We start from the raw sequence: 226303 nt of genomic DNA on the forward strand, positions 1-226303 counted from the left end.
GCGGCGCCCAGCCGCGGCACTCTGCCTGCCTATCAACAATTGTACGAGGAGTGCCTGCTCCATGCCGAGGATCTCAACCAGCGCTATGGCCGCGAAGGCTACACCCCCGTCCTGATGGTGACGGAACATCACTCGCAGCTGCAGGTCTACGAAATCTACCGTGCCGCCGACGTCTGCATGGTCACCAGCCTGCATGACGGCATGAACCTGGTTGCCAAGGAGTTTGTCGCGGCGCGCGAGGATGAACAGGGTGTGCTGCTGCTCAGCATGTTCGCCGGAGCCTCGAAGGAGCTGCTGGAAGCCCTGATCGTCAATCCCTATGACGCGGCAATGATGGGCGACGCCTTGCTGCAGGCCTTGACCATGTCCGAGGAGGAGCAACGCCAGCGCATGCGACGCATGCGCGAGATCGTGCGCGAAAACAATGTCTACAGGTGGGCGGGCAGCATGCTTCTCGATGCCGCGCGCTTGCGCAAGCGTGACGCGGTCGATCGTGCCGTGGGTGCTTCTCCAGCGGCCCCTGCCAACGTTATATCGCTGCTCGATCGCAGACGCGTGGCGGCGCTGTGATGTCGATATTGCCAAACCCGCCGGAACCCGTTGTCCCGCAAGGGCCATGGAGCCTGTTCCTCGATATCGATGGCACGCTTCTCGAACATGCCGCGCATCCCGATGCGGTGGTCGTCAGTGAGGAGTTGCGCATGCTGTTGACACGGCTTGAATCGCAATTGGACGGAGCGCTTGCGTTCATCACCGGACGGTCGATCGCCGCCGTCGACCATCTCTTCCAACCTCTCAGATTGCGCGCCGCCGGGCTTTATGGCCTCGAGCACAGGCTGGCGCGCGATGGTGCGGTCGAAGCCGCCGTCGAACCGGCTGACATTGCCGCACTTGCCGACGAAATCGCGACGGAACTGGACAATGCGGATGTCTATATCGAACGCAAGGGACCGATCCTGGCCATTCATACACGCGCGGCGCCGCATTTGTTGCAGCGCGCGACGGAGTTGGTCGAACAGGCACTGGACAGGTTGCCCGCAGGCTATCGGGTCTTGGCGGGCAACGCCGGCGTGGAACTGATGCCGCTGGAGGCGGCGAAGGGAGCAGCGATCCGACGCTTCATGCAAATTCCGGCTTTCAGGGACGGCGCCCGGTGTTCCTCGGTGACGATACGTCAGACGAGAACGGGTTCGAGGTCGTCAACGAATTGGACGGCATCTCGGTTCGCATAAAGCCATACGGATCGACAGCGGCACCTTTTGCGCTGGCCGGCGTGGATGCGGCCTTGGCCTGGCTGGACGGGATGAGTAGACGCGAGACCGCGGCCACGCTGGCCGCAATGGCCAAATGAACCGGATTGCACCCAAGCCATTCACGCGCATGGAAGGAGTTTGCAATGATCCAACTGACCAGCCTCATCCGGGAAATCATGCCCGCCTGGCTTCGGCGACGCTCCGAGCCGCATAGCGGTGATGCCAAGACGGCAGTTGAGCCGTTGCGTCCCGAGGACGCCGATGCAGTCTGGCGCAAGGCTGTCGAGAAGGATTTGTTTGGAGCCAACACACCGGACTACGCCGAGATCGGGGAGAAGGACCCCAAACGCCATTGAGCTGCGGTTAGCTTTCCCCGAAAACCAGCGAGACATTGCCGCCGGCATGGCGTTCGAGCCGGCCGGCAAGGTCGAGTTCCAAAAGCACCATGAAGACCTGGGCCGGATGCAGGCCGGTGTGGCGGATGATCTCGTCGACCGGCACTGGCGTCGGACCGAGCGCTTCGATCACCTTGGCACGGTCGCTCTCGCCGGGTGGCGGCGTGGCCGAGAAATCCGGCGGGTCGTCGAATGGCGGCACGTCAGGCGCCCGCATGCCGGTCAGCGGCGCGATCGCTCTTGAAATATCAGAGGCTTCGGTGACCAGCGTCGCGCCGTCCTTGAGCAGGCCGTTGGTGCCGGCCGCGCGTGGGTCCAGCGGCGAGCCAGGAACGGCAAAGACCAGCCGGCCCATTTCGCCGGCAAGCCTGGCGCTGATCAGCGAGCCCGAGCGCTGCGCTGCCTCGACCACCACCAGCCCAAGGGCAGCACCTGCGACAAGGCGGTTGCGCCGCGGAAAATCCTGGGCGCGCGGCTGCCAGCCGAACGGCATTTCCGAGATGACAGCGCCACGCTCGGCGATTTCCGCGCACAGGCCGGCATTTTCAGGCGGGTAGGGCAGATCAAGCCCTCCGGCCAACACCCCGATCGTGCCGGTCGCCAGGCTGCCTTGATGCGCCGCCGTGTCGATACCGCGCGCCAGGCCGGAGACGATGCCATAACCGTCGCCGCCAAGATCGGCCGCCAGCATGCGTGCCATCTTGATACCGGCCAGGGATGCGTTGCGGGCGCCGACGATGGCAACGCCCGGCAGCCGGAAGACAGAGGCATTGCCTTTCACCGCGAGCAGTGGCGGCGGATTATCCATGCTTCTCAGCAAAGGCGGATAGTCCGGTTCCCCGATGCCGACAAAACGCGCGCCAGCCCGGCGGGCTGCCTCGAGTTCGGCCTCGGCTTCGGCGATGGAGGGAATGCGAGCGATCCGGCTGGCGCCACCGGAAATCATCAGTTCCGGCAGGATTTCCAACGCCACCTCGGCGGACCCGAAGCGGTTGATCAGGTCGCGAAAGGAAGCGGGGCCGACATTCTGGGTGCGGATCAGCCGCAGCCAGCTCAGCCGCTGCCGGTCGCTGAGGCGCGGCCCGGCGGCCGGCTCGCTCATCCCTTGGCTCCGATCTTGCCCTCGGTGCCGGCAAGCAGCCGCGAAATGTTCGCCCTATGCTTCATGAAGACGATGATGCTCATCACCACGAACAGGACGGGTATTTGCGGTGTGCTCATAAAATACAGAGCAATCGGCACGACGACGGCTGCCGTCAGCGCTGCCAGCGAGGAGAAGCGGAACAGGAAAGCCATCACCAGCCAGACGACGGCGAAAATCAGCGCCACCTGCCAGGCAAGGCCGATCAGCACGCCGAGATAGGTGGCGACGCCCTTGCCGCCCTTGAAACCCAGCCAGACCGGGAAGAGATGACCGAGAAAGGCGCCAAGACCGGCCCAGACGGCTGTTTCTGGTGCGAAATGGCCAGCAATCAGAACGGCGGCGGTTCCCTTCAGCGCGTCGAGCAGCAGCGTCGCGGCGGCCAGGCCCTTGTTGCCGGTTCGCAGCACATTGGTGGCGCCGATGTTGCCCGAGCCGATCTTGCGCACGTCACCAAGGCCGGCGGCCCGCGTCAGCAGCAGCCCGAAGGGAATCGAGCCTAAGAGGTAGCCGAACACAAGTGCTGGGATGATGCCGTAATTCATTGTTTCCCCCCGTATTTTCTTATGTCACCGGCTTGGCTTGCGTTCAAGCCAAGGCGATGACGAACGAGTCACCGATCAGGGGCCCTTCGCCTGGCGCTCTATGGACGATTCGCCAACCGCAGCCCTCAACCAGACGGGCAAGGAAATCAGGATCGTAAAAGCACATGCCGCCGTTCCTGTCCGGGCTCCTGTCTTCGAACTCGGCGATCCCGGCATCCAGAAAGCAAGTGAAAAGAAGGCGGCCCTGAGTTGCCGTGTGGCGGCGCAGGAGGGTGAAGATGAACGCCGCGTCATCGGGATTCTGGTGGGTGATCACAGAAAATAGCGAGACGACGTCAAAGGCGCGCAAGGGCAGCGGAAGTTCCGTCTCATTGGAGAGTGGGCGCCCTTTCGGGTTATAGAGCGGATGGTGCGCGTCCAGAAGGACATAGGAGAAACGGGGATCGCGTACGGTGGAGCGCAGGAAGTCGATCATCTCCGCGAAGCAGTCGACGCCAGTGTAGGATTGGATCGGAATCCTGCGATTTAGGATAGCCTGGGTGAACCGGACGCCGCAGCCGAAGTCGAGCAGCCGGCTGGCTGCGAGAGTCTTCAATCCGATCTGCTGCCGCAGCCTCTCCAGCAGCCAGGCACCGCTATCCTCCGGCGGCATCAGGGAACTCACCTTCTGGGAATTCCGGTTGAACTTCTGTGTGACGATGATCTTCGGCGCGGGACGAAGGCGACGCCAGATCGACTGCAGCCAGGAAGGATGATGCGATCTCATGGCAAAGGCTCTCGGAAGAGTGGGTGGATGACAGTTCACCGTACCGCGAAACCAGAGTGCTGCGAAGATTGGCTGGTCGGCAGGATTAAGCTGAAAATACTGTGCGGCCCGCCACCAGCGTTTGCAAGACCTTGCCTTGCAGGCGGGCCCCTTCGAAACAGGTGTTTTTCGAGCGCGAGCGAATGCCGCTTTCGCTGACGATCCAGGGCTCATCGAGATCGACAAGTGCAAGGTCCGCAATGGCGCCGGGCTTCAGCGTGCCGCCGGGCAGCCCAAACAGTTTTGCCGGCGCGGTGGACAGCGTTTCGATCAGTCGCAGCAAGGGCACGTCGCCATTGTGGTAGAGCCGCAAGGCCGCTCCCAGAAGCGTTTCGAGGCCGATGGCGCCGGCCGCGGCGTCGGCGAAGGGTAGGCGCTTGGTGTCGACATCCTGCGGATCGTGCGAGGAGACGATGATGTCGACCGTGCCGTCCCTGACCGCCTCGATCATCGCCAGCCGGTCTTCCTCGGCGCGCAGTGGCGGCGTCAGGCGGAAGAAGGTGCGGTATTCGCCGACATCGTTTTCATTGAGCGACAGATTGTGGATCGACACGCCTGATGTCACTGCCGCGCCATCGGCTTTCGCGCGCGTCACGGCGTTTGCCGCCATCGCCGTCGAGATCTTCGCCGCATGGTAGGAGCCGCGCGTCAGACGGGCCAAAGCCAGATCGCGCTCCAGCGGGATCGATTCGGCTTCACGCGGAATGCCGGAAAGTCCGAGCCAACTGGCGTACAGGCCCTCGTTCATGACGCCGGACGAGCCGAGGTCGGCATCCTGGGTCTCATGCACGATGGTGGCGCCGAAGTCGCGGGCATAGGTCAGCGCTCGGCGCATCACCAGCGAACTGGCGATCGTGTGGCGGCCATCGGTGAAAGCGACGGCGCCGGCCTCGCGCAGAAGGCCGAACTCGGTCATCTCGCGGCCGTCCAGCCCCTTGGTGATCGCCGCGGCCGGGAAGATGTTGACGATCGCCGTGTCCTTGGCGGTGCGCAACACGAACTCGACCAGCGCGACATTGTCGATCACCGGGTTGGTATCAGGCATCATGACGACGGAGGTGACGCCACCGGCCGCCGCCGCGACACTCGCCGAAGCGATGGTTTCGCGATGCTCGCCGCCCGGCTCGCCGATGAAGACGCGGCCGTCGATCAGGCCGGGAATGATCGCCTTGCCGGCGCAATCGATCGTCATAGCGCCCTCGGGCGCGCCCTGGTTCAGCGCCGCCTTGCCGGCGGCAACGATCTTGCGGCCCTCGACAATGACGGAGCCGACTTCGTCGATGCCGCGCGAGGGGTCGACGATGCGGGCGCGTTCAAAGACCATTATGCTCATGCGCCGCGGCCCTCTTGGTTGCGGCCCTCTTGATTACGACGGGGGTCGAGCAGCGCTTCCATCACCGCCATGCGCACGGCGACGCCCATCTCCACCTGTTCCTGGATGACGCTTTGCGGGCCGTCGGCGATTTCCGAGGCGATTTCGACGCCGCGGTTCATCGGGCCGGGATGCATCACCATCGCGTCGTCCTTGGCGGCCTTCAGCTTTTCGGCGTCGAGGCCGAAATAGCGGAAATATTCGCGCACCGAAGGCACGAAGGCGCCTTCCATCCGCTCGCGCTGCAGCCGCAGCATCATCACCACGTCGGCGTCCTTGAGGCCCTCGGCCATCGAGCGGGTGACGATGACGCCCATTTTCTCGATACCGGACGGCAGCAGCGTCGAAGGCGCCACCACCCGCACCTGTGCACCAAGCGCGTTGAGAAGCATGATGTTGGAGCGCGCCACGCGCGAATGCAGGATGTCGCCGCAGATCGCCACGATCAGCTTCGACAGCGGACCCTTGGCGCGGCGGATGGTCAGCGCGTCAAGCAGCGCCTGCGTCGGGTGTTCATGCGCGCCGTCGCCGGCGTTGACGACGGAGCAGCCGACCTTTTGGGCCAGAAGTGCCGCGGCACCCGCCGACTGATGGCGGATGATCAGGATGTCGGGCCGCATGGCGTTGAGCGTCATCGCGGTGTCGATGAGCGTCTCGCCCTTCTTCACCGAAGAACTCGCCACCGACATGTTCATGACGTCGGCGCCGAGCCGCTTTCCGGCCAGCTCGAACGAGGACTGCGTGCGGGTCGAGGCTTCGTAGAAGAGGTTGATCTGGGTGCGCCCGCGCAGCGTCGAGGTTTTCTTCTCGGACTGCCGCGAAATCGCGACGGCCCGATCCGCCCTGTCGAGCAAAAGCTCGATGTCGGCCGGCGAAAGATCGCTGATGCCCAGAAGATGGCGGTGAGGATAGAGTGGCAGGGACGAAGCGTCGGTCATCTCAAGGCGCTGCTATAGGGTGCGGATTTCGCGCCCGCAAGCACCCGCTTTGGATTGGCGCCGTTCTCCCCGGTATTTTCGTCGCGCGCGCGGCAACGCTTGGCTATATCTACCCAATGGCCCCGGATTCGTGGCTTTCCGACGATAAGGACGAATTGTGACCGACGACGTGACGAACCAGCCGCCGCCGCTGACGGGCGGCAACGCTTGGCGAGGCGATCCGTTGCTGATCCAGCTTGCCGAACGGTTTTCCGACCCGGTGCGCAAGGACCTCGACGGGCTCGGCCGTTTTGTCCTGACGCAGGAAGCGCAGGAACTGGCGCGCCTGGCCAATGTCGAGACGCCGAAACTCAGGACGCATGATCGCCAGGGACGGCGCATCGACCTGGTCGAGTTCCATCCTGCCTATCACGCCTTGATGCGCCGCTCGGTGGCCAACGGGCTGCATTCCTCGGTCTGGGAAAACGGCGACGCCGAGATCGGCCGCCGCCACCAGGTCCGAGCCGCCCGTTTCTACCTGACCGCCGAGCTCGAGACCGGGCATCTTTGCCCCATCACCATGACCAGCGCTTCGCTGGCGGCGTTGATGGCCAGCCCGAAACTGTTTCGTGAATGGGCGCCGCGGGTCACGACACGCAAATACGACCAGAGCCAGAAGCCACCGGTCGAGAAGACCGGGCTGACGCTCGGCATGGGCATGACCGAGAAGCAGGGCGGTACGGATGTGCGCGCCAATGTGACGAGGGCCGAACGCGCCGGCAGTGGTTTTTATCGCCTGACCGGCCACAAATGGTTCATGTCGGCGCCGATGTCGGACGCCTTCCTGGTGCTGGCGCAGGCGCCGGAAGGACTGTCCTGCTTCCTCGTACCGCGCGTTCTCGGCGACGGCTCGGGCAATGGCTTCCGCTTCCAGCGGCTGAAGGACAAGCTCGGCAACCGCTCCAACGCGTCTTCCGAAGTCGAATTCGTCAACGCCATCGGCGAGATGGTCGGCGAACCCGGCGCCGGCGTGAAGACGATCATGGACATGGTGACCTTGACCCGGCTCGATTGCGCCGTGGCATCGTCGGCGATCATGCGGGCAGGGCTGGCGGAAGCGGTTCATCATGCCCGCCATCGCCAGGTGTTCGGCTCGACCTTGATCGAGCAGCCGCTGATGCAGCGCGTGCTGGCCGATATGGCGCTCGATGTCGCCGCGGCAACCGCGCTATCGTTCCGGCTGGCGCGTTCCTTCGACGAAGCGGCGAGCGATCGCGGCGAGGCGGCGTTTGCCCGCGCCATGACGCCGGTTGTCAAATACTGGGTGTGCAAGATCGCGCCGCCGCTGCTCTACGAGGCGATGGAGTGCCTCGGCGGCAACGGCTATGTCGAGGAAGCGCCGCTCGCCCGTTATTATCGTGAGGCCCCGGTCAATGCGATCTGGGAAGGGTCGGGCAATGTCATGGCGCTCGATGTGCTGCGCGTGCTTGGCCGGGCGCCGGGCCTATTCGAAGAGGTGCTGGCCGGCATCGACCGTGACCTCGGTGCCGGCGGGCGCGGCACGATCGGCGTGCTGAAGGCGGCGATGCAGGTGGCTTCGACCGACGAGGGCTCGGCACGCCTGCTGACCGAACAGCTGGCGTTGTCGGCGGCCGCGGCGGAACTGCGGCGGCTCGGGGCAGGGCGGATCGCCGATGCCTTCGTCGAGACGCGCCTGGCCGGCCAGTGGCGCAACACTTATGGCATGATCGATTCGCGCCACGACGCGCGCATGATCATCGACACGCTCTATCCGCCGGTGAACTGAGCCGAGATCGGGTGCATCGAACGTATCCGAGGGGACTATGGCGTGCCCTGTGGATCGCCGTTAACCTTAACAAATGGTTTCCGTTGCGGCGGCGAGCGGCAAAGCCCACTGTCATTCCTGCCGAAGCAGGAACCACGATGCGACACGTATTGACCTCTTTTCTGTCTGTGCACTGGGCGATCGTTTTCGCCCTGCTGGCGCTGATCTGCATCGATGGAGACCGCGGTGTCACGGCAGCCCTCGGCGTACTCGGTGTGACCGTCGAGAGCGCCCGCTTCGTCAATCTGGAAAACATCGTCGTTGTCGCGCCGCTGGCGATCGCCTTGCTGGTCGTGTCGGTGCTGTTCTTTTGGGCCTTTGTCGATACGCTGATCAACGATGCGGCCAGCCCGGGCGCCGACAGCGTCGTTCGCATCGCCTTCATTTCCGCTTCCGGTGTGCTGTCGATGATCCTGATCGGCGGCGCTGCGCAAGGCATCAACGGGCTGTTCATGGTCGTCGCTGTGCAACTCGCCGCGCTTCTGGTCTCTTATGTCGCGATGCTTGCCGAGCGGCGCTCGGCAGCGGTGTCGGAGGACGCTGCTTTCCACGCCACGGCGCACAACATGGCGAAGGCGGCGGCCCACAATTCGCTGCTCTCCATGATATCAGGCCGGACCAGCCCCAACCGGACCGGCCCTAAAGCGAAGGGAGGCCGCTGATGCGCTACATCTTCGCATTTTGGGCGGCTCCGATGGCGCTGTTCTGGGGATGGTTCTATCTGTCGGCCAATGACATGAATTTCGGTTACGTGATGCTCAGCCGGCAGATGCACGACTTCTTCTTCCAGCTCTATGGCCAGATGCTAGGCATCGATCCGACGATCATCCCCGGCATGGTGGCGAAGACGTGCATCTTCGACGGATTTCTGCTGATGGCGCTGTGGGCGTTCCGCCGTCGCCGCGAAATCGCCGGCTGGCTTAAACAGCGCTGGGAGGGTCCGGTTCCGTTCGAACGGATGCAGCGAGCGACTGAAGCCGGTCCAAAACTCCCTGCAGAATAAAGGCCGCGGCCGCCGAATCGATCTTGCCGGCGCGTTTGGCGCGCGAGAAATCCATTTCGATCAGCGTCCTTTCGGCCGCCACCGTCGACAGCCGTTCGTCCCAGAACACGAAGGGCAGGTCGCTCAGCTGCGCCATGTTGCGTACGAAGGCGCGTGATTTCTGCGCACGCGGACCTTCCGACCCATCCATGTTGATCGGCAGCCCGATCACCACAGCGCCGACATTCTCCTTCGCTAGCAAGGCCAGAAGCACGGCGGCATCGAGCGAGAATTTCCTGCGCATGATGACCGGGCGCGGATGCGCGAAGGCGAATCCCCGGTCGGAAACCGCCACGCCGATTGTCTTGTCGCCGAGATCGAGCCCCGCCAGCGTCCTGCCATCGGCGAGCCGTGCCGGCAATTGCTCAATCGTGATGACAGCCAACGGTTTTCCCTCCTCTTTTTCAGCGGCACGCGTCCTTCCGGAGGCGCGGCGGACACTATACCCTTTGATCTCGGGGCCATCGGCGTTCTATCCTCTGGCCCGGCAAAAATCGAGGAATGCATTGCATGAAACTGACCTGGTACGGCCATTCGGCCTTCCGTATCGAAACCGGCGACGCCAAGATCCTCATCGACCCCTATCTGATCGGCAATCCGTCCTGGACGGGCGGCTGGGAAGGGCCGGCCGAAGGGATTACGCATGTCCTGCTGACACACGGACATAACGACCACATCAGCGGCGCGCTGGAAGTGCTCGGCAAAAGCGGCGCCCAGTTGGTCGCCAATTTCGAGATCTGCATGTATCTGGTCGGCAAGGGCGCCGACGGCAGCAAGATCAATCCCGGCAACATCGGCGGCACGGTCGATTGCGGTGGCTTCACCACCACTTTCGTCCAGGCGCTGCACTCCTCCTCGTTTGGCGAAGACGGCGGCAGGAACGTCTATCTCGGCAATCCGGGTGGACTGGTGCTGCATTTCCCGGATGACCGGACGCTCTACCACATGGGCGATACCGACATCTTTTCCGACATGGCGCTGATCAATGAATTGCATGAGCCAAAGATCGGCATCGTGCCGATCGGCGACCGCTTCACCATGGGCGGCGCGGTGGCGGCACTTGCCTGCCGCCGTTTCTTCAAGTTCGACACGGTCGTCCCCTGCCACTTCGGCACGTTTCCGATGATCGATCCGACGCCTGAGAAATTCCAGGCCGGCCTGGAGGGATCCGGCGTGAAGGTCGCATTGACGAAAATCGGTGAAACGATAACGATCTAGAAACAGCCAAAGCGGAACAAATCCATGGCGTTGGGGCGATCTCTTTGTGTGTCGATGTTTGTCGCGGCATCGCCCGCGCTCGCCGCGGATGACTTCATCGAAGGCGTCTATCTGCAATCGGAGGAGCTTTGCACGCAGGCCAAAAAGGATACGCTGCAGACGCTGATCGACGCCGGCAACATTGTGTTGTCGGCGCACGGCCTGCAAGGCGTCGAATACAATTGCGAGTTCGTTCAGGTCAGCAAGGCGACACGCTCGCCAAGCTGGGCGGTGACGGCCATCTGCCAGGAGCCGGGCTATGTCTTTCCCGATGTGCTCTCGGTGACGCAAATGAACCCGACGCAGGTCGATCTCGTATCGGTCCGGCCGATCGATGACGAAAGCGAGGCGAGCGGTAACAGCGGCAGCTACTATCTGTGCGAGGGCGTTGTCCTGCCATGACCATGATGCAGCGCATCAAGTCGCTTTTTCGCCATGAGCGGCTGGTGTTCCCAAAACTGGAACTGCATGTCGCGCATGGCTGTAATCTCTCCTGCGAAAGCTGTTCGCACTACTCCAATCACGGGCATTCCGGCACCGTCTCGCTCGAGGAGGCAGACCGCTGGATGGGGCAGTGGAGCCGGCGCATAGACGTTGCCTGGTTCTCCATCCTGGGCGGAGAGCCCACCATCCATCCGGAACTGCCCGCCTTCGTCGGGCTGGTCCGGCGGCATTGGCCGAGTGCCCGCATAGAGATCGTCAGCAACGGCTTTTTCCTGCACCGGCATCCGACATTGCCGGCGATTCTCGCCGCCGACGGCAACACCCAATTGAGTGTCTCGGTTCATCACGCCTCCGAGGAGTACCAGGAGAGATTGAAACCGGTCTTCGATCTGCTGGAGGCATGGCGCCGGGAACACGAGCTGTATATCCAGATCCGCCCATCAGACAAGAACTGGACCCGTCGCTACGAAGGCTTCGGCAGCTCCATGGCGCCGTTCGAGGATGGCGATCCTCGTGCCAGTTGGGAAGTCTGCCCGGCTCGCCAATGCAAGCAACTCCACGCCGGACAGATCTGGAAGTGTGCGCCTCTCGCCTATCTGCAGATGCAGAAGACAAAATTCCGCCTTTCCGACAAGTGGGATCCCTATCTGGCGTATCGGCCGCTTGAGCCGGGCTGTTCCAATGCGGAATTGCGAGCCTTCGCCGCGCTGGAAGACGAGGACGCATGCGGCATGTGTTCGTCAAAGAGGCGATTGTTCGAGTTGCCCAACCCGCTGCGCCGCCCCAAGGACCAGGTCGGCACGGCAGCCTAGTGCGATGCCTGGCACGATGCATGTTGCGCACCGCGCGCCGCGCCGCTATAGCCCAAACTGGTTTTCCCGAGGCAAAAAGTATGTCCGTTGATGTCAAGACTGTGAAGCGCGTCGCGCGTCTCGCCCGCATTGCGGTGAGCGAAGAAGATGCAGAACGCATGACCGGCGAACTGAACGCCATACTGGGCTTTGTCGAGCAGTTGAACGAGGTCGATGTCTCCGGCGTTGAGCCGATGACTTCGGTGACGCCGATGGAGATGAAGAAGCGCAGGGATGTCGTCACCGACGGCAACAAGGCGGCCGACATCGTCGCCAATGCACCGGCGACCGAAGAGAATTTCTTTCTCGTGCCGAAGGTCGTGGAGTAAGGCGCCGATGGCAATCGAGATCGCCATCGAGACGCCGCTGCAGGACGATGTGCGCGGCTTGGTCCACGAACTCAACGAGACTTTGCTCGAACTGACGCCGCCGGAGCATTGCTACCATCTGACGGTCGAGCAGATGGCCGGCCAGGACACCACCGTTTTCATCGCCCGCGATAACGGCATCGCCATTGGCTGTGGCGCGCTGAAGCGCCATGGCAATGCCATTGGCGAGGTCAAGCGCATGTATACGCGGCCTTCGCATCGCGGCCGTAAGATCGGCGCCCAGATTGTCGAGCGGGTCGAAGCGCTGGCGAGGCAGGAAGGACTGAAGCGGCTGGTGCTGGAGACGGGTGATCGTCATCCTGCCGCGTGGACCGTCTACGAACGTGCCGGGTTCTCGCGCTGCGGGCCGGTGCTGGATTATCCCGATTCCGAGTGGTCGGTGTTTTACGAAAAGAGCCTTTGATGAGCGACCTGACCCGACTGACGATTTCGCAGGCCCGCGCCAAGCTGCGCGGCAAGGAAATCACCGCGACCGAGATCACCGAGGCCTATCTCTCGGCGATCGATCGCGCCAACCCGGCGCTCAATGCCTATGTCGCGGTGACCGGCGACAAGGCACGCGACATGGCCAAGGCGTCCGACGCCAGGCTGGTCAAGGGCGAGGGCGGTGCGCTGGAAGGCATTCCGCTGGGAATCAAGGACCTGTTCGGCACCGAAGGCGTCCACACCCAGGCCTGCAGCCACGTGCTCGACGGCTTCAAGCCGCGCTACGAATCGACCGTCACCGCCAATCTGTGGGCCGACGGCGCGGTGATGCTCGGCAAGCTCAACATGGATGAGTTCGCCATGGGCTCGTCCAACGAGACCTCCTATTACGGCCCGGTCATCAACCCGTGGCGGCGTTCGCGCCTCGACACGGTGGTGATGCCGACGACGCATCAGGGCGACGGCGGCTTCGTCTCGGCCGGCGGCACCAGGACCCAGCGCAGCCTGGACAATGCACAGCTGGTGCCGGGCGGTTCGTCCGGCGGCTCGGCGACCGCCGTTTCGGCCTTCCTGTGTGCCGGTGCGACGGCGACGGACACCGGCGGTTCGATCCGCCAGCCAGCCGCTTTCACCGGAACCGTCGGTATCAAGCCGACCTATGGCCGCTGCTCGCGCTGGGGGATCGTCGCCTTCGCCTCGTCGCTCGACCAGGCCGGACCGATTGCGCGTGACGTGCGCGACGCGGCGATCCTTTTGAAGTCGATGGCGTCCGTCGATCCGAAGGACACGACCTCTGTCGACCGGCCGGTGCCGGACTACGAGGCGGCGATCGGCAAGCCGATCAAGGGCATGAAGGTCGGCATTCCCAAGGAGTATCGCGTCGACGGCATGCCCGAGGAGATCGAGGCGCTGTGGCAGAAGGGCATTGCCTGGCTGAGGGATGCCGGCGCCGAGATCGTCGATATCTCCTTGCCGCATACGAAGTACGCACTGCCTGCATATTACATCGTGGCGCCCGCCGAAGCCTCGTCCAACCTGGCGCGCTATGACGGCGTCCGCTACGGCTTGCGCGTGCCCGGCAAGGACATTGTCGAGATGTATGAGAAGACCCGCGCCGCCGGTTTCGGCCGCGAGGTCAAGCGCCGCATCATGATCGGCACCTATGTGCTGTCGGCCGGCTATTACGACGCCTACTATCTGCAGGCGCAGAAGGTTCGCAACCTGATCAAGCGCGACTTCGAGAATGTCTTCGCCGCCGGCGTCGACGTCATCTTGACCCCGGCAACGCCGTCCGCCGCCTTCGGCATCGCTGACGAGGACATGGCCGCCGATCCGGTCAAGATGTACCTCAACGACATTTTCACGGTCACCGTGAACATGGCCGGCCTGCCGGGCATCGCCGTGCCCGCCGGCCTTGACCCGAAAGGGCTGCCGCTCGGCCTGCAGCTCATCGGTCGGCCGTTCGAGGAAGAAACGCTGTTCCAGACGGCTGCCATCATCGAGCAGGCGGCCGGCAAATTTCAGCCGGAGAAGTGGTGGTAAGGGGTCGCTCGTCCAGCGTATGACCTTGAAAGTCAGAATCGATTTTCGGAAAGGATCATGCGCAAAATCAAAGTGTTACAGCGTCCTTGGTGCGCCAAAGACCCGTGTGGCGCTGTAGTGGGGTGAGGCGATGTTCTTCCTTCTTTCCAAGGTCTTCTGGTTTTTCATCCAGCCACTCAACCTGACGATCTTTCTGCTTCTGGCAGGGCTGATCGCAGCAATGATCGGCCGGCGGCGGCTGGCCGTCACCGGCAGCGTTCTCGCCTTCCTCATTCTGGCGCTCTCGACCTGGACGTCGCTTGGCGCGATGATGCTCAACCCGCTCGAGGAGCGTTTTCCGCGCCCGGCGCTGCCGCAAAAGGTCGACGGCATCGTCGTGCTCGGCGGCGGTTTCGAGGGCGCCATCAACTTAGCGCGTGGCGGCTATGAATTGAGCAGCAGCGGCGACCGCATGGTCGAGACCGCAATCCTCGCCCGGCGCTTCCCGCAGGCCAAGGTTGTTGTATCAGGCGGACACGGCGCGTTTTTCATCGACGCCGAGGGGGACGCCGACACCGCGTCCCGCCTGCTCGTTCCGCTCGGTGTATCGGCCGATCGTCTTGTCCTCGAGGACAAATCACGCAACACATACGAAAATGCAGTCTTCAGCCGCAAACTTGTCGAACCGAAGCCGGGCGAGACCTGGCTGCTGGTGACCTCCGCCTTCCACATGCCACGAGCCAAGGCGCTGTTCGACAAGGCTGGTTTTCCGACCGTTCCATGGCCGGTCGACTATCACACCTCGGGCAAGGAAGGTGTCGGCTTGTTTCGCGACAATCCGATCGATTCCGTGCAAAACACCACCATAGCGCTCCGCGAATGGATCGGGCTTTTCGCCTATTGGCTTTCCGGCCGCATCGATCAGCCTTTTCCAGCACCGGGCGGCTGACCGATGACGGCGCGCCGCGCCGCCGAGAAGAACTGGCGCCGTACCAGCACGGCCAGCAGCAGCAGCGTCGACAGCACGAACACCATCGGATCGACGAACCAGCCGAGATAGCCGATCGAGAAGAATACGCCGCGCAGGCCGGAGTTAAAATGCTTGCCGGCCAGCATGTTCATTTGCGTCGCGCGCCAGACCGCCGTTTGCGTGACCGGATTGCGCGAGGCTTCGCCATAGGGGATCGGCACCGCACCGATAAGGATCGAGCAATAGTTGAACAGCCGGTAGGCCCAGCCGAATTTGAAGAACGAGAAGGCCAGGATCAGCACCAGCCCCAGCACCTTGATCTGAAAGGCCGGGCGCGACGGCGCGCCGCCCAAGGGCAGGTTGCTCAGCACTTCAAGCACCCGGTCGGACGCGCCGAGCAAGGCAAAACAGCCGCCGAGCGCGATCAGCGAACTCGAGGCGAAGAAGGCGGTTCCCTGCTGCAGGCCGCTCATGATGGCGGTGTCGACGATACGGATCTCGCGCTCGGCCATAGTACGCATCCAGGCTTCGCGCTGTGCATTCATCGCCGTCGTCAGCGACTTGCGGCTGACCAGCCTGCCGTCGGAAGCGAGCGTGTGCAGCACCCAGGCGAGGAGGAAGAGGGCCAACGCCCCGAGATCGGCCGTAGACAAATAGGAGGAATTGCCCATGCTCTGTTCTTACCCTGGCTTTTTATGTCAGCAAGGCTTCGGCGGCCTGCATTTGCAGGGCTTCGACGACCATGTCGGTCCTGGTGACCCACCCCAAGGCGTTCTCGAAATTCCACAATGTCGACTGGCGATTGAAGTCCGGACCCGAATGGTTGATCGCGTCCTCGACCAGGATGGGCCAGAATTCCAGCATATAGGCGTCGCGCGCGGTCGCATCGACGCAGATGTTGGTGGCGACCCCGGTGAACAGGAGGTAGCGGATTTCCCGGGCGCGCAGATACGCTTCCAGGCCGGAATTGCAAAAGCCGCTGTAGCGCGATTTGCGGATGACCTGGTCGCCCGGCTCGGGCTTCAGTGCATCGACGATCCGCCAATCCCAGCTGTCGTCGATCAACAGCCTGCCGCGAAGCTCCGGGCGCTCACGCATCAGCACCATGCCCAATTCCTTTTGATAGTTCGGCGACGAGGGGTCTCCCGCGTCGCTGAGGTCGGGCCGGTAGGACATCTGGAGATAGACCACCGGCACACCGTTTTCGCGGGCCACGCCAAGCAGGCGCCTGTTGGCTTCGATGGCGGGCGCCGCGCCTGAAATGTCGATGCCTCCCAGGTCGAACATGCCGCCCGCCGAGACGAAGGCATTCTGCATGTCGACGACGACTACGGCGGTCTTCTTAGGGTCGATAGGCACCGGTTTCGGCCTGGCATTCAACGCGAGCATCATGTCCCCCTCCGCGACCGCAAATCGTGCCGGTGCGTCACGCAAAGAATAGCCGCGCCCCGACGGTCCGGCAATCAATGTCGCTGCCGGAGCAAACAAGGTCGGCAGGTGCTGCGCCGCGATTGTCAAAAGAGCGGAAACATCGCGGGAATTCCTATATGTAGTCCTCGACGTGACTCTAGGAGACAGCGTGTTCCTTTCGGTTTTCGACCTGTTCAAGATCGGTATCGGCCCCTCCAGCTCGCACACGATGGGGCCGATGACGGCGGCTGCCCGTTTCCTCGACGAAGTCCTCAATGGCGACTGGCCGCGACCGGCCGGTGTCGCGGTGGATCGCGTCGGCGCCAGCCTGCACGGGTCGCTCGCCTATACCGGCATTGGCCATGGCTCGGATCGCGCAGTGGTGCTTGGTCTTGCCGGCCTGACGCCGCAGACCGTCGACCCGGATCAGGCCGATGGCGTCGCCGCGCGCATTGCCTTGGAAAAGCGGCTCACGCCGCCCGGCCATCCATCCTATCGCTTTGACCCGGCCGCCGATCTGGTGCTCGACCGCAAGACGCCGCTCACCGGTCACGCCAACGGCATGGCGTTCTATGCCTACGATGCCGGTGACCGCCTGCTGCTCAAGCGCATCTACTATTCGATCGGCGGCGGCTTCGTGGTTTCGGAAGAAGAGCTGCAGCGGATGAAGGCCAAGGGCTCGGTCACGACCGAAGGCAAGAAGGTGCCGTATCCCTTCAAGAACGCCGTCGAGATGCTGAAGATGGCGGACAAGAGCGGCCTTTCCATTGCCGAGATGAAGCGCGTCAACGAGGAAACGCAGATGTCGCGCGAAGAGCTCGACACCGGCCTCGACGCCATCTGGGGTGCGATGAAGAGCTGCATCGACCGTGGCCTGTCGCAGGACGGCATCATGCCGGGCGGGTTGAAGGTGCGCCGCCGCGCCCGGCAGCTGCACGACAAGTTGCAGGAACAGTGGCAGCAGAACCGGCCGAATCCGCTGCTCGCCAATGACTGGCTGTCGATCTATGCCATGGCCGTCAACGAGGAGAATGCCGCCGGCGGCCGCGTCGTCACCGCACCGACCAATGGTGCGGCCGGCACGCTGCCGGCGGTGCTGCGCTACTGGCTGCATTTCCACCCCGAGGCTGATCAGCCCAGCATCCGCGACTTCCTGCTGACGGCGGCCGCCGTCGGCGGCATCATCAAGACCAATGCCTCGATTTCGGGCGCCGAGGTCGGCTGCCAGGGCGAGGTCGGCTCCGCCTCGGCGATGGCCGCGGCGGGCCTCTGCGCCGTTATGGGCGGCACGCCCATGCAGGTCGAGAATGCCGCCGAGATCGCGCTCGAACACCATCTCGGCATGACCTGCGATCCGGTCGGCGGTCTGGTGCAAGTGCCGTGCATCGAGCGCAACGCACTCGGCGCGGTCAAGGCGGTGACAGCCGCATCACTGGCGATCAAAGGGGACGGCGTCCACTTCGTGCCGCTCGACGCGGCGATCGAGACCATGCGCCAGACCGGCCTCGACATGAACGAGAAGTACAAGGAAACCAGCCTTGGCGGTCTCGCCGTCAATGTCGTGGAGTGCTGAGCAACGCTTGGCACTGTGGAGAAGTCCGTCAGGCCGTTGACGTCCCGGCGCTCCGGACTAACCTTAGCGGATGGCTCTCAATCTCCTAAAACTGTGCGTCGGCTGCGACAGCGTCGAGGATCTCGAGGAATGGATCGAGTTCCGTCTCGACGAACGGCGCCGCGCCGGGGAACCTGCCGAACACTGGCACACCACCCGCATGGTGCCGACACGCGGTGCCGAAATCACCGATGGCGGGTCGCTGTACTGGGTGATCAAGGGCAATGTGCAATGCCGCCAGCTGATCACCGAGATCCGGCCGTTCACCGACGACGAGGGCATCGGCCGCTGCCACCTGATGCTCGATCCGCAAGTCGTGCGCACCGACTGGCAGCCGCGCCGGGCTTTCCAGGGCTGGCGCTACCTGAAACCGTCGGATGCGCCGACCGATCTCGGCAAGGGCAAGGCCGGGCTGGTCGAGATGCCGCCGAAACTCAGGCGCGAGCTTGCCGACCTCGGCTTGCTGTAGGCCATCGCGCGGACGCGTTGCCTGTTTGGCGCGGGCTTTTCTGGCCCTCCATCTTGCTTCGCACTGGACTTGCAAGCGGCTCGACAACGCCACATCTTGAAATCCATGCGCAATGAAAAGCTGTCGAAGCCGACAAGGACAGCGGGGTTGGAGAGCCATCCGGCATGGTGGTCCTCTTCCTGTCCGGGTGAAGGCCATCATTCCGGCGCAGAAAAGTGTTTGATGACATCACGCGGCTGTCCAAACGGACAGGGTATCTGCGGGGCGGTGGGAAATGTTAGGCGCAATTATCGGTCTGGTCGCTTTGCTGCTGGTGCTCCTGGGCGTAGCCTCGGCCTTCCTCCGGGCTGATCCGGCCCAGCTGGCAAGCGGGATGAGAACACTCGGGCCGATCTTGCTGGCGCTGGTGGGCGGCGCCGTGCTTCTGGTTGGTCGAAGCGGAATCGGCGGCGTCATGCTGTTCGTGGCGATCGGCTGGTATGCCGCCACGCGCGCGAACCGGACCGATGTCAGGCCGGCGCCGGGAAAACGCTCAACGGTGCGGACGGCAGCGCTCGAAATGGAGCTGGATCACAATACGGGCGGCCTCGAAGGACTGGTCCTGGCCGGCCGCCATGACGGCAAGATGCTTGGCGCGATGGGCCTCGGCGAGCTGCAGCATCTCTACCGCGAACTCTCCGGCGATGCGGAGAGCCGCCAGTTGCTAGAGACGTATCTTGACGGCAGATTTCCCGTCTGGCGCAAAAACACTGAGACGAACGGTGGCGAAGGGCTGGGTGTTGCGCCAGGTCCGGGCGCCATGACTAAGGAGGAGGCCTACAAGGTCCTTGGTCTTGAAGCGGGGGCCGCCGCGGCGGATGTCCGCAAGGCGCACCGCCGCTTGATGCAGCGCCTGCACCCCGATATCGGCGGCACGTCTTTCCTGGCGGCGCGAATCAACGAAGCCAAGGACGTCTTGCTCTCCAATCACAACTAGTCTCCTTCGACGCAGAATTTTTCCGGGAGATCGCTTTCACGCCGTCCTATTGCTGGACGGCGAAGCACTCGATTTTCTTCTTCTTCAAAGCGGTGCAGGCCTTCCAGGCGGCGTCCTTCGAACCAAAGCCGCCGAAACGGGCGCGGTAATAGGTGACGCCGTCCTTGTCGAAGGCGACGGTAAAGCCGGCGGCATCCGCCAGCACCTTCGGCGCCTGCTTGGTGGTCTTGTCGAGGAAGGCCTGGGCTTCCGACTGTTTTGGCGAGGACGCGACCTGGATAGCCCAGCCCGACGGCACCGAAGCGGTGTTGACCGGATCGACAGTCGGCGTCGGCTCGGCAGCCGGTGCCGGCTCGGCATAGGCGGCCACGACCTGAGCGGTGGCAACCTTGGGCGCGGCGACGATGACCGTCTTCACCTTCTTTGCCGGGACAACCAGTTTGGGTGCTTCGGCCTCGGCGCTCTCTTCGTCATCACCCTGCGCAACAGTCGCGTCTTCGGCAACGGACGTGTCGTCGGCGCTGGCCACCGCCACCGGCTTGTCATCCGGGGTCGGTGCGTCGTGCTTGGGCAGAAGAACCTTGGCAAGGGCCTTGACCGGGTTGCTGCTGCTGTCCGCCTTGGCAATGAGATCGCCACCACCGCGGGTCGAGGCCCTCGGCATGTAGGTGTTGATCAAGGATGCCATCTGGTTGTCGCGGCTGCCGCCCGACGTGCCGCCCATGACAACGGCAACCAGGCGGCGGTTGCCGTCATTAACCGACGAGACAAGGTTGAAGCCGGAAGCGCGGGTGTAACCGGTCTTGATGCCGTCGACGCCCTTGATGCGTCCGAGCAGACGGTTATGGCCATTGATGCGCTGGCGGCCGTAGAGAAGGAGCGCTGCGAGAAATAGCCGTAGTACTGGGGAAAATGCTCCCTGAGCGCGATGCCGAGCGTCGCCATATCGCGCGCCGTGGTGAACTGGCCGGGGTCGGGCAGGCCGTTGGCGTTGCGGAAGACGGTGCCGTTCATGCCGAGCGCCCGCGCCTTAGCGGTCATCATGCGGGCAAAAGTCGTTTCATCGCCGCCAAGCATTTCACCGAGCGCGGTGGCCGAGTCGTTCGCAGACTTGGTGACGATCGACAGGATCGCGGTTTCGACCGTGACCGAACCGCCCGGCTTCACGCCGAGTTTCGTCGGCGCCTCGGCGGAGGCGTGAGCCGAAAACACGACCGGCGAATTCCTGCTGATCTTGCCCTTCGCCATGGCTTCGAAGGTCAGATAAAGCGTCATCATCTTGGTCAGCGACGCCGGGTAGCGCCTGCCATTGGCATCCACGGAGTACAGCACCTTGCCCGTCTTGGCGTCCACGACAATGGCCGCCTGCCGCGCTGCCAGTGAGGAGGCAACGTCGGCGCAAACGAACGTCAACGCCAGGGCGAAGACCATGATCGCTTTGAGAGGGGAGGTGGATTTGGACACGATGCCCAACAACGCCTTACGCACTGATATTTCCCTTGAATTCTTCGTTGCGTTGGAGGCGGCAAAGGGTCCTGCCTCACTTTCAGCCAAGCTAACGGGGCAGCGTTACCAATCCGTTTATGGTAACCGCCGCGTTCACCATTTTCTTCGGGCTTGAAACTCACTTTATTTGATTTTTAGCCATTGCCTGCGCAGGCGGGCTCCGCACGCCGGCGAAATATTGACTTTTGTGCGGCGCACAATATATTAAGGTGCATTGCACAAGGGCGCCCCGAAGAAGGACGCCTCAACCGTCAAGGGAATCGTGAAATGACCCAGACCTATGAGGACTTCAGCAAATACGGCAAGGAATTCGCCGACACCGGATTGAAGAGCTTCGCTTCGCTGTCCAAGGGCGCCCAGGCGATCGCCACCGAGGCCGGTGAGTACACCAAGAAGAGCTTTGAAGCCGGCAGCGCCGCTGTCGAGAAGCTGCTTTCGGCCAAGTCGCTGGATAAGGCGATCGAGATCCACACAGACTACGCCAAGCAGTCCTACGAGGCGTTCGTCGCCGAGGCCACCAAGATCGGCGACCTCTATGCCGAACTCGCCAAGGAGGCCTACAAGCCGTTCGAATCGATCGTTGCCAAGGCGAAGTAATTTCGCCCGACAGTTTCAGATCCGGCCCTTTGGGCCCGGGACAGAACCCGGTCGCGGAAACGCGGCCGGGTTTTTTCATGCCATTTTCCCATCCGGAGCCGCGTAGCGCTTCACGATTGCGAAAATCCGCCAAGTTTGGTCACCTAGCCATATTGTCAGCTAACCAGAAGGGCTTAAAATCGTCCATCGAACACCTACATGTCGAACTCGCATGAGGATTCGAAAGAGGCAGGATTACGTGACGATCGGTTTGACTGCCACGAGACAAGTGGCGCGGATGCAAAACGGCAGCGGCGACGGCAATGAGGCCGGCCGCGGGACGGCCGTCATCACGCGCACCAAAACCAAAACCAAGAAGCCCAGCCTTTACCGGGTCCTCATCCTCAACGACGACTACACTCCGATGGAGTTCGTGGTTCACGTGCTGGAGCGTTTTTTCCAGAAGGACCGCGAAGCCGCCACACGCATCATGCTTCATGTTCACAATCATGGAGTGGGCGAGTGCGGGGTCTATACATTCGAGGTGGCCGAGACCAAAGTGTCTCAGGTCATGGATTTCGCCCGACAGAATCAGCATCCGCTGCAATGCGTGATGGAGAAGAAGTGAGGTAACATGCCGGCTTTCTCCCAAGGCCTGGAAAAGGCGCTTCACCAGGCGCTGACGCTCGCCAACGAGCGGCACCACGAATACGCAACCCTTGAACACCTGCTGCTCGCGTTGATCGACGACACCGAGGCGGCCGCCGTCATGCGCGCCTGCAATGTCGATCTCGATGAGCTCAAGCACACTGTTCTCACCTATATCGACACCGAGCTCGACAATCTGGTCACCGGCTACGATGAGGAACTCCAAGCCGACCGCCGGCTTCCAGCGCGTCATCCAGCGCGCGGTGATCCATGTGCAGTCGTCTGGCCGTGAGGAAGTCTCGGGCGCCAACGTGCTCGTCGCGATCTTCGCCGAGCGCGAGAGCCACGCCGCCTATTTCCTGCAGGAACAGCAGATGACCCGCTACGACGCGGTCAACTACATCTCGCACGGCATCGCCAAGCGTCCCGGTGCGTCGGAGACGCGTTCGCCGCGCGGCGCCGATGACGAGCAGGGCGGCCAGAACGGCGCCGAGCCGCAAGAGGAAGGCGGCAAGAAAAGCAGCAGCAGGATGCGCTGACCGCTTATTGCGTCAACCTCAACAACAAGGCCAAGGCCGGCAAGATCGATCCGCTGATCGGCCGCGAGTCGGAGATCAACCGCACCATCCAGGTGCTGTGCCGCCGCTCCAAGAACAACCCGCTCTATGTCGGTGATCCCGGCGTCGGCAAGACGGCGATCGCTGAAGGCTTGGCCAAGCGCATCGTCGAGGGCGACGTTCCCGAGGTGCTGCACAACGCCACCATCTTCGCGCTCGACATGGGCACGTTGCTTGCCGGCACGCGCTATCGCGGCGATTTCGAGGAACGTTTGAAACAGGTCGTCAAGGAACTCGAGGACTATCCGGGTGCGGTGCTGTTCATCGACGAGATCCACACGGTGATCGGTGCGGGTGCCACGTCAGGCGGCGCTATGGACGCGTCGAACCTGTTGAAGCCGGCCTTGTCGTCGGGTGCGATCCGCTGCATCGGCTCGACCACCTACAAGGAATTCCGCCAGTTCTTCGAGAAGGATCGCGCTCTGGTGCGGCGCTTCCAGAAGATCGACGTCAACGAGCCGACCATCGAGGACGCCATCGAGATCATGAAGGGCCTCAAGCCCTATTATGAGGAATTCCACAAGGTGAAGTTCACCAACGAGGCGATCAAGGCTTCGGTGGAACTGTCGGCCCGCTACATCAACGACCGCAAGCTGCCGGACAAGGCAATCGACGTGATCGACGAGACCGGTGCCTCGCAGATGCTGGTGCCGGAAGCCAAGCGCAAGAAGACCATTGGCATCAAGGAGATCGAGGCAACGATCGCCACCATGGCGCGCATTCCGCCGAAGACGGTTTCGGCCGATGACGAGAAGGTGCTGCAGGGCCTCGACATCGAGCTGAAGCGCGTCGTCTATGGTCAAGACACCGCGATCACCGCGCTGACCTCGGCGATCAAGTTGGCCCGTGCCGGCCTGCGCGAACCGGAAAAGCCGATCGGCTCGTATCTGTTCTCGGGTCCGACCGGCGTCGGCAAGACCGAAGTCGCCAAGCAACTCGCCGCCTCGCTTGGCGTCGAGCTGATCCGCTTCGACATGTCGGAGTATATGGAACGCCACACCGTTTCGCGGCTGATCGGCGCGCCTCCCGGCTATGTCGGCTTCGACCAGGGCGGTCTGTTGACCGACGGTGTCGACCAGCATCCGCACTGCGTGCTGTTGCTGGACGAGGTCGAGAAGGCACATCCGGACCTGTTCAACATCCTGTTGCAGGTGATGGACCATGGCAAGCTGACCGACCACAACGGCAAGCAGATCGACTTCCGCAATGTCATCCTGATCATGACCACCAATGCGGGCGCATCCGATGCGCAGCGCGCGGCGATCGGTTTCGGGTCGACCAAGCGCGAAGGCGACGATGTCGAGGCGATCAACCGGCTGTTCACGCCGGAGTTCCGCAACCGTCTCGATGCGATCATCCCGTTCGGCTCGCTGCCGGTGCCGGTCATCCATCAGGTGGTGCAGAAGTTCGTCATGCAGCTCGAGGCGCAGCTCTCCGAGCGTGGCGTTACCTTCGACCTGTCGCCGGATGCGATCGCTTGGCTCGCCGACAAGGGCTATGACGAGCGCATGGGCGCGCGGCCGCTCGGCCGTGTGATCCAGGAGCACATCAAGAAGCCGTTGGCCGACGAGGTGCTGTTCGGCAAGCTCAAGAAGGGCGGCACGGTGCGCGTCACCGTCGAGAAGAAGGAAACCGGCGAGACCGGCCTGAAACTCGAATCGCTGGCCGACGAGGCGCCGGTGAAGCCGAAGAAGGAAGAGCCGGAAGACGCGCCGAAGCCGCCCAAGGCCGTGGCCAAGAAGCCTGCCGCGAAGAAGATCGTGGCGCAGAAGCCGGAGCCCAAGGGCAAGGACGGCGGCAAGCGCAGCCTGGTCCCGCAACTGCCCCGCAAGGGCTGATCGGCACTTACTCGAAAAAGCCCCGGAAACGGGGCTTTTTCATTTGGGCAATAGGGTGGCTATGGCCGGTCTATCCTCAGCCCTGAACGGTGCGCGCATGTGATCCGCCAGCGGCTGATGCGAGGTGGCACCCAGCCGAGCTGCTTGCTCAAGGCGCAGCCTAACTTTCTTCCAGTCCGCGAAACCGATTGTGAGGTCAGCTTCCCAGCGCCGCCCGTATTTTTTCGGCGTTCCCGGCCAACACTTCAGGCTTTTCCATCGCGCCCGAATGGGGCTTCAACGGAATGCCGTCGAAGCGCGGGATGACATGGACGTGCAGGTGATAGACGGTCTGCCCGGAGGCCGGCTCGTTGAACTGCAGGATGGTGACGCCGTCGGCATTAAGCGCCTTCTTGACTGCCAGCGCCACTTTCTGGACGACCGCGAAAAGCGGACCGAAGGTCGACGGGTTGGCGTCGAGCAGATTGCGCGACGGGGCTTTGGGCACCACCAGCGTATGGCCCGGTCCTTGCGGCATCACGTCCATGAAGGCCACGACGGCGTCGTCTTCGTAAATGCGGTGCGAAGGGATTTCTCCACGCAGGATTTTCGCGAAGATGTTGTCGGTGTCATAGGCGGCAGTCATGGCGAACGCTCCGGATTGTGCCTCGCGTCTCGTGTAGCGAAGCTCTTCCGGAGCGGCAAGACGATAGGCGATCAGTCGAGATCGACCATGCCAAAAGACCTGCTATTCCTCGATATCCTTGCGGAACGGGGTATGTTCTTCCAGATATTCGCCCATCCGCTCCACCTCGCGCCGCTCGCGCTTGAGGTAGTCGGCCACGGCATTGCGCAGGCCGGGATGCGAAATGTAGTGAGCGGAATGCATGGTCACCGGCCTGTAGCCGCGCGCCAGCTTGTGCTCTCCCTGCGCGCCCGCCTCGACCACCTTCAGCTTACGTTCGATGGCGAAGTCGATGGCCTGGTGGTAGCAGACCTCGAAATGCAGAAAAGGGTGATCCTCGATGCAGCCCCAGTTGCGGCCGTAGAGTGCGTCGGAGCCGATGAAATTGATGGCGCCGGCAATGTAGCGCCCGTTGCGTTTGGCCATCACCAGCAGGATATCGTCCGCCATGCGTTCACCGATCAGGGAGAAGAACTTGCGGTTCAGATAGGGACGGCCCCATTTGCGGCTGCCGGTATCCATGTAGAAGGCGAAGAAGTCGTCCCAGGCCTTTTCGGTCAGGTCCTTGCCGGTCAGCCAATCGATGGTGATGCCGTCGGCAAGCGCCTCGCGCCGTTCCTTCTTCATCGCCTTGCGCTTGCGCGAGGCAAGCGTGGCGAGGAAGTCGTCATAAGTCGAAAAGCCTTCGTTGAAGAAGTGGAATTGCTGGTCGGTGCGGTGCAGGAAGCCCGCGGCCTCGAGCGTCGCAACGTCGCTTTCCCTGGCGAAGGTGACATGCGCCGAGGACACACCGAGCTTGTCGGTCACCATTTTGAGGCCGGCAGCAAGCCCGGCTTTCACCGCATCCGGATCCTCGCCCTTGCCGACCAGCAGGCGAGGGCCGGTGACCGGCGTGAACGGCACGGCGCATTGCAGTTTCGGGTAATAGTGGCCGCCGGCGCGCTCGAAGGCATCCGACCAGCCATGGTCGAACACATATTCGCCCTGGCTGTGCGACTTGAGATAGCAGGGACGGCACCGAGAAGCTTGCCGTCCGCGGTCTCAAGCCGCAAATGATGTCCCTGCCAGCCGGTGCGTCGCACGGCGCAGCCGGAATCTTCCAGCGCGCTCAAAAAAGCGAATGAAACGAGCGGGTTATAGCCATTTTCCGCGTCGCCGCGCGTGGTGCCGGCAAAGCCGTTCCATTCATCGCAGGTGAACGCGCCGATGCCCGCGGCGATGCGGATCGAATAGTCCGCATTTGCTGTTTGCCCGTCGCCATCATCGCCCTGATCCATGAGGCTTATTTAAGCTCCATCCGGGCCGCTACAAGTCACGTTTCAGACACTCCGCTCAGGCGACTTTGACCAGGTCGGGTTCGAACCCTTCGAATGTCATCTGATCGGCATATTTGATGGTCAGGTCGATCGCCGGCTGATCATGCACCGTCCAGGTGATGACAGGCATTTTGAGCTTTTCACGCACGAAGCTGACGAACGGGTTCGGCAAGTCGCCGGCCGCGTAGGAGGTGAAGGAGAGTTCGTGCGCCAGCATGGAAAAATGCGCTTCGATCAGCTTCAGGTCCTTGCCGTAGGCGGTCAAGCCAGCGGGAATGCCGGGCGCATGTCTCGGGAAATCGCGGATCAGCCAGTGATCGAACGACATGATCGCCGCCTTGCCCTTGTAGCGCTTGAGCATCTTGCCGACGCGCGCCACCAGGCCTTCGTCACGGCCGGGAATCCCTTTCAATTCGACAACCATGGGCACGCGGCCATCGACGAGATCGAGCGCTTCCTGCAGCGTCGGCACGTGGTCGGATGTGCCGCCAACCCTGAGTGCGGTCAGTTCAGCCGCGCTGCGCTGCCAGACGAAACCGTCCTGTCCGGTCAGCCGTTTCAGGTCGTCATCATGGATGATGATGGGAACGCCATCCGATGACAGATGCACGTCGCATTCGATGGCGTAGCCGCGTTCGGCCGCCGCAGCGAAGGCGGAAAGCGTGTTTTCCCAGCGCGTCTTGTTCATGTCGTGGAAGCCGCGATGGGCAACGGGCCGGGCGGTCAGCCAGGAGAGGTCGGTCATGTCAGGCCTTCGCTCATTCGACTTCGAAGATCGCTTCGATTTCCACTGCGGCATTAAGCGGCAGGGAGGCGGTGCCGACGGCGGAGCGGGCGTGCTTGCCGCGCTCGCCAAGGGCAGCGACCAGGAAATCGGAGGCGCCGTTGGCAACCAGATGCTGCTCGACAAAGTCGGCGGCGGAGGCGACGAAAACGGTGATCTTCACAAGCCTGCTAATCTTCTCGAGGTCGCCCAGTGCCGCCTTGGCCTGCGCCAGAATGTTGATCGCGCAGTATTTTGCCGCGTCCTTGCCGGCAGCGGTATCCACATCGCGGCCAAGCAGGCCGCTCGCCTGCAGCTTGCCGTCCTTGAGCGGCAATTGCCCGGCGGTGAACAGCAAATTGCCTGACCTGCAATAGGGCACGTAGTTGGCGGCGGGTGCGGCGGCGGCAGGAAGCGTCACGCCCAGATCACTTAGCCGCTTTTCGATTGTTTCACTCATTGCTTTTCCCTATTGCTGGAAGGCGCCGCGCTGGCGGGGCCGAAATTGCTATTTTTGCCTCGCTTCCGCCACGACTTTTTTTAAGCTGGACCATCTTTCCCTGCGGCCTGCCATCAGCCGCGACGATCGGAGTACCTCATGCGCGCAGCGCGCCTTGCATTCCACGCCGTCCTGTTGTCGGCCGTGTTCCCGATAGTCCCCGCTTTCGCCGTACCGGCGCTGCAGGCGCATCGCGCCGTGTATGACCTCACCCTCAATAAGGCCTCCGACCGCTCCGGCATAACCGGCATATCCGGCCGCATGGTCTACGAATTCAACGGCTCGGCCTGCGAAGGCTATACGGTGAAATTCCGCTTCGTGACCCAAATCGTCACCAACGACAATACGCGACTGACCGACCAGCAGACGACGACTTTCGAGGACGCCGAAGGCAAGACGTTTTCCTTTGTGACCAAATCTTTTGTCGACCAGAACCTCGACAAGGAGGTCAAGGGTATGGCCACGAAAGACGCGAAAGGGCTCAAGGTCGATATCGACAAGCCCGAGAAGAACAGCCTGGAACTCGCCGCCACCCAGTTTCCGACCCAGCATCTGGTCGAACTGATCGGCAAGGCCGAGAAAGGCGAAAATTTCTACCAGACGAACCTGTTCGACGGCTCGGAGGACGCCAACAAGGTGATGGCGACCACCGTCGTCGTCGGCAAGAAGACCGAAGCCGACAAGGCCGATCCGGAGGCTCCGGCGCTGGCGAAGCTCGCCACCGACAAATACTGGCCGGTCGAAATCGCCTATTTCGACGACAGCGCCAAGAACGGCGAAGAAGTGCCGGAATACCGGATCAGCTTCAAGCTGCACGAGAACGGCATCACCCGCGATCTGGTCATGGACTATGGTGACTTCTCGATGACCGGCAAGCTGGTCAACCTGTCGCTGTTCGACCAGACAAAGCCTTGCCCGGTATCGAAATAGCAGGGTTGTGCAATTGCCGCGGCGGGCTTGATGGCGATCTACGTCGATGCGGCGATCTGGAAGTGGGCCGGCCATCGCTGGTGCCATCTGATGGCCGACGACACCGACGAGTTGCATCGTTTCGCCGCAGCGCTTGGCGTCAAGCGTTCATCCTACCAGGGACCGCCCAAGACATCCGCTCCACATTATGACATAACCGGCTTCGAGCGCGACCGCGCGGTGCGGCTCGGCGCCATCGAATGCAGCCGCGAGGAGATCGTCGCGATCTTCCGGCGCGTGCGGGTGCCCAATGGAAAGGCCAAGCGATGACACCAACGGCATTTCTCGCCTATTGCGCTGCCGTCACACTCGCTGCCGCCACACCGGGGCCAGCGATGTTCGCGGTCATCACCAATGGCGTGTCGCGCGGTTTCCTTCGTGCCTTCATGGCCGGCGTCGGGGTCGCCGCGGGCGATGCCGTGCTGGTCACACTGGCGCTGCTCGGGCTGGTGGCGCTGGCGCAAACCTTCGAATGGATCTTTCTCCTGCTGAAATATGCCGGCGCCGCCTATCTGATCTTTCTCGGCATCAGGATGTGGCGCGCCTCGACCGCGCAATCGAATGAGTCGCGGGCGGCCGAGGCGAGATTGTCCCGGTCCTTCTTCCTTGGCGCGTCCATTGCGCTGGGCAACCCGAAGGCGATCCTGTTCCACGCCTCGATCATGCCGCTGATCCTCAACCTCGACACGCTGACCTTTGTCGACGGCCTGCTGGTGGTGGCCACCGTCATCAGCGTCAATATCCTCACCATGGGTGTCTATGCAGCACTTGCCGGCCGGGCTTCGGGCTGGTTCAGGACGCCGAAGCGCATGCGGCTGATGAACCGGTTCGCCGGCAGCGCCATGATCGGCACCGGAGCGCTGATTGCCGCACGCTGAGCGGTAAAACGCTGCCCCGCTTGCGTTTGTCGCGCTTCCCCTCTATATGCGCGCTCATTCCACACACGGACTTTGGTGTCTGCCCGGGAGAAATCCGGCTGAAACCTCCGGTGGCGTTCGAGGACTTCGTCCAAAAATGCCTGTGTCCGTGGAGGCTAACCGGAAAGGAAAATGAGAATGGCTCTGCCTGATTTCAGCATGCGCCAGCTTTTGGAAGCTGGCATTCACTTCGGCCACCAGACCCACCGCTGGAACCCGAAGATGGCGCCCTACATCTATGGCGCCCGCAACAACATCCACATCATCGACCTCTCGCAGACGGTGCCTTTGCTGCACCAGGCGCTGAAGCAGGTTTCCGACACCGTTGCCAAGGGCGGCCGCGTGCTGTTCGTCGGCACCAAGCGCCAGGCGTCCGACATCGTCGCCGATGCGGCGCAGCGTTCGGCTCAGTACTACGTCAATTCGCGTTGGCTCGGCGGCATGCTGACCAACTGGAAGACGATCTCGAATTCGATCCAGCGCCTGCGCAAGCTCGACGAGATGCTGGCCGGCGAGGCCCAGGGCCTCACCAAGAAGGAGCGCCTGAACCTCGATCGCGAGCGCGAGAAGCTCGACAAGGCGCTCGGCGGCATCAAGGACATGGGCTCGACGCCGGACCTGATGTTCGTGATCGACACGAACAAGGAAGCGATCGCCATTCTCGAGGCCAAGCGTCTCGGCATCCCGGTCGTCGCCATCATCGATTCGAACTGCGATCCGGACAAGATCGACTTCCCGATCCCCGGCAATGACGACGCGGCCCGCGCCATCCAGCTCTATTGCGACCTGATCGCCAAGGCTGCGATCGACGGCATCGCCCGTCAGCAGGGTGCGCTCGGCGTCGATATCGGCGCTTCGGTCGAAGCTCCGATCGAGCCGGCGCTCGATCCGGCTCCGGCTTCGGAAGCCCCCGAGGCTTGATAATCGAAGGCCGGTTCACGGCCTTCATCTTTCTCATATTTTGGCACGCTAAACAGACGCACTGTCGAGATTCGATGGTGCGTCGGTGCATTTAAAACAAAGAGGCGACAATGAGCATTTCGGCTGCACAGGTCAAAGAACTCCGCGACTTGACCGGCGCGGGCATGATGGACTGCAAGGCGGCGTTGAACGAGACCAACGGCAACATGGAAGAGGCCGTCGACTGGCTGCGCAAGAAGGGCATCTCCAAGGCTGACAAGAAGGCCGGCCGCACCGCGGCGGAAGGCCTGATCGGCGTCGATGCCGGCGTGCGCGAGGCGGCTGTCGTCGAAGTCAATTCCGAGACCGACTTCGTTGCCCGCAATGCAGCGTTCCAGGAAATCGTCGCCAACGTTGCCAAGGTGGCGCTCGCCTATGGGACGACCGAGGCGGTTGCGGCCGCGAAGTATCCGGGTTCGGACAAGTCGGTCACCGACACCATCAAGGACGCGGTCGGCACCATCGGCGAGAATTTGGGCTTCCGCCGTTCGGCCAAGCTGACCGTTCCGCACGGCGCGGTTGCGACCTACGTGCACAACGCGGTTGCCGACGGTCTTGGCAAGCTCGGCGTGCTGGTCGCGATCGAAACCACCGGCAATGAGCATGCCGCCAACGCCTTTGGCCGCCAGGTCGCCATGCATGTCGCCGCCACCAACCCGCTGGCGCTGACGGCGGAGCAGATCGATCCGGCGGCGGTCGAGCGCGAGAAGGCGATCTTCGCCGACCAGGCGCGTCAGACCGGCAAGCCGGAAGCCATCATCGAAAAGATGGTCGAAGGCCGCCTGCGCAAGTTCTACGAGGAAGTCGTGCTCTTGAAGCAGGCCTTCGTGCTCAATCCCGACATCACCGTCGAGAAGGCGCTGAAGGATGCCGAGAAGGACATCGGCGCACCGGCCAAGATCACCGCCTACCTGCGCTTCGCACTCGGCGAAGGCATCGAGAAGGAAGAGACCGATTTCGCTGCGGAAGTCGCGGCCGCGGTTAAGAAGTAAGCTTCCTACCGCTTTATTCCGACAGTGTTTTTCGGCCGGATGTCCGCAAGGATGTCCGGCCGATTTCTTGTGCGGTGTCGATAAAGGCACGCAGTTTTGGTGCCATCGCCGCCCGGCGCGGGAAGTAGAGGAACAGCCCCGGCTCCTCCATCGCCGTTTGCGGCAGGATCTGCACCAGGCGGCCAGCGGCAAGATCCGCACGCACCAGCGGTTCGAAGGCATAGGCAAGACCGACGCCTGCAAGCGCCAGGTCAATCGCCGCCAGCGAATCGGTGACGATGACTGTGCCCTTCGTCTCCACAACGACATCCTTGCCGTCTTCGGCCAGATCCCAGCGATAGAGCGCACCGGAGCGAACCAGCCGGTAACCGATGCAATTGTGGTTGGCGAGATCGGCCACGCCGCGCGGACGGCCATGCCGTCCGATATAGGCGGGGGAGGCGACGATCACGGCGCGGAAGGGCGGCGTCAGCCGGACCGTGATCATGTCCTGAGCGATCATCTCGCCCAACCGTATGCCGGCGTCGAATCCCTCGCCGACAATGTCGACCAGCCCCTGGTCGGTGAGCAATTCAACGGTCACATCCGGATAACGCTCGGCCATCGCCGCAACCACGGCCGTCACGCTGAGAGGAATGGCGATGTTGGGAACGTTGAGCCTGAGCAGGCCCGATGGCCGGCCTTTGATGGCGCGGATGCGATCCATCCGTTCGCCGATGTCCTGAAGAGCAGGGGCCGACGTCTCTACCAACGCCTTACCAGCTTCCGTCAACGAAACACTGCGCGTCGTGCGCGCAAACAGCGGCTGACCAATGCGCTCTTCGACAAGGCGCACCGCATGGCTGACGGCGGACGGACTCATACCAAGTTCGGCCGCAGCAAGCGCAAAGCCGCCGCGCCGGGCAACGGCTATGACAACAGGCAGATGCGCAAGCAGATCCCGGTCCATTCATGCATGATATCGCATAGTCCATGCAGATCATGCAATCTTATCGGGGCAGCAAAGAAGGCGCATCTAAGGGGCACCAAACAGCTGACATCAGCCAGCAAGAGAGGCCTTCCGATGACCGACTTTTATTCCAGGCAAGCGCGCAATCTCGAGGCTGTGCAGAGTTTCTTCAACCTGATGCACCGCAAGGACATCGACAGCTGGGGCGAACTTTGGGCCGAGAATGGCCGCATCCTGGTTTTCTATCCACCGGCAGGTTTTGGAAACAGCATCGACGGCAAGGCCGCGATCGTGGCTGCCTTCAAGGGACTTTTCGGCAATTTCGAATCCTTTGAGTCCGAAATCGCGGCTGTCTATCCGGTGGCGGATTCAGACGCCGTGGTCGTCGAATACAAAAATCGAGCCGTCATTGTGGGCGGCACCGAATACACCAACAGCAACATCGCCGTCTTCCGGTTCGAGGACGGCCTGATCAGCGCCTACCACGACTATTTCGATCCGCGTCGGTTCCAGGTGGTGGTCGACGCGCTGTCGAAGGTCTGAGGGCAAACGTTTCCCAAGCCGACCAATCATCCCCTCCGTTTGCGAACTTACCCACCTAAGGAGAACCAAAATGAACGCATTGAGACATGTGACATTCGCGGCAGGGATGGCGCTGGCCCCGGTCGATGCCGGCGGGGCGGAGCCATCCGGCTGGCAGGCGCTCGCGGACGAACGCGCGGTCATCCGTATTGCCGATGCCATCGACCGCGCTGTCGACGCACAGGACTGGAAACTGGCGCGCAGCTATTTCGCGGATCGGGTGACCGCCGATTTCAGCAGCCTGTCCGGGCAGCCGGCGGCCAACATTGCCTCCGACGATCTGATCGGCGCCTGGGCCGGCAACCTCAAGGGCAGCAAGACAAGCCTGCATCTGCGCACAAATCATCAGGTCGTTCTCGAGGCGGACACGGCGACTGTCCTGTCCAACGGCTATGCCTGGAACCGGATGGAAGGCAATGGCGATCCGCTTTGGGAAGTCTGGGGCACCTATGAGCACCACCTGACGCGCTCCGCTGCCGGCTGGAAGGTCGACGGCTTCGCGTTTCGCATGACGCATGAGCGCGGCAATTTTTGGGTCAAGGCGACGCCTGGCCAGTGATGTTCTGGGCCAGTGACGCCGCGGCATTCACCATCAAGCATTGGAAGACGATCATGACCATGACCTATTACACTCTCGGCAACAGCGGCCTCAGGGTGAGCCGGCTGGCGCTGGGCACGATGACCTTTGGCAAGGAATGGGGTTGGGGAGCCGACAGGGATACGGCCCGCGCCATGTTCGACGCCTATGTCGAGGCAGGCGGCAATTTCTTCGACACGGCCGACCTCTACACCGGTGGCACCGCAGAAGCCTGGCTTGGCGAATTCATCGCCGAGCGCGGTTTGCGCGATAGCGCGGTGATCGCCACCAAATTCGCCATGAACATGCAGCCCGGCAATCCGAATGCGGGCGGCAACGGCCGCAAGAACATCATGCGGGCTGTCGATGCCTCGCTGAAGCGGTTGGGCACCGACTATATCGACCTCTATCTCATGCATATATGGGACAGGCTGACGCCGGCCGAAGAGGTCATGCGTACGCTGGATGATCTGGTGCGGATGGGCAAGGTGCGCCATGTCGGCCTGTCCGATGTGCCGGCCTGGTATGCGGGGCGGGCACAGGCGATCGCCGAGCTGCGTGGATATGAGCCGGTCTCGGCCTTGCAACTCGAATATTCCCTGGCCGAACGCGCGATCGAGAACGAGTTCGTGCCGTTCGGCACGCGCCATGGCGCCGGCATCATGGTCTGGAGCCCGCTGGCCAGCGGGCTGCTCAGCGGCAAGTACAGGCCGGCTCAGGCCGGAAATGCGGGCCGGCTCGACGGATTCCGCAACTCGACGCATCCGGGCTTCCAGAAATTCACCGAGCGCAACTGGGCCATCGTGGCCGAGCTCGAGAAGGTTGCGTCCGAACTCGGCCGCAGCATGCCGCAGGTCGCGCTCAACTGGGTGGCGACGCAGCCGGGGATTGCCACCGTCATCCTCGGTGCAACGACGCTCAGCCAGATCAAGGACAATCTTGGCGCGCTGGACTTCGAGATTCCGGCAGGGCTTCGCTCCCGGCTGGATCTGGTCAGTGGAACCCCTGCGCCATTCCCCTATTCCTATTTCGGGTCGCTGATACAGGCGCGCGTCACCGGTGGTGCTGCAACCGGCGACAAGCCCTCCGGCTATGCGTCGCCGGTGCTTATCGAGGGCCTGCCGGCCAGCGTGTCCACCAACTGATCCATCAGGCATGATTGCAACAAATTTGCTGGTCGGGCGCCGCGTGACATCGCGGCGCCCTTCGTGTATCGGAACCCAGTGTTTTGGGATGGCGCCTGCGCGAATGCCTGCCCCGGATACCACATGCAAAATGATGAGGACCAGATGACGGTGAAGCCCCTCTACCGACGTGTCTTGCTGAAAGCGTCGGGCGAAGCGTTGATGGGCGAACAGCATTTCGGCATCGATGTCTCGGTTGTGGATCGCATCGCCGCCGACATCGCCGAGGCCCGCGCGCTGGGCATCGAGGTCGGCGTCGTCATCGGCGGCGGCAAGATCTTCCGCGGCGTGGCCGTCGCCTCCAAGGGCGGGGACCGCGTCACCGGCGACCACATGGGCATGCTTGCCACGGTCATCAACTCACTGGCGCTGCGCACCTCGCTGCACAAAATCGGCGTCGATGCCGTGGTGCTGTCAGCGATCGCCATGCCCGAACTCTGCGAGAGTTTTTCGCAACGCCAGGCAGATGCTTACATGAACCAGGGCAGGGTGGTGATCTTTGCCGGCGGCACCGGCAATCCGTTCTTCACCACTGATTCGGCCGCAGCGCTTCGCGCGGCTGAAATCGGCGCGGATGCGCTGTTCAAGGGCACGCAGGTCGACGGTGTCTACTCGGCCGACCCGAAAAAGGACCCGAACGCGACCCGTTTCGAGCGCATCAGCCATGCCGAAGTCATAAACCGTGGCCTTTCCATCATGGATACGGCTGCGATTGCACTTGCGCGCGAAAACAACATTCCGATAATCGTCTATTCGATCCACGAAAAAGGTGGTTTCGGCGATATTCTGAGGGGCGGCGGCCGCTGCACGGTCGTCGCGGACGATTGATCGGGGCCTGATCCCTCGAAAAGGGAAACCGGCTTTTCGAAATCAGGCTCGAACGGGGCATGCCCCGAAGCAGTGAACCCGCGGCAGACGGGTCGAGGAGACTAAGATGAGTGGTGAGTACGACGATCTCAAGCGGCGCATGGATGGGGCAATCGCCGCGTTCAAGCATGACCTGGCTTCGCTGCGGACCGGTCGCGCGTCCAGCAATCTGCTCGATGCCATCCAGGTGCAGGCCTATGGCACCACCATGCCGATCAATCAGGTTGCCAACGTCACTGTGCCGGAGCCGCGCATGATCTCGGTGTCGATCTGGGACAAGTCGATGGTCGGCGCGGTCGACCGCGCCATCCGCGAATCCAATCTCGGCTTCAACCCGATCGTCGACGGCACCAATCTCAGGATTCCGCTGCCGGAGCTCAACGAACAGCGCCGCAAGGAACTGGTCAAGATCTCGCATGGCTATGCCGAGAACGCCCGCGTCGCCGCGCGCCATGTGCGCCGCGACGGCATGGACTTCCTGAAGAAGGCGGAGAAGGACGGCGCGATCAGCGAGGACGATCAGCGCAAGCGTTCCGACCAGGTCCAGAAGCTTACCGACGAAACGATCAGCACCATCGATCATCTGCTTTCCGACAAGGAAGCTGAAATCATGCAGGTTTAGGGTTGGCCGCCGGCTGACCCGAAAGCGAGATCATGACCACGCCCGCGCATGTCGCGATCATCATGGATGGAAATGGACGCTGGGCCAAGGCGCGCGGTATGCCGAGGCTCGCCGGTCATCGCGCCGGCGTCGAGGCACTGCGCAAGGCGGTGCGCGCGGCGCCTGATCTCGGCATCTCCTTCCTGACGGTCTATGCTTTCTCGTCGGAGAACTGGTCGCGGCCGAAGTCCGAAGTCAGCGACCTGATGGGGCTGTTGAAGCTGTTCATCCGCCGCGACCTCGCCGAACTGCACCAGAGCGGCGTGCGGGTCAGGATCATCGGCGATAGGGCAGGGCTGCAGACCGACATCAGAGGGCTCCTCGACGAGGCCGAATCGCTGACCGCCGGCAACGAAGCGCTGACGCTGGTGATCGCCTTCAACTATGGTGGGCGCGACGAGATCGTTCGCACGGCGCGCAAGCTTGCCTTGGCCGTGGCGCGCGGCGAAATCGACGCCGAAGCGATATCAGCCGAAAGCTTTGCCGGCGCTCTCGACACGCAAGGCATTCCCGATCCGGAACTGGTCATACGCACCAGCGGCGAGCTTCGGCTGTCCAACTTCCTGTTGTGGCAGGCCGCCTACAGCGAGCTCGTCTTCCTGCCTTGCTACTGGCCCGACTTCAGCCGCGAGCACCTCGCCGAGGCGTTGCGCGAATTTGCCAGCCGCGAGCGCCGTTTCGGCGGATTGGGCCCGCAAGACGTCGCTTCGCGACCGGCCGCGGGATGAGCAACCTTCAGCTCCGCGTCATTTCAGCGGTCGTGCTTGCCGTCATCGCCCTTGGCCTGACCTGGCTTGGCGGCCTGCCTTTCCGACTGCTGTGCGCGGCCATGTCGGCGATGATCTTTTACGAGTGGACACGCATGTCGCGGCCAGCCGCGGCCAATGGGCTGGGCTTCCTGCCCGAGGCGCTGGTCGTCGTTTTCATCGGCGCCTTGATTGCCGGACTTGCCGCATCCTGGCTGCTGCTGCTTGTGGTGATTCTGATTGCCGCAACCGCGATTGCCGCCTTGGTTCGCAAGACCGGGCAGTGGGAGGCGAGCGGTCTTGCCTATGCCACCGTGTCCGGCCTGTCGCTTGCCTTGCTGCGAGATGGCGACCATTCCGGCCTCGTCGCCATTCTGTTCCTGTTCGCCGTCGTCTGGGCGACCGACATTTTTGCCTATTTCGTCGGGCGCGCCGTCGGCGGTCCCAAACTGGCGCCGTCGATTTCGCCCGGCAAGACGCGCAGCGGTGCGCTCGGCGGCGCTGTCGGCGGTGTTGTCGCCGGGGTTCTGCTGGCAGCCGCCGCCGGTGCCGGCAACCTGGCTCTGCTTGGCCTTGTGGCGCTCGTGCTTTCGATTGTCGCCCAGGCCGGCGACCTTTTCGAATCCTGGGTCAAACGGCGGCACGGACGCAAGGATTCGGGCGTGCTCATTCCGGGGCATGGCGGCGTGATGGACCGTGTCGATGGGCTTGTCGCGGCGGCCCTCGCCCTATACGTGATTGGCTGGATTTCGGCGGGCGCCGATCATCCGACGCAGGGGCTGTTTCCGATTTGAAGGATGTCGTTCCACGATCTGGTGCGGGTGCGCCTTGGATTCGCCTGGATTGATGTCACAGTCACGGCGCGGCTGCGGAAGAATTTGAGGGCATGAGTTGAACGGGATTCTTCACGCGATTTTCAGCACCGACGGCTTGTTTCTCGGCACGCTCGTGCCGTTTCTGTTCGTGCTGACCGTGGTGGTGTTTGTCCACGAAATGGGCCACTACCTCGTCGGCCGCTGGTGCGGCATCGGGGTCAAGGCCTTCTCGATCGGCTTCGGTCCCGAACTCATCGGCTTCAACGATAGCCATGGCACGCGCTGGAAGCTTTGCGCCATACCGCTTGGCGGCTATGTCAAATTTGTCGGCGATATGAACGCCACCTCCAGCCAGCCCTCCTCGGACGAGCTCGAAACGCTGACCGACGCGGAACGCAAGGTTGCCTTCCACACCCAGGCGATCTGGAAGCGCGCGGCGACGGTGGCGGCCGGGCCTCTGTTCAATTTCCTGCTGACGATCGTCGTCTTTTCGGTGCTGTTTGCCTCCTACGGGCGTTATGTCGCGGAGCCCATGGTCGCGGAGGTTACGGCGGAAAGTCCGGCGGCGAAGGCGGGCATCCAGCCAGGTGACCGATTCGTCAGCGTCGACGGCAGCAAGGTCGAAACCTTTGGCGATGTGCAGCGGCTGGTCTCGGGCCGCGCCGGCGATACTATTACCTTCGTCATGCTGCGCAATGGCAAGGAAGTCACGGTGACCGCGACTCCGCAGCTGATGGAGCAGGAAGACGCGCTCGGCAACAAGGTCAAGGTAGCCGTCATCGGCGTCGTCAACAACAAGGAACTCGGCCAGCCCCGCCTCATCAGCTACACCCCGATAGGGGCGGTCGCGGCGGCAGTTGAGGAAACAGGCCACGTCATCGAGCGCACTGGCCAGTTCTTGCAGCGTTTCGCCGTCGGACGCGAAGACAAGTGTCAGTTGGGCGGCCCCGTCAAGATCGCCGACATGGCCGGCAAGGCGGCCAAACTGGGTTTCGAATGGCTGGTGCAGCTCGTCGCGCTGCTGTCCGTTGGCATAGGTATTCTAAACCTTTTGCCAATTCCACCCCTCGACGGCGGCCATCTCTTGTTCTACGGGGTGGAGGCCCTCATTCGCCGGCCGGTGTCGGAACGGATGATGGAAATGGCCTATCGGGCCGGTCTGCTTCTGGTCTTGTGCTTCATGGGTTTCGTATTCTGGAACGATCTGTTTGGGTGCTGAAATCATGAAGAAATTTGGCTTTGGCATGGTCGATGTTGAGACGCCGTTTACCATGCACGGGGATATGAGTGACGCGAAAGCCACGCACCAGGGTTAAGTAAATACAAATTAACCAGAAGCCTTGCGTGTAGGGAAAATCCGGTTAATACGGTAGGGGAAATTACCGCACGTCCGGTTTTCTCGCCGTGGGGACTACGAGAAAAGGTTATTAAGCCCGATGAAGGCAGCATCCAAGTTTCTGAGCGCCGCGTCCGCGGCGGCACTGTCCGCCGCTCTGGTCGTGCCAGGTGCGCTCGCAGTGCAGTTCGTTGCCACATCGGCGGCCGAAGCCGCTGTCGTCAGCAGGGTGGAGGTGAGCGGTAACCAGCGCGTCGACGCCGACACCATCCGCAACTACATCACCATCAAGCCGGGCAGGGCCTTCTCCAGTTCCGATATCGACGCCGCGGTCAAGGCGCTGTTCGGCACCGGCCTGTTCTCGGATGTCCAGATCAACCAGGTTGGCTCGACGCTGGTGGTCAAGGTTGCCGAATACAAAGTCGTCAACCAGGTGCTGTTCCAGGGCAACAAGAAGATCAAGGACAATGCGTTGCAGATGGGGCTTCAACTGAAGCCGCGCGGCACGTTCTCGCAAGCGACCCTCGATTCCGACGTCGAAGCAATCAAGTCTGCCTACAGGCGTATCGGCCGCGACGATGCCGGCGTGACCGCGCAGGTCATGGACCTCGGTGACAACCGCGTGAACGTGGTTTTCAAGATTACCGAAGGCGACCGCACGCAGATCGCGGCAATCAATTTCGTCGGCAACAGCGCTTATTCGAGCCGTCGTCTGTCGGATGTGATCAACACCAAGCGCTCGTCCTGGATTTCGTTCGTTCTGCGTGATGACGTCTATGACGAGGACAAGCTGCGCGCCGACCAGGAGCTGCTGCGCCGGTTCTACTATAATCACGGCTATGCCGATTTCCAGGTCGTGTCGGCCGTCGGCGAACTCGACAATGCGACGAACAAGTACACGGTCACCATCACCGTCCAGGAAGGCGAGCGCTACAATTTCGGCGATATCAGCGTCGAAAGCACGATCCCGGAAATCGATTCGAAGTCGCTGGATTCGGTGGTCGAGACCCACAAGGGCGATGTCTACAACGCCAAGGACGTCGAAAACACGATCATCGCGCTGACCGAGAAAGTGGCCGGTTCTGGCTATGCCTTCGCGCAGGTGACGCCGCGCGGCGACCGCAACTTCGAGAATCATACGATTTCGGTGGTCTATACGGTCGACCAGGGTACCAAGGCCTATATCGAGCGCATCGAGATCCGCGGCAACGATCGCACGCGCGACTATGTCATCCGGCGCGAATTCGACGTCAGCGAAGGCGATGCGTTCAACCAGGTGCTGATCCAGCGCGCGAAGAAGCGTCTGGAAGACCTGAATTATTTTGACAAAGTCGATATCTCGACTGTACCAGGCTCGCAGCCGGACCAGGTCGTTCTGGTGGTCGATGTGGTTGAGAAGTCGACGGGTGAATTCTCTATTGGAGCCGGTTATTCGACCGGCGGCGACTCGGCAGGCCCGTCCGTCGAGGGCTCGATCACCGAGCGCAACTTCCTCGGCCGCGGCCAGTTCATCAAGCTGTCGGCCGGTGGCGGCAAGAATTCGCGCGACTACAGCATTTCGTTCACTGAGCCGTATTTCCTCGGTCGGCGCATCGCCGCCGGCTTCGACGTCTACAAGTCGACGAGGCAATACGACAACAACTACGATAGCGACACCGTTGGTGCGACGGTCCGCTTCGGACTGCCGATAACCAACAGCATCACGACCCAACTGGCGTACAATATCTCACAAGAGAAATATTCGGTGGATTCCAGTTGCGGTACGACCACCACGGCAGATCCCGATGGACCCAACTGCACGATTTCGCCGGCCATCTTGGATGGCATTGCCCAAAGTCCGTGGATCAAATCGTCGGTCAGCCTGGGGCTGGTCTACAACACGATCGACGACATGAAGAACCCGCATGAGGGTATCTATGCCAACACCACGGTCGAAGTGGCTGGTCTCGGCGGCGATGCAAAGTTCGTTAAGGTCACCGGACGCGGTAGCATCTACCAAACGTTGTCGGAACAGCTTGATCTGGTCGGGCTGATTTCGGGCGGTGCAGGTCACGTGGAAGCTTATAGCGGCGATGGCAGTCTCCGTATCTTCGATCAGTTCCAGAGCACTGACCGCATGATCCGCGGCTTTGCCTATGGTGGCATTGGCCCCGTGGATCCGACAACCGGTGACCATCTCGGTGGTACGACCTATTTCAATGCCTCGGCCGAAGCCCAGTTCCCGCTGCCGGTTATTCCGGAGAGCTTCGGTCTGCGTGGCGCTGTGTTTGCGGACGCTGCAACGCTATACGGCAGCAAGATCGACACGAGCGTCAACCAGAGTTCGCTTGACATGAAATTGCGCGCCTCGGTCGGTCTGGGCTTGATGTGGGCCTCGCCGTTCGGCCCGATCCGTATCGACTATGCGATCCCGGTCAGGAAGGAAGCGACCGACAAGGTACAGGAATTCAACTTCGGCATTTCGACCCGCTTCTGATCAGCGGCCGACGATGCTCCCGGATCTGTTGGGTCCGGGAGAAAATGTTCCGACTTAGCTGGATATAGCTTCTGGAATGACCGATCCGGTGTTCTTCGCGCCATCACGCCGGTATACGGCGGCCGAAGTCGCGAATCTGACCGGCTCGGTGCTTGTCGATTCCGGCCAATCCGACGTTTCGATCGATGCGCTGGCACCGGCCAACGAAGGCGGCGCCAATGCGCTCGTCTTCGTCGACGGCAGGCGCAATTCCGCGCTTATGCCGTCGCTGCGGGCGGCCGCGGTCCTGTGCCCGGCGGAATTCGCCAACAAGGCACCGGCCGACATCGCCGTTTTGATTCATCCGCGTCCGCAACAGGCATTCGCACTGGTTGGTCGGCTGCTGTTCCCCACAGCCGCTACGCCGGGACCAATGACGGGTGAAACCGGTGTTTCGCCGCATGCCCATGTCGATCCGACCGCGCGTGTCGAAGCCGGCGCTGTCATCGAGGCCGGCGTGGTCATCGGGCCCGGCGTCTCGATCGGCAGTGGCACCGTCATCGCGCCCAACGCGGTCATTGGACAGTCCTGCCAGATCGGCCGTGACGGCTATGTCGGCCCGGGCGCCAGTATCCAGTACGCGCTGATCGGCAATCGGGTCATCATCCATGGTGGCGCCAGGATCGGCCAGGACGGCTTCGGCTTTGTGGGCGGCGCCAAAGGGCCGGAACGCGTTCCCCAGATCGGACGGGTCGTCATCCAGGACGATGTCGAGATCGGGTCGAATTCCACCGTCGATCGCGGCGCCATGTCGGATACGATCATCGGTCAGGGCACCAAGATCGACAACCTCGTGCAGATCGCCCATAACGTCCGCATCGGTCGCAATTGCATAGTAGCCGGGCTTTCGGGTATTTCCGGTTCCGTGGTCGTCGGCGACAATGTCACCATGGGCGGCGGTGTCGGGCTTGCCGATCACTTGACCATAGGCTCAGGAGCAAAGCTTGCCGCCAGAAGTGGGTTTATGAGCAATGTTCCCGCCGGCGAGATCTGGGGCGGTTATCCGGCACAGCCGATGGCGGAAGCCATGCGAGAGATAGCCATGTTGCGCACGATGGCCAGGGCACGCAAGCAGGGCAAGGACAATGGCTGATATGGTGGCGGCGGCGACGCTGGAAGCGGTTGACATAATGGGGCTGATGAAGCTCCTGCCGCACCGCTATCCCTTCCTGATGATCGACCGCATCGTCGATATCGATGGTGACGATTCCGCCGTAGGCATCAAGAACGTCACCATCAATGAGCCGCATTTTCAGGGGCATTTCCCGGAGCAGCCGGTGATGCCGGGCGTGCTGATCGTCGAGGCCATGGCGCAGACGGCAGGCGCCATCTGCATCCGCAGCCTTGGGGCATCGAAGCCGTCGCTGGTCTATTTCCTGACCATCGACAACGCCAAATTCCGCAAGCCGGTCGTTCCCGGCGACCAGTTGAAGATTTTACGTCAAGAAAATCAAGAAGCGCGGCAACCTGCTCAAATTCGCCTGCGAAGCCCTGGTCGATGGCACCAAGGCGGCCGAGGCCGAGATTTCAGCCATGATGGTCACCGGCGACTGACGATCGAGTGCCTATGAAAATCAAGACTTCAATCCATCCTTCCTCCATCGTGGAAGAAGGCGCTCAAATCGGCCAGGGCGTGCGTATAGGGCCGTTCTGCCATATCAGCGCCGAGGCCGTGATCGGCGATGGTGTCGAACTGGTCAGCCATGTCTCGGTCATGGGTGCGACCACCATCGGCGCCTCGACCAAGGTCTATCCGATGGCGACACTGGGTGCGCCGCCGCAGAACACCAAGCACAAGGGCGGTCGCACGACGCTGGTCATCGGCGCCAACTGCACCATCCGCGAAGGTGTGACCATGCATGTCGGCACCGACACCAGCCGCGGCGAAACGACAGTGGGCGACAATGGCAATTTCCTTGCCTATGCCCACATCGCCCATGATTGCGTTGTCGGCAAGAACGCCACCTTCGCCAATGGCGCGACGCTGGGCGGACACTGCGAGATCGGCAACAACGTCTATATCGGCGGCCTCAGCGCCGTTCATCAATTCGTGCGTGTCGGCGACAACGCCTTTCTCGGCGGATGCTCGGCCTTTGTTGGCGATGTCATTCCCTATGCCATTGCCGTCGGCAACCGCGCCAGCTTGCGCGGCTTGAACATCATCGGCCTAAAGCGCGCCGGTCTGCCGCGTTCGGAAATCTATCTGTTGCGCAAAGCCTACAGGACGATTTTCGACCGCTCCCGCACCGTCGGCGAAAACATCGAATTCGCCAAGGCCGAGTTCGCCTCTTCGCCGACCGCCATGAAGATCATCGATTTCATCACCAGCCGCGGCAAGCGCCATTATGCGGTGCCGTCGCTCAAGGGCAGCGATGGCGACGATGCCGATGATGAAGACTGAGACGGCGGCTGCTGGTCTTGGTCTCCCGCCAGATGCCAGGGTAGGCATCATTGCCGGCGGAGGCAGTCTTCCGGTCGAAGTTGCGGCCGGCTCGGCCGGGCAGGGCTATCCACCCTTCATCGTCCTCATGGAAGGCGAGGCCGATCGTCTGCCGGAATTGCGCCAGTATGAGCATGAAACCCTTGCCCTGGAGGCGATCGGCTCGCTTGTTCCCTTGCTCAAACGACATCGGATTACCCATCTTGTGCTTGCCGGCGAGATCAAGCGCCGGCCAAGGCTGACGCATCTGCGCCCAAGCCTCAGCCTGCTGGCAGTGATACCGGTTGTCGTGATGGCACTGGCGCGCGGCGACGATGGGCTGTTGAAAGTGGTGGCGCGAGGCCTCGAGGCACGGGGGATAAAGGTCGTGGGTGCCCACGAAATCGTGCCGAACCTTGTCGCAGCCGAAGGGACCTTGACCAAGGTGGAGCCTCAGAAGTCCGACTGGCGCGACATTGAGGCGGGCTTTGCCGCGGCAAAGGCCATCGGCGCGCTGGATATCGGCCAAGCGGCGGTCGCGGTCGGCGGCCGGACCATCGCGCTCGAGGGTATCGAGGGCACGGCCGGATTGCTCGACCGCGCAAAACTCTTGCGAGGCCACGGCCGCATCGCCGGCAAGACGCGCGGTGTGCTGGTCAAATGCGCCAAGCCAGGTCAGGAACTGCGCGCTGATCTTCCGTCCATAGGACCACAGACGGTCGAAGCAGCGCATGCGGCCAGGCTCGCCGGCATTGCCGTCGAGGCAGGGCGCTCGCTGATCCTCGAAGGTCCCGCAACCCTGTCGCGCGCCAATGAGCTCGGCCTGTTCATCGTTGGCCTGGCCGCAGCGGAGCCGGCGCATGGCTGACAAGGCGGTGAAGATCGCGATCGTTGCAGGTGAAGAATCGGGCGATCTGCTTGGCGCCGATATTGTGCGTTCGCTTCGCCAGGCAACAGGCCGCCAGGTGCAACTCGTCGGCCTCGGCGGCCGCCATCTCGGGGAATTGGGCCTGGTGTCGCCCTTCGACGCCGGCGAGATCGCGCTGATGGGTTTCAGTGCCGTCCTGCGCGATCTGCCGCGCCTTTTCAGGCGGATCGGCCAACTGGCCAAAACCATCGCTGAGGAAAAGCCGGATTGCCTGGTCACCATCGACAGCCCCGACTTTTCCTTGCGCGTCGCCAGGAAGGTGCGCGCGGCCAATCCGTCGATACCGATCATCCACTACGTCTGCCCGAGCGTCTGGGCCTGGCGGCCGGGCAGGGCGGTGGCGATGAAGCCTTATGTCGACCATATCCTCTGCATCCTGCCGTTCGAGGTGAAGGAACTGGAACGGCTGGGCGGCCCGCCCGGCACCTATGTCGGGCATCGCCTGACGCATGATGCGGGTGTGCTCGCCGCCCAGAGGGCGCAGGCGTTGCCGCGCGATCTTGCCCAGGACCGCATCAAGACATTGCTCGTCCTGCCCGGCTCGCGGCGCGGCGAGGTGCGGCGGCTGGTCGACACGTTCGGTGAGACCATATCGATGCTGCGCGGACGCGGACATCGTCTGCGGCTGCTGCTGCCGACGGTTCCGCATGTCGCCGACCTTGTCAAAGCCTCGGTCAATCGTTGGGATGAAAAACCTGAAATCATCGTGGATACGCAACGCAAATGGCAGGCTTTCGGCAAGGCCGATGCCGCGCTCATCGCATCGGGAACCGTGTCGCTGGAACTGGCGTTGGCCGGTGTGCCGATGGTCTCGTGCTACAGACTCGATCCTATCGCCCGTGCCGTAGCACCCTATTTCGTTTCCGTCTGGTCGGCGCTGCTGCCCAATTTGATCGCGGATCGTGCGCTTATTCCGGAGTTCTACAACGAGTACGTCAAGGCGAACAATCTGGCTCGCCAACTGGAGGCATTGTTCGCCGACAGCGGCATGCGCGCCTGGCAGAAGGACGGCTTTGCCGAGATCGCCAGGCGCATGGCGACGGACAAGCCGTCGGGCGAGATCGCGGCGAGCGTTGTGCTTCGTCATGTAAAAAAGGCGCCCTGAGAGGCGCCTTTTTCGATTCAAGAAGCTTCGGTCAGCGCTTGGCGATCGGCACGTAGTCGCGCTCCGGCGCGCCGGTGTAGAGCTGGCGCGGGCGGCCGATCTTCTGGCGCGGATCCTCGATCATCTCCTTCCACTGTGCGATCCAGCCGACGGTGCGGGCGACCGCGAACAACACGGTGAACATAGTGGTGGGGAAGCCCAGCGCCTTCAGCGTGATGCCGGAGTAGAAGTCGACATTCGGGTAGAGCTTCTTCTCGATGAAGTAAGGATCGGTCAGCGCGATCTTTTCCAGTTCCATGGCGATGTCGAGCAGCGGATCGTCCTTGATGCCGAGTTCGCCCAGAACCTCGTGCGCCGTCTTCTGCATGATTTTCGCACGCGGATCGTAGTTCTTGTAGACGCGGTGGCCAAAGCCCATCAGCCGGAACGGGTCGTTCTTGTCCTTGGCGCGGGCGATGAATTCCGGGATATGATCGACATGGCCGATCTCGCCCAGCATGTTGAGCGCCGCTTCATTGGCGCCGCCATGCGCCGGCCCCCACAGGCAAGCGATGCCGGCGGCGATGCAGGCGAACGGGTTGGCCCCCGACGAGCCAGCGAGGCGAACCGTCGAGGTCGAGGCGTTCTGCTCATGATCGGCGTGCAGGATGAAGATGCGCTCCATGGCGCGCGCCAGCACCGGGTTGATCTTGTACTCCTCGCACGGCACGGCAAAGCACATATGCAGGAAGTTTGCCGCGAAGCCGAGATCGTTCTTCGGGTAAATGAAGGGCTGGCCGATATGGTACTTGTAGGCCATGGCCGCGATCGTCGGCATCTTGGCGATCAGCCGCATGGAAGCGACCATGCGCTGGTACGGGTCGGAGATGTCGGTGGAGTCGTGATAGAAGGCCGACAGCGCGCCGACCACGCCGCACATCACCGCCATCGGGTGCGCGTCGCGGCGGAAGCCGGTGAAGAAGCGCGACATCTGCTCGTGCACCATGGTGTGGCGCGTCACGCGGTAATCGAAATCGTCTTTCTGCGCTTTGGTCGGCAGTTCGCCGTAGAGCAGGAGGTAGCAGACTTCGAGGAAGTCGCCGTGTTCGGCCAACTGGTCGATCGGATAGCCGCGATGCAGGAGAATACCGGCGTCGCCGTCGATGAAGGTGATCTCGGACTCGCAGCTTGCCGTCGAGGTGAAGCCGGGTCGTAGGTGAAGGCGCCGGTCGTGCTGTAGAGCGAAGCGATGTCGATGACGTCGGGTCCGACGGAGCCGCTTCGCACCTTGAATTCATGAGTCTTGCCGGCGAATTGAAGCGTTGCGGTAGCCTCTTGGTTCGCGCCGCCCACATCCAGTTTTTTCGCAGCTTCGGTCATTGCAAACTCCTTGTTGTTTCCTCATGCCGGCAAAGGCAAATTCTGCAGAGCGACACGTCGAAATCACCGCAATGCGCGTATTCGCCACCGCATTTTAGGAGGTGCGTGCCAGATTGGGCCAAGACCTAATGTTGCACTGCGAAACGCGCCTTTCAATGCCAATCTTCTTGGGCCAGTTTGCTCCTAATCGATTTGATCCGCTATGCGCGCCAGGCTTTCCTCGCGCCCAAGCACGGCAAGCACGTCGAACACGCCTGGCGAGGTGCTTTTGCCGGTCAACGCGGCCCGCAGGGGCTGGGCCACGGCGCCAAGTTTGTGGCCACCGGCCAACGCAACCTCGCGGATCGCGGCTTCCGCCGCGGCAGCCGTCCAGTCGCCTGAAACCGAGTTCAAAGCTTCGTGAGCGCCACGCAGGATTTTGCGGGCATCGTCATTGAGCAGGAGTGCTGCCTTGTCGTCGACCGGCAGCGGCCGCGTGGCAAACAGGAAGGCCGCGCCATCGACGAGCTCGACCAGCGTCTTGGCGCGCTCCTTCAGGCCTGGAAGGGCTGCCAGCAGCTGTGCCTTGTTCTTGTCGTCGAGGCGCGTGGCCATCGCAGGACCACCCTCGAGATAGGGCAAGGTGGCGATGAAGATATCGAACAGCTCGGGGTCGGCCATGCGGCGCATATGCGCGCCGTTGATCGCTTCCAGCTTGGCGAAGTCGAAGCGGGCCGCGCCCTTGTTGACGTCGCCGATATCGAACCAGGAGATCATGTCCTTGATCGACATGATCTCGTCGTCGCCGTGGCTCCAGCCCAGACGCGCCAGGTAATTGAGCAGCGCCTCCGGCAAATAGCCCATGGCGCGATAGGCTTCGACACCGAGCGCGCCGTGGCGCTTCGACAGCTTGGCACCGTCGGCGCCATGGATCAGCGGGATGTGCGACATCGACGGCACGTCCCAGCCCATGGCGTTGTAGATCACCGTCTGGCGGGCTGCGTTGGTCAGATGGTCGTCACCGCGGATGATATGCGTGACGCCCATGTCATGGTCATCGACGACGACGGCATGCATGTAGGTCGGGTTGCCGTCCGAGCGCAAGATGATGAAGTCGTCGAGATCCTTGTTGGGGAAGCGTACCTCACCCTGGACGCGGTCGTGCACGACCGTCTCGCCCTCGGTCGGCGCCTTGATGCGGATGGCACCTTTGACGCCGGGAGGCGCCTCGGACGGATCGCGATCGCGCCACTGGCCGTTGTAGCGCGGCGGCAGGCCCTTGGCCCGCGCGGCCTCACGCATCGCCTCCAGCTCGGCCGGCGTCTCGTAGCTGTAATAGGCCTTGCCCAGACGCACGAGTTCCTCAGCCACCTCGCGATGGCGCGGCGCACGCTCGAACTGCGAGATGGCCTCGCCGTCCCAGGAAAGTCCAAGCCAGGTCAGCCCGTCCAGAATGGCCTGGGTAGCCGCCTCGTTGAAACGTTCGCGGTCGGTATCCTCGATGCGCAGCACCATCGTGCCGCCGGTGTGTTTGGCGTAGAGCCAGTTGAACAGCGCCGTGCGCGCGCCACCGATATGCAGATAGCCGGTGGGTGAGGGGGCAAAACGGGTGACGACCTTGTCGGACATGAAACTCTCGGAAACCATCTGAAGCGGGGTGCGGCTGCGCGGACTTTCGCGCGTCGCGCGTTCATGTAGCATAGGGCGTCAGGGGTGCAAGGGGCAGACCCGATGGCTGGACGAGGCCGGGGCTCGGATCGGGGCGAGGACGCTAGTGTTGGCGTCAGCGAGCGATCCCTGTTTGCGATCCCGCCGCCAGCCTCGCTGCCACCATCGCCTCTTGTGCCAGGCTCCGGCAGCCAGCTGCCGCAGGCGGATATCCCGGCGCCACTTCCGTCCACTGCCTCGGGCCGGATTGTGCGTGTCCGGCGGCAACTCGGCCAGGTTTCGTGGCCCCGCCTGCGCTACAGTGTGGCGACCGCAGCCGAGCTCGAGCTTGACCGGGGCATCGCCTTCCTGCTGGTGCCGGTTTGTCTGGCCACTGGTGCGATCGGCTATTATTCGCTGGCGGCGGAGCCTGATTTTGCAAAGCCTGTCGCGGTCGTCGTGCTGTTGGCGATCTGCGCGCTTGTTTCGCGTTCCTGGCCGAAAACCCATCTGGGCTTCACGGCGGCATTGTTGTGCGCGCTTGGCCTGCTTGCCGCCAAGGCCGAGACATGGCGGGCGGGTACCCAGATGCTGGGTTCGGAAATCTCGACGCAGGTGACCGGCCGCGTCGTTTCGCTCGACCGGATGGAGACCGGCCGCATCCGGCTGACCATCGACGTGACGTCGACCGCCCGGCCGACACTGCGCTATGCGCCGGAAAGGGTCCGGCTTTCGGCGCGCAATGTCCCTGCGGAAATGACCGCCGGCTCCCTGGTCACCGGCTATGCCAAACTGTTGCCGCCGACCGGCCCGGTGCGACCGGACAGCTACGATTTCTCCTTCGACAGCTACTTCGCCGGCATTGGCGGCAGCGGCTTCTTTCTCGGCAATCCGAAGCTTGTTGCAGCCGATGATGGTGAGATGCCGTTGTCGGCCCGGCTTTTCTCCCGGGGTAGAAAATGCCCGTGAAGCCATCGCCGACCATATCCGGGCCACTGTCGGTGGTGCTGAAGGTGAGATCGCGGCGGCGCTCATCGTTGGTGTCCGCGCGGGCATTCCCGACGAAATCAACGAAGCGATGCGGCGTACCGGTATCTATCACATCATCTCGATTTCCGGACTGCATATGGCGCTGGTCGGCGGCACCATCATGGGTCTGCTGCGCGGTGCCTTCGCGCTGTTTCCGGATTTTTCAGCACGTCGGCCGGTGAAGAAATACGCGGCCGCCGCGGCCCTGTTCTCGATCGCCGCCTATCTCGTGATTTCGGGTGTCGTCGTCGCCGCCGAACGCAGCTTCATAATGCTGGCGGTGATGCTGATTGCCGTGCTGTTTGATCGCGCGGCGCTGACGATGCGCAATCTGGCGATCTCGGCGATCGCCGTCATCGTGGTGTCGCCGCACGAAGTGGTCGGCCCGAGTTTCCAGATGTCGTTCGCCGCAACGGCCGCGCTGGTCGGTGCCTATGCCGGCTGGGCGGACCACCACGCGGGAAAGGTAAGACCGCCACCGCCAAAGCGATCCTTGCCCGGATTCCTGACGCGAAAATTCCTGCTGGCGACGGGCGGGTTGGCGATTACCTCCATCATAGCCGGCTGCGCCACGGCGCTGTTCGCCATCTGGCATTTCCAGCGTGTGTCGCCGCTCAGCCTGTTCGCCAATCTGGCCGTCATGCCGATCGTGTCAGTCGTGATGTTCCTGGCCGTTGCCAGTGCATTGCTAATGCCGTTTGGATTGGATGCGCCATCCCTCTACCTAATGGGCAAAGGCCTGACGGCGATGATCGCCATATCCGCGTGGATTTCGGAACGCTCCCCAATCGATGCGGTCGGGTTGATTTCGCAGCACTCGGTGCTGCTGGTGACCGTCGCCTTGGTCATCGCGACGATGGCGACGACCTGGTTGCGGCTCGCGGCAGTGCCATTCGCGCTTGCCGGCTTGTTGACGGTGTCGGATACGCGCACGCCGGACGTACTGATCTCGGAAGATGCGCGGCTGGTCGCGCTGCCGATCGGCGGCGGCGAACTCGCGGTCAGCCGGGCTCGCCCGAACGAATTCACCATCGACAATTGGAAACGCGCGCTGGTGTCCGAAACCATCGTCGTGCCGGAGATGTTCAGCAAGGCAGATGGGCAATTCGACATTGCCGATGCCGTCAACCTCCCGCCGGGAGCTCCGTTCTACTGCACGGATGGCGTCTGTCTTGCCCGGCACCCGTCCGGTGCGATCATCGCACATGTCGAAGACCGCAAGGACACCTGGAAGGCCTGCGGTTTCGCCGATTTGATCGTCGTCAATGATGCAACCGGCTATGATGCCTGCCACAATCCGCTGGTTCTTGTCGTCACCAAACGGCAACTTGCCCGCAAAGGTAGTGCCGCCGTCTTCTTCGACCGCCAATCGGCGACCGGTCCGCCAACCGTCAACTTCGCGGTGGACGGGCCGTATCGGCCCTGGCATGCACAGCGAAAATATTCACGCGAGGCGAGGGGGCTGCTGCCCTATCAAAAAGCCGAAAAACCGGCTGCCGTCCCTGCTCAGTAGCGCCGGATCAGCCCTACGAGCTTGCCTTGCACCTTGACCCTGTCCGGCCCGAAAATACGCGTCTCGTAGGCCGGGTTGGCGGCTTCAAGCGCGATCGAGGCGCCTTTGCGGCGGAACCGCTTCAATGTCGCTTCCTCGTCGTCGACCAGCGCCACGACGATCTCGCCCGGGCTCGCCGTATCGGCGTTGCGGATAATGACCGTGTCGCCATCGAAGATGCCGGCCTCGATCATCGAGTCGCCCTTGACCTCCAGCGCATAGTGCTCGCCGCCCATGATCATGTCCGGCGGCACCGAGATGGAATGAGTCTGATGCTGGATGGCATCGATCGGCACACCGGCGGCGATGCGGCCCATCACCGGAATCGACACGGCGGAAACCGCGTCGTCATCATTGCCGGCCGCGGGCAAGCGTGATGGCGCCGGCTTGATCTGGCGGCCAAGGCCGCCCTGACCGAGACTGCCCTGAATGACGCTTGGCGAGAATTTCTTTGCCGCGTTGAGGCCCGGCGCGATCGAATCCGGCAACCGCAGCACTTCCAGCGCTCGCGCCCGATTGGGCAGCCGGCGAATGAAGCCGCGTTCCTCCAGTGCCGTGATCAGGCGATGGATCCCTGACTTGGAGGCGAGATCGAGCGCTTCCTTCATCTCGTCGAAGGAAGGCGGAATGCCGCTTTCCTTCAGCCGTTCATGAATGAACATCAGCAGTTCATGTTGCTTGCGTGTCAGCATGGCGGCCCCCAAGGCATTGAACGAAGGGTGTGAACCAGAATCGAAAAACAAACCCAGAACAAACCCTATCTGTTCCAGTTGTGTTCTGCAACTGTTTAAAGTTTAGTGAATTCGTTAAGGCGTCTGAAATTATTTGGCCCGGCAACAGGCGGTGTTCGATGCCTGCCTGCCGCCGCGCGGTGCGCTTGCCGGCTTTGAAATTGTTTTGGTTAATGGCCTGTGGCCTATCCTGCTCCGAGGTCTGGCATCAGTAGCCGACAAAGCTCGATGAGAGATTTTTCTCCTTTCACCAATCCTTGGCCTGCCGTGAACGAAACGAAGCCAAAATGCCAACTTTGCCACGAAATTGCCATACCGGCTTCGGTCCGTGATCCCGTTGCGCTACCGCTTATTTATGCTGCCGTCGCCGGCATGGACATAGACATGCAGCGTATAGCCGATATGGGCGATCATCAGGGTTTTCGCGCGCTCGATATTACGATCCAGCGCCGCCTCCATGAGCGCGGTGTGATGTTCGATTGCGACCGCCTGGCGCAACGCCTCCACGGCCTCCTCGTAACCATGCTGCAGGCCGGCCGCCGCCCGCAGCGTTGGCGCCAAGCCGAGAAAACGGTGATGGCGACGCAATTGATCCGCGATCGTGGAATGAAAGGTCAGCAGCCAGGGGGATGCTGCCGCACTGAGCAGTGCCGCGTGGAAAGCCTCGTGCTTTTCATCCCATTCGTCGACCACTTCGTCGGATGGATCGTCGACAGCGGTCTTGCAACGCGACAGCCGGTAATGGGCGGCGACGACCGCGTTTTCCCAATCGTGGCCACCTTTCTCGATCGATTCCTGAAGCAGTGGCAGTTCGACGACACACCTGGCGCGCGACAGGTCTTCCAATTCGGTGCGCGAAACCGGAGCAACGGCAAAGCCGCGATTGCTGATGGAAGTCACCAGGCGCTCCGCCTCCAGTCGCGACAGCGCTTCGCGCAACGGCGTCCAGCCAATGCCATAACTGTTGCGCAACGCGCTGAGCTTGAGCGGCGCGCCGGGCCGCAGACGGGTCGCGAGGATATCGCGACGCACCAGCCTGTAGGCCGCTTCCGTCTTCGAGAGTCCTTCGTCCAACATCGTTGTCCCATCCTTAGGCTGTCACGTCACGATTATATATGAAAGCCTTCCATGGCGTAAATTATATATAATGTTTGACAGGGTTTGGCAGACTGCTCATGATTGCCCAGCCGATTTCACCTGACGTGTTCATCTGGGCGCGCCCATGCGCGAAGGACAATCGATCATGAATGCAACACTCGATCTCGCAGCAGTCGAAGCCATGGATGCGGCGGATCCGCTGCGTGCCATGCGCGACCGCTTCATTCTGCCGGAAGGTGTGATCTACCTCGACGGCAATTCGCTGGGTGCCGCGGCGCCCGCCGTCTTCAACGAGCTGCAGAAGGCGGCGACGCAGGAGTGGGCGCAGGACCTCATTCGTGCCTGGAACACCGCCGGCTGGTTCGATATGCCGGTTGCGCTCGGCGACCAGCTCGGACGGCTGATCGGCGCCGCTTCCGGCCAGACGGTGGTCTGCGATACGACCTCGATCAACATCTACAAGGTGCTGCATGCCGCACTCAACCTGCGGCCCGACCGTTCGATCATCGTCGCCGAAGGCGACAGCTTTCCAACCGATCTCTACATGGCCGAAGGCGTGGCCTCGACGCGGCCTGGCACCGTGCTGCGGCTCGAAGGCGTTGATGCGCCCACCATTGAGGAACTGATCGACGAGCGTGTCGCCGTCATCCTGGTCAACCACGTCAACTACAAATCCGGACAATTGCGCGACATGGCTGCGCTGACGAGCAAAGCCCATCAGGTCGGCGCGCTGATCGTCTGGGATCTCTGTCATACGGCCGGCGCGTTGCCAGTCGAACTCGACAGCTCCAATGCCGATTTCGCCATCGGCTGCACCTACAAATATCTCAATGGCGGTCCGGGTGCGCCCGCCTTCATCTATGCCGCGAAACGCCATCACGACGATGTCCACCAGCCGCTGAGCGGCTGGTGGGGCCATGCGCGGCCCTTCGCTTTTGAACAAAGCTATGCGGCCGGCAGCGGCATCCGCCGGTTCCTGTGCGGCACGCAGCCAGTGCTGTCGATGCGGGCGCTGAAAGGGGCTCTGGATATCTGGGACGATGTCGACATGGCGGCGGTGCGCAAGAAGAGCATCGCGCTCACCGACCTGTTCATCCAGCTTGTCGAAGCTAGGTGCGGCGCCTACGGCCTCGAACTCGAAGGTCCGCGCGACGGCAATGCGCGCGGCAGTCAGGTGTCGTTCCTCCACCCGCATGGCTATCAGGTGATGCGGGCCTTGATCGAGCGCGGCGTGATCGGCGATTTCCGCGCGCCGTCGACCATCCGCTTCGGCTTCACGCCGCTCTATGTCGGCTACAAGGATGTCTGGCAGGCCGTCGAGGTGCTGGAAGATATTTTGCGAACTGGCGCCTGGCAGGAAGCGCGTTTCGCGGTGAAGACGGCGGTAACTTGAGACGTCAGAGACGTGTGCGGACCGTCCACAGTTCCGGGAACAGCACGACCTCGAGCATCTTCTTCAGATAGGACGCGCCTGATGTGCCGCCGGTGCCGCGCTTCAGGCCGATGATGCGCTCGACCGTGGTGACATGGTTGAAGCGCCAGCGGCGGAAATAGTCCTCGAAATCGACCAGCTTCTCGGCCAGTTCGTAAAACATCCAGTAGCGCTGCGGATCGCGATAGACGGTCTGCCAGGCGACCAGGACTTCTTCATTCTCGCTGCGCGTCTCCCGCCAGTCCGTGCGTTTGGCATCAGCGCCGATGTCGAATCCATTGCGCGCCAGAAGCAGCAAGGCTTCGTCGTAGAGTGACGGTTCGGCCAGGATCGCCTCCAGCTTTCCGGTGAGGTCCGGCCGGTGCTTGTGCGGGCCGAGCATGGCGAGGTTGCGGTTGCCAGCCATGAATTCGATGGCGCGGTATTGCCAGGACTGGAAGCCGGAGGACTGGCCGAGCGCGTCGCGGAACTCGGTGTATTCGCTTGGCGTCATCGTGCGCAGCACGTCCCAGGCATTGTTGAGCTGCTCGAAAATGCGGGCGACGCGTGACAGCATCTTGAAGCTCGGCTCAAGCCGGTCGGCACGGATGGAGCGGATCGCGGCGCCGATCTCGTGCAGAGCGAGCTTCATCCAGAGTTCCGAGGTCTGGTGCTGGATGATGAACAGCATCTCGTCATGCGCCGACGATTGCGGCGTCTGTGCCTCCAGCACTTTTTCCAGGTGCAGATAGTCGCTGTAGGACATACGCTCCTTGAAGGACATCTGTGCGCCTTCCGACGCCGGATCGTAGGGCTCGCTCAATTGATTTTCTCCGTGCGCAGCCGGAACCGCTGGATCTTGCCGGTCTGGGTCTTGGGCAGGGCGGCGATGAATTTGACCGAGCGCGGATATTTGTAAGGCGCGATCGTTGCCTTGACGTGGTCCTGCAGGCGCTTGATGGTCAACGCGTCCGGCGAGACGCCTTGCACAAGCACGACATGCGCCTCGACGATCTGGCCGCGTTCGCCATCCTCGGCACCGATGACAGCGCATTCGGCGACATCGGGATGCGACAGCAGCGCTGCCTCGACCTCGGGGCCGGCAATGTTGTAGCCGGCGCTGACGATCATGTCGTCAGAACGCGCGGCGAAATGGAAGAAGCCGTCCTCGTCCTGTGTGAACGTGTCGCCGGTGAGGTTCCAGCCGTCGCGGACATACTCCTTCTGCCGGTCGTCAGCCATGTAGCGGCAGCCGGTCGGGCCGCGCACCGCCAGCCGTCCGGTCTCGCCGCGCGGCACCTCGCGCATTGCGTCGTCGACGATGCGCGCCTCGTAGCCGCCGACCGGCTTGCCGGTCGACGCCGGCTTCCTGTCGTCAAAGCGGTTGGAGATGAAGATGTGCAGCATTTCGGTGGCGCCGATGCCGTCGAGGATCGGCTTGCCGGTCTTCTCAGTCCATTCTTCGAAGACCGGAGCAGGCAATGTCTCGCCGGCCGAAACGGCGACGCGCAGTGACGACAGGTCGGCGCCTTCATCCATGGCTTTCAGCATCGCGCGGTAAGCGGTCGGCGCGGTGAAGGAAATGGTCGCTTTGTAGGTTTCGATGATGTGGATCATGTTGGGCGGCGTCGCCTGTTCCAGCAACGTTGCCGTCGGCACCGAAGCGCAGGGGAAAGATGGCGAGCCCGCCAAGGCCGAAGGTGAAGGCCAGCGGCGGCGAGCCGACGAAGATATCGTCCGGCGTCACCTGGAGGATCTCGCGGGCGTAGGCGTCGGCGATGATCAGAAGATCGCGGTGGAAATGCATGGTCGCCTTCGGCACGCCTGTCGTGCCCGAAGTGAAGCCGAGCAGGGCGACGTCGTCGCGGCCGGTGTTGACGGCGGTGAATGTGACCGGCTTGTCGAGCGCGATGCGGTCGAGCTCGGCGTCATGGTTGGCGGTGCCGTCGAAGCCGATCACCTGCTTCAGGAAGGCGCTGTCCTTGGCACAGGCGGTCATCTCGTCCATCAGCCTGGTGTCGCAGAGCGCGATGGTTATCTCCGCCTTGTCGACGATCTTGGTGAGTTCGCCGGCGCGCAGCATCGGCATGGTGTTGACGACGACGGCTCCGACCTTGGTGGCGGCCAGCCAGCAGGCGACCATTGCAGGGTTGTTGGCGGAGCGGATCAACACCCGGTTGCCCGGCTTGACGCCGTAATTCTCGACCAGCGCGTGGGCCAGCCTGTTCGTCCAGTCGGACAGTTCCTTGTAGGTGCGGCGGCGGCCATTGCCGATCAGGGCGGTGTGGTCGCCGAGGCCCTTCTCGACCAGCCTGTCGGTCAATTCGACGCCGGCGTTGAGATGCTCGGGATAGTCGAAACCGTCGAGCAGGAAATCCGGCCATTGATCCGGCGGCGGCAGATGATCGCGCGTGAACGTGTCGATATGCGCTGAAGGCCCAAGCATGTCGCCGCCATCCCATTTGCTACCTGGTCAGATGCGCGAAGCACTGTCCGAGGTGGTGGATCTTAAGTTCCCATCTTTCGCGAGAGGTTTCGTGCAGCCAGCTGTTCGACGACGCCACCGGGAAGGGTGAACATCCGCAGGTTTGGACAGCACAGCAGACCTCCCATTGTCGGCTGTTCTCCGGGCAGGATCGCACCAGTCGAAATTTGTTTCAAGCCTAAAATGTTTTTGCCACGAGGCATTGACGCATGGCATGGTGACGGCCATTGCTAGCGCCAAACGGATGCGCTTTGGGGAGGGTGCCGATGCTCGAACACCGCATTGCCGATTGGGACAATGCCTACGCCAATGGCGCGAACATCGCCGGCAGCGACCGTTGGCCGGCCGCGTGGACCGAACCGGCGCAAGCGTTTCGGGACGGGCTATTGGCTGAGGGCCGGGCACGCATCGATGTCGCCTATGGCGAGCGACCGCGCAATCGGTTCGATCTTTTCCTGCCCACGGCGGCTCCTAAGGGGCTCGTCGTGTTCATCCATGGCGGTTACTGGTTGGAGTCCGACAAGAGCGACTGGTCGCACCTCGCCAAGGGCGCGGTCGGCAACGGCTTTGCCGTGGCGATGCCGTCCTACACGCTGTGTCCGGACATACGCATCGCCGGCATCGTCCGCGAAATTGGCGCGGCAATCGAAAAGGCGGCGGCAATGGTCGAGGGACCGCTGATGCTGACCGGGCATTCGGCCGGCGGCCATCTCGCCAGCCGCATGGTGACCACGTCGACGCCTCTGGCCGCCGACGTGGCAAAGCGCATACGCCACGTCGTCTCGATCTCAGGCCTGCATGACCTGCGTCCACTCATGCTCACCGGGCACAATGCGGCACTGGCAATCGATGAGGCCGAAGCCTTGGTGGAAAGCCCGGCGCTGCTGCGCCCCCTGGATGGCACCCGCATCACCTGCTGGGCCGGCGGCGGCGAGCGCTCGGAGTTCCTGCGCCAGACTGCGTTGCTGGCCAACATCTGGACCGGCCTTGGCGCCACCACCAGCGCAGTGGTCGAGCCCGACCGGCATCACTACGACATTGTCGATGGACTTGCCGATCCGACGCATGCGCTGACGCGGACGTTGATCTCGGAATAACAGAGACCATTTTTACACATTATCAGCGGTTTACGTGGCAGTTCTTCAGCGCAGCATCAGCACGCTGCAAGTGTCGCCGGCAGCGGATGCGGGGGCATACGGTGCCCGCACGATCAGCCCGTTGGCGTCGGCCAGCATCCGCAGCATCGAAGAATCCTGGATGCTGAACGGCGTCGCCACCAGCCCGTCCTCGTCTTCCCTGACCACCGCCCGCACATAATCCTGGCGCAGATCATTGGCTGGCATTGCGGCGCCAAGCCGCGCCGGACGTATGTCCTGGCGATGATTGCGGCCGCCGAGCTTTGCCAGAAGCGGCTTCAGGAACAATTGCGAGCAGACCAGGCTTGCCACCGGGTTGCCGGGCAGGCCGATGCACCTGATAGCGCCGAGGCGCCCGAACATCAGCGGCTTGCCGGGGCGCATGGCGATCTTCCAGAAGCCGAGCGTCATGCCTTCACCGGTCAGCACGTCATGGATGAGATCGTGATCGCCGACCGAGGCGCCGCCAAGGGTAACGATGACATCCGCACCAGCCGCGACCGCTTTTTGCACCAGCGCGGCAATGGCCTCCTTGCGATCGGCGGCAATGCCGAGATCGAGCGCGCGGGCGCCGACCGACTGTGCGACAGCGGCGACGCCATAGGCGTTGGACGAGATGATCTGGTCCGGCCCGAGTTCGCTGCCGGGCGGCAACAACTCGTCGCCAGTGGCGATTATGGCGACCAGCGGCCGTTTGACCACTGTGACTGCTGGACGGTTGGCTGATGCCGCCAGCGAAAGCGCTGCCGGGTCGAGCAAGCGGCCGCTTTCCAGCAGCACGTCGCCTTTGGAAAAGTCGAGGCCGACACGTCTGATGTTGCGCCACTCACCGGTGGGCTCAATCACTTCGATATTGCCGCCACCGAGATCCCGGACGTTTTCCTGGATGACGATGGTGTCGGCGCCTTCAGGCAGCGGCGCGCCGGTGAAGATGCGCACCGCCTGGCGCTCGCCGACCGAGCCGTCAAAGCCGCGCCCGGCCGGTGCCATGCCGATCACCGAGAGTTTCGACGGCACGAACGCGACATCGGCAGTGCGGACCGCGTAACCATCCATGGCCGAGGCATTGAAGGGCGGCTGGGTGCGCAGGGCCACGACAGGCTCCGCCAACACACGATCGACCGCCTCGAAGAGAGAAACACTTTCGCCGGCCAGGGGTGCTGCGCCATCCAGCAGGCGTTCGAGCGCCTCGGCGACGGGAACCAGCGCCATCAGGCGCCCGCCTTGTAGTCGCCGGACTTGCCGCCGGTCTTTCCACCAGGCGGATGCCGGAGATGACCATGGCGCGGTCCACGGCCTTGGCCATGTCGTAAATGGTCAGGCAGGCGACCGACGCTGCGGTCAGCGCCTCCATCTCGACGCCGGTCTTGCCGGTGACGCGCGCCAGCGCGGTGACCTTCAGGCCGGGCAGCGCATGGTCGGGCTCGATGTCGACGGAAACCTTGGTGAGCAGCAGTGGATGGCAGAGCGGGATCAGTTCATGCGTCTTCTTCGCGGCCATGATGCCGGCGATGCGCGCGGTGCCGAGCACATCGCCCTTCTTGGCGTTGCCGGCGAGGATGGTCTTCAGCGTCTCGGGCTGCATCGAGACGAACCCCTCGGCGATCGCGGTGCGTGTCGTCTCTTCCTTGTCGCCGACATCGACCATGTTGGCCTCGCCCTGCTTACCGAGATGGGTGAGGGCTGATGTCATTGTCAGATAGCCTCGGCCGGCGCCTTGCCCGTCAAAAGCAGGCGCGTGGCCGCGGTGACATCCTGTTGCCGCATCAGGCTCTCGCCGACGAGGAAGGTGCCGATGCCGGTCTTCTGCATCCTGAGGCAGTCGTCATGGGTGAAGATGCCGCTCTCACTGACCAGCAGGCGGCCGCTCGGCACCATCGGCGCCAGCCGCTCCGAGGTTTTGAGGCTGGTTTCGAACGTTCTCAGATTGCGGTTGTTGATGCCGATCAGCCGCGACGACAGTTTTACCGCGCGCAGCGTCTCGGCCTCGTCATGCACCTCGATCAGCGCATCCATGCCAAGTTCGAATGCGGTCGCCTCCAGTTCGCTCGCCAAAGCATCGTCGACGCTGGCCATGATGATCAGGATGGCGTCCGCGCCCCAGGCGCGGGCCTCATAGACCTGATAGGGATCGAACAGGAAATCCTTGCGCAGCGCGGGCAGGGCAACGGCTGCCCGTGCCTTGGTGAGAAATTCCGGCGCACCCTGGAAGGACGGTGCGTCGGTCAACACCGAAAGGCAGGCGGCGCCGCCCTTTTCATAGGCCTGCGCCAAGGCCGGTGGATCGAAGTCGGCCCGGATCAGCCCTTTGGAGGGGCTGGCCTTCTTGATTTCGGCGATCAGGGCGAATCCGCCCGATCTGTGCTTCGCCTCGAGTGCGGCGAGAAAGCCGCGCGGTGCGTCGGCATCTTTCGCGCGCGCCTTGATCTCGGCCAGCGGCACGCGTGCCTTGGCCGCCGCGATCTCATCGCGCTTGTAGGCCTCGATCTTGCGCAGAATGTCAGACACGGTTCACCCGTTCGAAATTTCGACCAGGCGGTCGAGCACCTGCAGCGCGCGGCCACTGTCGATGGCTTGCGCGGCGAGCGCGATGCCGTCGCCAAGCGTCGTTGCCTTGCCCGCGATCACCAGTCCGGCGCCGGCATTCATCAGCACGGTGTCGCGATAGGCACCGGCAGCCCCGCCCAGCATATCGCGCAATGCCTTGGCATTGTAGGCGGCGTCGCCGCCGCGCAGCTCGTCCTTGGTGTGGCGCTTCAGCCCAAATTCTTCCGGGGTCAGCGTGAAGCTGCGGATCTCACCGCCGACCAGTTCGGCGACATGGGTCTCGCCGGTGGTGGTGATCTCGTCATAGCCGTCACCATGGGCGACCCAGGCATGCTCAGTGCCCAGCGCCTTCAGCGTCTCGGCAACCGGCATGATCCATTCTGGCAGGAACACGCCGACCATCTGCCGCTTTACCCCAGCCGGATTGGAGAGGGGGCCGAGCAGGTTGAAGATGGTGCGGGTGCCGAGCTCGACGCGGGTCGGGCCGACATGCTTCATCGCCGGGTGATGCGCGGGCGCGAACATGAAGCCGACGCCCGCCTCATGGATGCAACGGCCGATGAACTCGGGCGAGAGATCGATCTTGACGCCGAGCGCGATCAGCACATCGGCGGCACCGGTCAGCGAGGACAGGCCGCGATTGCCGTGCTTGGCGACCGGCACACCGGCGGCGGCGATGACGAAGGCCGACCCCGTCGAAATGTTGACGCTATGGGAATTGTCGCCGCCCGTGCCGACGATATCGATAGCACCCGCGGGCGCCTCGACGCGGAGCATCTTGGCCCGCATCGTGGCGACAGCGCCGGAAATCTCGCTCACCGTCTCGCCGCGTACGCGCAACGCCATCAGGAAGCCGCCGATCTGCCCAGGGGTCGCGTCGCCGGACATGATGATGTCGAAGGCCTCGCGCGCTTCCTCGAAGGAAAGCGCGGTGCCGGCCGCCACCTTGGCGATATGGGTTTTCAGCGCGCTCATCTTGTCGCGGCTTGGGCGACGGCGGCCTGGTCGATGCGGACGTCGTACTGCGTCTGCAACTGCGCCACCAATTGGTCGAGCAGATCGTCCGACATGCCGGAGGTGAAGGATTTCTGTGCATCCTCCGGCACCGAACTGGCATCGGCCCCGGCGGGCTCGAACACTTCGGCGACCTTGAACAGGATCTGTCCGTCACCGGTGGGCGAGGGGATCAACCCGGTGCCGCCTTCGCCGACGCCGAACATAACGGCAGCGCCCTCCTTGCCGAAATCGGCATCGTCGGCTTCGCGCTTCAGGCCGCGCTTGGTCTGCTTCTCCAGCTTGAGATCACCGGCGATGACGTCGAGCGTGGCGCCGGCCTTGAGCCGCTTGTCGAGCTCGCCCGCCTTGGCGGCGAGCCGCTTGGTGGTCTCCGCCGCCGTCCAGTCGGCGACAGCTTTCTTGCGGACCTCGTCCAGCGTGCGGTCGCGAGCCGGCGTGATCGAAGCAACTTCGTAGAAGATGAAGCCGTTGTCGGCCGTGGTCAGTGCTTCGTTTTCGGTGTTGGGTTCGGCGTCGAAGACCGCCTTGATCAGTTCCGGCGATTCCGGCAGGTCCTTGACGATGGAGCCGTCCGGCCGGAGGCCACTGCGGTCGATGGCGTCGATGGTGATGTCCTTCAGCTTCAGCTTGGCGGCCGCATCGGCCAGCGAACTGCCGGAAGCCCGGGTGTCTTCGTAATTGTCGTGCACGTCCAGCAAGATGCGGCTAGCCTCACCCAGCGCCAGGTCCTTGCGGATCTGGTCGGAGACTTCGGCGAGCGGCTTCACCACCTCGGGCTTGATCTCGGTGACGCGCAGCAGCACCGGACCGAAGGCGCCCTGAACGACCTGGCTGACTTCATTGGCGTTGAGCGCGAAAGCGGCATCGGCAACCGCCTTGTCGGCGATCTTGTCCTTGGCGAGTGTGCCAAGCAGCGTGTCGGCGGGGGTCTTGCCTTCGGCGGTAACGAGCTTTTCGAAGGTGGCTCCGGCCTTGAGTGAATCGAACGCTGCCTTGGCCGCATCCGGCGTCTTGAACACAAGCTGCTCGATGGTGCGCATTTCGGGCGTGGTGTAGCGCGCCTTGTTCTTGTTGTAGTCGTCGTTGACCTGCTGGTCGGTGACGGCGGTCGGATCCATGATGTCCACCGGCTCGAGGCGGACATAGGAGAATTTGCGGTATTCGGGGGCGGCGTAGGTTTTCTTGTTGGCCTCGAAATAGGCCTGAAGCACGCTGTCGCTCGGTGCCTCGATCGGCTCGACGAGCGTCTTTGGCAAGGCCAGATAGTCGATGGTGCGGTCCTCACCGCGATAGAGCGCCAGCGCCTTGAAGAAAGTGTCCGGCGCCTCGAGCCCGTCAGAGACCGCCTCGACGATCTGCTGGCGCACCGCCACCTGGGCGCGGTTCTTCAGGTAGTCCTCCGGCCGCATGCCGAGGTCGCGAAGCCGCGATTCGAACACTCTGCGGTCGAATTGGCCGCCCGGGCCCTGGAAGGCGGGCTCCTCGCGCGTTAGTTCGGCCAGGCGATCCTTGGAGAAGCCGAGCCCCAGCTTGCGCGCCTGTTCATCGAGAACGGCGCCGGAAACAAGCTGTGCCAGCACCTGGTTGTCGATGCCGAGCGCCTTTGCCTGTTCGTGGGTGAGGCGCTGACCGAACTGCTGCGACATGACGGCGAGCTGGCGATCATACGCAAGGCGATATTCGTTGATCGATACCTTGGTGCCGCCTGCCGTTATCACCGAATCGTGGCCGGCAAAGCCGCCCATCAGCTTCCCGGAGATGCCCCAGGCGGCAAAACTGACCACCAGCAGCGAAAGCAATGTCTTCGCGACCCAGGTACCCGCCGCGCTTCTCAATATACCAAGCATCGTTACTTCCGATTTATGCGCATTTTCGCATGCGCCGAGTTTGAAACAAGCGCAATAGCGCCCTTCCGGTCCACTGTCGATTGCTTTGTGGCCTGATTTTGGTAGTGAGGGCCAGAGCTTGATATTGCCCGGAGAAGCAGACCATGACGCCAGGAATTCGCCCGCTTGTCGCCGGCAACTGGAAAATGAACGGCACCAGCGCCTCGCTGAACGAGCTCAGGATGATCGGCAACGGGTTCATGAGCGGGCTTGACGCGGAGACCGAGGCACTGGTCTGCGTTCCCGCGACGCTGCTTTCGCATGCGGCGGAGATTCTGTCGCGCACGCCGGTCCATGCAGGCGGCGAGGACTGCCACACCAAGGAAAGCGGCGCCTACACCGGCTGCATCTCGGCCGAGATGCTGAAGGACGCCGGCGCGAGCCATGTCATTGTCGGCCATTCCGAATGCCGCGAACAACGCGGCGAAGACGATGCGACGGTCCAGGCCAAGGCCTCCGCCGCGTGGCGCGCCGGGCTTGTGGCCATCGTCTGTATCGGCGAGACGCAGCAGCAGCGCGAGGCCGGCGCCACACTCGACGTGCTGGCGCGCCAGGTCGACGGTTCGGTGCCGCCGAGTGCTACGCCATCCAACACCATCATTGCCTATGAGCCGGTATGGGCGATCGGCACCGGCCTGACGCCGACCGCGGCCGATGTAGCCGAAGCGCATGCGCATATCCGCGAAAAGCTGGCGGAAAAGCTCGGCGCCATCGCTGCCAAAGTGCGCATTCTCTATGGTGGCTCGGTTAAGCCGTCCAACGCAGTAGAGCTGCTGGGCGTCAGGAATGTCGATGGCGCGCTGGTGGGCGGCGCTAGCCTGAAAGCGGCTGATTTCCTGGGTATCGCCGAAGCCTATCGCAGCATTTCAGGCTGACATTCACGACGATGGACGGGTCGGATCCGTCCAAATTCGTTGCAAAGGGCGCGTTGCTTCCCATATTCCGGCCACGGGCTTGGAAATGCCGTGAAAGCATTGTATTGAGCCGCCTCCAATTCACCGGTCGTGTCCGCGGCCGGGCAAGGCCTTGCCAGGATAAACTATGCAAACCGTACTGATCGTCATCCATCTCATGGTCGTGCTCGCCCTCGTCGGCGTGGTGCTGCTGCAACGCTCCGAAGGCGGCGGGCTTGGCATTGGTGGCGGATCGGGCTTCATGACGGCGCGTGGCGCCGCCAATGCGCTGACCCGGGCGACGGCGATCCTGGCGGCGGCTTTCTTTGTGACGTCGCTGACCTTGTCGATCATTGCCCGCTATGGCGAGAAGCCGATCGACATTCTCGACCGCGTTCCCGCGACGTCGGACGGCGCCGGCAAGGGCGTGCTCAACCAATTGCCGGGCACGACGACCCCGGCGCCCGCCGGCAGCACGACTCCGACGCCGCCGTCGGGCAATGGCGCCGCGACGACGCCTGCACCGGCAGCTCCGGCCACCGCGCCGGCCTCTGGTTCGACGCCGCCGGCAAGCAACGGCGCCACCAACACGGCGCCGGCGGCACCGCAGGTCCCGAACCAGTAAGCTCCATCTGGTCCAAACCGCGACCTGTGATCGTTTGAACACAGTCGCGGCAAATGCTGCGCGTTCACGAAGATTCGACGGGCAGCGGCGGGGTCTCGCGCTTGAGGCACCCGCGCTTATTCGACTATAGATTGCACGCGGCATTTTCGGCGTCCTTGGGGGACGCCGGGCGACGCCGTGGGCAACAAGCATTGAACGATCGGATCTTCGCCATGCAGCTTCGCAGCTTCATTTTCCTGGGACTTTGCGCCGTATTCGGCCTGAATTCCCCGGCCTTCGCCGGAATGCCGGCAAACATGGCCGCGCAACAGTCGGTTTCGTTAGAAAAAACCGACGCCATCACCGTCGCCGCAGTCAAGAGCGATGCGACGCAGTTGAAGCTTCTCAAGAAGAAGAAAAACCCGACACCGGACGATCTCGCCCAGATCAAGAAGATCGAGGCCAAGATCGTCGCCGACAAGGAAGACGCCAAAGCCAAGGCACTCGAAGCCAGGAAGCTGGCGATGCGTGAAGCGGCCAAGGCCAAGGCCGAAGCGGAACGGCAGGCCTTCCTGGCCAAGAAGAGCCAGAGCGCTTCTGCAACAACCGAAGTGGCTGACGCCAAGCCGGCCAAGAAAAAGACCACCAAGGTCATCGAGCCGATTGAACCGATCACACCAATCCAGTCGGCCGAGCCGCTTCCGGCCGAAGCGATGAATGTCGCCTTGACCGGCAACAATGGCGAACTGCGTAGCGAGGTCGTCGGCCAGAATCAGCCAAGCGGCGGTCTGTTCGCCGGCCTGTTCGGTGGTACCTCGTCCCGGTCGTCGATCAGCTATCTGCCCGAGACGCGGGCTCTCGACCAGGCTCTCGCCAAGAAGGACTCCAAGAAGCCGTTCAAGGTGAAGCCTGAGTTTGTGCCGCAGGACGTGGAGTTCACCGGCTATGAGCCGGGCACCATCGTCATCGACACCAGCGCGCGCCGGCTCTATCTCGTCGAATCGTTTTCGACCGCGCGTCGCTACGCGATCGCGGTCGGTCGTGAAGGCCTGCAGTTCAAGGGCACGGTCGCGGTCGGCGACAAGCAGGAATGGCCGCGCTGGATCCCGACGCTCGACATGCAAAAGCGCGAGCCCAAGCATTACGGCCAGTACAAGGACGGCATGCCCGGAGGCGGCCAGAACCCGCTCGGCGCCCGCGCCATCTACCTCTATGACGGCAAGAAGGACACGCATCTGCGCATTCACGGCACCATCGCGCCGCAGTCGATCGGAACCAGCGCCTCCAATGGCTGCTTCCGCATGATCAACGAGCACGTCATGGACCTCTACAGCCGCGTCAAAGTCGGCACCAAAGTCGTCATCATCTGACGTTTCCACCATCCTGCCAAAGGGCCGGCTCAGCCGGCCCTTTTGTTTTGCCTCGATCACGACCAAGCCTGTTCGGTCGTGATCCCTGGACAAACGGGAACCTCTTGTCCGAGAACACCGGGTTCCACTCTTCGGGACCATGGTCCGACGCCTTCTTGGAAAAAGCCTTCGCGGTGGTTTTTTCTCTGGCGGAATCAATCCGGCCGCGTTAAGCGATGACTCCCATGGCGCGATATGTATTCATCACAGGCGGCGTGGTTTCCTCACTTGGAAAAGGCATTGCTGCAGCGGCCCTTGGGGCTCTCTTGCAGGCGCGAGGCTATCGCGCACGCATCAAAAAACTCGACCCTTACCTCAATGTCGATCCCGGCACGATGTCGCCGTACCAGCATGGCGAGGTGTTCGTCACCGATGATGGTGCCGAGACCGATCTCGATCTTGGCCATTACGAGCGCTTCACCGGCCGCTCGGCCAATCAGCAGGACAACATCACCACCGGCCGCATCTACAAGAACATCATCGAGCGCGAGCGGCGCGGCGACTATCTCGGCGCCACGGTGCAGGTCATTCCGCACGTCACCGACGAGATCAAGAATTTCGTCCTCAACGGCAATGACGACTATGATTTCGTGCTGTGCGAGATCGGCGGCACGGTCGGCGACATCGAGGCGATGCCGTTCCTCGAGGCGATCCGCCAGCTCGGCAACGATCTGCCGCGCAACAACGCCGTCTATGTGCATCTGACCTTGATGCCCTACATCCCGACGGCGGGCGAACTGAAGACCAAACCGACTCAGCATTCGGTCAAGGAACTGCGCGGCATCGGCATCGCGCCCGACATCCTGCTGGTCCGTGCAGACCGCGCCATTCCCAAGGAAGAGCGCAGAAAGCTTTCGCTGTTCTGCAATGTCAGGGAAAGCGCCGTCATCCAGGCGCTCGACGTGCCGCACATCTACGACGTGCCGATGGCCTACCACAAGGAAGGGCTCGATTCGGAAGTGCTGGCCGCCTTCGGCATCGACCCGGCGCCGAAGCCGCGCATGGAGCCCTGGCAGAAGGTCTCCGATCGCATCCACAATCCGGAAGGCGAGGTGACCATCGCCATCGTCGGCAAATATACCGGCCTCAAGGATGCCTACAAATCGCTGATCGAGGCGCTCTCGCATGGCGGGCTGGCCAACCACGTCAAGGTCAAGCTCGACTGGATCGAATCGGAGATCTTCGAAAAGGAGGATCCGACGCCGTGGCTGGAAAAGGTGCATGGCATCCTGGTTCCCGGCGGCTTTGGCGAGCGCGGTTCCGAAGGCAAGATCCTGGCGGCGAAGTTCGCGCGCGAACGCAAGGTGCCGTATTTCGGCATCTGCTTCGGCATGCAGATGGCCTGTATCGAGGCTGCGCGGTCGCTGGCGGGCGTCGAGCACGCGTCTTCGACCGAGTTCGGTCCGACCAACGAGCCCGTCGTCGGCCTGATGACCGAATGGCTGAAGGGCAACATGCTGGAGAAGCGCCGCGAGACCGGCGATCTCGGTGGCACGATGCGGCTTGGCGCCTATCAGGCCGACCTCGCCAAGGGGTCGAAGATCGCAGACATCTATGGCGACACGCAGATTTCCGAGCGCCATCGCCACCGCTACGAGGTCAATATCGACTACAAGGAACGGCTCGAGGATTGCGGCCTGGTGTTCGCCGGCATGTCGCCCGACGGCGTGCTGCCGGAAACGGTCGAATATCCCGACCACCCCTGGTTCATCGGCGTGCAGTATCATCCCGAGCTGAAGAGCCGGCCGCTCGAGCCGCATCCGCTGTTCGCCAGCTTCATCGAGGCGGCGGTGGAGCAGTCGCGCCTGGTCTAGGCACCCGCCGGGCGGAGCCTCACCTCCATGCAGACCTATGTCGCGCTCCTCTACAGCATCATCCTGGGTGAGGGGCGCCGGGTCGTCATGTCGGACCTCAAAACGATGGCGGAAGGCCTTGGCCTGAAGAACCCGCGCACGCTGGTGGCAACCGGCAATCTGGTCTTCGAAGCACGGGCGACCGATATCGGCAAGCTCGAACAGCGACTGGAAACGGCCTTCGAAAAAACCTTCGGCCGCCATGTAGACATCATCGTGCGCACTGCCGACGAATGGCTGAAACTTGCCGCCGGCAATCCGTTTCCGGCCGATTCAGCCGAAGCAGGCGACCAGGTGGCTGTGCGGGTGATGCGCAAACCCGCGCCCGTGGAGGGCGTCGCGGCGCTGCAAGCCTATGCCGCCGAGGACGAGAAGGTGGTGCCTTGTGCCGGCGACATCTGGGTCGTCTTTTCACGCGAGAGGCCAACGTCACGGCTGCTCGCGGCAATGAACCACAAACGCCTCGGCATCGGCACGTCGCGCAACTGGAACACCGTGCGCAAGCTGGCTGAGATGGTAGGCGGATAGCGTCTTCCCTTCTCCCCTTGTGGGAGAAGGTGTCGCCGAAGGCGACGGATGAGGGGTGCTCCAGCTTGGCAATGACGGTGATCCGTCACGCGCCCCTCAACCGTCTCGGCGCTGCGCGCCGATCCACCTTCTCCCACAAGGGGAGAAGGGAAAAGTGCTTTAGGCCTTTGCCGTCTTGGCGCCCGCACCCACGGCGGCGGTGCGCAGCACGTAGTAGATGATGCCGGCGATGGCGACGCCGAAGAACCAGCCATAGACACCCCACCAGGACGGCAGCCAGTTGGTGAAGTTCGGCAGGATCGACGAGAACACAGCACCGATGCCGGCGGCGATGAAAGCATTGACGTGCCAGCCGCCCTGGAAGCGGAACTCGCCGTTTTCGCGATACAGCGCCTCGACGTCGACCTCGCCTTTGCGGATCAGATAGTAGTCGACCATCATGACGCCGAAGATCGGCCCCATCGTCGCGCCGATGATGCCGACGAAATGCGCGGCACTGCCTTCCCACGGCGCGAAGGGATAGAGCACAAGTGCGATCAGCGCCGCGATATAGCCACCCTTTTTGAAGTCGATCTGACGCGGAAAGACGTTGGAGAAGTCGAAGGCCGGCGAGACGAAGTTGGCGACGACGTTGATGCCGAGCGTCGCAACCGCGAAGGTCAGGGCGGCGAGCGCCGCCAAGAACCAGCTGTCGAACTTGGCCGAGATCTGGTCGGGATGCAGCAGCACTTCGTGATAGACGTCATAGGCGGCAATGGTGGTGACGCCGGCGACCAGCGAGAACAGGATGAGGTTGACCGGCAGGCCCCAGATGTTGCCCTTGCGCAGCGCCGCCTTGTCCGGCGCGTAGCGGGCGAAGTCGCAAAAATTGAGATAGAGCGCCGAGAAATAGGTCACCCAGATCGCCGCGACGCCGAAGAGCGCCGTCCACGAGCCGGGATCGCCCGGAATGCCGGCATCGGCGGTCTTTTCGCGCAGCACATCCATCGGAATGTCGCTGGTAAAGGCGAAGCTCCCCGATTTGACGCAGAGATAGATGGCCAGGAGCAGCATCATCACCCAGACGGCAGGCCCCGCCCAGTCCTGGAAGCGGCGCACTGTTTCCATGCCTTTCTGGATGATCAGCAGCTGCAGCGCCCAGATGATGACGAAGCAGATTACTTCCAGGGTGGAATGGCCGAGAAGATGCGAGGTCTTGTTGAACTCGTCGAACCATTGCAGGCGAGTGAGCAATGCCACGATGGCGCCCGATGCGGCGGCCGTTTGCGCGCCGTACCAGAAGCAGGCGACGATGGCGCGCACGAGTGCCGGTATGTTGGCGCCCCAGATACCGAAGGAGGCGCGGGCGAGCACGGGGTAGGGCACGCCGGTTTTCACGCCGGCATAGCCGACCATATTCATCAGCGCGTAGATGATCAGCGAGCCGATGCCGATGGCGATGATGAAGTTGACGAAGCCGCCGCAGAACAGGAACAGGCTGGCGGCGAGATAGTAGCCCCACAGGCTGTGGACGTCCGATGTCCAGACGTTGAAGATCGAGAACGGTCCCCAGTTTCGAACCTTGGCCGGAGCGAGATCCTCGTTGTACAGGTCAGGCGATGCGCCTTGTATGGTCACTGCAATGTCCTCCCCTTGATTGGCCACGCGCCTCCACGCGATGGCCGTGCAGGTTAAGCCTGACGCTGGGGAACCGGCAACCGATCCATTTGCCGGCTTTGGCCTTAAAGATATTCAATGCGAACCGCGATTATCGAGGGCGCGCAATGGTGGGCCGCTGCTGATTGCCGCCGGTCGGGTGATTCGAATTTCGGCCATAGCGACTATGCTTAGAGGCTCTTTGTTTGGCGCAATTCCGGACGGAAAACCGCTCACACTTTTCCTGGAATTGCTTTAGGCGATAGCCATCACCTGCTTGTGGTCCTCGACTTCGGACAACAGCCAATCTTGAAACAGGCCGGTCCCCGGCTTGTTGCCGATGCTGCGGCGCTGGTGCAGGTAAATGCCGGCCGGGTAGGTGTGACGGGCGTCAAACGGCGCGACAAGTTTGCCTTGCTGCAGAAAATCCTGGGCCATCATCGTGTCGGCAAGTGCTATTCCAGCGCCGTTGATCGCCTCGCGCATGATCAGCGTGCAGTCATCGAGCGTCGTGCTGGATTTCGGCGTCGTGTCCAAGACGCCTTCCTGTTCCAGCCAACGCCTCCATCTCATGGACTCGCATTCATGGATCAGGTGGTGATTGACCAGATCGGCGGGTGACCGCAACGGCACCGGCCCTTCGAGCAGCGAGGGCGCACAGACCGGCGTCAGGACCAGCGGGATCAAAAGCGTGAGGGCCGGGCCGGCCTTGTAGACGAATTCGTCGACAATGGCCAAATCGAAGTTGGCGCGCTTGCCCGACGTCGAGATCTCCAGCTCCACGGCTGGATGCAGCTTGCGAAAGTTCGGCAACCGGTCCGCCAGCCAAAGGTTCAGGACCGCCGGGACGCACAGGACCCGGACACGCTGGGTTCTGCTGTGGGTCGGACCATCGGCGAGGCTGACATCGTCGGTGGCGCGCCAGATGGCCTCGAACGCTTCGGAGAGGCTGCGCGCATAGTAAGAGCCCCGGATGGTCGGCGTTATCTGGCGAAAGCCCCGCTCGAACAGATCCTGGCCAAGATTCCTTTCAAGCGCACGGATGTGGCGGCTGATGGCAGAGGGCGTCAGGTGCAATTCCTCGGCTGCATCTTTGACGCTGCCAAGACGTGCGGCGGCCTCGAAAGCGCGCATGCCGTTGAGTGAGGGTAGGGCCATTGGCCGATCATGAATTGTCGATTGAGTTTTTGTCAATCGACTTGGGCAAAATTGGCGTTTGATCGCCTGGCCTGTTCGGGGATACCCAAAAGGCAAGAGCGACCAAGTCGCCATCTGAAAATGATTATTCGGGGCCTCCGGTACCATTCCACCAACGGCAGAGACTGGCCAGACCGGTTTCCGCCATTGGCGGGCGAAGCTTTGCGCGTGATGCACGCTGCGCCGAGGCCGGAAGTTACCCGCAAATGGGAGAATGCCAGTTTATGCCTCAATCGCCAGTGCCGGTCTTTGAAACGGCGGACGAGATTTCCGCGGAAACCTCTGTCGTCGTTATCCTGCAAACTGCCCAGGCAGGCTTTGGCCCCAGGGCAGCGGCACTGGACGCTGAAATGGGCGGCATTCTGTCGCGTGCCTGCTCCGATCCGACCGCCCTGGCCGAATCCGGCACCTGCATCGATCTCATCGCCCCCCAGGGCGTATCGGCCCGGCGCGTGATCGTCCTGGCCCTGGGCAAAGCCGAAGCCGTCAGCGCGCTGTCACTGGCGCGCGCCGGCGGTTTGCTTGCCGCGCATCTGGAAAGCAAATGCGAATGCGCGGCGACGCTTGTCCTCGACCCGATCGCCGGCGTTGACCTGCCGGGAGCGGAAATCCTGGCGCGCGTCGCCCTTGGCATGCGGCTGCGGCGCTATCGTTTCGACATGCGCAACCGGCGCCAGGGTGCGGGCTCGGATCGGACCTTGCGGGTGCAACTGGTCGGAGCAAACGGTGCGGACCTGACCCCGGCGCTGGCGCGGATCAATGCCATTGCGGATGGCGTCGAATATGCGCGCACGCTGGTCAACCTGCCGCCGAACCATCTCCATCCCGACAATTTCCACGATCATCTGGAGCCGCTGCGCGAAGCTGGCATCGACATCGAAATACTGGATGCCGCGCAGCTCAAGGAACTCGGCATGAATGCGCTGCTGGCCGTTGGTGCTGGCTCGGTGCGGTCACCACGCGTCGCTGTCCTGCGCTATCGCGGCAAAGGTGCTCCCTCCCAGCCGCTGGCCTTCGTCGGCAAGGGCGTGTGTTTCGATTCGGGCGGCCTCTGCATCAAGCGGGGCGAGCAGATGTTCGACATGAAGGCCGATATGGGTGGTGCGGCCGCGGTCGTCGGCCTGCTGATCGCGCTCGCCCGGCAAGGCAGCCCGGTGCATGCGATCGGCGTGCTTGGCATTGCGGAGAACATGCCGTCCGGCACAGCGCTCAAGCCGCGCGATATCATCACGACCGCCTCGGGCCAGACCGTGGAGGTGTTCGACACCGACGCGGAAGGACGCCTGCTTCTGGCCGATTGCCTCCACTACGCGGCGACGCGCTTCAATCCGTCGGTGATCGTCGATCTGGCGACGCTGACCTATTCGGTGACGCGTGGGCTGGGATCGATATTCGCCGGCCTGTTCAGCACCGACGATGCCATCGCGACGCAGATGATCGCGGCCGGCGAAACGGTCGGCGAGCGTTTCTGGCGGCTGCCGCTCGACCGGGCCTATGACGAGGGGCTGCAATCGCCTTTCGCGGACCTGCGGCACCATGCCAAAGACATGGAAGATGGCGACGCTCCCTATGCGGCGGCGTTCCTTCGCCATTTCACCGAAGACCGTCCCTGGGTGCATCTCGACATCGCCAGCAAGGAATTGGCCGACGCCGATCGGCCGCTCGGCAGGCAAGGCGCCACGGCCTTCGGCGTGCAGATGCTGGAAGAGTGGGTGCGGGCCAGGATGAACTAGGCGCGCTGCTGTTCGGGGCAATAACGAGATGCGTCTAAACGGAATGGGAAATCGGGATGTCGTCTGAGATCATTGGCAGGGAAGGGCGGGCCACCTTTCGCGGTTACGAAACCTGGTATCGCATCTCCGGCGATCTCGACGCCGACAAGGCCCCCGTGGTGATCCTGCATGGTGGGCCGGGCGCAGCCCATAATTATGTCGATGCCTACAAGCTTCTCGCCCGACGGGGCCGCGCCGTCATCCATTACGACCAGTTGGGCTGCGGCAACTCCACCCTGCTGCCAGACAAAGGTGCCGACTTCTGGACACCCGGGCTTTTCATCGACGAGCTTGAAAACCTGGTCGATCATCTCTGCATCCGCGCGGGCTTCCATGTGCTCGGTCAGAGCTGGGGCGGCATGCTGGGCGCCGAATATGGGGTCACGCAGCCGAAAGGCCTGAAGTCGCTGACAATCGCCAACTCGCCGGCTTCCATGAAGCTGTGGGTCGAAGAAGCCAACCGGTTGCGCGCCGACCTGCCCGGGGATGTTCAGGAAACACTGACCCGGCACGAACAGGCCGGCACGACGGACGATCCGGCCTACCAGGAAGCCACGATGCGGTTCTACGAACGGCATGTCTGCCGCGTGCCTTTCCCGCCCGAAGTGACGGAGACCTTCGCCCAGATCGCACGCAATCCGACCGTCTATCATGTGATGAACGGGCCGAACGAGTTCCACGTCATCGGAACGCTGAAGAACTGGAGCATCGTCGAGCGCCTGCCCGCCGTCGATGTTCCCACGCTGATCATCTCCGGACGTTACGACGAGGCGACGCCCGCGACGGTGCGGCCCTTCAAGGACGGCATCAAGGGATCGCGCTGGGAGATATTCGAGCATTCCAGCCACATGCCGCATGTCGAGGAGCAAGAGGCATGCATGCAGGTGGTGGGAGATTTTCTGGACGACAACGACAACTGAGAAAAGGGGAACTAAGACATGAAGAAACTGCTTCTGGCCGCCTCAGCCGCGGCACTGCTGGCCGGTACGTGGCTGGCTCCGGCACAGGCTGAATACCTCAAGGAGCACCGAGGCGGCACCATCCGGCTGCTGGCCCGTTCGGCAGCGGGAACGCTCGATCCGCACATCAACTACACCGACCAGGGCTGGCAGATGTATCAGCCGATCTATGACGGCCTGGTAGCCTTCCGCAAGGCCGAGGGCATGGACGGCTTCACCATCGTCCCCGATCTGGCCGAGGCGCTGCCTGCGGTTACGAATGACGGCAAGACCTTCACCTTCAAGCTGCGCAAGGGCATCAAGTTCTCCAACGGCCAGGAGCTTGGCGTGAAGGACGTCGTCGCCTCCTTCCAGCGCATCTTCAAGATTTCCGGGCCGACCTCCGGCACCTTCTATGCCGGCATTGTCGGCGCCGACAAATGCCTGGCCGACGCCAAGAGCTGCACGCTCGAAGGCGGCGTCGTCGGCGACGAAGCGGCCGGCACCATCACCCTCAATCTCACCAAGCCGGACGCCGAAATCCTCTACAAGCTTGCCTTGCCGCATGCCGTGGTCCTGCCGGCGGACACACCCGCCGAAGACATGGGCTCCAAGCCCATCCCCAGCACCGGCGCCTACATGATCTCCGCCTTCGACCCCAACAAGGGCATGACGGTTTCCCGCAACCCGAACTTCAAGCAGTGGAGCGAGGAAGCCCAGCCGGACGGTTACCCGGATGTCGTACAATATGATTTCGGCCTGTCCGAGGAAGCAGCCGTCACGGCGATCCAGAACGGCGAGGCCGACTGGATGTTCGACGCGCTGCCGAGCGACCGTCTGGGCGAACTTGGCAGCAAGTCCATGGACCAGTTGCACATCTCGCCGCTTTCGGCGTGGTGGTATGCGCCGCTGAACAACCGTCTGGCACCTTTCGACAATGAAAAGGCGCGCCAGGCCGTTGCCTATGCGATCGACCGCAACACGCTGGTCAAGCTGTTTGGCGGCAAGGTGCTGGCCTCGCCGGTCTGCCAGGTCCTGCCGCCGGACTTCCCGGGCCATGAAGACGATCGCCCCTTCACCAAGAACCCGGGCGCCAAATGGTCGGCGCCCGATCTCGACAAGGCAAAGCAGCTCGTCGAGGAATCCGGCACCAAGGGTCAGAAGGTGACCATCATCGCCGAGGACACCGCCATCTCACGCTCCATCGGCGTCTATCTGCAGAGCGTGCTGACCAGCATCGGCTATGTGGCCGATGTCAAGCCGATATCGTCCAACATCCAGTTCACCTACATCCAGAACACCAACAACAAAGTGCAGATGTCGATCACCCAGTGGTACAAGGATTATCCTGCGGCTTCCGACTTCCTGAACATCCTGTTCAGCTGCGCCTCTTCCGTGAGGGTTCGGATGCCTCGATCAACATCGCCGGCTTCTGCGACAAGGATATCGACGCCAAGATGCAGAAGGCGCTGGACCTCGGCGTCACCGACCAGAAGGCCGCCGACAAAATGTGGGCCGAAATCGACAGGCAGATCACGGACAAGGCACCGGCCGTCGGCCTCTTCACCCCGAAGCGGCTTGACTTCGTCAGCAAACGGGTTGGCAATTTCAAGTTCAACCGGCAGTTCAACTGGATGATCACCCAGTCCTGGGTGCAGTAACGAGCTGCGGAGGGACACGTCCGTGTCGAACCAAGCTGTCGCCATGCCGCGCAAGACGCGAGGGCCCTGGGCCGTCGCGTTTGCGAAGCTGGCAACGGACAGGGCTGCCATGGCATCCCTGGCCGTGTTCCTCCTCATCGTTCTCGCCTGCCTCAGTGCGCCTCTCTACGCGAAATGGGCCGGCGTGGACCCGTTCGCCTCGACGCTCGACGCTGTGATCCAGATCGACGGCGCCGACGTTCCGGTGATGGAACAATCGACCGAGGGGCTAGGGCTTGGCTACACGCCGCTCGGCCCGACCTGGCGGCTCGGCAATTACTTCCTTGGCGCTGACAGCCAGGGGCGCGATGTCATGGCCCGGATGCTCTATGGCGGGCTGAGCTCGCTGCTGATCTCTGGAGCGGCCACCATCTTCACCCTGATCATCGGCACGGCGGCGGGGTTGATCGCCGGCTATTTCGGCGGCATCACCGATACGGTGCTGTCGCGCCTGCTGGACGTGCTGTGGGCGTTTCCGATCTACCTGCTGGCGATTTCGCTTTCCATCGTCACCATCGCGCAAGGCATCAGGATCGGACCGATCGAGATCAAGTCCGGCAGCCTGTGGCTGCCGGTCATCATCATCGGCATCGTCTACGTGCCCTATGTGGCGCGGCCGATACGCGGGCAGGTTCTGTCGCTGCGACACAGCGAGTTCGTGTTCGCCGCGATTAACCTAGGTGTACCCGGGTGGCGCATCCTGTGGCGCGATATCCTGCCCAACATCACCACCACGCTCATCGTCTTCGTGCCGCTGATGATGGCGCTGAACATGCTGACGGAATCCGCACTTTCCTTCCTGTCGATCGGCGTGCAGCCGCCGGCCGCCAGCTGGGGCACCATCATCCAGGACGGGCAGGCGCTGCTTTACACCAGGCCGCTGGTGGCGTTGGTGCCGGGCCTGGCGATCGCGGTTTCCGTCATGGCGCTCAATGTCTTCGGCGACGGCCTGCGCGACGCGCTCGACCCACGCTCCAAGGTCCGGCTGGGGCGCGACTGATGTTTTACGCCATCCTGCGCCGGTTCGGTCAGATGCTGTTCGTCATGTTCGGCATCTCGGTCATCGTCTTCCTGATCTTCTTCGCGACGCCGGGCGCCGATCCGGCGGCGCGCATCGCCGGCCGCAATGCATCGCCAGAGGTGCTGGAAGCGGTGCGCCACAGTTTCGGCTTCGACCGGCCGCTCTACGTGCAATATGTGAAGATGATGGAGAAGATCTTCGTCACCGGCGACCTGACCTCCTTCGTCAATCGAGGCTGGAAGGTGGTGCCGGCGGTGATGGATTCCATTCCCGTCACGCTTTCGCTGGTGTTCGGGGCGGCGATCCTGTGGGTGGTCGTCTCCATCATCATCGGCATCGTCGCCGCCGCCACCCGCGGCAGCTGGCTGGACAAGCTGCTGATGGCGCTGGGGCTGCTCGGCATTTCCATGCCGGTCTACTGGCTGGGCGAGGTGATGAACCTGATCACCCAGAGCCGCTATCACGACAGCTGGGCGTTCTCCTGGGTGCCGCCGCTCGGCTACAAGAATTTCTCCGACGATCCCAAAGGCTGGTTCCTGACACTGGTCATTCCGTGGATCACGCTGGCCATTCTCTATATCGGCATCTATGGACGCGTGTTGCGCGCGGCGATCATCGAATCGCTGCAGGAAGACTTCATCCGCACGGCTCGCGCCAAGGGCCTGTCGGAGACCCGCATCCTGCTGCGCCATGCCTTGCGCACCTCGCTCATTGCGTTCGTCACTCTGTTCGGCCTGGATTTCGGCGCTCTGGTGGGCGGCTCGGCCCTTTTGACCGAAGTGGTGTTCGGGCTGCACGGCATCGGCAAGCTGACCTATGACGCGCTGCAGAACCTCGATCTGCCGATGATCATGGCAACGGTGATGTACGCGTCGATGTTCGTGGTCATCGCCAACGCCGTTGTCGATTTCATCTACATCCTTCTCGATCCGCGCCTGAGGACCTCATGATACTGTCGGTGCGCGACCTCAAAGTATCCTTCCGCACCAATGACGGGCTGGTGCGCGCCATCGACGGCGTCTCCTTCGATCTCGAGGAAAGCGAGATCCTCGGTGTCGTCGGCGAATCCGGTTCCGGCAAGACGGTGTCGCTGCTGGCCGTCATGGGCCTCATCACCGATCCCAACGCCAGCATAGAGGGCTCGATCCGCTACAAGGGCCGCGAGCTTGTCGGGCTGCCCGCGCGCGAACTGAGGCGGCTGCGCGGCAACGAGATCGCGATGATCTTCCAGGATCCGATGACGGCGCTGACGCCGGTCTACACGATCGGCTGGCAGATCGCCGAGCAGATCCGCGCGCACCAGAATGTCAGCAAGGCCAAGGCGATGGAACGCGTCGAAGAACTGCTGGCCGAGGTGAATTTTCCCAATCCGCACGAGGCGATGTCACGCTATCCGCACCAGCTTTCGGGCGGCATGCGGCAACGTGCGGTGATTGCAATGGCATTGTCCTGCAATCCGGCGCTGCTGGTGGCGGATGAGCCGACCACGGCGCTCGACGTCACCGTGCAGGCCGGCATTCTCGACCTCGTGCGCAAGCTGCGCGCGACGCACAAATCGGCGGTGGTCTTCATCACCCATGACATGGGCGTTGTCTCCGAACTCGCCGACCGGGTGATGGTCATGTATGCCGGGCGCGTGGTGGAGCGCGGCAGCCGCATGGAGCTGTTCTCCGCTCCTCAACATCCCTATACGCGTGCTCTGCTCGGTTCGATCCCGCCGCTGACCGGCGAAAAACCACGCCGCCTGCCGGCCATCCCGGGCTCACCGCCGTCGCTGCTGCGCCTGCCACAAGGCTGCGCCTTCGGTCCGCGCTGCCCGGTGCATTACGAGCCCTGCGTGACCGGCAAGCCCGACCTTGGCGGCGGAACCCACGCCGTGGCATGCTTCCGGGTGGCGCAGGCATGAGCGAAACGATGACCGACAGCCCAATTCTCGAGACGCGTTCGCTGGGAAAGCGTTTTTCAATCGGCACCCGGTTCTCCGCCGAAGGCAAGCGAACCGTCCATGCGGTCGACAATGTCTCGCTCACCGTGCGGCGCGGCGAGACGGTCGGGCTGGTCGGCGAATCCGGATGCGGCAAGTCCACGCTGGCGCGCTGCCTGGTCAGGCTCTACGAGATCACAGATGGTGAGCTGCTGTTCGAAGGCGAGGACATCACTTCGAAGTCGCTGTCGGAACTCAGGCCGCTGCGGCGGCGCCTGCAAATGGTGTTCCAGGACCCGTCGGCCTCGCTCAATCCGCGCCGGCGCGTCGGCGATTTGGTGGCCGAGCCGTTGCGCATCCACGGCAAGCTGTCGTCCCGCGAGATCACCGCGCGGGTCGCCGAACTGTTCGATCTCGTCGGACTGCTGCCCGACCATGTCATGCGCTATCCGCATGAATTCTCCGGCGGCCAGCGCCAGCGTGTCGGCATTGCGCGGGCGATCGCGCTCAATCCCGATCTCGTCGTACTGGACGAACCGGTCTCGGCGCTCGACGTGTCGGTGCAGGCGCAGATCGTCAACCTGCTGGCCGACCTGCAGGAGAAGCTCAATCTCACCTACATCTTCATCGCCCATGACCTGTCGGTGGTGCGTCAGGTGTCGACCCGCATCGCGGTCATGTATCTCGGCTCGATCGTCGAGGAAGGGCTGGCGGAGGAGGTGTTCGCAGCGCCAGCCCATCCTTACAGTCAGGCGCTGATCTCGGCGGTTCCGGTCGTCGAGACGACGCCCAGCGGGACGCGCAAGCGCATCATCCTCACCGGCGACGTGCCGAGCCCGCTCAGGCCGCCATCCGGCTGCCGTTTCCACCCGAGATGCCCGATCGCGGTCGAGCGATGCCGCACCGAGCGGCCGGAGCTGAGGGAGTATCGACCCGGCCGCAAAGTGGCCTGCCATTTCCCGACGGTTTAGCCGGCGGCCAAAAGATTTTTCAAAGATTCTGATTTCCGGGTGGAACCAACCGCCTGACCGTGCGTTTCATAGGGTTCGATCGGGCGGCATCGCGATCGACCGGGAGGAAACGATGGACTACCTGCATTTCTTTTCGCCCGTGCGGATTTCGCGCGGGCAGGGACACCCTGTAGAAGAAGTGGATAGTGTCGCCGAGGCGATGGTTTTCTTGCGTAAATGGCCGACGGGACGACGTGGGCCAGTGTATCAGTGCGCGCTGAATTGCTGCTCGGCGGCTTTGTCGGGACAGATGTCGGCGGAGGAGGCCAGGAAGGCATTCACCGGCTTTGCCCGGATCACGCGGCTTCTGGACGACGACATGGCGCTTCCCGTGCCCGGCGAAACCATGGCGAGCGTCTACGCGCTGCGGCGGTAGCCGCACCCGTATTGCTGAACACAACGACTGCGGCCATAGCGGCCGCAGTGGGTTTTCGGTGCGTCTGTGGTGAAAGGGCCGGCCGGGCTTTCCGGACGGCGCAAACAGCTGGCCCGGGGCCAAGCCTTAATCCCAGGTGACGGAATAGCGGTCGATCACCCAGAGCCAGGAGCCGTCGGCCTGCCGCCGGGCAACCTCGCTGGTGATGTCGCCGTCGGGGAGCCGGGTCGAGGTAAGCGCGAGTTCGCCGCAAATCAGAGCAGGGCGCTGTTCTCCCACGGCAAACTTCCGTCCAGACGCGACAATCTCGGCATAGTAGTCACGAATGGCTGCGTGGCCGCGCAGAAAACGTCCGTCGCCGCAGTCGATCACCGCGTCATGTTCGAACAAGGCGCTCATGCCATCGACATCGCCCGCATGTTGCCGCGAAATCAGCAGCGGCTCCAGATCCTGCGGATCGAAGACAGGTTTTCTTGCGGCAGAATCGCCCATGGTAACCCTCGTTGCATCCATCAAATCGTACCGTAGAAATGCCATTCCGTACTGGTGTCAGCTCCCGGAATGTTCTGGATCAGCGGCGGGATCGCCGGCATTCTGGCTCAGGCAGGCAGCGTGATGCCGGAGAACTCGGCGCAGATTTCGAGCAGACGATCCTGCAGCGGCCGAAGCAATCGTGGAAGGCGACCTCGACACAGTTGCCGGAGCCAAGCAAGTCGCCGCACGCGTCAATGAACTCGGCCGCTTCGATGCGGCGATCCACAACGCCGCCGTCGGCTATCGCGACGCCTATCGCCTGACGGCCGACGGCTTGCCGAATGTCTTCGCCATCAACACATTGTCGGCCTATATCCTGACCGCATTGATCGAGCGACCACACCGGCTTGTCTACCTCAGTTCAGGCATGCACCATCACGCGGATGCCAATCTCGACGACATCCTGTGGCCCCCGCGACCCTGAGGATCTCTCAACGCATCGATGCCTGCAATTCCTGGACCCACATAGCGGCACGCCGTTCGATTGGGCGTTTGTACGCGGCGAGGAAACGATCGAGGTCGTGACCAGCGGACCTCTGACCTTCACCGACCCCAAATCGATGCTGGAGGAATGCATCGCTGGAACGGGTGTCACCCAAGTTATCAGTTGGGGCGTCGGGGAGTTGTTGGCGGATGGGGTGCTGATCGATCTCTTTCCGGACTGGCATGGCGAGCTCTTCCCGCTGTTTGCCTTTCACCCGTCGCGCAAGCATCCGCCGGCCAAGGTTCGCGCCTTCGTCGATTTCTGCGTTGATGTGTGTCGGGAGCTGTAATAGCGCAGGCGAAAAAGCCAACCACCACGCTGTTCGAAATAGCATTTGGAAAATACTTATACGATTTCCGCGCGGAATATCTTTAAACCTGTTGGCGCGATCCCTACGTCATTTGCCGTTATGTCTATCAAGGCAACACCGATGTGACATCACTCAGACCACGCCTCCCCTCACTGGGGACCCGGGACGCGCGGTCATTTTCCTAGACAATGAGCAGCCCAAACGGTCGACACGCTCTTAGTGCGTCGGGCGTGTCGGTGCGCAATCTCCCCGCTTAATCAATCAACACCAACCGGGTGGCCGTCGGGTGAACGAACCCGCGCGCCCAACAGGAGAGAAGAGATGGAAGCCCTGCAATATCTTGAGCCGATGAAATGGATGGCGATCGAGATAGCCGTGCCAGTCATCGTGCTGGCAATCCTGTTCCGGTGGAGCGGCGTGGTTCGCTACATCCCAAACGACAGGCTCGGCATCTTGGAAAAACTATGGAGTTTTCGCGGCTCCGTCAGCAATGGCTTCATTGCGCTGAACCGTGAGGCAGGCTACCAGCCGGAAGTCGTGCGCGGTGGCCTGCATTTCTTCATGCCGTTCCAATATTCGATGCATCGCGCCAATCTTGTCACCATCCCGCAGGGGCAGATCGGCTATGTCTTTGCCCGTGATGGCAAGCCGCTGCCTTCGACGCAGACACTTGCTTCCAACACCGACGCCGATGATTTCCAGGATGTGCGCGGCTTTCTCGAAAAAGGCGGACAGAAAGGACCGCAACGCAAGATCTTGCGTGAAGGCATCTATGCTATCAATCTCGCACAATTCATCGTGCTGACCGCCCAGTCGATTTATGCCGTTAATCTGAGCGCGTCGGAACAAAACCTTTTTACCAATATGTCCAGCATGATCTCGGAGCGGGGCGGCTTTGAGCCAATCGTCATCCATAATGCTGAGGATATGATCGGGATCGTCACCATCCACGACGGTCCGGCCCTGCCGGACGGCGAGATCATCGCACCGACCGTCGCCAACGATCCGAACGACCCGAACTTCCATAACAATTTTCAGGACCCGGAGAAGTTTCTCAATGCCGGAGGCTACCGTGGCCGGCAGCTGCAGGTGCTGGCCGACGGTAGCTACTTCCTCAATCGCATTTTCGCGACCGTCGAATTGGTCAAGAAGACGATCATTGACGTTGGCACGGTGGGTGTCGTCGTCTCCTATAACGGCCGCCACGGCACGGATATATCCGGGCAGGCATACCGTCACGGCGAGCTGGTCGAAATCGGCGCACGCGGTGTCTGGTCAACGCCGCTGCTGCCAGGCAAGTACGCGTTCAATACCTATGCCGGCAATATCATCATCGTGCCGACCACCAACTTTGTGCTCAAATGGACGAAGGAGCAGTTTGGCGAACACAGGCTGGACGAGAACCTGTCTGAAGTGTCGCTGATCACCAAGGATGCGTTCGAGCCTGTGCTGCCGCTCTCCGTCGTCGTGCATATCGACTATATGAAGGCGCCGCTCGTGGTGCAGCGTTTCGGTGACATCAAGCGGCTGGTCGAACAAACGCTCGATCCGATGGTCTCTGCTTACTTCAAGAATATCGCCCAGACAAAGACGCTGATCCAGCTTTTGCAGGAGCGTAGCGATATCCAGCGCAAATCGGGCGAGGAGATGCGCGAAAAATTCAATTCCTACAGCCTCGAACTGCAGGAAGTGTTGATTGGTACGCCCCGTGCCGGCAATGGCCAGAACAGCATAGAACAGATCCTGATCCAGTTGCGTGAGCGCCAGATCGCAGTCGAAAAGGTCGAGACTTATAAATTGCAGGAGAAGGCGGCCATTCAGGAGCGCACGTTGCGTGAGAAGGAGGCGCTCGCCGAACAGCAAGCCAAGATCACGACGTCGGCACTTACCATCGAGATCAGTGAGAACGAGGGCAAGGCGCAACTCGCCCGCACCCGCCAGCAGGCAGAAACCATTCAGGTCACTGCCAAGGCAGAAGCCGAGAAGGTACGCCTCGGCGGCCAGGGCGAGGCCGACATGATCAAGGCTATCGCGCTTGCCGATGCCGAACGCATCAAGGCGACCGGTTTTGCGGATGCCGAGAGGGTGCGCGCCATCGGTCTGGCGGAGGCCGAGGCCACCGAGAAGAAGGTGGCTGCCTTCGGCGGCCCCGACTATCAGCTCAACGCGCAGGTTCTCATGCGCTTCGCCGAGGCGATCGAGAACGGCAGGCTGCCGATCGTGCCGCAGATCCAGATCGGCGCTAGCGGTGGCGAGAAGGGGTCCGCCAATGGCCTTGTCGAGATGATGCTTTCGATGCTCGTTGCCGACCGGATTGGACCGCAAACCCTACCGGATGAGATCCCGGCACCCGCTGAGGAGGAATCGGTTGAGGAGGATTGATTGAAAATGGGCCGGTTGTACCGGCCCATTTTGCGCTCTGCCGAAACGAGGGCGGCCTTGGAGCGGCGAGGGGACTTGCCTACGTCGCACATGTCGTCGATATGAAGGTCGGTGAGTTCGCCGAAGGTTCTGAGACGCGAAATGAGCGGCTCGCCGAGGCCGGTCTGCCGTTCAGCGTCTATTGCCTAAAGTCGCGTATGGTCGCGCCGAAGGACTGTCTCTCGTGTGCGCTCGGTGTGGGCTAGCCAGTTGAGCTATTGTAAAAATGAAGCAATACCAATCACATAACATAGCCATTGCCCCCATGATGGATGGGGCAGATAGATAAGTAATATCAGTTAGTTACGAGATGTTGTGTGCAAAAATCGCACGCGAAAGTTCTGCTTCTCTTCTTTTTTCGTTCCCACGACGGAGCCGCCGACAGCCCTTTTCGAACGCTCTTCCGCCGAAGGTTTTGACCTCTCCAACGCGGATGGTCGCCTTGATATCCGTGAACCTCATTTGTCCGCTGGGGCGTCCAGTTTGCCTCTGTTTGCAATGGGACGGCTAGCGTTGTGGCGACTGCTGCTTGGCAAGTTATTTCTCTCTGGGTAGGTTGAACCCCTCGGAGGAACAATCATGACAGGCTATGTCGGCACGCCGATGCAGCAGCGCCTGCAGGCCCAGGCGGAGGCGAGTGCTGAGTTCATCAACATAATAGCCGGTGCCTGCCAGACAGGGCGTACCATGGGCTGCGACGACCCCGAGCGACTGGGCTGGGCACGGATTGCTGAATTTCTCGATCGCGACGGCGTCTGCGGCTTCCGTCTTATCCCATCCAGCAATGCGGACAAGCTACAGTGCCATCTGGAAGCGCAGGGTTTCCGCTTCGATAGATGGGACGTTTTCCTCGCTGATCGCCGTTCCGCTCTGGCAGCTTCGGAGGCAATCCTGTCACATGGTTTACCGGACGAATTTAGGGAGCTTGAGCGGCCGGCCCACCCGCAGGGTAGGGACATGGCTAGAATTCAGACCCTTATGAATGATGCGGGCGTGGTGCCGTTTTCAGGCTCAATGCTGACGGGCGGCGTGGGCCCCGCATCCACTGTGACGATTGGTGAAAAGGACGGCACTGTAGTGGCAGCGGCTCACGGCTACCTGCCACACAACTCCTTCAGCCCCTATCACCAATATGCCTGGGCGGGCTTGTTGCTGTGGCGGAAGCGCTAAAGGGCTGGGCAGCCATGTCAACGCGCGTATGATTGTCAGCGTATTCCGCGATCTCAACGCGACCCATGTCTACGAGCTTATCTCACCAACGAACTTACCATCCCGCCGAATGGTGGAGGCGTGCGGGCTAAGGCACGAATCTGAGCTTGTCTGCGGCATTGCAACGCCTCACCAAAGCGCACGTCTGACGCGGTAGTTCAACAGTGCTCCAACGTATTGGATTCACAACAATGATTATCCAACTCGCCACCTCGCGACCGCACAGCCATGAAGTAAAGCCGTGGGGCCCTTTTCATTTTAGGAGGCCGGACTTACGAATCTCCGCGAGCAAACTCGCTGCCAATTCGCGATAGCTGACGCGGACCTGCTTTGCCATCGGCAGGAAGGCCCATGCCGTTAATTCGGCAATCTGCTGCTCGCTGCTGGCTATCGGCGCGGACCTAAGTTGTCCGTCCTTGCCCAACAGGATTGCGACGGTGCCATCTTCATCAAACCCAATAGCGGCGATCCTTTGGAAGAGTGCATCGTCATCCATGCGAACATCAAATAAGACCGATCCGTCAGTTTTCTCCGCGACGTCACTCACTCGATCGGAAAACGGACGATTCATACCGTTCCCATTGGCCAGCGACTGCTCCAATAAGACCAGTTCGACCTCTTGCAGCTTCATGTCGGGAGTATGAGCGAGCGCTCATAGTCAGCAATCCTGCCAGAGCCTTTCACACAGGAAATATCATGTTCACGCGCCACGGCGCGACAGCAGAGCCGAGTCCAATAGACACTCAAACGGACGCGCGCCGCTCTGAGGTCCGTCTATGGTCGATAATATTACGCGCTTGGCTCGCCTTCATGCCTCGGCTGGCATCATCCGGGCGATGGCGTGGCATTTTTAAAGAATCGTCGGGCCTTGCCCTGGCGCCGTCGCTGACCACGGATGCCCTGGCAGCGGCGGGCCTAGCCCCAATGCGTCGGAGAGCGCCGCACGTTGGACTTAAGTCTGATCGGCAAAACGCAATGGTCTTATCCAAGCCGTGGTGTGGAACGGCCTACATCTACGGTTGTTGTTATCTCCGGAAAGTTCGGAGAAATCAGATGGATAGAAGCGCTCGTCAGCCGGTTGGAATGACAGAACGGCGGATAGCAATCAAGGAAGGCTATGCAAACAACGAGAGCCCGAAAGTCATAGCCGCACGGCTTAACTGTAGCGTGGGTTCTGTTAAGGCTACGGCCAGCCAGTTGGGCATCACCCGCACCCAGAAAGCCGCGGCAGACTTTCGGCGTGGCTTCGCAGTCCCCGCAGAGATGCTGGCGCACTACAAGAAACTGATGGCCAACCAATTCAGCGCGAAGGAAAGTGGAAAGATGCTGGGGTTGGTCTTAGCACGGGGTGAAATGTGCGAACGCACACTGCAAGAGAGTGAATTCTTGGATTACCGCCAAGAAGCCAATCGCTGTCTCCTAGCTGTTTCGTGGATGAGATGAACGTGCCCGCGCAAAGTTTGCGTAGATCACAGGCACGCTCGGGACTACGTCCGATTTCGAGCGCGAGAAGGTAAGTCTAGCAACGCGCGTCTTGCATGAGGTGCTGTTGGAGGCGGTGCGGGACGTCACCGGGAAGGAAAGTCGAGTTCATTCAATGGAACACCACATGACCGGTGCGGCGCCCTACGGCTGGGTAGCGAGGCTGGTTAGATTGAGCCGCATCTAATATCCCGATAGCCTCAGCGTCGCGGGATGGCTGAGGCAACTCGATGAAGAGTTATCGCGTCGAGGAAATGGACGGGGAAACCATTGTCTGACGCAAAGGGCCGAACGCCCTTCGAGGCGGCGGAGAAAGCGGTAGGGCAGAGGGTTACCCTGCGAGGCACTTGCACCAAATGGATACGGGTCACTGACTTGCGGTGACACTGCCAACCCGTTTTCGGCCTCGACACTTTGAATTCAGACGACGGGAAGGTCCTACGGCTGGGTAGCGCCCGCTCTGCACGCTTCCGACAGTCGGTTAGCGAGTCAATTCCCAGCATTGCCAGGGTGTTCAATCTCAGCCATCAGCCGGTTGAAAGCGGCTGCGTCTTCCACCTTGTAGGCTCGCCGGGCTTGAGGTTGTTGGGGTCTTCGTCCGGCGAGCTTGCCATCCACATGCTTCCTAGATGCAAAAAGCCCCGGCGCAGGGTGAATCGCCGGGGCCAAGCCATGTATGAGCTACTTATCATGTCCGCTCATTACGATGCGCTAACGTGCTCAAGAATGCGTAAATCCACGACACCTGTAGCTGGTGGCAGGCGAGTGAAGGGCAGGAATATAGTCCTCACCGTTGCGGCGATCCCCTCAATAGGAGATCGCCATGCCCCCACAGACGCTTGCCGACTTGGCGGGAAGCGCATGGCGGTATTTGGCCGGCCATTAGGAATTCGAACTCGTCGAGACTGTGCTCAAAGTCCTCGTTGAAGCCTTGAACCGCCCCATCCCTTTCCGATCAAGACAATCTGGTGTGCTTCTTCCTCTGAGTCGAAAGCCCACCAATAGCCCTCGCGAACAGTTCCAGGATCGACCGCGCCTGCCGCCGTCGGCCAGCTAGTTGTATCAACGTACTGGAGCAGATCAAATTCGATTAGATCAAAGGGGTCGGAATCGCCAACCCGAGTGGCCATTTGTCCAAATGAAAAGGTACCTACGTCGGTAATCTCGGGTCGGTCATCCTCTTGGATCCTGATTGCCCACCAGCCGTTCTGCGTTCGCATGACTTTCTCCAATGACATTCTTAAGGACGCAAACACCCATCGCAGGGTCCGCGAGCCAGTTGATGTTTGTAGGAGTTGTGTTGGGCAGCCGTGCTGCCCGTTGTCTACGACGTAAGGGCTCCCCATCGTCGGTTATCACGCGGCGTATTTTAGCGGTGCCCGGCGCCGGTTCTCTCAAGGCAGAACGAAAATTAGCTAACCTGCGACAGTCAACCCGCTATTGCCATTCCAATGCCTACGCCAAGGCCGATTGCAAGACCTAGGAACAGCTTGCCGCAAGGCTAGGGCAATGAGGCGGACAGGCCGCCAGGCGTCTACACGGGGGGTTCTGAGGGCTTTGGATAGGTCATCGAAGATCGTGTACATGACCCGATTCTAGATCGAACCGTATTCGATGTGAATCCCCTGTTTGTTCCAGCCATCTGTGGAACCTAATCGGGGGTCTTCGCCTTCCTTGGTAATGCAAAGCATAAGGCGCGCCTAATGTTCAGAGACAAAGAAACACAGATTTTAGAGGCGGCGCTATTCGTTGCAGTGCTGCTCTCAATCCTGATTGCGGTGGTGATGGTCAGCCTTACGTTCGGGTGGTTTGGGTACTGAGCACGCTCGGCACCGACTTCCTTTACAAGTGGATTTCAAAGCACGTCCCTAAAACGGCTGGCGCCGATGTCATCTCGGTCGCCGAACTGACCGAGCAGCTTCGCGGACGCCAAGGCCGCAGGCATTAGCAGCAACGACATCGAGGAAGACACAGGCAGCGTGTACGAGGCTATCCTGGACGCGATCGTCCATCACGATCCTGGCCTGGCTGACTGACTAGTGCTCGGATATGATCGCCGTCAATGACAAAGGGCTGGATGTTCCAATCTCTGGTCGATGAAAAGATGACGGTGACGGCGTTCTGCAACAATCCGGCCTGCCATCATAAGCAAGTGCTTGACCTGGTGTGAAGCTCCGCGACCGGTCCGGCCCGGATGCGCCGGCAATGGAATGGGACATTCGGCCGAAGCTTCGCTGCAAGAAATGCAACGGAACGACGTCGGCTTGGTCTATACGCCGAACACCAGCCCGACCGGCTACGGCAACGCCAAGGGTGGATAAAGGATTGCAGCGGAGGCCCCGGCGCTAGGGTGAAATGCGCCGGGGCCTTTGTGGGCATGTACGCACTTACCTATCATGTCCGAGTATTATCCTGGGCTAATATGGTCAACAAACCATGAAGGACCACAGCCGATGACCGACGAGCTCGAAACCACCTACGTCGTGAGCGTCTACGAGGCGCCGCATTGGCGCACGGTGCTGACCACCAAAGACAAGGCCAAAGCGCTAGCCTGGGCAAGGGAGGTCGGCGACAAGGTGAGGATTGAGGAGATCACGCCGAAAGTGAAGGGGCGCTAGCACAGTGGAAAAAGGCCGGCGTCCTCGCTGGGGACGTTGCCCGAATGGCGCCGGCCAGACGGTCCGCCGCACTCCAGACATAGCTGAGTCTTTCCGTTACGTCATGCGGCGGGGCTCTCCTTGCGGCGGTATGCCCACAGCGCAAGAGCGGTTTCGCTCAGCGGGTCCGGGTAATCCCTTCGAACGATATCCTCGTCAACGCTCCATGGCGCTGGGAAGTCAGCGGCGACTTCGGTGCCGACGGTCTGGGCATCTTCGACGTTCCCATCGGTAATCTCACCGTCAAACACAAAGCGTAGCGTGATATGCGCTGCTTGCCAGCCGCAGGTTACTGCCCGAAGATTGCAGGGAACGGCATCGAGAAGACTACGCTGAACGGATAGCAGCAGCGCGGTGCGAATGTCACTCACGGTCCGTGGCCACTACGAGGCTTTGGCTTTCCGCTTCGCAGGTGCCTTCTTGGCTGGTGCGACGGGTGCAGCCTTGCGGCCCAATCCACTGGCCTTGGCCAGCGCCGACCGAGCCGCGGCGTAGTTCGGCGCCACCATGGGATATTCCTGCGGCAAGTTCCATTTGGCGCGATAGGCGTCCGGCGTGAGGTCGAAGTCGGTTGCAAGATGCCGCTTCAGCGACTTGAACTTTTTTCCATCCTCTAGGCAGATGATATAATCCGGGAACACCGACTTCTTCGGGTTTACCGCGGAGATTGCGGCTCGACGACAGGCGCGATCTGCGTGCCAAGCCCGGACAGAGACATGTGCACCGATGCGGTCGCTTGCTCTGTGCGTGGTTGCGGGCGCGCGCTCACGCTACCTGTAGACGAAGAACATATTCACATGGACGAAATCCGTCCAATGCACGAGAGCAATTTTTTCCAATAACACGTACGCTGCGGCGTCGCCCGACAGCATACAGACCCGCGCATTCTACATATCGCCATTGACGCGTCGAAGGCGACCGGGAACTTAAAGATCAAGTTTGCCGGGATGCTGACCTTCTGGCGATCGATCAGGACGGCCTTGAGACGACTGCGGTGGAACGGCCGCGCATATGATGAATTTCGGGGCAGTCGAACTCGCGGATCTGATCTGCGATTTTCCTCAGATATGCAATGAATCAGACTAACAACACCGCCCGCATCCACCATATCGGTTCGTGGAATGTCGGGTCAGGGTGCCGCTGAACGCTTGAACACGATGGTGACCCTAGTTCCTTCGCTGGCGCCCGAGTTTACCTCGAACTCCGCCTTGGCATTCTCGGTTAGCGAGCGGGCAATCAGCGCCCCGAGCTTGCCGGCTTTCGGCCAGGTCTCGCCATCCGGAAGGCCGATCCCGTCATCCGCTACGATCACCTGACAACCATCGCCGTTGACCACACTATGCAGCGTAATCGTGCCGCCCTCGCGGCCCTCGAAGGCATGTTTGAGTGCGTTGGTCAGCAATTCGTTGACAACTAGGCCAGCGGGCATGGCGACGTTGACGATACGGGGTAGGTAGCCACTTTCAAGTCGAGGCGTATGCCTTCGACGGCGTGCGAGGCCATGACCGCGGACGCGATCTGGCTGAGATATATGCCGAGATCGACCTCGTCCTTTCTGCTCGCGGGTCGAGAGTGTCTGGTACAGTATCGCGAGTGCGTCTACCCGGCCCGCGAGCCTCTCGAACCGCTTGCGGTTCGGTTCGGTGGCGTTGCGGGTCCTAGACGGATCAGGGCGGTGATCATCTGCAATTGGCCCGGTGCTGCAATTCGCGCAGCAGCGTGTCCTTCTCCCGGAGCTGCTCCTCGGCCGAGCGCGGCTCCTCTGGCGCCCGATGGGCCGAGACATCGACAAGCGCCACCAGCCTGAAGCAGACCTTGCTGTCATCGTCCTCGATCACGTTGGAATAGACATCGACGATCGCCGGCTTGTCCTCGCCGCGTTGCAGGAGGAACGTTCCGACGAAATCGGTTTTCCTCGACGACAGCCTCGGCCAGCGGCCGGTCCTTCTGGTCATGAAGGCCCGCGCCTGAAAGGGCCAGCCAGTTTTCCCGCGCGAGCAAGGCTGCCTTCAACTCCGATAGCTTCTCGAATTCCGGATTGGCGTAGACGATCCGCTGCTTCGACTTCAGGTCGGAAACGGCTATTGTAATCGGCACCTGGTCAAGAAACTTTTTGAATTGTTCGCTTTCCAGTGCGGTGGCGAGGTCTGGCGTATCGAGCAATTGCTCAACCGCCTCCTCCTTCAATCGGATGTCATATGCGGCCTATGGCGTGGCAGAGTATCTATCCCATCAGTCACCCACTCCACGCGCTATGGCAAGTTGGAAAGGTGCCACGGCCTCAATACGTCCGGGCGGCCCGCGCATCCTCAATCTCGACTGGCAGAACGCGACGGGCCGAAGGTCCAGCGGCCCAAACGCCGCGGGTTCGGCACCACACTGCTGGAAAAGGTCGTCGCCGTGCAATGTAAACGCTAAGGTCGAACTGAACTACCACCCTGACGGCTTGCAGCTCACCATGGCCCTGCCGCTGCGCGACACACGGCTCGTGCCGGCGTGCCAACCGACCAACGAACATCCAGGCGGCCACGAGGCCGGGATAATGCTCCGAACTTAGATGAGTTGGAAGCGAGCTCATGTCAGGTTTCTGGCCTGCAGCGGTGCCCATATCCGCGCCGCGATCGACGAGGTAAGCGAGCTGTTTGAACTACTCGGCGTCGACGACGCAGATCGCGACACAATCATGCACGAGACCGCGCAGCGGCTGGGTCTGCGTCTAAGCGATCAGGCGTCGCGCCAGATGCTCGAGCGCCGGGTGCCTGCCTCCCATACCGGCTTGCTCGCAATAGTCGCCTAAATTCTGGTGAGTGTTGCCAACTGATCAGTGTCAGCCGAAGGGCTTGGCACCACTTCCGAGCAAGCCCCAGTTACCGCTCGTGCGCTGCAGCATCCCGGCCACTGTCGAGGGCGCTGCTACCGGTTCCTGAGCGGGGCGGGACCTTGGCGATCTTGCAGCCGGCCCACGCGATGTCTCGCACACCTATTGCGAATGTCCCCGGTCCAAACAGCGCTGCCGCGCGCGTTCTTAATGATGTGCATGGATGAGATCGGTGTTCGGCAAGTCTTTGGCGTTCGCAAGTTTACATCTTCCTGCGCGCTGGCAAGTTCCTACAACCCTCGGTCAATCGGTTCGCAGCCGAGAAGGGCTCCCTTTTTTAATGCCGCCAGCAGCTACATGCAGGAACCTTTGGTCAGCCTTGGAATTAATTGTTCAGGGCATTTTGCCCTAAGGACTCGACGATGAATAGATCTCAAGATGACACAGACGAGCCTGTTGATTCCGAGGCAGGGCAAATCGCGAGCCAGTACGGTATCTCGGTTTTCAAAGCACGCGAAATCATGGATCTTTGCGGTTCCGACGCAGAATGCATCAAGGAGCATGCAGAAAACGCTTATCAGCAAAATCCTGCAGCGTGAGGTGGTTAGGGGAATGCCAGATGGACAAAGAACCCCCGCCAGCAGCTGATCGCAGACCGGTCTTGCGCCATCGAACGAACCGGATGTCTACCCCCTCAGGTCCCAGCCGTGACGGCTGGCAACCGAAAGCAGCTCGGCCTTGCTTTCTGACAGGTGAGGGGCAGTTCTCGCCGTTACACAAGGTTATTGGACCCCTGATTAGCGGCATCGGCAGGACTATCATCGTGGTGGCCATTTGATGTTGCTTGAGCGCGAGAATTTGCGTGACCGATTCATCCGCCTTGTCGGCTTTTGGGACCTTCATCGAACGTCACAAGCATTGCAGGATGCTGGTAAGTGGGTGGGACGCTATCTGCTGATGCAGCTGGTCGTGAACCTCGTCTGCGCCATACCGATTGCCATCGAAGGACGTTGCGGACGTTCGACACCTGCCACACTCCGTTCCTTGCCGTGCGCACCCCCTGCAATGAAGATCCCCAGCCGCGAACCTCTCGGCAGACGCGGTTCGGACAAAAGGCGAGGGGTATCATTGCCGGAGAAGCCTCCGGGCGATGAATGAGGTTGCGAAGGCTGTTATGTTATTACACGAAACCGTCGCAATGGTATCTAGTGCTGCACCGCCGCCGTTTCGGGTCCGTCCGATGGCGAGAGGCTCAACTTGTTCCACAACTCAGGAGACGAAGCCAATCCCAAACTTACGGCTTCGACGGTCGAACACGTAACCGACTACAACAGAGGTTCCGGCGCGCGTCATCAGAGCAGTCCGCCAAACCGGACAACAGTCAAATCGAAGAGGACAGTTTTGCAGCCGGAACGGCCGACCTGCTCAACCGACAGGTTCTCGGTGGACAAATCGACAATCTCATCGTCATCGCCGCTCATCGAACGCCAGGGGAGTTGCGTAAGCAAGCCGTCGGCCGTGCTGATTGGCGAAATCGCCAAAGATCTAACGGGACATTCGACCAGGAGATTGAGAAGGCAATTGCCGCGCCTAGGCGGCGAATTGCTCCGTGCCATATCTGCAACCTATTGCGCCGGCGCCGAATTGAAATATCGCGCGTACGCTGAACTGAAGGAGACAATCATGAGAAAAACCCTTGGACTACTGGCTGCGGTAATGCTTTGCGTCGCCGGGCCTGCGCACGCCGCGACGGCGCCTTTCTGAAATCATTCGCCGGGAGCTGGGTTGGCAAAGGCACGGTCAAGGTCGATGCCGATTCCCAGCCGATCAAGATCAACTGCAAATTTGCGTCCGACGCAACTGAGAGTTCGCTGTCACTTAATGGCAAATGCACGGCGTACGTCGTGTTCTCGCGAGCCATCGGCGCAGACGTCACGACGAACGGCAAGACATATACGGGGACCTTACACCGGATCGAGCACCGGCCCTGCCGGCCTCAGTGGAAACCGCTCGGGCAACGCCCTGGTCCTTGGCATTCATTGGGCAAAAGAAGTCAATGGCGACCGGGCCGCCCAGTTGAGACTGGAAAAAGTTGGAGACAACGGGATGCGTTTGACGACGATCGACAAGGACCCCGCGACGGGCAAGAACATGTGATCAGCGAGATCAACCTCAGCCGTCCCTAGCGTTTTGATTGCACAGGGTTCCGGCGGCAAAGCGGGAAATCACCCGCCGATCGCCCGGGCTCTATGTGAGCTCGTAGTAAAAATCGCAAATGAGGTCCGCAACTTTAACGGCTTCAAAATCCGTCATGTGCGCGGCTGTCTCCACAGCAACCGTTTCCATATCGTCCTGATCGACGGCTAGAAGATCCAGTATTTTTGCAAACTTGAACTTTAGTTCCCGGTCCCCATCAAATTCATCGAGAGTGACGTGCAAAATGTTCAGATTCGCATCGATCAAGCGCGTTTGTATGCTGTCGGAAGAGGCCGCGAGCGTGCGAATCGCAGCGAAGAAGTGCTCTCGCGCATTAGAATATTGTCCGCCCATTGTTGCTACCTTTGAAGGTGAAACTCGCCTTTGGACGTGAGGCATGAACCGCCACTTACGCTTTTGGCTTTACGGGAGTCAACGATGGAGTAGGGGGTCTCCGAAACCGGTCGGTGGTAAAGCGTCGCTGCCCGAATGGGATTCCAGCATGTATTGAAAGCAAAAGTGCTTGACCAAACGATGCAGAGCCTGCTGGACAATCCGATGGACGTCGTGGAGACGCGGAAAACCACGGCCATTCATTACAGGCGGTGTGGGTAGGTAATGAGCAGAGCTGTAGGATGTTTCCACTAGCATAATGGCGACACGCGGCCTTCGACTTATGGCCACGGAAAAGCAGGACGTAGCGCTTTGGAAGAACATGCTCTAACCGGTTTCACAAACCTGTTGCTCGATTTGCGTTGATGAGCGCCGAACCGCGGCCATTCTTAGCCTGAAGGACTAAGACGCTTCCCGCACTCGCGCGAAGAAAGAGCTCAATACCCTGCAGATCGGCATTCGAAACCATGTGGTTATTTGGGTTTTCCCAACCCTGGAAATAACTAACGCCTCGCCCGCAGGACCGGTTGAACTGCCTGAAGGAACGAAAATTAGCACAAGCAACCATCCATCTGCCGCTCCGTAAATGGTGAACTTTACGCCCGCCCTAGCGTTGTCCGGGCGTAACGGAGAGTTTTAGATTGGGCTGTGTTTTGGGCTAGCGTTTGCGCTGGTCTAGTTGTTTGCGGTGTTGCTGGTCGTTACAGCACATCGGGATCTTCAGAGTTCTCCTACTTTCCATCGCCTGCGGCGTTGGAGAACGGACGCGGGTAGTGAATAGTACTACAGCACAGGTACCAGCCGGATCCCGCGTCTTCAAAAACAAGAATCCGCAGCGGCCGAGGCAGACCGCATATGTGCCCGATCAGGGGCAATCTGTGCGGCCGCTGGGCAGACGCCTGCGCGGTGGCCGCGGCGCCTGTCGGCCAAGCAGAGCCGCCGGTAACTAATATGCCTCCGAGCGGAGCGAAACGGCCAAGTCTTCTTTGCCGTGGACATTGAAGCTCACAACCTCAGCATCCTCGCTAGGGCGGCTTGAGGCGGCGCCTTGCCGAAATCCGACTACCGTTGCTCGGAACCAAAATCCAAGTCGTGCATTTTAGTGGATGCTGTTAGACCAACTCCCCATGTGCTGTTCTTGCTGCGGAGCGCGCGACCACAATTATGAGCACTGCACGCATCTGAACCATAGCAGCCTCTCTGAGGCGCCTGCGCCTTCGAACAAGGGCGATGAACGGCTGCGGCTGGTTCCGGCTCCCAATCCGTCGCTGGGCCGGGTCGATTTTTTGAACACTGACTAAGTCGTCTGCCCGAAGCGGGAAAGTCAAGTGCCACAGCCATTTGCCCGCTCGGTCCCTCCAAGCGGTCAAAAGGGCCGGAAGGCCCGTCGCCCGCTGGCTCCCGGCCGGCGGGCGTTTCATACAACAGCCAGCAGATTAACCCCCTCTGAGGGACTGTATCTTGGACCCAGCCCGGCAACTTGCGGCGGCTCCGGCGGGGTGATCCGCCATTCGAGATCGAACGGGAACGAATGTGGCAGTGCCCAGTTGGGATAGCGACGGGACACGACATGGAGAATTCAAATGACACGCCGACCAACAATTTTGGCCAGCACCGCACTCGGTCTGCTGATCGCGTCCGCGCCGTTCGGACCCTTCGAGCCCCTCAGCGGCGCAGCATTCGGCGCCGCACGGTTCGTCGCATCCGCACCGCCGATTTTTATCAAGTTGAAATGTAAGGAGGGCGAGTCCGCCGAAGCCTGCGCGCTGAGGCAACAGGCTCCGTCCGAAAATGCTGCTCCACTTCCAGCGACCGAACCACAGCCTACTCCAAAACCAAACGAGGCAGCCCCGGCGTCTGAGGCAACTCCTATTCCAGAACCTACCCCACCGGTTGAACCGTCCGCGAAGGAACAGCCTGCTCAACCGGCCGCGCCCGCGCCTTCGTCCGAGCCTGCTCCGGGTGGCGAGCCTGCCCCGGCCCTCGGCGAACAGCCAGCGGAACCGACGAACAAACCCGAAAAGAAACCTGCCGCCGAGCAGCCTGCCGCCGAGGCGCCTGCACCAAAGCAGCCCGTGACTGGAGAGCCACCTTCGACCGACCAGCCGCCTGCAACCTCTGGAAAGCCAGCCAATGGTGAGCCGGCAGCGCCCGCCCAAGGCGAACAGCCAGTCCAGGGCGAGGCACCGGCAGATCCGAACGCCGCACCAGTCCTCGACAGCGAAAAGGATGCAAAACGTCCGGGCAAGGACGGCAAACCGCTGCCCAGCGATGGCGGTCAGGCCGCCGCGCCCGCGGCTACCCCCGCCGACGCAGTACCCCCGCCGGCGGATGACAAGGCAGCGCAGCAGGAAATCAAGCCGGAGAAGATAGTTCCGGTGACGGTGGAAAAGGGCACCCGCCGTGAAAAGGCGCCGGATGGCCAAGCGCCAGAACGCCCTAAAGGCGCCAATGTCCTCTCGGAAATTGCTGGCCGGGTGATCATCCAGTTCAACAATCGGACGATAGTCGAAAGCAATGAAGCACCGCGAATGGGCCGTGGTGCCAAGGATGTGTATTACGAGGATCTACCGGGCGGCCGCACGCGCGAGACGATCATTCGCGACAACGGCAACCAGATCGTCACCATACGCAACCGCAATGGGGACGTCATCCAGCGCTCCCGCATTACGTCCGATGGCCGCGAGTATGTCTTGAGCTACGTCGACGAGCGGTATTATCAGGACATTCAGGATTGGCGCGATCCTGGAGATGACTTGCCGCCGATGCGGCTCACCATCCCGCGCAAGCAATACATTTTAGAGTCCGAGTTGGTCGAGGATGCCGGCGACTACTACACCTTCCTCGAGCAACCGCCCGTGGAAAAAGTCCAGCGCCTCTATTCGGTCGACGAGGTCAAGCGCTCGGCGCGTGTGCGCGACATCGCCCGGCGCGTTGATCTCGACACGTTGAACTTCGAGTCCGGTTCGGCGGCGATCTCGGACAGCGAAGTCAAAAAACTGCAAGGCGTTGCGGACGCAATGGAACGGCTGCTGAAGAAGAACCCGGCCGAAACATTCCTGATCGAAGGCCATACCGACGCCGTCGGTAGCGACAATGCAAACCTGGCCTTGTCCGACCAGCGAGCCGAGGCAGTTGCCGAGGCCCTCACCAACGCCTTTGGCATCGCACCAGAGAACCTGACGACCCAAGGCTACGGCGAGCGCTATCTTAAGGTGAATACGCCAGGGCCCGAACAACAGAACCGCCGCGTCGCTATTCGCCGCATCACGCCGCTGGTGGCGCCCGTCGCCAGCGCCAACTGACCAAGACATCTCGCGATTCGGTAAAGCTCGCCGAATTGCGAGACCTTGCCAGCAACGGACCAATGGCCGGCCGACCCAAGATGCTTCGTCTTGAAACCCCGACGGGGCTTTTTAAAACTTCATTTACCGTCCGGTTTTAGCATCCCACTTGCGGCTAAAGTTCCGCATTCAGGCAACACTGCCCGTCGCTCTCAGTCCACCTACGAGCGACGGGTACCTGCCTCAGGCAACAAGGCGAGGCCTATTATCAAAGTTCCGGAATCTGGCTTAGGCCGTCGACGTATCTAGTCTGGGCGCCGCCGTGCTGGGAGTTGAAGGGATCTTGAGTTCCTCCGGAATGTGCCCGCCTGGCTGCGTGATTTGCGCGGCGCTTGGTCGCCCGGAGTTCATGAAGCATAGACACCGCCCGAAGCCGGGAAAGGGCAGGTTGACGAGGAGACAGTGTCTGTCCGTCTCAAGAACGCCCGGGCCGAAACGCCGCCGCGATTAGGGGATCGATGTCGCTAACCTAGAACCCCGGCGTTAAGTGCCGTATCGACTGCGGGACGTACCGAGCGCTCGACTAAGGCGCTGGTCCGGCCAGATTGACCGGACCAGTACTATTACCTCCTGCAGATGCGAACTCGCTCGATGACGCGGTGGTGATGACGCCAATGCTTGATCAGCACTACGCGGCAATGGTGCCGATGATGCCGATGGTAATAACGGGGCCTATAGCCGTTGTCATACATATTGTAGTATTGGGAATAGCCTTGACCGTAGTAGTCTGGGTACCGATCACGACGATAGTAGTCGTAGTTGTCGTCGCCATAACCACTACCAAAGCCGACAATGACGCCGCCAGCGTTTGCCGGATAGGCGGTGACGGCACAAGTGACTGCGATCACCGATGAGAGAACTAGCTTCCTTATCATCACAACTCTCCCTGAGCTGAGAGTGTCCCGTCGGGACAAAAACGCTCTGGAGCGGAGCTTGTTCCCTAGAAACAGATCGATCGAGATCTGAGCGATGTGACATCCAACGATAATGGCGCCCGCCCTTGCCCCTTTTTGTCAGGAAATGTCATTCCAGGTGATCTCCTGACTCTCAGATCAGTCCGCAGGTCTGGCGCGGGAACGAGCCCGACTTCGTGCCCCACGCCTCGGCCCAAACATCCTGGCTGGGCAAACCGAGAGCGGTTGGGTGTTTTCGGCCCAAAATCGGAATGAAGGCGTCGTTGTAAAGCCAGATCCGTTCCGCGCCCCAAACGACAAACATTGGCTGAGATGAACCCAGGATCAGGTTGACCAGTGTCCTGAGCTCAGTGGGCCATGAGGAAACAGGCCCCACCGACGTCTCGTTCCAAGCCAATGATCCGATGCGGTCAGCCATCTCACCGGCGCCGCGAAACGCAGCACTCCCTTTGTCCTCGCTGGATCCTGCCAAAACGCCCACATATCGAACCGGACAAAACGGCGGAACTTGGTTTTGGTTGCATCGTGATGGCTTGCCGGGAAGCCCTCAGCCGTCAGCGCGTGGCGGCCCCGAAAACAGGTTCGCGCCGACAAGACCTCCTACCGCCGGATTATACTCCGCTCCAAGACGATCGGCACGATATCGGCAAGATAGACCTCAAGGGTGCAGTGGCCTCTGCACTTCAACCCTTCGGAGGTGGCATCTCATGAGCAACAAAACAGTTCACGCGCGGTCAGATGGATCCACCGCTGGTCCGGAGCGCGGCGTCTTAGTCTCTTCGGCGATGACCAGCACGGCTTCGAGTGTCAATGCGATGCCTGACATCAGGGCTGAGATGTCGCTGTTGCCGTCAGGCAGAGCCAACTCAGCCGCCCGAGCTTGCATGCGTGCGCTGTGTCCAATCAATCTCTGTCGAAAATCGTCGTCCATGCCTTCCTCCAAAGGTCAGAGTTTGCGATGCGATGCCGAGCTCCTGAAGGCAACCTCCAATATGCTTGCGCAGAAGAGCCACGGACGCTCGGGTCGGGCGTCCGAGGAATGTCTTAGGCGCTCTGTCCGCCGGTACTTTGGTATCTCTGCGGCCACCCGCTCCACGCTGTACATCAATAGGAGTGGCGGTGTTTTGTTCCGGAGGGCTGCGATTAACGACTGGTGGGATTTCAAATTACCCCTGTACCGCCGTTGGCGCCAAAATGCTTCCATCAATGTAAGTGATCTCGCGAGGCGAGCATGACGAAAAGGGATGCAAGTTCGGCCGGCTGGCCCGCACGACCGATGGGGTATCGTAGCCGAATTCTTTCTGACAGTGGCGGTTGGGGTCGGACGTGCCCGACGCTCGCCAACGATCTTGCCGCTTGCCCACAGCGCGCCTGACACGAAGGTTCGGTCCTGGGGAACCTCCTACGGATGCGGGTAGGCGAAGTGCCCGCGGACCAGAAGCCGCCGATCATGAAGCTGTCGACCGGGTTGCCGGCGCCACGCATTCGGACGCAGCGCCAATTCGTTATGGCGCCCATCCGCACAAGGCAATCACAAATCTGTCGAGGGCGAGGGTGCTCGCTCAATCTGCGGGAGGCATATTGGTCGGTCACATTATTGGCAAAGCATTTAAGCCAACAGCAAAAGAGCGCGACCTGTTCGGTAAGGCTGCGGCTAAGGTCCAGGATACAGCGGACACGTTTCTTGCTGAGCATGCGCGCGGCGCGAAATTGGCCGCCGCACAGGCCTTCGGGTTTGCCAGATACGCCGCTGCGTTCCTGGCTTTATTGGCCGCGGCCAGCGAATATGTCGGCCGAGCGGACGAGCACGATCATAAGCGAAATCACTGATCGGCAGCGCGAGAGCGTTCTGAACGAACATTGGACCTGCCGCCGCGTCCTCCAGTCTACCTCTAATTGGAGTTGGGTTTGAGGGTGAGGGCGGGGAGTTTGTCGCCGTACGGCGCGAGGCGAAGACGCCGACGGTGAAAGAAGGCGCGTGACCCTTAGGACCACGCGCCTCAGCCATCTGTTACGATGTGCGCAAGGTCGTTTGTAGGATTAGCGTTTAACCATTCGCGCCACGGCAATCAAAATACACGCGCCGATGAAGCCGGCGACAAGATAGCCGAGCCACCCGGCCAACGATACGCCCAGCAGCCCAAGAAGAACGTTGGCGACGATTGCGCCGACGATCCCCAAAATGATGTTCATGAGCACACCCATGTTGCTTTTCATGAACATCTCGGCAAGCCAGCCCGCCACACCGCCGATGACAATTGCTGCTATCCAACCGACACCTGGATTTTCCATATTTTCCCCTTTTCCTGGAACCTCAATTGGTTCGGCGGGAAACGTGTCGAACGCCAATAAAGTTCCGGGGACATCAGGTGGTTTCAGTATTCCCGCTCATACCGGATACCTCGTCTAAACTCGGCCCCTGCGGAAGGAACCATTCGCTTCGCTTGCACTTTCTCCCGAAGCCAATTCGGGCATATGGAGCATCATGATGAAAACGCTAGCCGATATTTTCGAGCATACCCTCCAGGACATGTATTACGCGGAAAACTCGATCACCAAGGCTTTGCCCAAAGTGGCCGCGGCCGCGAAGGACGCCAAGCTGAAGAAAGCGGCCGAGGATCATCTCGCGGAGACGAAGGGGCAGATCAAGAAGTTGGAGCAGGTGTTCAAGTCGATCGGCAAGAAGGTTTCCGGCGAGAAATGCGACGCCATCGAGGGGCTCATAAAGGAAGCCGACGGACTGATGGAGGAAGCGTCAGGGACAGCCCTCGATGCAGGGCTGCTGGCGGCCTGTCAGGCCGTCGAGCACTACGAGATTTCCAGGTACGGCTCTCTTCGGGAATGGGCAAAGGAACTTGGGCATGACGAGGCGCACAAGCTGCTCAGCGAGATCCTTGACGAGGAGAAGGCCACCAACAACAAGCTGACGAACCTTGCGGTTACGTCGATCAACAGGACAAATTGATCAGCTGGAGCGCCGGTTGGTTCCCACAGACAGGCTCTCGGTTTAAACACCGAGGGCCCCTGTAGTCGATGGCTGGCAGACCGCGATCTTCGGAGCGGACGCCAGGTCAGATCAGCCATAAATCAAATCTTCAAGATAATCTGGCAAGCTTTCCCGTTGCCGTCCGGACGAAGGTCCAGGTGGAGGGAGGTCCATCGTTTTGTCAGAGCACGTCGAAGCGCAGGAGGACCCTGCCATATCGGCAGAAGTTGACCGCCTCCTGGCGCGGCGCACGCGAGATATCCGCCTCACAGGCGAGATCAACCGTCTGTTTCGAGCGCGTGTCTGGGCGCAAACAGCGAAGATAATCCGCGCGTGGATGATCTGGGTGGCTTTCCTGGATGTGCTGACCCTGGCGCTAAATATGGTGATGCTCCCCAAGCCAATCGCGCTGTCCCTGCTCCTGCCAGGTGCCATCATTCCGCCTGTCGTAGTGGCCGTCTTCCTTGTCTGGCGAAAACCGCGGGCGCCCTGGCTCCAGGGGGCCTCGCTGATTGGAGGCATGTTCCTCATCTTGCTATCGGTAGCATTGGTCGGCGTCAGCGCTGGTGGCGAGTTCTACGAACGGCATTTGAGCATCATGCTCTTCGTGGCCATTACCGCCATCATCATCTTCGGCGTTCCGCTGGCATGGACGATGGCAATCGCCGCCTTGCCGCTCGGCCTCTATCTCGGTTTCCAGTTGCGGAACCCGGCAATCGAATTCGGCAGCGCGGCTGCTGCGACACTGTTTTTCACCAGCGGGATCTTCGCGACGGTCGCCGCGCGGCGCATCATGACAATTCTTGCTCAAAAAACGTTCCTGTTTGAGCTTCGTGATCGGCGGCGGGTCGCCGAGCTGGCGCAAGCGAACGATCGCCTGCAACTCCTGGCGAGCACCGATCCGCTCACCGGCATCGCCAACCGGCGCTGGATGACCGAGTTGCTCGACGTCCTGTGGGGCGATGGCGGAAAATGTCCCGACGGTGCCGCCATGCTGATGTGCGACATTGACGACTTCAAGAAGTTGAACGATCGCCTTGGTCATGCCGAGGGCGATCGCTGTCTGGTCGAGGTCGCCTGCATGATCCGGGAAGGCGTGAGGCGTGATTGCGACCACGTGGCCCGATACGGCGGCGAAGAGTTTCTCGTGCTTCTCGTCGGTGTGGGCGAGGCAGAGGCGTTGACCGTGGCTGAGCGCATTCGTGAGAGCGTTGAGGCCGCTGCCCTTCCTAACCCGGCATCCCGGGTGTCGCGCCACGTCACACTCAGCATTGGTGTTGCCGTTCAGACGGCCGACGAGGCCATTTCCCCGGAGCAGTTGCAGCGTCAGGCGGATGGCGCTCTATCTTGCCAAGCAAACCGGCCGCAACCGCGTAGTGCTCGACAAACAGGAAACGCCCGGGCGCAAAATTATTCAGTCGACTGGCTGACGCCGCCACGTGCCAGCGTGGCGCCATGCTTATGTAGGATACAATGGCTGATGGCGTGCGAAACGATCAAACACGTTGGAAATCGGTGTTAGGAGACGAGTTTTGCAATCGGGGCTTATTAGCTCACACTGAATGATGGCGCACTCGCCTGAAATGGGGCAGGTATGCCCCAATGCAATTCTCCAACCGCAAAATCGTCCGGCTAACGACCGCATCCCTGCTGATAGGGTTTGCAGCGCTTGTGGCCATTGTCGCTACCAATTTCTGGTTGGGACAGCGGGCTCAATCCTATTTCGACAATGCGATTGAAGCGCGCGACACGCGTGTCGCTGCTGTCGAATTGAGAAATGCAATGCAGACGGCCGAGGCAAGCCAGCGAGGTTTTGTCATCACCGGGAACGAGATATATCTGGGGCCTTACCAAACCGCCAAGGCGCAAGCGCAGCGTCATCTGCAGGCGCTGCAACCCCTGCTGAAGTTCTATCCCAATTCGGAGCCTACACTGGAAAGGCTATCCGCAATCATCACCGCCAAGTGTGATGAGCTGGACCAGACGATCGCTCTCAAACGAGATCAGCGCGACGCCGATATATTGGCGATCTTCCGCACGAACAGGGGCAAGGCTCTGACCGATGAAGCCAATGTCTTCTTTTCGGGCATCATTGTCCAAGCGGATGACCGGCTAACGTCCGGTGTCGCCGAACAACGTGCCAACAGTGCATGGCTGCGGCTCGTTTCGGCAATCGGCGGATTGGTCATCGTTGCCGTGGTTGGCGGAGCAGCCTATGGGGCCGCTCGCTACACCAGAGAACTTCGCGATACCCGCGACGAGGTCAATGCGCTTAATGACAGACTGGAGCAACGTGTCGCCACCCGGACCGAGGACCTCGCGAAGGCGCGCGATCGTGCCGAAGTGCTTTTGTCAGAGGTCAATCACAGGGTCGCCAACAGCCTAGCTCTTGTCTCGTCTCTCGTGAACCTGCAGTCGAAGGCCGTCGGAGATCGCGCGGCCAAGGATGCGCTGGCCGAAACCCAAGAGCGCATCTTTGCGATCTCGCTGGTGCACAAGCGCTTGTATGGTTCGTCCAATGTTCGCTCTGTCAACCTGGATGAATATCTAGCCGGGCTGCTCGATCACCTGCGCACATCGATGCGCAGCCAGGCTCACGGTGTTGGCTTGTCTTACACCATCGAGCCAATCGACCTCGAAACGGACACCTGCATCAATTTGGGCGTTGTGGTAACTGAACTGGTCACCAACGCTTTCAAGTACGCATATCCGGATGGTGTGGGAGAAGTCCGCGTCCGGCTCAGCAAGCTGCCAGGCGAGCAGGCGGAGTTGGTGGTCGATGACGACGGAGTTGGAAAGGCAGACAGCGCGCCCGCCAAAGGGACCGGTGTTGGGAGCAGGATCATCAATGCAATGTGCATGAGTCTTGGCTCCAAGATCGACTATCGAAATCGCCAGCCTGGCACCGCCGCTCATTTGGTGTTTTCGACAAAGCCACGGCGCGTTGTCGCAGCATAGTAGACCGCGCTATCACAAGGTGGAACACTGACTGCGAGGACCAAGTCACCGCAGCGTCGAGGGGGCAACCGTGTTTGACCTGAAGAAAATTGCCGGTCGATGGCCGATCTGGTCAGCGATGGCTTTGCTTGCGATCGCTATATCTGGGGGGAGCACAATCGCGGTCGCCCAAGAGGGCGCCCCAGGCATCACGCAGCGGACGGTATTTCCCACCTTCGATCCAAACGCGCCCAAATGCAACGCGCCGGCTGGTCTTGAAAGGGTGTTGGCATACGTGCAGGAAAACGAGCGCGACTTCCTGCAAGGCGTCGACCACGGTCTGTCGATGGCTGCAAAAAACCGCGGCCTGGAATATCGAAGAGTTCTGGCGGAAAACGATGTGGGTAAGGCGATAGCCCACGTGCAGTCTCTCGTCGCGGCGAAGGTTGGTGCCATGGTTGCCACCTCTTCGGACCCAGTGGCTTTCAGTCCGGCTCTTCAGCAGGCGATCTCGTCGGGAGCGTTTGTGGGCACGATCGTGCCTCCACCAGCGACGCTGCTGCTCAATGCTCCGCAATATCGAACCGGCAAGGTGCTGACCGATGCAGCCATTGAGCATATCAACACCAAGCTGGGCGGTAAGGCCAAGGTCGTTCTGCTGACCCAGGATACGATGGAGTTTCTGGCGCCCCGTTTCACCGCAATGCGCGATGGCCTGAATGCGATGCCGGGCGTGATCATCGTCGCCGACATCGCGCCCAAGCCAGTTACCAAGGAAGGCGGCGCCGCCACCATGAAAACCATCCTGCTGGCCAATCCGGATGTCGACGTCGTGCTCGGGGCGGATGCCGTCGTATTGGGCGCCCTGGAGGCATTGCGCTCGGCGGGCAAAGACCGACCTGACCAATTTCTCGGCGGCATTGATGGCGAGCCGGAAGCTGTTGCTGAAATCAGGAAAGGAAACAGTCCTTACAAAGCGAGTATCTCGTTGTCCTCGCCCGTCTTCGGATATGCCATGGGGCAGTTTGCAGCCGACTGGCTCGAGGGCAAAAGCATCCCGCAGGCGATGGACATCCTTCCCATCGCCCTGACAAGTGCCAACCTCGCGCAATACGAAGCCGATCTGCTGGACCCGGCCTCGGTGTATGCCGAGGCGGCGCGGCGGGATACCTACCTCAAGATGTATGGAAACATCTGCTATGACAGCCGCGACCGATATATAAATTTCCCCTGGTCGTCTGAGCAGAAGTAGCCATGCGGTGCCGGACAGTCCCAGTGTCAGGCTCTACAGCGCTCCATCTTACCAAGCACCGGCCGCAACCAATTTTACCTGGAGAAGTGAGCTTCATCAGGGCAGGACCAGTTGAGGCGTCGTCATCATCGTCCCGATGCTAACCAAGATATGTGCCGATCTTGGTCCACTCGCGCCGTGGAGGGGCGAGCCACTACTACAGGAGTAGATTGTATGCCCCTCCGCAAAAAGACCCGGACCGGATAGAACGCTCCACCCGCGAAGCTCGGGCCACGGTTGAAGCCGGGCGCACGGAGCGCGGGGCAAAGACTGCGCGTCATAGGGAAACAGCGCCTATCACAGCAAGTGGCAGTGCAAGCCAAAGCGACGCCAATGAAGCTGAAACGACAGCGCCAAAATGACGGCTGCGCAGCGTCACGGGCCATTTTCGATCGCCTGGAACTTCGAAGATTTTAGCCGGTTAGCATGAGCAGTGCTCGCGCTGCAAACCGGCCAATGCACCACCGGTTTGGCCCGTGCCTTTCGCAACAGGGGCACGGGCTAAAATTCTCTTGATATGAAACCCATGCCGCCCAGAGCCGTTACTTCACTGATCCTCCAGTGGGATCAAGATGGACCCCTCCAGGTCCGTAGAAGGCCCTGCTTGTACCGGCAGGGCCTTCTGAATCTGGACGCTTGCAAACGCGCAGACGCTAGCCGCCATCACTTCCGGATCGCCGCGCAAAGGGAAGAACGTTGCTGTTCACCGACCGGCGGCTGTGCATTTCTCGATAGAGAAGGACCAGCATCACCATTTCAGCACTGCCGGCTGCTAGCTTCGTCGGCAGCGTCTGCATCAGGCTATCCAGGCTAGCCTGATCGGTGTGGAGATATGAGATTTGAAGGCGTCAACGCTCTCTATAAGCGTTGCGATCAATTCCGCTGAGTTCTGCTGCATTATCGACAGTCCATCCTCCAACAGTGGCGGAGGCTTAACGTCCATAAATTGAGCGAAGTTTCGGAATTTGCGGTCACAAAATCTTTCAAAGGGACAGACGTTGACCATTGTGGCCTTCACATTTTGAAGGAACCACAGCCAGTGGTCGCTCGTTTATTTGTCGCCAGGGCCTTCCTGGCTACTCCAGACCAAATTGCCGCTAGCTCACGCCGACGGGCTTTTTTGCTTTATGGTCCGGAACTACCTTCAACTAAGACTGTTGTAGCTCACCCGGCCAGTGCTCCCTCAGCGCTTGCCGGCGACCAAGATGCCCGCATCGTGGTCCGGCCCGCGCCGCCTTGACCGAACGCGCGGGCCATCCCTCCCAGGACCATCCGGAATGAGACAGCGTGCCGAAAAATTTCTGGGTGAATGGATCGAGAAATACGACTTGATCCAAGGTTGCTCCGGCCGCGACCAGGCAGAGATTGAGCAGCTGGCAAGACGCCTTATGGCCGACGCTGAGGCAGAGGGTATCAGCGAAAACGAGCTGACCGAAGCGTTCGGCGACGACACGCGGCTCTCGGCTTTAGCCGATCTGCTTGGCCCGTTGGCTTGAAGTGCCATTGACGGTAGACGGGCGGTAGCAAGTTCTACAATTTCTGGTTTGATCGGAAACCTTATCTACAAATCCGCGTTTCGTCAGCACGGCTGCATTCAAGCAGCTGCGTATGGAGGAATTCTGATGAATTCGAAGATGCTCATTATCGGCGCTACGTTCGCTCTTATGACCGGATCGGCCTTTGCAGGTACTTCGACCGGCACGTCGGCTCTCGATGATCCGGCGAAGATGTCGCCATTCTTTACCGATGCCGGCATGAAGACCATGAAAACTGAAGCTGAAATCAAGGCCGCGTGGATGGCCATGTCGGAAGAGGATCGCGCCGGCATGATGAAGGAGTGTGGCGACGAGGCGATCGCCAAGGCTCACGACAACTTCTGCAAAATGACAAAGCAGCTCGGCGGCGCCAACTAGCTACTGATCATTTCCGACAGCCCGCTGCCGAAGGGTGGCGGGCTTTGTCGATTGCGGTCGAACCGCGCTTGTGAACTGAGCGCGCCCAGAGCCAATGCTCAGCTGACATCAGCGCGACCATGTCCATGATCAGAGAATTCCGGCAGAATGAGTGGATCGGACGGCCATTTAGCGACGGCGGGCTGCGCCCCAAACTTTTTGGGTCGCGCCCCAGCCGGAATTGCATGCGCGTATGGGAGAAATTCGGATATCAGATTCGATTTAGGAAAAATTTGACCAGACATGTCTCTTTATCGCGTCCCTCCCGTGTCGTGAACGTCAATTCCAAACCTCCTGTTAGTTTGACGTGCTTAGCGGTGGCTTCGCACTTCATGGCCGGAATTTGAGTCTAGGCTTGGCGAAACCAACATTGCCGGCATGGCCCCAGAAGGTCCACGAAAGAATTCCGACGGTGTGGAATTAACGGTCGTAAGCGGGTCTGTTTCGATTGGGCTGGTGGAGCGTTGTCCGCACAATAGAATTCCGCACATAGTTTCCGTACACGAACTGCTCTTGATCCGCTGATTAAAGGGGGGGCGCCTGTTCCTGTACGGAGAACGATCGTTTCGTATAGCAAAAATCCCTGAGGTCCAGGAACTGTCGATGGCAGCAATTCGCTGTCACTTGGCCAATGAATGATTGCCACAAGGAGGATGAGCGCGAGTGCCATTCCGACCCACGAGCGGGCGCGCATCGACCAGCCCATCGCGAGCAGAATGAGGAGGTTGACCGAGGCATCTTCTAGAAAGTCAATGTTGTCGGCGAATAGTGACACCGAGCCGATGGCAAGCGCCACGGCGAACTCAACGCCGAAATAGGAGAGGTTCAGCAGCGAGACTAGCAGGACGCGTCGGCGTTCAAAGCCGCAATCACTAAACCAACCACCAAAATCTGGCCACGCCGATGGCCACACGAAAGCCGTCAGTAGCCCTGCAGCGGAACGCATGCCGCACACCGTCCAGCGCCCGCGTCCAGGTGGTGTCGATGCCGGCATCCCCGATGTTCTAGAAGACGATGCGGCGAGGTCGACCTTCCCGAAGGCGGCGTTCTCGGGCGCTCATATAGGCTTCCGGCAAGGCGAGCATCGGATCGAAGGTGATCGCCCGCTCCGCCCTCGACGTCTTGATGTGGATGTGCGCCGGCGCGCCGGCGCGCCGGTGCCGTCGCCGAAGCGGTCCGTCACGCCATTCGGCCCGTTAACAAGCAGGCTGCCTTGCCGCACCAGGCTGTCGAGGACATGACGCAGCAGCATATTCATGGCATTCGGTCTCGCAAATTGCCGCGGCAAACGGCAGGCAAATCATCGTGACGTTTGCTGGATGGCTTGGGCTTGCGGCTCGCGCGACAAGTCCGTCGCCAAACGGCAAGCGTATCAAGCACCAACGAGAAGGATGAGGACTAAGTTGCGCTTGCCAGGAACGCCAGCAGATCCTTGGTGAAGCGGTCCTTATGGGTCGCGAAGAGCCCGTGTGGCGCGCCTTCATATTCGATCAGGATCGAGCCGGAAATTCCCGCCGCCGCCGCCCGGCCTGCCGCATCGATCGGCACCGTCTTGTCTTCGGTTCCGTGGATGATCAGCGTGGGCACATTGAACGCGGGAAGATCAGGCCGAAAGTCTGTGGTGGCAAAGGCTCCGGCGCATGCGAGCGTCGGCTTGAGGCCGGCCATCATGGAGACGCTGCACGACCATCCGAGGACTTCTTCGCTGACAGATTGGTCGAACATTCCAACGCCATAGAAATCCTTGAAGAAGCCCGCGAAGAAATGTGCGCGGTCGGCTTTCATCTGTTTGGTCATGTCGTCAAACGTGGCCTTGGGTGTCCCTTTGGGATTGTCCTCGGTCTTCAGCATGAACGGAACCACTGACGAGATCAAAGCCGCCTGTTTCACGCCTTTGCCGCCATGGCGCTCGCCGACGACCTGGCCGATGTCATGAAAGAGACGCACGCCGAAGATGCTTCGATCATCGGCTTTTCGATGGGTGGCGGCGAAGTCGCCCGCTACATGTCTCGTATCATAGTCATACCCCGTCCAAGGCTGATCGGAGTGTCCGAATCCGCGGCGGTCGTAGGCGATCGCGCGCATTCCGGCATCTGCAATTGCCATCGCCTGATCGTCCCAGCTGTCGGCCGAAAGCGGCCATCCGTGCATGAGGATCACTGGGCGACCGCTGCCCCAGTCCTTGACATGGAGTTCGGTGCCGTCACGTGTTTTGATGATTGTCATTTGGGAAATGCCTTTCGATAAGTTGTGACTGGGCCGCCGGAGGGTAACGATAGCCCCCAGCCGACATTGCGGGTGGCCGGGGCTATCGAGAAGCGAGAAGGCACGGAACAATTTCCGCACAGGACAAAGAACTGTACAAAACCTACAAAGGTTTCATATCCCGTTGAAATTATTTATGAATCAGCCGAAAAAGCATGGAGCTTCGCTCCCCAGGCTGGCCGCCAGGTATATTCAAGCTCAAGTCCTGATCACGCCACTTGTTCCACCGGCTCGCAACAAACGACGCGCTAATCGATTGTCGGAACAAGGGTATGGTCAAAGTTTGTCACCATGCACTGAACGGTCGCGGGTGTTTGAGACCCGCAGTACTCCGGTCCTTGTGGAACAAAACGATGGATGACTGCGCCGTGCCGGCCTGGGTTTTGTATTGGCAGACCGGGCGTCTAGCGCAGGGTCGCACCGCAAAGGTCCGCTCGCGGTTGAGGTCAAGAAATACTCGGCGATCGTGCCCACGAAATTGAACATCAACCGGCCATTGGCTGTCTCAGTGTCGATTTTTTCGGTTAGCGAAATCACCTTGTAAGGCGCAGCTGAAGCACATGGGCCGTCGCCAGCGTTTGCCGAAGCGAGCGCCGGAGGCCATCAACCTTTCAGACCACTCCGGAATCGAGACCGAGGAAGGGGCCAATCCGTTCATACAGCAGCATTTGAACGATTGGCTCGCCGGCGCGTTGATGCGCATGGGAATAGAACCTATCTTCGTAGTTGGCACGTCCGAGGGTGGCGTGACAGCCTTGCAGCAGTTGCTTTCCGCTCTGCCCGAGGATTTTCCAAGCGCGGTGCTTGTCGTCCTCCACGTGGGAGCCCACAGGAGCAATCTCCCGTGGCTGCTGAACCAACGCGGGCCTCTTCAGGCTGTTCATCCCAACGACGGCGATGCAATCACCGCCGGTAAGATCTACATTGCTCCCCCGGACCACCACATGATCGTCGAGCGTGACGTTATTCGTTTAACCAAAGGGCCGCGGGAGAACTGGGCCCGCCCGGCGATCGATCCGCTGTTCCGAAGCGCGGCCAAAACGTACGGCCGCAATGTTGTCGGGATAATACTAACGGGAGGGCTCAATGACGGCACGGCTGGATTGTATGAGATCAAGGAATGCGGTGGCACCACCGTGGTGCAAAGCCCGGACGATGCCGCCAATCCTAGCATGCCGCAAAGCGCTATCGACCACGTGACCATCGATCACTGCACATCGTTGGTGGAGATGCCTAAGCTACTGGTGCGCCTGGCAGGGGCCAAGGTTCACGAAGTCGTCGGATATGGTCAGGATGGGGATAAGGAGATGACTGCGGAGTTCACCCAAAATCATCCTGTCGCGATCACCTGCCCGGATTGCGGCGGGGCACTGCGGAAGACCGAATTGGGATCGCTGTCTCAATTCAGGTGTCATATTGGCCACGTCTACACCGCAGAAGTGATGCTGGCCGCGCAGTTCCTGGCACTTGAACGGGCGCTTGAAACAGCCATGCGATCACTCGCCGAGCGTGCCGAGCTCTGCCGCCAGATGGCCGAAAAGACGAGCAATCGGGGCACGGTCGCAAATTGGGAGACGGCCATGCATGAGGCGACAGATCAGAGGCTGCCGATCGAAACGCTTTTGACGCGGCAATGGATTCATCCCCGTTTTGGACGTACAGATACATAGTGGCCGCTGGCTAGCGAGCTGGGAGCTCGAACGAGCGGGTCATGTAACTCAGCAAAGGCGACACTATCGACAAGCAATTGACTAGCCCCGGCAGGAAGACGCCGCCCGACTTGGGTTTGGTCGTCGGAATTGGCGCATCCGCTGGCGGCCTCAGCGCCTTTACGAGCTTCTTTGCAAACATGCCAACCGACAGCGGCATGGCGTTTGTCCTGGTCCAGCACCTGGCACCCGACCATAGGAGCATGCTGGCGGATATCCTCGGCAAGGTGACCGCGATGAAGGTGGTCGAGGCTGAAGACGGTATGCCGGTGGCCGCGAACTCGGTTTATGTCATTCCGCCGAACGCTACATTGACGTTCAAGGGTGGGCGCCTTCGGGTTTCACGCCCGGCGCCGCCGCGAGAAACCCGAAGGCCTATCGACACGTTCTTCTTTTCTCTGGCGCAAGACCAGGGCGAAAACGCCGTCTGCATCATTCTCGCCGGCACCGGCAGCGACGGCACGCTCGGATTGAAGGCTATCAAGGAAAATGGCGGGCTGACGCTAGCCCAAGCCGAATACGACCACATGGCGATGAGCGGCATGCCGCATAGTGCCGCTGCCACGGGCCTGGTGGATGCGGTAATGGCGGTAGAAGACATGCCTGCCAAACTTCTGTCCTACAAGGGCCATCTGCTGACGGTCGCGCCAGTCAAGGGCGAGGATGGGACGCGCCAGGACATGGCCGCCCATCTTAAAACGATCAGCAAGCTCCTGCACACAAGGATCGGGCACGACTTCAGCTTGTACAAGGAGAACACGCTTGTCCGCCGCGTTCAGCGCCGGATGCAGGTTTTGCAGATCGACAAGGTTCCCGCTTACATAACACTCCTCAAGAAAGAGCCGGATCAGCTCGAATTGCTGTTTCGTGAATTCCTAATCGGCGTCACGCATTTCTTTCGCGATCCGCAAGCTTTCGAAGCGTTGGAGCGGATAGCCATTCCGAAATTGTTGGAAGACAAGGGTGCCAGCGACGCGATCCGCATCTGGGTGCCGGGTTGCTCGACGGGTGAAGAAGTCTATTCGATCGCGATCCTGGCTAAGGAGGAGGCGGAACGGCGAGGCATCGCTTCGAGGATACAGATATTCGCAACCGACATTGACGACCGAGCGGTCGCCATCGCCAGGGCCGGGCGTTATCAAAAGGTCTCCGGCGTTTCTGCAGAACGCCTCAACCGTTGGTTCACCAAGGACGGCGACGAGCATTGCCCGGTGAAGGAAATCCGCGAGCTATGCGTTTTCTCGCCCCATAGCGTCGTCAAGGATCCGCCATTTTCGAAGCTCGACCTGATCTCGTGCCGAAACATGTTGATCTACATGAACGCCGATCTGCAGGATCGCGTGCTCCGCAGCTTCCACTACGCCCTCAAGCCAAACGGCATTCTATTTCTTGGGCCATCGGAAGGAGCTACAAGGCTCAGCTCGGCGTTTAAAACCCTCGACAAGAAGCACCGTGTCTTTGAGCGCGTTGATGCAAAGGTGATACTACCCGAGCTTTCGATCTCTGCCGATAGGCCGCCACAGCACCCTACGACCGCAGCCGGATTTTCGCCCGGTGAGGATCGAATTGAGAGGAATGCGAGACGGGCTCTTGAGCAATATTCGCCTGTCTATGTGGTGATCGACGAGCAACACGACATTGTGCGCTTCTCTGGCGGGGAAGTGGGCCATTATCTTGAGCCATCGTCAGGGACAGCTAGCCTGAACCTGTTCGGGCTTCTTCGGAAGGCGCTGCGGCCATCCGTACGCGCCGCCATTCAAACCATGCTCACCACTAAACGTGCAGTCGTGAATGAGAATGTCGCCCTCAGGATCGACGGCAAGAGCCGGGCCGTGACCGTGATCGTCACGCCGATCGCCGGCGGGTTCTGCGTGGTCGCCTTTCAAGGCTTACGTGTTGCAAGCATGGGCAACGCCGCCGTCACCCCTGGCGAACATCCGAACGCCGGCACAGAGGCGCTGGAACACGAGCTGCGGACCACAAAAACCCAACTTCAGGCCACAATCGACGAATTGGAGACGACAGCGGAAGAGATGAAATCGGCTGCCGAGGAATATCAGTCGGTGAACGAGGAATTGCAGTCTTCCAATGAAGAACTTGAAACCGCGAAGGAGGAGATGCAGTCGGTCAACGAAGAGCTGCATACCGTTAACGCTGAGATGACCGCCAAGAACGAGACGATGACGCTGCTGAACAGCGACCTCAAGAACCTCCTCGACAGCACCGACATTGCGACGATCTTTCTCCACAATGATCTTCGCATCAAAAGCTTCACGTCAGGCATGACTGATATCTTCCATTTGCGCGACGCCGATCGTGGCCGCCCGGTGACAGAGATTGTCACGCTGCTGAACTACTCCGAGTTGCAGGACGACGTGCGCAAGGTGCTGCGCGACCTGGCCGTGCTTGAGAAGGAGGTCCGCGTCGGCGAGGAGGGCATGACGTTCATCATGCGCATTCACCCCTACCGCACGGTCGACAACGTGATCGATGGCGTCGTGATAACGTTCGTCGATATCAGCGCCCGCAAGAAAGCCGAAGAGCATACGGCGCTTTTGATGGGCGAGCTTGATCACCGGGTCAAAAACATCCTCAGCATCGTTTCCGCCGTCGTCAAACAGACATTGAAAACGAGTACGTCGCCTGAAGCCTTACCGCCAGCATGGAGGGTCGTATCACGGCAATATCGCGGGCTCATGGGGTGCTCACCCGAAACGGTGGACAGGACGAGGCGCAACTACGCGATCTCATTGAGACCGAATTAGCCCCATACGATCGGCGCGGAAATAATCTGAAGATTATTGGGCCGGATATAGCACTTACCCCGAAGGCCAGCTTGGCGGTAGCGATGGCAGTCCATGAGCTTTGCAGCAACGCGGTCAAATACGGAGCGCTTTCCACCAGTGCTGGCCATCTCGCGGTCGAGTGGTCGATAATCGGGAGCTTCGCAGGCTATACCCTGAAGCTGGCTTGGACGGAATCCGGAGGGCCCCCAGTTTCTGACCCTACGCGACGGGGATTTGGAACGACCTTGATCGAACGCGGCCTAACCCATGAATTCGATGCTACCGTGACCCGGGAATTCCTCCCCCAAGGCTTGCACTGCACAATCGACATTCCGCTGACTGCGGAGGTTGGTCATGCGCGACTTCCACAAAAAACGCGGGACGCGTGATGACAACCGGCGAAATGGCGGGATTTCGCGTTCTTCTGGTTGAAGACGAGATGCTCATCGCGATCGAAATCGAAGACACGCTGAAGGATATTGGATGCGAAGTCGTCGGCCCCACAGGGAAGCTCGAAACCGCGCTTCAATTGGCCACCGACGAAAAGATCGACGCGGCGATCCTCGACGTGACCATTCGCGGCGGAGAGGTGTTTCCCGTTGCCGAAAAGCTTCTTGAGCGCGGCATTCCATTCATCCTGGCCAGCGGCTACGGCGAATGGGCACTGCCAGACAGGATGCGAGATCGCCCGCGCTTGACCAAGCCGTTTACATCCGAAGAACTGCAAGCCCAGATGCGGGCGCTCAGCAAGGAAGTGGCTGACCGCAAGAGCCGAAGTTAGGTTTGCTCTCGAGGATGCCGGTTATGAGGGCTAGGTGCCCACCTCGTCAGCAATCACTTCGAAGTGGACCAGGCCCGACGACCCAAAGCTGGTCGAGAGGGCAACGTCAGTCGCGTCGCGGCCCGTCGCCATCAGGATTCTTCCGATGCGAGGGTGGTTGTGCCGAGCGTCGAAAGTGAACCAATGACCACCGAGATAGGCTTGGAACCAAGCACTGAAATCCATTGGATCTGGCACGGGCGGAATTCCGATATCCCCGAGATAGCCGGTACAATAGCGCGCGGGGATGTTCATGCAGCGGCACAGCGTAATGGCCAGATGGGCAAAGTCACGGCAAACACCGGTTCGATCGATGAAGCCCCCATGGGCGGTGCGCAGCGCGTCGGCGTTCTGGTAGTTGAACGCTATGTGGTTGTGAACGAAATCGCAGATCGCCTGGACGCGAGGCCATCCAGGGCTTGTGTTGCCAAAGGTCGCCCAGGCGAAATCACCAAGACGATCGGTGTCGCAATATCGGCTTCCTAGAAGAAAAGTTAGCACTTCATCCGGCAGGTCTTTTATGTCGTGTTGTATAGCCTCGGGGGCGACGACGTCCGGTTTGCCGCTGTCGTAGATTTCAAAGGTGGTTGAAATCGTCGTCAGACCAGCAGGAGCCTCGATCCTCGTGCAGGCATTGCCGAAACTGTCGATGTAGCCCCTCGCTTCGATCTGCCGATCAAAACCGATCACCTGTTCCGTCAGAAGGTCGACCCGACGTGACGGGTGGATTTCCAGGACCAGCAGCATCGGCGTTGGCTTCGGACACTCGTAGGTGAGATTGTAACCTGCGCGTATCCGCATCGTGGCTCCAAATATTCTTGATTGAGGAGACGACCAAACTCCGCTTTGACCAATCGGTTCCACCAGAATCAATGGGCGAGGGTTCGGTCTGCTTATTCCTTGGTAACTTTCACCTCGACGTCCATACCCAAAAAACTCGAAGCGCTTCCCGAATAGCTGCCGGAAAGAGGGATCGCCTGTCGTGGGTGTCGAGCGACTGCCACCCTGATCAGTTCCCGATTGCCGACGATGCCATTGGTCGGATCGAACTCGACCCAACCGGCTCCAGGCAAATAGACCTGGCACCAGGCATGGGTCGATCCTCCCCCTCGTACCTCCAATTTGTCTCGGGTTGGGACATAGATATATCCGGTCACGAAACGTGCAGCGAAACCAAGCGATCGAACTGCTTCCATCATGAAGAGCGCGAAGTCACGGCATGTGCCTCGCCTTAGATGTAGCGTGACAGAGGGGGTTGCGTCCCGGGTTCCGTTCGACGGGAATACACGAAGCTTTCGTGGATGGCATAGCAGAGTGTCATCAACAGTGTGCCCGTCTCTGTCTGGTCGCCGGCGCTCAGGAATTGTCGTGCCCATTTTCCAATCTCGTCGCTTTCGTCGGGATGATGACGCTGGATGGTCTGGAAAAGGTCGGCTTCCTCGTCAGGTTCGTAGGAAAACGGATAGCTGAGCGCGGCTTCGTCGATGCGGAAATCAGGTGCGTGCTGAGGCGTATGATCAAGTCGAATGGCTGTTTCGAAGTGCAGTACTTTAGCCGCCCCGTTGAAATCGAGCACTGCAACGCAGTTTCCAAAAACGTCGTGGATCCACCGGAGCTCTTTCGGCTCGGGATCAATGACCATGGCGTGGTCTAGAAGTCTCTGGTCGAAGCTGTCGCGCGGCCTGAATATCAGCCGGTGTTCGCCTAACCTTACAGGTCGGCTGTAACGATAGACGGTCGAGTGCCTCACTGAAAAAATAGGCATGATGTCATTGTGCCTTCTGCGTACACGCCGCGGTTTCTCCGGGCGATCGAGTGGCCTTGGGTGCGGAGATACTCAACGCCTGACTAAACAACTCAAAGCGGCCAAAAACTGGCCAAGCTAGTCAGACATTCCTACAATGTCGCTGCCAATGGAACTGGACGCGGCAGGGGATAAAGGTCCATGCGAGAGCGGGATCGGCGATGCCTCAAACCTGCTCACCTCACGGTTCGAACTTTCCCGCCGAGATACGTATGACGTCTGGATTTGTTATATTTTGCCCAAGCGGTAATGTCTCAACTGGTCCCTTTCGACGCCCTTGCGAGCGCGCGCGAAGAAAACTAAGGCAGAGAAGGACGCCGAAACGTTGGCTTACACGGTGATTTGGTACGGCAAGCAGGGCATCGTTGAGAAAGCGTCGTTCGAGACCGAGAAGGCTGCACGGGATTATGCGCTGGCGACATTATCCGCTCGAAACATGGGCGGTATTGTAGCGGTGGAGGTTCGCAAGGACGACGGCACGGTTGTATTCAGCCAAGCAGGCCCAAACTAATCGTCCGCATCTTGGTCAGGTTTAGAATGAGATTTTCGGTGCCCCGCCCGCTCCTTGGCCGAAGCCCCAACGGGCTAAGATGCAGCACGGCGGCATCAGGCGCTGAACGCCAACCTATCGAGACCGTGGGGCTTAGCAGACCTTTGCCCTGGCCCGTAGCCCAACGGCGTATCGCTTTGGTAACGTCGAGAATTTCCGCTGCGCCTTATAGTCGGGCCTCTAGCAGCGTGATCCGCGATCGGTACCGCCCATGTTGATCAGCTCTCGCGTCCGGGCTTCGGTAATCCGGGTTCGCGGGCAAGGAAACGGATGAGAGCTTCTGGCTCCTCCCGGGCAGATCGCGTCCTTTTCGGAACGACTTCGGAACCCAAGGGGTGTAACGACGCTACCTTCCCCCAGCAGGTCTGCAGGGCATGTGAGGTTCATTAGGGCGTCGATGTTAAGAGATCAGTAACCAATCCGGAAGAATGTCGCTTGCGGCCTCTTTTCGCTGCCAGGAGCACTCCACATGCGTCGCGGCCTCAGTCTACTTGCACTCACCTTCAGCACGGCGCTTGGCACTGGCACGGCAACATTGGTCATCTCACCGGCTCATGCCGCGTCATTGCTTACCCCCGATACCATCAACGCAGCGCCCCTCGATGCAATTTCGCCGACGTATGTGCCCCCGGATTCGAAGATCGATCCGCTGACCACCGGTAGCACGTTCAATGTCGGTGCCGCCGCCCCTTCAACGGAATTCACCACGGCCGCCGTGAGCGACACGCCCTCACCATCCATTGCCCGCCTGCAGGTATTGCTGGACAGGGCAGGGGCGTCGCCAGGAGTGATTGACGGTCTTGATGGGGGCAACCTGCGGCACGCCATCGCAGCCTTTGAAGTGATGCGTGGCCTTCCGGTCGACGGAAAGATTGGACCCCAGGTCATCGCCGCCATAGACGCGGACAAGCAGGTGATCGGCAGCTACGTCGTCACGGCGGACGATCTTTCCACGGTGGTGGGTGCCATTCCGAAGGACTACGCCAAAATGGCCGAGATGACGTATCTCGGCTATGCCCGTCCAAGCGAGGCCCTGGCCGAGCGCTTCCACATGGACGAGGATTTTCTAACGTCACTCAATCCGGGCGCGACCTTCGCCGAGGGCGAAACTATTTCCGTGGCCGATCTCGGCTCAGGCAAGCGCGGGAAAGCTGTCAGGCTCGAAGTGGACAAGGCCGAAGGCCAGGTTCGCGCCTATGCGGAAGACGGCTCACTCCTGGCGGCCTTTCCCGCCACAATTGGCAGTGAGGAGAACCCATCGCCGTCCGGAACACATACGGTCAGGGCGGTAGTTTCGAACCCGAGCTACACCTACAATCCCAAGCTCAATTTCAAACAGGGCAACAACGATAAGGTCCTGACCCTTCCGCCTGGCCCCAATGGTCCCGTCGGCACGGTGTGGATCGACCTGTCTGAACCGAGCTTCGGTATCCACGGGACGCCCGAGCCCGCCCGTATCGACAAGACCGGCTCGCATGGCTGTGTTCGCCTGACGAATTGGGATGCCCAGGGACTTGGCAAGCTTCTCAGTCGCGGCGTGCCAGTCCAGTTCCTGTGAGCGGCGAGGAGAATCCGGCCGTAGACTTCGACTTTATCTGCCGGATGTCGAGGAACATGCAGAGCCCCGGATGGGTGTCGATCCTTCATCACAGCCGGCGTCCCCAGCTTCTCCAGGTTGATGAATATCGGGCTGCGCCCATGGGTGCTTCGCTCCTTCCAAAACGGGTTACCTTCCGGTGCGGGGATTGCTGTTCTCCACGGTCTGAGGGGGTCCGGGCATTTGCGGTAAATTGCTGAGCTTGTCGAAAATTGCTCAATTCGGCCGGGATATCGGGGCCTTCACTCGAGCGGATCGGCTGGCCATTTGACCCCCCTGACTCGCCGGGTTGGTTAACCTGTCGTCGCAATGAAAGGGATCAAATGAGTGCCTGCTTCGTTGATCGAAATGTCGGCCGATCAACCCAATTATGAGCAACGTCGCCAGCACCGCCAACGTGTGCTGAAAGGCGCAACGATAATCACCGGCATACAGAATTCAGAAATCAGGTGTTCGATCAAGAACCAGCACGCCAACGGCGCCGAGCTGCGAGTTGCACCCGACGCGAGAATACCGGAACGCTTCCTCCTATACGCGGCGACCGACGGTATTGCTTATCGTTGCGAACTGCGCTGGCGCCGGAATGATCGAGTCGGGAGTCCAGTTCAATAGTATCGAGACGAAGCCAAAACTGCATTACGGCTGAACCTTCGAGGCAACTTCTCCACCATGCCGGTGGCGCCTCCCAGGACGTTAGCGGGCAGTCTCATACAGAGATTATGACTCAGGCTCGGCATCGCAATCCGCCCGCCGCCGCCGTGCACCGTTAAATAAACCGGAAGTTGACCGCTCCGCACTTGTCTAGATCGCGGCCGTTTTGCGGGAACAAGCATTACGATGGCGCGTTGCTCAGCACCCACTCGTGGACCGGTGCAATGCTTTTAGGCGTGCACTGGAGGTAAGTTGGGTGCGGAAGCCGAACCGCTGGGACCCTAGCTCGGGCTTTCCGGCTGATCCCTCTATTTCATTGGAACTTGATGGGCATCCGAGGGTTACCTCATAAAGAGGAGACATCGCCATGAAACTGTTACACCTTGCCCCTATCGCTATCCTTGCCTGCGCCCTGGCTCTTTCCGCTTGCGCCAACACAGTCCGAGGCGTCGGTAGGGACGTTAAATCGACGGCGAACGCAGTTGACGACACTGTCAAAAACCCTTGATCGATGCAACGGACCGTCACGGTTATCGAGAAGGCAACTGGTCGGGTGATCGGCGCACTGCCAATCGATCTTGCAGGCCAAGTTCACCAAGCCGCGGATGACGAGTATTTCGCGAAGGCGTTCGAAGCTGCAGTCGACAGCGGCCTCATCAATGAGGCTGATGCGCGTTTGCTTGAATTCCGGCTCGAATAGCAGGCCGACAGAGGTCAGGGATAACTCAAGCAACCCGTCCCTGCACAGGGCTGTCAATTCTTGCCGCGCCGCCTGCGTGACGTTTGGGATCATGAGTTCGTCGACGAAGTCACCTATTTCGGCGGCAACTCTGTGCGGGTATGAAATGATCTCTCTCGTCTGCGCGACTGCATTGTCTACGGGAACAAAACGTATGGTGCGTAGTTGAATATTAGTGGAGACTAATATGATGCTGCTGGCATTGGGCCGTACACCTGCGACTGAGCCACTGTCGTCCAGGAATGCCAACGCGGAAATTCTTGGAGTGTTCGACCTCAGCAACAAAATGGAGGCCAAATTCCCCATCGCCCGCCTCGGAGAGGCAATCCAGTTCGTCGCAAATGCCTCAGTGCTCGGATATGACGTCGCGCCGCGGTGGTCTTCTATGGGAAATCAGGCACACGAAGCCTTAGGTTGATTGACTGCGAGCGGTTATGGGCCAAGTACGGCGCTGCCCTGCTCGAGCCATAGACTTCGGCTGTAGAAGCTGAGGATAAAAGGCCGGGCCGATTACCTTGGCCTTAACTTCGGCTAGAGGTTACAGGGAGCCTGGAAACCCGGCACCTACCGAAGGGGAAAGCTCGTGCCTCTGACTGGAGAATGTGCCTCAACGTCTGAAGAATTTAAAGCTTGGCGCAACAGCCTTGGAGTCAGCCAGACGGAAGCGTCGACGGCACTGGGCGTTTCCCGAGGGTCCATCGAGAACTACGAACGCGGGCAAAGCGGAGAAAAAAGGACTGTCCCCATCCCCCGAACCGTCGAACTCGCATACTACGCCATCTTGGCGCAAATTCATGCAGTGCTGGGGCCGCCGATCGGCTCTCTTTTAGATCAGTGGTTTGCTCGGGTCGAAGGGGAATTGACCGCGTTGATAGCGACAATAACAAAAAGCCCGCCTAGGTCAGGCGGGTTCGGACGCGAAGCATCACGTTGCCCAAATCCCTTGCCCGTCGACGCTAGGAGGCCGCGACCTTCGGCTCTTGGCGCTAAATGCTCGTATTGCAAGTTTTTGTGGAGCGATCTGGGCGCAAGAGAGTTGTGGACCGCCAGCATCATTTTGGCAGGAGGGTCCATTGGCGCCTACCATCTGCGCGTTGGTTGTCGAGGACGAACCGCTAATCCGCATGGACATCGTGGATTTCCTGCTCGGCGAGGGTTTCGAGGTATTGGAGGCTGCCAATGCCGATGAGGCAATCGACTTGCTCGAGGCCAATGCCCAGATCCAGATCATGTTCACCGACATCGACATGCCGGGGAGCATGGATGGCATAAAGCTCGCCGCTGCTGTTCGCGACCGCTGGCCACCCGTCAGAATTGTAGCGACGTCAGGCCATCGTGCGGTGTCGGTCACGGACCTCCCGAAAGGCAGTCTGTTTATGCCAAGCCGTATGACAACGCAGCCATAGCGGCAAGTTTACGCGACCTGGTCTCAACTTGACATGGCCAGCCTGCCAGCCGGGTCTCGATCACTAGCTTCGGCCTTTGAAGGCGAGCGCGCGGTTATTGTGCGAGGCGCTGCGGCTGGATTTTCAGCGTGACGACCAGGCCATGTTTTGACCAGTCATAAGCGATCGAGCCGCGCAGATGCCCAGTTACACTGCGCTCGACCAATCTGCTGCCGTAGCCGGGCGGACCTGCAGGTGCCTCAACGAGCGGTCCGCCACTTTCTGTCCAGACGATGGTGACGTCGTCGTCATGCGCCGAGCAGGAAACGTCCAGCGTCCCCGTCTCGGCAGACAAGGCACCGTATTTGAGAGAGTTGGTTGCAAGCTCGTGAATGATAAGCGCGAGGATAGTTGCCGAGGACTCGCCGACGCTCATCCTTGGTACCGACACTCGAATGCGCCCGCTGAACGCTCCCAGATCGTCATAAGGCGCAAGTAGTACCGTAAGCAGGTCGCCAAGCAGCGCTGAGGCGGCCTCGGTCTGGCCAGGCACCGGCCGCACCAGATCATGGGCTCGCCCAGAGCAGTCAGCCGCTGTGTAAGCTCGCGCGCCATGTCATTGGTGGTGGTCGTCGAACGCGAGGTGATGGCAGTAAGGCCCGAGGCTATGGTCAGCAGGTTCTTGACGCGATGGCTCATTTCGCCGGCGAGAAGCTCGCGGCTTTCTTCCGCCTGTTTGCGGCCGGTCACATCAATGAAGATGCCGAACATCAGCCGCTGGACGATCCCTTCGTCGTCGCCTCGACCGCGGGCGGAGATCCATTTGAGTTCGTCGCCTATCATGATCCGGAAGTCGATCTCATAGGGGCCGACAATCGCCCGCGTGGCGTTGAAGGCCGCCCGTACTCGGTCGCGGTCGGCCGGATGGATGTGCGCGGACAGGTCTTCGAACTTGACGTCTGTGGTGCGAGGGATGCCCCACATGTCATAGGCTCGGTCATCCATTGCCAATGCGTCGCTATCCACGTTCCATGACCACAGGGCGACCCCTGCGGCTTCGATGGCTCGGACCAGGTTCTTGGGTTCCCAAAGGAGGGGCTTTAGATTTTCCGCGGTTGTCGTCATGGAAACTCGCAAGGATGTCGAAAAAGGAACGGTTGTGACGTCATAAACAAGCGGCTGGCGGTTCTATTAGCCCAATTCATCGGCATATGAGAAAAAACCGCAGATCATGCCGCGAGTTTTATCGCCCCTGACCATACTTGAGGCACGGCTGTTTCACCCTCAGTTCCAAATCAACCAATCCTAGCGCAGGAGTGGCTATGTGGGCCCTGGGCAAGCCTCCTTGGCGAAAGCCTGCGCGCCTTCTACAAAGGGCGATGAAAAATTCACAACCTGTATATGTAGTCTACCATCCGCCAATGAACGGCTTCCCATACATGGCGGTCGTTCTGGCACCTGACGGAACTGCGATCGCAACGCGTTTCGACACAGCCGAAGAGGCCTCTGCATTCAACAATCAAACGGCTATGAGGCTGCACGGCGACGGCATCAGGCACTGAACGCCACCCTACCTAGGTTGTGGGGCTGTCCAGCATCCCCATCATCAGCCTAGGCGGCTCATTCCTTCCCGACCATTGCCAGATTCCGGGGTCTCAGCGCTGCGCCTTCAATATTCTGGCCTCTCGCAGCAGTGATCCACGATCAGTACCGACCATATTGATCAGCTCGCGCGCCTGGGCTTCCGTAATCCCGGTTTCGCGCGCTAGGAAACGGATCAGAAAGTCTTCTTGCTCCTCTCTGTGTCCACGATCCCGTCGTTTCTCGTCGGCGATGTATGACGATTTTAACTGTTCTACCGAACGCCGCGATGGAGCGTCCTCGTTGTGGTGCACGCCTTGCACGGTCAGCCCTGCCTCCTCCGCAGCCGCCAAAAACGCCTGCCGGGCATTCTCCACCTCGTCCTCCGAAGCCAGTGAGCCAGTGCAGGCCTGCAACGCGTCTCGGTATATCGATCCGTGCTCTTCCGGCCACTTCTCCATCAGCAAGATCGCAGCCTCGGAGGCACTGGACAACCGGCGAAGTTCTCCATTTGGCAACTCAATCGTTACTGGAACCCTGAAAAAAGCATCGTGCATCGCGCCACCCCTGTCCCCACCATCTCTTAGCGAACGAGGCGCGACGACATTCGTTCCAGCGCAACATGTAATGCGGCCTGTCCGTCCAACGTCAGGCAGCTGATGCCGTTCCCACAATGCCCCATGGTGTTTGGGGGCTGCGGCCGGTCGGCGCGTCCCCTAGTCGGCCGGGCGTAGACGAAAGGCTCAGATACAAGCATCCATTGGCGGGTTGGGGAGTTAAGACTGACGTCAGCAGGCCTCCAAACCGAATAGCCAAGGGCTGGCGCAATCTCGGAGAACATTCGCACATGGATATTCCTAAAGGCGCGACCGTTGCTGTGGCCGATGGCGAGAGGCTCAATCTGTTCCGCAATTCAGGAGACGAAGCCCATCCAAAGCTGACGGCCTCGGTCGTGGAAGACGTGGCAAACGAGAACAAGGGGTCCGGTGCGCGTCATCAGAGCAGCTCCGCCAATCCGGACAGCAGTCAGATCGAGGAGGACAGTTTCGCAGCCGGATCCGCCGATCTGCTCAACCGACAGGTCCTCGGCAGACAAATCGCCAACCTGATCATCATCGCCGCTCCTCGAACGCTTGGCGAACTGCGCAAGCACTATCATCAGAAATTATCGGACGTTCTGATTGGCGAAATCGCCAAGGATCTCACCGGCCATTCGGCCCAGGAGATAGAGAAGGCAGTTGCCAGCGCCTAGGGCGCATCATCGACAGAAACTCAAATCTGCATCGCGCCCGCGCTATGATCGTTTTCGCGCCTGCACCGAAATGAAGGACTTTATCGTGACAAAATCCATTGGATGGCTAGCCGCAGCAATGCTTTGCATTGCAGCACCTGCACAGGCCGCTGACGGCGCCTTTCTGAAATCGTTTGCTGGCAACTGGGTTGGCAAAGGTACTGTAAAGGTCGACGCCGATTCCCAACCCATCAAAATCAACTGCAAATTTGCATCTGACGCGACGGAAAGCTCTTTGGCGCTTAACGGCAAGTGTACGGGTTACGTGGTCTTCTCGCGGGCGATCGGCGCCGACGTGAAGACGAATGGCAAAACCTATACGGGCATATACACCGGATCGAGCACGGGCCCGGCCGGCCTCAGTGGCAGTCGCTCAGGCAACGCACTGGTTCTCGGTATCCATTGGGCAAAGGAAGTCAATGGCGACCGCGCCGCCCAGCTAAGGCTCGAAAAAGTTGGCGACAATGGGATGCGATTGACGACGATCGATAAGGACCCGGCGACCGGCAAGACCATTGTGATCAGTCGGATTGATCTTAGCCGCTCCTAGCGTCTGGTTGGCCAAAATCCGGCGCCTCGCTAGTGGAAGACGGGGCTGCCGGGCCGACATTACGTGAGCTCGAGTAAAAATCGCAAATCAGATCCGCGACTTTGACGGCTTCAAAGTCAGTCATGTGCGCGGCTGTCTCAACAGCCACGGCCTCCATATCGTCCTGATCGATTGAGCATCGTGCCACCCGATACGAAAAGAACGCTGCGGCGGAAAGCCTTGAAAGAGATGGGAACCTTTCGTCGGCAAGCCGCTTTCTGAGGCATGTCCCAAGCCGTTGAAGCACCAATCTTGCCTGAGAATAGCCCAGACAGGGAGGGCAACTGCGAGGTCGCTTTGGAAGCCGCCTTCGCGGCCTTGGTGACTGCCGCAGAAGCGCAGGGGTGGACGCCCGATGAAACGGCTTCCACTCTACTGAAAATCGCTTCGGACCATGCCCAAAAAACCGAGGCCGTCGCTGCTGCTGCTGATACAGACAAAACAGCGACCAAAACTCGGGCCTAGCCGGCAGGGTAAAGAGCTTCAGCCGGCTACGTCGCCCGCCTCAATGGCAAGCTGCCTGTCTGAAATCGACCTTTTGTTTGAATTTAGCGTACCGGAAAGCCGAGCAAAAAAAGTTCGTTGCTGCTCTTGAACGATTTCTTGGTCATTCCCAAATCGTTTGCCGTCGAGGCTTAGGCTCGACGGACCTGGCGTTGCGGTAACGCCGCAGCGCCGCTTGTAACCCATGTTGCTTTACGGAGGATATGGCTATGAGAAGCTCTGACTATGCCCCCCTTTATCGCTCCACGGTCGGCTTTGACCGTCTTTTTGACATGCTCGACAACAGCGTGCGCTCGGACTGGCCGCCCTATAATATCGAGAAGACCGGCGACCACGACTACCGGATAACCATGGCCATCGCCGGGTTCAGCCCTGACGAAGTCGAGCTTACCCAGCACGGGCCGGAACTGATCGTGGTCGGCCAAAAGCAGGCCGATGAAAGCTATCGGCAGATCCTGCACCGCGGCATGGCCACCCGCAACTTCAAGCAAGTCTTCAAGTTGGCGGATTATGTGAAAGTCGCGAAAGCCACGCTCGAGAACGGCCTGCTGTCTGTGGATCTCGTCCGGGAGATCCCCGACGAATTGAAGCCTCGTCGCATTGGTCTCGCGTCGTCGAGCAATGCTGCCCCCGCACAGCAACAGCAGATCAGCCAGGATACGCAGCGGCAGCGCAAGGTCGCCTGACTGCTCGGAAGATGCGCAAACTGCGGTCCCGCCTCCCTGTCCAGCCGGGAGGCACAGTTTGCGGAGAATGGAGATGACAAACGGATTCGAATTCTTGTTAAAACCGGCGTGCAAGACTGCTCCACAAGGGATTACTCATCCCAAACGACGTCGTGAATCACCCGGAACCGAGTGTCACCGAGAAACGTGCCCTTTTGGCTTCGGGGGCCTCCGACGCTTGCGCGGTTCCCGCCATACCTTTGCTGCGTCAGTTGGATGACGGAACGATAACGACGATCGACGACATCCTGCGCGCTCTAAAGGCTCTGGACAGCGCGTTAGACGACAACCGCCAAAATCGGCAGCTCGCGCTGTGGGGAACGCCTTATCGTCGGCGACGTCAAAGGACGTGGTCCCCTTGGCCGCATCGCCGTCGACGGGATGACGACGATGATCCTCCACCCTGTCCGGCCTATGGCGCAATCTCGCCACCAAGAGGAAGTGGTGGGGCGACCGTATGCCCCGAGCCGGCATTGGTCTGAAGGGGTGGGGCCACTGACGCGCCTGATGGCCTTCGGCTTCCATTTGCGCCGGTACTCGGAACATTAGCTGGCGCTAAGATTTCGTATCGACGGCAGATAACGACCCCTCGCTGTCTGCCGAGATCGGGCCCGCACTCGATCGAGGCCCGCGTTCTCCGCCGGAGGCGCGGGCTCTTTCACAGTCTAGCTGAAGGCGATTTTGAAACGTGTACCTTCCTTACTGGCTCCGTTTCATGCAGAGGCCCGGCTCGGCGGTGGCCGAGACGGGCTGTTCGTCGTTGCCAGTCTTGGGGAAAGACGGACACCGAACCTTAAATGATCGAGAAGGTTCCGTTCTTGATGATTTGCGAAGCTTGGCTGTACGCATTTGGCGTTTGCTTGACCCCTTGCCCAAGGTGCAGCCCGCGCGCGGGGCTCTCGCCCGGATAACTAGCGCTGCGGTTATGGGGGCCAAAGCGATGCGATTCGTCCGCCGTCTCTCCGGAGTGGCATTGCGCCGGAGAATTCGATCACCGGCTTCAACGCGACTTGGCGGTGTTGTACTCCCGGTTTGCCGCGTAATCGATAGTGAAGGTTCCTTCGGCAACTGGAACGCCCAGTTTCACATTGAAGATAGTCACCGTTGTGGTTAGTCCCTTCTCGTCGGTAAGGCTCCATTTTCGTAAATCGAGTGATTTTCTGTCAAACATCATCGAAATATTTGAATTGCCATAGGCTGACTTGTCAACCAGCTTAATAATTATCAGATCTCTTTCTTCTTTGATGCTTTTGAGGTGTCTGCCAGAGAAGTCGACCTTGTTGTCGAGTAACAGCTTGAGCGGCGTCTTCGAGAGCGAATACAGGCGCGATGTCTTAAGCTTCTTATTGTAAACGACCACCGATTTGCCGTCGGCAATTACGGTAACCCCTGATTGGCCGGCAAAGTTAAATCGGATCTTGCCTGGGCGCTTGAGAAAAAACCTGCCACTGGTTTTTTCTCCCTTCGGGCCCGACTGAACAAAGTCGCCGGACATGGATTTTACCGATGAGAAGTGATCGGCGATCGCCTGCGCTGCGATTGGTGCGGCCGAAAGCGCCGGCATAAGTTCGACGTTGATCGCGGCAGCGCTGAGAAGGACGAAGCAGAGACCGAACAGTGTTTTGACTTTATAGGCCATCCAATTGTCCTCCCTTGGTGAAGGCGCGTGATCGCAACAGATCACGCGCCTTTATTCAGTAGCCGTCCGGACACCGGGCAATGTAAACGCGCCCATTACGATCGCGATACCGGCACTGGCCGGCCTCACTGGCGTGCCCGATCACCGCACCGGCGATCGCGCCGACTGCACCACCAACGACAGCACCTTGTACCGGATCGCCGGCCACAGCGGCACCGATCGCGGCACCTCCCAAGCCGCCGACGGCAGCGCCTTGTTCCGTACGGGAACATGCTGCGAGCGGAATGAGCAGGCTCAAAATGAGCAGTGTCTTTTTCATGGGTTCTCTCCTCAAGCCTTAATTGGCCGGAGAATAAATGCGCCAAGGGGTTTTTCGATCCATGGCCGTGTTGCCTTCAATGGAATGGCTCGTCTCCAGGGCGGACTGTATAGCCTAAGGCACCTCAGCCCTTCGTCGGCGAAGGGCTCAGGTTGAGTTTGACCGCAATAGGTCGCAGATCAGCGTTTTATCGCTCGGGCCACCGCGATTACACGCGCCGATGAAGCCGGCGACCAGATAGCCGAGCCAGCCTGCCAACGATATGCCAAGCACGCTAAGGATCAGGTTGGCGACAATCGCTCCCACAATCCCCAAAATGATGTTCATGACCACGCCCATGTTGCTCTTCATGAACATCTCGGCGAGCCATCCGGCAATGCCGCCGATGATGATCGCTGCCAGCCAGCCAACGCCAGGATTCTGCATAGTTTTCCCCTTTCCGCGAACCGCAATTGGTCGACGAGGAAACGTCCAGGAGCCATTAAGGTCCCGCGATAAAGGCGCGTGCGAGCTCGAAAAAATTGCGGAATCGCAGCAGCTTAATCGACTCTCGGTCGGTCAGCGCCTCTCAGGCGCCTTCCGAATTCCAAGGGGAACTTCGCTTCGTGCGGCCCGTTGTGAGATAGCAAACTGTGCCGCGCTCAGCCTCCCTGCAACGGTTCGGCCGAACGCGGCGTGCATCAACACTAACGCACAAAGGAAACGTACCATGATCAGCAAACTTTTGGCTACCACCGCTGTTGCAACCCTGCTTTCGTCTGGCCTGTGGGTCTCGGGGGCCGCCGCTGAAGATGCCACCAAACCTGCCGCCGCTACGACCACTGCGGCGACAGCGCCGGCGGCCGTTGTAGACGGCAGCCTCGTCACCAAGATCATAGGCGCCGACGTCTATGATAGCGCTGCAGACGATGCCGCGAAGATCGGTGATGTCAAAGACATCGTCCTCTCCAAGGACGGCAAAGCCAAGTACATCATCATCGGCGTGGGCGGCTTCCTGGGCCTGGGGGAAAGAACGTCGCCTACGATTTCAGCAAAGCCGAGTGGGTCGAGAAGAAGGGTGAGCGCTGGTTGGTCGCGAAGACCACCAAGGAAGACCTTCAAGCGCAAAAGGATTTTGACCTGAAGGTCTACGACACCGCAGCGGCCTCGAACCCCAATGTCGCGGCTACCACGGCCAACAATGAAGCGGCTCCAGCCACGACCGACAACACGGCCACTGCGGCAATCGACAAGTCTTCGCTGACCGAGATGCCGATGGATAAAATCAGCACCAAGGATTTCATCGGCACCACGGTCTACGGCGCCGACGATGCAAAAGTAGGCGAGATTGGAGATGTCGTCCTGAGCGGCGACAAGAAGGTCGATGCCGTCGTCGTCGACGTGGGCGGATTCCTCGGCATGGGCGAAAAACAGGTGGCTGTCGGCCTCGACAAATTGAAGTTCCTATCCGACAAGGACGGAAACCGATATCTCTACACCAATTTCACCAAGGCTCAGCTTGAGGCGCAGACTGCCTATGACAAGGGCACCTACGCGCAGAATCGCGACAAACAGCGGATAATTGTTGCCCGAGTAGACCCCCACGTGGCCCGCGCTGTTTAGGCGCGGGCCACACTGTTTTCGATCGTGTATGCGCGATCTGACAATCCGAGTAGCTGATCACTGGACGAGATTTCTCGATCTGCCGATCGGCTGAACGTAGGACGTTCAGGTTCTTACCGGCTGCACGCAGCGGCGGTGTCGAGAAGGTCCATCCATCGGTGCTCAGAGCGATGTGCAGGGCTGCTGGGGGCGGCCTTGGTGGCTCGCTGGGCTGGACGGACGGCCGGTCCGGACAAGTCTCAAGGATTTCGGGCGACAGCAATCCTCTCCTTAGGCGGCAAAACTCGGGCGTGAAATGGGAGCCGCAATCGAGATGCCGTTGCGGGCGTTTCAATCGCGGTTGTGTTTGCTCGCAGAGCAGTTCGGCCAAATCGTTGCCGAGTGGTGAGGGGCGTTCCTTCTGCCATCCACGACCGTGACTGCGGCGCCTATCCGGGTTTTACTGCGATTATAATCCGTGAAACGCGACATACGCTACGCCGTTCGCCGAACTCGGCGTATTGTAGAACGCGGCCTGCGGGTTTCTAAGCTCCATTGGCAACAGAGGCTTCCACGGCAGCCAGCGGCGCTTCTCTGCTCCAAGTAACCCCATGCGCCGTACTCGAGATTTCCATGCCCACCAACTGCCGTGGGCGCAACCCGCTTCAGCACCACGGGTCCAAAACCGCCATGTCCGATCGTCTGGATTCGCGGACCATCTGTTCGGCCCAGGTCGGTTCAAACAGCCTCGAAGCACCGGAACCAGTGATGTTCCATGTAACCGAGATCTCGCCGTCATCGCCTGGCAGCACACCGTGCTTGGCCGAGTTGGTCGCGAGTTCGTGGAAGGCGATCCCGAGATACTGCACCGCATTGGGACTGAGGACAAAGGGTGTCCCGGCCATGGCGATTACCTCCCCCGTTGTCGTTGAGGGCCGTGACCGCTCGTGCCTCGCTTCCAGTCATTGATATTTAGATACAGAACCGTTCCCCGCTCTGCGAAATCCTGTGACCTAAGGAGACCGGATGCAACTGATCGAAACTCGTGTGTCGTACGTAAACGGTGCGCCAAAGGTCGACTTTTTCGGGGAAGGTGGGGAGTTGGTGTCTGTCATTTTAGCCAGCCGTCCGCCCGGCAGTTCGCGTGAGGACGGGAAGATCATTGAGACAGCACGAGCGATGATGATCCAGATGGGCTCGTTCAGCGAAGGTGGATCTGATGTTGGCGCCTCAAACGCGAATCTGCACCAGAACGGACAAGAGGACGACCAGATGTAACCCTATTTGCCGCCGGCCTTGCTAAATACAACCTCGCCGTCCGCTTTGCGAACTTCGACGGCCACGATGCCGTCATTGCGCTGCCGCTCAGCGAAGCTGGCCAGCGCAAAATCTCGCGCCTCTTTCTCGGCATCGAAAGGCGTCTGTTCTATGATGCCTTCTTTCCCGTACCAAATAACTGAATAGGCCATCTGCGCGACTTTCCTGCTGGCGGCAAAAACGGTGGTTGTTACACGATTTGAAGGCTGTTGGCGACCCGATGCTGGACCTCCTGCATCAGGATCGCTTTTCGCGGATCAGGGCGTCCTTTTGTCGCGCATCGGCCCGGGCATGACGTCGGTTACCAGGCGAATATGCTCTTGTCGCCATCGTCCAGCCTGCGCGGCGCATTTTCCATCTCGAGATCGGCTTGCGTCAGCCCGGGGCTCTTGCAATCTGGGTGGCTTTCATTCGCCGAAAAAAGGAGCCACGAGCCAATGTCAGCTTCCGCCACCATATTTCTCAATCGTTTTTCCACGGGACGCGGGCCGACCTCAACCCAGGCGACATGTTTGCCGTCGGGTACCAATCCAATTTTACCGAAGATAAGCCGTTGTCCCGAGTATATTTCGCGGGACTTTGGACGCTGCAATATGGGGCGCCGAGCTCGCGACGGGCGGTGGGCCGGAACGGATTTATGTCGTCGAGCCGACTGGGCCGTTCGTGGACGATCCCAACCTGACGGACAAGAAGTTTCCCGGCAACCCGACGCTATCCTATCGCTCCCGCGATCCGCTCCGGATTATTGCCGAAGTGACGAAGTGGCAGGCACACGCACCTGAGCAGCCGTCCTTTGGAACGATGGTTCGGAACCGGGCTACCGCCACCGACCAGATCGACCCCTCCAACCGCCCCCGAAACGACCGCCACCGGCAACCAATCGGATTATTAGGAGAAGTACAATCGCGCCGACGGTGGCATTGACGATCAAGCTGATCGTTCCGCTCCCGAGATGGACGCCTAAGCGGGGCAGCAGCCAGTCCCCGATGAACGCTCCGACGATTCCGATTGCGATGTCCCCGATCAGACCAAAACCGGCCCCCCGCACAATCTTGCCGGCCAGCCATCCGGCAACGAGGCCGACTACCAATATAACTATGATGCTCTCGTTCGTCAGATGCATGGTGGTTCCTCCCGATCCTCGTTTTCGCAGTGCGATTGGTGTCTAAACCGGCGACTAGTTCTTAGCCGATCCCCTATTCCCACACGTCGGTGGTTCGACGCGACCGCTGAGCGGCGGCGACCAAGCAATTTCTCGTTAGCATGGTCACCAGTTGCAACCACTACCCACTCCTGTTGCGAGTTCCAGTCTCGAACATGATGAGATGCAATCTGATCCAACCTGACAAATGCTGGGCTGCCGCTTATCGCCACAAAGTTGACAAGCGCTATCCACCGGTCACTGAACTTTAGTGGTGGGTTGCTGAGCCGCGGGAGTGCCGTATCGAACTGGGTCAGGGATTAGCTTCTGAAAGATCGCATCGTTCTTCGCTCGCCATGCTTCATCTGCCAGCCACAGATATTCCTGGTCGGGCATCAACGGAACGGCCTTCACATCGGCACTGGAGATGCGAAGGTAAAAGCTGTTCCGCTCCTGATTGACCTGCATATACCGAAGCGGGACGACGATGCTGTCTTTGCCGGCGATGAAAAAGCCGCCCGAGGCAATGACTGCGTAGTCCCATCGGTCCTTGGTTCCAATTACGACGTTGCGAACTTCGCCAACGATCTTGTCGTCTGAACTGCGAACCTCGGAGCCGACGATCTCGTCGACACGCAGACCGGGTCCAAGGTCGTCGATATTGATGAGAGGACTTGCGCCTGGAGCATCGCGATTGCCCTGAACTTTACCCCCCCTGATGTCGCTGTGGTTCTTCGGCGGCCACCTGTTCATCGGCCAGGTCCTCGTCGTTCCCCCCAAGCTTCGCCATTGATGGCGCGGCAATCAGTTGTCGGATATTGGCGAGCAGGCGTTCGCAATCGTCCTGTAGGCCATACGACCACAACAGGAACGCGGCATCCCTAAGGGTTCGCAGGTCACGAACGAGATAGCGATTTTCCGGATTGCGCAATTCAGGGCTCTTGAGGACAGCCTCTTCGAGCTTGGCATCGGAAATGTTACAGACGGCGAACGCCGGTTGGACGCCAAGCTCCAGCAACAACGCCACCGGCGCCGCGATCCAAACCAATTTCATTGAAATTCCCCATGGGCGGCCGTTTCCTTTGATTTCGTGCTGGGAGCACGCAAACGTGGGAATCTACCGCAAGACATTTGTATCAGCCTGAAACAACGGACCGAATGCATTTCGGTTCCGGCCGCTTAATGATTGAGTGACACAACATTTTCTGGCTGGCTCCGCCGTGTCACGCGGGGGGACATCCTCAAACCACGCCAGATCGGGTTCGGGGCTAGTCTAGCCACTCCCTCCGCATGAATGGACGACGACTCCTAGAACCAACCCCGCCATTTGAACCACGCCAGCGGAATAATTGCGCTGAGAGCGATCATCCCCAAACCATAGGGATAGCCGAAGGCCCAGTCGTATTCGGGCATGTGCTTGAAATTCATGCCGTAGATGCTCGCCGCTAGGGTGGGAGGAATGCCGACGATCGAGACGATGGTGAGGATTTTGAAGATGTCGTTTTGCGCGATGCCAATCAATCCAACCATGGCATCAAGGAGGAACTGCACCTTGTCGGAGAGATGAACCTCGTAATTGTCGAGCGACGCTACGTCGAGCTTAAGGCCGTTCATTCGCGACGCGAGTTCTCCATCGCCCCAGCCTGCGGTCATCCCGCATGCGAAATCGATGGCGCGTCCAAGGGCAAGCAACGCATCGCGCTTTTCCGAGAGAGCGTCACCCAGCCTGCCGACATGGCGGAGCTGGGCTCGAATGACATTGTTTGAGCGGATGGCCTTGCGGCCTTGACTATCCGGGACGTGAAAGGCGGTTGCAGAGAGGGCGCGCAGGTCAGTCGCTGCCTGCTCAAGGCCGTCGGCGAGGCGGTCGACAAGCTCATCGCAGAGATCGAGGAACACCTCAAGGCTCGAGGTCGGCGGCTCGCCCGAATCGGTGAAGCGCCCAGCAACCGCGTCAAAGGCCGGCAAAGCCGAGAAGCGAACGGTGATCAAGCGGTCGCGCGACAGCACGAAGCCGAGGGGAGCAACCAGCGGCGGGCCGCCTTCGACATGGGTGACTATCGGAACGCTCATGGTAAGAACGCCATCGCGGGCTTTTAGTCGGCTGGAACTTTCGATCTCGCTGAGATTTTCCCGGCTTGGGAGCGCAACGCCGGCCAGCCCCTCGACCTCTTTAACCTCGGCCGTGTCGGGTCGATAAAATCCAGCCAGAGCGCCTTTTTAGTCGCTTCCGGGGAGTTGGGCTGAGGATAGATGCTCAACATTTTCGGGAGTGCCCTAAAAGGGCGGCTCGCGTGGACTGGTCTTTGGGCGAGTAAGCCAAATCGAACTGGAGGTCCGTGCTCCAAGGCAGGCTTCTAGCCATTTGCAAGCCCCTTTGCGTGCCGGCCGATTACCAATTCCGCTGGGCCCTGCCACTATTTGAACGAGCGGTTGCGGGTTATGTTCCAGATCCTCTCAGCTCGGAAGTTGTAAGTGCGGCGTAAATCGTCATTGGAACGCGTCACTTTGAGAGAAGGTCGCGTAAAGATGCGGCTATCACTACGTGAGCATACGCCTTTGATCGCGCTCCAGAAGTCCGTCACCGCAACTCCCGACGTCCCAATCCTGGTGGGGCGGCGGGGGTACAGCGGCGGAGAATTTAAAGCCCTCCATGCTGTGACTATGGCGGCCAACATGAGAAGCGCGATTGCCTATCGGGCCGCATTGTTGGCATGAAAAAACCCGCTGCCGGGAGGAGGTGGCAGCGGGTTCGATATCAAGCTTGCCACGGGAGGAGGTGTGGCTCACTTTGCATCGGCATCGCATCTGGGAGGAGTAGATGGCCGGCCTGGTTAACATCGAGTGATGCGAGGCGTTGTGCAATGCACAATTATGCATGGCTGCCGTGTGGAACCAGACGCCGTTCGCTATAGCGCTGCTACCCAGTCACTGGCCCGAGGCAGGGAGCCCGAATGCATCTTCCAAGAGAGTTGAAGTCACAATTTCCAAAACCAAAAGTTGACGCCGCCATTGCGGTAGGATATGAATTTGCCTGTCGATATTGCTTGCTGAGCTTTGGTTATCGCGCGTTTGGCACCGCGCCCTGAACGAACCTTCCCTTCAAAATCGTCATCGTCACAAAGGCAACGCTCTCGCGTTGCCGTCGTCCAATATTGCTATGAAAAGGGTTCATCATGACCACTGGCACAGTTAAATGGTTCAATTCCACCAAGGGCTTCGGCTTCATTCAGCCTGACAATGGCGGCGCCGATGCGTTCGTCCACATCTCAGCCGTCGAACGCGCCGGAATGCGCGAAATCGTCGAAGGTCAGAAGATCGGTTATGAGATGGAGCGCGACAGCAAGTCGGGCAAAATGTCTGCCTGCAACCTGCAGGCCGTCTGATCGGTTCAGCTTTCCTTTGACCACGGATGTACTGGCACTGTTGAAAGCGTGAGACCAAGCGAGGTCAGGCAAAATTTGCCTGACCTTTTTTATGTCCGGCCGACCGACCCACAAATTTGCGCGTGTATCCCCGCCTCTTGTCGATGGCCGTCAAGATCAAGGAGATCTGGATGACCGAAAAGACGAGTGAGCTTCAGACGATCAATACCGCCTGGCAGATCGCCATCCAGGAAATCCTGCGAATGGTCGTGCGGGATATTTACAGGACAGACGACGAAACCGTGTTCAAGTCGCACATCAAGCGCATAGAAGAGGCTGCGGTAGACAGCATCTACACTGGCCTGATGCTCCGAGGTACGGACGAATGGACCGAACTGCTCGTCAAGGAAAAAGCCAGCAATTTCGTCACTACGCTCCTGACATCCTTCACCTTCGATAGGGTTTGAGACCAAAGCCAGTCTTCGCGAACTCGCGCGAGGCGTGGCCCAGCTTTTCCTCGCCTTCGAGAATTTCCATTGGCGCGCAACCTGGGTGATCCACTCCGCCTTGGCCCTTCGGCACCACCGCAGCGCCTGCACTCGCTCCCATTGCGTTTGGGCATGTCGCCGTTCAACGAACTGTGCGCCGCGAAGCTAGCCTTCGCTTCGCCGGCAGCGCCTGACTGAACAGGAGTTGGCTGCCCTTCTCCTGCAAGAATGTAGCTACGCCAAAGTTACGCCGCCGAGTTGCTTGGTCATCTCGCGGAAATCGTCATGCGCCTTATCAAGAGCTTCGTCGCCGCTTTCCTGCATCAAGCCGGCGGGGTCTCTTCCACCATAGCCTTCCAGGCGGCCTAGGGAGAGTGGGCGGTATTGCGTTGTCTTCTTGCTGAAGAAGTCGACTCGCCTTTTCGGCCAGCCGTTTGCGTCTCTGTTCGCGGAAGGCAGTCATGCACCAACGCGTGATGCCATAGAACAACAGGCCAAAGATCAACCCAAGCGGCACCGCGCCGATCAGCATCGGCTTCAGCACCGGTCCCCACAATTGCGCAAAGGAAAGCTTATGCAACATGTCACTGAGATGCCCAGGCGGGCCGTGACTTGGCAGGCGGTCGTGCAATATGATCTTGCCGGTCTCCCAAGAGGCACCCCACAAAGGGGCAGCGTCAACGGATTACCGAAAACAACTGCGCTAAGCGCTGCCGCCACCAGGTTTCCTGCAATCAGCCAGCAGAGGACGGCGGCAATGGCGAAGTGGAAACCCACCGGGAAGAATGCGGCGAAGACCCCCGCCGCGACCCCAGCCGCCACGGCGTGTGGAGTGGCGTCCAGCCGCAGGATGCGCTTTGAAAAGTATTGGAACGAGCGCGTGAAGGAACTACGCGGCCACATATAGGTGCGTAAGCTCTCGAAGAGACCATCAGGGTTCCGGCGTCGAAAGAGCACTCTCGTTCCTAACTCCGCCAACGCCGCGGGACTTGTCGGCCGGAATGAAATTGGCTCTAAACACAAAAAACGCGGGCTGCATTGCTTTGTTCCGATTTGTCAGGGTTGGAAATATTGGGTTGTAACGGTGATCGCGAGTGAACTCGGTTAGGGTCAAATCGGACGCCCTCAAAGCTAGTTTGGCGTTGCTTGCGCTGGCGCTCGCCGGCTGCGCGGCATTGGGAGGCAAGCCGGCGCCACTCGATACGTTCGAGCTGTCGGCCCCGCCGGTCGACGCGCATGGCTACAGCCGCCGCCAGATCCTGATCGCCCAGCCATCCGCGCTCAAGGCGCTGGACAGTCAGAACATCGTCATCAAGCCGTCCGACCGCTCGATCCAGTATTTGAAGGGCGCGCAATGGGCCGACCGGCTGCCGCTGATCGTGCAAGCACGGCTGGCCGAAACCTTCCAACGCTCCGGCAGTTTTGCCGGCGTCGGCAAGCCGGGCGAGGGGCTGGCGATCGACTATCAGGTGATCGTCGAGATCCGCTCCTTCGAAGTCCGCGTCAATGGCGGCGAGCACGCCGAGGTCAATCTGTTCGTGCGCATCCTGAACGACCGCAATGGCGAGGTGCGGGCGTCGAAGAGCTTCACCGCATCCGCTCCCGTCTCGGGCAGCGGCAATCCGGCCTATGTCAGCGCGCTCGACAGCGCATTCGGCGAGGCGGCGAAGGATATCGTGCGCTGGACGGATACGGTGATCTGATCCGGATGAGCCGACGGTTGCGGCTGCGTCCGAAGCAAATATGCGTCGTATGAGGTGCTGCGCCAAGGTGAGGATCCAATAATCCGAAGACACCAGTGACTTTGAAAGCACGAAGCGGCTTGGCCTCCCCAAGGGCGACGCTGGCAGGAGGTGCAAGTCAAGTGCGGCGTGACCGCGCTGCCGCGGACGGCTTATGGTGCAGGGTTATCGCAGTCCTAGGAAGCCTAAGATAAAAAGGACAATTACGATCGCGCCAACAACCCAAATAATCCGATTCATGATCTCTCGCTTTCTGCTAAAGGAGCCCGCCAAATGAGGGATGGATGGCACTGCAGGCCCCGCCTCCTACGCTAAGAAACGGCATCCGAAGAACTACCTCAACAGTCCACAACCACTAATGTTCCAAAGCTCGTTCGCACTCCACACCCACCCCAGTCAGAGAAGTCGTAAGCCCGGGATAGCGCGGCGACCGATTTCTGATTTTCTTGCTGAGGCTACCAGCACCGCGACCCTCCATGCGTTCGACCAGTTCGGTTATCGTCCGCCTTGGCGGCACATTCCATCCTATCAAGGCACAGCCACATCGTTGGGCGCGCCGAGCTCAAAACCCGAGCCGGAAAGTTCTGTATCGAACCCCACGTCTCATTCCTGGAACTTCGGTGGATTTTGACGCGTTACATCGTAGTGGAAATTATCCAGGACACGCTAGCAGCCTCCCATTCGGTCACCGCGCCATTGCGTTAAGTCCGATGCAACGTCGAAGATTGAACCCCGATTAATGGACGATGCGAACTGTTCGAAATGCCAGCAAAACCACTTGGTCACACAGAAGGCAAATCTCTTATTGACAGGGAGGCGGAACGGCACGCGGCAAATTCGTCCAAGGCTCGCTTAACGACTGCAGGTGAGGTCGGGCAAGAGCGAGGCAGGGAGGCTGAATGGCCATCCCAGATTCCTGCTCTAGGGTGGAAGGATATCGCTTGGCGCGTGTGGGAGGAATTCAACAAGAATCGCATGCTGCTCGTTGCGGCTGGGGCCACGTTCTACCTGCTGCTTGCTCTGTTTCCGGCTTTGGCGGCCTTCATCTCTTTATACGGGTTTGTAGCTGATCCAGTAAGCGTAGCCGACCACGTTTCCTATCTCGCCGGCTTGCTTCCTTCGACCGGACTCGATCTCATTCGTCAGCAACTACAGGCGCTGGCACATCAGAACACCAGCGCTCTTGGCGTAGGGTTTTTCGTCGGCCTGTCTATTGCCCTGTGGAGCGCCAACAGCGGTATCAAGGCGCTTTTCGACGCTATGAACATCGCCTATGCGGAGCCTGAAAAACGCAGCTTTCTCAGACTAAACATCATATCGATCGCCTTCACCATGGGTGCTTTGATGATCGGCATCGTTTTGCTCCTGGCCGTCGGTGTGGTTCCCGCCGTCTTGTCGTACTTGTATCTCGACAAATGGGCAGAAGTGCTCTTCGTTTTAGGGAGGTGGCCTGTTCTCATGCTGGCCGTACTCACCGGGATATCGCTGATTTACCGGTTCGGCCCGAGCCGGGCGAAAGCCAAATGGCGCTGGCTGAGTTGGGGTGCCGTGATGGCAACGCTGGTCTGGTTGGTCGCGTCGTGGCTGTTCTCGTTCTATCTGCAGCATTTCGCCAATTACAACGTAACATACGGATCATTAGGCGCCGTGGTCGGCTTAATGATGTGGACCTGGATTTCGGTCGTCATTCTCATTGTCGGCGCCGCAATCAACGCTGAAATGGAACATCAGACATCACGCGATTCAACAACCGGGCCGCCGTTGCCGATGGGCCAGCGAGGGGCGGTGGTTGCCGATACGCTTGGCAAGGTCGCTGAGTGAGTGACTACCAAATCTGAATCGCCGCGCCCTGCGGGGGCGCTGGTAGGCATTGTCTATTCTGCTGATTCGCTCAATTTTACTTCCTGCCGGTTGGTTGTTCGCCTAGCCGCGGTCTGGCTTTAGGTTGTGGAGCGCTTTGTGACGGATTTCTGCCAATTTGGCGAATCTCCGATCTTTTAGCCAAAGCGACTTTTTTCTTGCCAGTAGCTTATCGCCATCATCATCATTTGTGATCGCTCGGCCACGCCGCGCAGCAATCGCATAGTCGGCTCTGTTGGTTCGATAGTCCGAAGGGACAGACATTTGTTTGATCTCCTAATCAGCGGCACTGTAATCAACGCGGCAGGGCTCTGGGCCGTTCCGTGCCCAGACCGGCTGCGGGTAGTGGCCATGCAGCCAACCGCATCCATGTGCAAGCTAACGTAAGGACAAATTGTCGCTTACGTCCGTTACGGCAAAGTCCACCGGATGCTAGGCGACAGTCGAGCAAAAAGGCGGCGCCGGCTGCTGGGAGGCTGCATGAAAGGCACCGGCCGAAGCGGACACTAGGTCCGCCGCGGTCCGGCATTTTCTTCGATAGGAACCTTACGCGGCCGTTAGTCGTTGAGCATTCACAATCAAGGAGTCTGAAGATGGCTGATGACCCAAATGAAGCCATGACACCGAGGCCGACGCAGCGTGAGGCTCAGGAAGCCTTGGAGAAGCAGGTTGCTCAGTTGAAGCGCGAGATCAGCAAGATCAATCGGACGCTGGCTGAGCGCGCAGCAGAGGTCGGCGAGGAAGCCACAGGATGGTATTACAGCGCTGCCGATCAGGCGGGCCGTACAGCTCAGGCGCTTCGGACCGGGGCTCAATCTGTTTCTGGAGCCGTCCACGACAACCCGGGTACGGTGTCAACCGCCTTCATTCTCGGCGCTGCAATGGGTCTGCTGCTGGGGGTCACCCTCAACGCTAGTGGGTCTAGTCGGGAACGATGGTTCTCTAAGTAGCCCGGAGATCGTCGCGTCGGTGCACCAAACTCCGACACCGGAGAGGCGTTCTGAATTTCAGGTCAACCCGATTGGTGCGGTATGCCTACTTCGGTGTGTCGCCAGCCTCGGCCATTTCGTCCTTGAAGGTAACTTTCGTGCCCTTTTGCACCATCGAGGCGAGGTCTTCGGCATCCCAGTTCGTCAGCCTGATGCAGCCATGCGAGAAGGTCTTCCCGATCTTGCCGGGTTCGGGCGTGCCGTGAATGCCGTAGCTTTCGATCGACAGATCGATCCATATCGACCCCACCGGATTGTTGGGCCGGCAGCAACGGTGAAAGGTCGCTTCGTCTTGACCCCCTTGAACGCGAAGTGGGGATCGTAGTGATAGGTCGGATTGTGCACCACGCGTTTGACCTCTGCCTGGCCACTCGGCGCCGGCTTTTCGTCGCTGCCGATCGAGGCGGGGTAGACTGCAAGCGCTTTACCGGAAGGATCGAGCGCGCGTAGCACGCGAGCCTCCTTGTCGACCTCAACCTCGGCAATGGCGGCGGGAGGATCGCCCCGACCAATATCAGGCACCAACAACTTCGTGCCGGCCTTACTCAAGCCGATGCCCGGATTGAGCCTTTGCAACAGGGGTTCGCTGATATGGAAGCGCTCCGCCAGCTTCTCGGCCGCATTGCGATAGCCGAGCCTCGACAGCCGGGCCATGCGCTCCAGGCGAGCCGGAATTCGCTTTGTAAAAGGTCCGCGCACATCCTTGCGCGTCAGCTCATAGGTGACCAGGACCGGGCTCGCGGAGGTAGCCAGCAGCTTGTCCCAGGTTTCCTGGGTGAGCTTGCCATCGGACGGGAATCCGTTCGCCGTTTGGAAGGCGCTGATCGCTTTGGTGAAGCTCTCTCCAAGGTGGCCGTCGATCAGGCCTGGAGAGAAGCGCGCGCGATCCAAGAGAATTTGTGCCTTCAGAACGGCTGGGTTGAAACCCTTTGGGGTGTCGGATGCGAATTTCGCCTGGTTGACGGCAGCCAAGTCCAGCTTAGCCGCTTCCGCCCCGCCACAAGCGAGGAGGAACGCTGCGGCGACAACAAGGAGCCTGATCATTGATTTCACTCCGGACGGGAACCTGCCTATATGACGCGACACGGCCTATTTAGTTCCGTTATCTCGGCGCAAGGCATTGTGATTCAACGCTTTAGCACAACCTTGATCTCGCAACAGTCCTCACATCCCAGTCGGATAGACTGGTCGAACCCTCCGAACAGCGCCGCAACGACACATTAGATCTCGCGGAACTTTTGTGAAGCTGAGCCCTTCCTCCATGTGAACCGTAGAGGAGACCAAAATGGCAAATCTGGGAAAATTGGCGATCGCGATGCTTGGCGTCCTGGCATACCAAAATCGCGACAAGATCGGCGACATGATCCGTGGGGCGGGAAATCTTAATCCCAACGACCCGCAAGGCGGGATTCTGGATCAGATATCGAAAGGGGTGTCCGGGACGGCCCTTGGCGACATCCTCGACCGATTCAGAGGGGCAGGGGCAGGATCGAAGGTCGACTCTTGGGTTGGCACCGGGCCGAACGAGCCGATCCAGCCAAGCGACGTGGAAGCGGCAATAGACGAAGACACGCTCACTTCGCTTTCGATGCAGACGGGTCTTTCGCGCGAGGACCTCCTACGCAGGATCACGCGAGATTTGCCCGAGGCTGTCAACAAGATGACGCCAAATGGTAATTTGCCACCTGAGCCAGCCCAAGGCTCGGATGAGACCACCCTGCTCGACGACGTGCCCCGTCGGCCGCAAGCCAAGAATTCAGCCGGCGATGTCTAGAGTGACAACTCTAGACCGGGGAGGTCTGGTAAATCGCACACGCCCGGCGGCTGGGACGCGCGGGCAGGGCCATCGCGACCCTGAGGCAGAAAAAGCAATCGCCGAGCTGGATCTATTAGCCGCTTTACTTGATTCCCGCTGGCGCATTCCCGGGACGTCAGTTCGTTATGGACTGGATGCCCTGGTGGGTCTGGTGCCCGTACTCGGAGATGTGGCGACGGGCCTGGTCTCGGCCTATATCGTCTTGCGAGCCCGAAACTGCGGGGCTGGAAATGGCTTGGTCGCCCGCATGTTAGGGAACGTACTGCTTGATACGGTGGTAGGAAGCGTTCCTGTTCTCGGGTCGATCTTCGACGTTTATTTTAAAGCCAACAACCGCAACATCCGACTACTTCGCCGTCACCTCCAGAGGTAAAGGCCGCAGCCTTGAATGCGGTGGCTATGGTGATCGAAGTTAGGGCCGTGTGGATGTCGTACCCCACCGTTTGGTGATACCGCAATGAGTAGCTTGAAAGTGTGGGCGAGGACGGTTAAGCGCGACGTGCATGCGCTCTATCTTGCCGCCCATGATCCCCGCACGCCCTGGTACGCAAAGGCGTTGGCTGTTGTTGTCGCAGGCTACGCCCTGTCACCTATCGACCTCATCCCTGATTTCATTCCGGTGATCGGCTACCTCGATGACGCCATTCTGGTCCCGTTGGGCGTCCTTGCGGTGGTCAGGATGATACCGCCTGAAGTCATGGCGGAACACCGCGCGGCCGCGGAGCTGACCGTTGACAGACCAATCAGCAGAACCGCTGCGGCGACCATAGTCTGTATCTGGGTTGCCTCAGTCGGGTTGGCCGCCTGGCTGGGGTATCGGTACCTGGCTGGCCCTTGATGGCGTCGCTGCCGGAGAGGCAGTCAGTGCGCCATTCCGAATGAGTCTTCGAGCTTAAAGGATTTTGGTCAGCAGATTGTCGAGCCGGGAGTTCTCACGGTAAGCCAATCGCGCGACCACAGCACCCAGGACGCCGGTGACGGCACCGCCAACAACGGCACCGTCATCGGCCGCGCCCGAGCGGGCTGGTGAACGTATCACATTTATTGAAGTTCTTGCGTTGCCACGGTCCGCGCCTTCCTCCAACCTTAGCTGGAGGCTGGCTCGGACACGACTATCGACAGCAACGGCGTTGTCAGCGACCAGCGGAGGTGTCCGGGCGAACGATCGAGTGCAGCCGAGCCGCTCAGCGATTGCGGCGTCACCCTCAGCAGGACGACTGTTCCGAACCCCTTGCGAGCATTTTCGTCATGTCGATCATTGGAATGAGTAACAAATATCTCCTTCCAGGTTAGTTGAAATTCGTGGTCGCCGGAAACGTTGACCGTCGTCTGCCAGTCTATGTCAAGACGTCCCGAATCTGCGGCCAAAGCACCGTACTTGGATGAATTGGTGCCGAGCTCGTGTAGCGCCATCCCTAGGCTCTGCACTGCATTCGCCTGGAGGGTAAGATGAGGTCCGGAAAGAAATATTTGGCCCTCATGTCCAAACGGCTTGAGATGCTCCTGGATCAAATCGGAGATGCCGGCGCCTGCCCAATCCGAAGAAACTAGAAGATCGTGCGATCTCGAAAGCGCCATAACCCGCGAACGGATGCGTTCTTCGAACTGCTGCGGATCTTTGCTGCGCTTACCCAATTCCCTGACCATCGAAAGGACTATCGCGAATTGGTTCTTAACCCGATGATTGACCTCCCGCATCAACAGTCGGATACGGCGCTCGCTCTCCTTGGTTGCGCTGATGTCGCGGGCGATTTTGGAAGCGCCGACAATTTCGCCGCCAGAATTGCGGATCGGTGAAATCGTTAGAGAAACCGCGATGAACGAACCATCCTTTCGTCTGCGGATCGTCTCGTAGCTTGCGACGCGTTTTCCGCTCTTCACGCGGCTAATTATCTCGGTCTCTTCGTGCCTAAGATGGTCAGGAATGAGCACTAGTACCGACTTGCCTATGATCTCCTCTGCCTCAAAACCGAACATGCGTTCAGCAGCCTGGTTCCAACTCGTAATGATGCTGTTTAGGTCCTTGCTGACAATCGCATCAAACGAAGAGTCGACGATGGCCGCGAGACGAGCATCGACGGCCGCACTTGCCTCATGCATTATCTTGAGCTGAAGCTCGGCGCGCTTGCGATCGGAGATATCGACTACGGTTCCGATGAAACGAGTGGCTTTCTTGCCTTCAAAAATAGCATGACCGCTGGCCGCTACCCAGCGCTCAATGCCGTCATCCAAGCCAATCGTTCGATACTCGATGTTAAAAGGCTCGCGGCTGTCGGGCGAAAGGGCCTTTCTCACGGATTCGTCCGCACGGTCCCGGTCATCTGGGTGGAGGCCTGCAAGAAGGAGCCTTCATAAGAAAACAACAGTGTCCGACGAAATGCCAAATAGCGCCCGGCATTGTGTGTCCCATCGCAACCGGTCAGCGACCGGATCGTAATCCCAGGTCCCGATCGCCGCAGCCTGAGCGGCAAGGCTCAGTCTCTCGGCGGCGTCTAGCGCGCTCTGATTCGACCTTACTCTTTCGATATGCGCCCAGGATCGCTCAGTAACCTCGGTGAGAAGCGCCAGTTCCTGCTGGGTCCAGGCCCTTGGCTGCCTGTCATGTATAGCCATCAACGCCGTCAGGCGCCCCTCTTGACCAGGGGCATGCAGATGGTCGCCGCAATGCCTATGTTCTGGAACGTGGCAGCCTCTTCCCGAGGCAGTTCGGCACGGTTGTCGGTGATAATCAACGGTAGCCCTTGGGTGAGTCTGAGAACCGCGAGCTGACCAAAGTCGCGAAGGCTATAGTAGCCTACGATGCTGGATGAGCCTTGCCTGTGCCAATCCCCACGGATCGTAAAGTGATCTTGATCGGGCTCCATATCGGCATAGGCACAGATCGCGGCGCCGAGATGCTCGCCCAGCATGCTGGTCGTGATTCCAAGGATTGCGTCGGCGCCAGTGCTCTTTGCTGTTTCTTTTCCAAGGGCATCGAGGAAACGCAGACGGCTTTCGTTTTGGAGCAACTCAGCCTGTCCTCGCCGACGCTCGACAGCTGTTCGGGTTCGCTCGGCCATCTCGCGAACGAAATCGATCTCTTCCTCTGTCCAGGAGCGAGGCTTGTCGTGGTTGAGGTAAAGCAGAGCCACGAACCCGCTCGATTCGGTGACCGGGATGTTGATGAAAGATTGCGCGCTGATTGCTTTCAGCGCCTCAGCGTTGTGGCTTGTTCGCGGGTCCCTGTCAGCGTCCTCGCAGACAACCGTTATGCCCCGTTTGAGATCGTCGACGTATGTGCCGTAGTCGCGAAAATTTAGGACGCCTGCCAAACTCTTAATACCGGGGGCATTCCAATCGCGTTCGATCGAGATGGTCTCCTCCACCAGGTCGATCGTGCCATAGCCAGCCCGGCTTACTTCTAGTTCCCGGCCGATTATTTCGGCTGCGGCGTAGGCGAGATCTTCCGGATTCTCAATTAACCGGACAGCGTCTCCAAGCTCGGCGATCGCAGCACTTCGTTTCCTCGCGCGGTACGTTTCGGTGACGTCGAACCCTTCGCAGAATATCCCCGTCACGACGTTGCTGCTATCGTAGAGCGGCGCGTAGATGAACGTCAGATAGCGTGCCTGTTCCGGACTGCCTGGCTCGCGCCGAAAACGAACAGCCACGCCCTGCGCTTCAAACGTCTTGCCGCTGCTGAACACTTCATCCAGCTTTTCAAACAAGCCTTGTCCTTCTAGGCTAGGAAACGCATCCCGAATAGTCTTTCCCAACCAATCGGCACTGTTGAACACCCGGCGATGGGCGTCATTCAGGAATTCAACGACGTGGTCGGGCCCTCGCATGATTATGATGAAGCCGGGTGCCTGTTCGAACAGATTGATCTGGCGTTCAGCTGCAAGGCGCTCGCGCTTTTCGGCAAGAAATCGGTCCGTCGTTTCCGTGCAGACACCAAAAAGCCCGCCCACCCCACCGCTTTCTGACTGAATGATCGGGTTATAGGAGAACGCAAAATGCGCTTCCTCCGGCGCGCCGCGCTTGTCTATCCTGATCTTGAGATCTTCCATGTGGACGGACTGGCCCCGAAACACTTGCTCGAAAAGCGGGCCCACCATGTCCCATGCTTCGTTCCACACCTGCTCTCCAGGTAGCCCAAGAGCAGTCGGATGCTTTCTGCCAAGGATTGGGATGAAGGCGTCGTTGTACAACCAGATTCGCCCTGCCCCCCATGCGATGAACATCGGTTGAGCCGAGTTGAGGATCAGGGCAACCAAGGTTCTCAACTCGGCTGGCCAAGATGTAACAGGTCCAATTGAGGTCTCTTCCCAAGCAAACGACCGGATTCGATCAGCCATCTCCCCGGCGCTGCGAGCAGCGGTCACCATATCCTCACCGGTTTCTCCCAAGATATGCCCCGACATCGATCGGAAAAAACGGCGCCCCATGATTTTGGTTGCATGGCCGCTTCTATGCCTCGTGGCGGCTACGCGTTCTCGAAGGGCGGCACATTCTGCTGGTTATCGGTGACACATTCGGCGCGGCCTTGCGGTGCCGGAGCGGATTGCCTCGATTGGCAGCGAAGACTTCTTGTTTGATGCCTGTTCCCCCAACACAGGCACCGCTTCAGCGCTGAGGCGACCAGAGCGCCCTCTTTACTGAATGTCCAACATAAGTCCGCACTCAGCGGCAGTAACGATGCAATGGGCATCTTTTCCGTGAGGCGAATGGTGCACCGAACCTTCTCTTGCCGCTCGACTGACTTAACGCTTTCGGCGGCGCTTGGCCGAACCTTCGGGAACGGGCGGGACGTCACCGCGACCGTGGACGGGTCGGCCCGGACGGGCATGTCGGCAATTTTACTTTCGCCGTATATGGCGCTCGCTTCGGTTGGAAATTTCATCCCTTTCCACAGTCGACGCCTTCGTGTTCGGCATGACCGGCTATACAATGGGCACAAACGCGCAGTGCGGCGGTAGCCTCATGCTAAGTTTCTGATTAGATATTCTGCCGCGCTAGATGTCCGGCGCCACCGCGCATTTTAGCTTTGCCGAGGGCCGCTTCGAAACGCAACACCTAGCCCGCTACAATTATAGACGGAAGTGGCCTGATCGCCTGGGGGGCACAGGCTCAATGCGCACCTGACCTCTTGCGGCCGACCACAGATGCAGCATCTTTAGTCCTTTCCACCACGACGCCGATCACCGGGGCACGCGCATTAGGGATCCGGTAAACGCGCTAGCTGCGCTGGCCGTACCGGAGAGGGCGATGAGCCGAGATCCTAACAACGGAATTCTTGAATCTCGGCTCCTCACGACTCCCGTTAGTTGGTCAGAATGGCAGGTCCAGAAGACCCCGTGGACTTGGCCATTCCGCTTTGGCGAGCCGTTACTTCGGCAAGAGCACCTTGTTGACGACGTGGATGACGCCGTTCGACTGATTGAACGTCGGCGACCGTAACCTTGGCGGCGCCGCCGGAACTCGTCGACGATGTAGAGCGAACCGCCCTTGACTTCGGCGATCAGCGTGTCGCCGCTCACCGTCTTCATCTCATACTTGCCACCCATCGCCTTGGCCTTGCTCATCATCTGCTTGGCAGAAATCTTGCCGGCGACGACATGAGCCGTCAGGATCTTGGTGAGCTTTGCCTTGTTCTCAGGCTTGACCAGCGTGGCGACGGTGCCGGCGGGGAGCTTCTTGAAGGCAGAATCCGTCGGCGCAAAGACGGTGAAGGGACCAGCGCTCTCCAACGTGCCGACAAGTCCGGCTGCCTTGACGGCGGCAACCAGGGTCTTGTGGATCGGCGAGTTGACGGCGTTCTCGACAATGTTTTTCGAGGTCAGCATCGCGGCACCGCCGACGGCGGGATTGGCAAGCGTGTAGGCCGTGGAGGCAGCGAGGCCGGATAGAGCCAAGCCAGCGGAAATGCAGAATGCCTTGAGAATGGACTGCGTCATTGGAGATCTCCTTCTGGGGAACGATTGTGGTTGTGGCCTGAGCATTTACGCCGACGCACAGGGAAAGTTTCACGTCGATGCGGTAAGTGCCTTCGTCGGCGGTGAGGCAGATCAACCCCATCGAAAAGTTAAGTCGCCACGAAACTTTTGGCCATCGAACTCGTAACTCAAACCGCCCCCAAAGATGGGAAACGATAGCCCCAAGGAGTTCGAGATCATGCGTAAATTCGCCACCCTTTTGCTTGCCGGTACCATTGCTGTTTCGGCGCTCGCCACTGCCGCCTATGCCGAAAATCCAATGGTCGGCGGCGCCGCCATGTTTGCCGACAAGAACATCGTCGAGAACGCTGTCAATTCGAAGGACCACACAACGCTGGTCGCCGCTGTCAAGGCAGCCGGCCTTGTCGAGACGCTGCAGGGCGCCGGTCCGTTCACCGTCTTCGCGCCGACCAACGAGGCTTTTGCCGCCCTTCCGGCCGGCACCGTCGAGACGCTGCTCAAGCCCGAGAACAAGGACAAACTCACCAAGATTCTGACCTGCCACGTCATCGGCGCCAAGGCGATGGGCGCGGACGTCGCCGCGATGGCCAAGGCCGATGGCGGCACGCACAAGGTCAAGACGGTTGGCGGTTGCGAGCTGTCGCTTAAGGCAGAAGGCGGCAAGGTCACCGTGACCGACGAGAACGGCAACGTCGCCAATGTGACGATCGCCGATGTCGAGCAGTCCAACGGCGTCATCCACGTCATCGACAAGGTTCTCTTGCCCAAGATGTAAGACAGCACGCATTCACGCTGACAGGTGAAAAGATCTCTACGAAACTAGGTCCGGCTGAATTGGGTCTGACCTAGTTTTATTGCTTCCTGCAATGCGAATCCGCTCGATTTGAGTGACTTGGGGTGTCAGTGCCGGCTAGGCCGAATTGGTGTCCGATGGTTGGACGGAGGGACCGCAATCATCGGCGCCTGCGAGGAAGCCGCCACCGTGGTCTTCCTGTTTCTGGTGCGCGAGTTGCTGGAGAAGTAGCCGCCGGCAAGGCTCGAGCAGCAGAAAAGCGCGGGCCGCAATCGACGAACGGGTTTGAGGTGCTGCTTTTCCACCCGGGCGGCCCGTTCGGGAAAATGATCCGCTTCAAGATGAAAGCCGATGCGACGCCACGTTCAAGCCCATGGAATCTCCCGCCAAGAGAAGCCCCCACTCGAGCGTTGATGCTAGCAGCGCGCCCTCTTTACTGAATGTTCAACATAAGTCCGCACTCTGCGGCAGTGACACTGCATTGACGATCTTTCCGTGAGGCGAATGGTGCACAGAACCTTTCTTGCCGCTCCACCGCTGATGATCGATGCAGATCAGCTGGAGGCCGAGCGTCTGGCAGCGCTCGATCATTTTGACATATTGGACACGCCTCGCGAAGAATCCTTCGACCGGATCACGCGCCTGATCAAAAACATCTTCGGTCTGCCGATCGCCATCGTCTCAATGTTTGATGGGCATCGGCAATGGTACAAAGCCTACGATGGGATGGACAGCCGCGAAGTCGCAAGAGGCGAAACGTTTTGTCGATATACAATCGCAGGGCATGTCCCGGTCATCGTGTCCGATGCACGAGTCGATTTTCGGTTCGCTGAAAATCCGCACGTTACTGGCGAACCTCACATTCGTTTCTATGCTGGCGTCCCGTTGCGCACCGGCGAGGGTCACAATATTGGAACGGTCTGCGCTGTCGGTTTCGAGCCACGAAAGTTTACGCATGCGGAGACCCAAATTCTCACCGATCTTGCGGGGATCGCGATGGATCAACTGGAACTGCGACAGCTCTCCACCGTAGACAGTCTGACTGGCGTTGTCGCGCCGGGCGTTCAAGGAGCAGGGCGCTCATGCGGTTGCGCTGGCACAGCGGCATAAGCACCAGCTGGGATGCATCGCGCTCGATCTGGATCATTTCAAATCCATCAATGATGAACACGGCCACGCGACTGGCGACGCGGTTCTGGTGGCGACCGCGAAGGCCTGCCAGACGCATCTTAGACGTTCCGATTTATTCGGTCGTTTGGGTGGGGAAGAGTTCGCAATTTTGCTTCCTCACACCGATCGCAACAGTTTGGTCGGAGTAGCCGAAAAGTTACGGCATGAGATACATCGCGTCGTTTCTGCCGGGCAGAAGCGCATAGCCATCACAGGCAGTTTCGGGATAGCGGCGCTGGATGCCTCCACCCTTAGCGTAGATGCCTTGCTGGCAAATGCCGATGCAGCACTCTATCAGGCGAAGTCCGCCGGCCGGGACAAATGTGTGGCCTGGCAATCTACGGCTGATCGCGAACGAAGCGTTCGCCGAAGGGTATTGAAGGCAGGCCGGATATTATTTAACAACCGCATGTCATCAATCGACTGCACGGTCAGAACGCTTGCCGAGGACGCAGCCGGACTAGACGTAACGAGCTCAATCGGCATTCCTGAGACGTTCAATCTGGCTATCAAGTCGGACGCTTTCGAGACGCGGTGTCGCATCCTCTCCCAAACCGAGAGGCATATTGAAGTTGAATTCTGTTGAGCCAGCCCGGTGCGTGCACGGCAACAAAATCGTTTCCACTCGCCCTCGGTTGACGAGCCAGCCCCTCAGAAAACCGGATATGTCCAGTCGAAGTTTAGAAGACCCGCCCATATTGAGATCGCTGTCAGGGCAGCGAGAATGGCGTGCGAATCCATCGCGGGTAGAAACGTGAATCAGGCCTGCCACGGCCACTTTTCACATTCCTTCCGAACCTGCGCAGGACTCAGACCCAAGTCTGCCAATTGATGGTTTTCGAGTTCGGCCAGCTGTTCTCGTTGGCGGTGGAGTTCGATCCAGCGCGCCACCGATGCCATGGAGCGCATCAAATTCTCCATGACGTGATGGGCACTTCCCGGTGGCGATGAACGCCTCGGCGTCTCAATCCGCAGCGGATTCAACATCTCTCATCCTTCCGCAGTGCGCTGGTTGACGTCTGCTGCGGAAATGCTCCAATCTGCCCACGGGCGCAAAGCATGGTTTCTCGTGCTTGCCCCAATTTTTCTCATGATCTGGTGCGAAATTGGCCCGCCGACTACCATCACTCAACGCCCTCAAAGCCTTCGAGGCGGCGGCGCGCCACGAGAGCTTCACCAGGGCGGCGGACGAACTTTCCGTGACGCAGGGCGCGGTGAGCCATCAGGTGAAGGCGCTCGAGCCCGAATGGGCATCAGGCTGTTCGATCGCGAACGTCAAAAGCTGAGCATCACGCGGGCCGGCCTCTCTTATCTGGAGGTGGTGCGCGATGCCTTCGACCGCATAGCTCTAGGCACGCAACGCATCCAGCATCTATCCCGGGCCGGAGCGCTGACGGTCAGCACGTCGCCCGACTTTGCCGCCAAGTGGTTGGTAAACGGCCTTGGCAGGTTTTGCCGAGACGCATCCGGACATCGATCACAGGATTTCCGCAACCATGCATCACGTCGACTTGCTAGAGAGGACGTCGATCTTGCCGTGCGGCATGGGGATGGCAATTGGGCGGGGCATGATGTTGTCCGCCTCTGCTCCGAGCAACTGTTTGCGGTTTGCAGTCCCAAGCTTCACCAACGGATGCGCAGCCATCCGATGTGTTGAAATTTCCGTTGCTGCATCTTGATGACCGAAAGGACTGGTCGGAATGGCTCGAGGCCGCTGGCGTGGTCTATGCCGAACTCTCCCACGGACCGGTCTTGAACCGCGCCAGCATGGTCATAGACGCCGCTGTCGACGGCCAGGGTGTCGCACTCGCCCGCACCACGCTTGCGGCTTGGGATCTCATCAACGGGCGCCTCGTAAGACCATTCTCCACGGCTCTGCGATTGTCCAAGACCTACTGGATCGTCTGCCCCAAGGCGACGTCGATGCTACCCAAGATCACGACGTTCCGCGACTGGCTGCTGGCCGAGGCCGCCGATGACGTAGGTCGCCTCAAGACGCTGGCTCCATAGGTCCAGCGCCTTCCAGATGGCGATGTCCCGTATTCAAAAGCGGGGAGGGCGGTCCTGTGCCTGTGCCTTGTCTCCTATGCCGGCCCAGTCGACAATCTGGTTTCAAGCTTTGTTTAGCGCCGCTGGCTGCTCCGGAGTGGTCCTAGACCAACCGCTTTCGTGTGCACTATGTGTGCAATGAGAACTTAGATATAACCGGGTGGCCTTCCGTTGCGGCGGAATAATCGTAAATTGGGCTACGTTTGGGCGGGTGTGTCAGGCCAAATTGCTCAATCTTTCCAACCGGGTATTGGACGGACTGAGGCTGAAAAAAGATAATGAAATGAATAAGATAGAGCGAAGAATTGCTGCGGCACCTATGATGGATGGGCAGATACTTAAATATAATCAGCTAGTTACGAGATGTCGTGTGCAAATATCGCACACGAAGGTTCTGCTTCTCTTCTTTTTCGTTCCCACGACGGAGCCGCCGAAAGCCCTTTTCGCAGGCTCTTCTGCCGACGATATTGACCTCTCCAATGCGGACGTTCGCCGGGATATCCGTGCCTTGCGACTCCAGCCGAATTGAGCGCGCTTATGAAGGAAGTTGGGATGTGTGGATCCGCCGTGGTGCAAACTTACTGAACCACTCAATCTGGGACCTGTGACTGTTGCGGCCCCAGAACATATGCCAGGCTCGACAAGGAATAATACGGCGCTTGGGTGCCGGGCCTTTGATTCCCGCGTCAAATGAGCATATGGCTCATGGCGTAGCCAGTCGGTCAGCGGATTTCGAATGGTCCCCCAGCCTTCTTGGCGCTGCTTCACTCCAACGGCCACAGCAGCACTAGTTGGACCCGCCCGCGGCCCCCAATTCGTCGGCGGCTTCACTGATCCCGTGCGCAGCCGCGCGTTCGAGCCACAGGCGAGCGGCAATCGGGTCGCGCTCCCCGGCGAGGCCTTTCAAGAGATAACGTCCGAGCATGAATTGGGCTTGGCTATGCCCACGTCCGGCAGCGGCAGCGTACCATTTCTGCGCCGTTGTCTGGTCGACCGGCAGGCCGTGGCCGGCTCCGTACAGCGCGCCAATCGCAAACATCGCCCCGGCGTGACCGTCGGCGGCGGCCTGCTCAAACATCTGCATTGCAGCCTCAGGCTCGGGCATGCCGCCGCGCCCATTGAGTAGCATCTCGGCAAGCGCCACGCGTGCGTCGAGCACGCCGGCGTCGGCCGCCCGCGCAAACCACACGCGGGCCTGAGTTGGGTCGGCCGCCACGCCGCGTCCATCCTGGAGGAGGCGGGCGTACATGTATTGCGCCTCGGCGACGCCTTCGGCCGCGCGCCGCAGCCAGTGTGCCGCTTGCTCCTCGTCCTGGCGGACGCCGACGCCCTTGGTGAAGCAGAGCCCAAGGTTGAATGCCGCGATCAGGTCGCCCGATGATGCGGCCGCCTCGAACCATCCGGCAACGCTTGCACCGTCGCCCGGCTCGCCGGCCCCTCCGAGGACAAGATTGGCGAGGTCTGTCTGTGCCTGCTGATTGCCGCCGTTTGCGGAAGAGCGCAGCCAGCGTGCTCCTTCCTCGACATCCTCCGCCACACCATTTCCCGTCAAATAGAGCGAGGCCAAAGCGCGGGCAGCGGCTTGGTGGCCTGCTTCGGCTGCCCGCCGATACCAGTTTGCGGCTTCTGCAAAATCCGGCCGCTGCGTCTTCGCATAGCGATCGCCCAGCATATAGGCTGCTTCGATATTGCCGGCCAAAGCAGCACGCCGCATCCACGCCTCCCCGGCAGCGACATCTTGGCCGACGAGTGCACCGTCAATCAGTGCCAATCCCAACCGGAACTGGGCGGAGGGCAGGCCCTTCTCTGCCGCAGCCTGATACAGTTGAGCGGCTGCTGCGATGTCGCGTGCTACGCCGAGCCCGTGCTCGGTAAGGACCGCAAGAAGATAGGTCGCGGTCGGCAGGCCTGCGTCGGCCGCACGCCTTACCTCTTCCGCAATCCGAACTCTGTTTTCGCGTTTGCCACGGCGGGCCAGCGACAGGGCAAAGCCAAGGCACCCTTCGGCGCAGCCGGCAGAAGCCGACTTCTCGTACCACCGGTGTGCGGCATCGGCATCGCGCATCGATGCGGGGCCGCTCGTAAGGATATAACCGAGGATCGCCTGTCCCGTGGCCGAGCCTGCCTCGGCCGCCTTGCTGGCAAAGTCGAGAGCAGCGGTGAAGTCTGGTTTTCCCGGGGAATCAGGTTTGAACAAGTGCTCCGAGGGTCCCCTGCCGTCGGCTTCCGCCGTCACCAGCCCGGTGACGTAGAGAGCGGCGAGGAGCGCCTGCGCATCCGCGCTCCCGTGGTTGGCTGCCCGCAGCAGCCATCGCGCGCCTTCCATACGGCTCGGTGGCACACCGGCGCCTTCCAGATAGCAACGCGCGACCCGGTACTCGGCGTCGACGATCCCCGCGCGCGCCGCCTTGGCCATAAGCGGAAAGGCTTCAGCTGCCTTGCCGCTGTCCGCAAGCTGGATCGCCCGACGCAACATCGCCGACGGGAAGGCCAGACCAGTCAGCCGATCCAGGATTGTCATCGATCCGAGCCTCTGATTCGTCCAGTCTAAGGCTCCCGCATCGCCTCCTGGCCGACCGGGAGCATGACGCCGAGAATGTACTTGAGTATCGTGCGCCGGCCTACCTTTACGTCGGCGGTCACCGGCATGCCGGGGCTGACGGCGAAACCGGCGGGCACGCCGTGGAGGGCGACCTGGTCGATGGAGATCCGCGTGCGATAGAATGGCTCGGCGTCGGAAGGTAGCATGGCCAAGGAACTGTTCGGATCGCGCGCTTGCTCCTGTGCCGAGAAGGAATCTGGGCTGAGTGCCCGCACAGTTCCATGGGCAAGGCCGTACTGCGAATAAGAGAAGGTGTCGAACTTGATGATCACCGGGTCGCCGACATGCACAAAACCGCTGCTCCTGCCAACGATGTTTGTCTCGATCTCGAGCGGCGCGTCGGCCGGCACCAGCGTGATAAAGCGCTCCCCTGACTGCATGACCGAGCCCACAGAGACTTTTGCTACCGATTGGACAATGGCGTCTGACTGGCTCTTCAACTCGACCAACTGGTTTCGAAGCTTTGCCTTGTTAAGAAGTTCGCGGGCGTCGGAGATCCGCGTGCTTGCCTCCGACAGGCTCTGCGAGACTTCAGCGCGCCAGCCCTGAATGTAGCCGTCGCGCTCGGCGGCCACCGCTGCCTGTTGGCGTTTGGCGGCTTCCGCGGTCTGCTCGGCGTTGCCGAGCGCCCGGGACATTTCCGCACGGTTGTCCTCGGCCAGGAGCGTGTTGAGGCGGCTTCCTACCTGCCTTGCCTCGAGCTGCCTGCGCATCTGTTCGATCGAGTCGGCGACCGTCAGCCGCTGGCGGTAGCCGTCGGCATCGGATTGCGATCGCGAAATCACCGAGCTGAGTTCGTCACGCTGGCGTTCGAAATTCTCCACCTTGGCATCGTAGACCGCCTTGCGGTGCTCGAATATCGACACCTGCAGGGTCCAACTAGGGTCGAGGCCGTCATAGGTGAACGCCTGGCCGTTGGCCTCCGCCTTCAACCGCGCCACCTCGGCTTCAAGCGTCGAGACCTGCATCGCCAGTGCCGCCTGGTCGGCTGAGGAAAAGGTCGCATCGAGGCGGGCAAGCAGTTGGCCGGCCTGGACGCGCTGTCCTTCCCGCACCTCGATCGAGCGGACAATCGCTGTCTCAAGCGGTTGCACGACGATGTTGGGAGATTGCGAGACCACCAGTCCTCTGGTCGTCACCACCTGATCGACCGGTATCAGTCCCGCCAGGGCGATCAGTGCGATGACCAGGCTGAAAACGATCCAGACGATGCCGCGCGCCGCCCGCGGAATAGGCGCATTGGCGACGGCCGTCGACGGCCACTGGAACTCGAGTATGGCCGGCGTCGTCGGATCTCTCGTTTCCATCCGGTGCCACCGAGCGGGAAGGGCGGTGAGAGAGGTGCTACTCATGGGTTACCGGACCTGATGCGAATATGAGGCGCGCGACATGATCAAACCAACCGCGGCGGGACGGCGACCGGGCGGCCGTGGCGGCCGTCGAGATGCCGGTTCTGCTGCGACCACAACTGGCGATAGAGCGCACATCGTTCGAGCAAGGTCGCATGCGGCGCGACGTCGAGGACCTTACCCTGATCCATGACGAGGATGTTGTCGCACTCGGTCAGCGAGGCTAGCCGGTGCGAAACGATGATCATCGTGCGCCCGCTGGCGATGCGCATGAGGTTGGCGCTGACAACCGCCTCGCTCTCCGGGTCGAGTGCGCTGGTCGCTTCGTCGAGGATGAGAATGGTCGGATCGTGGATGAGCGCGCGCGCGATCGCCAGCCGCTGCTTCTGACCGCCTGACAGATTGGGCGAACCTTCCTCGATGTAGGTGTCGTAGCCATTCGGCATCCGCTCGATGAATTCCTGGGCGCCGGCGAGGTGCGCGGCGCGCATGGCGTCGGAAAGCGTCAGGCCCGGGCGCCCGGCGATGATGTTGTCGCGGATCGATCCGCGGAACAGAAAGTTGTCCTGCAGCACCACGCCAAGCCCCTGGCGCAAATGGCGCAGGTTGATTTCCTTGAGGTCGACGCCATCAAGCTTAAGGAAACCACTGTAGTCGCGGTTGATCCCTTGCAGGAGGCGGGCGACTGTCGATTTTCCCGACCCGCTGCGCCCAACGATGCCAAACATGCTGCCGGCGGGAATATGGAAGCTGACCCGGTCGAGCGCCGGTGTCTTGGTGGCGATATAGCTAAAGGTCAGGTCGCTGAACACGACCTCGCCGACCAGCCTGGGTCTCAGGCCGGTGGAATTCGAACTGCTCTCCAGCGGCCGGTTGAGGACCGACGCTGCCTCGCCGATCGCCGCACCGACCTCCTCGTAGTCTTCAACCAGCCGGGCCAGGCCAACCAGCGGCTGCGCTACACGCTGGGCGATCATCATGAAGGCGAACAAGCCGCCGACCATGTAGCCGGTGCGGTCGTTCATCGCGAGATAGGCGCCAATCAGCATGGTGCCGAGCACCATCACACGTTCGATCGGCGTGACCAGGGTCTGCGGCCAGCTTGCCAGCTGTCCGAAGGCAAGACGCGCCTTTCCCGCTTCCGCCACCCGCTCGTCCCAGAGCGCCTTGCGCTGCGGCTCGAGACCGAGCGCCTTCACCGTCTTGATGCCGACGACTGTTTCGCCGAGCGCCGCCGACTTCCAGGTCTCGGCGTCGACCACCCGCTGGTATCTGCGGCGCAGTGGCCTGAGGAAGGCGAGGATGATCAGCAGGATCACCACCGCGCAGGCCAGCACGATCCAGGCGAGGGCGGTGTTGATGTAGAACATGACCGGTACCAGCACGCACAGCGTGATCATATCCAGGAACGTGCTAAGGAGTTTTCCTGTCAGGAACTCGCGGATGCGATAGACCTGGGCGAGGTGATACATCGTCTCGCCGGCCGGATGCCGTTCGAAATAGTCGAGCGGCAGGCGTAACAGCCGGCTGAAGACGTGCAGCTGCAACTTGGTGTCCAGACGGGCGCCGACGACATTGATGATCAGCCGCCGTGCATGGCCAAGCAGTGTCTCATAGGCGAAAACCACGGCGATCACCGCCGACAACAACACCAGCGTCGAGATGCTGTTGAACTGCAGCACCTTGTTGACCACCGTCATGACGATGAGCGGCGGCAGGATGGTAAGGACACTCAGCGTGAACGAGGCGATGGTGATATCGCGCAGGGCGTGACTTTCGAGCCGCACCAGTTCGGCGAGCCAGCGAAGGGTGAAGGGCGCGTCCGCCGCGACATAGGATCGTGTGGCGCGCAGCAGCAGTGCCTCGCCCGTCCACACCTGCGACAGCCGCAACTCATCGATGGCGACGGCTTCACCATCTTCGGGTGCATCCGCACTTTTCAGGAAGACGACGTTTCGCTCGGCGCTCGCCCCGGTGAGGAGAGCCGCGCCGCCATCGTTGAACAACAGGACGACAGGTCCGGCGTCCTGGAAGCGCAAGAGGTGGGACCAGCGGATGCGCACGGCGCGCGACCACATGCCGGCGTCCTGTGCCCACTGCGACAGATCGGCGGCGGCGGGAACCGCGCTCGCGGCCCTGAATTCGTTCGGGTCGAGCTCGACACCGTGATAGCGGGCTGCGCGCAGCATCGCCTTCAGGCGGGGCCCGATCTTGTCGAATTCGGCGGGACCGCCAGGGATCCGAGCCACAGTGCTCTCGCCGCCCGCCGCCTCGCCTTGCGCGGGACCAGCGTCGATCGGGACCGCTTGGATTTCGGCGTTCACGGGGATGTTCACCATGGACTTGTCTTCCGGCACGCAAGCGAACTCGACAATTCCCAGGCCGAAGTGCCTCTGCCGAGGGTTTCGATCATGCCGCCATCGTACTCCGAATTGATCGGCCCCGCAACTCTTCTGCCAATCCGTGTCCCGGGATGTTTAACGCGCGAACTTCGCGCTCCCGCGACGTTCGCGCGGTTCCCTTCGGTGATCTCTTGCGAGGGCGCGCGGGGTCCGCTTTCCAGCGAAACCCGCGCGCCCCTTGTCAAACCTGGACCGGTTATCGTCCAGGTCCATTTACGGCTCATTCGTGCGGCTTCAAGAGATCCTTCAGGGACGTCTTGACGGTGTGGTCGTTGCTGGCGTAGCCGGCGCCAGCCTTGGTCTGATCCGAGGTGAGATCCGTGCTCGCTCCGGAAGGCTTGTTCTGGTTGTTGCCAGATCCGGTGATTGTCTTGAGGACGTTCAGCAGGTCTGTCGTCACCGAAGTGGCCGCAAGGCCGACCAGTTGGCCGAACGACGCATGCTTGCCGGGATCACTGTTGCCGTCGGGCGAGCCGGACTGCAGGAACTGTGTGGTGTCCTTGAGCCCCAGCGTGCTGGCCGTGACGTTGGCGTTATGCCCGCCGTTGCCTTGGCCTCCGGAAGAGTTGCCCTGTCCCTGATGGCTGCTGTTGTCGGCATTGTTATGGTCCCCGGAATTGCCCGGCGCGTCCTGCTGTCCATTGCCGTGGCCGTTATTGTCGTGACCATGATCACCGGTCTGACCGCCTGGGCCAGTCGCTCCAGTCGACCCCGTCGGACCAGGCGAGCCTGTTGGTCCGGTCGATCCAGTCGCGCCGGTCGCACCCGTCGCTCCGGTCGATCCAGTCGCGCCGGTCGAGCCCGTAGCTCCGGTCGAGCCAGTTGCTCCGGTCGAACCTGTCGCTCCGGTCGAGCCGGTTGCTCCGGTCGAACCTGTCGCGCCGGTCGAGCCGGTTGCTCCGGTCGAACCCGTGGCGCCGGTCGAGCCAGTTGCACCAGTCGAGCCGGTTGCCCCGGTCGCACCAGTCGCACCAGTCGCTCCGGTTGCGCCGGTCGATCCAGTCGCTCCAGTCGAGCCCGTCGCTCCGGTCGAGCCAGTTGCTCCGGTCGAGCCAGTTGCTCCGGTCGAGCCCGTAGCTCCGGTCGAGCCGGTTGCTCCGGTCGAACCCGTGGCGCCGGTCGAACCCGTGGCGCCGGTCGAACCAGTGGCGCCGGTCGAGCCAGTGGCGCCGGTCGAGCCGGTGGCTCCGGTCGCACCTGTTGCCCCAGTCGAGCCAGTGGCGCCGGTCGAGCCGGTTGCCCCGGTCGCACCAGTCGCTCCGGTTGCGCCGGTCGATCCAGTCGCTCCGGTCGAACCTGTCGCTCCAGTCGAGCCTGTCGCACCAGTTGCCCCAGTGGAACCCGTGGCGCCGGTCGAGCCAGTGGCGCCGGTCGAGCCTGTCGCTCCGGTCGATCCAGTCGCTCCGGTTGCCCCGGTCGAGCCAGTCGAGCCTGTCGCTCCGGTCGAACCTGTCGCTCCAGTCGAGCCTGTCGCACCAGTTGCCCCGGTCGAACCCGTGGCGCCGGTCGAGCCCGTGGCGCCGGTCGAGCCAGTGGCGCCGGTCGAGCCTGTCGCTCCGGTCGCTCCGGTCGAGCCGGTCGAGCCGGTCGAGCCGGTTGCCCCGGTCGAGCCAGTCGAGCCTGTCGCTCCGGTCGAACCTGTCGCTCCAGTCGAGCCTGTCGCACCAGTTGCCCCGGTCGAACCCGTGGCGCCGGTCGAACCCGTGGCGCCGGTCGAACCAGTGGCGCCGGTCGAACCCGTCGCGCCGGTCGAGCCGGTGGCGCCGGTCGAGCCGGTTGCCCCGGTCGATCCAGTCGAGCCAGTCGAGCCTGTCGCTCCGGTCGAACCTGTCGCTCCAGTCGAGCCTGTCGCACCAGTTGCCCCGGTCGAACCCGTGGCGCCGGTCGAACCCGTCGCGCCGGTCGAGCCAGTGGCGCCGGTCGAGCCGGTTGCCCCGGTCGAGCCAGTCGAGCCTGTCGCTCCGGTCGAACCTGTCGCTCCAGTCGAGCCTGTCGCACCAGTTGCCCCAGTGGAACCCGTGGCGCCGGTCGAGCCAGTGGCGCCGGTCGAGCCAGTGGCGCCGGTCGAGCCGGTGGCGCCGGTCGAGCCGGTTGCCCCGGTCGATCCAGTCGAGCCAGTCGAGCCTGTCGCTCCGGTCGAACCTGTCGCTCCAGTCGAGCCTGTCGCTCCGGTCGATCCAGTCGCTCCGGTTGCCCCGGTCGAGCCAGTCGAGCCTGTCGCTCCGGTCGAACCTGTCGCTCCAGTCGAGCCTGTCGCACCAGTTGCCCCGGTCGAACCCGTGGCGCCGGTCGAGCCCGTGGCGCCGGTCGAGCCAGTGGCGCCGGTCGCTCCGGTCGAGCCGGTCGAGCCGGTTGCCCCGGTCGAGCCAGTCGAGCCTGTCGCTCCGGTCGAACCTGTCGCTCCAGTCGAGCCTGTCGCACCAGTTGCCCCGGTCGAACCCGTGGCGCCGGTCGAACCTGTCGCTCCAGTCGAGCCTGTCGCACCAGTTGCCCCGGTCGAACCCGTGGCGCCGGTCGAACCCGTCGCGCCGGTCGAGCCAGTGGCGCCGGTCGAGCCTGTCGCTCCGGTCGAGCCTGTCGCTCCGGTCGATCCAGTCGCTCCGGTTGCTCCGGTAGAGCCAGTTGCGCCGGTCGAGCCAGTGGCACCGGTCGAGCCGGTTGCCCCGGTCGATCCAGTCGAGCCTGTCGCACCAGTTGCCCCGGTCGAACCCGTGGCGCCGGTCGAACCTGTCGCTCCAGTCGAGCCTGTCGCACCAGTTGCCCCGGTGGAACCCGTGGCGCCGGTCGAGCCCGTGGCGCCGGTCGAGCCAGTGGCGCCGGTCGAGCCAGTGGCGCCGGTCGAGCCTGTCGCTCCGGTCGATCCAGTTGCTCCGGTCGAGCCGGTTGCTCCGGTCGAGCCGGTGGCGCCTGTCGAGCCCGTCGCTCCGGTCGATCCAGTCGATCCAGTTGCTCCGGTAGAGCCTGTTGCGCCGGTAGAGCCCGTCGCGCCGGTAGAGCCAGTTGCGCCGGTCGATCCAGTCGCGCCGGTCGCACCCGTCGCGCCGGTAGAGCCTGTCGCACCTGTCGCACCAATCGAGCCAGTTGCTCCGGTCGAGCCGGTGGCTCCGGTCGCACCTGTTGCCCCAGTGGAACCAGTGGCGCCGGTCGAGCCGGTTGCCCCGGTCGAGCCGGTTGCCCCGGTCGATCCAGTCGCGCCGGTCGAACCCGTCGCGCCGGTAGAGCCTGTCGCACCAGTCGAGCCAGTTGCTCCGGTCGAGCCGGTTGCTCCGGTCGAGCCGGTGGCGCCTGTCGAGCCCGTCGCTCCGGTCGATCCAGCCGATCCAGTTGCTCCGGTAGAGCCAGTTGCGCCGGTCGAGCCCGTCGCGCCGGTCGAGCCTGTCGCACCGGTCGAGCCTGTCGCACCGGTCGAGCCTGTCGCTCCGGTCGAGCCAGTCGCACCGGTCGAGCCAGTTGCTCCGGTCGAACCCGTCGCTCCGGTAGAGCCGGTCGCACCAGTCGAGCCAGTTGCTCCGGTCGAGCCTGTCGCACCGGTCGAGCCAGTTGCTCCGGTTGAACCCGTCGCTCCGGTCGAGCCTGTCGCACCAGTGGCTCCGGTCGATCCAGTTGCCCCGGTCGAGCCGGTTGCCCCGGTCGCTCCGGTCGAGCCAGTTGCTCCCGTCGAACCTGTCGCACCGGTCGAGCCTGTCGCACCGGTAGAGCCGGTTGAGCCTGTCGCTCCGGTCGAGCCTGTCGTACCAGTGGCTCCGGTCGATCCAGTTGCCCCGGTCGAGCCGGTTGCCCCGGTCGCTCCGGTCGAGCCAGTTGCTCCCGTCGAACCTGTCGCACCGGTCGAGCCTGTCGCACCGGTAGAGCCGGTTGAGCCTGTCGCTCCGGTCGAACCCGTCGCTCCGGTAGAGCCGGTTGAGCCTGTCGCTCCGGTCGAACCCGTCGCACCGGTCGAGCCTGTCGCACCGGTAGAGCCGGTTGAGCCTGTCGCTCCGGTCGAACCCGTCGCTCCGGTCGAACCCGTCGCGCCGGTCGAGCCAGTTGCGCCAGTCGCACCGGTCGAGCCAGTTGCGCCAGTCGCACCGGTCGAGCCAGTTGCGCCAGTCGCACCGGTCGAGCCAGTTGCCCCAGTCGAACCCGTCGCGCCGGTCGAGCCAGTCGTGCCGGTTGAGCCGGTCGCACCAGTCGAGCCAGTTGCTCCGGTCGAACCCGTCGCACCAGTGGCTCCGGTCGCGCCCGTCGCGCCAGCCGGGCCTGTGGCGCCTGCCTGCGTGAGGTTGAGAGTCGCCGGCGTAAAGGTATTGTTGTGTGTGCCGTTAGCAGCACCGGCCGCGAACGTATAACTAACACCAAGGATGAGGGGCGTAAGTGTACCAAATACATTGAAATTATCGTTGTAAATAGTATAACTATGGGTCGTATCGGGAATTGTTATAGTCACAGAAAAAGCAAGTGCGAGGCCGGCATTAGTAGCGTTTGGAAGTTGAAAGCTGCCAACTACTACGTTAGAACCTCCGGTTGTATCCACTAGGTAATAGGTGTTGACGGAACTTGCGTTGCCGTTTCCCTGTATCGTGCCGTTGAGTGTCAGATCACCCGATGCAAGCACTCCGGCGTAACTTGCCATTCCATCTGAGGTCAGCGGCGGCCGGGGCGTGGGAGCGCTCGCGCGTGCGGATATTTGCCAGGTGCCGCCGAGGGCCGCTGCGCCAACCAGCGATCTCGAAGCGCAGACGTCCGCGCCGACGGCCTCTTCCAGCGCCGCCACGAAGGTCTCGCCAGCATTCCCCGATGCCGTTTCGCAGCTCCACAGCCGCAGTTCGCCGTCCGCGGCAAGCGCCCGGCCGATTGCGGCAAGATCCTCAGCCTCTGCCTTCAATGTGGCTGATGACCACTCCCCCGCAGTGAAGCTGATCAGCCCAGATGCGCCATGTGCGATGACGTGCACCGCATCGAGCCCTGCGTGCCCTGCGAGCGCGGCAGCGATCTGCCGCGCCGCCGGCAGGCGGCCGTCGAGCACAATCGCTTGAACCTCGGGTCGCACGTTGCCGAGAACCGTCTGGAGATCGGAGACTGAAGGATCGACAAAGAGAATTTCAGAGGCACGGGCCATGACTGGCTCCTGTTGGCTTTGAATTCAATTCAACGGAAAGCCGCCCATCGGCTGGCCGGCGAGCGGTCGGGAGAAGGAGCTTTGGGCGCGGTCATCTTCCTGACGGGCCGACGGCGCCGTCAGGCCGTTCGACAGCGGGGCTCTCTACGCGCAGGAAGCTGCAGGGCTGGAAATTCCCGCCATCGTCAAACGTGCCAATCGCAAATGAGCCGGCTGCGGCCGGAACCTTCACGGTGACAGCGACGGCGAGGCTTCGCTTGACGGCCTTGGGAAGAATGACCTGACCGACGATGGCGCCCTTGGCGGTGTCCAGGATGAAATAAGGCACATTTTCGGTCGTGTCGCCGATGGGCAAGACGCCTCTAACGGTAACTTCCATGACTGCAAACCCTGCTATGTAGCTCATTCTATCCTCCTTGGTCCGCGGCCACCGCGCCGCGCCGCCAATTGCCATTTGGCGCCAAATGCCCCCCGCCCGACCAGGTCAGCGCATCTGGTATTCGAAGTCCGTGTGACGGTGCATCGATGAAATTCGTTCCGGGCGCCGGCCGCGCGGCCGGACGTTCGGCGCCGGGCGTGATCGACTGGCCTTTTGCCTCCGGTTCCGGAAGATCGTGCCGAAATCGGATATCGAGGGATGGATGAAAAGAGTTCGGAAGCACGGGCTGAGGCGCGCCGGTCAGCCCATCCGTCCGGTAGGTTCTGACGACGCCTAGCCGCAGTGTTCTATCGACCCCGTCCAGTCTGGGGCCCGCACAGTTCTTGCGATACGCACGCGATACTACGTGAATCACAACCCACTCCCGTTACCGTGACGCTGACGTCCCGGCGACAACTCTCGAAGGAATGGGAGGCCGTCCGCCTCCAAAGGGGAGGGCAAGACACGCACATCGTTGGCGCGCCCTGGGGACGCACCTTGCAATCTGCGAAACGGCCCTGATTACCCAGACCCTCTAACTCAACTCCCTGAGAGAGACTTTCGCAGAAATTCGGGCATGCGGCCGTCCAATCCGCGGGCGCCCCTCAACACCGAGTTTTAGTAAATTCGAAAATTAGCAAATTGTAAACTATAAAATCAGCTATTGCTAAATTAGCAGAAAACAGGATAGGGCCGCTTTAGCAATAGCAAGGGGCTGGGGAGGAGAATCGTTATGAAAGTCAGATGTTTAATAGGATTACTTGCAATCCTGCCTGCTTCAGACAGCAATTGAAGGGCTCCATCTTCCATGCAAACCCATCGACGATGGCGCCGCCAGACGGGTTGGCAATGTGTCAGCGGATGCGGGTGCCTCGACCTTGACGGCAGCCTGCAAATGGCGGCGAAATACGGAACCTAAACCGGCCAGACCGGACGGAGCGGTGAATGCCGGCGGTTGCAGTTGGGGCAGGGTCCTTTCACGATCGCGGTTGCCGCCTGCTGGCACGACGGCTGGCTGCTAACCACGATGGATATGGTTAAGCGCGGTTTCCAGAGGACGACCTGTGAGATCCGTGAGAAGGAATGATCGGCTCTTTGGAAATAGAACCTGTTGCGCCGCCGGACTGGCAAGTGGACAGCGACAGCGGGGAAGGCATGAGCGATCGAGGCTTGGCAAATCCGCACCGAAACGGATCCGGCAAGGCGCGGCGACACGCGAACCGTCCCTATCGCCGACAGTCACATAGAGGGCCGATGGATCACGAATGACAAACGGCAAGCGGCTCTGCCTCAACATGATCGTCAAGAACGAGATGGCGAACTTTCAATCTCAGGGCGGTTGTCGACCGCATCGACTGCTGGATCCTCGGCGATACAGGCTCGACCGACGGGACCCAGGATTTCGTCAAATCGTTCTTCGCTGCCCGCAACCTGCCGGGCGAGCTGCACGAATTCCCATTCCACAATTTTCGAGCAGGCGCGCAACGTCCGCCGCTCAGCTGAAGGAATCGCATGAGCACCATCGGCCTGTGCATGATTGTCAAGAACGAGACGAAGGTTATCCTGCAATGCCTCGCCAGCGTGCTCCCTCTTGTCGACTACGTGCTCATCGTTGACACGGGTTCCGAGGACGGCACGCAGGACCTGATACGCGGCTTCCTCGCCGATCACAATGTCCAAGGCGCTGTCATTGACGAGCCGTGGCGGGACTTCGCGTACAACCGTACCTTCGCTCTTGAACGATTGCGTAAAGTCGAGACTGTCGACTATGCAATGATCATCGACGCGGACGATGTTCTGATCCGGGACGCCGACTTCGATCCGATCAGGTTCAAGTCGCAGATGGAACACGATTTATACGACGTCGAGGTGTTACATGGTGGCATTTCGTTTTATCGCCCGCAGATCTGCCGCAACTGTCTGCCGTTCGCCTTCAAGGGCGTTCTGCACGAATATCTGGAGGCGCCTCCTGGCCATCTCACGCGGGAGACCGCCAAGGGCTTTCGCGTGGCGACGGGGCGTGGCGGAGCACGCAGTCAAAACCCACGAAAGTACCAGGACGACTCGGCCGTTCTTGAAAATGCGCTTGCAACGGAGACCGACCCCTTCCTTGTTTCGCGCTACACGTTCTATCTGGCGCAAAGCTACAAAGATTCCGGCGAGCGTGAAAAATCACTGGCGAACTATCTGAAGCGCGCCGAGTTGGGTTTTTGGGACGAGGAGGTCTATGTCAGCCTGCTCGAAGCGGGCAACCTGATGGCAGCATTGGGGCGGCCATTCGAGGAGGTCGTTGCCGCCTTTGAGCGCGCGGCGCAGGTCGTCCCCGCCCGCGCGGAGGCTCTACACGCCGCGAGCCTCTATTGCCGCAACCAGGGCCGGAATGCAGAAGGAACGGAATTTGCGCGTCGAGGGCTCGACCTTGTTCAACCCGCCGGACTTTTCATTCAGCCCTGGGTCTACGATTACGGAGTGCTCGACGAGTTTGCCATCAATGCCTACTGGGCAGGCGCTTACCGGGAATCGCTCGACGCTTGTCTAAAATTGCTCGCCTCCGACAAATTGCCTGCGGAAATGGCGAAGCGTGTGGTGGCCAACGCGCGCTTCGCCACCGGCAAGCTTCCGGTCAATGAGCCGCCGAAACTTGGGGCGTTCGGGACCGAGAGCTTGATCGACCAGCACAGGCTTGTCCGGCAGCGTTCGTTGCGGTCGCGCATCGAGGGCACGCCGCGCATCCTGGTGACAATCCTGGCAAAGCAGAAAGAGCCGGCACTGCCGCTGTACCTTGAGTGCATCCAGGCGCTCGACTACCCGAAGGCGTCGATCGTCCTGTACATCAGGACAAACAACAACACCGACAGGACCGAGCACATACTGCGCGAATGGGTGGAGCGCGTTGGTCACCTCTATGCCGCGGTTGAATTCGATGCCTCCAACGTGGCCGATAGAGTCGAACAGTTTGGCGAACACGAATGGAACGAGACGCGCTTCAGGGTGCTTGGCCGAATCCGCAACATAAGTTTGCGGAAAACTCTCGAACACAGCTGCGATTTCTATTTCGTTGTCGACGTCGATAATTTCGTGCGACCGGCCACGCTACGCGAGCTTGTCGCGCTCGACGTGCCGATCGTCGCTCCCCTGCTTCGCTCCATCTCGCCCGGGCAGTATTATTCGAATTACCACGCTGAGATCGACGCCAACGGCTACTATATGCAGTGCGATCAATATGGCTGGGTGCTCAACCGCCACGTGCGCGGCATTATCGAGATGCCGCTTGTGCACTGCACGTATCTTGTCCGCGCCGACGTACTGACCGAACTGACATACGAGGACGCCACATCACGCTACGAGTACGTGATCTTTGCCGACAGCGCCCGCAAAGCCGGCATCGTCCAGTATATGGATAACCGACAAGTCTATGGCTACATCACCTTCGGCGATGGCCAATATTATGTGAGTGACGGGATCGAGCGCGCCCGAGCGCTGTTGCACGGTGCCGGCGACACGCCGGTATTCACTGCCGCCACGCCCCCGGGCGCCGTACCGATGCCAGATCGACATGTCGAGCCGAAGGATCCGCCGAAAATACACCTGATAAACCTCGACCGCAGCGTCGAGCGCTGGAGCAGATATCAAAGCAATAACTGGCACCTAACGCACAATACGGTTCGTGTGTCGGCCGTTGACGGCACTTCTCTCGACAGGGAGGCGCTCATAAAGGAAGGTCTGATCACCAATGATTGTGCGTACCCCCCGGGCACTTTGGGATGCGCTCTATCCCATATCGGCTTATGGAAGCTGGCGGTTTCAGAGAACAAGACGATAACTATTTTTGAAGACGACGTTCGAGCATCGTTTCGATTTGTGGAGGAATCCGCCAATATACTATCTCAAGCACCGGAAAGCTGGGACTTGATACAGTGGGGATATATATACGACCCGTTGTTTCTTTGGGTAAATCTCGGCTTCTCCAAAGCCAAGTTGGAATTTTACGATCGTCGATATAATAATAAACTCACCTTGTTTCAGGCCGAGAAATTTTCTCGATCCCTCATCAAGGTAGAGCACTCATTTGGGACTCAGGCTTACACAGTCACACCACGAGGCGCGCGAATACTTCTGGAAAAGTGTCTGCCGCTACGAAGCAGACAAATTCCCTTTTCTGGAACTGCCGTCATCCTCGATGACACGGGCATCGATTGCGCGATGTGTGCGGCATATGGCTCGATGCAAGCTTACGTTTGCATGCCACCACTCGTCATTCACGATACCGAACCGCCGTCAGACCGGGCAGACACAGATCACCGAGAGCCGAGCTAGTTTGTCAGCACAACAGACAGCATTGGCTCGACGCGCGCACGTGCAAGGGAAGGTGAAGACACTGACAAAGCCCGCCCACGGGGCGTTGGGATCTTGATGTTGTCGCGCGCCAATGTCGATGCGACGAGTAACATGAGGTGCACTCGATGACGCAAAGCACGCCCGATGATTCCCGCGAAGCTTTCGCGCGCATTTACCAAAGCAACGAGTGGGGCTCCGCGGAATCGCGCTCCGGACTCGGTTCAGCATACGCAACGACGCATCGTGTCCGAACCGTACTGCCGATGCTTTTGCGCGCACTGGATGTGAACTCCATGCTCGATGCGCCCTGCGGTGACTTCAACTGGATGCGCTTCGTCGACTTGGGCAAAACGCACTACATTGGCTGCGATATCGTGCCGGAGGTCATCGAAACGAACGGCATGCGATATGCGGATCGCGAATTTCACGCGCTCGATCTTGCTGCTGAGCCACTGCCGAACGTTGACCTCATTTTTTCACGCGACTGTCTGCAGCATCTGACCGAGCCCGATATTTGGCGCGTGCTACGCAACTTCAAGAAGTCCGGCGCGCGCTGGCTGTTCACCTCAAGCCATTCGACCTCGGCACAGGACATTGCCCGGGAAACGGGCGGATTCGGATTTCTCAACTTACAGCAACCGCCATTCTCATTGCCCCTGCCACTCCTGGTCATGCCGGAGGAACACTACGCATCGAAGGCGATGTGTCTGTGGGACATGGCGCAAATCGGTGCATGAGAAACCCATTGCAATCACCGGTTCAAATGCTCGTCACCGCTGCGAAAGCAACATAACAGCTTACACACCGCGTCAAGCTTTGTTCGATGGTCATGGGTTGCGGTACGCCCTGCGATGGGTGCCGAAAAGTAAGTGCTATCCAGCGGAAAAGGTTGCTGGCAGAACAATGAAGCGCATCAGTCCAGGAGAAAGTAGCCATGCTGAGAATGTTGCGGATGAGTTGCTCGCTGAGCGCTGCGAACTCGCTGTCAACGATGAGGTTGTAAATCCGATAGGTCGGGATGATCATCGGCACGGCTGGGCCGGTTACCGTCATCGCATTGACCTGCTCCGCTGCCGTGGTTCCGGACGTCGTGAGCGTTGCCCATTTGGAAATCAAGGCGTCATAATACACCATGCTTCACCTCGTCACTGGGCGGTCGGCGCCACGTCCCTTCATCGGCAAAATTTGAGGCCGAAGACCGCCACCGTGATATCGGAGAATCGTCAATGTTTCAGAACTCGGACGACATCCAGATACTAACTGTCCCGCGTGAACCAAGGCGGTACTTGATTCTGATACGCGCCGGTTCCAAGCGCCGCCCCTCCTTGTTTTCTGAGCCCCTGAGTGAGCGCCGGGAGTACGATGTCGGGATAAACTACTATGCAGACCCGCACCCAGATGACGCTTTCCGCACCGGAGCCGAGCTCATTTTTGGCGGCGGTCTCTCAAAGATGCATGGCGCCAAACGGCTATTCGAGGCGACGGGATTGCATAATATCTATGAGGGAGTTTTTTTCTGGACGATGACATTGAAGTTCTATTTGATCCAGTTGATTTTTTCAAACTTTGCGAAGAATATTCACTGGATATCGCGCAACCGTCTCTCACCTCTGACAGTTCCTGTGTCATCGCGCTTACGCGCCATCACCCTGGTCTAATACTACGGACAACAAACTGGGTCGAGGTGATGGCACCATTCTTCAGACGTGACTTTCTGCGAGAGATGCTTCACTCATTTGATTTGTCAATTTCGGGGTGGGGACTCGATATATATTGGGGTCATCATCTGAAAGAGCGTTGGCGCGCAGGCATCGTTGACAATTTCCTCATCCGACATGCGAACGAATGCAATCCGGATTCAGGACCGTTTTACGACTATCTTAAAGGTATTGGCGTTAATCCCAGTGGAGAGCTGAAGTCAATCCTTACTATAATTGATGCAAATCCCTATGTGGTCAGACCGATACAGTTTGTTTATCATACATACTTTTTCCGAGGATAGTGAGGTGGTCACGGATTTTGGGACGAGGGACCAATCTTACTGAGTCAGAAAAATCGGAGGATTTACGCCCGGAGCCAATGTGATAATCTTGACGGTCGACGAGTGGCGACGGACATTTGCTAAGATGTAAGGCGGTTGGGAAAAGCTGGTGCCTAGCCATGTAGGTTTGCTTGCTCAGGCATGGCGCTGAAGGCGAAGGATGGCCGGGCCATGATGACGCACCTCGCCACTTCGAACACCTTGATCCTCCTCCTCAACGCCATCAAGTTTGCCGGCGATGGGGCAGCTTGCTCCGTCGACAAGAGCGTTTTAGTAAGCCACAATTCAATCGCATTTATTTGTGTGGAGACACAGATGAGCGACCTTGCGCGGTTAAGGAGCCGATATCTGAACCTTTTCGAGTCTACTTTTGGCCGGCACGTTATGCGGAAGCGCTCCCATAGGATTGGTCACGCGAGATTTATCGCGCTAAAACGAGAATGCTTGGGTAGGATTGGCCAGCGATTTCGGATCTAGGTCGTGAACTCATAAATGCTAAATGCGAATAGAAGCGGACGGTTACGCTGCAAACGCCCGTTGTGCTAGAAGTTTGGTAGGTGGGCTTCTCAGCGTCCTACCTTATGGTTCGATCGCACAAGGGATCAGTCGGTGAGTAAACCCAATTTTGAGGCCCCCAGATGTGAATGTGGGACACTTGAGGCACTTTCCAAGGAGCCCTCGATTCCCATTGTGTTCGATGCCGAGCTAAATGAGTATCACATCGTTGGAACTGCTCAACAGCAGGTCCTGATCTATCACTGCATCTTCTGCGGCGGCCAAACGCCAGCCTCTCGAAGAGATGAGCTTTTCATGCATGTGACCCGTGAAGAGTTCGAAAGGCTTAGGAAGACGACAAACGGTCTAAATACGCTGGAAGATGTTGTGGGAACTCTGGGGCCACCGGACTTTGACCATCCAGCCGGATTCAGCTCCACAGAACCCGTTGGCCTCGGTCCGCGCAGAACCACCGACTTCAGACAGATGACGTTTAGTAGCCTATCAGACACTGCAAATGTCCACGTCGCCATAGGTTTGAACGACAAGGTTCAATTCAGCTTCACGCCGAAGCCCGTAGCGCGCGACTGAGCAAGCGGACCTTTAGCCCGGCTACCCGGATCGGCTTTGGCTTACCCACGTCCGCTTCGAGGTCATTTTCCGACCTACCTTTCATATCGCGCCGGATTCTGATTCAGACCAAGCATGAGCCGATATAATCTGACCGACTTCGAATGGCACATGATCGAGCCGCTGCTGCCCAACAAGCCGCGAGGCGTCCCGCGTCGACGACAGGCGGGTGCTGAACGGCATCTTCTGGGTGCTGCGTTCCGGGGCGCCTTGGCGTGACCTGCCCGAGCGCTATGGGCCGCGCACCACCTGTTACAACCGCTTCAATCGATGGCGAAAGGCAGGCGTGTGGGACCAGTTGATGGACGCCATCAGTGCCGCGCACGATGGCACCATCCAGATGATCGACAGCACTTCCATCCGAGCGCACCAGCAGGCTGCGACGGCAAAAAAGGGGGCCAGATCATTGCCTCGGTCGCAGCCGAGGTGGGCTCACGACCAAGATCCATGTCGTCGTCGACGCGCAAGGCCTCCCGATCCGGCTCGGCCTGACGGCAGGACAAGCGCATGACGGTGGGATCGCCGACACGCTGCTCGACCACCTCGGCCCGCGCACCATCGTCCTCGCCGACAAGGCCTATGATGCCGATCGCATCCGCGAACTGATCCAGGAGCAGGGTGCCACACCCAATATCCCACCGAAAAGCAATCGCAAGTGGAAGCCCTGCTTTAGCAAGCGCCTCTACCGAGAGCGGAACCACGTCGAGCGGTTCTTCTCGAAGCTGAAGCACTTCCGCCGCGTGGCCACCCGCTACGACAAGCTCGCCGCCAACTTCCTCGCCATGGTCCAGCTCGCCTCAATGCGACTGTGGCTCCGCGCCTATGAGTCTACGGCCTAGGTTACCATTTCTGCGCAGGGGCCATTACCGGCGCCCTCGGCTGAGGACGCGGGCGTGGCTGGTTGATGGTCGAAGCGTCAACGGCGGCCCAATCGCCCTCTCCGCAATCGATGCGTCGACTGTCTTTCAGTCGACACCGGCTCTTGTCGGTCCAGCGGTTTGCAGTTAAGATACCATAGTTAAGATCGCGGCCGGCTGTTCATTTTTAGATTGAAAATGAGAACCTAGGTTGAATATCGAGAATGCAAGTACGAATGATGATGCTGATCATTCAGCCGCTATTTGCGGTGTGAGTTATTCCGCATTTCTCAACACTCTCCATCTATGTCTTAAACCGAAGACGTACTTCGAAATTGGCACGCTTAGCGGCGCGACACTTCGATTGGCCAACGGCGCCAGCATAGCGGTCGACCCCCAATTCCAGATCGATGCCGACATAATGGGTGAAAAACCGAGTTGTATGCTGTTTCAGCAATCTAGCGACGATTTTTTCGCGACTCACAACGCCAGTCAATTGTTCGGCGCTCCAATCGATCTTGCGTTCCTTGATGGAATGCATCTTTTCGAATTCCTGCTCCGCGATTTTATGAACACAGAAAAGCATTGCCGCAAGAATTCGATCATCCTTCTACACGATTGCCTTCCCCCGGGGTTCTTTATGACGGTTAGAGATCGCTCTGACCCTACGTGGGCCAAATCTCGCTTTGCGCAATGGTGGACAGGAGATGTTTGGAAGGTCATTCCCGTGCTTCGGAGTTACCGCCCCGATCTCTCCATAACGATGTTCGACTGCCCGCCGACAGGGCTCGTTTCCATCACCAATCTCGACCCTGCTAGCCAAAGGCTTGACAGTGCATATGTCGAGATTGTTGGTCGCTTTTCCTCAAAAGATATCGATCGAAAGGCTTACGACAACTACTGGACGACTCTATCCATTGAGAAGAGCAAAGAATTCTCCACAGCTCAGCATTTGGCGACGAAGTTTTGGATTTGATCCAGTTCGACCCCGTGGCAGATCTCGGGAAGAAGGTCATCTCCGCGTTAAGGCCCAGGAGTCGAAATAGATGCCTCAGGTCGTTCCAATATTCACTCGATCTGCGTTGGAAGGAAGAGGTTTTGACATTGGAGAATATAGCTATGGAGTTCCTACTGTCAGATGGTGGGGTGAAAAAGCATCGTTAAAGATCGGTAGATTTTGTTCTATCTCAGACGGCGTTGAAATATTTCTTGGAGGGAACCACCGCTCAGATTGGATAACAACATATCCTTTTTCGGCCATCGCCCACTGGCCCGAGGCCGAAAATATACTCGGACACCCAGCGACCAGGGGCGATGTCATTATCGGAAATGACGTTTGGATCGCGAGCCATGCCATGATCCATTCTGGTGTAAGGATCGGGGACGGAGCCGTCATAGGGGCAGGAAGCGTAGTCCGGCGTGATGTTCCGCCATACGCACTCGTTGCGGGAAATCCCGCAGAGACTGTGCGACTGCGTTTTTCCGAGAGGGAGGTCGCAACTTTACTCAGAATTCGCTGGTGGGATTGGGAGGAAGAACGAATCCGTGAAACCCTTCCCTTTCTCCTATCAGGAAATATTTCGCTGTTCTTCGATGCGTGCGGCATCCCAAAGGAGTTCGTTTCTTAGTCTGCTTCGCTAGCAAGCCCACGATTCATCAATGGCGCTTTCGCAGGTTTAGCCGAGGTCCTTGCGAGGTCAAAGAGCTTGACGTCCGCACAATGCTCTGGACGTGCGGCAGAGTCCTCCCGATCTCGATGTTGTTCGCCACATGCGCTGTCCGCACTGCGGCACGCCCTGCGATGGGCGCCAAGAAGTAATTGTTGTCCAACGGAAAAGTTTGTTGGACAGAAGCGCATCGTCCCCAGGAGAAAGTTCCCGATGACGCTCCGGCCATATCTCGATAAGTATGTTTGGACAAAGGAGCATCAGCTGACGAACAGGCGAAAGTTTGGCATACTAGCTGCCGTCTCATTGGCTACCAGCTTGGCACCAGCTACGCTGGGGGGTCACTCGCGGAAAACCTACGCAGCCATGTCTCCCAAATCTCCCTCGGCCCGCCAACCGCCAACCCTCCTCACCGCGCCCATCGAGCTTGCCGGCGACTGGGGCCGCATGCTTGAGGGCGCGGCTGATCAGGTCGTCCAGCGAATGCGACATGCCTGCCTCGATGGCGTCCGCCTCGTCTCCGACCGCCAGCCGACGCGGCTGCGTGTCGACGAACACACTTCTGGCACGCCGGCCATCTGGCTGCATCCGGACGGCAGCAGCATGGCCTGGATCATCGTGGACATCGGCGAGCGGGATTGGTCGAAGCTCGCCTACCAGTTCGGCCACGAGCTCGGCCATGTGCTCTGCAACAGCTGGCAACCGGACGCTAGGCCGGCGCCCCCCTGCCAATGGCTCGAGGAAGCCATGGTGGAGGCCCACTCGCTGCGCGGGCTCGGGCACCTGGCGAGAAGCTGGAAGGAGGCCCCGCCCTTCGCCGGCGACAACGCCTTCGGCGATGCCATCGCCCGATACCGCCAGGATATCATCGACCGCTATACGGCTCTCGCCGATAGCCAGGGGCTCACCCACGACGCTGCGGCTTGGTTCACCGATCATCGCGGCGAGATCGAAATGCCCGCCCTTAATCCGTTCGCCCAGGCTATGTCACTGACCATCCTCGCCGAATACGACAGCGCGTCGGACTGCATCGAGGCGCTGGGGGCACTCAACCGCTGGCCCGGCCGCAGCGGCCTGGCCATTGGTGAATATCTGCGGCAATGGGAGACGAGCTGCGCCGAGCTACAGGCCTCGCCCAGATTAGCGGTCCGCCTGCGCGAGCTGTTGCGCATCGTCTGATCAGCAGCAAACCCGCCACCCGTGATCTCCGGAAGCCGCACGGAGCCGAGGCAAAGGCTTCGCGACGATGGAAAGGGCTCGTGTCGAGCGCGCTTCCACGGCCCGCCTCGGACGAGGGCAAACTGTCTGGGGTGGGCTTCAGTTCAGCCTTGCCACCCAAAGCGAGCATGGTTTTCCACCGTTAACCGTGCTGTTGACCACCAACACAAGCAGAGGCGCTCGATATGGCGCTGCCGTCCCATTTCGGGACAGAGGTGCGGGCAGCGATCTTGCATCGGACTAGGCACCGGGTGCTGGGGTCTTCGCCCGGCGAGTTGTTGCCACGTCATTCAATCATCCGCTGGAGGTTGCCCGGAATGGCGTCCGACGGACGGCCCGCTTTTCAGGTCCGCCGCACCTCGCACATACGGATCGTCGACTCCTTATCGTCGGCCATGCGTTCGCGCCTGGCGATTGTGCAATGACGCTGGCGGCCTTCTAGACGGACCTTGGTGTCGTTTTAACCCGTCATAAGTCATGTAGCGCGCGCGAGATTTCGAAACCTTTCAAAGCCCTGACGTCTGGATCAGGTTGGCAACTCGCATACCAAGCCTAGTGGTGAATTCGCCATTGTTGGCGGCGAAATCCCAACAGAAGAAGGCCCCCAAGCAAAAAAGCAGAATGGAGAAGCGCATGAGCGTCTTCTAATATATGACAAATTGAATTGGCGTTAAGGCGCCGGCCTTGAATGCTCAGGGGAAGGGGTGACTGACAAGCCGGTCACAACCTATCACATCGTGAGCGTGTTCGAAGCGCCGCACTGGCGCCCGGTGCTTACCACCGAAGATAGGGCCAAGGCGGTCGGGGGCCGAGCCGGGCCCGGGGTTTGGGCCTGTGTTTGCAAAGTCGCTAAATTAGTGACAACTTATTTATTTGTTCTCGGATTGAAAGATGTATTTTCCGCAGTTTCTGCTGGGAATGCTGACGACGTCGGGCGTCGTAGGGGCTTGGGCCTATGTGGCCACGGGATCTATGTGGAGGGCTGTTGCCTGGGGCATCATCGCTGCGGCTGTATTGCAGGTTGGGTACTTCGCGCTTGTGTTCAGGCTGGTCTATGGGCGGCGAGACATGAAGCAAGAGCAGAAGAAGGAAGCTAATCCCGAATCCACCGAACACCAGGTCGTTACCGGTCAGCCGCTGCAAAGAGACGATCGCCGATAAAGGTTATGCGATTCAGTGGCGGTGAGAGAACTGACTGATGCACTCCTCGAGAAGCCTAAGCGTCGGACGCTATCGACAACTGGGATGCTATCTAACTGCGAAGCGAACTAACGCGACGTCGGCGCACTTGCAGTGAAACCTTTGATCCGGTTGCGGTAGCGGCGGGACGAGCGCCGACTGAAAAATGGCTGGAGAATCGAACCGTCCACGGGTCATGCAGTTGGGCTGGGGTTCCTGGAAGCTTTTCGAACTTTCTGTCTTGCGGCTCCCATTGAGATGCGCGCGCTTCTGAAGGAGGGGGGCGTCTGGATCCGCTGTGGTTCAGCCTTGATCCAAGCATCTATGGGGGGTGGTATCGGTAGACCGCTACATCGCAAGGCTCGCTATTGAGGAGACGTTCTTTTGCTATCGTCGACATACGCCGTGACAGCAAGTCGGAGCCGTTGTCCGTCTACGCCACCGCCAACAACGCCGCCAACCGGCCGGTCGACGAGGAACACGCCCAGGGCGCCAACCATCCTCGCTGGATATGATGCGAAACGCTCCCTTCGCTACATATCTGTCTGGTGGGGCGAGCGAACGTCTTCCGAATGGCCATCGATATTAACGACGAAGTGCCTGCGCATGGGTCGGTTCCGAGAGCCCTACGGGACCGAGTGGCACTGGACCATTCACTATTGCGGGACTTCGCGCAGTGGCCGGTGCCAACTTTAAATCCGGCAGGCGTTGGCCCTTACTCTCTTCCCTGAAATCCTGCAGCGAGGCGAACTCGCGTTCAGATTAGCCGTGTTGAGTTCGGTTGTTATGCACGGCGTAATGGTGACGCCGGTAATGCGACAGTTGGACCGGAGCAGACTGCGCTCTTGGCTGAGGATCCCCAAGGCTCACCCCGGGCAAGACTAATGTCCGGTGTCGGATTTTTCGTCAAATCGCCGCGCCGCGACGGTGCGTCGGTGAAGATGCAATTTAGCTCATAGATCCGCTAAGGTCATATGCGGATTTCATGATGGCAGAGGCGCATCTATGCTGAGTTAGTTCCCGCGTGTCACGCGAAGAACCTGTCCGCCGTCGTCAGTCAAAAGCAATATCGAACCGTCACCTGCTACAGCATCGCGAATGCGGCCGGTGCCTTCCAGATAGCGAGCCTCGCCGGCGACGCGGCCAGCCGAGAGCGCAAGGCGTGGGACAGCCCCGACGAGGATGCTTGCTGCCATTCGGGGAACATGCTCCCATCATAGGCCATGCCGCTCGGCGCGACCGTTACGATCGTCTGGACAGAAAATGGCGGGCCGCCGGTCGAGGCACCTACCGCCGCGCCAGGCTACGGGAGCAGGTTGGTTGAGCGAAGCGTAACCGGGCACCTGCGCGGCTCGATCGATTATGCCTGGTCAAGAAATGGGTTGGTGGTCACGCTGGTCGTGCCTCCAGAGCGCCTCGCGCAATAATCGCGTGGTCTTCACAGGAATTGTACGGGCACCCCTCGGGTCAGCATCTTGTCTCAGTTTGAAATTTGACGGCTAGGCATCAAGATCATATGCCCCAGGCGGGCGCCTCGAAAAGCCAGTTAGAAATACCGAGCGCCGCTGCGATAATCTTTCATTTGTCTCGATGGTGAGGCCTCGGTCGTGCCGCTAAACGTCATCCTGCTAGCTCCTTCGGCGTTCATCCTTTGGCGGCCGCGGTAAGGCACAATTCCGTCGCGCGGATGAGAGACGCGAGGGCCGAACCGCAAACAACTGAAGAAACTGTCGACCGAGGCCGTTTGCGGGGCAGGAACTAATATACTCCTCGTCCACGAGTACGGACAGTCGAAACCATCAGGAGCTTACGGCCAGCGGCCATTGATGTTCATCGTTTGCCCGCTGATTTATCGCTGTCATGGGGCTGCATTCTTCCGCAGATTCTGGAAAACAAACCGCTTGCCTTTGCGTACGCTGTCTTCGAGTGGGCTCGCCTTCGCCAGATGCGCCGCAATCGCACTGGCCAGCATGCACCCCGTACCGCGCATCGACGTAGCAAGGCGCGGTGTGTCGAAGCGGACTGGTTCGTGATTGCAGCGCAACAGAATATCGGTCGATCGGGGTCCGGATCCATGACCGCCCTTGATCAGGATGGCCTGCGCATCCGCGACCAGCAGTTCCTGGCCCTGCCTGACTGCGCCATCCTCGTCGACGCAGAGTTCCGTGCCGACAAGGAGCGCCAGCTCGATGAGATTGGGTGTGACGAGACGGCAATGCGGCATCAGATTGCGTTTCATGGCGGCGATGGCGCCTGCTTCCAGCAGCGCACCGCCTGAAGTGGAGGCCAATACCGGGTCGAGTACTGCCGGCATCTGCGGATTTTCGCGCAGCACGGCGGCAACCGCAACGACGATCTCAGCCGTCGCGAGCATGCCGATCTTGATGGCCGCTACCTTGTTGGCCTGCAGCGCAGCGCGCATCTGATCGACCACAAGATCGGGCTGCGAATGACTGATATCCATGACGGCGTCGTGGGTTTGCACAGTCAGTGCGGTAACGGCGAGGCAGGTGCGCACGCCAATTGAAGAGATCGTCTCGATATCGCGGGCAATTCCGGCGCCCCCGCTGGAGTCGGATCCACCGACGACAAGCACATAGGGTTCTTGCCTCAGCGCCATTGGTCCGTCTTTTCGATCCATTCGCGCGCGCGCGCTTCAGGGTCCTTGTTCAGCGTGATGTCAGTCACCACCGCTGCACTGCTGGCGCCAGCCGCAAAGACACGGCTGAGCCGGTCAGGGTTCAGGCCACCAATGGCGACCAATGGAATCGGCTCGACCCGGCGCCTCCAATCGCTGATCCGCTCGATTCCTTGCGGCGCCCATTTCATCTTCTTCAGGATCGTTGGGTAGATGGGGCCGAGCGCGATGTAGTCTGGCTCGGCGGCCATCGCCGTTTCCAGCTCGATATGATCATGGGTGCTCAGTCCGAGCCTCACGCCGGCTACCCGAATCCGCGAACGATCGGCGGTTTGCAAATCCTCCTGGCCAAGATGGACGAAGTCGCAGCCTTCCTCGATTGCCAGGCGCCAATGGTCGTTGACGATGAGTTGGCAGTGGTGCTGGGCGCACAAGGCCTTTGCCTTGCGGATCTCAACGCGCAAGCCGGCCTCGTCCATCGACTTGATGCGAAGCTGTATCAGCTTGATGCCAAGCGGCACCAACCGTTCGATCCAGGCAGCACTGTCGACGATCAGATAGAAGGGATCGAGCTTCATGAAAAAACGGCCCTGCCGATTGTCGGTGTCGACGGCACGGCGACGTCTCGCGGTTCGAGCATTCCCGAGCTGTAAGCTTCACGGCCGGCCTCGACCGCCTTGCTAAATGCACGCGCCATGCCGACTGGATCGGCCGCCCTGGCCACCGCCGTGTTCAGGAGCACGGCGTCAAAGCCGAGTTCCATGACGGTGGTCGCGTGCGACGGCCGTCCCAGCCCCGCATCCACGATCAGGGGGACGCCTGGGAAATGTCCGCGCATCGAGCGCAGCGCCGTCATGTTGACCGGTCCCAAGGCGGAACCGATCGGTGCGCACCACGGCATCAGGACCTTGCAGCCCGCTTCCAGCAGCCGCTCGGCGGCGACGAGATCGTCGGTGGTATAGGGGAATACCGCAAAGCCGTCCTCGCACAGGATACGGGTGGCTTCGACCAGGCCGAACACGTCCGGCTGCAGAGTGTCGTGGTTGCCGATCACTTCGAGTTTGATCCAGGTCGTGCCGAAGACTTCGCGCGCCATGTTCGCGGTAGTGACCGCTTCCTTGACGGAGTGGCAGCCGGCCGTGTTGGGCAGGATTCTCGTGCCGAGCGAGCGGATCAGCGACCAGAATTTTTCGCCGGCCCTGCCGCCCGCCATCTCACGCCGCAAAGAGACGGTCACCACCGACGGCCCGACGCCCTGACTGCATCGGCAAGGACGGCCGGCGAAGGATATTGAGCCGTGCCGAGAAGCAGGCGCGACGAAAGCTCGGTCCCATAAAGCTCGAACATGCTAGCCTCCCTGCATGGGCGAGAGGATTTCGATCCGGTCGCCGTCGCTCAATCGGAATTCCGCGCGGTTGGCTTTGTGCACGAGGTCGCTGTTGACGGCCGTCGCCAGCCAATCGCCCTCATAGTCGAGCGCGGCAAGCAGCGCCGCCAACGTGGTGGCGGCAATCTCAAGCGCTTCGCCGTTGACGATCAGTTTCATGAGCGAGCTCCTTGGTTCTGTCTTGATTGAAAACCAGGTCGGCAGCCTGGCGAGCCATAGCGGGGGCGAGGAGAAAACCATGGCGATAAAGCCCGTTGATCGCGACGGCGTCTCCGCTCATTTCGACACGCGGCAGATTGTCGGGAAAGGCCGGACGAACACCGGCGCCGGTCTCAATGACGCCAGCCTCGCCGAAGGCCGGATGGAGAGCATAGGCCGCGCCCAAAAGCTCCATCATGGAACGCACCGTGACCGGTCCGGCGGACTGGCTTTCAACCATCGTCGCGCCGATCATGAAACGGTGATCGGTACGCGGCACCACGTAGAGTGGAAAGCGCGGATGAAGCAGCCGGACTGGGCGTGACAGCGAAATGTCCGGCGTGCGCAGGATCAGCATCTCACCGCGAACACCACGCAGCCTGTCATCGCTCGCTGCCATTCCAGTGCAATCGATCTGACGATCGAAACCGGAAACCTGCGTGGCATCGCAGCCGAAGTGGAATTCGACACCCATGGTGGCGAGCTTGTCATGAAGCGCTGCAATCACTAGGCGTGGGTCGAGATGAGCCTCGTCGGGGAAGAGCAATCCACGCGGGAAGCGGCCGGCGAGGTCGGGTTCCAGGAGCGCAATTTCGTTTTCATCGACACGCCGATGCCCCGACGTGCGACTTGCGAACCGGTCAAGCTCTCCGGCATCACGCGGCGCGGCCACGACCAGTGTCCCGGCCCGTGTCACCTGACCCGACAGCACCGCATCCCACCAGTCGGCAGCGTCGCGTCCGAGATCCAGCACCGGCTGCTCCGCGCTTTCACGCTCGCACCATGGCGCCAGCATGCCGCCGGCGAACCACGACGCATTGCCGCCGATGCCATGCCGGGTCTCGACGACGGTCACCGCCGCGCCTCGGATGGCGAGTTCGAAAGCGACGGTGATGCCGGCAACACCGGCCCCTTTGACGAGCACCCTCATGATGGTTTGGGAGCCTCTGGCACGACCGGTACGCCGGTCTCGTCCGCCGGCATGTAGAGATCGCCGCCCTCGCGGTATTTCGCCGCCATCGCCGCCATGCCTTCCTTCTGCGCTTCGGCACGAATGTCGTGGGAAATGCGCATGGAGCAGAATTTCGGCCCGCACATCGAGCAGAAATGTGCCAGCTTGTGCGCCTCCTCGGGCAAGGTCTGGTCGTGGAAGGACCGTGCGGTTTCGGGGTCGAGCGACAGGTTGAACTGGTCCTCCCAGCGGAACTCGAAGCGCGCGCGGGAAAGGGCATCATCTCTGACTTTCGCCGCCGGGTGCCCCTTCGCCAGGTCGGCGGCATGCGCGGCGATCTTGTAGGTGATCACGCCAATCTTGACGTCGTTGCGATCGGGAAGGCCGAGATGCTCCTTGGGCGTGACATAGCAGAGCATGGCGGTGCCGAACCAGCCGATCATGGCAGCACCAATGCCTGAAGTGATGTGGTCATAGCCCGGCGCGATGTCGGTGGTCAGCGGTCCAAGCGTGTAGAAGGGCGCCTCGCCGCAGACGGCGAGCTGCTTGTCCATGTTCTCCTTGATCTTGTGCATCGGCACGTGGCCGGGACCTTCGATCATCACCTGGCAATCCTTCGCCCAGGCGATCTGCGTCAGCTCGCCGAGCGTCTCCAGTTCGGCGAATTGCGCTGCGTCATTGGCATCGGCGATTGAGCCGGGACGAAGACCGTCGCCGAGCGAGAAAGACACGTCATAGGCGCGGCAGATGTCGCAGATCTCCGCAAAATGCTCGTAAAGGAAGCTCTCCCGGTGATGGTGCAGGCACCATTTGGCCATGATCGAGCCACCGCGCGAGACGATGCCCGTGACGCGGTCAACGGTCAGCGGGATGTAGTGCAGCCGCACGCCGGCGTGGATGGTGAAATAGTCGACGCCCTGTTCGGCCTGCTCAACCAGCGTGTCGCGGTAGACCTCCCAGGTCAGGTCCTCGGCGATGCCGCCGACCTTTTCCAGCGCCTGGTAGAGCGGCACGGTGCCGATCGGCACCGGCGCATTGCGCACGATCCAGTCCCGGATGTTGTGGATGTTGCGGCCGGTCGACAAATCCATCACCGTATCGGCGCCCCAGCGGATCGCCCAGACCATCTTTTCCACTTCCTCGGCCATCGACGATGTGACGGCGGAGTTACCAATATTGGCGTTGATCTTGACCAGGAAATTGCGGCCGATGATCATCGGCTCGCTCTCGGGATGATTGATGTTGGCTGGAATGATCGCCCGCCCGCGGGCCACTTCGTCGCGCACGAATTCCGGCGTGACAAAATCCGGTATCAATGCGCCGAAGGCTTCGCCGTCGCGTTGCAGCTTGCCGCGCAGGACCTCGCGGCCGAGGTTCTCGCGGATGGCGACGAACTCCATTTCGGGCGTGACGATGCCGGCGCGCGCATAGGCGAGCTGTGTCACCGCCTTGCCTGATCTGGCCCTGAGCGGCCGGTTGCGGACGGGAAATTCCGGTGTCAGGCGCTCGCCCGCCGCGAATCCGTTGTCTTCCGGCCGGACATGGCGGCCGTCATAGGCTTCGACATCGCCGCGTGCCGTAATCCATTCATGGCGAAGCTGGGCGAGGCCCTTTTCGATGCTGGTTTCGACGGTCGGGTCGGTATAGGGGCCGGACGGATCATAGACGATGACGGGCGGCTCGCCGGCTGTCGGATGGACGGAGATTTCGCGCATCGGCACCCTGATCTGGGGGTGGATGGCACCGGGCTTGTGGATTTTTCGTGAGGCGGGCAGCGGTCCCGTCGACACGGCGGGGGTGAGGGCATTCATCTTGAGGCTCCTTTGCTCATGCATTGGAGACCCAGTTCTGTGCCGGAAGGATGAAAAGACGCTTTTGTCGACCTGTTCAAAACAGGACCACGGGCGTGAACTCCCGCAAAGCGCTTGCACCGTCCCTACGCCAGTATGAACTGGATCAGGTTCAACGGGTCACTGCGCCGCGAAAGCCAGCAGTATCTCAGCCCCTTGCCGGGACTCCCCTGGTGAATGCCTTAAGTTGGACGGGCCAGCGCAATCTTGTCAAGCGCATTCGGGCGCCTTCGACCGGCCGCCAATGAAACCCAGCATAAAACCCCCGCATGCATCGGGGACAAAATCACGCTCCTGAAACCAGGGCGGGAATGGCCAAAGCCGCATTCGCCTCGTCGAGGATGGAAAACCTGTACCGGCCATGTGCGTCGAGATCGACCGAGTAGCTCAGGCGGTCACGTATGTGGTTGTGCTGGTCAAAAGTGACGATCCTCGGTTTCAGCGAGGTGATCTGCGCTTCGTCCAGGTAGATGGAGTTGCAGACAATGATCTGGTCGTCTGGCTGGCAGGTGCGGGCGGCAGCACCGTTGAGGATGCAGCACCGCGAGCCGCGCTCGCCCAGAATCACATACGTTGAAATCCGCGCACCGGAATTCTTGTTCCATATCTCCACGAATTCCATCGGCAGTATCCCGGCTGCTTCGCAGTGGTCAGGGTCCAGCGTTATCGAACCGTGGTAGTTGAGGTTTGCTTCGGTGACGTGGATACCGTGCAGCTTGCCGGCGACTATTTTTCGCATTGCTCTGTTGCCCCATAGATCATTCATGATCCGTCCTGGCGCGCTCGCTTGGTCGGCTAAATGCCGACGACGAGAGCACCACCGCTAAGACCCGCACCCGCCGCCGCCAGAAGAATCTTCTCACCCGACCGAAATGGCTCCGTCTGATGGACCAGCGAGAGCGAGAGCGGGATCGTTGCTGCGGAAGAATTGCCGTAGTCGGCGATCGTCTTAACGGTTACATGATCCGCTATGCCAAGGTTCCTCCCGACCGCATCGAAGATGCGGGCATTGGCCTGATGCGGCACGAACCGATCGATGTCCTGCGGCCGCGTCCGGGCTGTGGCCAATGCATCCTGCGAGCAGGCGGTCATCATCTCGACGGCCTTGGCGAACACTTCGCGGCCGTCGGTCATCGTCATGCGGGTTTGCCCGAGGTCGAGGTCGCCATGGAACGGGATGTTGCTTCCGCCCGCCGGGATCTGAATCAGCCCGTAGCGCGAGCCGTCCGAATCCACCGAGGCTCCGAGAATCCCCCGATCAGCATCCTCGCACGGACCAATCACCAGGGCGCCGGCGGCATCGGCAAACAGCACGGCGCTGGCGCGCTCGGCCGGGTTGATGCGGCGGCTGAGGATGTTGGCGGCAATGACGAGGGCCGCTTTGCCGTGCAGCTGGGTGAATCCATCCGCGAACATCAGCGCATAGATGAAGCCGGCGCAGGCGCCGGTCAGGTCGACCGCTCCGGCTCGGCCGAGTCCGAGCCGGTGTGCGACCAGCGGCGCGCTTGGCGGCAGAAGGTGGTCGGGCGTCGAGGTGGCAAGCAACAGCAGACCGATGTCGCTGCGGTCGATGCCGGCGTTCGCCAGCGCCATGTCGCCGGCATGAGCGGCAAGGCCAGACAGCGTGTCTTCGTCCGTTGCCCAGAAGCGCGACAGTATCCCGGTACGCCGCTCGATCCAGCCCGGCTCGAGGCCGAGATTGCTCTCGATCTCGGCATTTGGCACTTTGCGACCAGGCGCATGATGGCCAAACCCGAGAATGCACGACGACCTGCTCATGGCCTCGAACCGAAGCGTTCGCCGGCCTCCTCGATGGCGTCATGGAGTCCGTCCAGTTCCTCGCCGGTGATGCAATAGGGTGGCAGAAGATAGAGGACATTGCCAAGCGGGCGCACGAGCAGGCCGCGCTCGAGGAAAAAAGCGCGCAGTTTCGGTCCGATCTCGGCCAGATAGCCGGCCGAGCCGGTGCGCAGATCGAGGGCCGCGATCGTGCCGGTCGTCCTGCTGTCGGCGAAGTTGGCATTGTCACGAAAGCGCCGAAGCCCGGCGGCCTGCATCGCACTCAACGCCGCGATCCGCTCGGCCACGGGCTCGTCGCGCCAGATCTCGACATTGGCGAGTGCGGCCGCACAGGCAATTGGATTGGCGGTGTAGGAGCTCGAATGGAAGAAGGTCTTCTTCCGGTCCTCGGAATAGTGAGCCTGGAAGATGGCGTCGGTGGCAAGCGTGGCCGCCAGCGGGATCACGCCACCAGTCAGGCCCTTCGAGGTGCACAGGATGTCTGGAGAGATGGATGCCTGCTCGCAGGCGAACATGGTTCCGGTTCGTCCCCAGCCTGTCATCACCTCGTCGGCGATCAGCAGCGTGCCGGAGGCTTCGGCAATCTTCTTCAATTCGGTCAGAACCGAAGCCGGGTACATCAGCATGCCGCCGGCACCAAGCACCAGCGGTTCGACGATCAGCGCGGCGGCGCACCGGTCGCGGCTGACGGCCTCGAAACGATCCAGCGTTTCCTGTTCGTGCCCGGCGGCCGGGAAGGGGATGGTGTCGACCTCGAACAGCAAAGGCTCGTAGGCGGCGTTGAACACGCCGCGGGCGCCAACGCTCATCGTGCCGATGGTGTCGCCATGATAGCTGTGCTCCATGACGACGATGCGCGAGCGCGGTGCGCCGATGTTGCCGAAATACCCGAGCGCCATCTTCAGCGCGACCTCGACGGAGGTCGAGCCGCTGTCGGAATAGAACACCCAGTCGAGACCGGAGGGAGCGAGGCCGACTAGCGCCTTGGCCAGACGTTCGGCTGGTTCATGCGTGAAGCCGGCAAAGATGATCTGGTCAAGGCTCGACGCGGTCGTCTCGATAGCCTTCATGATGCGAGGGTGGCGGTGGCCATGGGTGACGACCCACCAGGAGGAGATGGCATCCAGGATACGCGTGCCGTCGGCCTTTTGGAGATAGGCTCCCTCCGTCAGGACGATTTCAGGGATCACGGGCTCAAGCGCGTGCTGCGTGAACGGATGCCACACACTGGACTGCGACATCATTCGCCTCCCGCAATCGAGGCGAGGTCAAAGCCGGCAACCATCGCATCCCTCAGCGTTTCACCCGTCAGCGGATCGAGCAGGGGCAGTCTCCCGAGCTGTGGCACGCCGCTGAATTCCACGATTGTTTTTTGCGTATCGGCCACCTCCTCGCCAATGAAGGCGAGGCCGATGAGCGGGATGGAGCGGGCCCGCAGCGCCTCGATCGACAACAGGGTGTGATTGATGGTGCCGAGCGCGGTGCGCGCGCAAAGGATGACCGGCAGTTGCCATTCCCGGAAAATATCGATGAACCTTGTCTGCCGGTTGAGCGGCACCATGAGCCCGCCGGCGCCTTCGATGATGAGCGGACCCGGTAGGACTGGAAGTGAGAGCTTGGCCGCCTCGATCGCGACGCCGTCGATTTCGGCTGATCGATGCGGCGAAAGCGGCATCCTCAGACGGTAAACTTCCGGCAGGACGCGCCCAGCAGGCAAGCCGGAAAGCCGGGCAACGACCTCGCTGTCGGTCTCCTCGTCGAGGCCCGATTGCACCGGCTTCCAGTAGAAGCCATTGAGCAGGCCGGCGAGCCCCGCCGAAAACACTGTCTTGCCAATGCCGGTGTCGGTTCCGGTGATGACGATGCGCTTGGTCATGCCGTGCCCAACACTTCGACGAGGGCCTCGACCATGGTGGAAATGTCGGCTTCGTCGACGTTGAGCGTCAGCGAAATGCGCAGGCGCGACGTGCCCTCGGGCACGGTCGGCGGACGAATGCCGCGGATGTCGAAGCCGCGGGCCTGCAGTGCCGCCGCCACCGCCATGGTGCGCCTGTTGTCGCCGATGACAAAGGGCTGGATCTGCGAGCCGCTGGGCTTCACGCCGCAGCGCTCGGCCAATTGGCGGCCCGCGAAGGCAACGCGCTCCTGCAACTGGACACGGCGTTGGGGCTCATCGGACAGCATGGCAATCGCCTCGCGCACTGCCACTGCCATCAGCGGCGATGGCGCGGTGGAGTAGATGAACGGCCGGCAGCGGTTGACGAGATAGTCGCACAGCAGTCCCGGCCCGGTGACGAGCGCTCCGGACGCGCCGAGCGCCTTGCCGCATGTGTGGAGCGCAATGATATTGTCGCGGCCCTCGAATGCGGCGGCCAACCCCCGGCCGTCCGATCCGCAGACGCCGGTGGCGTGCGCCTCGTCAACGACGATGAATGCTTCGTGCCGATCGGCAAGCGCGATCAGGCTCTCCATCGGCGCGCGGTCGCCATCCATGCTGTAGAGGCTTTCGACCACGATCCAGACGCGCCCCGTGCCGCCGCCGGCTCGCCAGCGCGTGATCGCATCCTCGACCGCATCAACGTCGTTATGCGCGGCCAGCACGAATTGGGCGCGTCCGGCCTGCGCACCCTCATGCATGCTGGCATGGGCGAGTTCGTCGAGGACCAGCAGGTCACCCTTTTGCGGCAGCGCGGTCAGGAGAGCGAAGTTGGCGATGTAGCCGCTGCCGAAGAACAATGCGCGGTCGGCACCGAAGAAGGCCGCCGCGTCCGCCTCCAGTGCCTCGTGTTCCGGCGCGTTGCCACGCAACAGCCGCGACCCGGTGGCGCCAACCGGCGTGCCACGCGCAATTGCCGCCGCAACCGCCTCGCCAAGTCTTTTGGAGGCAGCAAGTCCGAGATAATCGTTCGACGAGAAGTCGAGGCCGGCGCGCGGCGACAGCGTCCGCAGCCGGTCCTTGCGCGCCAGCCCCTGCAAGGTCGCGTCATAGCGGGCGAGGGTTGCCCCGTTCATTGCGCCTCGAGTTCCATCGGCTCGATGCCGAGGCGCCGGAACAGCAGACTATCCTTATCCTCGCCGGGATTGTCCGCGGTCAGCAGCGTGTCGCCGACGAAGATCGAGTTGGCGCCGGCAAAGAAGCACAGCGCCTGCATCTCGTCGGTCATGGCGGTGCGGCCGGCGGAGAGACGGACATGCGATCTCGGCATCATGATGCGCGCCAGGGCGATCACGCGCACGAATTCGATCGGCTCGATCGGCCTGGCGTCGGCAAGCGGGGTACCGTCGATCGGGATCAGCATGTTGATCGGAACGCTTTGCGGATGTTCCGGCAGGTTGGCCAGCGTCACCAGCATGTCGATCCGGTCCACCGGTTCTTCGCCCATGCCGACAATGCCACCACAGCAAACCTTGATGCCGGCTTGGCGCACCTGCTCGAGCCTCTCCAGCCGGTCGGCAAAGCTGCGCGTGCTGATGATCTCGTTGTAGTAGCGCTCCGACGTATCGATGTTGTGGTTGTAATAGTCGAGACCTGCTTGTTTCAGACGAGCGGTCTGCTCAAGATCGAGCATGCCGAGCGTCATGCAGGTCTCCATGCCCAGCGCCTTGACGCCTTCGACCATCGCCACCACTGCATCCATGTCGCGCGCCTTCGGGTTTCGCCAGGCCGCGCCCATGCAATAGCGGGTGGCGCCGGCATCGCGCGCCTTGGTCGCTTCGGCGATGACGCGCCTGACTTCCATCAGCTTCGACGCTTTCAGGCCGGTTTCGTGATGCGCCGACTGGCTGCAATAGCCGCAATCCTCCGGACATCCGCCGGTCTTGATGCTGAGAAGCCGGCTGAGCTGGACCTTGTTGGGATCGAAATTCTGGCGGTGCACGGTCTGCGCCTGAAACAAAAGATCGTTGAAGGGCGCGTTGTGGAGAGACTGGGCCTCTTCAAGGCTCCACATCCGGCGGTCGCCGAGGGATTGAATTTCAGGCGTGGTCTTTTCCGAAATCGCTGCGTGCATTTCCATCCTGTTCCTTGCGTTGTGGCGACATGAGCGCCTTTCAGACTGGCGGCCCCGTCGGGAGGAGCTGGGTCGAGCGTAGATGGTCAGGGTCTCACGATCAAAGCTCACGGTAATCGAGGCCGATATCGAGGATCGGGGCGCTGTGAGTCAACCAGCCGACCGAAATCAGATCGACACATGAGGTAGAACGCGCACAAAGACTTCCGTTTGCACCCAGAATGCGAAACCGCCTATCGAATACTAGATAATGTGCAGAGCGCATCTTCTGCGATCAAGTATCGCCAATGTGCATTGCGAGCTCCGGCAGAATGACGAAGAGATCGCCGACGAGGCCGTAGTCGGCAACCTGGAAAATCGGCGCCTCCTCGTCCTTGTTGATGGCGACGATCACCTTGGAATCCTTCATGCCGGCGAGATGCTGGATGGCGCCGGAGATGCCGACCGCGATGTAGAGGTCCGGAGCGACGACCTTGCCGGTCTGGCCGACCTGCCAGTCGTTCGGTGCATAACCGGCATCGACAGCGGCACGCGAGGCGCCGACGGCGGCACCGAGCTTGTCGGCGACCGGCAGGATGACCTCCTGGAATTTTTCCGAGGAGCCGAGGGCGCGGCCACCCGAAATGATGATCTTGGCCGAGGTCAGTTCCGGACGGTCAGTGTCCGACAGCTTGTTCTCGACGAAGGTGGAGAGGCCGGGATTGGCCGCCGCCTTGACGGTCTCGACAGCGGCCGAGCCGCCCTCGGGCGCTGCCTGGAAAGAGGCGGTGCGCACGGTGATGACCTTCTTGGCGTCGGTCGACTGCACGGTCTGGATGGCGTTGCCGGCATAGATCGGCCGCTTGAACGTGTCCGGCGAAACCACTTCGATGATCTCGGACACCTGCGCGACATCGAGCAGGGCCGCCACGCGCGGTGCGACGTTCTTGCCCGACGAGGTCGCCGGGGCGATGATGGTGTCGTAGCCGCCGGCGAGCGACACGACCAGTGCGGCCGTCGGTTCGGCGAGGCGCTCGGCGAGTTCGTCGGCTTCGGCCAGCAGCACCTTGCTGACGCCCTTGAGCTTGGCCGCGGCGTCGGCCGCACCCTTGGCGCCCTTGCCGGCCACCAGCACATGCACGTCCGAGCCTATCTGCAGGGCCGCCGAGAGCGCCTTGGCGGTCTGGTCGGAAAGGGTGGCGTTGTCGTGTTCTGCGATGAGGAGAATGGTCATTTTATCTGTTCCTTCCGATCTCAGAGCACGCCGGCTTCGTTCTTGAGCTTGTCGACCAGTTCGGCGACGCTCTTGACCTTGACGCCTGCCTTGCGGCCGCTTGGCTCTTCGGTCTTGATGACCTTGAGGCGCGGCTTGACGTCGGCGCCGTAGTCCGCCGGGGTCTTTTCGTCGAGCTGCTTCTTCTTGGCCTTCATGATGTTGGGCAGGGAGGCATAGCGCGGCTGGTTGAGGCGAAGATCGGCGGTGATGATCGCCGGCATCTTCAGCTCAACCGTCTGCAGGCCGCCGTCGACTTCGCGGGTTACCTTGGCCTTGTCGCCGTCGAGCACCACCTTGGAGGCAAACGTGCCTTGCGCCCAGCCGAGCAGGGCCGCCAGCATCTGGCCGGTTTGGTTCGAGTCGTCATCGATCGCCTGCTTGCCGAGGATGACGAGGCCGGGCTGTTCGGCATCGACGACACCCTTCAGTACCTTGGCAACACCGAGCGGCTCGGTCTGCTCGTCGGTCTTGACCAGGATGGCGCGGTCGGCGCCCATGGCGAGCGCGGTGCGCAAGGTTTCCTGCGCCTGCTGCGGGCCGATCGAGACGACGATGATTTCCTCGGCCTTGCCGGCTTCCTTCAGCCGGATCGCCTCTTCCACCGCGATCTCGTCGAACGGGTTCATCGCCATCTTGACGTTGGCGAGTTCCACCGCCGAACCATCAGCCTTCACGCGAACCTTGACGTTCGCATCCACAACCCGCTTCACGGGCACAAGGATCTTCATTTCATTTCTTCCTTAGCAGATCCAAGACGTTCGGCCTTGGTTGATGTCAATTCGAGACTAGAATTTCACGACGTCCGATGTGCTTCCGGGCTGATCGAGCTTCCAGACACGGGCTATGCAGCGGCGCATCTCATCAGCGGTGGCCCCGCCACGAAATTCGGCAAGGCGTATGGCCTTGGCTTCCAATTCTTGCTTCGCAAGCGTGTTGCCGGGGTCGCCCTTGGGCTCGTCTACGCGGGCATTGAGTTTGCGGCCGTCAACGGTCGCGACACTCACCTTGCCAACCCATTGCCGGGGGTAAAGCGTGTCGACTTCGGCATCAAGTTCCATGCGCACCTTGGAGCGGAAGCGCGCAACGCGGGCATCGGTAAGGGCGTGGCGTTCGAACGCATCAAGGTCGGCGACACCATGGACGGCGATCAGCCCCAACACCGTACCCATGGAGAACTTCGCCTGGTGCACGGTTTGCGGAATGACCACCGCGCCCAGGACGTCGATGGCTCCCTGGTGGACATGGGTCACCACATCGGCGATGTCGTCCGGACCGAGCCCTTCGCGACGCATGAGAGACTGCAGCGCGTCAGCGGCGGGATGAGTGTGTCGGCAGGCGGCGTGCCATTTGAAGGACGTCTCCTCCGTTGCCCAACGATTGCCGAGCCCGTCCGTCAGGCGGGCCGGATCGGCGTCGCTGGACATGCCCGCGGCCATGCCCTTTTTTCCTTCGAGGATGCGGGCAGCGCCTTTGAAGCCATCGCGCGCCAAATAGGCAGAAAACACGCCGTTGGCGGCGGCTCGCGCCGTATGAAGCTGCTTGGAATCGGCGGCATCACGCAGGAATTCCCAGAGCCCCGCTGCTTGGGTGCCGGCGGAGCCGAGTGCATGGTTGATGCCGGCCGCGTCCTGCCCGATCAACTTCCCGACAGCGGCGGCCGCGGCGACAGTGCCGGCCGTACCCGTTGTGTGGAAGATCTGGTAATGTGACCGCCCCAGGAACTCTCCGACCCGGATGCCAACCTCGTAGCCGGCGATGCAAGCAGTCAGGATTTCACGCCCGGTCTTCCCCTCTGCTTCCGCAACCGCCAAAACGGCTGGAAAGATCGCCGCAGCTGGGTGAAAGACCGAGCCGTTGTGAACGTCGTCCTGTTCCACCACATGGGAGGCCGCGGCATTGACCATCGCCGCGAAGTAGGGGCTCGTGCGTCGTCTAGTCGGGATGACGATGCTTGGACCGTCCGCCGGCCCCATTGCACGAGCAAAGCCGTCGATGATCTCGACCTGGCGCGCGCCCTTGCCGGCGAGGGTTGAGCCGAGCCAGTCGATCATCAGTCCTTTCGCGAAATGTACGACGCGCGGCGGAATTTGCTCGAAGTCGAGCTCGGCGATGAAGGCGCAAAGCCTGGCTGTCGGCCAATCGGCGGTGTCCAGGCTCACCTATCGCTCCTTCTCTGCGCCCTCTAGACCAAGGCGGCCCCGGCGAAGGATCCGCCTTGCTCGCTCGATGACTGGCCGGTCCACCATTTCGCCGTTCACCTGGACAGCTTCGCCGGACGAAGCTGCGCCGACGATGTCCCGTGCCCAAGTGATTTCATTGTCGCTTGGGCGAAAAGCAACGCGAATCGGCTCGATCTGCCTCGGATGGATCGCCATCTTGCCGCCGAAGCCCATCTTCATGGCGTGGCGGGCGTCATCCTCGGTGATTTCAGGACTGCTCAGGTCGGTCGTTACCCCGTCGATCGGCGCGGCACGGCCAGCCGCGCGCGAGCGCCAGACGATTTCGTTGCGGGCCGCAAGCAGAGTCAGCCGATCATGCGCGCAACCGAGATCGAGCGAGAAGTCGACCGAGCCGAAGGCGACGGCAACGACGCCGGACGTGGCCAGTATGGCCGGCAGGTTGGCAAGGCCGACAGCGCTTTCGACCAGCGCGATGACGGAAACGCTGCGTGCCATGTGCCTGGCCATATCAGCAATGTCTTCTGGACGTTCGGCCTTGGGCAGCATGACGGAGACGCCGTCGAGGCGCCGTACGGCATCGATATCCGCTTCGTGCCAGGGTGTGCCGGCGGCGTTGATGCGGACCACGATCGCTGATTTCAGCATGGCCGCCTGAGCAACGACCACTTCGCGAGCGCGGTCCTTGTCGCCAGGGGCGACGGCATCCTCGAGGTCGAGAATGACCGCATCCGCGCCACTGTTGTCGGCCTTGGCAAACCGCTCCGGCCGCGAGCCCGGCACGAAAAGCGGCACGACAGGCGTGACGAAGCCTACCATTGCGCCGTGGCCTTCACCGTCACATGGCCGTCGGCCGACCGTACCTCGAGAGCCATGCCGTCATTGCCCGGAGACGTTGCGCTCAGAAGCAGGCGTTGCGGTCTGGTCGCCGAATGCACGCCCCGGAACGAGAAACGGCGCGGCGAGGAGCCGCAAATGGCTGTGGCGAAGTTCAGGAGCAGCGTCGCCTGCAGCGGGCCATGGATGACGAGCCCGGGATAACCCTCGACCGTTGTGGCGTAAGGCGCGTCGTAGTGGATACGATGCCCATTGAACGTCAGTGCGGAGTAACGAAAGAGTAGCACCGGATCCACGTCAACCCAGCGCTCGTGCGATGCGGCCGGGGGTGGAGTTCCCGGCGGGGCAGGGGTCGCCGCAGTAGCGCCGGCGGCGCGATAGACAATGGTCTGGTTCTCCTCGATCACCGGGCCGGCGTCGTTGGCGATGTCGTGCCGGACCGTGACGAAGGTGAGCGGGCCGGTGCGGCCCTGTTTCTCCTCGATGGCGGTCAATGTCGAGCAGCGGCGGATGCGGTCGCCGGAGCGGATCGGCGCCATGAAACGCACATCGCTGGCGGCCCACATGCGGCGCGGAAGTGGCACCGGAGGCAAGAAGTGGCCTTTGGCCGGGTGCCCGTCAGGTCCGAGTTCGCGCCGATCGGCAATATCGGGCGTCAGGCACCAGTGCAGGCCGGGCGCTGCCGCACCCTCGGCAGTTTGCGCTGCGTAGTCCCCAAGCGTGGCGCCAAAGCTGGCCAGCAGGCGCGAGGTCACAACGTCCTCGACCTCGTGTGTGCGTCCAACCCATTCCTGCAGCGTGCTCGTGTCCGGGCTCATGAGTTTCCTCGTCAGGCGGCGAATTCGGAACGGATCCGGTCCGTATCGGCGCCAAGGGCGGGAACGCTGGGGACGGATGCGAATCCCTCCGACCGCCCTGCCGGCATCGGCACGGAGATGCGCCTGCCGTCCGGCAGCGCCACCTCTGTCCGGCGCAATGCCTTGTGGCGCGGCAGGTCGTGCATTGCGCTCACCCGGCCCCAGGCGATCTGCGCACCATTGAGACGGTCGATAGCCTCTTCGCAGTCGATTGCCGCAAAGATCGGTTCGATCTCGGCGTCGAGCGCCGTGCGGTTGGCCACCCGCCAGGCATTGGTGGCGAAGCGTTCGTCGGCGAACAAATCCTGCCTTTGCAGCACGATGGTGCAGAAGCGCTTCCATTCATTGTTCTGCTGAATGGACACGACCACGCTGCCATCCCGACAGGCATAAGGTCGATATGGGTAGATCGAAGCGTGTGCCAGGCCATATCTCTGCGTCTCGCGGCCCGCATATTCGTAGTGCAGTAGCGGCACGGTCATCCAGTCGGCCATGGCGTCGAACATGGCAATTTCGACAATGCGACCGCGTCCGGTCTTCTCGCGCGCCAACAAGGCTTCAAGGACCGCTGCATGGGCATTCATTCCGGTGGCGATGTCGGCGGCGGAAACCCCGATTTTGCTCGGCGTGTCCGGCGTGCCAGTGACGGCGCAGATGCCGCTTTCCGCCTGCACCAGCATGTCGTAGGCGCGCATAGCTGCGTAAGGCGTGTCCTGTCCGTAGCCGACGATGTTGATGGCAATCAGCCGAGGAAATTTTTCCGCGATTGCATCGGCGGAGAGGCCGAGCCTGTCGATGGCGCCCGGCGCGAGATTCTGCACGAGAATATCCGCGCGCGCCACCATCCGGTGCAGGAGAGCGAGGTCGTGCTCGGCTTTCAGGTCGAGAACCGCGCTTTCCTTGCCGCGGTTGAGCCAGACGAAGTAAGCCGACATGCCTTCAACGGTGGAATCGTAATGACGCGCGGTTTCGCCTTCCGGGCGCTCGATCTTCACGACGCGCGCCCCGGCATCGGCGAGGCGGACCGTGCAGAGCGGAGCGGCGACCGCCTGCTCGATCGAAACGACGAACAGACCCTCCAGCGGGCGGGCGCCGTCAGACATTGCGCTGTACCCCGAGCGCGCCAGCACGCCTGGCTTTAGCCGCTCGTCCTTGCCGTAGTCCTCGGCGGCATGGAAGAAAGCCGCGGCGTGCCGTCGATGTCCTCGAGCCGCTTGCTATAGGCTTCCAGATAGGCCTTGCGGCCATCGTCGCCGACACGGCCCGGCATATACGCGACGAAGGGCGGCAACACGTCGAAGCCGGAGTAGCGTAGCAGGCCATTGTGGATCGGCCACAGCACCGTGAGGATGTCGCCATCGATGCCATCGGGCGCATAGGTGTCGGCCGAAGTGCCCGTGGTGGCGGCCACCATGGCGAGCTTTCCCTTGAACATGCCGGTGTCGTATTTGCGCCCCGGCAGATACGCAAAACCACGCGCGAACACACGGTCGGCCCAGCCCTTGAGCATCGCGGGCATTCCGAACCACCAAACCGGGAACTGGAACAGCACGAAGTCCGCCTGTTTCAGCTTTTCGATCTCGGCCATGATGTCGGCCGAGAGCGCGTTGGCCTCGTACGCCGCGGTCTGCTCGCGCGGCAGGCTGAAAAAGTCCGGATCGTTCCGCTCGCCTGATATGTCGCCCGGCCCTGCGACAGGATTGAAGCCCATCGCATAGAGGTCGCTGACGACCACATCGTGGCCTGCGCGGGTCAATATTTCCACGGCCATATCCTTCATGGCGCCGTTGAAGGATTTTGCTTCCGGGTGGGCGTAGACGATGAGGACGTTCACGGCGGCAACTCCTAGTAGGAACGCGGCAGTCCAAGCACGTGCTCGGAAAGGTATGACAGGATGAGGTTGGTCGAGATCGGCGCGACCTGATAGAGACGCGTCTCGCGGAATTTGCGCTCCACATCGTACTCTTCCGCGAAACCGAACCCGCCATGCGTCTGGATGCAGACATTGGCGGCTTCGTTAGAGGCGTCGGCCGCCAGCATCTTGGCCATGTTCGCTTCGGCACCGGGGTTCTTGCCGGCCTCGTAGAGGTTCAGCGCCTCGCGCACCATCAATTCGGCCGCGCGCATGTTGGCGTAGGCCCTTGCGATTGGAAACTGGATGCCCTGGTTTTGGCCGATCGCTCGGCCAAACACATGCCTTTCCTTCGCGTAGACGCTCGACTTTTCGATGAACCATTTCGCATCGCCGACGCATTCGGCTGCAATCAGGATGCGCTCGGCGTTCATGCCCGAGAGGATGTAGCGGAATCCCTTTCCCTCTTCGCCGATCAGGTTTTCGACCGGCACGCGTAGATCGTCGAAGAAGACTTCGGTGGTGGCATGGTTCATCATGGTGCGGATCGGCCGGATGGTGAGGCCGTTGCCAACGGCTTCGCGCATATCGACGATGAGGACGGAGAGCCCGTCGGTCTTCTTCATGCCATCCTTGAGCGGTGTGGTCCGCGCCAGAAGCAGCATCAAATCCGAATGCTCGGCGCGGCTGGTCCAGATCTTCTGGCCCTTGACCACGAAATGATCGCCGTCGAGGCGAGCAGTGGTCTTGAGAGCGCCGGTGTCGGTGCCGCTGGTCGGTTCGGTGACGCCGAAGGCCTGCAGACGCAATTCTCCCGCGGCGACCTTCGGCAGGTATCGTTGCTTCTGGGCTTCCGAGCCGTGGCGAATAAGCGTGCCCATCGTGTACATCTGGGCATGGCAGGCACCGCCATTGCAGCCGGCGCGCTGGATTTCCTCCAGCACGGAGGCGGCGGCCGAAAGCGGCAGGCCCGAGCCGCCATACGCCTCCGGGATCAGAATCGAGAGCCAACCAGCCTCCGTCAATGCTTCGACGAATTCGCGGGGATAGGCCATGTCCCTGTCGAGTGCGCGCCAGTATTCTCCGGGGAAGCGCGCGCACAACCTGGCGACGGCATCGCGAATGTCCTGATAGTGTTCCATAATGTTTGTCCGGCCTCTAACTGCGGGCCTCACTATCGCGCCTCTATGTCCTATCAGCAATGCAAGGCAGGCGTGACCAGATATAACGTAATTCAAATGCTTACGATGAAGGGCCAAGAAGCTGGCCAACCCAGACGGCGCGCCCGACAAGGTCCTTGGCGATGTCCTCTATCGCTTGTCCGGCAAACCGCGCCAGCCGCGAGGCAGGCCGGTCTGCCGGGTAGGCAAGGATGAGGCGACGCACGGGCACGGGATCGATAAGCGGCGCAGCCGTGAGCTGCCCCGCAACCACGTCGGCATGGATAGGGGCGAGCGGCAGGATCGTCCAGCCATGGCCGTTGCGCACCAGGTCCTTCAGCGCCGAGTACGAATCCGCTTCGATGCCGACGTCCAGCGTGATGCCGGCATCAGTGGCGCAGCGTTCGACGATGATGCGCAGCCCATGCTTGATGCTGGGCAGCAGCAGGCGCTTGCCGGCGAGCGAGGTGAACGACACGGCGCGCACGGTTGAAAATCCCGCGTCTGGCGGTCCAATCAAGAAGAGGTTCTCCAGAAGCAGCGGGTGCGAGCGCAACGAACGCGCCATGCGCGGGTCGTAGAGCACCGCGACGTCCACCTCGCCACGGTGCATCCAGTCCAGCAAATAGCCGGTGTAGGCGCTCACAAGTCTGAGTTTCGCCTTGGGGTGGGCTTTGCCGAATGCGGCAGCCAACGGCAGCGAAATAATGTCCGCAACGGTGGGTGGCAGGCCGATGGCCACTTCGCCGGTCAGCGGCGCGTCGGCGGGCGTGGCTGTGGCTCGGATCTCGTCAATCTCGGCCATCACCCGCATGGCGTGTGTCAGAACCTCCTTGCCCTGCTCGGACAGCACCATGCCGCGTCCGTGGCGCAGAAAAAGGGCAAAGCCCAATTCCTCCTCCAGCATGCGCACCTGCCGGCTGAGCGCTGGCTGCGCAATGTGTAGCCGGTCGGCAGCCTTGCTGAGGCTACCGAGTTCGGCGACGTGGATCAGAGTCCGTAGCTGCGATAATTCCATGAGCTATCGAATATCATTATATCTGATCACAATAAAGGGACGAAGATTAGATCGGATAGCTGAGGTAATCTAATGCCAACTCAATTCTCGGAGGTCCAAGGTGACGGCGAGCGTACAAGCGAAACACCCGGAAACAGCTGCGGTTGCATCTGCCCCGGCGGCATCAGAAAGGCATTGGCCAGACCACGTCTATGATGTGCTCAAGGCTGCCGGCATCAGCCATATGTCCTATGTGCCCGATGCTGGCCATACCACATTGATCCGCCTCTTCGGTGCGGATCCTGAGGTCGTCACCAATGTCTTGACGACCGAAGAGGAGGGCATCGCCATTGCTGCAGGCGCTTGGCTCGGTGGCAAGCGGAGCGTCGTGCTCATGCAATCTTCCGGCGTTGGCAACTGTATCAATATGCTTTCGCTTCCCGTGCATGCGCGCTTTCCCTTGCTCGTTCTGGTGACGATGCGAGGCGAGTGGGCAGAGTTCAACCCGTGGCAGGTGCCGATGGGGCAGGCGACGGAGGCCTCGCTGAAGGCAATCGGCCTCAGGGTGCTGCGCGCCGAGACTGGTGACGACCTGGTGGAAACGGTCGCGCAAGCGGCTGCTATGGCTTTCGACGCCGACCAGCAGATCGCAGTGCTGATCGGGCAACGGCTGCTCGGCAAGAAGAAGTGGTGAACGACATGACGTTACCGACAATGGACCGCAGAGTCGCGGTGAAGAAGCTCCTTGACTCCCGCGACGGCGCCTTGGTCGTGACCGGTCTCGGCTCGCCGAGCTACGACGTGCATGCCGCCGGTGACCGCAACGACAACTATTATCTGTGGGGCGCGATGGGTGGTGCGGCGCTGATCGGCCTCGGGCTTGCCCAGGCCCAGCCCGACAAGCGGGTCATTGTGATTACCGGAGACGGCGAACAACTGATGGCGTTCGGTTCGCTGGCGACGATCTCGGTGGCGCGGCCGAAAAATCTCGACTTGATCGTGCTCGACAATCAGCACTTCGGCGAGACCGGCATGCAGTCCAGCCATACGGGCAAAGGCATCGGTTTCGACAAAGTCGCGGCCGCTTGCGGGTTTTCGAAAACCGCCGAGTTGCGCTCGCTGGAGGAGGTCGACACGCTGTGTGAAGAGCTGCGTCGCCCGGCCGAAGGTCCACGCCTTTTCGTGCTGAAAATCACCGCCGAGAACCTGCCGCGCTCGCTGCCACCGCGCGACGCGGTCGAGGTCAAGAACCGCTTTCGCGCCCATCTGGGCTTTGCCACTTGTTGAGAACCGATATGGCGCTGGTCAGTTTCCAGAACACGGTCGGCGGTCGGCTGCAATCGACAGCCGATACATTCGAGAGCCATGATCCGTTCACCGGCAGGCCCTGGGCGCTGATCCCGCGCGGGGGAGCAGCCCAGGTGGACGCCGCCGTGGCGTCCGCCAAGGCGGCATTCCGGTCGAAGGAATGGGCCGGCATCACCGCCACTGCGCGTGGCAAGCTGCTCGTGCGGATGGCCGACCTGATCGCCGACAACGCGGAGCGCATTGCCGCCATCGAGACGCGCGACAATGGCAAGCTGCTCACCGAAATGACGGCGCAGCTGCGCTATATCCCGGAATGGTTCCGCTATTTCGGCGGTCTTGCCGACAAGATCGAAGGGGCGGTGCTGCCGATCGACAAGGCTGGCATGTTCGCCTTCACCCGCCACGAGCCGCTGGGTGTCATTGCAGCCATCGTGCCCTGGAATTCGCCGCTTTTGCTTCTGACCTGGAAGCTAGCGCCGCTGCTGGCGGCCGGCAACACCGTCGTCATCAAACCGTCGGAACACGCTTCGGCCTCGACGCTGGAGTTCGTGAAACTGTTTGCGCAGGCTGGGTTCCCGCCAGGCGTGGTCAACACCGTTACCGGCATGCCGCTCGATGTCGGCGTGCCGCTCGTTGCCCACCCCGACGTCGCCAAGATAGCCTTCACCGGCGGTGAGCCCGGCGGGATCGCAGTCTATCGAGCGGCTGCCGAACAGCTCAAGACCGTCACGCTGGAGCTTGGCGGCAAATCGGCCAACATCGTCTTTGACGACGCCGATATCGAGAGCGCGGTCAACGGCGCGATCTCAGGCATTTTCGCGGCCAGCGGCCAGACCTGCATCGCCGGCTCGCGCCTGCTAGTGCATCGCAAGATCCATGACCGGTTCGTGGAGGGCGTCATAACGCTGGCGGCCAGTGCTCGATTGGGCAATCCGGCGCTGGCCGAGACGCAGGTCGGGCCGATCACCACGCAAGCCCAGCGCGAGAAGGTGCTGTCCTACCTCGGCATCGCGCGCCGCGAGGGTGCGCTTTGCGTGCTGGGCGGCGGCAAGCCAGCGTCCGGCGAACTGGGCGAGGGCTGGTTCGTCGAGCCCACCATCTTCACCGGCGTGAACAACAGCATGCGGATCGCACGTGAAGAGGTGTTCGGGCCAATCCTCTCGGTCATCCCGTTCGACGACGAGGATGAGGCTTTCGCCATTGCCAACGACAGCCCCTACGGACTGGCGGCGGGGATATGGACCAGCGACATGGGCCGGGCACTGCGCGGCGCGGCCGCAATGGAAGCGGGGATGGTCTGGATCAATTCATACCGCGCCGTCTCCTACATGGCGCCGTTCGGCGGCTACAAGAGAAGCGGTATCGGGCGTGAAAGCGGACAGGAGGCCATCAATTCCTATCTGCAAACCAAGACGGTGTGGATAGACACAGCCGGCAAGACCGCCAATCCCTTCGTTATCCGCTAGGCTTGGCTTCGGTGGGAGAATTATCCCTATCCGTGGCCAAGCTCAGCACATCGCTCCCCGAGACGGTGGTCGACTAACAATGATCGAAGGACTGGACATGAGACAGACAGGCAAGGTTGCGGTTGTCACGGGAGCGGCACGCGGCATCGGACGAGCTTGCGCGGAACGCTTTCTGGCCGAAGGCGCGAAACTCGTGCTCGGCGACATCGATGCCGCGGAACTGAAAAAATGTGCCGCTGAAATCGGCTCGACCGACAGCGTCCTGGCCGTAGTCACTGATGTCAGCAAGAAGGACAAGGTCGATGCACTGGTCGCGGCGGCGGTCGCCAGGTTCGGCCGCGTCGACATCATGGTCAACAATGCCGGCATCGCTCCGGTCCAGGATTTTCTCGACATCAGCGAGGCGGATTACGACAGGGTTCTCGCCATCAATCTGAAGGGCGCGTTCATGGGCACCCAGGCCGCAGCCCGCCAGATGATCGCGCAGGGTGGAGGCGGTGTCATCATCAACATGTCGTCGATCAATTCGGGCCTCGCCAATCCACGCGTCGCCACCTACGCGATCTCCAAGGGCGGCATGAACCAGGTCACCAGTACCGCGGCTGTTGCCTTCGCTCCCCACGGCATCCGCGTGGTCGGTGTCGGCCCGGGCACCATCGCCACGGACATGGTCATGGACGGGACATTCATCGATTCGGAAGAAATGCGACGGGCGGTTCTTTCGCGCACACCGCTCGGACGCCTCGGCACGGCTGCCGAGATCGCCTCTGTTGTGGCGTTCCTGGCCAGCGACGACGCCTCTTACATCACCGGCGAGACGATCTACCCCGACGGGGGTCGCCGCGTTCTGAACTATACGGTCCCGATCAAGGAGTGAGAGGATATGGGTAACTTCGACAAGCTGCATCATCTCTGCATCGTCGTGCACGATATCGACAAGGCGCAGGCCTATTACGACTCCATCGGCATTGGGCCATGGGAATCCTATCCGCCGCTGGCCGAGTACGAAGAACTTGAGGTCCCAAGTCCGAAGGGTTTCAAGGCGATGCAGTACCGGATTTGTAACCTGCCGAACGTTCAACTGCAGCTGTGCCAGCCGAACAGCGATCCTTCACCGCAGCGGATTCATCTCGATACCAAGGGTGAAGGCGTCTTCCATATCGGCTTTGAGGTCCGCGATGCGGATGCAGCCGAAGCCAAGGCGAAAACTGACGGACTTGCCGTGCTGATGCGCGGGCGCCGGGAAAACCGCACCGGCTTCACCTACTACGACACAGCCGAAAAGGCAGGCGTGATCCTGCTGACGCGGGCGACCAATCTGCCCGGCAAATGATCCACCAACGCAAAGGATTGGGGAGGTCGATGAGGCCCAGGAACAACTGGTCCGTCAGCTTCCCCGCAATTCCTGAAGCCGGTCGACCAGGAATTTGCCGCTGGTGATGATATGCATTTCCAACAGGCCGACGGCGCGCAGCGTATCCTTGGCTTCGCACAGGTCGATGAGTTGCCAGTGGTCGCGGTCGGACTGGGCCTGGATTTCGGTGAGCGTCACCATCATGCGTGTGTAGCGTTCCAGCTGCTGGTAGATGCGCCCCACCAGTTCGATCGTCGCCTTGCGGCCAGACGGCTGGTAGAGCGCGGCGTGGAAATTCCAGTTGAGCTGGTTCGAGTACTCGCCGGTCTTGCCCTGCTCCTGGTGCTGCTCTGCGCGCTCGCGGGCCAGCGCGAAGTCGGCCTCTGTCATCCTTGGAATGGCCAGGGCCAGTAGCCATGTTTCGATCCGGGCCCGCAATTCGTAGAGCTCGAGGATCTCGTCCAGGGAAATGGAGGTGACGACGGCGCCCTTGTGGGAAACCAGCGTGACGAAGCCTTCCGAATGAAGCTGATGCAGCGCCTCTCGCACCGGAATTCGGCTGACGCCGAACTCGGTGGCCAGATGCTCCTGCCGTAGCTGGAAATTGGCCTCGTATTCGCCGATCAGGATCTTCTGCCTGATGGCATCGGCGACCTGGGTCGAGATGGTTTTCTTCTGTACGAGCATGAATCAGCCTGGGGCGGCCGCCTTGTTTGTCGACTGGCGCCGTTTTGATTGAAGAAGTGGACGCATAGCACCGTTGTCACTGCGATGCCATGTCGCCCGTTTCGCTTCAGTAGACATGTTCCTCGATGGGCTGGTTGCCAGCGATCCGTTCGTAGCGGAAGGCCGACAGGTCGACAGAGCGGTACTCGCCATAGGCAATGAGGTCACTGACGCCCGACCCGGTTGCCGCCGCATGCATCATGCCGTGGCCGCTGAAGCCGGTGGCCAGGACAAAGTTCGAGATCTCCGGATGCCGGCCGATGATGCCGCTGTGGTCGAAGGTGTTGTACTCGTAGAGCCCCGCCCAGGCGCGCAGCATGCGCAATTGTTCGAAGCCGGGCACACGATGGGCGAGCGCCGGCCAGATCAATTCGTCGAACAGGTCGTAGTCCACATCCAGGCCAAAATCGTCCGGCTCGTTCTCGCGCACCGGCGGAACACCGCACAGGAAGAGCTGACCTTCCGGCCGCAGCCAGAGGCCGCTTGTGTCGAAGATGAAGGGGCAGTTGTCGATTCTTGCCGGCGTTTCGAAGACGAAGACGCATCGCTTACTCGGGACGACCGGCAGGTCGGTGCCGGCCATCCTGGCAATGCCCGCGCTCCATGGCCCGGCCGCGTTGATCACCGTGCCGGCGGCAAGCCTCTCACCATTGTCCAGCAGCACTTCACCCACCTTGCCGGAAGACGCCATGGTCAGTCCGGTCACTGTCGCGGCAAGATAGTCCACGCCCTGTGTGCGCGCCTTGCGACGGAATGCCTGCATCAGGCCAGGACCGTCGAACCAGCCTTCGCTGCCAAGGCCGAGCGAGCCGAGCGCGAGATCGTCCGTGTTGAGCCAGGGGAAGCGTCGTGCCAGATCAGCTTGTTCGATCAATTCGGCGTCGACACCCATGCCGCGCTGAACGCGGTTCTTGGCACGCTGCGCGTCGGCCCGCTCAGGCGTCGCCAGCACGAGATATCCAGGCTCATGCAGCCCGATGTCCGCAAGCTCATCACCAATGGCAAGCCGTGTCTTCACCTGGCGCAGGAAGTCGATGCTGAACTTCGACATGGCGATGTTGGGCGCCGTGCCGAACTGCTGGCGGATGGCGCTGGTCGACAAGGAAGACGAGGAGGCCGTGTAGTAGGGGTCCCGCTCGATCACCGCGATCCTGCCATCGAAATCCGGGTTGGCTGACAGGAAGTAGGCGATCGAGCTGCCGACAACGCCTCCGCCAACGATCACCACATCATAGTTTGTGCCCATTCCAATCGTGTTCCCTATCTCAAATATCATCCGTGGCGACGAAGGATTGGATACTTTCCTCTATCGACCCACCTCCAGAATGAGACATAACCCGGTCTTCGACGCAGAAAAAGGGGTTTGACGCGAAAATCGGAATACATTATCCAATCTGTAGCAAATATCATACATGCCGAGGATTGTTCCGTGGGCCTCATCGCTCCCCGTCTCGACGTCATCAAGCCAAGTCCCAGCATGGCGGTCACCGCGCGGGCAATCGAAATGCGCTCGGCCGGCATCGACGTTATCAGCCTGAGCGCCGGCGAGCCGGATTTTCCTACGCCTCCGCACATCGTCGAGGCGGCCTACGAGGCGATGCGCAGGGGGGAGACGCGCTATACGGCGGTCGACGGCACCACCGCGCTGAAGAAGGCGGTGGCCGAAAAATTCAGGCGCGAGAACGGCCTCGACTACAAGCCTTCGCAAATCAGCGTCGCGGGGGGCGCCAAGCAGATCATCTACAACGCCCTGCTGGCAACGCTGGCCCCGGGTGACGAGGTGGTTGTCCCAGCGCCCTATTGGGTTTCCTACACCGATATCGTCCTGCTCGGCGAAGGTAAGCCCGTGGTCGTTCCCTGCACGGAGGCGCAGGGCTTCAAATTGACGCCGCAAGCCCTGCGAGCCGCGATCACCGGGCGCACCAAGTGGCTTCTGCTCAACACGCCTTCCAACCCGACAGGCGCCGTCTACAGCCGCGACGAACTCGCTGGCCTGGCCGAAGTGCTGCTCGACCAGCGCCACGTCCACGTGCTGACCGATGACATATACGAGCATATCCTGTTCGATGGACGTACCTTCCATACCATCGCCGGCGTCGAGCCGCGGCTGAAGGACCGTACGCTGACAGTGAACGGGGTATCGAAGGCCTATGCCATGACCGGCTGGCGGATCGGCTATGCCGGCGGGCCGGAAGCGCTGATCCGCGCCATGGCGACCGTGCAGAGCCAAAGCACGTCGAACCCGTCTTCCATCTCGCAGGCCGCGACCATTGCCGCTCTGGAAGGTCCCCAGGACTTTCTTCGCCCTCGGGCGCTCGAATTCCAGGTTCGGCGCGACCGCGCTCTGGAGCTGCTGCGCAGAGATTCCCGGCCTCACCTGCCAGACGCCCGAGGGCGCCTTCTATCTCTATCCCAACTGCTCGGCCCTGATCGGCCGTCGCCGCCCCGACGGCACTCCCATCGGCAGCGACGACGACTTCTCGCTTTACCTACTCGATCAGGCGCGGGTCGCGGTGGTGCAGGGCTCTGCCTACGGCCTGTCGCCGCATTTCCGCATTTCCATAGCCACGTCGATGGACCTGATCGAAAAAGCGATCGGGCGCATCGCCGAGGCTGTCGACGCGCTGCGGTAGGGCCGGCGATGGATCTCGACTTCGTCCAGAAGCTGATCGAATTTGTCTCGCGTTCGCCCATTGCCGAACTGGAGATCGAGCGCGACGGCGTTCGCGTCCGCGTGTCCAGGCATACGGCGTCGGCGCAATCCGCGTCGCAGGTGCAGCCGGGGCCTGATGTAACCGCACGTTCCCCAGATCAGACGTCGACATCTCCGCCCATCGCACGCCATTCTATCCGCGCGCCGCTGACGGGCGTGTTCTACCGCTCCGGCACCGAAGGCGAACCGCCGCTGGTTGCCATTGGCGATGTGGTCGCGGAGGGGCAGAAAATCGGCGTCCTCGAAGCCATGAAGACGTTCAATGTCGTGGAATCCGATCGCGCTGGGCGGATCGTCCAGATCGCGTTCGACGACCATGCAGCGGTGCAGTCCGGCGACGTGCTGTTCGTGCTGGAAGACGAGGGCTGAGGGCGATGTTCGATACCGTCCTTATCGCCAACCGCGGTGAAATCGCGCTACGCATCCTGCGCGCCTGCCGCGATCTCGGATTGAGAACGGTGGCGGCGCACTCGGAGGCCGATGCGAGCCTTCGCCATGTCGCGCTAGCGGACAAGGCGATCTGCATCGGACCGGCTGCCGCGACAGAGAGCTATCTCAACATCGCCGAGATCATCGCGGCCGCGCAACTCACCGGCGCGGGCGCGATCCATCCGGGCTATGGTTTCCTTTCGGAGAACGCCGCCTTCGCCGAGGCCGTCGAAAACGCCGGCCTCATCTTCGTCGGGCCGTCCGCGACGGCGATCCGCACCATGGGCGACAAGGTTTCCGCCAAGCGCACGATGATCGCCGCCGGCGTTCCGTGCGTTGCGGGCTCGAAGGGTGCGCTGCCACAGGACGAGCAAGAGGTGCGCGCCATTGCCGAGGCCATCGGCTATCCCGTCATCGTCAAGGCAGCGGGTGGTGGGGGCGGGCGCGGCATGCGCATCGTGCGCGATGAGCAGGCCCTGATGGAAGCCGTTTCCATGGCGGTGAAAGAGGCGGACCGGGCCTTCGGCAACCCGCAAGTCTATCTGGAAAAATTCCTTGAGCAGCCGCGGCATATCGAGATCCAGATCCTGGCGGACAAGCACGGTAGGGCTGTCTGGCTCGGCGAGCGGGATTGCTCCATGCAACGCCGTCACCAGAAGATCATCGAGGAAGCGCCGGCGCCTGGCATCGCCCGCGAGGCGATCGCCGACATAGGCGACCTGTGTGCCCGCGCATGCCTGACCATCGGCTATACAGGTGCCGGCACGTTCGAATTCCTCCATGAGGACGGGCGCTTCTCTTTCATCGAGATGAACACCCGCGTGCAGGTGGAGCATCCCGTCACTGAGCTCGTCACCGGCATCGATATCGTGCGTGAGCAGATCCGCATCGCTCGCGGCGAACCGTTGTCATTCAGCCAGGCAGACATCCGCATTCAAGGCCACGCTGTCGAATGCCGCATCAACGCTGAAGATCCCTACAGCTTTCGGCCGCATCCGGGCCGGGTCGAGCGCTGGACGCCGCCCGGCGGCCCCGGCATCCGTGTCGAATCGCATCTCTACTCCGGCTACACCGTGCCGCCGCATTACGATTCGCTGGTGGCCAAGCTCCTGGCGCATGGCGCGACGCGGGCCGAGGCGATCCGGCGGATGCGCGGGGCGCTGGGCGAGATGGAGGCAGTCGGCATCGCCACCAATGCACCGCTGCACGGTATCCTGATGGAGGAGCCCGGCTTCGCTGCCGGAGGCTTCGATATTCATCATCTCGAACATCTCATTGAAGGCGGTCTGCTCGAGGGGCGAGGCGGCGATGACGCTTGAGGAGATCGAAAGGCTGGCCGCTTGGTGCGCAAGTGCCGGCATAGGGGAGATCGCGCTGGCCGAGGCCGGCTTTTCGCTGCGCCTGCATATGCAGGCCGTGGTTGCCGAAACACCTAGGGCTGGCGCCGAAGCGCTGAAGGCGGAAACGGTCTTCAAGGGCGTGCGTGCGCCCGGCGTCGGCGTGTTCCGTATCGATCATCCAACGACCGGCCACCCTGTTGCCGGACCTGGCCAGATGGTCCGCAAGGGCGAGACGGTCGGCGTCCTGCAGGTCGGCCCATGCCTGAAGGCCGTGCTCGCGCCGGCAGACGGCGTGCTGGGCGCGGCGCTGATAGAGGACGGAGCGGTCGTCGGTTACGGCACGCCGCTCTACGAACTGGTGTGAAGGCAAAGGCGATGGTTCGAACCACTGAGGAAAGCGCCGGGGCGGCCGAAGGATTACAGGTCGATATCAATTCCGACATGGGCGAGGGTTTTGGAGCCTACAGGCTCGGCGACGATGCGGCTATCCTCGACATCGTCAGTTCCGCCAATGTGGCCTGCGGCTTTCATGCCGGTGACCCCGAGATCATGGCGGCCACGTTCTCGATGGCGCGCGATAAGGGCGTCGCCGTTGGCGCGCATCCGAGCTTCGCCGATCTGTGGGGGTTCGGACGCCGCATCATCCCGCATTCCATGGATGAAATCGAAAGGCTAGTCGCCTATCAGATCGGCGCGGCGCAGGCGCTTTCCGCCTATGCCGGCCATCCGATCCGCTACGTGAAGGCGCATGGCGCGCTGGGCAACCTTACCCAGACAGACCGTGGCGTCGCCGAAGCCGTGACCCGCGCAGTCAAGGCCGTCGATCCCGGCCTGATCTGCCTCGCCATTGCGCTCGGCTTCCAGGACAGGATCGCGCGCGACGCGGGCCTGACGGTCAGGTCCGAAATCTTCGCCGACCGCGCCTACACGGAGGAAGGCTTTCTTGTCTCGCGCAAGCTGGAAGGTGCAGTCATTCACGATGCGCAGATGGCGGCGGAACGGGTCGTCCGCATGGTCAAGCAAGGCGCCATCGAGACGATTTCCGGGCAGGCGCTCAAGACACCAATCGATTCGATCTGCGTTCATAGCGACACGCCGGCGGCAGTCGCAATTGCCGCGCGCGTCCGGGCCCGCCTGGAAGAGGACGGGATCAGCGTCAGAGCATTCGCGGCAATCGTCTGATAAACACTATCCGCCGAGGGGCCTGTGCAGGCGACGAGGTCGGACTTCGTCTATTTTCAAGGAGCTGTCGTGATGGCCAAGGGATATCTTATCGCGCAAGTCACCGTCACCAATTCGGACGCCTACTCCAACTACGCCAAGGTTGCGAGCGATCTGCTAAAACAATATGGCGCCCGCGTCGTCGTCAAACCAGAGACCGCCTTGATTAAGGAAGGAAATCCCAAAGCCCGCACGGTGATCTTCGAGTTTGCGAGCTTCGACAAGGCAAAGGAATTCTGGGACAGCCCGGAATATGCCGAGGCCAAGGCTCTGCGGGCAGGCGCCGCCGATGGCGACTTCATCCTCATCGAGGGTACCGACTGATTTGAATGCCAGTGCCGTTTTCGCCGCATCCAAAACGACCGGCTGGCTCACGATTCAAACGGCGCCCAGCCCTTGCTCGAGAAAACGGTCGAGCTGTTCGATTTCCTGGGCGGAGAGACTGATGCCGTCTCTCTCCGAAGCCGCACGAGCAAGGAACCGCCGCTGCGAGGGCAGGCGCGCACCCTGACCGACGATCGCCTCGAACAGGGCTTCGGCACGACCCAGCGGATTGCCGGGATGGCCGGCGGAAAAAGCTTGCGGCGAGAAAGCGATGACCAACTCTCCATGCGACGGATAAAGCGTCGTGGTGCCGAGTAGATCGAGCGCCTCGGGGCTGGTCAGGTCGCCGATCATGATGCCGGCGAGCAACTCGATCATCGTCCCGATAGCAGAACCCTTGTGCCCGCCGAAAGAAAGCATGGCGCCTGCGAGGGCAGCTTCCGGATCCGTCGTCGGCCTGCCGTCGACATCGATCGCCCAGCCTTCCGGCAGCTTCTTGCCGACCCGGCGATGGAGCTCGATCTCGCCGCGCGCGGCAACCGACGTCGCGAAGTCGAAAACATAAGGCGGCTGCTCTTCGCGCGGCCAGCCAAAGGCAAAAGGATTGGTGCCAAGCAGCGGTCCGTTGCCACCAGTCGGAGCGACCGTGGCATAGCTCGGGCACATGGCCAGGCCGGCAAGGCCTGTCTGCGTCAAGCTTTCGACCTCCACCCAAAGGGCGGAAAAATGCACGGCCGAGTTGATCGCGAGCGCGGCAATGCCGCACGAGCGTGCCCGCTCGACCAGCACCGGCAGGCCCAATTCGAGGGCCGGGTTAGCGAAGCCGTGCTTCGCATCCACTTTGACGATGGCCGGTGCGTCTTGCGGCAACAACTCGGGCAGCGCGTTTGGCTCCACCTTTCCGGCCTTGATTGTCCGCAGGGCGCCTTCGATGCGGTAGACACCATGCGACTTGCAGGCATCGCGTTCCGCCGCGACGATGACCCGGGTGATGGCGCCGGCCTGGATGGGGTTCAGCCCGGCCTTGCGGAAAATTGCATCGACGCGCTCATGCAGGGCATCGACGGTGATCGCGGTGTTGGTCATTTCTGCCTTCAGGTTTGGTTGCGAAGAAACGCTGCCTTTAAAAATCCAGACCGCCGGCAAAGGCCCTTAGGTCCTGTGCAAGCAAAGCGGGCTGTTCGAGGGCTGCGAAATGACCCCCGCGCGGCATCGCTGTCCACCGGCGGATGTCCTTGAAGACACGCTCGACCCAGCTCCTTGGCGGCATCGGTAGCTCCTTGGGAAACAAAGCCACCGCAAGCGGGATGTCGATCGCCGTGCCGGGCGGGAATGCAAGCGGGCGGGCGCGCGTTTCCCAATAGAGCCGCATCGACGAAGCGACGGTCCGGGTGAACCAATAAAGCGAGATGTCGGCGAACATGTCGTCGGGCGAAAAAGCAGCATTGCCCAGATCGCCACCGCAATCGCTCCAGTCGCGGAACTTTTCGATCATCCAAGCTGCCAGTCCGACCGGTGAATCCGTCAGCCCATAGGCAAGTGTTTGCGGGCGCGTCGCTTGAATATGAGCATAGGCGCCATGAAGATCCGCCCATCCGGCTTTCCGTTCCAGGAAGGCGCGCTCTTCCGACGTCAAGTCACCGTCTGGGCCTGCATCGTGAGGCGGTGAGAATGAGCCGGGGATGAAATTGAGATGCACGCCGGCGAGACTGTCGGGATGCGCGTGCGCCAGACATGTCGACACGCTGGCGCCCAGATCGCCACCTTGCGCGAGATATCGTTTGTAGCCGAGACGGCTCATCAACTCGGCCCAAAGGTCGGCGACGGTGAACAGGTTGAGACCAGACTTGGTCGGTCGGCTCGAAAAGCCAAAGCCAGGAATCGAAGGGACCACGACGTTGAAGGCGTCCTCCTGCCTTCCGCCATGCGAAAGTGGGTCTGTCAGAAGTGGGATCAGCTCATGAAATTCGAAGACGCTGCCTGGCCAGCCATGGGTTAGTATGATCGTTCTGCCAGTCGCAATTGCGGCGCGCGCATGGATGAAATGGATGGTTTGGCCGCCGATATCCGTCTGGCAGTGCGGATGGATGTTCCAGGCGGCTTCCTGCTTGCGCCAGTCGAAGCCGGTGCGCCAGTGCTGCATAAGCCGGCGCAGTTCCTCTTGCTCCGTTCCCTGCGCCCAGCCTATTGCCTGCAATTGGTCCGGCCCGCGCCAGTTCGAGATGCGCTTGTTCAAATCGTCGATTTCAGACTGGGCGATCTCGATGGTGAAGGGGCGAATTTTCATGGCCTCCTCTGCTCGCCGACCATGAGGTTCCGGGCGGCGATAAAGTCGCGGCGTCGCTGCCGGTTCATGCGAAGCGCTTCCGTCGACGCTTCGATCGAGACCGCTGAGAAACGCAGGCGCGCGCCGACAGGCGCTTGTGCGAGCCGCCACAGGTCGGCTTCGATCACCGTAGCGATCTTCGGATAGCCGCCGCAAGTGTTGGCATCGGCAAGCTGGATGATCGGCTGGCCGGACGGCGGCACCTGGACAGTGCCGGGTACGATGCCGTGCGACAGCAATTCCATCGGTGAGACGAGCGAGAGCGCCTCTCCGGAAAGGCGATATCCCATCCGGTTGGCGTCGCTGGTGATGTTCCATTCGCTTCCGGTGAAGGCTGCCTGGGCCTCAGGGGTGAAGGCGTCGAACTCGGCGGCCGGCAGAACCCGCAACTCGATTGCCGAGGCAAAGCCGTCCACCGCGCCGCGTCGCTCTTCCAGCGCTGCGCCGATGCCGCCTGCGGGAAGCCGGCATTGCGCCGGGTTGAGCGCAAGCCGGTCGCCGCGCGACAGGCCGCGCCCGCCGAGCCCCCGAAGCCACCCTTCGCATCCGTCGCGCGCGACCCCATGACGAGGGGCAGATCGAGCCCGCCGGCAACGGCGACATAGGAACGCGCACCGGTGCGCGGTGCTTCGAGGACAAGGGTCTCACCGGCGCGGATCGTCATGGCCCACCAGGGCGGGCAGGGCCGGTTACCGACGCTGACGACGCAATCCGCGCCGGTGACAGCGACCGCGGTGTCGACATTCGTGCGCAGCCGGAACGGATGAAGCGCTACCTCGATCCCGGCAGCCGAGGGATCATTGCCCAGCATGAGATTGGCCATTGCAAGCGCTTGCCTGTCCATGGCGCCGCCATGGCTGACCCCCAGCGCAAGATGGCCAGGCCGGCCGAGATCCTGGATCGTGTTCGGCAGGCCGGTGGTGAGGATCTCGATCACGCCTCAATCCCCGCGATCGTGAATCCGATCGTGTCTCCGGGCCGGAGCAGCACGGGCAATTCCGCTTCGGCGTTGAACAGCTTCACGTCGGTATGGCCGATCATGTGCCATCCGGACGGCGCAGTCATCGGCATGACGCCCGCCTGCGCACCGCCGATGATGACGGCGCCCTCAGTGACCTTCAGGCGAGGCGTGCTGCGCCTTGCCCATGCAAGCCGTGGGTCGAGACCGGACAGATAGGGAAAGCCCGGCATGGCGCCGATGGCGGCGACGGTGTAGGCGGCTGCCGCGTGGCGGCTGACGGTCTCGTCGACAGACAGGCCGCAATGCGCGGCCCAGCCGGCGAGGTCCTCGCCGCGCGAGCCGCCATAGCTGACGGGAATGGTATGATGCGTGCCGGTCACCGCATGGGCATCGGTGCTGGCCCAGAGCGACATCAGCTGATCGCCGACGCTGTGAGCGTCCGTGGCGAGCGGGTCAACACCACCAGCAGGTTGTTCATGCCGGGAACGGTCTCGCGCACCCCTTCGAGGCTCAGCGCGGCATTCGCTACCGCCCAGACCAACTCCTGGGTGGCATCATCGAAAGCCTCCTGCGCGCCGTCGAGCAGCAGCGCGGCTGATCCCGCAAGACTGATGTGGGGCGTACCGAAAACCATTGGCGGTCAGTCCTTCACCGGCATCGTATAATTCAGGATCAGGCGGCCGCCATCCGGATAGATGGTCTGGCCGACAATGTAGGAGGCGTCGTCGCTGGCCAGGAAGGATGCGACGCTGGCGATCTCCGAAGGTTCGCCACAGCGGCCGCTCGGCGTGCGCGACAGGATGGTCTGGCGCTGCGCTTCGCTGGCCATGACCGAGCTCTTGACCATGTCGGTCAGGATGGTGCCGGGGCCGATGGCGTTGACGCGAATGTCATGCCGAATCAATCCGACGGCCATCACCGCCGTCAACTGCTTGATGCCACCCTTGGACACGGCATAGGCGACGGAATTGGGAATGGCCAGGATGGCGTTGATCGACGACATGTTGATGATCGAGCCGCCGCGTCCCTGCGCGATCATGGCCCTTGCCGCGGCCTGCCCGAGAAGGAAGGGCGCCTTGAGATTGACGCGCTGAACCAGGTCGAAGGCTTCCTCGGGGAAGTCAACGAAATCGTCCAGATGGATAATGCCGGCATTGTTGATGAGGACGTCGACACTGCCGAATCGCTTCGTGGCCTTGGCAACAACATCGGCTGCCATTTCCTGCGTGCATTCGGAGAGATCCGCCGATAGCCAGGCGGCACGTTCGCCAAGACGTTCGGCATGCTCGCGTCCGCGATCGGCCTGCACGTCGACAAGCACCACCTTGGCGCCATCGGCATGAAAGCGCTCGGCGCAGGCAAGGCCCAGGCCTTGTGCCGCCCCGGTGACGATCACGACTTTTCCTGCGTGCTTCACAACCCAATCCCTTTTCACAATCATGACATTTATGGATATGTTATCCAATCTATCTTGAACTTCGACGCCATTGCAAGCCCGGATGGGTGGAGCGGTTGGGGTCATTCTGGCCAGCTCGGCGCCATTCCGAAGCCGCTTTGGCTTTTTTCTGCCCACCATCGCAAGGTCGGTTGACTCCACCGAATTAAGTGTGATTGGATACTATATTCATAAGAAGTGCCGACGACGGGGAGTGCAGGCAATGGCGGATGGATCACAGGAAAGCGAACTGATCGACGCGTTCCGCGCTCTTGCGACGCCGTTGATCAGCGACAATCTCGCTCGTGTCCCCGGCGCTGTCGGGTTGCGGCCGTTCCATCGGTTGAGCGGCGTCATGGCGGGGAGGGCGCTGACGGTCAGGACCCGCCCCGGCGACAACCAGTTCATCCATCGTGCGCTCGATCTGTTGCGGCCCGGAGACGTCATCGTCGTCGATGGCGGCGGCTATGAAGGACGTGCGCTGGTCGGCGAGATCATGACAAGTGTCGCGGCGTCACGCGGCGCTGCGGGCATTGTCATCGACGGCGCCATCCGCGATGCCGGTGCCATCAGCCGCAATCCGTTTCCATGCTTTGCACGGTCAGCCATCCATCTCGGACCTTACAAGGATGGCCCGGGAGCCATCAATGTTCCCGTCTGCATAGGCGGCATGGTCGTAGGTCCTGGCGACATCGTCGTCGGCGACGAGGATGGCGTCGTGGCATTTCCAATCGACGGTGCCGCGGCCTTGCTGGCCGCCGTCCGGGCGCAGGAAGCCCGCGAGGCCGAGATCATGCAGAGCATCCAGGAGAACCGCTATCAGGGAGCCTATGCCCGGGCTTCCAGCGGCAGTCACTGATCGGCGGATCAGGAGCCTGCCGGTGAGAAATCGCATGGCCGGCTGGCGATCTTGCTCAACATAACCGCTCCGCAGCTAACCGAGGGGCGAAACAATGCATTTCGGGCACGCCGCCTGGATGCACCAACAGGGGAAAATGGAGAGAATAATGGTTGTTTCCTTCAAGAGGCTTGCCAAGAGGCTAGCTTGTGCCACCGCCCTTGCCGGGCTGGCTATGACCACGATGGCCGCGGCTGCCGATATCAAGATCGGCATCGTTGCTCCAATGACTGGCCAACTGGCCAGTGAGGGGCAGGATATGGAGAACGCCGTGAAGATGGCGATCAATGCCGTCAACGCCAAAGGCGGCGTCAACGGCGACAAGATCATCACCACGACCGCCGACGACGCTTGCGATCCGCAGCAGGCGGTGACCGCAGGCAGCAAGCTTGTCTCGGAGGGCGTGACCGCCATCGTCGGCGGCTACTGCTCGGGCGCCGTGTTGCCGACATTGAAGATCTATGGCGACGCCGGCATTCCGTTCGTCATCATCGGAGCGAACTCGACCAAGCTGGTTGCCGCCAATCAGGGCAATGCCTTCCTCGCCAATTCAACCGGCGACATGCAGGCGACGACGGCTGTCGAGCTCTTCAAGAAGAACGGCTACAAGAAGATCGCGGTCATAGACGAAGGCGATGCCTATTCGTCTGACCTGGCCAAGCTGACAGCCGAAGCCTTCAAGGGTGCCGGCGGCGAGATTGCCACCAAGGAGACGACCACTGCCGGTGAGCAGGACTATTCGGCGGTCGTCACCAAGATCAAATCGAGCGGCGCGGACGCGGTCTTCTGGACCGCCTACCATGCCGGTGGCGCCCTGCTCACCAAGCAGCTTCGACAGGCTGGATTCCAGGGCGGCATCGTACTCGGCGACGGCAACAATTCGCCGGAATATCTGGAGATCGCCGGCTCGGCCGGTGAGGGCGTGTACCTGTTGTCCCGCCCACCGTGGACCTCCTGTCTGGCGCCGCCGACTTCAAGGCCAAGTACAAGGAAACCTATGGCCGCGACGCCGGCGCCTATGCGGCGCTGTCCCATGACGTGGGCGACCTGATCGTCGATGCTGTCACACGGGCCAAGTCGACGGACCAAAAGGCAATCATCGAGGCGCTCAAGGCTAGCGACTTCAAGGGACTTGCCGGTGAAATCAAGTTCACCGACAAGAACACGCTGCAGACGTCAAACTTCCGCCCAGTGGTCGCCAAGGGCGGCAAGTGGGTGGCCGTCGAATAAAGGCTAACCGGATTGATGCCGGGGCGGCCCTTGTGGCGGCCTCGGCGTCATCGCCGATTGTCTGGCGCACCGACGCTGCGCCCCGGCAAGACGTTCTCAATTCCGCACCCGGAGCACCCATGACGCTCGACCTGCTTATTCAGCAACTGGTGAACGGCCTTATCGTCGGCTCTTTCTATGCCCTGATCGCGCTTGGCTACAGCATGGTCTTCGGCGTCATCAAGCTCCTGAATTTCGCCCATGGCGACATCTACATGAATGGCGCCTTCGTCGGCCTCATCGTGTTTTCCTTCGTCGGCATCTGGGTCGGCAACGGCTGGCTGGGCGTGGTCTGCGCGCTGCTGGTGTCGATGTTGGTTGTCGGCTTGCTCGGTGTCGTCATCGAGCGCTTCGCCTATCGGCCGATGCGCAATGCGCCGCGCCTCTCCATTCTGATCACGGCGCTCGGTGCCTCGATGGTGCTGAACGGCACCGCACTCGCCCTGACGGGCGGACGCCACTACGCCTTCAACACCGACCTCGGTTTTGCCGGTGTCGACATTTCCACAGTTCACATCACCTACACGCAGATGGTGCTGGTGGCTGCCTCCATCGCTCTTATGGCCGGCATGCAGGCCTTTGTGTCACGCACCATGTACGGCAAGGCGATGCGCGCCGTGTCCATCGACATGGGGGCGAGCCGCCTGATGGGCATCGATGTCGACCGGGTGATCGCCTTGACCTTTTTCATGGGCTCGGCACTCGCCGCCGGCGGCGGGGTCATGGCCGGCGCATACTATGGCAGTGTCCATTTCTTCATGGGCTTTATCATGGGGCTCAAGGCCTTCACGGCAGCCGTCATAGGCGGCATCGGCAGCGTGCCGGGCGCCATGCTCGGCGGCTTGCTGCTCGGCCTGCTCGAGGCTTTCGGTTCGTCCTTGCCCTTCGTCGGATCGGAGTGGCGTGACGTCTTCGTTTTCGGGACCCTGATCCTGTTCCTTGTGTTCAAGCCGACCGGCCTTCTTGGCCGCTCTGTCGTGGAGCGGGTGTGATGATCGACGAAGTGAGAAGCGTGCCGGCCGCCGGGCAACCGCGACTGATGCGCTGGTCCGTCGTGCTGCCCGGCCTGGCGGCACTAGCCGTCGCGCTGGTGTTGCCGCAGTTCGCCAACGCCTATGTGACGGAGGTGGCGACCACGGCGCTGCTCTATGTCGTTCTGTGCCTCGGCCTCAACATCGTCGTCGGCTATGCCGGCCTGCTCGACCTCGGCTACGCCGCCTTCTTCGCGGTCGGCGCCTACACGTCAGGGATCCTGACCGCAGAATTCGGGTTCAACTTCTGGCTCACCATCCCGGTCGCGATGGCGGCGGCCTGCGTGGCTGGCATCATGATCGGGGCTCCAACCTTGAGGCTGCGCAGCGATTATCTGGCGATCGTGACGCTGGGCTTCGGCGAGATCGTACGCATCATCGCCCGCAACCTCGACATCACCGGTGGCGCCAGCGGCCTCATTGGCATTGAGCGACCGGAGATTTTCGGCTTCAAGCTGATGCAGGTGCAGCACTTCTACTATGCGTTCCTGGTGCTGGCGCTGCTCACCGCCTTCGTCTGCCTCAGCGTCGAGCGGTCGCGGATGGGACGAGCCTGGTTCTACGTTCGCTATGACGAGGACGCTGCCGCCGGTATCGGGATTAACCGTGTCACCGCCAAGCTGCAGGCCTATATGATGGGGGCGGTGATCGCTTCCGTGGCCGGATGCCTCTACGCTGCCAAAATGACGGCCATCTCGCCGGAGAGTTTCACCTTCAACCAATCGCTTCTCATCCTGCTCGGCGTCGTCCTGGGTGGCATGGGCCGCATTCCTGGCGTCGTCCTGGGCGCCATTCTCGTGGCCCTGCTTCCAGAGGTGCTGCGCGGCGCGGGTACCTATCGCCCCCTGGTGACGGCGGTTGCGTTGCTGGCAATCATGCTCTTCAGGCCGAACGGGCTCTGGCCGGACAAGCGGGTTTGACCATGGCCTTGCTCGAAGTCCGCGATCTGCGCCTCAGTTTTGGGGGACTGAAGGTCCTTCACGACATTTCGTTCTCGGTGGAGAAGGGCGCCATCAACAGCCTCATCGGACCGAACGGTGCCGGCAAGACGTCGCTCTTCAATTGCCTGACCGGCTTCTACAAGCCGAAGGGCGGCTCGATCAGACTGGGCGGCCGGCCCATTACCGGCTTGCCGCCGCATCGCATCACCGCGCTCGGCCTTGCCCGCACGTTTCAGAATATCAGGCTGTTCAAGGAAATGACCGTTCTGGAAAACGCCATGTCCGGCCAGCATTGCCGCAGCCGCCATGGCATCGTGTCGTCGATCCTGCACCTGCCGTCGCAGCGGCGTGAGGAGGAGGCGATCCGCGCGATCGGCATGCGCTGGCTCGATTTCGTCGGCATCGAGCAGCATGCGCATCGCCAGGCCGGCGGTCTATCCTACGGCGATCAACGCCGGCTCGAACTCGCAAGAGCCCTAGCGTCGACGCCCGAACTCATCCTGCTGGACGAGCCTGCCGCCGGCCTGAACGAGCGTGAGAAGCTGGACCTGGTGCATCTCATCCGCCGCGTTCGCGACGAGACCGGCGTCACGGTCCTGCTGATCGAACACGATATGGGCCTGGTCATGCAGGTGTCGGAGAAGATCGTGGTGTTCGATTACGGTCAGAAGATCGCCGATGGAGCGCCAGAGGCCGTACGCGCGGACCCCAGGGTCATTGAAGCCTATCTCGGTACGGAGGATTGATGGAGCCCGACATTGTTCTTTCCGCCGATCGAATCGTCACCCGCTATGGCGGCATCGAAGCGCTTCACGGCGTCAGCCTTTCGGTCAAACGCGGTCAGATCGTGGCGCTGCTTGGCGCGAACGGTGCCGGCAAAAGCACGACGCTGCGCACGCTGTCCGGCCTCATTGCCGCGTCCTCCGGAAGTGTCCGCTTCCTGGGCGAGGACATAACCAAGGTCCCTGCCCACCGTCTACCGCATCGCGGGCTCGTCCACGTCCCGGAGGGAAGGCGTATTTTCGGCGACATGACGATCAAGGAGAACCTTGACCTCGGCTCGTTTACGCTTGCCGACGACGCCGAGCGCCGGCGGGGGCTGGATCACGTTTTCGAACTCTTTCCCATCCTGTCGCGCAGAAAGAATGGCGATGCAAGGAACCTGTCGGGAGGAGAGCAGCAGATGCTCGCGATCGGCAGAGCCCTCATGGCCGCGCCCAAAGTGCTCCTGCTCGATGAGCCGTCAATGGGCCTGGCGCCGCAACTGATCAAGGAAGTCATGAACATCGTCCAGCGCCTCAACCGCGAAGGCGTGACCATCCTGCTCGTGGAGCAGAACAGCAAAGTCGCCTTGAAATTCGCCGACTACGGCTATGTTCTCAAGGCCGGGCGTGTTGTGCTTGAGGGACCAGGCAGCGACCTTGCGAGTAACGAGGCCGTCATCAGTGCCTATTTGGGCGGCGTTGCTGCCTAGGTAGAGCCGCCAAGGCTTGGACTGTACGAACGAACCACTGCCTCATGCTTTTTTGCGCACCGATTAACGCTTCGGCGATATCCCACAGCCGGGCGGGCGACCTGGACATTGAAGACCTTGTTGGGCGAGGACGCGCAGTTCCTGATGGTCGTCTGGTCGATGATCTGGCCGGTGACGACGAAGCTTTCGTGTCCACCATGTGTTCAGGGAGCGGCGTGATATGCTGAATAGCCTTCAATTTGCGTCGGCGAATCGTAAATCCGGTTGCGTTCGGCTGCGCGTTTGTTTCCAAATTGTGCTGTCTTTCCAACGGGGTATCGGACGGACTGAGACTGAAAAAAGATAATGAAATGAATATGATAGAGCGAAGAATTGCAGCCTCGGTGATGGATGGGGCCGATACCTAAGTAAAATCAGCTAGTTACTGGATGTCGTGTGTAAAAATCGCCGACAAGCCCGTCGCTTGTCGAAGCAACCTCAGATTGCGGGCAAACACCGACCTCAGCCTCATTGGACGAGGCAGTCAGAGCGTGCTCTTTAGTGCCACCTATTATAGTAATCAAACGTAGCGGTGAGGGTTGAGATCAGGCTGAAGTCACGTATCTTTTTGCCAACTCTATATATTAGGATGATCTTAAGGTGGCGAAGACAACCGAGCGTGTGTTGCAGCACGATATCGTTGAGATCTTTGAAGCCACGGCGCTCATGGACAGCGCCATCAGCATCAAGGAAATCATCAGGCAACTACGCGCGCGGATCCAAATTTATGGCTACGTGGCTTGTCTCATCACTGACTTGCCGAACGCGAGTACCGGCGCGCTGGATGAACACATTCTTGTCAACGGTTGGCCTGCCGATTGGTACGACCACTATATGGCCGCAAGGCATTATCGTCATGATCCATGCGCTGCCCTGTGTCGGACGGCGATGGCACCATTTCTCTGGAGCGACGTGTCCCGAGGTCGGACTGATCCAGACGCGCAGCGCGTGATGAACGAGGCTGCGGAGTTTGGTCTGCGAGAAGGGATCTGTATACCGATCCAATGCGCGTTTGGCGAAAGCGCTGCCGTGACACTTGCGGGCGGCGAGCTTGACTTGACGCCGTCGGCGCGCTGCACCGTTCACGCTCTTGCCCGTCATGCCTATTCGGCAGCCCATCGGCTGGTCGGCGGTTTGCGCAAGCAACCGAAGCAGAAACTCTCCAAACGCGAATGTGAAATTCTTGAATGGATCGCGGCGGGGAAGACAGCCTGGGAAGTCTCAAGAATCCTGTGCATTTCGGAGAACACGGTCAACACGCATCTACGCAACGTCAGGCAGAAGCTCGATACTGCCAACATAGTGCAGGCAATCGTCGAGGCGGTTCGCAGGCATGAAATTCAGCTTTGAACCATCGTCAGATCTGAGTATGGCGCCTTCGGGAGGAGCATGCACCTTGTCCTCATCCACGAGGACCCCGCGATGTTCAAAGTTCACGCTGTCGATGATTCAAACCGCATAGCCTATCGAGACCAACTCGATCAGTATTTCCGTCTGCGCCACCAGATTTACGTCGGCGAGCGCGGCTGGCAGGCGCTGAAGCGTCCTGACGGCCGGGAGATCGATGCATTCGATACGCCGGATGCGACCCATCTTCTCGGCATCACAGTCGCCGGTGAGGTGGTCGCGGGCTCCAGGCTGGTTCCGAGCCTCAAACCACACTTGATGAGCGAAGTCTTTCCGCAGCTGGTCAGCTGTCGCGCGCCTCGCGGCCAGGATATTTTTGAATGGACTCGCTTTTTCGTGGCTAGTCATTTGCGCGAGCCAGGTCGCTCCTGTCAGGCGGCAGGTTTGATCTACTGCGGCGTCTTGGAGCTATGTCTTCAACGCCGGATCAGCCAGCTGATTATCGTCTGTGAAGATTACTGGCTCGAGAGGTTTGCCTCGATTGGCTGGAATCCAAAGCGACTTGGTCCCGCGAAAGAAAGCGACGGCATGTCGATTATCGGGATCATGGTGGACGTCTCACGCGCTGCCCTTGCGACGACACGCCGGATCTATCGAATAAAGGAGGCTGTGCTTTGCGACGACGAGCCTATCAAGACAGTTGCTTAATGGCTGACCAGAATCTCGGATCAGACACGTAGACTTCGTAACCAAGGGCCCGCAAATCGGCTAGTTATGAATGCGCGAAATTGAGCACCGCCATCTCCGTTACGCAATCGCGGCGGCAGACCTCGGCAGTTTTCGGCAAACCGCGACAAAATTCAATATCCGACAGTCCGCCATCAGCCGACGTATTCGGGATTTGGAGAATCAGCTCGGCGCGACGCTATTCGATCGAACCGCAAGTGGTGTTGTACCCACGGCAGTAGGTCGGGTGTTTCTGGAGCGGGCTCGAGCATCCCTTAAGCAACTTAACGAAGCGGCAGACATAGCGGCCGAGTCCGGAAGAGGGGTGCTTCGGATCGGTTTGGATGCTTCATGCGGCGCAAGCTTTGTCACAGCTCTGCTGGGTCGTTTCGTGTCGAGGCATCGTCGCACTCACCCTGTATTGATAGAAGCCGCCGTGCAGGACCTACTAGCTGGAATTCGAGCGCGGCGCCTCGATGTGGCGTTGCTGACGGGTTGGTCCGAAGTGCCTGACTGCAATGTCATCCAGCTTTGGCTGGATCGAGTAGTCGCTGTTCTGCCAGAGAACAATAGTTTGGCGCGCAAGGCGACGATTCACTGGAGAGATTTGATGGAGATGAGCTTCCTTGGCGGCCAAGGTGACATCGGAACAGTGATCCACGAGTGTCTGACCCGTGGATCTTCAGATATAGGATACGACCCGAAAGTTGAGCATCTTTCCGTGGGCAGAGACATGTTGATCGGAATGGTAAGTTTAGGCAGGGGTTTTAGTCTGACAACGCAATCGATGCCGGAGTGGCGATGTGCTGGCGTGGTCTATCGTCCGATTTTCGCGCCCGGAGCTGAATTGCCTTTCAACGCAGTCACATCCGATCTGAATGACACTCAAACTCTGCGAAGCTTCTTGCGGATGGCGTTCCTTGCTCGCACTTCGACAGGACACTAGACAAAGAGTTTTTAGGTTGGATGCGTCCGGGTCCAGAGCCAACATTGAGATAGCGGTGTAACGGGCACCCGTCTTCTCCGCGACATCCATGCTGCGAGCGGCCTATCGCTCGGCGAAGCCCCACCAAGGGATGGAACGTTATCTGCTGCGCTCGCTTTTTGCCGTGTCTTCGATGATCAGCCGTAGTCCAGCCACCTCGGGGTAGTTTTGAACTGTTGGGTCGCTGGCGCGCCATGGTTAGCGGCCACCGTCATCCGGTTGCGCGATGAGCTGCGGACGGGCAAACCTAATACGCGACTAGACTACCCGCAAATTCCTGATCGGTCGGCCGGGCGTCAGCGCCTCAGCCGCAGCGATGATGCCAGGAGCATCAATTCCGAAATGGCGGTACAGGTCGGCGATGGTACCGGTCTGACCGAAGTGCTCGACGCCAAGCGAGCGTGTGCGGTGACCATGCACGGATCCGAGCCAGGCCAAAGCTGCCGGGTGCCCGTCGATGACGCTGACGATCCCGCAATGCGACGGCAGGTCTTGCAGAAGCCGCTCGATGTGGCTGCGTGCGTGTGAAAGGCCGTTGTCGCGGGCGCGCTGCGCTGCGGTCCAGCCCGCGTTAAGCCTGTCGGCCGAAGTCACGGCAAGAAGGCCTACATCGCGACGGTCCTCTGCCATCAGGCCGGTCGCTTCGATCGCTTCCGGCGCTATTGCGCCGGTGTAGGCAACGACGATCTGAGCATTGGGACCGGGCTTGCGCAACCAATAGGCGCCGTTGAGAATTCCACCTCCAACTCGGGCGTGATCACGCGTTTCGGCTGCTCGATCGAGCGCGTGGACAGGCGGAGATAGACGGAACCGCCGGTTGCGTCGCGGAGCCACGTCATCCTATCCGCTTCAGTTTCGCCCGATCGCTGCATATACTGGAAGGACCAGCGCATCATCGCGGCAAGCTCGTCGACAAAGGCAGGTTCGAAGCTCGCCAGGCCGTCCTGGGCCATGCCGATTAGCGGGGTGGCGATCGACTGGTGCGCACCGCCTTCTGGCGCCAGCGTTACGCCGGACGGCGTTGCCACCAGCATGAAGCGGGCGTCCTGATAGCAGGCATAGTTCAGCGCATCGAGCCCCCGTTCGATGAATGGGTCGTAGAGTGTGCCCACCGGAAGCAGGCGCTCACCGAAAATCGAATGCGACAGGCCAAGCGCCGACAGCATAGTGAACAGGTTCATCTCGGCAATGCCGAGTTCCATATGCTGGCCCTTGGGCGAGAAGGTCCAGTTGTAGGTCGAAGGAATGCGTTCCGTCTTGAACAGGTCCG

203 protein-coding genes, 30 pseudogenes and 1 riboswitch (2 of these 234 running past the window's edge) are annotated in these 226303 nt (G+C 61.0%); of the genes and pseudogenes, 133 read left to right on the top strand and 100 right to left on the bottom strand.

Annotated features, from left to right (window positions below):
- The 3 genes and pseudogenes from AC0V8S_RS21430 to AC0V8S_RS21440 all read left to right on the top strand — a co-directional run.
- Positions 1–570 carry the end of an alpha,alpha-trehalose-phosphate synthase (UDP-forming) gene (locus AC0V8S_RS21430; RefSeq protein WP_183459863.1) on the top strand. 1200 nt of this gene lie to the left of the window's left edge, so only the last 570 of its 1770 coding nucleotides appear in the window; its start codon lies beyond the left edge, outside the window; the stop codon is at positions 568–570.
- Positions 570–1351 (top strand): annotated as a pseudogene (gene otsB / locus AC0V8S_RS21435) (trehalose-phosphatase). Before AC0V8S_RS21430 ends, otsB begins: the two are co-directional and overlap by 1 nt.
- 45 nt (positions 1352–1396) lie before the next feature.
- Entirely contained in the window at positions 1397–1609 is a 213-nt protein-coding gene (locus AC0V8S_RS21440; RefSeq protein WP_183459861.1) for a hypothetical protein, read from the top strand.
- 7 nt (positions 1610–1616) lie between these two features.
- Here the strand turns inward: AC0V8S_RS21440 and dprA are convergent, their stop codons facing one another.
- From dprA to AC0V8S_RS21465, 5 genes are all read right to left on the bottom strand, one after another.
- The gene (gene dprA / locus AC0V8S_RS21445) at positions 1617–2750 is read right to left on the bottom strand and encodes a DNA-processing protein DprA (protein WP_183459860.1); all 1134 of its coding nucleotides are present in this window, start codon (positions 2748–2750) and stop codon (positions 1617–1619) included.
- Positions 2747–3334 carry a glycerol-3-phosphate 1-O-acyltransferase PlsY gene (plsY, locus tag AC0V8S_RS21450; RefSeq protein ID WP_183459857.1) on the bottom strand — a complete coding sequence of 196 codons (588 nt, stop codon included), beginning with the start codon at positions 3332–3334 and terminating at the stop codon, positions 2747–2749. The genes dprA and plsY overlap by 4 nt, the downstream gene beginning before the upstream one ends.
- Positions 3335–3377: 43 nt before the next feature.
- The gene (locus AC0V8S_RS21455; protein ID WP_475433201.1) at positions 3378–4100 is read right to left on the bottom strand and encodes a class I SAM-dependent methyltransferase; all 723 of its coding nucleotides are present in this window, start codon (positions 4098–4100) and stop codon (positions 3378–3380) included.
- A gap of 85 nt (positions 4101–4185) precedes the next feature.
- Positions 4186–5472 (bottom strand): dihydroorotase, encoded by a 1287-nt coding sequence (locus AC0V8S_RS21460; RefSeq protein ID WP_475433202.1) that lies wholly within the window; start codon positions 5470–5472, stop codon positions 4186–4188.
- Positions 5469–6449, bottom strand: a complete 981-nt coding sequence (locus tag AC0V8S_RS21465) for an aspartate carbamoyltransferase catalytic subunit (protein WP_475433204.1) — start codon at positions 6447–6449, stop codon at positions 5469–5471. Before AC0V8S_RS21465 ends, AC0V8S_RS21460 begins: the two co-directional genes overlap by 4 nt.
- Positions 6450–6606: 157 nt before the next feature.
- Between AC0V8S_RS21465 and AC0V8S_RS21470 the strand changes: the two genes are divergently transcribed.
- The 3 genes from AC0V8S_RS21470 (at position 6607) to AC0V8S_RS21480 (ending at position 9277) form a co-directional block, all read left to right on the top strand.
- On the top strand, positions 6607–8235 hold the full coding sequence (locus tag AC0V8S_RS21470; RefSeq protein ID WP_032930346.1) for a DNA alkylation response protein: 1629 nt from the start codon (positions 6607–6609) through the stop codon (positions 8233–8235).
- Positions 8236–8372: 137 nt separating this feature from the next.
- Positions 8373–8936: a hypothetical protein gene (locus AC0V8S_RS21475; protein WP_183459852.1), complete on the top strand. Its 564-nt coding sequence runs from the start codon at positions 8373–8375 to the stop codon at positions 8934–8936.
- Positions 8936–9277 (top strand): DUF6105 family protein, encoded by a 342-nt coding sequence (locus tag AC0V8S_RS21480; protein WP_183459850.1) that lies wholly within the window; start codon positions 8936–8938, stop codon positions 9275–9277. The genes AC0V8S_RS21475 and AC0V8S_RS21480 overlap by 1 nt, the downstream gene beginning before the upstream one ends.
- Here AC0V8S_RS21480 and ruvX read toward each other — a convergent pair.
- A complete protein-coding gene (gene ruvX / locus AC0V8S_RS21485) occupies positions 9195–9701 on the bottom strand; it encodes a Holliday junction resolvase RuvX (RefSeq protein WP_475433205.1) in 507 nt (168 codons plus the stop codon). The genes AC0V8S_RS21480 and ruvX overlap by 83 nt on opposite strands.
- A 125-nt stretch (positions 9702–9826) precedes the next feature.
- Between ruvX and AC0V8S_RS21490 the strand changes: the two genes are divergently transcribed.
- From AC0V8S_RS21490 to AC0V8S_RS21520, 7 genes are all read left to right on the top strand, one after another.
- Positions 9827–10534 (top strand): metal-dependent hydrolase, encoded by a 708-nt coding sequence (locus AC0V8S_RS21490; RefSeq protein WP_183459848.1) that lies wholly within the window; start codon positions 9827–9829, stop codon positions 10532–10534.
- 24 nt (positions 10535–10558) lie between these two features.
- Positions 10559–10975, top strand: a complete 417-nt coding sequence (locus AC0V8S_RS21495; RefSeq protein WP_183459846.1) for a hypothetical protein — start codon at positions 10559–10561, stop codon at positions 10973–10975.
- Entirely contained in the window at positions 10972–11829 is an 858-nt protein-coding gene (locus AC0V8S_RS21500) for a radical SAM protein (protein ID WP_475433207.1), read from the top strand. The genes AC0V8S_RS21495 and AC0V8S_RS21500 overlap by 4 nt, the downstream gene beginning before the upstream one ends.
- A gap of 80 nt (positions 11830–11909) precedes the next feature.
- Positions 11910–12197, top strand: a complete 288-nt coding sequence (gene gatC, locus AC0V8S_RS21505) for an Asp-tRNA(Asn)/Glu-tRNA(Gln) amidotransferase subunit GatC (RefSeq protein ID WP_027029060.1) — start codon at positions 11910–11912, stop codon at positions 12195–12197.
- 7 nt (positions 12198–12204) lie between these two features.
- Positions 12205–12660, top strand: coding sequence for a GNAT family N-acetyltransferase (locus AC0V8S_RS21510; RefSeq protein ID WP_475433209.1), 456 nt, complete (start codon positions 12205–12207; stop codon positions 12658–12660).
- Complete coding sequence (locus tag AC0V8S_RS21515) at positions 12660–14225, top strand: amidase (protein ID WP_475433211.1); 1566 nt, start codon at positions 12660–12662, stop codon at positions 14223–14225. The genes AC0V8S_RS21510 and AC0V8S_RS21515 overlap by 1 nt, the downstream gene beginning before the upstream one ends.
- 130 nt (positions 14226–14355) lie before the next feature.
- Complete coding sequence (locus AC0V8S_RS21520) at positions 14356–15153, top strand: YdcF family protein (RefSeq protein WP_475433212.1); 798 nt, start codon at positions 14356–14358, stop codon at positions 15151–15153.
- On the opposite strand, the gene AC0V8S_RS21525 is transcribed toward AC0V8S_RS21520, so the two are convergent.
- A complete protein-coding gene (locus AC0V8S_RS21525) occupies positions 15126–15845 on the bottom strand; it encodes a DUF599 domain-containing protein (RefSeq protein WP_475433213.1) in 720 nt (239 codons plus the stop codon). The genes AC0V8S_RS21520 and AC0V8S_RS21525 overlap by 28 nt on opposite strands.
- Positions 15846–15867: 22 nt before the next feature.
- Positions 15868–16566, bottom strand: a complete 699-nt coding sequence (locus AC0V8S_RS21530) for a cysteine hydrolase family protein (protein WP_475433215.1) — start codon at positions 16564–16566, stop codon at positions 15868–15870.
- 187 nt (positions 16567–16753) lie between these two features.
- Between AC0V8S_RS21530 and AC0V8S_RS21535 the strand changes: the two genes are divergently transcribed.
- The 3 genes from AC0V8S_RS21535 (at position 16754) to AC0V8S_RS21545 (ending at position 19641) form a co-directional block, all read left to right on the top strand.
- Positions 16754–18157, top strand: a complete 1404-nt coding sequence (locus tag AC0V8S_RS21535; RefSeq protein ID WP_475433217.1) for an L-serine ammonia-lyase — start codon at positions 16754–16756, stop codon at positions 18155–18157.
- 70 nt (positions 18158–18227) lie between these two features.
- A complete protein-coding gene (locus AC0V8S_RS21540; protein WP_095200142.1) occupies positions 18228–18665 on the top strand; it encodes a DUF1489 family protein in 438 nt (145 codons plus the stop codon).
- A gap of 274 nt (positions 18666–18939) precedes the next feature.
- Entirely contained in the window at positions 18940–19641 is a 702-nt protein-coding gene (locus tag AC0V8S_RS21545) for a DnaJ domain-containing protein (protein ID WP_475433220.1), read from the top strand.
- Positions 19642–19687: 46 nt separating this feature from the next.
- Here the strand turns inward: AC0V8S_RS21545 and AC0V8S_RS21550 are convergent.
- Positions 19688–21129 (bottom strand): annotated as a pseudogene (locus AC0V8S_RS21550) (SPOR domain-containing protein).
- 285 nt (positions 21130–21414) lie between these two features.
- On the opposite strand from AC0V8S_RS21550, the gene AC0V8S_RS21555 reads away from it, so the two are divergent.
- The 3 genes and pseudogenes from AC0V8S_RS21555 to clpA all read left to right on the top strand — a co-directional run bounded on the left by AC0V8S_RS21555 (position 21415) and on the right by clpA (position 24826).
- Entirely contained in the window at positions 21415–21744 is a 330-nt protein-coding gene (locus tag AC0V8S_RS21555) for a phasin family protein (protein ID WP_475433221.1), read from the top strand.
- Between the two features lie 277 nt (positions 21745–22021).
- On the top strand, positions 22022–22351 hold the full coding sequence (gene clpS / locus AC0V8S_RS21560) for an ATP-dependent Clp protease adapter ClpS (RefSeq protein ID WP_027051901.1): 330 nt from the start codon (positions 22022–22024) through the stop codon (positions 22349–22351).
- A 6-nt stretch (positions 22352–22357) separates the two neighbouring features.
- Positions 22358–24826: pseudogene (gene clpA, locus AC0V8S_RS21565) on the top strand (ATP-dependent Clp protease ATP-binding subunit ClpA).
- Between the two features lie 196 nt (positions 24827–25022).
- Here the strand turns inward: clpA and AC0V8S_RS21570 are convergent.
- The 4 genes and pseudogenes from AC0V8S_RS21570 to AC0V8S_RS21585 form a co-directional block, all read right to left on the bottom strand.
- Positions 25023–25451, bottom strand: coding sequence for an HIT family protein (locus tag AC0V8S_RS21570; protein WP_475433222.1), 429 nt, complete (start codon positions 25449–25451; stop codon positions 25023–25025).
- A gap of 102 nt (positions 25452–25553) precedes the next feature.
- A pseudogene (locus AC0V8S_RS21575) lies at positions 25554–26767 on the bottom strand (GNAT family N-acetyltransferase).
- A gap of 55 nt (positions 26768–26822) precedes the next feature.
- Positions 26823–27551 (bottom strand): glycerophosphodiester phosphodiesterase, encoded by a 729-nt coding sequence (locus tag AC0V8S_RS21580; RefSeq protein ID WP_475433224.1) that lies wholly within the window; start codon positions 27549–27551, stop codon positions 26823–26825.
- Positions 27552–27564: 13 nt separating this feature from the next.
- Positions 27565–28029, bottom strand: coding sequence for a RidA family protein (locus tag AC0V8S_RS21585; RefSeq protein WP_475433226.1), 465 nt, complete (start codon positions 28027–28029; stop codon positions 27565–27567).
- A 138-nt stretch (positions 28030–28167) separates the two neighbouring features.
- Between AC0V8S_RS21585 and AC0V8S_RS21590 the strand changes: the two genes are divergently transcribed.
- The 5 genes from AC0V8S_RS21590 to tsf all read left to right on the top strand — a co-directional run bounded on the left by AC0V8S_RS21590 (position 28168) and on the right by tsf (position 31906).
- On the top strand, positions 28168–28998 hold the full coding sequence (locus AC0V8S_RS21590) for a cell envelope integrity EipB family protein (RefSeq protein ID WP_183459832.1): 831 nt from the start codon (positions 28168–28170) through the stop codon (positions 28996–28998).
- Between the two features lie 30 nt (positions 28999–29028).
- Positions 29029–29307, top strand: a complete 279-nt coding sequence (locus tag AC0V8S_RS21595; RefSeq protein WP_475433229.1) for a DUF4031 domain-containing protein — start codon at positions 29029–29031, stop codon at positions 29305–29307.
- Complete coding sequence (locus tag AC0V8S_RS21600; RefSeq protein ID WP_475433230.1) at positions 29304–29915, top strand: LysE family translocator; 612 nt, start codon at positions 29304–29306, stop codon at positions 29913–29915. The genes AC0V8S_RS21595 and AC0V8S_RS21600 overlap by 4 nt, the downstream gene beginning before the upstream one ends.
- Before the next feature lie 177 nt (positions 29916–30092).
- Entirely contained in the window at positions 30093–30875 is a 783-nt protein-coding gene (gene rpsB / locus AC0V8S_RS21605; RefSeq protein WP_095200152.1) for a 30S ribosomal protein S2, read from the top strand.
- Positions 30876–30985: 110 nt separating this feature from the next.
- Positions 30986–31906: a translation elongation factor Ts gene (gene tsf, locus AC0V8S_RS21610; protein ID WP_475433233.1), complete on the top strand. Its 921-nt coding sequence runs from the start codon at positions 30986–30988 to the stop codon at positions 31904–31906.
- 13 nt (positions 31907–31919) lie between these two features.
- Here the strand turns inward: tsf and AC0V8S_RS21615 are convergent, their stop codons facing one another.
- Positions 31920–32855 (bottom strand): LysR family transcriptional regulator, encoded by a 936-nt coding sequence (locus tag AC0V8S_RS21615; protein WP_475433235.1) that lies wholly within the window; start codon positions 32853–32855, stop codon positions 31920–31922.
- 114 nt (positions 32856–32969) lie between these two features.
- On the opposite strand from AC0V8S_RS21615, the gene AC0V8S_RS21620 reads away from it, so the two are divergent.
- The 14 genes and pseudogenes from AC0V8S_RS21620 (at position 32970) to lpxB (ending at position 46590) form a co-directional block, all read left to right on the top strand.
- The gene (locus AC0V8S_RS21620; RefSeq protein WP_475433237.1) at positions 32970–33398 is read left to right on the top strand and encodes a nuclear transport factor 2 family protein; all 429 of its coding nucleotides are present in this window, start codon (positions 32970–32972) and stop codon (positions 33396–33398) included.
- 70 nt (positions 33399–33468) lie between these two features.
- Positions 33469–33996 (top strand): nuclear transport factor 2 family protein, encoded by a 528-nt coding sequence (locus AC0V8S_RS21625; RefSeq protein WP_475433239.1) that lies wholly within the window; start codon positions 33469–33471, stop codon positions 33994–33996.
- A gap of 53 nt (positions 33997–34049) precedes the next feature.
- Entirely contained in the window at positions 34050–35159 is a 1110-nt protein-coding gene (locus tag AC0V8S_RS21630; RefSeq protein ID WP_475433241.1) for an aldo/keto reductase, read from the top strand.
- A 144-nt stretch (positions 35160–35303) separates the two neighbouring features.
- Positions 35304–36026, top strand: coding sequence for a UMP kinase (pyrH, locus tag AC0V8S_RS21635; protein WP_475438671.1), 723 nt, complete (start codon positions 35304–35306; stop codon positions 36024–36026).
- A 106-nt stretch (positions 36027–36132) separates the two neighbouring features.
- Positions 36133–36687, top strand: coding sequence for a ribosome recycling factor (gene frr, locus AC0V8S_RS21640; protein WP_095200157.1), 555 nt, complete (start codon positions 36133–36135; stop codon positions 36685–36687).
- Positions 36688–36719: 32 nt separating this feature from the next.
- Positions 36720–37454 (top strand): isoprenyl transferase, encoded by a 735-nt coding sequence (locus AC0V8S_RS21645; protein WP_475433243.1) that lies wholly within the window; start codon positions 36720–36722, stop codon positions 37452–37454.
- The gene (locus AC0V8S_RS21650) at positions 37451–38266 is read left to right on the top strand and encodes a phosphatidate cytidylyltransferase (RefSeq protein ID WP_475433244.1); all 816 of its coding nucleotides are present in this window, start codon (positions 37451–37453) and stop codon (positions 38264–38266) included. Before AC0V8S_RS21645 ends, AC0V8S_RS21650 begins: the two co-directional genes overlap by 4 nt.
- Positions 38267–38363: 97 nt before the next feature.
- Positions 38364–39506 (top strand): RIP metalloprotease RseP, encoded by a 1143-nt coding sequence (gene rseP, locus AC0V8S_RS21655; RefSeq protein ID WP_475433246.1) that lies wholly within the window; start codon positions 38364–38366, stop codon positions 39504–39506.
- Between the two features lie 217 nt (positions 39507–39723).
- On the top strand, positions 39724–42099 hold the full coding sequence (gene bamA, locus AC0V8S_RS21660) for an outer membrane protein assembly factor BamA (protein WP_475433248.1): 2376 nt from the start codon (positions 39724–39726) through the stop codon (positions 42097–42099).
- Positions 42100–42175: 76 nt separating this feature from the next.
- Positions 42176–43231 carry a UDP-3-O-(3-hydroxymyristoyl)glucosamine N-acyltransferase gene (gene lpxD, locus AC0V8S_RS21665; RefSeq protein ID WP_183459814.1) on the top strand — a complete coding sequence of 352 codons (1056 nt, stop codon included), beginning with the start codon at positions 42176–42178 and terminating at the stop codon, positions 43229–43231.
- Positions 43224–43692, top strand: a pseudogene (gene fabZ, locus AC0V8S_RS21670) (3-hydroxyacyl-ACP dehydratase FabZ). Before lpxD ends, fabZ begins: the two are co-directional and overlap by 8 nt.
- A gap of 13 nt (positions 43693–43705) precedes the next feature.
- Positions 43706–44539 (top strand): acyl-ACP--UDP-N-acetylglucosamine O-acyltransferase, encoded by an 834-nt coding sequence (gene lpxA / locus AC0V8S_RS21675; protein WP_183459812.1) that lies wholly within the window; start codon positions 43706–43708, stop codon positions 44537–44539.
- Positions 44511–45425 carry an LpxI family protein gene (locus tag AC0V8S_RS21680; RefSeq protein ID WP_183459810.1) on the top strand — a complete coding sequence of 305 codons (915 nt, stop codon included), beginning with the start codon at positions 44511–44513 and terminating at the stop codon, positions 45423–45425. Before lpxA ends, AC0V8S_RS21680 begins: the two co-directional genes overlap by 29 nt.
- Entirely contained in the window at positions 45418–46590 is a 1173-nt protein-coding gene (lpxB, locus tag AC0V8S_RS21685; RefSeq protein WP_475433250.1) for a lipid-A-disaccharide synthase, read from the top strand. Before AC0V8S_RS21680 ends, lpxB begins: the two co-directional genes overlap by 8 nt.
- A 31-nt stretch (positions 46591–46621) precedes the next feature.
- Here lpxB and gltA read toward each other — a convergent pair.
- Positions 46622–47949 (bottom strand): annotated as a pseudogene (gene gltA / locus AC0V8S_RS21690) (citrate synthase).
- Positions 47950–48132: 183 nt separating this feature from the next.
- Positions 48133–49557, bottom strand: coding sequence for a glutamate--tRNA ligase (gltX, locus tag AC0V8S_RS21695; protein ID WP_475433251.1), 1425 nt, complete (start codon positions 49555–49557; stop codon positions 48133–48135).
- 102 nt (positions 49558–49659) lie between these two features.
- Between gltX and AC0V8S_RS21700 the strand changes: the two are divergent.
- Positions 49660–52117, top strand: a pseudogene (locus AC0V8S_RS21700) (ComEC/Rec2 family competence protein).
- Here the strand turns inward: AC0V8S_RS21700 and lexA are convergent.
- Together lexA and AC0V8S_RS21710 are read right to left on the bottom strand one after the other, a co-directional pair.
- Positions 52111–52848 (bottom strand): transcriptional repressor LexA, encoded by a 738-nt coding sequence (gene lexA / locus AC0V8S_RS21705; RefSeq protein ID WP_475433253.1) that lies wholly within the window; start codon positions 52846–52848, stop codon positions 52111–52113. The pseudogene AC0V8S_RS21700 and the gene lexA sit on opposite strands and share 7 nt — an antisense overlap.
- A 381-nt stretch (positions 52849–53229) precedes the next feature.
- On the bottom strand, positions 53230–53964 hold the full coding sequence (locus AC0V8S_RS21710) for a GntR family transcriptional regulator (RefSeq protein WP_183459802.1): 735 nt from the start codon (positions 53962–53964) through the stop codon (positions 53230–53232).
- 166 nt (positions 53965–54130) lie between these two features.
- On the opposite strand from AC0V8S_RS21710, the gene kynU reads away from it, so the two are divergent.
- Positions 54131–55378 (top strand): kynureninase, encoded by a 1248-nt coding sequence (gene kynU, locus AC0V8S_RS21715; protein ID WP_475433256.1) that lies wholly within the window; start codon positions 54131–54133, stop codon positions 55376–55378.
- A gap of 4 nt (positions 55379–55382) precedes the next feature.
- On the opposite strand, the gene kynA is transcribed toward kynU, so the two are convergent.
- Both kynA and AC0V8S_RS21725 read right to left on the bottom strand, forming a co-directional pair.
- Complete coding sequence (gene kynA / locus AC0V8S_RS21720) at positions 55383–56219, bottom strand: tryptophan 2,3-dioxygenase (RefSeq protein WP_475433258.1); 837 nt, start codon at positions 56217–56219, stop codon at positions 55383–55385.
- Positions 56216–57842: pseudogene (locus AC0V8S_RS21725) on the bottom strand (AMP-binding protein). Before AC0V8S_RS21725 ends, kynA begins: the two are co-directional and overlap by 4 nt.
- A 305-nt stretch (positions 57843–58147) precedes the next feature.
- Between AC0V8S_RS21725 and AC0V8S_RS21730 the strand changes: the two are divergent.
- Complete coding sequence (locus tag AC0V8S_RS21730) at positions 58148–58978, top strand: alpha/beta hydrolase (protein WP_475433260.1); 831 nt, start codon at positions 58148–58150, stop codon at positions 58976–58978.
- Positions 58979–59023: 45 nt separating this feature from the next.
- On the opposite strand, the gene AC0V8S_RS21735 is transcribed toward AC0V8S_RS21730, so the two are convergent.
- The 5 genes and pseudogenes from AC0V8S_RS21735 to AC0V8S_RS21755 form a co-directional block, all read right to left on the bottom strand.
- Positions 59024–60229 (bottom strand): molybdopterin molybdotransferase MoeA, encoded by a 1206-nt coding sequence (locus tag AC0V8S_RS21735; protein WP_475433262.1) that lies wholly within the window; start codon positions 60227–60229, stop codon positions 59024–59026.
- Positions 60229–60710, bottom strand: a pseudogene (moaC, locus tag AC0V8S_RS21740) (cyclic pyranopterin monophosphate synthase MoaC). Before moaC ends, AC0V8S_RS21735 begins: the two are co-directional and overlap by 1 nt.
- Before the next feature lie 2 nt (positions 60711–60712).
- A complete protein-coding gene (trpC, locus tag AC0V8S_RS21745) occupies positions 60713–61525 on the bottom strand; it encodes an indole-3-glycerol phosphate synthase TrpC (protein ID WP_475433264.1) in 813 nt (270 codons plus the stop codon).
- Positions 61526–61528: 3 nt separating this feature from the next.
- The gene (trpD, locus tag AC0V8S_RS21750) at positions 61529–62539 is read right to left on the bottom strand and encodes an anthranilate phosphoribosyltransferase (RefSeq protein WP_096446217.1); all 1011 of its coding nucleotides are present in this window, start codon (positions 62537–62539) and stop codon (positions 61529–61531) included.
- Positions 62536–64428: a SurA N-terminal domain-containing protein gene (locus AC0V8S_RS21755; protein WP_475433266.1), complete on the bottom strand. Its 1893-nt coding sequence runs from the start codon at positions 64426–64428 to the stop codon at positions 62536–62538. Before AC0V8S_RS21755 ends, trpD begins: the two co-directional genes overlap by 4 nt.
- A gap of 143 nt (positions 64429–64571) precedes the next feature.
- On the opposite strand from AC0V8S_RS21755, the gene tpiA reads away from it, so the two are divergent.
- The 5 genes from tpiA to AC0V8S_RS21780 all read left to right on the top strand — a co-directional run bounded on the left by tpiA (position 64572) and on the right by AC0V8S_RS21780 (position 69754).
- Positions 64572–65342: a triose-phosphate isomerase gene (tpiA, locus tag AC0V8S_RS21760; protein ID WP_475433268.1), complete on the top strand. Its 771-nt coding sequence runs from the start codon at positions 64572–64574 to the stop codon at positions 65340–65342.
- A 166-nt stretch (positions 65343–65508) separates the two neighbouring features.
- The gene (gene secG / locus AC0V8S_RS21765; RefSeq protein WP_183459781.1) at positions 65509–65985 is read left to right on the top strand and encodes a preprotein translocase subunit SecG; all 477 of its coding nucleotides are present in this window, start codon (positions 65509–65511) and stop codon (positions 65983–65985) included.
- A 212-nt stretch (positions 65986–66197) separates the two neighbouring features.
- The gene (locus AC0V8S_RS21770) at positions 66198–67334 is read left to right on the top strand and encodes a L,D-transpeptidase (RefSeq protein ID WP_183465301.1); all 1137 of its coding nucleotides are present in this window, start codon (positions 66198–66200) and stop codon (positions 67332–67334) included.
- Between the two features lie 215 nt (positions 67335–67549).
- Positions 67550–69187: a CTP synthase gene (locus AC0V8S_RS21775; protein WP_095200178.1), complete on the top strand. Its 1638-nt coding sequence runs from the start codon at positions 67550–67552 to the stop codon at positions 69185–69187.
- Between the two features lie 27 nt (positions 69188–69214).
- Complete coding sequence (locus AC0V8S_RS21780) at positions 69215–69754, top strand: DUF1697 domain-containing protein (RefSeq protein WP_475433271.1); 540 nt, start codon at positions 69215–69217, stop codon at positions 69752–69754.
- A gap of 159 nt (positions 69755–69913) precedes the next feature.
- Here AC0V8S_RS21780 and AC0V8S_RS21785 read toward each other — a convergent pair whose 3' ends face one another.
- Both AC0V8S_RS21785 and AC0V8S_RS21790 read right to left on the bottom strand, forming a co-directional pair.
- The gene (locus tag AC0V8S_RS21785; RefSeq protein WP_475433273.1) at positions 69914–71371 is read right to left on the bottom strand and encodes an NCS1 family nucleobase:cation symporter-1; all 1458 of its coding nucleotides are present in this window, start codon (positions 71369–71371) and stop codon (positions 69914–69916) included.
- Positions 71372–71644: 273 nt separating this feature from the next.
- On the bottom strand, positions 71645–72694 hold the full coding sequence (locus AC0V8S_RS21790; protein WP_475433274.1) for a LysR substrate-binding domain-containing protein: 1050 nt from the start codon (positions 72692–72694) through the stop codon (positions 71645–71647).
- A gap of 116 nt (positions 72695–72810) precedes the next feature.
- Here AC0V8S_RS21790 and AC0V8S_RS21795 point away from each other — a divergent pair, with 116 nt between their 5' ends.
- The 8 genes from AC0V8S_RS21795 to AC0V8S_RS21830 all read left to right on the top strand — a co-directional run bounded on the left by AC0V8S_RS21795 (position 72811) and on the right by AC0V8S_RS21830 (position 81327).
- Entirely contained in the window at positions 72811–74319 is a 1509-nt protein-coding gene (locus AC0V8S_RS21795; protein ID WP_475433276.1) for a leucyl aminopeptidase, read from the top strand.
- Between the two features lie 56 nt (positions 74320–74375).
- Positions 74376–75278 (top strand): proline iminopeptidase-family hydrolase, encoded by a 903-nt coding sequence (locus AC0V8S_RS21800; RefSeq protein WP_183459776.1) that lies wholly within the window; start codon positions 74376–74378, stop codon positions 75276–75278.
- Positions 75279–75296: 18 nt separating this feature from the next.
- Positions 75297–76934, top strand: a complete 1638-nt coding sequence (locus AC0V8S_RS21805) for an ABC transporter substrate-binding protein (RefSeq protein ID WP_475433278.1) — start codon at positions 75297–75299, stop codon at positions 76932–76934.
- A gap of 45 nt (positions 76935–76979) precedes the next feature.
- A complete protein-coding gene (locus AC0V8S_RS21810; protein ID WP_475433279.1) occupies positions 76980–77996 on the top strand; it encodes an ABC transporter permease in 1017 nt (338 codons plus the stop codon).
- Entirely contained in the window at positions 77996–78967 is a 972-nt protein-coding gene (locus AC0V8S_RS21815) for an ABC transporter permease (protein WP_475433281.1), read from the top strand. Before AC0V8S_RS21810 ends, AC0V8S_RS21815 begins: the two co-directional genes overlap by 1 nt.
- On the top strand, positions 78964–79923 hold the full coding sequence (locus AC0V8S_RS21820) for an ABC transporter ATP-binding protein (protein WP_475433283.1): 960 nt from the start codon (positions 78964–78966) through the stop codon (positions 79921–79923). Before AC0V8S_RS21815 ends, AC0V8S_RS21820 begins: the two co-directional genes overlap by 4 nt.
- An 8-nt stretch (positions 79924–79931) precedes the next feature.
- The gene (locus AC0V8S_RS21825; protein ID WP_475433285.1) at positions 79932–80912 is read left to right on the top strand and encodes an ABC transporter ATP-binding protein; all 981 of its coding nucleotides are present in this window, start codon (positions 79932–79934) and stop codon (positions 80910–80912) included.
- Between the two features lie 112 nt (positions 80913–81024).
- On the top strand, positions 81025–81327 hold the full coding sequence (locus tag AC0V8S_RS21830; protein ID WP_475433287.1) for a DUF982 domain-containing protein: 303 nt from the start codon (positions 81025–81027) through the stop codon (positions 81325–81327).
- A gap of 126 nt (positions 81328–81453) precedes the next feature.
- Here the strand turns inward: AC0V8S_RS21830 and AC0V8S_RS21835 are convergent, their stop codons facing one another.
- On the bottom strand, positions 81454–81819 hold the full coding sequence (locus AC0V8S_RS21835) for a YybH family protein (protein WP_475433288.1): 366 nt from the start codon (positions 81817–81819) through the stop codon (positions 81454–81456).
- Positions 81820–82000: 181 nt separating this feature from the next.
- Here AC0V8S_RS21835 and AC0V8S_RS21840 point away from each other — a divergent pair, with 181 nt between their 5' ends.
- The 4 genes from AC0V8S_RS21840 to AC0V8S_RS21855 all read left to right on the top strand — a co-directional run bounded on the left by AC0V8S_RS21840 (position 82001) and on the right by AC0V8S_RS21855 (position 86246).
- Complete coding sequence (locus tag AC0V8S_RS21840; RefSeq protein ID WP_475433290.1) at positions 82001–82285, top strand: Rossmann-fold NAD(P)-binding domain-containing protein; 285 nt, start codon at positions 82001–82003, stop codon at positions 82283–82285.
- Positions 82245–82634: a LysR substrate-binding domain-containing protein gene (locus tag AC0V8S_RS21845; protein ID WP_475433291.1), complete on the top strand. Its 390-nt coding sequence runs from the start codon at positions 82245–82247 to the stop codon at positions 82632–82634. Before AC0V8S_RS21840 ends, AC0V8S_RS21845 begins: the two co-directional genes overlap by 41 nt.
- A 342-nt stretch (positions 82635–82976) precedes the next feature.
- Positions 82977–85037 (top strand): SPFH domain-containing protein, encoded by a 2061-nt coding sequence (locus AC0V8S_RS21850; RefSeq protein WP_475433293.1) that lies wholly within the window; start codon positions 82977–82979, stop codon positions 85035–85037.
- 618 nt (positions 85038–85655) lie between these two features.
- Positions 85656–86246 carry a hypothetical protein gene (locus AC0V8S_RS21855; protein WP_475433295.1) on the top strand — a complete coding sequence of 197 codons (591 nt, stop codon included), beginning with the start codon at positions 85656–85658 and terminating at the stop codon, positions 86244–86246.
- 292 nt (positions 86247–86538) lie between these two features.
- Here the strand turns inward: AC0V8S_RS21855 and AC0V8S_RS21860 are convergent, their stop codons facing one another.
- Positions 86539–86916: a hypothetical protein gene (locus AC0V8S_RS21860; RefSeq protein ID WP_475433297.1), complete on the bottom strand. Its 378-nt coding sequence runs from the start codon at positions 86914–86916 to the stop codon at positions 86539–86541.
- 422 nt (positions 86917–87338) lie between these two features.
- Between AC0V8S_RS21860 and AC0V8S_RS21865 the strand changes: the two genes are divergently transcribed.
- Positions 87339–87728: a hypothetical protein gene (locus AC0V8S_RS21865; protein ID WP_475433299.1), complete on the top strand. Its 390-nt coding sequence runs from the start codon at positions 87339–87341 to the stop codon at positions 87726–87728.
- A 950-nt stretch (positions 87729–88678) separates the two neighbouring features.
- Here the strand turns inward: AC0V8S_RS21865 and AC0V8S_RS21870 are convergent.
- The gene (locus AC0V8S_RS21870) at positions 88679–88987 is read right to left on the bottom strand and encodes a hypothetical protein (RefSeq protein ID WP_475433300.1); all 309 of its coding nucleotides are present in this window, start codon (positions 88985–88987) and stop codon (positions 88679–88681) included.
- A gap of 1233 nt (positions 88988–90220) precedes the next feature.
- Between AC0V8S_RS21870 and AC0V8S_RS21875 the strand changes: the two genes are divergently transcribed.
- Positions 90221–90385: a hypothetical protein gene (locus AC0V8S_RS21875; protein WP_475433302.1), complete on the top strand. Its 165-nt coding sequence runs from the start codon at positions 90221–90223 to the stop codon at positions 90383–90385.
- 101 nt (positions 90386–90486) lie between these two features.
- Here the strand turns inward: AC0V8S_RS21875 and AC0V8S_RS21880 are convergent, their stop codons facing one another.
- From AC0V8S_RS21880 to AC0V8S_RS21890, 3 genes and pseudogenes are all read right to left on the bottom strand, one after another.
- Entirely contained in the window at positions 90487–90795 is a 309-nt protein-coding gene (locus AC0V8S_RS21880; protein ID WP_475433304.1) for a MafI2 family immunity protein, read from the bottom strand.
- Between the two features lie 12 nt (positions 90796–90807).
- Positions 90808–91065, bottom strand: a complete 258-nt coding sequence (locus AC0V8S_RS21885) for a MucR family transcriptional regulator (RefSeq protein WP_475433306.1) — start codon at positions 91063–91065, stop codon at positions 90808–90810.
- Positions 91066–91553: 488 nt separating this feature from the next.
- Positions 91554–92617 (bottom strand): annotated as a pseudogene (locus tag AC0V8S_RS21890) (ATP-binding protein).
- Positions 92618–92981: 364 nt separating this feature from the next.
- Between AC0V8S_RS21890 and AC0V8S_RS21895 the strand changes: the two are divergent.
- The 4 genes and pseudogenes from AC0V8S_RS21895 to AC0V8S_RS21910 all read left to right on the top strand — a co-directional run bounded on the left by AC0V8S_RS21895 (position 92982) and on the right by AC0V8S_RS21910 (position 94909).
- Positions 92982–93221 (top strand): hypothetical protein, encoded by a 240-nt coding sequence (locus AC0V8S_RS21895; protein ID WP_475433308.1) that lies wholly within the window; start codon positions 92982–92984, stop codon positions 93219–93221.
- 443 nt (positions 93222–93664) lie between these two features.
- Positions 93665–93841 carry a hypothetical protein gene (locus AC0V8S_RS21900; protein WP_475433310.1) on the top strand — a complete coding sequence of 59 codons (177 nt, stop codon included), beginning with the start codon at positions 93665–93667 and terminating at the stop codon, positions 93839–93841.
- Positions 93842–94014: 173 nt separating this feature from the next.
- Positions 94015–94244, top strand: a pseudogene (locus tag AC0V8S_RS21905) (AI-2E family transporter); the annotation flags it as partial.
- A gap of 152 nt (positions 94245–94396) precedes the next feature.
- The gene (locus AC0V8S_RS21910) at positions 94397–94909 is read left to right on the top strand and encodes a baeRF12 domain-containing protein (RefSeq protein ID WP_475433311.1); all 513 of its coding nucleotides are present in this window, start codon (positions 94397–94399) and stop codon (positions 94907–94909) included.
- A gap of 580 nt (positions 94910–95489) precedes the next feature.
- Here AC0V8S_RS21910 and AC0V8S_RS21915 read toward each other — a convergent pair.
- Positions 95490–95792 carry a hypothetical protein gene (locus AC0V8S_RS21915; RefSeq protein ID WP_183454655.1) on the bottom strand — a complete coding sequence of 101 codons (303 nt, stop codon included), beginning with the start codon at positions 95790–95792 and terminating at the stop codon, positions 95490–95492.
- Between the two features lie 1622 nt (positions 95793–97414).
- Here AC0V8S_RS21915 and AC0V8S_RS21920 point away from each other — a divergent pair.
- Positions 97415–99136 (top strand): OmpA family protein, encoded by a 1722-nt coding sequence (locus AC0V8S_RS21920; protein ID WP_475433313.1) that lies wholly within the window; start codon positions 97415–97417, stop codon positions 99134–99136.
- Between the two features lie 1086 nt (positions 99137–100222).
- Here AC0V8S_RS21920 and AC0V8S_RS21925 read toward each other — a convergent pair.
- Positions 100223–100507, bottom strand: a complete 285-nt coding sequence (locus AC0V8S_RS21925; protein WP_475433315.1) for a hypothetical protein — start codon at positions 100505–100507, stop codon at positions 100223–100225.
- Between the two features lie 306 nt (positions 100508–100813).
- Positions 100814–101020 (bottom strand): hypothetical protein, encoded by a 207-nt coding sequence (locus AC0V8S_RS21930; protein WP_475433317.1) that lies wholly within the window; start codon positions 101018–101020, stop codon positions 100814–100816.
- A gap of 650 nt (positions 101021–101670) precedes the next feature.
- Here AC0V8S_RS21930 and AC0V8S_RS21935 point away from each other — a divergent pair.
- Complete coding sequence (locus AC0V8S_RS21935; protein WP_475433319.1) at positions 101671–101919, top strand: hypothetical protein; 249 nt, start codon at positions 101671–101673, stop codon at positions 101917–101919.
- A 210-nt stretch (positions 101920–102129) separates the two neighbouring features.
- Here the strand turns inward: AC0V8S_RS21935 and AC0V8S_RS21940 are convergent, their stop codons facing one another.
- Positions 102130–102381 carry a GlsB/YeaQ/YmgE family stress response membrane protein gene (locus tag AC0V8S_RS21940; protein ID WP_475438672.1) on the bottom strand — a complete coding sequence of 84 codons (252 nt, stop codon included), beginning with the start codon at positions 102379–102381 and terminating at the stop codon, positions 102130–102132.
- A 196-nt stretch (positions 102382–102577) separates the two neighbouring features.
- Here AC0V8S_RS21940 and AC0V8S_RS21945 point away from each other — a divergent pair, with 196 nt between their 5' ends.
- The 4 genes and pseudogenes from AC0V8S_RS21945 to AC0V8S_RS21960 all read left to right on the top strand — a co-directional run bounded on the left by AC0V8S_RS21945 (position 102578) and on the right by AC0V8S_RS21960 (position 107264).
- Positions 102578–103054 (top strand): YciE/YciF ferroxidase family protein, encoded by a 477-nt coding sequence (locus tag AC0V8S_RS21945; RefSeq protein WP_475433320.1) that lies wholly within the window; start codon positions 102578–102580, stop codon positions 103052–103054.
- 193 nt (positions 103055–103247) lie between these two features.
- A pseudogene (locus AC0V8S_RS21950) lies at positions 103248–104505 on the top strand (GGDEF domain-containing protein).
- A gap of 172 nt (positions 104506–104677) precedes the next feature.
- Positions 104678–106033: a sensor histidine kinase gene (locus AC0V8S_RS21955; protein ID WP_475433322.1), complete on the top strand. Its 1356-nt coding sequence runs from the start codon at positions 104678–104680 to the stop codon at positions 106031–106033.
- 70 nt (positions 106034–106103) lie between these two features.
- Positions 106104–107264: a sugar ABC transporter substrate-binding protein gene (locus tag AC0V8S_RS21960; protein WP_475433324.1), complete on the top strand. Its 1161-nt coding sequence runs from the start codon at positions 106104–106106 to the stop codon at positions 107262–107264.
- Positions 107265–107956: 692 nt separating this feature from the next.
- Here AC0V8S_RS21960 and AC0V8S_RS21965 read toward each other — a convergent pair.
- Complete coding sequence (locus tag AC0V8S_RS21965; RefSeq protein ID WP_475433326.1) at positions 107957–108100, bottom strand: hypothetical protein; 144 nt, start codon at positions 108098–108100, stop codon at positions 107957–107959.
- Between the two features lie 480 nt (positions 108101–108580).
- Between AC0V8S_RS21965 and AC0V8S_RS21970 the strand changes: the two genes are divergently transcribed.
- Both AC0V8S_RS21970 and AC0V8S_RS21975 read left to right on the top strand, forming a co-directional pair.
- Positions 108581–108799, top strand: a complete 219-nt coding sequence (locus tag AC0V8S_RS21970) for a hypothetical protein (protein WP_475433328.1) — start codon at positions 108581–108583, stop codon at positions 108797–108799.
- Positions 108800–108925: 126 nt separating this feature from the next.
- On the top strand, positions 108926–109216 hold the full coding sequence (locus AC0V8S_RS21975; RefSeq protein WP_475433330.1) for a hypothetical protein: 291 nt from the start codon (positions 108926–108928) through the stop codon (positions 109214–109216).
- Between the two features lie 682 nt (positions 109217–109898).
- Here AC0V8S_RS21975 and AC0V8S_RS21980 read toward each other — a convergent pair.
- Positions 109899–110168, bottom strand: a pseudogene (locus AC0V8S_RS21980) (hypothetical protein); the annotation flags it as partial.
- Between the two features lie 485 nt (positions 110169–110653).
- Positions 110654–111481 (bottom strand): alpha/beta fold hydrolase, encoded by an 828-nt coding sequence (locus AC0V8S_RS21985; protein WP_475433331.1) that lies wholly within the window; start codon positions 111479–111481, stop codon positions 110654–110656.
- A 599-nt stretch (positions 111482–112080) separates the two neighbouring features.
- Here AC0V8S_RS21985 and AC0V8S_RS21990 point away from each other — a divergent pair.
- From AC0V8S_RS21990 to AC0V8S_RS22005, 4 genes are all read left to right on the top strand, one after another.
- Entirely contained in the window at positions 112081–113190 is a 1110-nt protein-coding gene (locus AC0V8S_RS21990; RefSeq protein ID WP_475433333.1) for a chemotaxis protein CheB, read from the top strand.
- A 110-nt stretch (positions 113191–113300) separates the two neighbouring features.
- Positions 113301–115994 carry a chemotaxis protein CheB gene (locus tag AC0V8S_RS21995; protein WP_475433335.1) on the top strand — a complete coding sequence of 898 codons (2694 nt, stop codon included), beginning with the start codon at positions 113301–113303 and terminating at the stop codon, positions 115992–115994.
- Positions 115892–116404 carry a sensor histidine kinase gene (locus AC0V8S_RS22000; protein WP_475433337.1) on the top strand — a complete coding sequence of 171 codons (513 nt, stop codon included), beginning with the start codon at positions 115892–115894 and terminating at the stop codon, positions 116402–116404. Before AC0V8S_RS21995 ends, AC0V8S_RS22000 begins: the two co-directional genes overlap by 103 nt.
- A 50-nt stretch (positions 116405–116454) precedes the next feature.
- Complete coding sequence (locus tag AC0V8S_RS22005) at positions 116455–116796, top strand: response regulator (RefSeq protein WP_475433339.1); 342 nt, start codon at positions 116455–116457, stop codon at positions 116794–116796.
- 30 nt (positions 116797–116826) lie between these two features.
- Here AC0V8S_RS22005 and AC0V8S_RS22010 read toward each other — a convergent pair whose 3' ends face one another.
- Together AC0V8S_RS22010 and AC0V8S_RS22015 are read right to left on the bottom strand one after the other, a co-directional pair.
- Entirely contained in the window at positions 116827–117636 is an 810-nt protein-coding gene (locus tag AC0V8S_RS22010) for a transglutaminase-like domain-containing protein (protein WP_475433341.1), read from the bottom strand.
- Positions 117637–117728: 92 nt separating this feature from the next.
- Positions 117729–118600 (bottom strand): annotated as a pseudogene (locus tag AC0V8S_RS22015) (transglutaminase family protein).
- A 364-nt stretch (positions 118601–118964) separates the two neighbouring features.
- Here AC0V8S_RS22015 and AC0V8S_RS22020 point away from each other — a divergent pair.
- Positions 118965–119150: a hypothetical protein gene (locus AC0V8S_RS22020; protein WP_475433343.1), complete on the top strand. Its 186-nt coding sequence runs from the start codon at positions 118965–118967 to the stop codon at positions 119148–119150.
- Between the two features lie 508 nt (positions 119151–119658).
- Positions 119659–120747: a L,D-transpeptidase family protein gene (locus AC0V8S_RS22025; protein ID WP_475433345.1), complete on the top strand. Its 1089-nt coding sequence runs from the start codon at positions 119659–119661 to the stop codon at positions 120745–120747.
- 1066 nt (positions 120748–121813) lie between these two features.
- Here the strand turns inward: AC0V8S_RS22025 and AC0V8S_RS22030 are convergent.
- Positions 121814–122230: a hypothetical protein gene (locus tag AC0V8S_RS22030; RefSeq protein WP_475433347.1), complete on the bottom strand. Its 417-nt coding sequence runs from the start codon at positions 122228–122230 to the stop codon at positions 121814–121816.
- 133 nt (positions 122231–122363) lie between these two features.
- Here AC0V8S_RS22030 and AC0V8S_RS22035 point away from each other — a divergent pair, with 133 nt between their 5' ends.
- From AC0V8S_RS22035 to AC0V8S_RS22045, 3 genes are all read left to right on the top strand, one after another.
- On the top strand, positions 122364–122594 hold the full coding sequence (locus tag AC0V8S_RS22035; protein WP_475433348.1) for a hypothetical protein: 231 nt from the start codon (positions 122364–122366) through the stop codon (positions 122592–122594).
- Between the two features lie 165 nt (positions 122595–122759).
- A complete protein-coding gene (locus AC0V8S_RS22040; protein WP_475433350.1) occupies positions 122760–123365 on the top strand; it encodes a helix-turn-helix domain-containing protein in 606 nt (201 codons plus the stop codon).
- A complete protein-coding gene (locus tag AC0V8S_RS22045) occupies positions 123250–123582 on the top strand; it encodes a response regulator (RefSeq protein ID WP_475433352.1) in 333 nt (110 codons plus the stop codon). The genes AC0V8S_RS22040 and AC0V8S_RS22045 overlap by 116 nt, the downstream gene beginning before the upstream one ends.
- Positions 123583–123676: 94 nt before the next feature.
- Here AC0V8S_RS22045 and AC0V8S_RS22050 read toward each other — a convergent pair.
- A pseudogene (locus tag AC0V8S_RS22050) lies at positions 123677–124686 on the bottom strand (sensor histidine kinase).
- Positions 124687–125216: 530 nt separating this feature from the next.
- Positions 125217–125699: a DUF982 domain-containing protein gene (locus AC0V8S_RS22055; RefSeq protein WP_183448016.1), complete on the bottom strand. Its 483-nt coding sequence runs from the start codon at positions 125697–125699 to the stop codon at positions 125217–125219.
- Positions 125700–125989: 290 nt separating this feature from the next.
- On the opposite strand from AC0V8S_RS22055, the gene AC0V8S_RS22060 reads away from it, so the two are divergent.
- From AC0V8S_RS22060 to AC0V8S_RS22070, 3 genes are all read left to right on the top strand, one after another.
- The gene (locus AC0V8S_RS22060) at positions 125990–126394 is read left to right on the top strand and encodes a host attachment family protein (RefSeq protein WP_475438673.1); all 405 of its coding nucleotides are present in this window, start codon (positions 125990–125992) and stop codon (positions 126392–126394) included.
- Between the two features lie 85 nt (positions 126395–126479).
- On the top strand, positions 126480–126983 hold the full coding sequence (locus AC0V8S_RS22065; protein ID WP_475433355.1) for a hypothetical protein: 504 nt from the start codon (positions 126480–126482) through the stop codon (positions 126981–126983).
- Positions 126984–127735: 752 nt separating this feature from the next.
- Positions 127736–128212 carry an Hsp20 family protein gene (locus AC0V8S_RS22070; RefSeq protein ID WP_475433357.1) on the top strand — a complete coding sequence of 159 codons (477 nt, stop codon included), beginning with the start codon at positions 127736–127738 and terminating at the stop codon, positions 128210–128212.
- A gap of 1039 nt (positions 128213–129251) precedes the next feature.
- Here the strand turns inward: AC0V8S_RS22070 and AC0V8S_RS22075 are convergent.
- From AC0V8S_RS22075 to AC0V8S_RS22085, 3 genes are all read right to left on the bottom strand, one after another.
- Positions 129252–129890: an outer-membrane lipoprotein carrier protein LolA gene (locus tag AC0V8S_RS22075; protein WP_475433359.1), complete on the bottom strand. Its 639-nt coding sequence runs from the start codon at positions 129888–129890 to the stop codon at positions 129252–129254.
- Between the two features lie 55 nt (positions 129891–129945).
- Entirely contained in the window at positions 129946–130209 is a 264-nt protein-coding gene (locus AC0V8S_RS22080) for a YMGG-like glycine zipper-containing protein (RefSeq protein ID WP_475433361.1), read from the bottom strand.
- Positions 130210–130356: 147 nt separating this feature from the next.
- Entirely contained in the window at positions 130357–130635 is a 279-nt protein-coding gene (locus AC0V8S_RS22085) for a GlsB/YeaQ/YmgE family stress response membrane protein (RefSeq protein ID WP_475433363.1), read from the bottom strand.
- A gap of 283 nt (positions 130636–130918) precedes the next feature.
- Between AC0V8S_RS22085 and AC0V8S_RS22090 the strand changes: the two genes are divergently transcribed.
- On the top strand, positions 130919–131332 hold the full coding sequence (locus AC0V8S_RS22090; RefSeq protein WP_475433365.1) for a PRC-barrel domain-containing protein: 414 nt from the start codon (positions 130919–130921) through the stop codon (positions 131330–131332).
- Complete coding sequence (locus AC0V8S_RS22095; RefSeq protein WP_475433367.1) at positions 131278–131811, top strand: PRC-barrel domain-containing protein; 534 nt, start codon at positions 131278–131280, stop codon at positions 131809–131811. The genes AC0V8S_RS22090 and AC0V8S_RS22095 overlap by 55 nt, the downstream gene beginning before the upstream one ends.
- Before the next feature lie 644 nt (positions 131812–132455).
- Here AC0V8S_RS22095 and AC0V8S_RS22100 read toward each other — a convergent pair.
- Positions 132456–132695 (bottom strand): hypothetical protein, encoded by a 240-nt coding sequence (locus tag AC0V8S_RS22100; RefSeq protein WP_475433369.1) that lies wholly within the window; start codon positions 132693–132695, stop codon positions 132456–132458.
- A 121-nt stretch (positions 132696–132816) separates the two neighbouring features.
- Between AC0V8S_RS22100 and AC0V8S_RS22105 the strand changes: the two genes are divergently transcribed.
- The gene (locus AC0V8S_RS22105) at positions 132817–133068 is read left to right on the top strand and encodes a hypothetical protein (protein ID WP_475433371.1); all 252 of its coding nucleotides are present in this window, start codon (positions 132817–132819) and stop codon (positions 133066–133068) included.
- A gap of 2 nt (positions 133069–133070) precedes the next feature.
- On the opposite strand, the gene AC0V8S_RS22110 is transcribed toward AC0V8S_RS22105, so the two are convergent.
- Together AC0V8S_RS22110 and AC0V8S_RS22115 are read right to left on the bottom strand one after the other, a co-directional pair.
- A complete protein-coding gene (locus AC0V8S_RS22110; protein ID WP_475433373.1) occupies positions 133071–133259 on the bottom strand; it encodes a hypothetical protein in 189 nt (62 codons plus the stop codon).
- A 41-nt stretch (positions 133260–133300) separates the two neighbouring features.
- Positions 133301–133444: pseudogene (locus AC0V8S_RS22115) on the bottom strand (histidine kinase); the annotation flags it as partial.
- 100 nt (positions 133445–133544) lie between these two features.
- On the opposite strand from AC0V8S_RS22115, the pseudogene arr reads away from it, so the two are divergent.
- A pseudogene (gene arr, locus AC0V8S_RS22120) lies at positions 133545–133893 on the top strand (NAD(+)--rifampin ADP-ribosyltransferase); the annotation flags it as partial.
- A gap of 31 nt (positions 133894–133924) precedes the next feature.
- On the opposite strand, the gene AC0V8S_RS22125 reads toward arr, so the two are convergent.
- The 3 genes and pseudogenes from AC0V8S_RS22125 to AC0V8S_RS22135 all read right to left on the bottom strand — a co-directional run bounded on the left by AC0V8S_RS22125 (position 133925) and on the right by AC0V8S_RS22135 (position 136459).
- Entirely contained in the window at positions 133925–134230 is a 306-nt protein-coding gene (locus AC0V8S_RS22125) for a GlsB/YeaQ/YmgE family stress response membrane protein (protein ID WP_475433375.1), read from the bottom strand.
- A gap of 276 nt (positions 134231–134506) precedes the next feature.
- Positions 134507–135315, bottom strand: a pseudogene (locus AC0V8S_RS22130) (PRC-barrel domain-containing protein).
- A gap of 241 nt (positions 135316–135556) precedes the next feature.
- Positions 135557–136459 carry a magnesium transporter CorA family protein gene (locus AC0V8S_RS22135; protein WP_475438674.1) on the bottom strand — a complete coding sequence of 301 codons (903 nt, stop codon included), beginning with the start codon at positions 136457–136459 and terminating at the stop codon, positions 135557–135559.
- A gap of 965 nt (positions 136460–137424) precedes the next feature.
- Here AC0V8S_RS22135 and AC0V8S_RS22140 point away from each other — a divergent pair.
- Together AC0V8S_RS22140 and AC0V8S_RS22145 are read left to right on the top strand one after the other, a co-directional pair.
- Positions 137425–137634 carry a cold-shock protein gene (locus AC0V8S_RS22140; protein WP_123170354.1) on the top strand — a complete coding sequence of 70 codons (210 nt, stop codon included), beginning with the start codon at positions 137425–137427 and terminating at the stop codon, positions 137632–137634.
- A 170-nt stretch (positions 137635–137804) separates the two neighbouring features.
- The gene (locus tag AC0V8S_RS22145; protein ID WP_183459425.1) at positions 137805–138080 is read left to right on the top strand and encodes a hypothetical protein; all 276 of its coding nucleotides are present in this window, start codon (positions 137805–137807) and stop codon (positions 138078–138080) included.
- Between the two features lie 415 nt (positions 138081–138495).
- Here the strand turns inward: AC0V8S_RS22145 and AC0V8S_RS22150 are convergent.
- A pseudogene (locus AC0V8S_RS22150) lies at positions 138496–139058 on the bottom strand (DUF2062 domain-containing protein); the annotation flags it as partial.
- Between the two features lie 137 nt (positions 139059–139195).
- Between AC0V8S_RS22150 and AC0V8S_RS22155 the strand changes: the two are divergent.
- From AC0V8S_RS22155 to AC0V8S_RS22165, 3 genes are all read left to right on the top strand, one after another.
- The gene (locus AC0V8S_RS22155) at positions 139196–139804 is read left to right on the top strand and encodes an ABC-type transport auxiliary lipoprotein family protein (protein ID WP_475433377.1); all 609 of its coding nucleotides are present in this window, start codon (positions 139196–139198) and stop codon (positions 139802–139804) included.
- An 801-nt stretch (positions 139805–140605) separates the two neighbouring features.
- On the top strand, positions 140606–141664 hold the full coding sequence (locus tag AC0V8S_RS22160) for a YihY/virulence factor BrkB family protein (protein ID WP_475433379.1): 1059 nt from the start codon (positions 140606–140608) through the stop codon (positions 141662–141664).
- Between the two features lie 632 nt (positions 141665–142296).
- A complete protein-coding gene (locus tag AC0V8S_RS22165; RefSeq protein WP_475433382.1) occupies positions 142297–142653 on the top strand; it encodes a hypothetical protein in 357 nt (118 codons plus the stop codon).
- An 85-nt stretch (positions 142654–142738) separates the two neighbouring features.
- Here the strand turns inward: AC0V8S_RS22165 and AC0V8S_RS22170 are convergent, their stop codons facing one another.
- Both AC0V8S_RS22170 and AC0V8S_RS22175 read right to left on the bottom strand, forming a co-directional pair.
- Complete coding sequence (locus AC0V8S_RS22170; RefSeq protein ID WP_475438675.1) at positions 142739–142927, bottom strand: L,D-transpeptidase; 189 nt, start codon at positions 142925–142927, stop codon at positions 142739–142741.
- Positions 142837–143736, bottom strand: a complete 900-nt coding sequence (locus AC0V8S_RS22175; RefSeq protein ID WP_475433384.1) for a peptidoglycan-binding protein — start codon at positions 143734–143736, stop codon at positions 142837–142839. The genes AC0V8S_RS22170 and AC0V8S_RS22175 overlap by 91 nt, the downstream gene beginning before the upstream one ends.
- Before the next feature lie 241 nt (positions 143737–143977).
- Here AC0V8S_RS22175 and AC0V8S_RS22180 point away from each other — a divergent pair, with 241 nt between their 5' ends.
- From AC0V8S_RS22180 to AC0V8S_RS22190, 3 genes are all read left to right on the top strand, one after another.
- On the top strand, positions 143978–144466 hold the full coding sequence (locus AC0V8S_RS22180; protein WP_475433386.1) for a YidB family protein: 489 nt from the start codon (positions 143978–143980) through the stop codon (positions 144464–144466).
- Positions 144459–144881, top strand: a complete 423-nt coding sequence (locus AC0V8S_RS22185) for a DUF4112 domain-containing protein (RefSeq protein WP_475433388.1) — start codon at positions 144459–144461, stop codon at positions 144879–144881. The genes AC0V8S_RS22180 and AC0V8S_RS22185 overlap by 8 nt, the downstream gene beginning before the upstream one ends.
- Before the next feature lie 84 nt (positions 144882–144965).
- Positions 144966–145346 (top strand): YkvA family protein, encoded by a 381-nt coding sequence (locus AC0V8S_RS22190; protein WP_475433390.1) that lies wholly within the window; start codon positions 144966–144968, stop codon positions 145344–145346.
- Positions 145347–145594: 248 nt separating this feature from the next.
- On the opposite strand, the gene AC0V8S_RS22195 is transcribed toward AC0V8S_RS22190, so the two are convergent.
- The 3 genes and pseudogenes from AC0V8S_RS22195 to AC0V8S_RS22205 form a co-directional block, all read right to left on the bottom strand.
- Positions 145595–146803 (bottom strand): PAS domain S-box protein, encoded by a 1209-nt coding sequence (locus AC0V8S_RS22195; RefSeq protein ID WP_475433392.1) that lies wholly within the window; start codon positions 146801–146803, stop codon positions 145595–145597.
- Between the two features lie 326 nt (positions 146804–147129).
- A complete protein-coding gene (locus tag AC0V8S_RS22200; RefSeq protein ID WP_475433394.1) occupies positions 147130–148764 on the bottom strand; it encodes a GAF domain-containing protein in 1635 nt (544 codons plus the stop codon).
- A 1111-nt stretch (positions 148765–149875) separates the two neighbouring features.
- A pseudogene (locus AC0V8S_RS22205) lies at positions 149876–150444 on the bottom strand (fasciclin domain-containing protein).
- Positions 150445–150661: 217 nt separating this feature from the next.
- Here AC0V8S_RS22205 and AC0V8S_RS22210 point away from each other — a divergent pair.
- Positions 150662–151219, top strand: coding sequence for a fasciclin domain-containing protein (locus AC0V8S_RS22210; protein ID WP_475433396.1), 558 nt, complete (start codon positions 150662–150664; stop codon positions 151217–151219).
- 558 nt (positions 151220–151777) lie between these two features.
- Positions 151778–152993: pseudogene (locus AC0V8S_RS22215) on the top strand (sensor domain-containing diguanylate cyclase).
- A gap of 173 nt (positions 152994–153166) precedes the next feature.
- On the opposite strand, the gene AC0V8S_RS22220 reads toward AC0V8S_RS22215, so the two are convergent.
- Entirely contained in the window at positions 153167–153394 is a 228-nt protein-coding gene (locus tag AC0V8S_RS22220; protein WP_475433398.1) for a DUF1127 domain-containing protein, read from the bottom strand.
- Positions 153395–153513: 119 nt separating this feature from the next.
- Between AC0V8S_RS22220 and AC0V8S_RS22225 the strand changes: the two genes are divergently transcribed.
- Both AC0V8S_RS22225 and AC0V8S_RS22230 read left to right on the top strand, forming a co-directional pair.
- The gene (locus tag AC0V8S_RS22225) at positions 153514–153693 is read left to right on the top strand and encodes a LysR family transcriptional regulator (protein WP_475433400.1); all 180 of its coding nucleotides are present in this window, start codon (positions 153514–153516) and stop codon (positions 153691–153693) included.
- Positions 153654–154417 (top strand): annotated as a pseudogene (locus tag AC0V8S_RS22230) (LysR substrate-binding domain-containing protein). Before AC0V8S_RS22225 ends, AC0V8S_RS22230 begins: the two are co-directional and overlap by 40 nt.
- An 826-nt stretch (positions 154418–155243) precedes the next feature.
- Here the strand turns inward: AC0V8S_RS22230 and AC0V8S_RS22235 are convergent.
- From AC0V8S_RS22235 to AC0V8S_RS22250, 4 genes are all read right to left on the bottom strand, one after another.
- Positions 155244–156977 (bottom strand): tetratricopeptide repeat protein, encoded by a 1734-nt coding sequence (locus AC0V8S_RS22235; protein ID WP_475433402.1) that lies wholly within the window; start codon positions 156975–156977, stop codon positions 155244–155246.
- Between the two features lie 26 nt (positions 156978–157003).
- Positions 157004–158365 (bottom strand): HlyD family type I secretion periplasmic adaptor subunit, encoded by a 1362-nt coding sequence (locus AC0V8S_RS22240; protein ID WP_475433404.1) that lies wholly within the window; start codon positions 158363–158365, stop codon positions 157004–157006.
- Between the two features lie 86 nt (positions 158366–158451).
- The gene (locus tag AC0V8S_RS22245) at positions 158452–160746 is read right to left on the bottom strand and encodes a peptidase domain-containing ABC transporter (protein WP_244661692.1); all 2295 of its coding nucleotides are present in this window, start codon (positions 160744–160746) and stop codon (positions 158452–158454) included.
- A 283-nt stretch (positions 160747–161029) separates the two neighbouring features.
- On the bottom strand, positions 161030–161209 hold the full coding sequence (locus tag AC0V8S_RS22250) for a hypothetical protein (RefSeq protein ID WP_183465329.1): 180 nt from the start codon (positions 161207–161209) through the stop codon (positions 161030–161032).
- A gap of 511 nt (positions 161210–161720) precedes the next feature.
- On the opposite strand from AC0V8S_RS22250, the gene AC0V8S_RS22255 reads away from it, so the two are divergent.
- Positions 161721–165137, top strand: a complete 3417-nt coding sequence (locus tag AC0V8S_RS22255) for a hypothetical protein (RefSeq protein WP_475433406.1) — start codon at positions 161721–161723, stop codon at positions 165135–165137.
- Between the two features lie 320 nt (positions 165138–165457).
- Here the strand turns inward: AC0V8S_RS22255 and AC0V8S_RS22260 are convergent.
- Positions 165458–165907 (bottom strand): annotated as a pseudogene (locus AC0V8S_RS22260) (DUF4347 domain-containing protein); the annotation flags it as partial.
- A 91-nt stretch (positions 165908–165998) separates the two neighbouring features.
- Positions 165999–166313, bottom strand: coding sequence for a hypothetical protein (locus AC0V8S_RS22265; RefSeq protein WP_183459594.1), 315 nt, complete (start codon positions 166311–166313; stop codon positions 165999–166001).
- 1524 nt (positions 166314–167837) lie between these two features.
- Here AC0V8S_RS22265 and AC0V8S_RS22270 point away from each other — a divergent pair.
- Positions 167838–170642: a glycosyltransferase family 25 protein gene (locus AC0V8S_RS22270; protein WP_475433408.1), complete on the top strand. Its 2805-nt coding sequence runs from the start codon at positions 167838–167840 to the stop codon at positions 170640–170642.
- Between the two features lie 146 nt (positions 170643–170788).
- Complete coding sequence (locus AC0V8S_RS22275; protein WP_441940593.1) at positions 170789–171400, top strand: class I SAM-dependent methyltransferase; 612 nt, start codon at positions 170789–170791, stop codon at positions 171398–171400.
- A 22-nt stretch (positions 171401–171422) separates the two neighbouring features.
- On the opposite strand, the gene AC0V8S_RS22280 is transcribed toward AC0V8S_RS22275, so the two are convergent.
- Complete coding sequence (locus tag AC0V8S_RS22280; protein WP_183459590.1) at positions 171423–171797, bottom strand: hypothetical protein; 375 nt, start codon at positions 171795–171797, stop codon at positions 171423–171425.
- A gap of 92 nt (positions 171798–171889) precedes the next feature.
- Between AC0V8S_RS22280 and AC0V8S_RS22285 the strand changes: the two genes are divergently transcribed.
- From AC0V8S_RS22285 to AC0V8S_RS22325, 9 genes and pseudogenes are all read left to right on the top strand, one after another.
- Positions 171890–172321 (top strand): hypothetical protein, encoded by a 432-nt coding sequence (locus tag AC0V8S_RS22285; protein WP_183459588.1) that lies wholly within the window; start codon positions 171890–171892, stop codon positions 172319–172321.
- 1073 nt (positions 172322–173394) lie between these two features.
- Complete coding sequence (locus AC0V8S_RS22290; protein WP_475433410.1) at positions 173395–173790, top strand: hypothetical protein; 396 nt, start codon at positions 173395–173397, stop codon at positions 173788–173790.
- Between the two features lie 114 nt (positions 173791–173904).
- Entirely contained in the window at positions 173905–174048 is a 144-nt protein-coding gene (locus AC0V8S_RS22295; RefSeq protein ID WP_475438762.1) for a hypothetical protein, read from the top strand.
- Positions 174020–174668 (top strand): annotated as a pseudogene (locus AC0V8S_RS22300) (IS5 family transposase). The gene AC0V8S_RS22295 and the pseudogene AC0V8S_RS22300 overlap by 29 nt, the downstream one beginning before the upstream one ends.
- Positions 174669–174897: 229 nt before the next feature.
- Positions 174898–175662, top strand: a complete 765-nt coding sequence (locus AC0V8S_RS22305; RefSeq protein ID WP_475433412.1) for a class I SAM-dependent methyltransferase — start codon at positions 174898–174900, stop codon at positions 175660–175662.
- Positions 175663–175732: 70 nt separating this feature from the next.
- Positions 175733–176314: a CatB-related O-acetyltransferase gene (locus AC0V8S_RS22310; protein ID WP_475433414.1), complete on the top strand. Its 582-nt coding sequence runs from the start codon at positions 175733–175735 to the stop codon at positions 176312–176314.
- 405 nt (positions 176315–176719) lie between these two features.
- A complete protein-coding gene (locus tag AC0V8S_RS22315) occupies positions 176720–177532 on the top strand; it encodes a hypothetical protein (protein WP_475433416.1) in 813 nt (270 codons plus the stop codon).
- A gap of 930 nt (positions 177533–178462) precedes the next feature.
- The gene (locus AC0V8S_RS22320; protein ID WP_183459573.1) at positions 178463–178732 is read left to right on the top strand and encodes an exopolysaccharide production repressor protein; all 270 of its coding nucleotides are present in this window, start codon (positions 178463–178465) and stop codon (positions 178730–178732) included.
- Between the two features lie 386 nt (positions 178733–179118).
- Positions 179119–179265: a hypothetical protein gene (locus AC0V8S_RS22325; RefSeq protein WP_183459571.1), complete on the top strand. Its 147-nt coding sequence runs from the start codon at positions 179119–179121 to the stop codon at positions 179263–179265.
- Positions 179266–179763: 498 nt separating this feature from the next.
- Here the strand turns inward: AC0V8S_RS22325 and AC0V8S_RS22330 are convergent, their stop codons facing one another.
- The 23 genes and pseudogenes from AC0V8S_RS22330 to AC0V8S_RS22440 all read right to left on the bottom strand — a co-directional run bounded on the left by AC0V8S_RS22330 (position 179764) and on the right by AC0V8S_RS22440 (position 200741).
- Positions 179764–179946: a hypothetical protein gene (locus AC0V8S_RS22330; protein ID WP_475433418.1), complete on the bottom strand. Its 183-nt coding sequence runs from the start codon at positions 179944–179946 to the stop codon at positions 179764–179766.
- A gap of 662 nt (positions 179947–180608) precedes the next feature.
- Positions 180609–181370, bottom strand: coding sequence for a hydroxymethylpyrimidine/phosphomethylpyrimidine kinase (locus AC0V8S_RS22335; protein WP_475433420.1), 762 nt, complete (start codon positions 181368–181370; stop codon positions 180609–180611).
- On the bottom strand, positions 181361–181966 hold the full coding sequence (locus tag AC0V8S_RS22340; RefSeq protein ID WP_183459567.1) for a thiamine phosphate synthase: 606 nt from the start codon (positions 181964–181966) through the stop codon (positions 181361–181363). The genes AC0V8S_RS22335 and AC0V8S_RS22340 overlap by 10 nt, the downstream gene beginning before the upstream one ends.
- Positions 181963–182735 (bottom strand): annotated as a pseudogene (locus tag AC0V8S_RS22345) (thiazole synthase). Before AC0V8S_RS22345 ends, AC0V8S_RS22340 begins: the two are co-directional and overlap by 4 nt.
- Position 182736: 1 nt before the next feature.
- Positions 182737–182934 (bottom strand): sulfur carrier protein ThiS, encoded by a 198-nt coding sequence (thiS, locus tag AC0V8S_RS22350; RefSeq protein WP_183459563.1) that lies wholly within the window; start codon positions 182932–182934, stop codon positions 182737–182739.
- Entirely contained in the window at positions 182903–183904 is a 1002-nt protein-coding gene (gene thiO, locus AC0V8S_RS22355) for a glycine oxidase ThiO (protein WP_475433422.1), read from the bottom strand. Before thiO ends, thiS begins: the two co-directional genes overlap by 32 nt.
- On the bottom strand, positions 183901–185736 hold the full coding sequence (gene thiC, locus AC0V8S_RS22360) for a phosphomethylpyrimidine synthase ThiC (RefSeq protein WP_475433424.1): 1836 nt from the start codon (positions 185734–185736) through the stop codon (positions 183901–183903). Before thiC ends, thiO begins: the two co-directional genes overlap by 4 nt.
- 104 nt (positions 185737–185840) lie before the next feature.
- Positions 185841–185957: riboswitch (TPP riboswitch) on the bottom strand.
- Between the two features lie 104 nt (positions 185958–186061).
- Positions 186062–186514 (bottom strand): aspartate 1-decarboxylase, encoded by a 453-nt coding sequence (gene panD / locus AC0V8S_RS22365; protein WP_475433426.1) that lies wholly within the window; start codon positions 186512–186514, stop codon positions 186062–186064.
- A gap of 56 nt (positions 186515–186570) precedes the next feature.
- A complete protein-coding gene (locus tag AC0V8S_RS22370; protein WP_475433428.1) occupies positions 186571–187554 on the bottom strand; it encodes a beta-ketoacyl-ACP synthase III in 984 nt (327 codons plus the stop codon).
- On the bottom strand, positions 187551–188816 hold the full coding sequence (locus tag AC0V8S_RS22375; RefSeq protein WP_183459553.1) for an adenosylmethionine--8-amino-7-oxononanoate transaminase: 1266 nt from the start codon (positions 188814–188816) through the stop codon (positions 187551–187553). The genes AC0V8S_RS22370 and AC0V8S_RS22375 overlap by 4 nt, the downstream gene beginning before the upstream one ends.
- Positions 188816–189451 (bottom strand): dethiobiotin synthase, encoded by a 636-nt coding sequence (gene bioD, locus AC0V8S_RS22380; protein ID WP_183459551.1) that lies wholly within the window; start codon positions 189449–189451, stop codon positions 188816–188818. Before bioD ends, AC0V8S_RS22375 begins: the two co-directional genes overlap by 1 nt.
- On the bottom strand, positions 189448–190587 hold the full coding sequence (locus tag AC0V8S_RS22385) for an 8-amino-7-oxononanoate synthase (RefSeq protein ID WP_475433430.1): 1140 nt from the start codon (positions 190585–190587) through the stop codon (positions 189448–189450). Before AC0V8S_RS22385 ends, bioD begins: the two co-directional genes overlap by 4 nt.
- Positions 190584–191585 carry a biotin synthase BioB gene (bioB, locus tag AC0V8S_RS22390; RefSeq protein WP_432421213.1) on the bottom strand — a complete coding sequence of 334 codons (1002 nt, stop codon included), beginning with the start codon at positions 191583–191585 and terminating at the stop codon, positions 190584–190586. Before bioB ends, AC0V8S_RS22385 begins: the two co-directional genes overlap by 4 nt.
- 100 nt (positions 191586–191685) lie before the next feature.
- Positions 191686–191781: pseudogene (locus AC0V8S_RS22395) on the bottom strand (carboxylating nicotinate-nucleotide diphosphorylase); the annotation flags it as partial.
- 78 nt (positions 191782–191859) lie between these two features.
- A complete protein-coding gene (locus tag AC0V8S_RS22400; RefSeq protein WP_475433432.1) occupies positions 191860–192798 on the bottom strand; it encodes an electron transfer flavoprotein subunit alpha/FixB family protein in 939 nt (312 codons plus the stop codon).
- 20 nt (positions 192799–192818) lie between these two features.
- On the bottom strand, positions 192819–193568 hold the full coding sequence (locus AC0V8S_RS22405; protein ID WP_183459547.1) for an electron transfer flavoprotein subunit beta/FixA family protein: 750 nt from the start codon (positions 193566–193568) through the stop codon (positions 192819–192821).
- Positions 193569–193625: 57 nt separating this feature from the next.
- A complete protein-coding gene (locus AC0V8S_RS22410; protein WP_475433435.1) occupies positions 193626–194999 on the bottom strand; it encodes an MmgE/PrpD family protein in 1374 nt (457 codons plus the stop codon).
- Positions 195000–195836 (bottom strand): HpcH/HpaI aldolase/citrate lyase family protein, encoded by an 837-nt coding sequence (locus AC0V8S_RS22415; protein WP_183459544.1) that lies wholly within the window; start codon positions 195834–195836, stop codon positions 195000–195002. It abuts the gene before it with no gap.
- Entirely contained in the window at positions 195830–196672 is an 843-nt protein-coding gene (locus AC0V8S_RS22420; protein WP_475433437.1) for an HTD2 family dehydratase, read from the bottom strand. Before AC0V8S_RS22420 ends, AC0V8S_RS22415 begins: the two co-directional genes overlap by 7 nt.
- An 11-nt stretch (positions 196673–196683) precedes the next feature.
- Complete coding sequence (locus tag AC0V8S_RS22425; protein WP_183459540.1) at positions 196684–197814, bottom strand: CaiB/BaiF CoA transferase family protein; 1131 nt, start codon at positions 197812–197814, stop codon at positions 196684–196686.
- Positions 197815–197849: 35 nt separating this feature from the next.
- Positions 197850–198545 carry an NAD(P)H-dependent oxidoreductase gene (locus AC0V8S_RS22430; RefSeq protein WP_475433439.1) on the bottom strand — a complete coding sequence of 232 codons (696 nt, stop codon included), beginning with the start codon at positions 198543–198545 and terminating at the stop codon, positions 197850–197852.
- 11 nt (positions 198546–198556) lie between these two features.
- Positions 198557–199705 (bottom strand): acyl-CoA dehydrogenase family protein, encoded by a 1149-nt coding sequence (locus AC0V8S_RS22435; RefSeq protein WP_183459536.1) that lies wholly within the window; start codon positions 199703–199705, stop codon positions 198557–198559.
- 100 nt (positions 199706–199805) lie between these two features.
- On the bottom strand, positions 199806–200741 hold the full coding sequence (locus AC0V8S_RS22440; protein WP_183459534.1) for a LysR family transcriptional regulator: 936 nt from the start codon (positions 200739–200741) through the stop codon (positions 199806–199808).
- Positions 200742–200841: 100 nt separating this feature from the next.
- Here AC0V8S_RS22440 and AC0V8S_RS22445 point away from each other — a divergent pair, with 100 nt between their 5' ends.
- The 5 genes from AC0V8S_RS22445 to AC0V8S_RS22465 all read left to right on the top strand — a co-directional run bounded on the left by AC0V8S_RS22445 (position 200842) and on the right by AC0V8S_RS22465 (position 204827).
- The gene (locus AC0V8S_RS22445; RefSeq protein WP_183459532.1) at positions 200842–201414 is read left to right on the top strand and encodes a thiamine pyrophosphate-binding protein; all 573 of its coding nucleotides are present in this window, start codon (positions 200842–200844) and stop codon (positions 201412–201414) included.
- 5 nt (positions 201415–201419) lie between these two features.
- Positions 201420–202007: a thiamine pyrophosphate-dependent enzyme gene (locus AC0V8S_RS22450; protein WP_183465281.1), complete on the top strand. Its 588-nt coding sequence runs from the start codon at positions 201420–201422 to the stop codon at positions 202005–202007.
- An 8-nt stretch (positions 202008–202015) separates the two neighbouring features.
- Positions 202016–203494, top strand: coding sequence for an aldehyde dehydrogenase (locus AC0V8S_RS22455; protein ID WP_183459530.1), 1479 nt, complete (start codon positions 202016–202018; stop codon positions 203492–203494).
- A gap of 97 nt (positions 203495–203591) precedes the next feature.
- On the top strand, positions 203592–204371 hold the full coding sequence (locus AC0V8S_RS22460; protein WP_183459528.1) for an SDR family NAD(P)-dependent oxidoreductase: 780 nt from the start codon (positions 203592–203594) through the stop codon (positions 204369–204371).
- A 6-nt stretch (positions 204372–204377) separates the two neighbouring features.
- Positions 204378–204827, top strand: coding sequence for a VOC family protein (locus AC0V8S_RS22465; RefSeq protein ID WP_183459526.1), 450 nt, complete (start codon positions 204378–204380; stop codon positions 204825–204827).
- A gap of 54 nt (positions 204828–204881) precedes the next feature.
- Here the strand turns inward: AC0V8S_RS22465 and AC0V8S_RS22470 are convergent, their stop codons facing one another.
- On the bottom strand, positions 204882–205535 hold the full coding sequence (locus tag AC0V8S_RS22470) for a GntR family transcriptional regulator (protein WP_183459524.1): 654 nt from the start codon (positions 205533–205535) through the stop codon (positions 204882–204884).
- 106 nt (positions 205536–205641) lie between these two features.
- Positions 205642–206820, bottom strand: coding sequence for an NAD(P)/FAD-dependent oxidoreductase (locus AC0V8S_RS22475; protein ID WP_183459522.1), 1179 nt, complete (start codon positions 206818–206820; stop codon positions 205642–205644).
- Between the two features lie 183 nt (positions 206821–207003).
- Here AC0V8S_RS22475 and AC0V8S_RS22480 point away from each other — a divergent pair.
- The 6 genes and pseudogenes from AC0V8S_RS22480 (at position 207004) to AC0V8S_RS22505 (ending at position 211601) form a co-directional block, all read left to right on the top strand.
- Positions 207004–208207: pseudogene (locus AC0V8S_RS22480) on the top strand (pyridoxal phosphate-dependent aminotransferase).
- A gap of 8 nt (positions 208208–208215) precedes the next feature.
- Positions 208216–208656 (top strand): acetyl-CoA carboxylase biotin carboxyl carrier protein, encoded by a 441-nt coding sequence (locus tag AC0V8S_RS22485; protein ID WP_183459520.1) that lies wholly within the window; start codon positions 208216–208218, stop codon positions 208654–208656.
- Between the two features lie 5 nt (positions 208657–208661).
- Positions 208662–210035, top strand: a complete 1374-nt coding sequence (gene accC, locus AC0V8S_RS22490) for an acetyl-CoA carboxylase biotin carboxylase subunit (RefSeq protein WP_183459518.1) — start codon at positions 208662–208664, stop codon at positions 210033–210035.
- Positions 210025–210420: a biotin/lipoyl attachment domain-containing protein gene (locus AC0V8S_RS22495; protein WP_183459516.1), complete on the top strand. Its 396-nt coding sequence runs from the start codon at positions 210025–210027 to the stop codon at positions 210418–210420. Before accC ends, AC0V8S_RS22495 begins: the two co-directional genes overlap by 11 nt.
- An 11-nt stretch (positions 210421–210431) precedes the next feature.
- A complete protein-coding gene (locus tag AC0V8S_RS22500; protein WP_183459514.1) occupies positions 210432–211238 on the top strand; it encodes a LamB/YcsF family protein in 807 nt (268 codons plus the stop codon).
- 72 nt (positions 211239–211310) lie between these two features.
- The gene (locus AC0V8S_RS22505) at positions 211311–211601 is read left to right on the top strand and encodes a DUF1330 domain-containing protein (protein ID WP_183459512.1); all 291 of its coding nucleotides are present in this window, start codon (positions 211311–211313) and stop codon (positions 211599–211601) included.
- Between the two features lie 54 nt (positions 211602–211655).
- Here AC0V8S_RS22505 and AC0V8S_RS22510 read toward each other — a convergent pair whose 3' ends face one another.
- The 6 genes and pseudogenes from AC0V8S_RS22510 to AC0V8S_RS22535 form a co-directional block, all read right to left on the bottom strand.
- Positions 211656–212687, bottom strand: a complete 1032-nt coding sequence (locus AC0V8S_RS22510; RefSeq protein WP_475433443.1) for an Ldh family oxidoreductase — start codon at positions 212685–212687, stop codon at positions 211656–211658.
- A 37-nt stretch (positions 212688–212724) separates the two neighbouring features.
- On the bottom strand, positions 212725–213888 hold the full coding sequence (locus tag AC0V8S_RS22515; protein WP_183459509.1) for an epoxide hydrolase family protein: 1164 nt from the start codon (positions 213886–213888) through the stop codon (positions 212725–212727).
- Positions 213885–214343, bottom strand: coding sequence for a 5-oxoprolinase subunit C family protein (locus AC0V8S_RS22520; protein WP_475433445.1), 459 nt, complete (start codon positions 214341–214343; stop codon positions 213885–213887). The genes AC0V8S_RS22515 and AC0V8S_RS22520 overlap by 4 nt, the downstream gene beginning before the upstream one ends.
- Positions 214344–214420: 77 nt before the next feature.
- Positions 214421–214771 (bottom strand): annotated as a pseudogene (locus AC0V8S_RS22525) (5-oxoprolinase subunit C family protein); the annotation flags it as partial.
- 89 nt (positions 214772–214860) lie between these two features.
- Positions 214861–215522 (bottom strand): annotated as a pseudogene (gene pxpB / locus AC0V8S_RS22530) (5-oxoprolinase subunit PxpB).
- Positions 215523–215528: 6 nt separating this feature from the next.
- The gene (locus tag AC0V8S_RS22535; RefSeq protein ID WP_183459503.1) at positions 215529–216305 is read right to left on the bottom strand and encodes an SDR family NAD(P)-dependent oxidoreductase; all 777 of its coding nucleotides are present in this window, start codon (positions 216303–216305) and stop codon (positions 215529–215531) included.
- A 241-nt stretch (positions 216306–216546) separates the two neighbouring features.
- On the opposite strand from AC0V8S_RS22535, the gene AC0V8S_RS22540 reads away from it, so the two are divergent.
- From AC0V8S_RS22540 to AC0V8S_RS22585, 10 genes are all read left to right on the top strand, one after another.
- Positions 216547–217182: an RraA family protein gene (locus tag AC0V8S_RS22540; RefSeq protein WP_183459496.1), complete on the top strand. Its 636-nt coding sequence runs from the start codon at positions 216547–216549 to the stop codon at positions 217180–217182.
- 148 nt (positions 217183–217330) lie between these two features.
- Positions 217331–218272, top strand: coding sequence for a branched-chain amino acid ABC transporter substrate-binding protein (locus tag AC0V8S_RS22545; RefSeq protein WP_475433447.1), 942 nt, complete (start codon positions 217331–217333; stop codon positions 218270–218272).
- Entirely contained in the window at positions 218167–218451 is a 285-nt protein-coding gene (locus tag AC0V8S_RS22550; RefSeq protein ID WP_475433449.1) for an ABC transporter substrate-binding protein, read from the top strand. Before AC0V8S_RS22545 ends, AC0V8S_RS22550 begins: the two co-directional genes overlap by 106 nt.
- A gap of 119 nt (positions 218452–218570) precedes the next feature.
- Positions 218571–219482, top strand: a complete 912-nt coding sequence (locus tag AC0V8S_RS22555; RefSeq protein WP_109660147.1) for a branched-chain amino acid ABC transporter permease — start codon at positions 218571–218573, stop codon at positions 219480–219482.
- A complete protein-coding gene (locus AC0V8S_RS22560; RefSeq protein WP_475433450.1) occupies positions 219482–220441 on the top strand; it encodes a branched-chain amino acid ABC transporter permease in 960 nt (319 codons plus the stop codon). Before AC0V8S_RS22555 ends, AC0V8S_RS22560 begins: the two co-directional genes overlap by 1 nt.
- Positions 220442–220443: 2 nt before the next feature.
- A complete protein-coding gene (locus AC0V8S_RS22565) occupies positions 220444–221208 on the top strand; it encodes an ABC transporter ATP-binding protein (RefSeq protein WP_475433452.1) in 765 nt (254 codons plus the stop codon).
- Entirely contained in the window at positions 221208–221936 is a 729-nt protein-coding gene (locus AC0V8S_RS22570) for an ABC transporter ATP-binding protein (RefSeq protein ID WP_475438676.1), read from the top strand. The genes AC0V8S_RS22565 and AC0V8S_RS22570 overlap by 1 nt, the downstream gene beginning before the upstream one ends.
- A gap of 639 nt (positions 221937–222575) precedes the next feature.
- The gene (locus tag AC0V8S_RS22575; RefSeq protein WP_475433454.1) at positions 222576–223325 is read left to right on the top strand and encodes a helix-turn-helix transcriptional regulator; all 750 of its coding nucleotides are present in this window, start codon (positions 222576–222578) and stop codon (positions 223323–223325) included.
- 72 nt (positions 223326–223397) lie between these two features.
- On the top strand, positions 223398–224030 hold the full coding sequence (locus AC0V8S_RS22580; protein WP_475433456.1) for an acyl-homoserine-lactone synthase: 633 nt from the start codon (positions 223398–223400) through the stop codon (positions 224028–224030).
- A gap of 70 nt (positions 224031–224100) precedes the next feature.
- Positions 224101–224994: a LysR family transcriptional regulator gene (locus tag AC0V8S_RS22585; RefSeq protein WP_475433457.1), complete on the top strand. Its 894-nt coding sequence runs from the start codon at positions 224101–224103 to the stop codon at positions 224992–224994.
- Positions 224995–225291: 297 nt separating this feature from the next.
- Here the strand turns inward: AC0V8S_RS22585 and AC0V8S_RS22590 are convergent.
- Positions 225292–226303 (bottom strand): annotated as a pseudogene (locus tag AC0V8S_RS22590) (transketolase-like TK C-terminal-containing protein) (it continues 1381 nt past the right edge of the window).

This window comes from Mesorhizobium oxytropidicola (genome assembly GCF_056174625.1).

Bases quoted from the DNA above. Each gene is read 5' to 3' on its own strand.
- AC0V8S_RS21975 (WP_475433330.1), top strand. From the start codon at position 108,926: ATGAATTCGAAGATGCTCATTATCGGCGCTACGTTCGCTCTTATGACC.
- AC0V8S_RS22460 (WP_183459528.1), top strand. From the start codon at position 203,592: ATGAGACAGACAGGCAAGGTTGCGGTTGTCACGGGAGCGGCACGCGGC.
- AC0V8S_RS21900 (WP_475433310.1), top strand. From the start codon at position 93,665: ATGAATAGATCTCAAGATGACACAGACGAGCCTGTTGATTCCGAGGCA.
- AC0V8S_RS21835 (WP_475433288.1), bottom strand. From the start codon at position 81,819: ATGGGCGATTCTGCCGCAAGAAAACCTGTCTTCGATCCGCAGGATCTG.
- AC0V8S_RS21825 (WP_475433285.1), top strand. From the start codon at position 79,932: ATGACCGACAGCCCAATTCTCGAGACGCGTTCGCTGGGAAAGCGTTTT.
- AC0V8S_RS21630 (WP_475433241.1), top strand. From the start codon at position 34,050: ATGACCATGACCTATTACACTCTCGGCAACAGCGGCCTCAGGGTGAGC.
- AC0V8S_RS21920 (WP_475433313.1), top strand. From the start codon at position 97,415: ATGACACGCCGACCAACAATTTTGGCCAGCACCGCACTCGGTCTGCTG.
- AC0V8S_RS21620 (WP_475433237.1), top strand. From the start codon at position 32,970: ATGACCGACTTTTATTCCAGGCAAGCGCGCAATCTCGAGGCTGTGCAG.
- AC0V8S_RS22585 (WP_475433457.1), top strand. From the start codon at position 224,101: ATGCGCGAAATTGAGCACCGCCATCTCCGTTACGCAATCGCGGCGGCA.
- AC0V8S_RS22385 (WP_475433430.1), bottom strand. From the start codon at position 190,587: ATGAACGGGGCAACCCTCGCCCGCTATGACGCGACCTTGCAGGGGCTG.
- plsY (WP_183459857.1), bottom strand. From the start codon at position 3,334: ATGAATTACGGCATCATCCCAGCACTTGTGTTCGGCTACCTCTTAGGC.
- AC0V8S_RS21985 (WP_475433331.1), bottom strand. From the start codon at position 111,481: ATGACAATCATCAAAACACGTGACGGCACCGAACTCCATGTCAAGGAC.
- AC0V8S_RS21480 (WP_183459850.1), top strand. From the start codon at position 8,936: ATGCGCTACATCTTCGCATTTTGGGCGGCTCCGATGGCGCTGTTCTGG.
- trpD (WP_096446217.1), bottom strand. From the start codon at position 62,539: ATGAGCGCGCTGAAAACCCATATCGCCAAGGTGGCGGCCGGCACCGCG.
- rpsB (WP_095200152.1), top strand. From the start codon at position 30,093: ATGGCTCTGCCTGATTTCAGCATGCGCCAGCTTTTGGAAGCTGGCATT.
- AC0V8S_RS21895 (WP_475433308.1), top strand. From the start codon at position 92,982: ATGAGTTGGAAGCGAGCTCATGTCAGGTTTCTGGCCTGCAGCGGTGCC.
- AC0V8S_RS22140 (WP_123170354.1), top strand. From the start codon at position 137,425: ATGACCACTGGCACAGTTAAATGGTTCAATTCCACCAAGGGCTTCGGC.
- AC0V8S_RS22180 (WP_475433386.1), top strand. From the start codon at position 143,978: ATGGCAAATCTGGGAAAATTGGCGATCGCGATGCTTGGCGTCCTGGCA.
- AC0V8S_RS22105 (WP_475433371.1), top strand. From the start codon at position 132,817: ATGCAACTGATCGAAACTCGTGTGTCGTACGTAAACGGTGCGCCAAAG.
- AC0V8S_RS21815 (WP_475433281.1), top strand. From the start codon at position 77,996: ATGTTTTACGCCATCCTGCGCCGGTTCGGTCAGATGCTGTTCGTCATG.
- AC0V8S_RS21500 (WP_475433207.1), top strand. From the start codon at position 10,972: ATGACCATGATGCAGCGCATCAAGTCGCTTTTTCGCCATGAGCGGCTG.
- thiO (WP_475433422.1), bottom strand. From the start codon at position 183,904: ATGAGGGTGCTCGTCAAAGGGGCCGGTGTTGCCGGCATCACCGTCGCT.
- AC0V8S_RS21515 (WP_475433211.1), top strand. From the start codon at position 12,660: ATGAGCGACCTGACCCGACTGACGATTTCGCAGGCCCGCGCCAAGCTG.
- AC0V8S_RS22165 (WP_475433382.1), top strand. From the start codon at position 142,297: ATGGCTGATGACCCAAATGAAGCCATGACACCGAGGCCGACGCAGCGT.
- AC0V8S_RS22455 (WP_183459530.1), top strand. From the start codon at position 202,016: ATGGCGCTGGTCAGTTTCCAGAACACGGTCGGCGGTCGGCTGCAATCG.
- AC0V8S_RS22440 (WP_183459534.1), bottom strand. From the start codon at position 200,741: ATGGAATTATCGCAGCTACGGACTCTGATCCACGTCGCCGAACTCGGT.
- AC0V8S_RS22275 (WP_441940593.1), top strand. From the start codon at position 170,789: ATGACGCAAAGCACGCCCGATGATTCCCGCGAAGCTTTCGCGCGCATT.
- AC0V8S_RS21710 (WP_183459802.1), bottom strand. From the start codon at position 53,964: ATGTTGGACGAAGGACTCTCGAAGACGGAAGCGGCCTACAGGCTGGTG.
- AC0V8S_RS22580 (WP_475433456.1), top strand. From the start codon at position 223,398: ATGTTCAAAGTTCACGCTGTCGATGATTCAAACCGCATAGCCTATCGA.
- AC0V8S_RS22000 (WP_475433337.1), top strand. From the start codon at position 115,892: ATGGAGGGTCGTATCACGGCAATATCGCGGGCTCATGGGGTGCTCACC.
- AC0V8S_RS22090 (WP_475433365.1), top strand. From the start codon at position 130,919: ATGATCAGCAAACTTTTGGCTACCACCGCTGTTGCAACCCTGCTTTCG.
- AC0V8S_RS22425 (WP_183459540.1), bottom strand. From the start codon at position 197,814: ATGTCTGACGGCGCCCGCCCGCTGGAGGGTCTGTTCGTCGTTTCGATC.
- thiC (WP_475433424.1), bottom strand. From the start codon at position 185,736: ATGAATGCCCTCACCCCCGCCGTGTCGACGGGACCGCTGCCCGCCTCA.
- gltX (WP_475433251.1), bottom strand. From the start codon at position 49,557: ATGTCCGACAAGGTCGTCACCCGTTTTGCCCCCTCACCCACCGGCTAT.
- AC0V8S_RS21955 (WP_475433322.1), top strand. From the start codon at position 104,678: ATGCAATTCTCCAACCGCAAAATCGTCCGGCTAACGACCGCATCCCTG.
- AC0V8S_RS21910 (WP_475433311.1), top strand. From the start codon at position 94,397: ATGAGGTTGCGAAGGCTGTTATGTTATTACACGAAACCGTCGCAATGG.
- AC0V8S_RS21755 (WP_475433266.1), bottom strand. From the start codon at position 64,428: ATGCTTGGTATATTGAGAAGCGCGGCGGGTACCTGGGTCGCGAAGACA.
- AC0V8S_RS22010 (WP_475433341.1), bottom strand. From the start codon at position 117,636: ATGCGGATACGCGCAGGTTACAATCTCACCTACGAGTGTCCGAAGCCA.
- AC0V8S_RS22510 (WP_475433443.1), bottom strand. From the start codon at position 212,687: ATGACCAACACCGCGATCACCGTCGATGCCCTGCATGAGCGCGTCGAT.
- AC0V8S_RS22555 (WP_109660147.1), top strand. From the start codon at position 218,571: ATGACGCTCGACCTGCTTATTCAGCAACTGGTGAACGGCCTTATCGTC.
- AC0V8S_RS21555 (WP_475433221.1), top strand. From the start codon at position 21,415: ATGACCCAGACCTATGAGGACTTCAGCAAATACGGCAAGGAATTCGCC.
- AC0V8S_RS21545 (WP_475433220.1), top strand. From the start codon at position 18,940: ATGTTAGGCGCAATTATCGGTCTGGTCGCTTTGCTGCTGGTGCTCCTG.
- AC0V8S_RS22370 (WP_475433428.1), bottom strand. From the start codon at position 187,554: ATGAGCAGGTCGTCGTGCATTCTCGGGTTTGGCCATCATGCGCCTGGT.
- AC0V8S_RS22335 (WP_475433420.1), bottom strand. From the start codon at position 181,370: ATGGCGCTGAGGCAAGAACCCTATGTGCTTGTCGTCGGTGGATCCGAC.
- AC0V8S_RS22560 (WP_475433450.1), top strand. From the start codon at position 219,482: ATGATCGACGAAGTGAGAAGCGTGCCGGCCGCCGGGCAACCGCGACTG.
- AC0V8S_RS21525 (WP_475433213.1), bottom strand. From the start codon at position 15,845: ATGGGCAATTCCTCCTATTTGTCTACGGCCGATCTCGGGGCGTTGGCC.
- AC0V8S_RS22375 (WP_183459553.1), bottom strand. From the start codon at position 188,816: ATGTCGCAGTCCAGTGTGTGGCATCCGTTCACGCAGCACGCGCTTGAG.
- AC0V8S_RS22465 (WP_183459526.1), top strand. From the start codon at position 204,378: ATGGGTAACTTCGACAAGCTGCATCATCTCTGCATCGTCGTGCACGAT.
- AC0V8S_RS22435 (WP_183459536.1), bottom strand. From the start codon at position 199,705: ATGGAACACTATCAGGACATTCGCGATGCCGTCGCCAGGTTGTGCGCG.
- AC0V8S_RS22100 (WP_475433369.1), bottom strand. From the start codon at position 132,695: ATGGCCGGGACACCCTTTGTCCTCAGTCCCAATGCGGTGCAGTATCTC.
- AC0V8S_RS21790 (WP_475433274.1), bottom strand. From the start codon at position 72,694: ATGGTACCGGAGGCCCCGAATAATCATTTTCAGATGGCGACTTGGTCG.
- AC0V8S_RS21530 (WP_475433215.1), bottom strand. From the start codon at position 16,566: ATGATGCTCGCGTTGAATGCCAGGCCGAAACCGGTGCCTATCGACCCT.
- AC0V8S_RS21775 (WP_095200178.1), top strand. From the start codon at position 67,550: ATGACTCCCATGGCGCGATATGTATTCATCACAGGCGGCGTGGTTTCC.
- secG (WP_183459781.1), top strand. From the start codon at position 65,509: ATGCAAACCGTACTGATCGTCATCCATCTCATGGTCGTGCTCGCCCTC.
- lpxB (WP_475433250.1), top strand. From the start codon at position 45,418: ATGGCTGACAAGGCGGTGAAGATCGCGATCGTTGCAGGTGAAGAATCG.
- AC0V8S_RS22340 (WP_183459567.1), bottom strand. From the start codon at position 181,966: ATGAAGCTCGATCCCTTCTATCTGATCGTCGACAGTGCTGCCTGGATC.
- accC (WP_183459518.1), top strand. From the start codon at position 208,662: ATGTTCGATACCGTCCTTATCGCCAACCGCGGTGAAATCGCGCTACGC.
- AC0V8S_RS22190 (WP_475433390.1), top strand. From the start codon at position 144,966: ATGAGTAGCTTGAAAGTGTGGGCGAGGACGGTTAAGCGCGACGTGCAT.
- AC0V8S_RS22265 (WP_183459594.1), bottom strand. From the start codon at position 166,313: ATGAGCTACATAGCAGGGTTTGCAGTCATGGAAGTTACCGTTAGAGGC.
- AC0V8S_RS22320 (WP_183459573.1), top strand. From the start codon at position 178,463: ATGTATTTTCCGCAGTTTCTGCTGGGAATGCTGACGACGTCGGGCGTC.
- AC0V8S_RS21865 (WP_475433299.1), top strand. From the start codon at position 87,339: ATGGATAGAAGCGCTCGTCAGCCGGTTGGAATGACAGAACGGCGGATA.
- AC0V8S_RS21965 (WP_475433326.1), bottom strand. From the start codon at position 108,100: ATGCAGACGCTGCCGACGAAGCTAGCAGCCGGCAGTGCTGAAATGGTG.
- AC0V8S_RS21645 (WP_475433243.1), top strand. From the start codon at position 36,720: ATGACCACGCCCGCGCATGTCGCGATCATCATGGATGGAAATGGACGC.
- AC0V8S_RS22210 (WP_475433396.1), top strand. From the start codon at position 150,662: ATGCGTAAATTCGCCACCCTTTTGCTTGCCGGTACCATTGCTGTTTCG.
- AC0V8S_RS21930 (WP_475433317.1), bottom strand. From the start codon at position 101,020: ATGGACGACGATTTTCGACAGAGATTGATTGGACACAGCGCACGCATG.
- AC0V8S_RS22420 (WP_475433437.1), bottom strand. From the start codon at position 196,672: ATGAGCCCGGACACGAGCACGCTGCAGGAATGGGTTGGACGCACACAC.
- AC0V8S_RS22405 (WP_183459547.1), bottom strand. From the start codon at position 193,568: ATGAAGATCCTTGTGCCCGTGAAGCGGGTTGTGGATGCGAACGTCAAG.
- AC0V8S_RS22085 (WP_475433363.1), bottom strand. From the start codon at position 130,635: ATGCAGAATCCTGGCGTTGGCTGGCTGGCAGCGATCATCATCGGCGGC.
- AC0V8S_RS22055 (WP_183448016.1), bottom strand. From the start codon at position 125,699: ATGCACGATGCTTTTTTCAGGGTTCCAGTAACGATTGAGTTGCCAAAT.
- AC0V8S_RS21510 (WP_475433209.1), top strand. From the start codon at position 12,205: ATGGCAATCGAGATCGCCATCGAGACGCCGCTGCAGGACGATGTGCGC.
- AC0V8S_RS21460 (WP_475433202.1), bottom strand. From the start codon at position 5,472: ATGAGCATAATGGTCTTTGAACGCGCCCGCATCGTCGACCCCTCGCGC.
- AC0V8S_RS22540 (WP_183459496.1), top strand. From the start codon at position 216,547: ATGGCGGATGGATCACAGGAAAGCGAACTGATCGACGCGTTCCGCGCT.
- AC0V8S_RS22415 (WP_183459544.1), bottom strand. From the start codon at position 195,836: ATGGTAGGCTTCGTCACGCCTGTCGTGCCGCTTTTCGTGCCGGGCTCG.
- tpiA (WP_475433268.1), top strand. From the start codon at position 64,572: ATGACGCCAGGAATTCGCCCGCTTGTCGCCGGCAACTGGAAAATGAAC.
- AC0V8S_RS22245 (WP_244661692.1), bottom strand. From the start codon at position 160,746: ATGGTGAACATCCCCGTGAACGCCGAAATCCAAGCGGTCCCGATCGAC.
- clpS (WP_027051901.1), top strand. From the start codon at position 22,022: ATGCAAAACGGCAGCGGCGACGGCAATGAGGCCGGCCGCGGGACGGCC.
- AC0V8S_RS21870 (WP_475433300.1), bottom strand. From the start codon at position 88,987: ATGCGAACGCAGAACGGCTGGTGGGCAATCAGGATCCAAGAGGATGAC.
- AC0V8S_RS22310 (WP_475433414.1), top strand. From the start codon at position 175,733: ATGCCTCAGGTCGTTCCAATATTCACTCGATCTGCGTTGGAAGGAAGA.
- AC0V8S_RS22500 (WP_183459514.1), top strand. From the start codon at position 210,432: ATGGTTCGAACCACTGAGGAAAGCGCCGGGGCGGCCGAAGGATTACAG.
- AC0V8S_RS21730 (WP_475433260.1), top strand. From the start codon at position 58,148: ATGCTCGAACACCGCATTGCCGATTGGGACAATGCCTACGCCAATGGC.
- gatC (WP_027029060.1), top strand. From the start codon at position 11,910: ATGTCCGTTGATGTCAAGACTGTGAAGCGCGTCGCGCGTCTCGCCCGC.
- AC0V8S_RS22570 (WP_475438676.1), top strand. From the start codon at position 221,208: ATGGAGCCCGACATTGTTCTTTCCGCCGATCGAATCGTCACCCGCTAT.
- AC0V8S_RS21805 (WP_475433278.1), top strand. From the start codon at position 75,297: ATGAAGAAACTGCTTCTGGCCGCCTCAGCCGCGGCACTGCTGGCCGGT.
- AC0V8S_RS21595 (WP_475433229.1), top strand. From the start codon at position 29,029: ATGGCGATCTACGTCGATGCGGCGATCTGGAAGTGGGCCGGCCATCGC.
- AC0V8S_RS21580 (WP_475433224.1), bottom strand. From the start codon at position 27,551: ATGACCGACCTCTCCTGGCTGACCGCCCGGCCCGTTGCCCATCGCGGC.
- AC0V8S_RS21990 (WP_475433333.1), top strand. From the start codon at position 112,081: ATGGGCCGTCGCCAGCGTTTGCCGAAGCGAGCGCCGGAGGCCATCAAC.
- AC0V8S_RS22060 (WP_475438673.1), top strand. From the start codon at position 125,990: ATGGATATTCCTAAAGGCGCGACCGTTGCTGTGGCCGATGGCGAGAGG.
- tsf (WP_475433233.1), top strand. From the start codon at position 30,986: ATGAGCATTTCGGCTGCACAGGTCAAAGAACTCCGCGACTTGACCGGC.
- AC0V8S_RS21940 (WP_475438672.1), bottom strand. From the start codon at position 102,381: ATGGAAAATCCAGGTGTCGGTTGGATAGCAGCAATTGTCATCGGCGGT.
- lpxD (WP_183459814.1), top strand. From the start codon at position 42,176: ATGACCGATCCGGTGTTCTTCGCGCCATCACGCCGGTATACGGCGGCC.
- pyrH (WP_475438671.1), top strand. From the start codon at position 35,304: ATGACGGTGAAGCCCCTCTACCGACGTGTCTTGCTGAAAGCGTCGGGC.
- AC0V8S_RS22075 (WP_475433359.1), bottom strand. From the start codon at position 129,890: ATGGCCTATAAAGTCAAAACACTGTTCGGTCTCTGCTTCGTCCTTCTC.
- AC0V8S_RS21570 (WP_475433222.1), bottom strand. From the start codon at position 25,451: ATGACTGCCGCCTATGACACCGACAACATCTTCGCGAAAATCCTGCGT.
- AC0V8S_RS21680 (WP_183459810.1), top strand. From the start codon at position 44,511: ATGGCGACGATGCCGATGATGAAGACTGAGACGGCGGCTGCTGGTCTT.
- bioB (WP_432421213.1), bottom strand. From the start codon at position 191,585: ATGCACGCAGCGATTTCGGAAAAGACCACGCCTGAAATTCAATCCCTC.
- AC0V8S_RS21850 (WP_475433293.1), top strand. From the start codon at position 82,977: ATGGAAGCCCTGCAATATCTTGAGCCGATGAAATGGATGGCGATCGAG.
- AC0V8S_RS21615 (WP_475433235.1), bottom strand. From the start codon at position 32,855: ATGGACCGGGATCTGCTTGCGCATCTGCCTGTTGTCATAGCCGTTGCC.
- AC0V8S_RS22315 (WP_475433416.1), top strand. From the start codon at position 176,720: ATGTCTCCCAAATCTCCCTCGGCCCGCCAACCGCCAACCCTCCTCACC.
- AC0V8S_RS22495 (WP_183459516.1), top strand. From the start codon at position 210,025: ATGACGCTTGAGGAGATCGAAAGGCTGGCCGCTTGGTGCGCAAGTGCC.
- AC0V8S_RS22240 (WP_475433404.1), bottom strand. From the start codon at position 158,365: ATGGAAACGAGAGATCCGACGACGCCGGCCATACTCGAGTTCCAGTGG.
- AC0V8S_RS22175 (WP_475433384.1), bottom strand. From the start codon at position 143,736: ATGATCAGGCTCCTTGTTGTCGCCGCAGCGTTCCTCCTCGCTTGTGGC.
- panD (WP_475433426.1), bottom strand. From the start codon at position 186,514: ATGCGAAAAATAGTCGCCGGCAAGCTGCACGGTATCCACGTCACCGAA.
- AC0V8S_RS21540 (WP_095200142.1), top strand. From the start codon at position 18,228: ATGGCTCTCAATCTCCTAAAACTGTGCGTCGGCTGCGACAGCGTCGAG.
- AC0V8S_RS22565 (WP_475433452.1), top strand. From the start codon at position 220,444: ATGGCCTTGCTCGAAGTCCGCGATCTGCGCCTCAGTTTTGGGGGACTG.
- AC0V8S_RS22280 (WP_183459590.1), bottom strand. From the start codon at position 171,797: ATGGTGTATTATGACGCCTTGATTTCCAAATGGGCAACGCTCACGACG.
- AC0V8S_RS21440 (WP_183459861.1), top strand. From the start codon at position 1,397: ATGATCCAACTGACCAGCCTCATCCGGGAAATCATGCCCGCCTGGCTT.
- AC0V8S_RS22070 (WP_475433357.1), top strand. From the start codon at position 127,736: ATGAGAAGCTCTGACTATGCCCCCCTTTATCGCTCCACGGTCGGCTTT.
- AC0V8S_RS22080 (WP_475433361.1), bottom strand. From the start codon at position 130,209: ATGAAAAAGACACTGCTCATTTTGAGCCTGCTCATTCCGCTCGCAGCA.
- lpxA (WP_183459812.1), top strand. From the start codon at position 43,706: ATGAAAATCAAGACTTCAATCCATCCTTCCTCCATCGTGGAAGAAGGC.
- AC0V8S_RS22220 (WP_475433398.1), bottom strand. From the start codon at position 153,394: ATGTTGAATCCGCTGCGGATTGAGACGCCGAGGCGTTCATCGCCACCG.
- AC0V8S_RS21820 (WP_475433283.1), top strand. From the start codon at position 78,964: ATGATACTGTCGGTGCGCGACCTCAAAGTATCCTTCCGCACCAATGAC.
- AC0V8S_RS21800 (WP_183459776.1), top strand. From the start codon at position 74,376: ATGTCGTCTGAGATCATTGGCAGGGAAGGGCGGGCCACCTTTCGCGGT.
- AC0V8S_RS22545 (WP_475433447.1), top strand. From the start codon at position 217,331: ATGGTTGTTTCCTTCAAGAGGCTTGCCAAGAGGCTAGCTTGTGCCACC.
- AC0V8S_RS22005 (WP_475433339.1), top strand. From the start codon at position 116,455: ATGCTCATCGCGATCGAAATCGAAGACACGCTGAAGGATATTGGATGC.
- AC0V8S_RS22330 (WP_475433418.1), bottom strand. From the start codon at position 179,946: ATGGCAGCAAGCATCCTCGTCGGGGCTGTCCCACGCCTTGCGCTCTCG.
- AC0V8S_RS21770 (WP_183465301.1), top strand. From the start codon at position 66,198: ATGCAGCTTCGCAGCTTCATTTTCCTGGGACTTTGCGCCGTATTCGGC.
- AC0V8S_RS21490 (WP_183459848.1), top strand. From the start codon at position 9,827: ATGAAACTGACCTGGTACGGCCATTCGGCCTTCCGTATCGAAACCGGC.
- AC0V8S_RS22400 (WP_475433432.1), bottom strand. From the start codon at position 192,798: ATGACCATTCTCCTCATCGCAGAACACGACAACGCCACCCTTTCCGAC.
- AC0V8S_RS22160 (WP_475433379.1), top strand. From the start codon at position 140,606: ATGCCAGCAAAACCACTTGGTCACACAGAAGGCAAATCTCTTATTGAC.
- AC0V8S_RS22450 (WP_183465281.1), top strand. From the start codon at position 201,420: ATGACGTTACCGACAATGGACCGCAGAGTCGCGGTGAAGAAGCTCCTT.
- AC0V8S_RS21650 (WP_475433244.1), top strand. From the start codon at position 37,451: ATGAGCAACCTTCAGCTCCGCGTCATTTCAGCGGTCGTGCTTGCCGTC.
- AC0V8S_RS21830 (WP_475433287.1), top strand. From the start codon at position 81,025: ATGGACTACCTGCATTTCTTTTCGCCCGTGCGGATTTCGCGCGGGCAG.
- AC0V8S_RS21520 (WP_475433212.1), top strand. From the start codon at position 14,356: ATGTTCTTCCTTCTTTCCAAGGTCTTCTGGTTTTTCATCCAGCCACTC.
- AC0V8S_RS22185 (WP_475433388.1), top strand. From the start codon at position 144,459: ATGTCTAGAGTGACAACTCTAGACCGGGGAGGTCTGGTAAATCGCACA.
- AC0V8S_RS21945 (WP_475433320.1), top strand. From the start codon at position 102,578: ATGAAAACGCTAGCCGATATTTTCGAGCATACCCTCCAGGACATGTAT.
- dprA (WP_183459860.1), bottom strand. From the start codon at position 2,750: ATGAGCGAGCCGGCCGCCGGGCCGCGCCTCAGCGACCGGCAGCGGCTG.
- AC0V8S_RS22505 (WP_183459512.1), top strand. From the start codon at position 211,311: ATGGCCAAGGGATATCTTATCGCGCAAGTCACCGTCACCAATTCGGAC.
- AC0V8S_RS21495 (WP_183459846.1), top strand. From the start codon at position 10,559: ATGGCGTTGGGGCGATCTCTTTGTGTGTCGATGTTTGTCGCGGCATCG.
- AC0V8S_RS21455 (WP_475433201.1), bottom strand. From the start codon at position 4,100: ATGAGATCGCATCATCCTTCCTGGCTGCAGTCGATCTGGCGTCGCCTT.
- AC0V8S_RS22125 (WP_475433375.1), bottom strand. From the start codon at position 134,230: ATGCATCTGACGAACGAGAGCATCATAGTTATATTGGTAGTCGGCCTC.
- AC0V8S_RS21795 (WP_475433276.1), top strand. From the start codon at position 72,811: ATGCCTCAATCGCCAGTGCCGGTCTTTGAAACGGCGGACGAGATTTCC.
- AC0V8S_RS22475 (WP_183459522.1), bottom strand. From the start codon at position 206,820: ATGGGCACAAACTATGATGTGGTGATCGTTGGCGGAGGCGTTGTCGGC.
- AC0V8S_RS21875 (WP_475433302.1), top strand. From the start codon at position 90,221: ATGACCGACGAGCTCGAAACCACCTACGTCGTGAGCGTCTACGAGGCG.
- AC0V8S_RS22270 (WP_475433408.1), top strand. From the start codon at position 167,838: ATGAGCACCATCGGCCTGTGCATGATTGTCAAGAACGAGACGAAGGTT.
- AC0V8S_RS21735 (WP_475433262.1), bottom strand. From the start codon at position 60,229: ATGGCGCTGGTTCCCGTCGCCGAGGCGCTCGAACGCCTGCTGGATGGC.
- AC0V8S_RS22145 (WP_183459425.1), top strand. From the start codon at position 137,805: ATGACCGAAAAGACGAGTGAGCTTCAGACGATCAATACCGCCTGGCAG.
- AC0V8S_RS21465 (WP_475433204.1), bottom strand. From the start codon at position 6,449: ATGACCGACGCTTCGTCCCTGCCACTCTATCCTCACCGCCATCTTCTG.
- AC0V8S_RS22295 (WP_475438762.1), top strand. From the start codon at position 173,905: ATGAGCCGATATAATCTGACCGACTTCGAATGGCACATGATCGAGCCG.
- AC0V8S_RS22110 (WP_475433373.1), bottom strand. From the start codon at position 133,259: ATGGCCTATTCAGTTATTTGGTACGGGAAAGAAGGCATCATAGAACAG.
- AC0V8S_RS22515 (WP_183459509.1), bottom strand. From the start codon at position 213,888: ATGAAAATTCGCCCCTTCACCATCGAGATCGCCCAGTCTGAAATCGAC.
- AC0V8S_RS21475 (WP_183459852.1), top strand. From the start codon at position 8,373: ATGCGACACGTATTGACCTCTTTTCTGTCTGTGCACTGGGCGATCGTT.
- AC0V8S_RS22035 (WP_475433348.1), top strand. From the start codon at position 122,364: ATGATGCTGCTGGCATTGGGCCGTACACCTGCGACTGAGCCACTGTCG.
- AC0V8S_RS21625 (WP_475433239.1), top strand. From the start codon at position 33,469: ATGAACGCATTGAGACATGTGACATTCGCGGCAGGGATGGCGCTGGCC.
- AC0V8S_RS22470 (WP_183459524.1), bottom strand. From the start codon at position 205,535: ATGCTCGTACAGAAGAAAACCATCTCGACCCAGGTCGCCGATGCCATC.
- bamA (WP_475433248.1), top strand. From the start codon at position 39,724: ATGAAGGCAGCATCCAAGTTTCTGAGCGCCGCGTCCGCGGCGGCACTG.
- lexA (WP_475433253.1), bottom strand. From the start codon at position 52,848: ATGCTGACACGCAAGCAACATGAACTGCTGATGTTCATTCATGAACGG.
- frr (WP_095200157.1), top strand. From the start codon at position 36,133: ATGAGTGGTGAGTACGACGATCTCAAGCGGCGCATGGATGGGGCAATC.
- AC0V8S_RS21590 (WP_183459832.1), top strand. From the start codon at position 28,168: ATGCGCGCAGCGCGCCTTGCATTCCACGCCGTCCTGTTGTCGGCCGTG.
- thiS (WP_183459563.1), bottom strand. From the start codon at position 182,934: ATGAAACTGATCGTCAACGGCGAAGCGCTTGAGATTGCCGCCACCACG.
- AC0V8S_RS22030 (WP_475433347.1), bottom strand. From the start codon at position 122,230: ATGATCCCAAACGTCACGCAGGCGGCGCGGCAAGAATTGACAGCCCTG.
- AC0V8S_RS22485 (WP_183459520.1), top strand. From the start codon at position 208,216: ATGGATCTCGACTTCGTCCAGAAGCTGATCGAATTTGTCTCGCGTTCG.
- AC0V8S_RS22025 (WP_475433345.1), top strand. From the start codon at position 119,659: ATGCGTCGCGGCCTCAGTCTACTTGCACTCACCTTCAGCACGGCGCTT.
- kynU (WP_475433256.1), top strand. From the start codon at position 54,131: ATGAATGCAACACTCGATCTCGCAGCAGTCGAAGCCATGGATGCGGCG.
- bioD (WP_183459551.1), bottom strand. From the start codon at position 189,451: ATGACCAAGCGCATCGTCATCACCGGAACCGACACCGGCATTGGCAAG.
- AC0V8S_RS21845 (WP_475433291.1), top strand. From the start codon at position 82,245: ATGCCAATCTCGACGACATCCTGTGGCCCCCGCGACCCTGAGGATCTC.
- AC0V8S_RS21855 (WP_475433295.1), top strand. From the start codon at position 85,656: ATGACAGGCTATGTCGGCACGCCGATGCAGCAGCGCCTGCAGGCCCAG.
- AC0V8S_RS21970 (WP_475433328.1), top strand. From the start codon at position 108,581: ATGAGACAGCGTGCCGAAAAATTTCTGGGTGAATGGATCGAGAAATAC.
- AC0V8S_RS21585 (WP_475433226.1), bottom strand. From the start codon at position 28,029: ATGAGTGAAACAATCGAAAAGCGGCTAAGTGATCTGGGCGTGACGCTT.
- AC0V8S_RS21915 (WP_183454655.1), bottom strand. From the start codon at position 95,792: ATGGGCGGACAATATTCTAATGCGCGAGAGCACTTCTTCGCTGCGATT.
- AC0V8S_RS21600 (WP_475433230.1), top strand. From the start codon at position 29,304: ATGACACCAACGGCATTTCTCGCCTATTGCGCTGCCGTCACACTCGCT.
- AC0V8S_RS21925 (WP_475433315.1), bottom strand. From the start codon at position 100,507: ATGGCTGACCGCATCGGATCATTGGCTTGGAACGAGACGTCGGTGGGG.
- AC0V8S_RS21780 (WP_475433271.1), top strand. From the start codon at position 69,215: ATGCAGACCTATGTCGCGCTCCTCTACAGCATCATCCTGGGTGAGGGG.
- AC0V8S_RS22235 (WP_475433402.1), bottom strand. From the start codon at position 156,977: ATGACAATCCTGGATCGGCTGACTGGTCTGGCCTTCCCGTCGGCGATG.
- AC0V8S_RS21860 (WP_475433297.1), bottom strand. From the start codon at position 86,916: ATGAAGCTGCAAGAGGTCGAACTGGTCTTATTGGAGCAGTCGCTGGCC.
- AC0V8S_RS22285 (WP_183459588.1), top strand. From the start codon at position 171,890: ATGTTTCAGAACTCGGACGACATCCAGATACTAACTGTCCCGCGTGAA.